Origin of the sequence: Amycolatopsis decaplanina DSM 44594 (assembly GCF_000342005.1) — a bacterium.
GTDB lineage: Bacteria > Actinomycetota > Actinomycetes > Mycobacteriales > Pseudonocardiaceae > Amycolatopsis > Amycolatopsis decaplanina.
Genome location: NZ_AOHO01000069.1, coordinates 1 through 222,422, shown reverse-complemented (window position 1 = coordinate 222,422; position 222,422 = coordinate 1). Strand labels below are relative to the sequence as shown.

Here is a 222,422-nt window from a genome sequence, read left to right as displayed (position 1 = left end):
CACCGAACACTCATCACAGACATCAACAACCTCACCAACACCCCTTGACATCTATAGGAGCATCTTTCGCGACGTTGGATGTCCCGAAAGTGGCTTTCGCGACATGGGCGGTGGCAGGGCACATGGTCGGCCCAGGTTACGTACTTCAGGCGATCTGAGTGGCGGACCGTGGTGGGCTCGTGAGTGGTAAGGACGGTTCTAACCGTCCTTACCACTCACGACAGTGACCGACTGAGGCTTTCGCGACGTCGGTGGATGCGGGTGGGCACGGCCCGGACCAGTCGCCTCGCTTGACATGCAGCCAGGCGGCTGCCTAAAGTCAAAGGCAGCCGCGAGGCTGCATATAGGGGGACTGGCATGGACGAGGTCTTCAAGGCATTGGCGGACGCCAGCCGGCGCCGGTTGCTCGACGACCTGAACGCCCGCAACGGGCAGACCCTGCGCGAGCTGTGCGCGGGGCTGGACATGGCGCGGCAGTCGGTCAGCAAGCATCTGGCCGTGCTGGAAGCGGCCAATCTGGTGACCACGGTGCGCCGTGGCCGCGAGAAGTTGCATTACGTGAACGCGGAGCCGATCAACGCGATCGCCGAGCGCTGGATCGACCGGTACCACCAGGGCCGCGTCGACGCGCTCGCCGACCTCAAGAAGGCATTGGAGCAGAAACCCATGAGCACCGTCGAATTCGTGTACACCAGCTACATCAGGACGACGCCGGAGCAGCTCTGGCGGGCACTCACCGATCCGGTCTTCACCAAGCAGTACTGGGGTTGCGAGTTCACCTCGGACTGGAAGGCCGGGGCGACGGTGGTCTGGGAACAGTTCGGCGTCAAGCTGGACGACCCCGAGCAGGTGGTCCTGGAGTCCGATCCGTACCGGCGGCTGTCCTACACGTGGCACACCTTCACCCCGGAGTTCGCCGAGTTCGCCGGGCTCGACGCCGACGTGGCGGCGAAGCTCGCGGCGGAACCGCGGTCGAAGGTGACGTTCGACCTCGAACCCGTCGGTGACACGGTGAAGCTGACCGTGGTGCACGACGGGTTCCCACCGGGCAGCACCGCGCTGGAGATGGTCAAGGGCGGCTGGCCGTCGATCCTGTCCAGCCTCAAGTCGCTGCTCGAGACCGGCGCGCCGCTGCCGAGCCCGCGCGCGTAACCGGGTCGACGGGGCCGGTGTGATCGGGCACGATGCGCATCGTGCCCCTGGAGATCGCCTGTGACGAGTCCGGGTCGGAGGGCGAGAAACTGATCGGCGGGCAGACCGGCGTGTTCGCGCACGCTGGGGTCCGGCTGAGTCCCGAAGAGGCCGCCGCCTGCCTGGTCGAACTACGGCGCAGGATCCGCTCACCGGCGGTCGAGTACAAGGCGAACCATCTTCTCCGCACGAAGCACCGACGGGTCCTCGAATGGTTCCTCGGTCCGCGCGGCCCGGTTCACGGGCGTGCGCACGTGTACCTCGTGGACAAGAAGCGGCTGCTGGCGGACGAACTCCGCGCACTCGTCGGCCGGGAGGTCCGGCCGGACGACGAACTCCTCGCCGCGTTCAACGACGTGCTGCGGAGCAGGAATCGCCGGGTGCCGGCGGCGGGCTCGTTCTACGCGATGGTCGGGGACACCGCGGAATTGAGGGCGAAGGTCGCCGAGGCGCGCGACGCCAAGGTCCTCGATCCGCTGGTTCCCGCGATCCTCCGCGCCGTCGAGTGCTGGAGCGAGGGCGGGGAACAGGTCTTCCTCGTCCACGACGAACAACCGTCGCTCAAAGGGGAACGGCTCGCCCTGATCGAGTCGAGTCCGGGATTGGCCGGGGTGAAGTTCGTGGATTCACGGACGGACCCGCGAGTGCAGGCCGCCGATTTCCTGGTCGGTGTCGCGCGCCGGATCGCCGAGGACGAATTGAACGGAAACGGTGACGAGGTGTTGACCGGGTTGCTCGCGCCGTATGTCGACTCGGCGTCCCTCTGGGACTGATTCACTCCATGGCACACCGAATCGCCCGGGTGGACGTTGCCCGGCGCGGCGGCGGGCTGGAAACGTCGGAACGGATCCGACACCCGCCCGGGAGGCAGTCTCAGATGCAGGCTTTCACCTTGCCCGAGTTCTACGTGCCGCATCCGGCCAGGATGAATCCGCACCTCGAAGCGGCGCGGGCGCACAGTATGGCCTGGGCCAGGCGAATGGGGATGCTCGATTCACCGTCGCCGTCCGGTGACGTCGTCTGGACCGAGCAGGCGCTGGCGAAAATGGATTACGCGCTGCTCTGCGCGCACACCCATCCGGACTGTGACGGGCCGTCCCTCGATCTTGTCACGGACTGGTACGTGTGGGTGTTCTTCTTCGACGACGATTTCCTCGCGCAATTCAAGTACACGCGGAACATCGAGGGCGCGAAGGCTTATTTGGACCGCCTGGAACTGTTCATGACCGGGCCGGGGGAAACGTCACCGGAGCCGGGGAATCCCGCCGAAGCCGGGCTCAAGGACCTTTGGGCGCGCACCATTCCCTCGATGTCGGAGTCCTGGCGGCGGCGTTTCGTCACCAGCACGCACAACCTGATGGTCGAATCGCTCTGGGAACTGGACAACATCGACCGAGGCCGGATCGCGAACCCCATCGAATACATCCAGATGCGCCGTCGTGTCGGCGGTGCGCCGTGGTCGGCGAACCTCATCGAGTACGCCGTCGGCGCCGAAGTACCGGACGGGATCGCGGCGACCAGGCCGATGGAGGTCCTGCGCGACACCTTCGCCGACGCCGTCCACCTTCGCAACGATCTCTTTTCGTACCAACGCGAAGTGCGTGAAGAGGGAGAGAACTCCAACGCGGTCCTCGTCTTCGAGAAGTTCCTCGACCGCCCGACGCAGGAGGCCGCCGAACTCACCAACGACCTGCTGACCTCGCGGTTGCAGCAGTTCGAGAACACCGCGCTCGTCGAGGTGCCCGCGTTGCTGGCCGAACGCGACATCTCGCTGCCCGGCCAGATCGCTGTCGGCCTGTACGTCAAAGGACTGCAGGATTGGCAGTCCGGCGGGCACGAATGGCACGCGCGGTCGAGCCGGTACATGAACGAGGGCGCGGTCTCCGGCGCGAACGGGCCGACAGGGCTCGGAACCGGGTCGCTGCGGCTTTCACCGAAGCGGCTGGGGCTGGTCCAGCGGGTGCGGCAGCAGGCGCCCGCGCCGTTCGCGAAGGTGGGCCATCTGCCGCTGCCGGAATTCCGCATGCCGTACCCCGTGCGCACCAATCCCCACCTCGCCGTCGCTCGCGAGTACGCGCCGGGCTGGGCGCGGGAGATGGGGATGTTCGAGAACGGGGTCTGGGACGAGCGCCGGTTCCGCGGGTTCGACCTGGCGCACCGCGCCGCGATGATCGGCCCGGACGCGGACTTCGAACGACTGAAGGTGTCCACCGGCTGGTTCACCTGGAGCACGTACGGCGACGACTACTTCTCCCTGGTCTTCGGGATGAAACGGGATCCGGTGGCCGCGAAGCTGTGCAGCGACCGGCTTTCCCTGTTCATGCCGCTCGACGGCGAACCGATGCCGAAGCCGTCGAACGCGATCGAGCGAGGCCTCGCCGACCTGTGGGGCCGCACCGCCGGGCCGCTGACCCCGCACGGGCGGGCGGGGTTCCGGCGGGCGATCGAGAGCATGACCGCGAGCTGGGTCTGGGAGGTGGGGAACCAGGCGCAGAACCGTGTCCCCGACCCGGTCGACTACGTGGAGATGCGACGGCGGACGTTCGGATCCGACCTGACGAAGAGCCTCGCGCTCCTCGAACTCGGCGACGTCGTGCCGCAGGAACTCTTCCAGCACCGCGTGTTGTTCGAACTCGACACCGCGGCGCAGGACTACGCGGCCTTCTCCAACGACCTGTTCTCGTACCAGAAGGAGGTCGAGTACGAGGGCGAGGTGCACAATCTCGTGTACGTCGTCGAGCGGTTCCTTGAGGTGGACCGCGTCGAGGCTCGCGACATCACCGCCCGGTTGATGAACGCGCGGATGGACCAGTTCGAGCAGCTCGCGGACGAGGGGTTGCCGAGGATGTGCGACGACCTCGGGCTCGGCGACGACGTCCGCGCGGTGCTGACCGGGTACGCGGACCACCTGAAGGACCGGATGGCCGGAACCCTGGAATGGCACCGGAAGTGCGTGCGGTACACGCCGGAGGGGCTGGAGCGCGCCCGCACTCCCGAGCCGCCGGTGTTCCCGCTCGAGCCGAGCGGGATCGGCATGTCGGCCTGGCGGATCGGGAGCGGGGCGCGCTGAGTCCTAGAACGCGGTCAGGGTGATCCGCGCGGTCCGCGGGTCCCCGTCGTGCACCAGCGACTCGAAGTGCCCGACGTCGTCGAAGGCGAATCCGTACGCCTTCCCGTCGACCATCTGCTCGTGCACGATCCGCGAGTAGTGGTCGGTCACGGACTGCTTGTAGAACTGGCCCGCGTCGTAGGTCGGCTGCGTGTGCAGGGAGCCGAGGGTCGAGCGGTGCAGCGCCGCGCACAGCGTCCGCGCGATCGGGCCGACGACCTGGTCGTTCGGCGCCTGCAGCCGTCCGTCGCAGTTGAAGACGTCACGGGTGCTCGGCTTGTTGAACGACGCCACGGTCGCGCCCGACGTGTCGGTGAAGCGCAGGACGTCGTCCCCGCCGGTCCGGCCGGTGAACTTCTTGCCGGGTTCTGCCTCGAACGGGACCACCGTCAGCGGTGTCGACTTGTAGGTGTTCCAGGCGCTCGTGACGTAGCCGTCGAGGTAGTTGCCACTGAACTTGCCGGTGTCGAGCCCCTTGCCCGGCGCGAGGACCCGCAGCCGGTTGTACACCAGGTTCGAGAAACCGGACTGTCCTTGGACGGCGTTGAAGATGTTCTCGCGGCCACCCGCCTTGAGGCGCCCGGCCTCCTTGTCCGCGCCCGCCCCGTTGGTCAGGCCGACGGCGTGGGGCACGCTGAACATGTCGACCTGCGAGCTGTTGATGAACAGCCCGCCGTTGTCGTAGGTGAACTCGCTCCAGTCGAACAGGATGTCCCGGTTCGGGTCGCCGTCGGCCCACGGCGCCGGCTGCACCAGCCCGTCCGGGGTCAGGAAGAACTTGATCTTCTGCCCGAACGACATGTAGACGCGGCCCGAGAGCATCCGCGGGATCCGCAGCGTGGTCGAGCCGCCGTTGCCGGGGCCCGCGATCGCGACGTCGGGTGCGGGGCTCGGCGGGTTCGCGCCCGGCGGCCACTGGGTGAAGGTGCCGGCGGCGTCGACGTAGCCGAGTTTGCCGGTGTCGAGGTTCGTGCCCAGCACGTAGAGGTGGACCGCGTCGGAGCGGTTCGAATTGTTGGTCACGGTCAGCGGCAGCGGATCCGGGCCCGCGGCGACCGCGGTGGGTGCCGAAAGCGCCGAAACACCGGTGACCAGGGGGAGGGCGACCGCCAACGCGGTCAGGACGCGCCGGATCTTCTTGCGGATGCGCACAGTTCACTCCTCGGCGGAATCCCGCCGCGGAGCGTGGACGCGCCGCGGCGGTGCTTGCGGATGTCGGCCGGGGGCGCGTTCCCGGCCTGGGTGTGACCTTGGCGAGGGGTCTCAGCACGGGAAGGTACGTCGCGGGAGGCCGAGATGTCCAGACCACTGGTGGGAATCTGTCCGGTTTTCCGCCGTGGTGGACAATTTGTCGCGGACTTTCGTCGATTGAGGCGGCCGGATTCCTCGACTACCGTTGTCCGGGTTCCGTCCTGGACCCCGGCGGCAGGGTTTTCTCATCCGTGGGGAGCGGGACATGAGCGACGATTTTCCGATGCGAAGAACCGGCGGCGGTGAGACGTGGATTTCCCCCGCCTGCTGGGACGGTCTCGCCAAGGCCGCGGTGGACGGCGAGCCGCAGGGCATGGACGACCTCATGTCCGCTGTCGCGTCGTGGGCACGGCGGTACGCCGAAAGCCGCCTCGGTGGCCATGAGCTGACCTATCTCGAACCGGCCGACGTGGCGCAGGAGATCTGCCTCGCGATCTTGGTCGCGGTCCCCGTGCACGGTCTGCGTGGCGGTTCCTTCCTGTTCCTCTTGCGCGCCATCGCGGCGAACAAGGTCGCCGACGTCTTCCGGAAGGCGGCGCGGAGCAAGCAGGTGCTGACCGGTGAACTCCCCGAACGTCCGGCGGGCGCCGCGGACGAACCGGAGCAGCGCGCCCTGCGGGCCGACCTCGGGGTGCGGCTCGGCAGGTTGATGAGGATGCTGCCCGTCTCCCACCGGGAAGTGCTGGGGATGCGGGTGATCGGCGAACTGACGTCGAACGAGACCGCGGAGGCGCTCGGTACGACGTCGTCGCGTGTGCGGGTGACCAAACACCGCGCGATCAGCAGGCTGCGCGCCTGCGCTCAGCGCCAGGACGCCTTGAGCTGAATGCGGATCAACAGCCGAAGCAAGGGATTCTCCCGTTTGGCACGGGTTTCGAGAATGCGAACGCACATGGCCCCTCCAGAGTTCGCCGATGAGCGCCGTCGCCGGGGGCCTGGACAGACGGTCTCGGGTTCCAGCCTAGGCGCGGGCCGGGAGGCCGGAACCGGCCGAACGGGCCATTGGTGCCGGGGAAGTTGTCACGGATGCGGCGAAGAGGCGGAAACGTGGGAGAATGGTCATGGTGCGGACAGGTCGTCCGCGTTGTTCGCCCTTGATCCCGGCGGGCCCGTCCGATACCGGGCAACGCCGGGAGGCACGCCATGGGGTTTCGACGGCATGATCGCGCTGCCGTGGTCTGGGCGAAGATGCGTTTTCTCGCTTCGGAAACCGATTCAGCGGTGTCAGTGAAACACGCCTGCGTCGTTTGCGGAGAGGTCCTCGAGGCGACCGGTGTCGGGCTCACGCTCGCCGCCGGGGGAGGTCTCGCCGAGCCGGTCTTCGCCACCGATGACCGCAGCCGTGAATTGGAAGATCTGCAGTTCACCTTGGGCGAAGGTCCCGCGGTGGAAGTGGTGCGCGGCGGTATGCTCGTCGTCGTAACCGATGTGACCAGTTCGGAGGCATCACTCCGATGGCCGATGTTCGCGCCGGAGGCGATCGACAGAGGCGTGAAATCGATCATCGCGGTGCCGATTCAGGCCGGTGCGATCAAATTGGGCGCTGTCGACTGCTATCGCGAATTCGCCGGGTTCCCTTCGAGTGAGGGACAGGCGCAGGCACTCGTCTGCGCCGAAGCGGTGATCCCCCTCGCGATCGCCGAGGTCGACGTCGGCAGGCCGGGGCTGGCCGAATGGATCGATCGCGAGTTCACCGACCACCACGACAGGGTGCATCAGGCCGCGGGCATGGTGTCGGTCCAGCTCGACATCGGACTCGCGGACGCGCTCGCCCGCATGCGTGCCTATGCCTACGCCCACGGCCGGAAGCTCGACGAGGTCGCCGAGGACGTGGTGCGGCGCCGTGTCAAGTTCCGGCCCGAGTCATGACGGATGTGTGCGTAAGGAGATACCGGGAAGATGACCGACCTGGCGGCCGACTTGAGGGAAACCTTCGTGCAGCTGGCGGACACCCTTGTCGACGACTTCGATCTCGTCGAGTTCCTCGACCTGCTCGCGTTCAGATGTGTCGGACTGCTCGGCGTCCGTGCCGCCGGACTGCTGCTCGCCGACGCGCGCGGCACGCTCACCATGGTGGCCGCGTCCGATGAAAAGACCCGGCTGCTCGAGTTGTTCCAATTACGGAACTCCGAGGGGCCGTGCCTGGACTGCTACCGGGGCGCCGAACCGGTGCTCTGCCCGGATCTGACGCGGGCGAGCGAAAGCTGGCCGAAGTTCTCCCGGGAGGCGGAAAACGCGGGATTCCGTTCCGTGTACGCCTTGCCGATGCGGCTTCGTGAAGAAGTGATCGGCGCGCTGAGCCTGTTCGGCACCCGCCCCGCGTCGCTCGACCGGAACGGGTTGCGGCTCGCGCAGGCACTCGCGGACGTGGCCACGATCGGCATCCTGCACCACCGTTCGCTGCAGCGTCAGGAGATCATCACCGCGCAGCTGCAGACCGCGTTGAACAGCCGGGTGACCATCGAGCAGGCGAAAGGCGTTCTCGCCGAACGGCTCCGGATTTCGGTGGACGACGCTTTCGGCGTATTGCGCGCCTACGCGCGGAGCAACAATCGCAAGATCCTCGCCGTGGCGGCCGGGATCATTGATCGCACGGTGGACATCCGGCCTTGAACGATACCGATTCGGCGCTTGTTCGCCCTGCGCCGATACCTAGACTGGATGAGTGTTTTCCCTGGAGCAGCTGGTGAGTTTCGTCGCGGTGGCCGAGGAACTGCACTACGGCCGGGCGGCGGAGCGGCTCTCGATGACCCAGCCGCCGTTGAGCAGGCGGATCCAGCTGCTGGAGCGCGACCTGGGAGTCGAGCTTCTCGACCGTACGCACCGCACGGTCCGGCTGACACCCGCCGGACGGGTTTTTCTTGCCGAGGCAAGGAAGATACTGCGTTCGTCGCAAGAGGCGGCACTGTACGTCCGCCGGGCGAAGAAAGGTGAGGTCGGGGCCGTCACACTCGGGTTCACCGCCACGGCGGCGTATTCGCACCTCGAACATGTCATCGCCGTGGCGAACGCCGAGGTGCCCGGTGTCGATCTCGTGCTGCGGGAAATGGTGACGGCGGCGCAGGTGGAGGGGTTGCTGTCGGGCGGAATCGATCTCGGCATGATCCGGCCGCCGGTCACCGGCGCCGGCATCGTGACCCTGCCGCTGTGGCGGGAGCCGTTGCTGGCGGCGCTGCCGTCGGCGCATCCCTTGGCCCGTCGGAAGAAGAATCCCGATGTCCGCGATTTCGACGGCGAGCCGTTCATCATGTATTCGCCGTCGGAAGGCCGGTACTTCCACGACCTGCTCGTGGCGGTGTTCCGCGCCGCCAGGGTACTGCCGGAGTACACGCAATACCCCTGTCAGGTGCATACGGTGCTCGCACTGGTCAAGGCGGAACTCGGTGTCGCGCTGGTGCCCGCCGCGGCCGCCGCGCTGCGTTTCGAGGGGGTCGTGCTCCGTCCGGTGGACGGTGTCGAGGGCCGTCCGGTGGAACTCGAACTGATGTGGCGGCGGGGCAACGACAATCCGGCGCTCGGCGCGTTGCTCGCCGTCATCGGCGACCCGGCGCGACGCGGCCGTCAGTCCACTGTGGACTGCACGGGCCAGGCGTCGCCCCATTCGGCGTCGCGGGCCTCGCGGTAGGCCGTGCCGTGCCTTTTGGTGACGATCGTTTCGGTGAGCCCGGATCCGGCGCACAGGGACAGGCTGACCATGCCCTTGCGTTTGACCGGATGCCGCAGGATCCGGCCTTCGGCGCGTTCCGGTGACGTGCGCGAGGCGACGACGTAGGAGAATTTCTCGTCCTCGAAGCCGAGCGTCGCGGACTTGAGTTGGCGGTGCAGACCGGTGCGCGGGAGGCGCGCGGAGAAATGGCACCAGTCCTTGCCGCGCGGGATCGGGCACGCGCCCTCGTGCGGACAGGGCGCGACCAGGGAAAGCCCGAGTTCGACGAGCTGATCCCGCGCTACGACGATCCGCTCGTATCCCGCTGGGGTGCCGGGTTCGATCAGCACCAGCATCCCTGCCTTCGCCGACAGCCAGCGGACGGTGTCGGCCCGGCGGGCCTCGGGCAGCTCGCCGAGGACGTAGGAGAGGGTCACCAGATCGGCGTCCGGCGCGGGCGCGGCCGGGTCGATCAGGCCGCGTCGCCAGGTCGAGCCCCGGACGGCCTTGTCGCCGGCGTTCCCCGCGAGCCGCCGCCCGAGTGCGATCGCGCCCTGGACCTGCTCGACGACGGTGCTCTCCTCCAGCGACGGCCACACGTCGGCAGCCGCCCAGATCGCGGCACCGGTCCCGCCGCCGATGTCGATCTGCGTGCGCGGGGCGAACCCGGGAGCACGGAGGGCGGCTTCGGCGAGAACGGCGTGTACGGCCGCGTACGTGGCCGGCATCCGGTAGCCCGCGTACGCCGCGATGTCGGCTTCGGAGGAGAGGATGGGCGCGCTCGCGGGGGCGTTCTCGCGGTAGCGCGTGCTGAGCCGCTCGACGGACTGCGTCAGCCTGTTCTGCGGGTACTTGCCCAGCTCCTCGTCGAGGGCGGAGCGGAGGGTTTCGGGGAGTCCGGACACGGTCGAGGATTCTCGCATGGGTGGTTGACCTGCGGTTTTCCGGCTGCTCGAATATCCGCGAAAAAAGTTCGGGGACCGTGTCGAAACCTGGGGTGTCCGATCGACGCGTAGATGTGGCGGGGACGAGCCCCGCCGGGAACGGAGACGACGGATGCGGTTCATGGTGATTGTCAAGAGCGACGAGAAGACCGACGTGGCCGGTGCTCAGCCGAGTGCCGAGGAGTTGCAGGAGATGGGGAAGTTCAACGAGGAACTGGTGAAGGCCGGTGTCATGCTCGCGGGTGAAGGACTGCTCCCCAGCTCCGAAGGTTTCCGCCTCCAGTACTCCGGCACCACCGAGGCCAGGGTCGTCGACGGGCCCTTCGCCGAGAGCAAGGAACTCATCGCGGGGTTCTGGATCCTGCAGGTCAAGGACAAGGCCGAGGTCATCGAATGGATGAGGCGCGCACCGTTCCGCGAGGGTGAGATCGAGATCCGCCGGATCGCCGAGCTGGAGGACTTCGACAACGCCACCCCCGAGATCGTCGAGCATGAGCAGAAGCTGCGGGAGCAGGCCGAGGCGAACTAGTGGTTGCGGTCGTCGCGCCGACGATGTTGATTGGTCGGCGTGACGGCAACAGCAGACCCCCGTTCGGCGATCGACGCGGTGTGGCGGATCGAATCGGCCCGCCTCATCGCCGGCCTCGCGCGGATGACGCGCGACGTCGGGCTCGCGGAGGAACTGGCGCAGGACGCGCTGGTCGCCGCGCTCGAACAGTGGCCTGAGTCGGGCGTCCCGAGGAACCCGGGCGCCTGGCTCATGACCACGGCCAAACGCCGGGCCGTCGACACCTTCCGGCGCAACGAGCGGTACGAACGGAAGCTCGGCGAGATCGGCCGCGAGCAGGAGTTCGAGGAGGAACCCGACTTCACCGCGGGCCTCGACGACCACATCGAGGACGATCTGCTGAGGCTGGTGTTCACCGCCTGTCACCCGGTGCTTTCGACCGAGGCCAGGGTGGCGCTCACGCTGAAGATGATCGGCGGGCTGCAGACGCACGAGATCGCGCGGGCGTTCCTCGCCAAGGAGACCGCCATCGCGCAGCGGATCGTCCGTGCGAAGAAGACTCTCGGCGACGCCAAGGTGCCGTTCGAGGTGCCGGAGGGGGCGGACAGGGTCGCGCGTCTTTCGTCGGTGCTCGAAGTCATCTACCTGATCTTCAACGAGGGGTATTCGGCGACGGCCGGCGAAGACTGGATGCGGCCGGCGTTGTGCGAGGAGGCGCTGCGGCTCGGCCGGATCCTGGCCGGGTTGATGCCGAAGGAGCCCGAGGTGCACGGGCTGGTCGCGCTGATGGAGATCCAGGCCTCGCGGTCCGCCGCGCGCGTCGGGCCGAACGGCGAACCCGTACTGCTGATGGACCAGGACCGGACGAAATGGAACCGGATCCTGATCGGCCGCGGCCTCACCGCGCTGGAACTCTCCGAGTCGCTCACTGGCGGCGCTTTCGGCCTCTACGCGGCACAGGCCGCCATCGCCGCTTGCCACGCGCGGGCGCGAACGGGTGAGGAGACCGACTGGGGACGCATCGCCGTCCTGTACGAAGGGCTCGCGAAACTGAACCCGTCGCCGGTGATCGAACTGAACCGCGCGGTGGCGCTGTCGATGGCGGTCGGGCCGGAAGCGGGGCTCGCGGTGGTCGACAAGCTGACGTCGGAGCCCGCGCTGAAGTCGTACCACCTGCTGCCGAGTGTGCGCGGCGACTTCCTGTCGAAGCTCGGCCGCCTCGACGAGGCCCGCGCCGAGTTCGAGCGCGCGGCGGAGATGACCGGTAACGACCGGGAGCGCACCCTGCTGCTGAACCGGGCCGCGGAGTGCACCCCCTGACCTCGCGGCGAGGTCAGGCGGGGGCGGGGCGCAGTGCGGTCAGCGCGCGGTGCTGCCCCAGCCGGACGGCCTGCACGGAGCAGCCGAGCACCAGCGCGGTGTCATCTGCGGAAAGCCCGACGAGCGACCGCAGCACCATGATCTCGCGCTGCTGCCCGGGCAGCACCGAAAGCGGGTTCGGCAGTTCGGCGGCGGTCCGGTGGAAGTCGTCGACCAGGCCGCGCGTGACGTCGTAGGCGAACGCGAGCAGCGCGGGCGCCCCGGCCGCACCGGCGAAGATCTCGCGGCAGCTGTCTTTCGCGATCGCGTCGGCGATGTCGTAGGTGCCCGAACGACGGCCGATCCGCGCCCGGCAGTAGCGCACGACCAGGACGCGGACGGCGTCGACGAGTTTCGAAGCTGTCTCCATCCGCCCGCCGGCCTCCTCCGACCGCCGCGAACCGTGTCCTCGCATCGGCTCCCTCTCCCACCTTTCAGATGAGCACGGCCGAGGGGTGGGGCGGTACGGTCTTTTTGCCCACACGGGCGGTTCAGGCCTCGATGAAGACGATCCGCTCCGGCTCGATCGTCAGGTTCACGGTCTGCCGCTTCACGCTCACCAAGGTCTCGAATTCCGTGGCGTGCCCGTCCGGGACCGTGAACAGGCGGTCGTCACGGGAATCGAGGAAGTCGGAGAAGCCGGTCAGCGAGACCCCGCCGCTTTCGTCGAGCGCGAGGTAGTCGACGAGCCTGCGGAACAGTTTCGGCAGGATCACCAGTCCGTCGGCCAGTTGCCGCCGTGACGAGAGCTTGAACCCGGAGTCGGTGACGTCCTGGGGCCACAGTCCGAGCCCGTCTTGGCGTGCTTTGACCGCGGCTTCGGCCAGGGCTTCACGGAGATCGGGGTAAAGCAGTGAATAGAACGTCGGGTAGACGAGTCCGTCCGCGACCTGCCGGTAGTTCGCGGAGTTCTTCAGCGTTTTGACGTCGAGACGGACCTTGGAAAGATCCGCCGACCTTCCCGGCCGTTGTCCTGGAAAGGCGAACGCCACCGCTCGTCCGTATTTGTCGGCGAATCGCGTCAGTATGTGACCCGGTACCTTGATCGGCGTCGACGAGGTGACTGTTCCCTCTTCGTCGCGTTCGACTGTTTTGAAGCCCAGGACCTTCAGCAGGTTCGCCGCCGCGGCGTCGGCGAATTCCGCGGGCTGGTGCCACGTCCCGCCCGTGCCCCTGGCCTGGTAATGCGTTTCGAGCGCGTCGATCGCGTCGAGTCGCAGCTGCATCCCGCCCCGCGAATTGAGCCGGACCTTCAGGCCCGCCTTCTTGGTCGCCTGGGGATCTTCGGGATAGAACCGGACCGAATCGCCGTCCGGTGAGGCGCCGCCGAGCTGGAACGTACCTTTGATCAGCGTCATGGGCATGGGGACAACGGTAGTTCGCATTCCGGCGAACGGATCCCGTTTTCATCCATCCAGCCCAGTGAGCGGTAAAGATCGGATGACCATTGTGGACATTCTCGTGAGTGGTAATGACGGTTAGAACCGTCATTACCACTCACGAGAGCAGTTTGGCCTGAAGCAACGAGATCACCCCGACCACGGCGGTCAGCACGACCGACCACAGGAACGTCTGCCGCAGCAGCGCACCTTCCTTCCCGGACTGCCCGATCGCGGTGGCGCCGATGGACAGGTTCTGCGGTGAGATCATCTTCCCCATCACGCCGCCGGAGGTGTTGGTGGCGCCGGCGAGGATCGGGTCGACGTGCAGTTGCTGCGCCGAAATCACCTGCATCGGCCCGAAGAGGCTGTTCGTCGAAGCGTCCGAGCCGGTGAGGAAGACGCCCAGCCAGCCGATGTAGGCGGAGAACAACGGGAACAGCACCCCGGTGGTCGCCAGCGCGAGGCCGAGCGTCTGCGTCGCGCCCGAGTAGTTCATGACGAACGCGATCGCGAGGATCATGAAGATCGTCGCCAGCGCCCACCGCATCTGGTGCAGTGTCCGGCGGTAGGTGACCAGCAGCAGCCGCGGTTTCGCGCCCATCGCGAAACCCGCCCCGATCGCCGCGATCAAGGCCACCGTTCCCGGCGAATAAAGGAAATCGACGGTCAACGTCGCCGCGTACGGCGTGTCCTTCGGCGTGATCGGCGCGTGCTGGACGACCTCCTTGTGCAGCCCCGGCCACGCGAACACCCAGTCCGCCTTGTGCAGCAGTTTCGTCAGGTCAAGCCATGTGGGCAGGTTCTTGAAGATCGTCCCGATCCGAGAAAGGAAGATCGCCGCGATCAGGACGATGTACGGCGCCCACGCGTACAGCGCGCCGCGTCCGGCTTTCGCCGCGCCGAGGCTCGCCCCGGCTCGCACCGGTTCTTCGCCGTCGAAACGCCAAACCGCCGAGGGCTGCCAGAACCGCGTCAGTATCCACAGCGAGGCCATCGCGGTGAGCGCGGCGACGACGTCGACGAGGCTCGGGCTGATGAAGTTCGAGGTGACGAACTGCATGACCGCGAACGACAGCCCGGCCGTCAGCACGGCGGGCCAGACCTCGATCATCCGCTTCCAGCCCGAGAGGATCACGATCAGGAGACCGGGGACGATCATCGCCAGCAACGGGAGCTGGCGTCCGACCATCGACGAGAACAGCTCCGTCGCCTGCTCCTGTTTCATGCCGAGGATCGGCGCGGTCAGCCTGCCCAGCACGATCAGCGGGTTGCCGAGTCCGCCGAACGCGACCGGCGCGGTGTTCGCCAGCAACGCGAGCACGACCGCCTTCACCGGCGGAAAACCGAGCGCGGCCATCATCGCCGCGGTGATCGCGATCGGCGAACCGCCGCCCGCGATCCCTTCCAGCAGCGCGCCGAACCCGAAGGCGATCAGCAGCGCCTGGAGGCGGCGGTCCTCACTGAACCCGGCGAGGACCGCCTTGATGTCGTCGAACCGCCCGGTCGCGACGGTGACGTTGTGGAAGTACACGGCGTGGAACGCGATCCAGGCCACCGACCACACCCCGAACACCAGCCCCATGGCCGCGGAATCGAGGGCGAGCCCGGCGGGCATGCGGTACGGCAGTACCGCGACCAGCAGCGCCGTGATCAGTGCCAGTGCGGCCGAGAGATGCGCCGATCGGCGCAGGACCCCCAACGTCACCAGCAGCACGATGATCGGCAGCGCCGCCAGCGCGGCGGACGGCCACAGCCCGCCCGCCGGCCGGTAGTCCTGGACCCAGCCCACCTCAGCCCCTTTGCGCGCGGACGTAACCCAGCCGGAGCGACAGCGCGGCGGCGGTCCCGGCCACCGTCGCGCCCAGTTCGTCGGTGCGGCGGAGCACGCGGCCGGCGGGGCCCGCGATGCTGATCGCGGCGATCGGCCGTCCGGTGTGGTCGCGGACGGCGGCGGCCACGCAGCCCACGTCCGGTTCGTTCTCGACGTCGTCCACCGCCCAGCCGCGACGGCTCGTCCTGGCCAGGTCGTCGAGCAGCCGGGCCGGGTCGTTGATCGTCTTGAGCGTGAGGCTGTCGAGTTTCATCCGGCGGATGCGTTCGACACGGTCCTGTTCGGGCAGGGCCGCCAGCCACGCCTTGCCCAGCGACGTCGCGTGTTGCGGACGGCGGGTGCCGAGGCGGCAGGCCAGGGTGACGGCGTTGGCGCTGCGTTCGGTGGCGACGTAGACCATCGTGTCGTTGTCCGGGACGGCGAGGTACGTCGTCTCGCCGCTGCGTTCGGCGAGCGACGCGAGATAACGCGGCGCACAGCGGTGGAGGTCGGTCGCCGCCATCGCGCGGGCGCCGAGCTCGACCAGCCGGGTGCCGAGCCGCACGCGGCCGGTGGCGCGATCGGCTTCGAGGTATTCGAGGTTCTTGAGGGTGCCGACGATGCGGTAGGCGGCGCTCCGGGAGAGACCCAGTTGCCTGGCGATCGCGTTGGTGGAAATCTCCTGGTTCTGGCCGACGTGCTCGAGAACCGCGAGTCCGCGCTCGAGTGTGCCACTGGAATCCAGGCCGCGTGGTGTGCCCACTTCGCCCTCCGTTGGACCGGGGTACCGATGATCGGCACCTGTTTCCGCTAAACGGATTCGGACGTTAACAGCTCACCCCACCCTTGGGAAGGTCTCTTAACAAACTGACGGCCGGACAAGTTTTCCCAGCTCGGGGGCTTCCGGTCAAGATCACCGGTTTGGACCAATCCCTTCGGCGGGTTCGCTTCGGCGTATGACTTCAAGGGTCATTCTTCTGTTCACGGACATGAACGAACCCCCGCCGGAAAATCGCGGCGAGGGTTCGTTCCGAGGTGTGTTTTTAACGCACCGACAGATTCGCGACCGCTCGGACGACGGCCGTGCAGCGGTCTTCGACGTAGTCCAAACCGCCTTCTTCGGCGATCCGGCGGGACTCGGCGGAGACGATGCCCTGCTGCAGCCAGAGCGCCTTCGCGCCGATCGCGACGGCCTGTTCGGCGATCGGCGGGGTGTCCGCCGCCGGGCGGAAGACGTCGACCAGGTCGACGGCCTCCGGGATGTCGGTGAGCGAGCGGTAGACCTTCTCGCCCAGCAGTTCGTCCGCGGAAGGGTGGACGGGGATGATCCGGAACCCGTGTGCCTGCAGCACGGCGGCGACCCCGTGCGAGGCCTTGGCCGGATCGCGGCTCAGCCCCACGACGGCGATCGTCTTCGATCCGGCGAGGATTTCGGTGGCGCGATCGGTCATACCGGGTTCAACCACGGCGGGCGCCCGCGAATTCCTAAAGCTTCCAGAGCCGCAGGCCGCGCACCCGGTACACCGGCCAGACGACGTGCCAGGCGCGGCGCCGCAGGAAGACCGCGGAACAGGTGAGGACGCTGCGCGCGGACGTCGTCGCGACGTCGTGGCGGTCCGGCCAGGTCTCGCCGTGTCTCCCGGCGGCGATCCGGAAGACGTTGACCAGGCCGCGGCCCTGCATGTCGAATTTCGCCCCGCTGTCGCCGGAATCCGGGGCCAGCGAAGCGATCTCCTGACCGAACGCGGCCGAGGGCGCCGGCCCCGCGTCGGCGGGGAGGTCACCGATGGTCGACCAAATCGCCTTGCCGTAGAGGCGGCGGGTGTAGCGCTGGAGCAGCAGCCGCTCCCACAGCGGCAGGACGCGGCGGTGCTTGAGCAGCGCCGAACACTCCGCGTGCCCGATGGCGAAGATGTCGGTCAGCTCGTCGTAGGCGTTGTGCGCGGTGGGCTCGTTGAGGTGCACCCGCACCTCGTAACGGATGCGCGCGGTGAGCTCGTCGAGCTCCTCGCGGCGGTCGATCCTGGTCTTCGCCCGGGAGAGCGCCCAATCGGACATGGGAGCAGGCTAGGTGAAGATCGCGGTGGTGCGAGACCCTTTCGGCCTAATCTCGTCGTACCGGCCAGTGGAACGGGTGTCTTGTGCGGGCCCAGGTGACGGGGCAGAGTGCGGCTGTCGGAAGGAGCCCATGGACGCCAGCACGCTGCAGGAGGCCGCGGCCGCGCTGCTCAGCGCGTACGAGACCGGCAAGCCGATCGCGCCCCTCATCGAGACCTATCCCGCCGCGACACTGGAGGACGCGTATCGCGTCCAGCAACGGCTCGTCCGCCACTGGGCCGAGCGCGGCGACGGTGTGCGCGGGCACAAGGTCGGTCTCGCGTCCGCCGCCATGCAGCGGCAGATGGGCGTCGACCAGCCGGACTACGGCCATCTGACCGCTTCGATGTTCCACCTCGAACACCAGCCGATCCCGATCGGCGGTTTCCTGCAGCCGAGGATCGAGCCGGAGATCGCGTTCGTGCTCGGCTCGCGGTTGCGCGGCCCCGGCGTCACGGTGGCGGACGCGCTGCGTGCGGTGGACTTCGTCGTCCCGGCGCTGGAGATCGTGGATTCCCGGATCCAGGACTGGAAGATCAGCATCGTCGACACCATCGCGGACAACGCGTCGTCGGGCGGTGTCGTCCTCGGCAGCAGGCCGACCGCGATCGGCGACGTCGACCTGCGGCTGGCGGGTTGCGTCCTGCATCGGAACGGCGAGATCGCGGCCACCGGTGCCGGTGGCGCGGTGCTCGGCTCGCCGGTGAACGCGCTGGTGTGGCTCGCGAACACGGTCGGACCGCTCGGTGTCGCGCTCGAACCGGGGCACGTCGTACTGCCGGGTTCGATGACGCGCGCGATCCCGGTGAGCCCCGGCGACACCGTCGTCGCGACGATGGCGGGCCTCGGCAGTGTCACCGCGAAGTTCTCCGGGGAGGAGCGGTCGTGAGCCTTGATGTGCGGGAGGCGGCGGAAGCGCTGCTGTCCGGGGAAGAACGCGAGCCGCTGACCGACGCGTGGCCCGCTTTGGACGTCGAGACCGCGTACGCGATCCAGGACGAGGCGCTCCGGCTCAGGCGGGAGCGCGGCGAGACACTGATCGGGGTCAAGCTGGGCCTGACCTCGCGAGCGAAACAGCGACGTATGGGCATCGACTCGCCGTTGCTCGCGTGGCTGACCGACGCGATGGTGCTTCCGGTCGGCGTCCCGGTTCCGCCCCTGATCCACCCGCGGGCCGAGCCGGAGATCGTTTTCGTTCTGGGGCAACGACTTTCGGGTCCAGGCGTGACGGCGGCGACCGCGATGGCGGCGGTGGATCGTGTCCACGGCGGCGTCGAGATCATCGACAGCCGGTACCGCGACTATCGTTTCGAACTGCCGGATGTCGTGGCGGACAACGGTTCTTCCGCGTACGTGACGCTCGGACCGGTGGGCGCGGAGCCGTCTTCGCTGGATCTCTCGCTGGAGGCGGCATTGCTGGAGGTCGACGGCGCCATCGTCGACACCGCCACCGGGGCGGCGGTGCTGGGGCATCCGGCGGAAGCCTTGGCGCTGGCGGCCAACGCCCTCGGCGCCCGCGGGCTCGCGCTGGAACCGGGCTGGCTCGTGTTCACCGGCGGGATGACCGACGCGGTCGACGTGCGCCCGGGTTCACGGGTGGCGGCGCACTTCTCGCATCTGGGCTCGATCACGCTCGCCGGGGCTTGACGTCGGCGCGGTCGGCCGTCCGGACCAGACCGCGCGTCAGCCTCGGCCAGATCGCGCGCGGGAGGTCGTGCCCCATCCCGGGGACGATGTCCACTTCGGACTCCCGCAGCGCGCGGGCCGTCGCCCGGCCGCCGGAAACGTGCACGAGCGGATCCTTCGATCCGTGCACGACGAGCGCGGGCACCTGGAGTTTTCGCAACGCGCGGAAGCGATCCCGGCTCGAAACGATCGCCGCCAGCTGCCGTACTGTCCCGCCTGGGTTGACGCCGCGATCGAAGGACCGCTCCGCTCGCTCACGCATCCGGGCCTCGTCGAAGGGATAACCGGGCGAGCCGATGACGCGGAACGTGCGCAGCAGGTAGTCGACATACTCCGCGCGGCCGCGCGGGGGCGCCGAAAGCAGCATCGCCATCGCCTTGGCGCTCGGCCGCCCGACGAACCGGTTGCCGGTGGTCGACATGATCGACGTCAGCGAGCGCACCCGCGACGGATGCTCGATGGCCAGCGTCTGCGCGACCATCCCGCCCATCGACGCGCCCACGACGTGCGCGCTCCCGACGCCGAGCTCGGCGAGCAGCCCGGCGGCGTCGTCCGCCATGTCCGCCAGCGAGTACGGCGCCGTGCGCAGGGTGTACGCGAGCGGCAGGTTCACCCGCCCGGTCATCCGGCTGGACCGGCCGGCGTCCCGGTTGTCGTAGCGGATGACGAAGAACCCCTCGGCCGCGAGGTTCTCGCAGAGTTCGTCGTCCCACCAGATCATCTGCGAGGCCAGGCCCATGATCATCAGCAACGGCCTGCCGTCCGGCGAACCGAACGTCTCGTGGCACAGTCGGATGCCGTTCACTTCGGCGATCATCTCCGGCATCGGCACAGTGTGACCGGTGATGACGGAAACGGCTACGCGTCCTCGATGTGCATGGCTTGGCTCTCCGGCCCGGCGGACCGCTGTGTACCCGCGTAGTCGGCGACCTCCTCCGGTTCGGTGTCCCCTGGCTCGCCGCCGTCGGGTGAGCTGAGCTGGACGGCCTCCTCGGACGCGTCGGCGGGGCTGGGGCCGTCCGCTGCTTCGCGGTCTTCCTGGTCGGACATGGTTCCTCCGGTGGGTCGGGGCTTCCTCACCCACCGGTTACCCACTGTTCGCCGCGATACGCGAGAGCTTCCTTTCCGCAGGTCAACGCGGCGACCGTGTGGATTTCGGGACATCTGACGTCCCCAAATCCACACAGTCACGCCACGCGCCCCGGTGCCCCTGCCGCCATAGCCCCACACCCCTGACGAGCTCCTTCACCTCCCGCCGGCCATGCGATACTCTCTCGCTAGAGCGATCTATCAAATCGCAAGGGGGTGATCATGGAAGCTCTTCGGAACCGCGGGCTCACCGCGCTGCGGCTGATCCTGGCCTTCACGCTGCTGTCCACCACGCTGCATTACGCGCACAACGTGATCAGGGCGGCGGACTACCCGCAGATCGAGGGGATCCCGGTCGGCGTCGCCGCCACCTTGGTCGTCGTCGCGTACGTCCTCTTCACCGCGTTCGGGGTCGCCGGCTACCGCGACTACCTGCGCGGACGTTATTGGCGGGCGCTGGCGTTCCTGGTGGTCTACTCGTTGTCCGGCCTCGCGAGCCTCGGCCATTTCCTGGTCGCCGTGCCTCGGATCCCGGCCTTCTGGTTCGCCACGATCTACACCGACACGGCCTCGGCGCTCGCGTTGTGGGTCTTCGTGACCTGGGCGGCGGCGAAACTCAACCGGGTCACCGCTTCTCCCGTGCACACGTGACGGTCGACCGCCGTAGGTGATGTGGTGGGGTGTGGCGAACCGGCTTAAGACGTGCCCGGCGCCGCGCCGTTTCCTCGACCTGCTCCTCCCGCTCCCCGTGACCAACTTTCTACACAACATTGACGTTGATCAATGCGATGTAGACAATCGGAACGGTGACGCGGACCACACCGGTGACGTTCGAACGTCATCCCAGCGGCTATCGGCACTGGAAACTGTCCACCGATGGCGACGTCGCATGGCTCGAACTCGATGTCGACGCGGACGGGGGTCTCGTACCGGGTTACGAGCTCAAGCTCAACTCGTACGACCTCGGCGTCGACATCGAGTTGTACGACGCGACGCAGCGGCTGCGGTTCGAACATCCCGGGGTCCGCGTGGTCATCGTGACCAGCGCGAAGGACAACGTCTTCTGTGCCGGCGCGAACATCCGCATGCTGGCGTCGTCGTCGCACGAGTGGAAGGTGAACTTCTGCAAATTCACCAATGAGACCCGCAACGCCATGGAGGACGCCGCCGCGTACTCCGGTCAGCTCTACGTCGCGGCGGTCAACGGCGCCTGTGCCGGCGGTGGTTACGAAATCGCGCTCGCCTGCGAAAAGATCCTGCTGGTCGACGACAACGCCTCGACCGTCGCGCTGCCGGAGGTGCCCCTCCTCGGTGTTCTCCCCGGCACCGGCGGGCTCACCAGGGTGGTCGACAAACGCGGCGTGCGGCGGGACCTCGCCGACGTCTTCGCCACCCGCCCCGACGGGGTGAAGGGGCGGACCGCCGTCGACTGGCGGCTCGTCGACGAACTCGTGCCGCGGCAGGGGTTCCGCGAAGCCGTGCTGGCCAGGGCGAAGGAGTTCGCGCGGACGAGCGAGCGGCTCGGCGGCGAAGGCGTCGAACTGAAGCCGCTGACGCATCGTTATGTCGAGGTCGTCCACGGCCGATCCGAAGCGACGATCACCGTCAAAGGGCCCGAGGACGACGACGGCTGGTTGCTGGACGTCACCCGCGAGCTGGACGACGCGATCCTTCGCCTGCGTACCAACGAACCCGAACTCGGCACGTGGGTGCTCCGCACCGAGGGCGATCCGGCGAAGGTCCTCGAACACGAACGCGCCGTGTTCGACGCGAAAGACTGTCTGAGCAACGAAATCGTCCACTACTTCAAGCGGACGCTGAAGCGGCTGGACGTCACCAGTCGCAGCCTGATCGCTCTCATCGAGCCTGGCGGTTGCTACGCCGGGCTCCTGCTGGAACTCGCGCTCGCCGCGGACCGGCAGTACATCTTGGACGGTCCGCCGATCGATGACGAAGACAGTGAAGAACGTGCGTCGATCACGTTGTCCGAAGCCAACTTCGGCCGTTTCCCGATGGGCAACGGCCTGACCCGGCTCGAGTCCCGGTTCTTCGGCGACCCGGACCATGTCGCGAGGCTCGCGGAGGTACGCGGCGAACCGCTGAGCCCGGCGGAGGTGAACGAACTCGGCCTGGTCACCGACGCACCGGACGACCTCGATTGGGCGGACGAGATCCGGATCGCGCTGGAAGGACGGGCTTCGCTCAGTCCGGACGCCTTGACCGGGATGGAGGCGAACCACCGGTTCGTCGGGCCCGAGACGCTGGAAAGCAAGATCTTCGGACGCTTGGCCGCCTGGCAGAACTGGATCTTCACCCGTCCGAACGCATCCGGGCCCGAGGGCGCGCTGCGTCGCTACGGTACCGGTCAGAAGGCCGTCTTCGACAGGAAGCGGGTTTGAACAGCCCATGCCCACCAAGATCGATTACGACGCGCACATCCCCAACAACGTCGACCTCTCCGGTGACCGCCGCCTCCAGCGTGCGCTGGAGGGATGGCAGCCGAAATTCCTGGACTGGTGGGGCGAAATGGGCCCCACGCTGCGGACGCAGGGGGTCTACCTGCGCACCGCGGTCAGTGTCGGCCGGGACGGCTGGGCGCATTTCGGCCACGTCAACGTGCCGGACTACCGGTGGGGGATCTTCCTCGCGGAGCCGGATCCGAACCGCGTCATCGGCTTCGGCGAGCACAAGGGCGAGCCCGCCTGGCAGCAGGTTCCCGGCGAATACCGCGCCGACCTGCAGCGGCTCATCGTCATCCAGGGTGACACCGAGCCCGCGTCGGTCGAACAGCAGAAACTGCTCGGGCTCACCGCGCCGAGCCTCTACGACCTGCGCAACCTCTTCCAGGTCAATGTCGAAGAAGGCCGCCATCTGTGGGCGATGGTGTATCTGCTGCACGCCTACTTCGGCCGCGAAGGCCGGGACGAAGCGGAAGGATTGCTGCTCCGGAATTCCGGAAGTCCGGACGCCCCGCGGATCCTCGGCGCCTTCAATGAGGAGACCGCGGATTGGCTCGCGTTCTACATGTTCACCTATTTCACCGATCGTGATGGCAAGTATCAGCTCGGCACCCTCAAGGAAAGCGGCTTCGACCCGCTTTCCCGCACTTGTGAATTCATGCTCAAGGAAGAGGCGCACCACATGTTCGTCGGCACCACGGGTGTCGACAGGGTGGTCACCCGCAGTGCCGAACTGATCCGCGAGCACGACACCTTCGACATCGCCGGGCACGGCGGGATCCCGCTGGACGTCATCCAGCGTTACCTCAACTTCCACTACACCGTCTCGCTCGACCTGTTCGGCGGCGAGACGTCGACCAACGCGGCGAACTACTACACCGCCGGACTGAAAGGCCGCTGGCAGGAGTCCCGCCGCAAGGACGACCACAAGCTCACCGACGCCGCCGGATCGCTGTCCCGGCCGAAAGCCGACGGCACCTGGGAGACCGAGGAACTCGCGGCCATCCTGCTGCTGAACCTCGACCTGCGGGAGGAGTACCGCGCCGACTGCCAGACCGGGGTCAACCGCTGGAACAAGATCCTGGACGAGGCGGGCGTCGACTTCCGATTCGTCCTCCCGCACCCTGGATTCAATCGCGAAGTCGGCATAAACTCCGGCCACCATGTGACGCCCGACGGCACCGTTGTCGACGAGCGGACCTGGCTGGCCGGCAAACGCAAGTGGCTGCCCACTCCTGAAGACCTGTCCTTCGTCCGATCCCTGATGCACCCGGTGTACGAGCGAGGAAAGATCGCGAGCTGGGTGGCGCCGCCACGCCAGGGCATCAATGGGAAACCGTTCGACTATGAATACGTTTACCTGAGCTGAGCCGATAGAAGGTGCGCCCGTGAACGCTGCTGCTACCGGGTTCAACGCGGCGAGCTACCTGCTCGACCGGCATCTGGCGGAAGGGCGAGGCGCGAAGGACGCGGTCGTTTCGCCGAGGCGAAGTCTCACGTACGCGGAGCTGGCGGCCGAAAGCCGCCGGGTCGCGGCGGGGCTGAAGGCGATCGGCGTCCGCCCGGAGGAGCGGGTCCTGTTCTGCATGGTCGACGACGTCGAACTGCTCACCGGGATCCTCGGCGCGATGCTGGCCGGAGCGGTCGCGGTGCCGGTGTCCACCATGGTCACCGGACTGGACCTCGGCAAGATGCTCGCCGATTCGCGGGCCAGGGTCCTGTGCGTCTCCGGCGAGTTCGCCGCGCAGGCGACGATCGGGCTGGGGCTGGCGCCGGAGGTCACCGACGTCGTGCTGGACAGGGCCAAGGCGGCCGAACTGCCGTCCGGGGTCCGCGCGCATCAGTGGAGCGACCTGTCCACAGTGGACGACGATGGTTTCGAACCGGCGCCGACCTGGGAGGACTCGCCCGCGCTCTGGCTGTACACCTCGGGGACGACGGGCAAGCCGAAGGGTGCGATGCACCGGCACGCGGGCATCCGCGCGGTCTGCGAGACGTACGCGCGCGGAGTTCTGGACGTCGGTCCGAACGACCGGTTCCTTTCCGTCCCGAAGCTGTTCTTCGCCTATGGCTTGGGGAATTCGGCGTTCTTCCCGCTCGCGGCGGGCGGCACGACGCTGCTCGAACCGGCGAGGCCGACCCCGGGCCTGATCGCCGCCAGGGCCCGCGCCGAGCGGCCGACGTTGTTCTTCGCCGTCCCGACCTTCTACGCCGCGCTGCTCGCCAGCGACATCCCCGACGACACGTTCGCCTCGGTGCGCCAAGCGGTTTCGGCGGGGGAACCGCTGCCCGCCGTGCTGTACGAACGGTTCCGCGACCGGTTCGGCGTCGAGATCCTCGACGGGATCGGCTCGACGGAGGCGTTGCACATCTTCCTGTCCAACCGGCCGCGTCAGGTCCGTCCCGGCAGCACCGGGGTGCCGGTGCCGGGCTACGAGATCGCGCTGCGCGACGAACACGGCGCGCCGGTCCCGGACGGGCAGCCCGGTGAGCTGTTCGTCGCCGGGCCGTCGATCGCGACCGGGTACTGGGCGCGGTACGAGACGACGAAGCAGGTCTTCCAGGGCGAGTGGCTGCGGACGGGTGACAGCTTCGTGCGCGACGCCGACGGGAGCTACACCTGTCTGGGGCGTTTCAACGACATGCTGAAACCGGGCGGGATCTGGGTATCGCCCGCCGAGGTCGAGGACAGGCTGCTGCAGCATCCGGCGGTCGCCGAGGTCGCGGTGGTGGCCGCCTTCGACGCCGACGGCATCGAGAAAGCGGTCGCGTGCGTGGTCGGCGTGCCCGGCCGCCGGTTGGACGCGGACGAGCTGATCGAGTTCTGCCGGGCCGGGCTGGCGTCGTTCAAACGGCCGCGGGGCGTCGTCGAGCTGGGCGAACTGCCGAAGACGGCGACCGGGAAGATCCGGCGCAACGTCATCCGGGAACTGGTGCGGGACATGTACGAGGTGCGGGCCTACCAGCCCGATCCCGCCTCGCCCCTGCCCGGCTGACCCTCGCTGATCACGCGTGCTTGAAGCCGGATCTCGCGTGCTTGAAGCCGGATCTCACGAGTTCCGGCTTCAAGCACGCGAGTTCCGGCGTCGAGCACGCGTGATCGGCGGGGGTGTCACGAGCCGTTGACGGTGCGCAAAGTCCGCATCGCCTCGGCGAGGCCGGACGCGTCGTCGCCGAGCGGAGTCAGGACGATGCGCCGCAGGATCTCCGCGCACGCCTCTCTCGCCTTTTGCGCGACGTCGAGGCCGTGGTCGGTGAGCGCGGCGAACGTGACGCGGCGGTCGTCCGGGCTCGGCACGCGGCAGATCAGGTCCGCGGCGACGAGCCGGTCCGCGACCTTGGTGAATCCGCCGCTGGACAACGCCGCCTCGACGGCCAGCCGCGTCATCGGCATCCGGTGCTCGGGTGATCGCACGAGCCGCAGCAGGATGTCGAACGAAGCCGGCGCCAGGCCGAACCGTTCGGCGATCTCGCCCATCAGCTTGTTCTGCGTGGCCAGGTAGCCCTCGATCACCAGCCCCCACCACGTGACCACTTCGTCGTCGTTCGGTTCCTCCGATTTCACCACCGTCACGCGTGCGAGGGTACACCCAGAACTCTTCCTGGAATATATCTTGCGCGCGAGAGGTTATCGGGTTAGCTTGAGTTCACCGGCTCCAGAGGAGGGGCATCATGTCGATCAAGACTTCGGGCCTGCACCACGTCACCGCCATCGGTGGCGACCCCCAGCGCAACGCGGACTTCTACACCCGGGCACTCGGCCTGCGGCTGGTGAAGACCACCGTGAACTTCGACGACCCCGGCACGTACCACCTCTACTACGGCGACGGGTCCGGCAAGCCCGGCTCGCTGATGACGTTCTTCCCGTGGAAGGACGCGCCGAAGGGTCGTCACGGCACCGGCCAGGCGACCACGACGTCGTTCTCCGTACCGGAGGCCTCACTCGGCTGGTGGAAGCGGCACCTCGCCGAAAACCGCGTCGAGACGAGCCAGGTCCGCGACTCCGACGGCGAGGAGACGCTCACCTTCCTCGACCCGGACGGCTTGAAGCTCGCGCTCGTCGCGCATCCGCAGGGTGACCCGCGCGACCCGTGGGACACGAAGCTCGTCCCCGCCGAGCACGCCATCCGCGGTCTGCACTCCGTCACGCTTTCGGTGTCCAAAGAGGACGCGACCGCCGGGATGCTGACCGATGGCCTCGGCCTGGCCTTCGAACAGCAAGAGGGCAATCGCCTCCGGTTCTCCGCCGGTGAGGGTGGCCCCGGCGCGCTCGTCGACGTCCTCGTGACGCCGGACGCCCCGCGCGGGCTGGTGGCGGCGGGCACCGTGCACCACGTCGCCTGGCGCGCGCCGGACGAACAGACCCAGGCCGCGTGGCGGGACGAGCTGATCGACGACGGCGTGAACGTGACGTCCATTTTGGACCGTCAATACTTCCGCTCGATCTACTTCCGCGAGCCGGGCGGCACCCTGCTCGAGGTCGCGACCGACGAACCCGGCTTCGCGATCGACGAGCCGATGCTGGAACTCGGCCGCGCGCTGAAGCTGCCGCCGTGGCTGGAACCCCAGCGCGAGGACATCGAGGCCATGCTGCCGAAGCTGGACCTCCCGAGCGAGAACAACCCGCGATGATCACCTTGGAGCACAAGTACGTCGAAGGGGTGCCCGACGAGCCGGTGCTGCTGCTCCTGCACGGCACCGGCGGCGGGCCGGACGATCTCGTGTCGCTCGCCCGGCAGCTGAGCCCGGCGTCGGCGCTGCTCGCGCCGGCCGGGCCGGTGTCGGAACACGGTGCGGCCCGGTGGTTCCGCCGGCTGGCGGAGGGCGTTTTCGACCACGAGGACGTCGTCCTCCGCGCGAACCAGCTGGCCGATTTCGTGATCGCCTCGCGCGAGGAGTACGGCCTCGGGGACCGGCGGCTGGTCGCCATCGGGTTCTCCAACGGCGCCAACATCGCCGCCGCGGTGACCCTTCTCCGCCCGGACGCCGTCAGGGAGGCCGCGCTGTTCGCGGCGATGTCGCCGCTTCCTTCCCCGCCACGGAACGATCTGTCCGGTACGCGGGTCTTCCTGTCGAACGGCGAACACGATCCGATGGCGCCGCTGGCTTCGACGGAGGCGCTCGTCCGTGATCTGCGCGAGCGCGGCGCGGACGTCGTCGCCCACCGTCACCCCGGCGGGCACCAGGTGACCGGCAACGGTTTGGTAGCGGCCGCGGGGTGGCTCAACCCATAGCGGGGAGAGCAAAGCACGCGAACGTAGCATCGTCGGATGACTAACGGGGACCTCGTCCGCGCCCAGGCCCTGCTGATGAGGGTCCTCCTCGCGGACGGGCACAACGATCTGCCATGGGAGCTGCGGGTCACGACCGGGCCGGACCCGGTCGAGGCCGTCGCCGGCACGGATCTCACGGTCCGCCAGCCGCATCTGCACACCGACTTCCCGAAGCTCGCCGAAGGCAGGCTCGGGATGCAGTTCTGGTCCGTCTACGTGCCTTGTCAGTTCGAGGGGCACAGCGCGGTGACGGCGGTGCTCGAACAGATCGAGATCGTGCACCAGATGGCCGAGCGTTACCCCGATCGCCTGGCCCTCGTGGACACCGCCGACCAGGCCGAAGCCGCTTTCCGCGACGGCAAGATCGCGTCGCTGCTGGGCGCCGAGGGCGGCCACAGCATCGCCGAATCCCTTGGTGTGCTGAGGATCCTGCGCCGCCTCGGCGTCCGCTACATGACGCTGACGCACAACTACAACACCACCTGGGCCGACTCCGCCACCGACGAACCCGCGCACGGCGGGCTCACCGACTTCGGCCGCGACGTCGTCCGCGAGATGAACAAGATCGGCATGCTGGTGGACCTCTCGCACGTCGCGCCGAGCACGATGCGCGGCGCGCTGGAGGTCAGTTCCGCGCCGGTGATCTTCAGCCACTCCTCCTGCACCGCGGTCAACGACCATCCCCGCAACATCCCCGACGACGTCTTGGAGACGCTGGCGGCCAAGGACGGCGTCGCGATGGTGACGTTCGTGCCGGGCTTCATCTCGCCGAAGGTCGCCGAATGGGACGACCGGCTGCGCCAGGACATGGAAGCCGCGGGCAAGGACTACCGGAACATCGACCAGCGCACGAAGTTCACCGCGGAGCGAGGCGGTCCCGAGAAGCCGAAGGCCGGCATCGACGACGTCGTCGCGCACATCGAGCACGCGCGCGAAGTGGCCGGTGTCGACCACATCGGCCTCGGGGGCGACTACGACGGAGTCGCGACGCTGCCCGAAGGCCTCGAAGACGTTTCGAAGTACCCGGTGCTGTTCGCCGCGCTACTGGAACGCGGCTGGAGTGAAGAGGACTGCGCGAAGCTGGCCGGGAAGAACACCTTGCGCGTGCTGCGCGCGGCGGACGAGGTCACCCGTTCGGACGCTTGAGAGCGCGATCAAGCCCGCTTCGGCGGACACTGTCCTGCATGACGCAGCCGGAGGAGGGCACCGCCGAGGTTCCCGTCAAACCGCACGAGACCGCGGGCGGCGCACGCCACAGCGGTAAATTCGACGCCGGCCCGAAACTCAAACGGACCCGGGTGAGCGGCACCTGGATCGCCGTCATCGTGGCGCTGATCGTGCTGGTGTTCCTGCTCGTGTTCATCCTGCAGAACCAGGACACGGCCACCGTCCACTTCCTGGGCATGTCCGGCAGCATGCCGCTGGCGGTCGCGATGCTGTTCTCCGTGATCGCCGGTGGCGCGCTGGTCGCGCTCGTCGGCGGCGCCCGGATCCTGCAGCTGCGCAAGCAGGCCAAGAAGTCCCGGCATCAGCTGCGCTGAGGGGTGCCGCGCCGGAACTCGCTCGGGTCGACGCCCCGCACGCGTTCGAACGCCACGCTGAACCCGAAGGCGTCGGAGCAGCCCACGGTACGGGCGATGTCCGAGATGGTCGCGGACTCCGGACCGGCGAGGAGATCCGCCGCGAGCGTCATACGCCAGCGGGTCGAACCATTCGCGCAGGGAGCGGTTAAGGGAACTGAAAGCGCCCTTCGCCGCGTGAGACGGCACGATCCAGCTGTTCACGCCCCGGGACTCGCCCAAGGTGCGGCGGCTGGGCGACGACCCCCGCGCCTCGATCATCGTGGCCGCGCCGATGGGTGAACGCGAGCGCTGGGTCTCGGTTTCCGGCCGCGCCGCGCTGGAGCCCGACGGGGCACACGAGCTGGCCGCCCGCCTCGCGGAGCGCTACTGGGACCTCGACGACCCGGCCCACTCGGGCGAGCTCGCCGGGATCCAGACCATGGATCTCGTGCGGCTCGTCATCCGGCCGGAGCAGGCGAGTCGTTACCTGATGTGATGATCGACGTCATCCCGAGCACAGCTGCGCAAACGTTTTCGTCGCCCTCGGCGGTGACCCGGTCGCGGTCCGCCGGGTTCCGGGTGCATAGCCGCCAGAAGGTGTCCGCGTCCGTCGTCACCGAGGCCAGCGGCGAGCGTGACGTCGGCGCGACGCGGTCGAGTTCCCAGCCGTCGGCGGCCCGTCGCGCCGTCCACTTCCCGCCGCCCTGGCCGGTGACGGTGTAGGCGACTTGCCTGCCGGCGCGCGCGTCGACGTCACGCAGCGTGTGCGGCAGCGCCCGCATGAAGGTGTCGATCACCGGACCGCGGAATTCCGGCTCGTCCAGCGCCCGCGCGTCCACGGCCTCGCGGATCTGCTGCTGATGCACCCAGAACTCGGTGTACTCACGGGCGACGTCGAGCCAGACCGGCGCCGGTTCGTCCCCGGCCCAGCTCACCGGCTCGCCGATGGCGTCGAGATCGGCGCGGCCCCACATCTCGGCGATCTGTGAGGTGCTGTCCACCAGCATCGCGAACAGCACTTCGGGCGACAGCCGGCGGCACGCGACCACCCATTCGTCGTTGATCCGATCGATGAAGTCACCGAACCGTTCGCCCTCGCGGGGCGCCGTCGCCCGATAGTCGTCGCGGTCGCGGGACAGCCTGCCGAGTTTGTCGCCCAGGATGTGGGCGGCGAGATCGTGCACCGTCCAGCCCGTGCACACCGTCGGCGCGGCCCACTGGTCCGCGTCCAGTCCGGTCAGCACGTCGAGCAGGGCTTGCTCCTCCCGCGCGAACAGCGGGAGGACGTCGATCGGCGGACCCCAGCGCGTGAAGCTCATGGTCACCATCCAAACACCCGGGTCCATCACAATTTCGGCCATTCGGCCTACTCGCAGGTAGCATCAGCGCGAACGCGAGGGGAGTACCCGTGAGCAACGATCGACCCGCCGGTGAAGACCTGGCCGCTTTCGCCAAACGCGCGGGGCAGCTGGCGGGCTGGGCCGCCCGCACGGGTTTCGAGTTCAGCCGCAAGCTCCCCGGCGTCGAAATCGCGGAGCAGGTCATCAAACAGGGCGAGCGGCAGCTGCTTTCGGAGCTGCGCCGCCGTCTCGACGAGGTCGACGACCCGTACCACGCCGCGCTCACCGCCGCGTCCGCGATGAACCGGCCGGACACCAATGGTTCGCGGCCGGTCGAGGCGACCATCACCCTCGTGCACACCCGCGCCCAGCTCGAACCGCTCCGCGCCGCGATGGCCGAACTGCTCAATCATTCGATCGGCTTCGGCCGCGAGCGTGCCCGCGAGTACCTCTACGCGATCATCCTGCGGCAGCTCACGCCGGACGAGGCCCGCATCCTTTCCGCGCTTTCCGACGGCTCGCCGTTCCCCGCCGTCGACGTCGCCGAGCGGACGAGCCTCGGTGCCGCCGGGCGGTTCGTGCTGCGCAACGCCTCCACCGTCGGCAAGGCCGCCGGGGTTTCGCTGCCGGACCAGGTGCCCGGCTACCTCACCAGGCTGATCGGGCTCGGCCTGGTCGAGCTGGACGAGGAGGTGCCCGCGCTGGAGACGCAGTACGAGATCCTGCTGACCGACGAGACCGTCCGCGAGGCGGAGAAGTCGGTCAAACGGGCCAAGTTCGTCAAGCGCACGGTCCATATCTCCCGGCTCGGCGCCCAGTTCTGGCAGGCCTGCGACCCGAGTGCCGGCTGACCTCGGCATGGGTGCGTTCCTCGACGGGATCCTCGCCGACTTCGGCAGGCACTGGCCGCTCTACGTCTCCATCCCGGTCGTCGCCGCCCTGATCGGCTACACCACCAAACTCGTCGCTATCCGGATGATGTTCCAGCCGGTCGAGTTCATCGGGATCAAACCCTTCCTCGGCTGGCAGGGCATCGTGCCCAAACGCGCCGCGCGGATGGCGAGCATCGCCTGCGACACGATGACCGAGCAGCTGATCAAACCGGCCGAGGTCGTCGCCCGGCTCGATCCGCAGAGAATCGCCAAGGAGATCGAAAAACCGCTTCAGGCCGCCGTCGAGGACATCGTGCGCGACGTCGCCGCCCACTATCAGCCGGGGCTGTGGGAATCGCTGCCGGTGGGGATGCAGCGGCTGGTGATCCAGCGCGTCCAGGCCGAGACGCCGCGGATGGTCGCGGCCGTGCTGGAGCTGATCAAGTCCGATGTGGACAGTGTGTTCGACCTCAAGGGCATGGTGGTCACCGCACTGGTCAAGGACAAACGGCTGCTGAACCGGATCTTCCAGGAGGCGGGCGACAAGGAGTTCAAGTTCATCGCCCGCTCGGGCATCTTCTTCGGCGGGCTGATCGGCGTCATCCAGATGATCGCGTGGGTGCTGTTCAAGTTCCCGCTGATCATGCCGCTGTTCGGGCTCTTCACCGGCTGGTTCACCGACTGGCTCGCGCTGCGGATGATCTTCTACCCGATCGAGGAACGCCGGTACTTCGGCGTGCGCTGGCAGGGCCTGTTCCTGAAGCGGCGCGGCGAGGTCGCGGAGGCGTACGGCGCGCTGATCGCGAAGGAGATCATCACCCCGCACAACGTGATCGAGGCGGTGCTGCACGGCCCGCTGTCGGACCGGGTGCTCGGGCTGATCCAGCGCCAGCTCGACGAACAGCTCGGGCGCCGCGTCGGCGTCGGGAAACCGCTGGTGGTGTTCGCCGTCGGCAGCAGGCGGTATCAGGACATGAAGCTGAACATCGCCGAGAAGATCATGGACAAGCTGCCCGAGACCATGCGGTACATCGAGGACTACGCGAACGACGCGATGGACATCCGGAACGTGCTGGTGACCAAGATGAAGGAGCTGTCGCCGCGCGAGTTCGAGGGACTGCTGCGGCCGGCCTTCCAGCAGGACGAATGGATCCTGATCGCCACCGGTGCCGTCCTCGGCTTCGCCGTCGGTGAGGCCCAGGTGCTGTTGCTGGAGCACTTCGCCGCCTGAGGTCGGTGGGCTCGTGAGTGGTGAGGACGGTTAGAACCGTCCTCACCGCTCACGAGACCCGGCTCAACGCCTGAGCGCGCTGCCCTCGCCGCGGATGGAGTGTCGCGAAAGCCACAGTGGGACATCCAACGTCGCGAAAGTGGCTTTCGCGACATGTCAGTCCGCCAGGAGCGCACCGGGTACAGGGGGTCGTGAGTGGCAAGTCGTGTTCTAACCCGAATCGCCACTCACGAGCCCCACCACGGTCCGGCGCTCACTTGCCCGTATGGGCGCACCATCGGCGGTACAACGACTCGCCCGTCCGGTCTAGAGTGCCCCTGCACTGAGCCTTGGGGAGGGCACACATGGCCGACGCGGGGAGTCCGTGGCCGCAGGAGATCCGGCTGGCGATGACCATGGTGGGCGGGGCGAGCCTCGCGGTCTGGATGGGCGGGGTCGCCACCGAGACCTCGCATCTGCTCCAGGCGTCGAGAGCGCCGGAAGCCGAGGGGCCGTACCGCGCCCTGCTCGACCTGCTCAACGCCACCATCTCGCTCGACGTGCTCACCGGCACGAGCGCGGGCGGCATCAACGCGGCGTGTCTCGGGCTGGCCGAGGCGTTCCGGTCGAGTCCGCAGGTGCTGCGCGACACGTGGATCAGCACGGGATCGCTCGACAACCTGATCCGCGACCCCGGCGAGAAGGAACCGCGTTCGCTGCTCGACGGCGACAAGGTGCTGCTCGGGGATCTCAAGGAAGCGTTGCACCGGATCACCGACAAGGCGACGGTGAAACCCGACTGCCCCGACATCACCGTGCTGCTCACCGGCACGATGATCGACGGCGAGACGACCAGGTTCGACGACGCGCTCGGAAACCTGGTGCGGGACACCGAACATCGCCTCCTGTTCCGCTTCGATGGTCCCTTATGGACGGACGACGTGGTGGGCCCGCTCGCGCTCGCGGCCCGCTCCACCGCGTCGTTCCCCGGCGCGTTCGAACTCTCCCGGATGCCGATCGGTGAGAAGACCGGCCCGCTGCATCCGGACATGACCCGCTACACCGACGTCACGCGGTCGCATTGGCTCACCGACGGCGGGGTGCTGCTGAACAAGCCGTTGCGCCCGGCGCTGAGGGAGATCTTCGAACGGCAGTCGCATTCGGACGTCCGGCGACTGCTGCTGTACGTGGTGCCGACGGCGGAACGCCAGGCCGAGCGGGTCGCGGTCGACGCCGAGCGGCCGCCGCTGCTGGGCAGCGCGATGAGCAAGGTCGTCGGCAGCGTGCTGAGCCAGACGATCAGCGCCGAACTCGAGGATCTGACCAGGCACAACGACGCCGTCGTCCGGACAAGGGGGACCCGTGTCTCCCTGGCCGCGATGGGGGTTCGAGGCGGGCCGGACACGCTGGTCGACCAGCGGCTGATGAACGACTACCGCGACCGGCGGGTGCAGGAGGACGCCACCGCGCTGGTCCGCGAGGCGACCCGCAGGCTCTCACTGTCCGATGTGGAGGATCAAGGCCGCCAGTGGGCGTCCGGCACGGCGGCGCAGCTGCGCGCGGCCGCGGCGGCCGGGTTGCGTGACGGCCTGCCGGCCGAGCCGCCGAAGGACACCTGTGAACTCGCGGACCTGGTCGCCTTCCGCACCACCGCGCTCGACGATTCGGTGGCCACCGGCCTCCAGTTGGTGAACGCGGGCTTCCGGCTCGATCCGTCGCCGGAGCAGGCGTTGCAGCTCAATCGTTGCCGCGTGCTGCTGCACGAGGCGCGGCACAAGGCCGCACGCGGGAAACGGCTCGCGAGCTGGGTCACCGAACAGGATCCGCCGACGGCCGACGTCACGCTGGCCGCCTGGATCGAAGGCCTCGCCGAGAAATGGGCCGGACTCGGCCGCTCGGAAACGCTGAAGGAGGCGTGGCCGCTCGTCGTCGCCGCGCTCCGGCAGGCGACGCCGGTTCTTTTGCCGCTGGCACAGGCGAAACCCGACACCGAGGCCGCCGACACGGTCAGCACGCTGCTGGCGTGGACCGGCCTCACCGCCGACGACAAGAGCGCCGACGATAAAACTGCCGACGCCAAGAGCGCCGTTGATGAAACCGCCGATCCGATCGTCACCTCACGGCTGGTGCGCCTGCACATCGCGACCCGGGGACTGCTCGCGCAGGCGCCGTCGGTCGACCAGCGGGTCGATCTCGTCCAGGTGAGCGCGGATTCGCGGACGCTGCTGGACATGAAGCGACGCCGTTCGTGGGACAAGCTCACCGGTATGCAGGCCGACTACTTCGGCGCGTTCTACAAGGCTTCGTGGCGCGCGAACGACTGGATGTGGGGCCGGGTCGACGGGGCGGGCTGGCTGGTCCAGTGCCTGCTCGACCCGAAACGCCTGCGGCTGCTGCGCGACGTCGTCGGGCGGGAGGCGTTCCGGACACAGGTCCGGGACACCTTCGAGAAGATCGGCTGGCGGCAGCCCGGTACCGAAGACGGACTGTCTTCGGAGGAAGCGGACGCCCTGCGCGCGCAATTGGCCGGCGAACTGGCTTTCCTCGGCCTCGACGGCGAACTCGCCGATGTGGAAGGAGAAGCAGGCCTCCCGATCAGCATGCCGGTGACGGCGATGGTGCTCGCCAGGGTCCGGCAACTGGAGATCGCGCGCGAGGAACTGCCGTGTGTCGGCCTCCACTGCGGACACGACGCGAAAACGGCCAAGGGGAACGGGAAACCGTCGGAACGGTTTAGGAAGCTCGTCGAGAACGAGCCGGAAACCGACGAGCAGACCCAGCGCGCGTTCCAGGCGTGCCAGGTCTCCGGTGAACGGTTCGAACACGAACGCGGAACGATGCTGCTGACGAAGACGCTGGTCAAGGCCGGCGCCGCCGGGCTCAACGCGGCCGCGGGGGCGACGCGGGTGCCGAAGTCGGTCCAGCCCGCCGCGACCTTCGCCAAGGCCGCCGGGCGCAGCGCGTGGTGGATCACGCGCGGCGCGGCCACCTTGCCGTCACCGTGGAACGTGCTCGCCGCGCTGATCACCGTGCTGGCCGGCTTCGTCCTGGGTGGACAGGGCGGCCCCGTCCTGGAGTGGGTCGGGGTGCCGGTCGCCGCGGGCGCCGTCGTGTTCCTGGTGATCAGCCTGATGACGTTGCGCAAGACGTGGCGGATGGTGCTCACGGTGCTCGGCGTGCTGGCGGGGGCGGCCTTGCTGTTCGCCGCGTTCCTGCCGCCGGTGCGCGACCCGCTGTTCGGCTGGCTCGGCGCCGTCGTGGCGGGCTGGCGGCGCGGCGAGGCGCCGGTCTGGTGGCTGGTCGTCTGCCTGCTGCTCGTGCTGCCCGCCATCTGGACGCCGCTCGGTTCGATCGCGGGTCGCAAGCGGCGCCGTGAATAGCGGAATCGAATGCCGAATCGCGCCCTGACCCTGCGACGAAGTGGTAACGGTTGGTATCGTCACGTGCAGTGAGACCGCAACGAAGCGGCCTTACCCACAAGTGCTGCGCTTCAAACGTTACCGTTACCTTTGTCACGTGTGTTTCGGGGTTGTTGCAGGTAGCCGCGTTGCCGCCGCCGCGCTGATCTGACCGCGCCCGATTCCTCCGGTACGTTTCTCGGACATGTCCGGAAAGCACTTGATCGAAAATCCGACCAAGGCGGACGGTGCCGCGCTCTGGAGAATCGCCCGCGATTCGAAGAAGCTCGATCTCAACACGCCTTACGCCTATTTACTGTGGTGCCACGATTTCGCCGACACCTCGGTCGTCGCGAAAGTCGACGGCACGCCGGTCGGCTTCGTGATCGGGTACCGGAAGCAGGACACCGGCTTCGTCTGGCAGGTCGCGGTCGACGCGTCCCAGCGAGGAAAAGGCCTGGCCGGAGCTCTGCTCGACGAGCTGTTCGGCCGTCTGATCGCCCAGGGCGTGCGGTACCTCGAAACGACGATCACGCCGGACAACGAGGCTTCGATCCGGTTGTTCGCCTCGTTCGCCAAGCGGTGGGACACCACCGTGGAACGCCAGGATCTGTTCTCCGCGGCGGATTTCCCGGCCGAGGAAGGAACGCATGAGCAGGAGGACCTGTACCGAATCGGTCCGCTCAGCAGTCGATAGAACGTAAATCCGGGGATCTCAGGGAGAAAGAAAACGTGATGAGCATTTTCGAGGAACTCGAATCCGAAGTACGCAGTTACAGCCGTGGCTGGCCCGTCGTGTTCGACAGGGCCCAGGGGAGCTACCTGTACGACGAAGACGGCAAGGCCTATCTCGACTTCTTCGCCGGCGCCGGCGCGCTCAACTACGGGCACAACAACCCGGCGCTGAAACGAGCGCTGATCGACTACATCGCCCGTGACGGAGTCACGCACGCGCTCGACATGTTCACCGTGGCCAAGCGCGACTTCCTCCAGACGTTCAAGGAGAAGATCCTCCGGCCGCGCGATCTCGACTACAAGGTCGTCTTCCCCGGTCCGGGTGGCGCGAACGCGGTCGAGGCCGCGCTGAAGCTCGCCCGCAAGGTGACCGGCAAGGAGTCGGTCATCAACTTCACCAACGCCTTCCACGGGATGACGCTGGGCGCCCTCTCGGTGACCGGCAACTCTATGAAGCGTGGCGGCGCGGGTGTCCCGCTGGTGCACGCCACCCCGATGCCGTACGACAACTACTTCGACGGCTCCATCCCGGACTTCCTCTACTTCGAGAAGCTGCTCGAAGACTCCGGCAGCGGCCTGAACGAGCCCGCCGCCGTCATCGTCGAAGGCGTGCAGGGCGAGGGCGGCATCAACGCCGCGCGTATCGAGTGGCTCAAGGCGCTTGACGACCTGTGCAAGAAGCACGGCATCCTGCTGATCCTCGACGACGTCCAGATGGGCTGCGGCCGCACCGGCCCGTTCTTCAGCTTCGAGGACGCGGGCATCAAGCCCGACATCGTCTGTCTCTCGAAGTCCATCGGCGGCTACGGCATCCCGATGGCGCTGACGCTGATCCGCCCGGACCTCGACGTCTGGGAGCCGGGCGAGCACAACGGCACCTTCCGCGGCATCAGCCCGGCGTTCGTCACCGCCGCCGAGGCGCTGCGCGTCTACTGGAGCGACGACGAGCTGGAGAAGTCCACCAAGGCCAAGGGCGAGCGCATCGCCGCCGCCTTCCAGGGCATCGTCGAGGCGTATCCGGACGCGAACCTGTTCGCGAAGGGCCGCGGCCTGGCCCGGGGCATCGAGTTCGCCGACGGCGACCTCGCGGGCAAGGTCTGCGCCGCCGCGTTCGAGCGCGGGCTGCTGATGGAGACCTCCGGCCCCGACGGCGAGGTCATGAAGGTCCTTCCGCCGCTCACGCTGACCGACGACGAACTCACGAAGGGCCTGTCGATCATCGACGAGGCCGTCGCCACTGTCCTGAACTGATCGCCCTCAACCAAGAACGAGAAGGAGTTTCCCCTTGCTTGTCAGAACTCTCGACGAGGTCACCGACACCGACGCCGACATCAAGACCCCGAACTGGCGCAGCAAGCGCATCGTGCTGGCCAAGGAGGGCGTCGGTTTCTCGGTGCACGAGACCACGTTGTACGCCGGGACGGTCAACGACTTCTGGTACGCGAACCACATCGAAGCGGTGTTCATCACCTCCGGTGAAGGCGAGCTCGAGAATACCGCGACCGGCGAGGTCTTCCAGCTGAAGCCGGGCACGTTGTACCTGCTCAACGACCACGACAAGCACCAGGTCAGGCCCAAGACCGAGATCAAGTGCGTATGCGTGTTCAACCCGCCCATCACCGGCCGTGAGGTCCACGACGAAAACGGCGTGTACCCGCTCGTCACCGAACCGTAGAAATCGCTCGAGGAGGCGACCGCATTGACGCTGACCGACACCCGAGTCGACGACAGTTACCCGACCCGCATCACGGGTAAGCCCGAACACCTGCCCAGGACGCACCCCACCGTCTGGGGCACCGAGGCCGACGGCCCCTTGGACGCGGCCACGCTCGCCAACCACGAAACGCGTGGTTACACCGTCGTCGACCAGTTGCTGTCGCCTGGCGAGGTCCAGACGTACTGGCAGGAACTCGTCCGCATGTCGTCGGGGGACCACCGCGACGACGAGCGCGTCATCACCGAGGCGAAGACCGGTGAGGTCCGCTCCATCTTCGACGTCCACGAGACCAGCGAGCTGATCGCGGAGCTCGTCCGCGACCCCCGTGTGCTCGACCGGGCCCGGCAGATCCTCGGCTCCGAGGTCTACGTCCACCAGAGCCGCGTCAACTACATGCCCGGCTTCAAGGGCACCGGGTTCTACTGGCACTCGGACTTCGAGACCTGGCACGCCGAGGACGGCATGCCCGTGCCGCGCGCGGTCAGCTGCTCCATCGCGCTCACCGACAACTACCCGTTCAACGGCGGGCTGATGGTGATGCCGGGTTCGCAGCGGACCTTCGTCCAATGCGCCGGGGAAACCCCGGAGGACAATTACAAGAGTTCGCTGAAAGAGCAGCGGGTCGGTGTCCCGAGCGAGGAAGACATCACCGAACTCGCCGCCGAATACGGAATCGATCAATTCACCGGACAGGCCGGTTCCGCGCTCTGGTTCGATTCGAATGTGATGCACGGTTCGTCGAACAACATCACGCCGTACCCGAGGTCGAACATCTTCGTCGTGTTCAACAGCGTCGAGAACGCCTTGCGGGAGCCGTTCGCCGCGATCGAACCGCGGCCGGCGTTCATCGCCGGCCGCGACTCGACCCCGCTGTCGCGCTGACGAAACCGCAGGTGGTGAAGGCCGTGGCGGGGCGCTTGTAGCCGTCGGTATGCGCCCTGTTACGTTGTCGCCACGGGAGGGGGCCAGTGGGCTCGCTCACGTAGATGTTGTCGACGACCGAACGGGTTCTTCGCTCGGGGTGAGCCCACCCGGACGGACGTGGACGCCGATGTCCGGCTCCGTGCCATCAGATCGGGACTGATGGCACGGAGCCTTTTTTTGATCTCGTGAGTGGTAAGGACGGTTCTAACCTGCCTTACCACTCACGAGGCTTTCGGCTTGAGGGCCTTCACGGCATGCGGCGTCGCCCAGGCTCTTCTGGTTGGCGACGTCTTCGCGAGGTAGGTTGGCTACTCCGGTAAGGGGAGATCGGGGGAGGGGCTTGTCATGGGCGAAAGCGGTTCCCCTGCCCGTTTCCAGCTTCTCGGTCCCGTGCAGCTGCTCGACGGCGAACGGCCGGTCCCCGTCGGCGGTCCCGGTGTCCGCGGTCTGCTCGCGCTGCTGGCGCTGAAGGTCAACAAGGTCGTCGCGCTCGAAGAGATCATCGACGCGCTCTGGGGTCACGACCCGCCCGCCACCGCCCGCACGATCGTCCACGGCAACGTCTCCCACCTGCGGCGCGTGCTGCGGGGTATCCAGGGTGACCATCCGCGCGGCGCCCGGATCCTCACCGCTCCGCCCGGCTATCAGCTCACCGTCGAACCCGACCGCATCGACGTCCACCACGCCCGGTCGCTGCTGGAGCGGGCTTCGGCGGAAGAGCCGGAGAAGGCGTCCGGACTGCTCGCCGAGGCCCTCGCGCTGTGGCAGGGGCCCGCGCTGGCCGGCGTGCCGGGTTCGGTCCGCGCCCCCGAACTGGAGGATCTGCGGCTCGCCGTCCACGGCGCCAGGGTCGACGCGGACCTCGAACTCGGCAGGCACGCGGAACTGATCGTCGAGCTCAGTCCGCTGGTCCGGGCGAACCCGCTCGCCGAACGCACGGCCGGTCAGCTGATGCGCGCGCTCTACCACGCCGGGCGCCGCGGCGACGCGCTCGAGCTCTACCGCACGGTGTCCCGGGCGACCCTGCGCACCCTCGGCGTCGAACCCGGCGCGGACCTGCGCTGGCTGCACGAACGCGTCCTCAACGACGACCTGCCGGTCAAGGTCGTCGCCGAACCGAAGGCCGAGGCGGCGCCCGTCCAGCAGCTGCCGCCCGCCGTGCCGAACCTCGCCGGGCGCGAGGCCGATCTGGCCTGGCTCGACGCGCTCGCCGATCGGGCCGAAGCGGGCGAGACCGCGGTCGGCGTGGTCACCGGGACCGCCGGGATCGGCAAGAGCAGCCTGGTGGTGTGGTGGGCGCATCGCGCGGTCCGCCGCTTCCCCGACGGCATCCTTTTCGCCTCGCTGCGGGGTTTCGACCCGCATCACCCGCCGCTCGAGCCCGCGGACCTGCTCACCCAGTTCCTGCTCGGGCTCGGCGTCCCGGCCGAGGGCGTCCCGGAACAGGTCCACGAACGCGTCGCCCTCTACCGTTCGATGATCGCCGGCCGCAGGATGCTGGTGATCCTCGACAACGCCCGCTCGGCCGAGCAGGTCCGGCCGTTGCTGCCGCCCGGCTCGCGGTCGATGACGCTGGTGACCAGCCGTTCCAGGCTCGACGGGCTGGCCGTGTCCAACGCCGCCAGACTGCGGGTGCTCGGCACGCTCGCGCCCGGTGACGCCGTCCGGCTGATCGAGGAACTCGCCGGGCCCGCCGGATTCGACCTCAACCACGCGCTCGCCCGGCTCTGCGGTTACCTCCCGCTCGCGCTGCGGATCGCGGGCGCCCGGCTCGCCGCCAGCGCGCAGTGGTCCGCGCAGGACCTGGTCGCCGAACTCGGCAACGAACGGACCAGGCTGGCCGCGCTCGACGTCGACGGCCCGGACGACGGGGTCCGCGCGGCGTTCGACGTCTCGTTCCGGGGACTGCCGCCCGAGGTCGCGAACACGTTCCTGCGGCTCGGCGTGGTCCAGTGCGTTTCGGCCGGTTCGCATCTGACGGCCGCGATCGGCGGGATCACCGTCGCCGAGGCGCGGCGGCATCTGCGGGTGCTCGCCGCGCACAACCTGCTCGCCGAAACCGGCCGCGACTCCTTCGCCCCGCACGACCTCGTCCGCCTGTTCCTCCGCGAACTGGCGGAGAACGAACTCGACGAGGCCGAGCGGGAGGACGTCCTGTCACGCTCGGTGCGGTTCTACCAGGCCGTCGCAGACCGGGCCCGGCGCAAGATGCTACGGATCGTCGACCCCCTCGACTTCACCGACGTGCTGAGCGACGCGCAGACACCGCCGATCGGTTCCTTCGACGAAGCGCAGGACTGGTTCACCGCCGAATGGGAGAACCTCCTCGAAGTCCTCGAAGCCGCCCGCGCCGGCGGACGCCACGACGACGTCTGGCGGCTGGCGAGGGTCGCGCACACCTATCGCGCGGTGTACCCGCTGCTGGACGAGTGGACGCGCTTGGTCGAGATCGGACTGGAGGCCGCCGAACGGTCCGGCGACGTGCTCGGCCGGTGCTGGATGCTGATCTCGCGCTGCGCCATCGCGCTCACCTTCGAGCTGCCGCAGGGATGCCTCGCCGACGCCGAACGCGCGCTGGAACTCGCGAGCGCGATCGGCGACAACCGGCTGATGGTCTCGGCGAACATCCACCTCGGCTCCGCGCTGACCCTGCTCGGCCGGTACGACGAGGCCATCAAGACGTTGCGGCGGGCGGTCGAGGAGACCGACCGGACCGGCGACCTCGAACTGCGCGGGCAGGCGCTCAACAACTGCGCCGAGGCCGAGAAGCGGGCCGGGCGGTTCATCGACGCGATCGGGCACCAGGTCGCCTCGCTGGAGATCGACCGGACCCTCGGCGACGAAAGCTACGTCGTCGTCTCGCTGAACAATCTGGCCGAATTGAGCATGAGGATCGGCGAACTCGCGGCTGCCGAGCGGTATGTCTGGGAGGCCGTGGACTTGACGATCAGCAGGCGGTTCGTCCTCCAGGAGGGTGTACTGAGGTTGACGCTGGGCAGGGTGCTGCGGGCCGCGTCGGATGTGGACGGTGCCCGCGAGCAGTTCGGGCTCGCGCTGAAGATCCTCGCGGACGCCAATCCGAAGCTCGCCGGACTCGTCCGTGCGGAACTCACGGGCCTCGGCGAACGTCCGTGAGTGATCCTTAGCGGATTCTTAGTGGCCTCGCCGCTCACGCGCGTAGGGTCCCGTTCAGCGTCGATCGAGCCCTAGGGGAGGGGCGTGCGGTAGTGATCGGCGCTCGGGCGGGCCCTTTCCGGGGCCGTCTGAAGAGCCGCCAGGAGCGGCTCGTGGCGGTCCGGCCGGTGGAGGTGGGGGCGATACCGGCCGGCCGCCAGGCGGCGCCTCGCGATTCGGCACCGGATTGCGATGGTTGCACGCGCAAGTACCGCAACCTGGTGCCGAATCGCGCTGGGGCGTGGTGCGTCAGCCGGTGCCGGCGGTGCACAAAGCGATGGTCTGGCCCTTGTTCTCCGCCACCTTCTGGCCGTTGACCAGGATCGTGCAGGCGATCTGGTTGCTGACCGACGAGTTCCGGGTGTCGGCGGTGACGGTGAGCAGGTAGTCGCCCGAATTGAAGGACGCAGTGCCGCGCCATTCGTCGGTGCTGGCCGGGGTCGTCTCGGTCCGCTGGTCGTTGAGCGAGCCGAACCGGATGGTCGCTCCGCCGGAGGCGCTGACGACGAACTCGACGGTGTTCTTGTCGCCGGCGACCGCCGGGATGTGCAGTCCCGACTCGCCGGTGGCGAAGAAACTGGTGTAGACCAGTAACCCGCCGGCGGACAGCAGTCCGGCGATCGAAAGCGCGAGCCCCGCGATCCCCATTCCCTTCTTGTCCGCTTCGCCCTTCTTGATTTTGGTCAAACCGATCACGGAAAGAGTCATTCCGATTACGGCGAGCGGCCACGCGGCGATGCCCGCGACCGGGACGAAGGCGACCCCGAGTGCCGCCACGCCGACCAGGAAACCTGCGATGACCAGGCCGTTCTTGGGTTTGCGGTGCCGTGTTCCGTGCGCGGCGAACCCAGGGCCGTAGCGGGTGGCAGGCGGGTGCGGGAGAGGTGGATCGGTCGGCATACATGCCCTTTCGGAGGCTTCCGTCCGAAGACGTTAACCCATCGTTCGGGGTAATGGCCGAAATTGTTACCTGCCGGAAAAAGTCACTATTCAACGATGATCAAGCGGTCACCGACATTTTCTGACGAGAATTGTGGTACCGCCGAAATGTCGGAAACCCGATCACTGATCGAACAGGCTGACTTCCGGGGTGATCTCCAGCAGTTCGTGCACCGGGCGGCCGCGGCGGCCGTCGATGGTCGTGGTGCGCACGACGCGCAACCGCGCGGTCACCGGCCGGTCCAGGTTCTCCTTGATCTCGTCGAGCAGATCCGGCGCGACCGCGCCCTGGATCGTGCCGCCCGATTCGCGTTCGAGGTAGAAGATCCGGCGCCGGGTGCGGACACCGTCCAGCCTGCCGCTGACCGTCTCGTAGCCGACGGCCTCCCGCGACTCGCGCAGACTCCCGGACAGGATCCTCGCCTGCTCGGTGGTCATGCTGCGGGTCAGTTCGTCGCCCGCGGTCGGGGTCAGCGCCATGCCGATCCCGGCGTGTTTGCTGACCGCGTTGACTATGTCGCTGACCGCGTTGCGGACGGTGTCGCGCTGCAGCAGCACCGCGTCCAGCGCGCCGTCGTCGGAGCCGTTGGCCGGCAGGAAGTCGCACAGTTCCTTGACCGCGCGTTCGGACAGCGACTCGATGCCGTCGTGGATGAGCGCGTCGTCGAGCGCCGGTTCGGGGAAGCCGAAGAAGATCGCGTTGCCCGCCTGGCCACGCTGGATCAGCGGCGCCTTCTCCCGGTCCGCGGGCTGGACGAAGGTCACCTCGCCCGACGGGTTGCGGATGATGTGCCCGATCTTCGCCGTCGCGTCCTGCAACGCGCGGCTGATGTCGGAGAAGGTGTACGCGTCCAGATGCGATTCGCCGAGCACGGACACGCGAAGCAGCGGCGAACGCGACGTCCGCTCGAACTTCGCGTACGCGGCCATCGCCGACGCGCGGGCGAGGTCGTCGAGCCAGGTGCCGCCGGGGATCTCGTCGGCGATACGCCGGAATTCGTTCCTCACCAGATCACTTCCGGAATTCCCCTGCCACCAGATGCCCACACTTCCTCCCAGATCTCCTCGTCGCCGGGGCGGCAGAGGAAACCGTCGAGCATGCCGCCGACGGGCTGGACCTGGTCGAGATACATGGCGGGCTGGCCGACGATGACCCCGCGCAACGTCAGCAGCCCGTACAGCGCCGAGCGGCCCGCGTCGTCGAGCCGTTTGAGCGCGCCCCATTCGTCCGGGATCAGCACCACGTCGAGTCCTTGCGGCGCGTGCGGGGTCCTCGCGGTCAGAGCACCGCCGATCCACGCGCGGCCGGTCGGCATGATCCGCCGGGCGACGCCCAGGTAACTGTTCAGGGCGCTGAACAGGATTTCACGGTCGTTCTGGTGCGGCGCGTCGAAGACCAGCCGCTCGTAGACATCGGCCAGATCGGCGGGATGGCGGCCCGGAGGCAGCAGGTTGTGCGGCGTCCAATAGGGGAGCGCCAATCGGAGCCTCCTTCGTGTGCCGGAGCTCTCGATCGAAGAAACGTACCCGGCGTCACGCTCACAGTGCGTAGCCGAATTTACCAGGCGGGTGTTAGCTGCCCTGCCCCGGCCGGTGCTCGGGTGTGCGCCCGGCGGGCGGCCAGTCGTCGTCACTCGGCCAGACCGGTTCGGGTTCCTGCCCGCCCTCGCCGTTGCGGGCGGCAGGTTCCGGCTGGTCCGGGTGGTGGGCCCGCACCGGTTCCGGCGTCAGCTGACCCTCGCGGTGACCTTCCGCCTCCTGGTCGTACGGCTCGTCGTCGTCCTCGATCCGCGCGGGCGGGAGGAACTGCGTCCGTTCGGTGGAGAGCAGCTCGGGCACGGGTTCGGGGTCCGGCTCGGCGGGAACCGCGATCGCGTGCTCCGGTTCGCGGGCCGCCGGTTCCCCGGCAGGCCGCTCACGTCGTTCGCCGCGCATCAGCAGCCAGGTGACACCGCAGCCGAAGGCGAACGAGATGAGCAGCCAGAGCCAGATCTGCCCGAAGAGCCAGAGCATCAGGCCATCACCTCTGTTCTGCCGTGATGTCGACGCGGCGGCCCTCGCCGCTCGCGCCGTCGGAGTTCCTGCGCTGGGTGGAGTACGCCTGGTCGCGTCCGACCCCGTTGCGCTCCAGCAGCCGCTCCACCGTCAGCGCCCGGTTCAGTGAAAGCTTCCTGTCCGAACCGGTCGCCACCTGCCCGGTGATCCTGAACCGCAGTGCGCGGGGTGCGTCCGTGAGCAGCTTCGCGATCTCCAGCGCGCCGCGTTCGCCGTCCGCGGTGAGTTCGGTGGTGTCCGGTTCGAACGTGATCGGCGTGGCCGCCAGCAGGCGGTCGATCTCGGCCTGGAACCCGGCCTTGTCCGTCGGCTTGGCCGGAGTCGGCGTGGGGGTGGGCGACGGGCTCGGCGGAGACGGCGGGCTCGACGGCTCGCCGCTGGTCGTCACCGGGCCCGCGGGCGGGGCGGTGTCGCCGGAGATCTCGACCGTCCGGACCCCGTCGATCCGCTGGATGGCGTCCATCGCCTGCGCGGCCTTGTCCGGCGGGAAACCGGTGAGGTTCGCGTCGCGGCCGGAGAAACTCACCTGGCCGCCGGAGACGCCGACGTCGGCGAGGGCGTTCTTCGCGCGCGCCGTCAGCTCGGCCTCTATGTCGTCCGAGGCCGACCAGACGGTGATCGCCGTCAAGGCGAGCGTGACCAGCAGCGCTGTAGGCAGCAAGCGGCTCCAGCGTGTACCGGGCATGAAGGGACTCTAAGCCGCGTACGGCCGGTTAGCGAACCGGCGCCGACCTGGGCGTAACCCGTTCGGGTGACGTCCCGAACGACCGAAGGGGCCCTTCCCCGCATCCGATGCGGTGAAGGGCCCCTTCGCGGCGCCAGATGAGGGGAAAGTCCCCTTCAGCTCGCGTGGTGGTGGATCTCCCGCAGTTGCTCGGCCTGGACGGAGACGCCCGCCGGCTCGATCTGCTCCAACGGGAGCAGCGGTGCGAGTTCAGGGCGCTTCGGGGACAGGCCGTCGCCCATGGACTCGCCCTTGAGCTGACGCCGGATCCACGGCAGCAGGTGCGCTTTCGTCCACTCGAGGTCCGAGCGGCGGGAGGTGATCCAGGTGCTCGGCTCCTCGGACGCCGGCCACGGCTCACGCCAGTCGTCGGCGACCGGGACGCCGAGGACCTCGGCCGCGCGCAGCGCGATCCGCCGGTGGGCCTCGGGGGTGAAGTGCAGCCGGTCGTCGCTCCAGGCGCGGCGGTCGTGCAACGGGGCCATCGCCCACATGTCGACCATCTTGGCGCCGTGCCGGTCGGCGATCGCCCACAGATGCGCGTTGTAGATGCCGACCTTCCCCCTCAGGACGTGCATCACGGACAGGTACTTGGTGTCCGGACCGTTGAAGATGAGCACCGGGATCCCGGCCTCGCGCAGCTTGGCGACCCCCGCCTCCAGCCGCGCGGCGACGGCGTCCACGTCCGCGCCGGGCACGATGATGTCGTTGCCGCCCGCGCACAGAGTGACCAGGTCGGGCTTCACCGCGAGGGCGATCGGGAGCTGTTCTTCGAGGATCTCGTCGAGCATCTTCCCGCGGAGGGCGAGGTTCGCGTACTGGAAGTCGGGCCTGCCTTCGGCCAGGATCTCCGCCAGCCTGTCCGCCCAGCCTCTGAAGGTGCCGTCGGGCAGGTCGTCGTTGAGTCCTTCGGTGAAGCTGTCACCGATCGCCACATAGCTGTCGAATCCGTACACGTTGGGTCCCCTTCCGTCCGTGTGCCCCCGGTGGTACTTGTACACCACAACTAACAGCTGAGAGCGCCCCTGCAATCCCACCTGGCCGAAACCCATGGCTCAGCCCGTTGACACAGTCTCTTATTCTCTCGGACGTCCATGCATCTCCATTATCGGGATGTACACTCCTGTGCTGCGAAGATTCCCCTCAAGTGGACGTAAACCGGACACGGTATGTGGCGAACGTCTCCCCGCCCGGGTGTTCGGGCTCATGGATCCGGCAGGCTGTAAGGGTGACCTCACGACCCCCGCGCGAGTCGCTCGCCCAGATCCTCGGCGGGCGACGTGGCGCCATCGACGCGAGCATCCCGCCCGCGGCCTTCGTCCTGGGCTGGCTGATCGCCGGCCAGTCGATCGCCTGGGGCGCCGGGGTGGCCATCGGGGTGGCCGTGCTGCTCGGCGTGTACCGCGTCGCGCGCGGTGACAAGGCCCGCGCGGTCGTGGTGAGCCTCGCCGCGGTGATCGCCGCCGCGCTGATCGCCCTGCACACGGGCCGCGCCGAAGACTTCTTCCTCATCCAGCTGCTGTCCAATGTGGCCAGCGCGCTGCTGTGGGCGGCCAGCATCGTGGTCCGGTGGCCGTTGCTCGGCGTCGTGGTCGGGCTCGTCATCGGGCAGAAGACCCGCTGGCGTCGCGATCCCGCGCTGCTGGGCGCGTATTCGCGGGCGAGCTGGGTGTGGGTCTTCCTGCAGTACACGCTGCGGGTCGTCGTGTACGGCTCGCTGTGGTGGAGCGGGCAGGTGGTCGCGCTCGGCATCGCGCGGACGGTGCTGTCCTGGCCGCTGGTCGCGGTGACGGTCGCCGTGAGCGGCTGGGTGCTGTACCGCGCGCTGCCGCCGGAGCATCCCGGTCTGCGGGTCCTGGAAGAAAACGAAGATCCCTCGGATTCCGAGCCCGGTGGGCTGCCCAGGACATAAGGCGGCCCCCGGCGAGGGGGGAGGGTCCGGGGGCCGGGTCCTACGGTACCCGGAGTTCGGCCCCGGAGTCGATGGTTTGGTCTTTTAGGGGTCGTTTTCGGTGTTTTTCCAGGATGGCACCGGCCGTGGCGCCCCTTCCCCGTACGCGTCGACGGCGGCGAGCCACGCGGCGCCGAGTACGCCGTCGGTGCTGGTCAGGACCTCGAGCCCGGCCAGTGCGGCGCGGACTTTCGCCCCGACCGGGCCGTCCGGCGACAACACGCCCCCCACCAGGACGATCGGTGTGGTCTCGCCGGGATCCCGTGCGGTCATGACATTCGTCACCAGGAGAGCGGCCGCGCGGGTGGTGATCTCGTCCGCCGCCGGGTCGTCTTCGCGGTAGGCCTCGCTGACGAACGGGGCGAACCTGGCGAGCCGGATCGGCGCTTCGGCGTTGGCGCTCGTGATGAGCGCGCGCCGCAGCGGTGCCCTGTCGCTCGCGGGGTCCACTGCGGACGGTCCGAGCGCTTCGGTGAGCACGGCGCGCGCGAGCGGGCCGAGTTCGCCGCCGCGGCCCAGCGCATCCAAAGTGGAGCGAACGGCTTCACGGCCGAGCCAGTAGGCCGAACCTTCGTCACCGAGCAACCAGCCGTAGCCGCCTACGGTGGAAACCATCCGCCTGCCGCGGACCCGGCCGGCGATCGATCCGGTGCCCGCCACGAGTACCGAACCGTCCGGCGCCGAAGTCGCCGACGCGTAGGCGACCTCGGGGTCGGGGACCGTCCGCACCGTACCGATCCCCGCGTCCCTCCAAGCGGCCTCGAAGATCTCCGCGACAGCGGGATCACTCAGCTTGCTGACGCCCGCCATGCCGACGACGCACGCCGCTGTCGCGGCCGGGTCGAGCCTGCCCAGCGCGCCGGTGATCGCGCTCGCGATCCGCGCCGCGGCCACATGCGGCGGATGGGAGTTGGGATTCGCCCCACCCGCGTGCCCGGTGCCGAGGACGGCGCCGGAGGCGTCGACGACGATCGCTCGCGTCGACGTGCCTCCGGCGTCCACACCTACACAGTGCCCTCCGCCGCCTCCGCAGGGGAGAGTACGTCGGCGGTGACTCACCGGGTCTTGGTCACCTTGAGCAGCCCGCGCGGGCTGTCCGGGTCACCGCCGCGCGCCAGCGAAAGGCCGAGCGCGATCCGCTGGATGGGCAGGATCTCCAGGATCGGGGCGACCTCCTCGGCGGAAGGCGCGACACCGATCCGCAGCGCCGCGGGGACGTCGGCCGAAGCGGAGCCCACCGCGAGCACATCCGCGCCACGCTTGCCGACGGCCTCGAGGACCTCTTGCATCGCGCCCACTCCGTGTCCCTGGCTCGTCACGGCGAGCACGGCGGTCTCACCGTCGACCGCGGCGACCGGGCCGTGCAACAGATCCGCGCCGCTGTACGCGCGGGCCGCGAGGTAGCTGGTTTCCGCCAGCTTCAAGGAACCTTCCAGCGCCGTGGCGTAGGAGTAGCCGCGGCCGGTGGTGAGCACCCGGTCGACGAAGCGGTACCGGTCCACCGCGCGCTGCACGCCTTCGACGGAGCCGTCGAGGGTCTGCTGTGCGAGCTCGCCCAGCTTCTCCGCGTCCTCGCCCTTGCCGCCGCGGACCGCGTCGATCAGAAGGTAAAGCGAAAGCAAGGTGGCCGAGTACGTCTTGGTGGCGGCCACGGCCTTTTCCAGTCCCGCGCCGATGTCGACGCCGAGTTCGGCGGCGGCGCGCAGCGGCGAGGACGGGGTGTTGGTGACCGAGACGGTCAGCGCTCCCTGGCGACGCGCGGTTTCGGTGACCTCGATGAGATCCGGGGAGCCACCGCTTTGGCTTACTGTGATGAAGAGAACGTCCCGCAGATCGGGACGGGCGCCGTACAGAGTCGCGGTGGAGGGCGAGACGAGACCGCAGGGGAGACCGAGGAGTACTTCGATCAGGTACTTCGCATACAGGGCGGCGTGGTCGCTGGAGCCGCGGGCGGCGAGCAGTGCGAACCTGGGCGGGCGCTTGGAGATGGCTTCGGCCACCTCGGCGATTTCGGCCTGTCGCTCCACGATTCCTGCCAGAATGGCGGGTTGCTGGGAGATCTCCGCGGCCATGTGCTCGCCGGGGCGCTGTTCGGTCATCTCGTTCCCTTCCACCGGGACGTACTTCGTCCCCCGAGTAGGTCTAGACCAATGCTAGCCCGAATGGACGTTTGTGGTGAAGGGTACGTTTCTTAGCGGGGACGGTGCGCGTTCGAGTGGGAAGGCTTAGGGAGTCGGTCATGTTGGAGACAACCACCGCGAGTGAGGCGGGCGCTACGGCAGGGATGCGCGGGCAGCGCGAACCCAAGTACTGGGCGCTGAAACAGCATTTGCTCGATCTGCTCGACGCGTTGCCGCCGGGCTCGCCGATTCCGACGGAACGGGCACTGGCGGGAGAATTCACCGTTTCGCGCACCACGGTCCGGCAGGCGCTCGCAGACCTCACCGCGGAGGGCAGGCTCCACCGCGTGCAGGGCAAGGGCACCTTCGCCGCCGAGCCGAAACTCGCGCAACGCCTGCAGTTGTCGTCCTACACCGAGGACATGCGCAAGCAGGGCCTCAAACCGTCGTCCAAGCTCCTGGAGATCGACGAACTGCCGGTCGAAGCCGATCTGGCGAAACTGCTCGGAATCCGGGTCGGCGCGAAGATTCTTCGCCTTCGCCGTCTCCGGCTGGCCGATTCGCAGCCGATGGCGCTCGAGACCACGCATCTCCCACTCGGTCGTTTCCGTGGTTTGCGCAAACACGTTTCCGCAGGTGGCTCGCTGTACGCCGTGCTGAGGGAGCACTACGGCGTCGAGCTGGAAAGGGCCGAGGAAACGATCGAGACCGCCCTCGCCGGACCCCACGAAGCGGAGATGCTCGGCGCCGACGTCGGAATGCCGATGTTGCTCCTTTCGAGGCATTCCTTCGCCACCGACGGAAAACCGGTCGAGTTCGCCAGGGCGATCTACCGCGGTGATCGTTACAAGTTCGTCACGACACTACTTCCCTGACGAGTCAGGTAATTCCGGGAAAGATCGCTTTCCCGGAATTCATGCCGATTTCGCGGTGGCCCGGTTCCGGTCGTCGTGATTCAGTCGTCCCATGACTGACACGGCGGCGGGGATTCGGTGGGGGACGCCGGTGGCGCGCGGCGTGCTCGCCACGACCATCGTGGGCTCGGGCATGGCGATGCTCGACGGGACGATCATCAACGTCGCGCTCCCCAGGATCGGCGAAGAACTCGAAGCGTCCGTCGCGGGCCTTCAATGGATCCTCGACGGCTACCTGCTCGCACTCGCCGCGCTCATCCTCGTCGCCGGATCGCTCGGCGACCGCTACGGCCGCCGCCGCATGTTCGTCGTCGGCGTCGTCTGGTTCGGCGCCGCCTCCGGGCTGTGCGCCGCCGCGACGACGACCGAGATGCTCGTCGCGACACGGATCCTCCAGGGCATCGGGGGAGCTTTGCTCACGCCCGGCTCGCTCGCGATCCTCCAAGCGTCCTTCGCCCACGACGACCGGGCCCGCGCGATCGGCGCCTGGTCCGGCCTCGGCGGGATCGCGGCGGCGGTCGGCCCGCTGCTCGGCGGCGTCCTCGTGCAGGTGTGGTCGTGGCGGTTGGCGTTCCTGATCAACCTGCCGCTGGCCGTCGTCTGCGTCCTGCTCGCCCGGCGCTACGTGCCCGAGTCCCGCGACGAGGAGGCGACCGGGCATCCCGACTTCCTCGCGGCCGCCGTCGGCGCGATCGGGCTGGCAGGGCTGACCGGCGCGCTGGTCGAAGCGCCAGGACGCGGCCTCGGTGATGCCGTCGTCCTGGTCGCCATCGTGCTCGGCGTCGCGGGGCTGGGAGCGTTCCTGGTGATCCAGCATCGCTCGGCCGACCCGCTGGTGCCCCCGAAACTGTTCCGCGACCGGACGTTCAGCCTCGCCAACGCGTTGACCTTCGTCGTCTACGCGGCACTCGGCGGCGTGATGATGCTGATGGTCATGCAGTTGCAGGTGTCGCTGGGCTATTCGCCGACCGCCGCCGGACTCGCCGGGCTGCCGATCACCGTCATCATGCTGCTGTTCTCCGGCCGGTCGGGCGCGCTCGCGCAGAAGATCGGGCCGCGCACGCAACTGGTCGCCGGTCCGATCCTGGTCGGCGCCGGAATGCTCCTGTTGATGCGCGTCGGGCCGGGATCTTCGTATCTGGGATCGGTGCTGCCCGCCGTCGTCGTGTTCGGTGCCGGGCTGGCGACGGTCGTCGCGCCGGTGACCGCGACGGTGCTGGCCGCCGCGCCGGACCGGTACGCCGGGGTCGCCTCCGGGGTCAACAACGCCATCGCCCGGTCCGGTGGCCTGCTCGCGATCGCCGTGCTGCCCGCCGTCGCCGGACTGTCCGGCGCCGCCTACACCGATCCGGTGGCGCTGACGGCGGGCTGGCGGACGGCGTTGCTGGTGTGCGCGGCGCTGGCGATCGGGGGCGGGCTGATCGCGCTCGGCATCCACAACGGTGTCCTCGACACGCCTTCCGCGAATGACACCACGGACACCGGCGAGTCGCCGCACCCCGGTGAATGTCTCCACTGCGGGGTCGACTCGCCGCCGACGCACGTCCGGCCGGCCGGGCACGCGAGCTAGGCCCCCGATCACGCGTGTCCAGACACGGAACTCGCGTGCTTGAAGGCGGAACTCGCGTGATCCGGCTGCAAGCACACGAGATCCGGCTTCAGTCACGCGAGATCCGGCGAACCCGCCACGTCAAGCCAGCAGATCGGCCAGCGTCGCCGGGTCGAGGTTGCCGCCCGAAACGACCGAAACGACCTTGCCCGGAGGCAGCGCGTCGCGGTGGGAGAGGAACGCGGCGGTCGCGGTGGCGCCGCTCGGCTCGGCGACCAGCCGGGCACGGTGCGCCAGTGTCCGGACGGCCTCCCGGATCTCCTCCTCCGAAACGGTGATGACGTCGTCCAGTACCGCCTGGAGGTGGGCGAAGGTCAGGTCCGACGGCTGGGCGCGCAGGCCGTCGGCGCTAGTCCGCGCCCGCAGGTCCATCGGCCACTCGATCCGCCTGCCCGCGCGCAGGCCCTCGGCGGTGTCGCCCGCCAGTTCCGGCTCGACGCCGACGACCTTCGCGCCGGGGAGCAGCGCCTTGATCGCCGTGCCGACTCCCGAGGCCAGCCCGCCGCCGCTGAGCGGGACGAGCACGACACCGGCGTCCGGCAGGTCTTCGGTGATCTCCAGGCCGACGGTGCCCTGTCCGGCGATGACGTCGCGGTGGTCGAACGGCGGGATCATGGTGAGCCGCCGTTCGTCGGCGACGGCGAGCGCGGAGGACTCCTGGGCGTCGATCGGGACCTCGATGACTTCGGCGCCGAGCGCCTTGGTGGCTTCGACCTTGGCGCGCGGGGCGACGTCCGGGATGAGGATCACCGCGGGAATCCCGAATCGCTTCGCCGAGTACGCGACCGCTTGCGCGTGGTTGCCGCTGGAAAACGCTACGACGCCTCGAGCGCGCTGATCTTCGTCCAGTGCGGCGATCGCGTTGTAGGCGCCGCGCACCTTGAAGGCGCCGATCGGCTGAAGGCTTTCCGGTTTGAGCCACAACGGCGCCCATGCTTGTTCCAGTAACGGTGTGCGCACCGCGACGCCTTCGACACGGCTCGCCGCGTCGCGGATTTCCTCGATCGATACCAGGTCCATACGGCCGATTATGTCAAGGAGTTGCGAACCGTGGACAGTCCTTTTTGGACGGACGACGTGGCGCTCCTCACGCGCGGACAACGAAGGGAGCATCCCGTGCGCCTTATTCGTTAGGACGGGTGAGGACCGACTAGCTGCAGAACAGGATCATGACCAAGGCGACCTCGGAAAAGACCGAAAAGACGGAAAAGCAGGGCCGGATCATCCAGGTGACCGCGGCCGCGATGGCCGCGATCACCGCGGCACTGCTGGGTTCCACGCTCGGCGTGGCCGGGACGGTGGCGGGCGCCGGGCTGGCGAGTGTGATCACGACACTCGGCGGCGAGCTGTACCTGCGTTCGCTTCAGCGGACGAAGGACGCGGCGCTGAAGGCACGAGTGGTGCTGACCGTGCCGGGACGGCGCCGGGTGCTCGACGTGGGCGAGCAGGAGACCGTCCGGTTGAAGCCGTCCGAGGACGAAGAGAAGCCGTCCGGGCGGAAGTTCAAACCGCGCTGGGCGGTGATCGCCGGCGTCAGCGTGGTGGCCTTCGCGGTGGCGCTCGTCGCGATCACCGGCTTCGAGGGCGCGACCGGGAAGACCTTCGGCGGCGGAACCGGGACGACCATAGGGAAGATCATCGGCGGCGGACAGGCCCAGGAGCGGCAGGAGAAGCACGACACCCCGCCGGCGACGTCGCCTTCGGAGACTCAGGACAACCAGCCCGAGACGACGCCGTCGACCACGCCGACCCCGTCGACGACGTCAACGGCTCCCACGACCACGCAGGCGCCGCCGACGACGCCGTCCACGACGCCTTCGACGTCCCAGGCGCCCCCGACCACGCCCTCCGCTCCCGCCTCGAACACCCCCGTGCCCTGACCCTCTCCGCAATTCGGCACCTGGTTGCGGTAGTTCGCATCCCCGACTACCGCAACCAGGTGCCGAATTGCGTCAGGAGAGGGCGGCGCGAAGCGTGCGAGCGGCCGCTTCGGGGTCTTCGGCCTCGGTGATCGCCCGGACGACGACGATCCGCGACGCCCCCGCGTCCAGCACCTCGGGCAGCCGCTCGGTGTCGATCCCGCCGATCGCGAACCACGGCCGCGTCGTCCCGGACGCGGCCGTCGAGCGCACCAGGTCGAGTCCCGGAGCGGACCGTCCCGGCTTCGTCGGGGTCGGCCAGCACGGGCCGGTGCAGAAGTAATCCACGCCGGGTTCTTCGGCGGCGGCCTCGGCCTGTTCGGCCGAATGGGTGGACCGGCCGATCACCACGTCGTCCCCCAGCACGCGGCGCGCCAGCGGCACCGGGATGTCGTCCTGGCCCAGGTGCAGCACGTGCGCGCCGACGGCGAGCGCGACGTCCGCGCGGTCGTTCACCGCCAGCAGCTTGTCGTGCTTTTCGCACGCCTCGGCCAGCACTTCCAGGGCGGCGATCTCGTGTTTCGCCTCGATCGGGGCGCCGCCGGTCTTGTCCCTCAGCTGGATGATGTCGACGCCGCCGGCCAGCGCCGCGTCGGCGAATTCGGCGAGATCGCCGCGGCCGGACCGGGCGTCGGTGCAGAGGTACAGGCGGGCGTCCGCGAGCCGGGCGCGGATCAGCGAACCAGACAGGGTGGGCATGGCGGCGACGGTACCCGCGCGCTACGGTGGGGTGGTCCGCACGGGAGCCCGAGGACGGGCTGAGAGGGAGCCGGGACCGCTCCGACCGTGGAACCTGATCCGGGTCATGCCGGCGCAGGGAGCGTGCGTCTTTGAATGACACAAGCATGGCAGAACTTTCCGTGGTCGGCGGCGGGGTCATCGGCCTCTCGGTCGCTTGGCGCGCGTCCGCGCGCGGTCATCGCGTCACCGTGTACGACCCCGAGCCGGGGCGCGGCGCGTCGTGGCTCGCGGGCGGCATGCTCGCGCCGGTCACCGAGGCCTGGCCCGGCGAGGAGGACGTCCTCACCCTCGGCGAAGCGTCGCTGCGGCGCTGGCCGGATTTCGCCCGTGAGCTGGCCGAGGAGGGCGTCGATCCGGGTCTTTCGCCGCACGGCACGCTCGTCGCCGCGTTGGACAGCGCCGACGCGGGCAACCTCGAAATGCTCGCCGTGTACCTCACCGAACTCGGCCGTGAGGTCGAGCGGCTGACCGGCCGCGAGGCCCGCCGCGCCGAACCCGGTCTCGCCGGATCCGTCCGAAGTGGACTCCTGGTGCCCGGCGATCTGGCCGTGGACAACCGAAGGCTGCTGCACGCGCTCGAACACGCCTGCGGCCTGCACGGCGTCGAGTTCCGCCACGAGACGGTGACCGATCTCGAAGATCTCGAAGGCGGCGTCGTCCTCGCCGCGGGGGCCTGGACCGGACGGCTGCACCCCGCGCTCGCCGGCGCTGTCCGGCCGCTGAAGGGCGAGATCCTCCGCCTGCGGCCGCGACGGGGTTGCCTGCCGCCACCGAAGAGGACGGTCCGCGCGATGGTCGAGGGCCGCCCGATCTATCTCGTCCCTCGTGACGACGGTCAGCTCGTGCTCGGCGCGACCCAGTACGAGGCCGGTTTCGACGAGACCGTCACCGTCCGAGGCGTGCGTGAGCTGCTCGAAGGCGCGGAGCGCGTCTTTCCGGGCATCGCCGAGTACGAACTCGTCGAGACCGCCGCCGGGCTTCGCGCGGCGAGTGTCGACACGATGCCCTTCATCGGTGAGCTGGGCGAAGGCGTCTTCGCCGCGACAGGTCACCATCGCAACGGTCTCCTGATGGCCCCGGTCACCGCGGACGCCGCGGTCGCCTGGCTGGAGGGCGGGCCGTTGCCGGACGAGGTCGTGGCGGCGGCGCCGTCGCGGCGAAGCGAGGAGCGGGTGTGATGGAGATCCAGGTCAACGGCCAGTGGCGCGAATTCCCCGACGGGACCACCGTCGAAGGCGTGCTGGAGGCGCTGGGCACGGCGACACAGGGCGTCGCGGTCGCGGTGGACGGCGTTGTCGTCCGGCGCGGCGAATGGCCGGAAGCGGTGGTGCGCAAGGGCGCCAGCGTCGACATCCTCACGGCTGTGCAAGGAGGCTGACATGAATGGTGACGACCTCGTGATCGGCGAGCACAAACTCTCGTCGCGGCTGATCATCGGCACCGGCGGCGCGGCCAACCTCGCCGTGCTGGAACGCGCGCTGGTGGCGTCCGGTACGGAACTGACCACCGTCGCGATGCGCAAGGCCGACGCCGAAGGCGGCTCCGGCGTCCTCGAACTGCTCAGGCGGCTCGGCATCCGCCTGCTGCCCAACACCGCCGGTTGCCGGACGGCCGCCGAAGCCGTCCTCACCGCCCAGCTCGCCCGCGAAGCGCTCGAAACCGGCCTCGTCAAGCTGGAGGTCCACGCCGACGACCGCACGCTGCTGCCGGACCCGTTCGAGACCCTCGAAGCGGCCGAACGGCTCGCCGCGGACGGCTTCACCGTGCTCGCGTACACCAACGACGACCCGGTACTGGCGCTGCGGCTGGAAGAGGCGGGCTGTGCGGCGGTGATGCCGCTCGGCGCGCCCATCGGTACCGGTCTCGGCATCCGGAACCCGCACAACATCGAGCTGATCGTGTCGCGCGCCGGAGTCCCGGTGATCCTCGACGCCGGTATCGGCACGGCTTCCGACGCGACGCTGGCGATGGAGCTCGGTTGCGACGCCGTCCTGCTTTCCACCGCCGTGACCAGGGCCGCGGACCCGGAACGGATGGCGTCGGCGATGCGGGCCGCGGTCACCGCCGGGCGGCTGGCCGCCGGCGCGGGCCGGATCCCGCAGCGGTTCTGGGCGCACGCCTCGAGCCCGCCTCGATAACCCTTTTGTACGGTTCACGGCCTTGACGGCGAGTACGCCCCCGGAGCCCGTATGGTTGACGGCACTTTCCGGCAGGCGCACCCGCCGCCGTGTACCCAGAGGAGCCAGTGGTGACCACGTCAGCGGTCCAGGACGTTTCGGGCAGGTTGTTCCTGGCGGTGGGCAGGTTGTCCCGGTCACTGCGCCAGGCGGGCGTGCCCGGCCCCGGCCACGGCGCGATCTCGGCGCTCGCCACGCTCGTGCACTACGGCCAGCTCCGCCTGGGTGATCTCGCGGCGAAGGAAGGCGTCGCCGCGGCCACCATGTCGAGGATCGTCGCTTCGCTGGTCGAAGCGGGCTACGTCAGCCGTGAGTCGGACCCGATCGACAGGCGCGCTTGGCTCGCGGAGGCCACCGAAGAAGGCGAGAGGCTGGTTTCCGGCGTCCGGTCGACGCGCGTGAACGAACTGGGCAAACGCCTCGAACGGCTGAGCCCGGAGCATCAGGCGGCCCTGGCGGCGGCTCTTCCCGCGCTCGAAGCTTTGATCGCGGACTGAATTCGGATGGTCAGGCGCAGCCTGTCCGTTGAGGGTGGCGGTGGGGCGGGGGCCAGTACACCTAGGCGTTCTGGCGTAGCTCCGCGACTTCGGCACGTAGGGCGCGGAGCTCGTCGAGGATCTCTTTGTTCGCCTGGGCCTGGGTTTCGGCCTGCTTCGCCTCTTCCTCGCGGATGTCCTGGCGAAGCTCGTCCTCCATCCCGCTGACCACCACGGCGATGAAGAGGTTCAGCACCGCGAAGCTGGACACGAGGATGTAGACCACGAAGAACACCCAGGCCATGGGTGCTTCCTTCATGATCTCCTTGGCGATGTCCGGCCAGGCCTCACCTGTCATCACCTGGAACAGGGTGAACAGCGAAGTGCCGAGGTCGCCGAAGTTCTCCGGCGAGATCGCGCCGAACAGTTTCGTCGCCATCACGCCCGCGACGAAGATGATCAGCGCGAGGAGCGCTGCGATCGAAGCCATGCCGGGGATCGACGCGAGCAGGCCGGTGACGACCTTCCGCATCGACGGCACGACCGAGATCAGCCGGAGCACCCGCAGGACCCGCAACGCCCGCAGCACCGCGAACGGGCCGGTCGTGGGGATCACCGCGATGCCGACGACGATCAGGTCGAAGATGTTCCACGGATCGCGGAAGAACTTCGCGCGATAGGCGTAGAGCTTCGCGCCCAGTTCGAGGACGAAGATCCCGAGCGCGACGTAGTCGACCGTGTGCAGCAGCGGTCCGTACTCAGCGACCATCCTGGTCGAGGTCTCCAGGCCGAGGGTGACGGCGTTGAAGACGATCACCGCGATGATGAAGTTCTGGAAGCGGCGGTCTTCGACGACCCTGGCCACCGTTTCGCGTCCGATCACGGCGCAGATCGTAACCGGACGTGTGCTCAGTGCTCCGGCGCAAGCCGCCAAAACGCCGAAACCGGACCGACCTTCGCGCCCATCGGGTAGGCGTTTTCGACCGCGTGTGAAACGAACCACTTGCCGTAGCGGGCGGCCTCCACGACGGACATCCCCTTCGCGAGGCCGGCCGTCAGCGCCGACGCCATGGTGTCCCCGGCGCCGTGCGTGTGCTGCGTCGCGAACCGCTCGCCCGGCAGTTCGACGAACGTGGAGCCGTCGAAGAGCACGTCGACGCATTCCGGGTCGGAGACGAGGTGGCCGCTCTTCACGAGCACGTACTTCGGCCCGAGCCGATGCAGGACGACGGCCGCCTGGTGCATCTGTTCGCGGGTGGTCACGGTCATCCCGGTCAGCAGGCGGACCTCGTCGAGGTTCGGCGTGAGGACGGTCGCGCGCGGCAGGAGTTCGTCGCGCAGCGCCACCAGCCCGGCTTCGTCGAACAGCGGATGTCCGTGCATCGAGGCCGCGACCGGGTCGACCACGAACGGCACCTTGGCGTCGCGGCCGATCTCGGCCTTGTCGCACGCCGCGGCGACGGCGTGGATGATCTCGGCCGAGGCGAGCATGCCGGTCTTGGCCGCGTTGACGCCCATGTCGGCCGCGACCGCCTCGATCTGCCCGGCGACGATCTGCGCCGGGATGTCGGTGCGGTCGTGCACACCGAGGGTGTTCTGGACGGTCACGGCGGTGACCGCGACCAGGCCGTGCACGCCACAGGTGAGGAAGGTGCGCAGATCCGCCTGCAGACCGGCGGCGCCGCCGGAGTCGGAGCCTGCGATGGTCAGCGCCGACGGCGGGCTCGACGGGCTCGACGGGCTCGGGTTTTCGGTCATGGGGTCATTTTCCACATTGGGGCTCGTGAGTGGTAAGGACGGTTCTAACCGTCCTTACCACTCACGAGGTCAGTGCCTACCGCAGCTTCCAGAACGGCGACACCGGCCCCACGCCCGCCCCCAACGGATACGACTCCGCCACGCACCGCTCGATGAACCGCTTCCCCTCGGCGACAGCGGTCGGCACGTCGGCCCCCTTCGCCAGCGAAGACGTGATCGCCGAAGCCATCGTGTCCCCGCCACCGTGAGTGTTCCGGGTATCGAAGCGCGGCCCGCTCAGCTCGACCCAGGATTCGCCGTCGGACAAGAGGTCCACGCAGTCCTGGGCCGCGTCGAGGTGCCCGCCTTTCACCAGCACCCACTCGGAACCGAACTCCAGCAAGGCTTCCGCCGCTTCCCGCTGGGTCGCGGGCCCGGTCACCTCCACGCCGGTCAGCAGCCGCACCTCGTCCAGGTTCGGCGTGATCAGCGTGGCGCGCGGGAAAAGCTCGGTGCGGATCGCCTCCAGCGCCTCCTCGCGCAGCAACGCGTGCCCGGTCATCGAAGCGGCGACAGGATCCACCACGAACGGCGTACCCGAACGTCCGATGTGGACTTCGTCGAGTGTCTTCGCGACGGCGCCGATGATCTCCGCGGTCGCGAGCATCCCGGTCTTCGCCGCGTCGACGCCCATGTCCGTGGCGACGGCTTTGATCTGGCCGGTGACGACGTCGACCGGGATCTCGCTGAAGCCCTGAACGCCGAGAGAGTTCTGCACGGTGACCGCGGTGAGCGCGACCATCCCGTGCACGCCGTTGGCGAAGAAGGTGCGCAGATCGGCCTGGATGCCCGCACCGCCACCGGAATCCGATCCGGCGATGGTGAGGGCCGTCCTGGGTGTCGCCGTCACTGATCGAGCACCGGCAGGTACACCTTGTTGCCCTGCTCGGCGAACTCGTTCGACTTCTCCTCCATACCCGCCTCGATGGCCTCCACAGTGGACAATCCGTGTTCCTCGGCGTACTTGCGGACGTCCTGGGTGATGCGCATCGAGCAGAACTTCGGCCCGCACATCGAGCAGAAGTGTGCCGTCTTCGCCGGTTCCGCGGGCAGCGTCTCGTCGTGGTACGAGCGCGCGGTGTCCGGGTCCAGTGACAGGTTGAACTGGTCGTTCCAGCGGAATTCGAAGCGGGCCTTGGAAAGCTCGTCGTCCCACTCCTGCGCGTACTGGTGCCCCTTGGCGAGGTCGGCGGCGTGCGCGGCGATCTTGTAGGTGATGACACCGGTCTTGACGTCGTCGCGGTTCGGCAGGCCGAGGTGCTCCTTCGGCGTGACGTAACAAAGCATCGCCGTGCCGTACCAGCCGATCTGCGCCGCGCCGATGGCGGAGGTGATGTGGTCGTACGCCGGCGCGATGTCGGTCGCCAGCGGGCCGAGGGTGTAGAACGGTGCCTCGCCGGTCAGCTTCTCCTCGAGTTCGACGTTCTCCTTGATCTTGTGCATCGGCACGTGACCGGGGCCTTCGATCATCACCTGGACGTCGTGCTCGCGGGCGATGTGCGTGAGCTCGCCGAGGGTCTCCAGTTCGGCGAACTGCGCGCGGTCGTTCGCGTCGGCGATCGAGCCGGGCCGCAGGCCGTCACCGAGGGAGAACGTGACGTCGTACTCGCGCAGGATCTCGCAGAGCTCGGCGAAATTGGTGTACAGGAACGATTCCTTGTGGTGCGCGAGGCACCACGCCGCCATGATCGAGCCACCGCGTGAGACGATGCCGGTGACCCGGCGCGCGGTCAGCGGGATGTAGCGCAGCAGCACCCCGGCGTGCACGGTGACGTAGTCGACGCCCTGCTCGCACTGCTCGATGATGGTGTCGCGGTAGACCTCCCACGACAGCTTTTCCGGCTCCCCGTTGACCTTTTCCAGCGCCTGGTAGATCGGCACGGTGCCGACCGGGACCGGCGAGTTGCGGATGATCCACTCGCGCGTTTCGTGGATCCGCTTGCCGGTGGAGAGGTCCATGATCGTGTCGGCGCCCCAGCGGGTGGCCCACACCATCTTGTCGACCTCTTCCTCCACGGAGGACCAGACGGCCGAGTTGCCCATGTTGGCGTTGATCTTCACCAGGAAGTTCTTGCCGATGATCATCGGCTCGGTCTCCGGGTGTTTGCGGTTGGCGGGGATCACCGCGCGGCCGCGTGCGACCTCGTCCCGCACGAATTCCGGCGAGCAGCGCTCGCGTGCCGCGACGTATTCCATCTCGCGGGTGATGACGCCCTGTTTCGCCCAGCCGAGCTGGGTGTTGTGCTCACGACCGTCGGCCCAGCCGGCGCGCAGCCGATGGAGTCCACTGTGGACATCGATCTGCGCGTCGTCGTCGGTGTACGGGCCGGAAGTGTCGTAAACGTCGAAATGCTCGCCGTTCGAAAGATCGATCCGCCTCGCGGGCACCCGGAGGCCGGATTCCGTCTGGTGGTAGACCTTCCGTGAACCGGTGATCGGTCCGGTGGTGACGGTCGGCGTGATGGCAGACTCGTTCTCAAGAGTCGTCAACGACGTTCACTCCCTACGCCGGCATTACCCGGTCAGGTTCATGCGGTCGGCGGCGCCCAAGCCCTTCAAAAGGTCTCAGCCCCTAGAAAGACTCCAGCCGCCCTCTCAGCCCGCCATGGCGCGAGCTCCCGCGGTTGTTTGGTTGTGCCCCGACCATGCCACGCCGGGGCCGGATCAATCAACCCGCCCTCGGGTGGTGACTTGTCGACAGTGTTGGTGGTTCACCGGTTCGGGTCCTGTGCGCGCTGGGGATTCACGACAGAATCCCGAGGGTTCTGCACCGTTACAGAAGTCTGGGGTGGATATGCGAAAACTCATGTTCCCCGCGCTGGCGGGCGTGCTGATCGCGGGGCTGGTCCCGGCGGTGGCCGCGGCGCAGGGCGGTGAGGCGCCGGGAGCGCCCGGCGCCCATCCGAGCTGGCTTCCGGCGGACAAGACCGGCTTCGGCACCGCCCGCGAACGTGCCAGCAACGTCTGGTTCACGCTGCAGGGTGGCCGGATGTCCGAGGTCTACTACCCGGATCTGTCGACGCCGAGTGTGCGGGCGCTCGATCTCGTCGTCACCGACGGGACGAGCTTCGCCACCGTCGATTCCTCGGCCAAGGCGCAGCGGGTGCGCCGCACCGGCGGCCTCACCTACGAACAGACCATCACCGACGACCAGCGCCGCTGGAAGCTCCGCAAGACCTACGTCACCGACCCGGCGCGCACGAGTGTGCTGATCGACGTCGACTTCGTCTCGCTGACCGGCCGTCCGTACCAGGTGTACGCGGTCGCGGATCCCGATCTCACCAACGAGGGTTCCGACGACTCCGCGCGCTCGAACGGCACGAGCGCGACCGCGTCCGACGCGAAGACCGCGGCCGCGCTGGCCGCGGAACCGGCGTTCTCACGCACTTCCGTGGGTTACGCGGGTGCCTCCGACGGCATCGCCCAGCTGACGAAATCCTTCAGGCTCAAGGATTACGCGACCGCGGCCAAGGGAAACGTGCTGATCACCGGGCAGACTTCCGCCGACGGTGTCCGCTCGCGGGACTTCACGCTTTCGCTCGGCATGGGCGCGAAGGACTCCGACGCGCTCGCGAACGCGGAAGCCTCTCTGCGGCGTGGATTCGCCGACGTCGCCCGCGCGTACGATCGGGGCTGGACACAGTATCTCCGCCGGGTGAAGGACGCGCCGTCGTCCCTCGAGACCAAGCGCGAACGGGACTTGTACCAGGCGTCCGTGCTCATGCTCGCGGCGAGCGAGGACAAGATCCATCAAGGGGCGCTCATCGCGTCGCCGAGCATGCCGTGGCGATTCGGGAACAACGACCCGGAGTGGTCGCCGTCGGGCACGTATCACCTGGTCTGGCCGCGTGACCTCTACCAGATCGCGACGGGTCTGCTCGCCGCCGGCGACCGCGACGCCGCCGACCGGTCGGTGGACTACATGTTCGGCACGCAGCAGTTGCCGGACGGGCACCTGCCGCAGAACAGCCATGTCGACGGCACGCCGTACTGGACGTCCATCCAGCTCGACGAGACCGCGCTGCCGATCGTGCTCGCGCAGCAGCTCGGCCGCACCGACGCCAAGACCTGGCGGGGTGTGCGCAAGGCGGCGGAATTCCTGTTGTCCTACAAGGCGGACAACGGGCACGCGTCGCCGTACAGCCAGCAGGAGCGCTGGGAAGAGCAGGACGGCTACTCGCCCTCGACGATCGCCGCGGTGATCGCCGGGCTGGTCTGCGCGGCCGACATCGCCAAGGCGAACGGCGCCGATGCCGACGCGCGGCGCTACCTCGCGACCGCCGACGCCTTCAAGACGGAACTCGCCCGGTGGACGGTGACCACGAACGGTCCGCTGTCGAAGGACCCGTACTTCGTCCGGCTGACCAAGGACGGCGACGCGAACAACGGCACGAAGTACAACCTGGGTAACTCCAGCGTGACCATGGACCAGCGTGCCGTGACCGACGCCGGCTTCCTCGAACTGGTGAGGCTGGGCATCTACCGCGCCGACGATCCGGTGATCAGGAACAGCGTCAAGGTCACCGACGCCGACATCGCGTTCACCACCCCGACGGGTCAGTTCTGGCACCGGTACACGAAGGACGGGTACGGCGAGAAGGCCGACGGCTCGCCGTGGGACTACACGTTCCCGGCCGAAAGCCGGACCACCTTCGGGCGGCTGTGGCCGCTGCTCGCGGGTGAACGCGGCGAGTACGACCTCGCCGCCGGTGACCGGGGTACGGCCGCGAAACGGCTTCGCGACCTGGGGCGTGTCAGCAGTTCCGGGGACACGATGCCGGAGCAGGTCTGGGACGAGAACGCGCCTTCGGGACAGACGGGCTTCCCGCCGGGCACTCCGACCGCGTCCGCGACGCCGCTGGCCTGGACGCACGCCCAGTACCTCCGGCTCGCCTGGTCGGTGCAGGCCGGGAAGGTGATCGAGCAGCCGCGCGTCGTGCGGTGTCACTTCCTGGGCTGCTGACCTCGCGTCTCGTGAGTGGTAAGGACGGTTAGAACCGTCCTTACCACTCACGAGGGCTAGGCGCTGAAGGTCAGTCGCCGGCGCTCTCGGCCCGCGCCTCCGGCAGCCACGAGTTGCCCGGAACACCCCACTTGTTCGCCTTGAGCATCTTCTTCGCCGCGCGGGCGTGACGCCCGACCAGCCGGTCGAGGTAGATGAAGCCGTCCAGGTGGTCGGTCTCGTGCTGCAGGCAGCGCGCGAGGTAGCCGGTGCCTTCGACCTCGATCGGATCGCCGTCGACGTCGAAGCCGGTGACCTTCGCCCACGAAGCGCGTCCGGTCGGGTACGACTCGCCGGGCGCCGACAGGCAGCCTTCCCAGTCGTCGTCCGGATCCGGCATCGTCTCCGGGATCTCCGATGTCTCGAGCTTCGGGTTCACCACGACGCCCTTGTGGTGCGTGCCCTCGTCGTCGGGGCAGTCGTAGACGAACACGCGCAGGTCGAGGCCGATCTGGTTGGCCGCGAGGCCCACCCCTTCGGCGGCGTACATGGTCTCGAACATGTCGTCGACAAGGGTGCGCAGCTTGGCGTCGAACTCGGTGATCTCCCGAGTCGGGTTGTGCAGCACGGGCTCGCCGGCGATCACGATGGGATGGACGGTCACGCGCGCAGTTTAGTCGGACCCTTCTGGTACACCCTTACCCGTGACGCGCCGACGCCGATACCGAGGCCGGGCGCCGCATCCGTGGTCTAATGGCGCCGCGGAATGACAAGCCTGTGGTTTCACGCCCGCCGAGCACTGACCTGATTGCGAGGAGTCGGATGGACGCCGCGGAGTCGATGGCTGAGCCCGACCAGCCGTCCCCGTCGGAGACCGTGAACGGCCTCAGCGAGCGCGAGCTCGAAATGCTCGCGTTCGAACGGCAGTGGTGGAAGTACGCCGGCGCGAAGGAACAGGCCATCCGTGAACGCTTCTCTATGTCGTCGACGCGCTACTACCAGTTGCTGAACCGGCTACTCGAGAAGACCGAAGCCATGCAGGCCGATCCGATGTTGGTGAAGCGCCTGCGAAAGACGCGAGCGGCCCGGCAGCGCAATCGCGCGGCCCGGCGACTGGGGATCGATCTCTCATGAGTCTGTTTTCGGGCCTGTCCCGGCCGATGAAGGCCGCCGGACTGGCCTTGGTCGGTGTCGCCGTGATCGCCGCCGTGATCGGCGGGATCACCCTGACCAGCGGCGGCGGTGACTCGGACACCGCCACACCGCCCGGCACCACGCCCACCACTTCGGACGGCGCGCCCCAGCCTTCGTCCCCGGCACCGGGCTCGCCTTCGGCCAGCACGCCGCCCGCCTCGTCGGCGCCGCCGTCGAGCGCGCCCGCGAGTTCCGCGCCGCCGGCGAGCCAGCCCGGTCAGACCGGCGGGCCCGGTCCGGGCCAGCCTGGTGGCGATCAGCAGGCGTCGCACAAGTGGGTGACGGTGCGGGTCTACAACAACAGCACGATCCAGGGCCTCGCCGAGCAGGCCGCGAAGGACTTCCGCGCCTCCGGCTGGAACGTCTCCGAGGTCAAGGGCTATCCCGGCAGGCTCCCCGAGACCGTGGCCTACTACCGGCCTGGCACCGACGAGGAAGCGGCCGCGAAGGCGCTGGCGCTGGAGTTCGGTTTCCGCGCCGAGCCGAGGTTCGAGGAGATCAAGAACATCGGCCCTGGCGTGATCGTCATCCTCACCAAGGACTACAAGGCCAACGACAAAGACGGCTCCTAGAAGTACATGAAGGCCCCCTTCCTTGCGCCTGGCGCAAGGAAGGGGGCCTTCATGTACTTCACACCTGGGTCTGCGCGTAGGCCTCCAGAGCCGCGAGCTGGGCCGGGTCGAGGGACGGCCGCACGGTCTCGGCCGCCTTCGTCAGATGCGCGGCGGTGACCTCCTTGGCCTCCAGCGACTCCCGCATCGCGGTCAGCGCGGCCTCGCGGATCAGCGCCGCGCAGTCCGCCGCCGAGTAACCGTCCAAAGTGGCCGCGTACGCCGCGAGGTCCACATCGGACGCGAGCGGCGTGTTCTTGGCGCTGGCGGCCAGGATCGCCTCACGCGCGTGCGCGTCCGGCGGCGGGACGTAGACGCGGCGCTCCAGCCGCCCCGGCCGCAGCAGGGCCGGATCGACCAGCTCCGGCCGGTTCGTCGCACCGAGGACGACGACCTCGCGCATCGGCTCGACACCGTCCAATTCGGTCAGCAGGGCCGCGACCACCCGGTCCGACACGCCGGAGTCCGACGACTGGCCGCGGCGCGGGGCGAGCGCGTCGATCTCGTCGAGGAAGATCAGCGACGGCGCGGCCTCGGCGGCACGGCGGAAGAGTTCCCGCACCGCGCGCTCCGACTCGCCGACCCATTTGTCCATCAGTTCGGCGCCTTTGACCGCGAAGACGTTCAGCGCGCCGGTGCCGGCGAGCGCGCGGACCAGGAACGTCTTGCCGCCTCCGGGCGGCCCGTACAGGAGCACGCCGCGCGGCGGATCGACGCCGAGGCGGGCGAACGAGTCCGGGTAGCGCAGCGGCCACAGCACCGCCTCGGTGAGCGACTGCTTGACGTCGGTCATGTTGCCGACGTCGTCGAGAGTCAGCCCGCCGGTCGCCAGATTGTCCGAAGTGGACATCGAGATGGGACGGACGGTGGTCAGGGCGTCGAGCAGATCCTGCTGGGAGATCCGCGGCTCGTCGACGTCACGCTGCCGCAGCGCGGCACGGAGGGCGGCGTCGCGGCGGAGCGCGACGAGGTCCGCTGCCACGAAGCCGGGGGTGCGCTCGGCGATCGGGCCGACGTCGACGCCGGGCTCCAGCGGGGCGTCGCGCAGGAGCACGCGCAGCAGTTCCGTGCGGGTCTTCGCGTCCGGGAGCGGCAGGCCGAGTTCACGGTCGAGCAGGTCGGCGGCACGCAGCCTGGGATCGGTGGACTCGGCCCGCCCGGTGGTGGCGACGACAGCGAAACCCTTGTTGCGCAAGGCTTTGCGCAGATCGTCGAGGACGACCGTCGCGAGCGGCGGCGGCTGGGACGCGGGCAGCAGCGCGTCGATGTCGGTGATCAGCAGGACGGCGGGGTCTTCGTCGCGGGTGGCCTGTTCGATCGCCTCACGCAGCCGCGCCGCGGCCACGTTCGGGTCGAGGACGGCAATGTTCGGCGCCGCGAGCGACACCACCCGCACCTTCTCGGCCTGTGCCACGGCGCGGACCAGCGTCGCCTTCCCGACGCCTTCCGGCCCGGACAGCAGGACCCCGAGATGCGCCGACGTCCCGAGTTTCGCCAGCAGTTCCGGGCGGTGGAAGGCCAGGTCGAACCATTCGGCGAGCTTGCGTGCGGCCGATTCGGAGCCGGCGAGGTCCGACAGAGGTGGCACGGACTCCTCGGCGACTTCGTCGATCCGCTCGTCTTCGACGATCTCGGCGTCGATGAAATCCTCGTGCGGGGTGGCGGGCGTGCTGCGCACCAGCGTCGTCCCGGCGCGGGCCGGTGCGGCGGCGGGCGCGGCCTCGCCGGTGCGGGCGCCGTCGCGCCAGCTGACCACCGTGGACGGTCCGACGGCGACCGGTCCCGACGGCTCGGTGGCGGTGACGGTGAGCAGCTCGTTCGTCCACGTCATGCCGATGGCGCGGGAAAGCCGGCCGCGGACCGCGGAGACGTCGGAGCCCGGCGCGGGCGCGAGATCCTGGGGGAGCAGGGAAACGGCGTCGCCGACGGTCAGCACCTTGCCGATCAGGGCGAGCCGCAGGGTGTGCGGGGAGAGCGACACGCTCGCGATGCGCGAACCCGCCACGGTGACCGTTTTCGCGGCCGACACCTCCGCCGGCGCGACGACCACTTCCGACCCTTCGGTCACGCCGAGGTTCGACATCGTGACGTCGTCGAGGAGGATCACGCCCGGGATCCCCTCCGCGTCCGACGGGGCGGCCAGCGCCGAGCTGACCCGCGCACCGGTGACGCGGACGGCGTCCCAGGCCATCAAGCCGAGCGCGTCGAGGACTTCGGGGTGCAGCCGGACGACGCCGCGGCGGGAGTCCAAGGCGGACGGGGTGTGCCGGACGGTCAGCGTGATCTGGGGTGCGCTCACCCCGCCACCCTATCCACAGGCCCGACCCATTGTGGACAACTCTCGCCCGGGTCCCCGGTTTTCCCGGACCCCGTCAGGGGGTGCCGATACGCTGGGCGCGGGGCCGTCCCCCGGGACGGGCGGGGGCTGGGCTGGGGCGTTCTGAGCCGCGAGGTCAGCGCTTGCGGAGGCCGATCCGCCGCCACGAGCGGCGTCGCGGGCCACGGCCGTTGTCCCGGTCCTTGTCGGTGCTGATGGTGCGCGGAGCGCGCGCGACGTGCTGTTCACCCCGTTGCAGCCGGACCCGCTGAGCGGCGCCTGCCACCACGCGCCGCAGCGGTGGGCGCAGGCCCAGCCGGCGCCGGCTCGAAGAACGCCGGATCGCGCGCCGTTCCCGCGGCGGCGCCATCCACGCCTCCGGGTGGTTGGCGAGCCAGCGGTGCCGGTACACCGAGTACGGGATGTGCGCCAGGTACAGCACCAGCGCGATCGCCAGCGCCACCAGCGGGAACTGGATGATCGCGGCGGCCAGCAGGCCCACCCCGACCAGCAGTGGCGCGATCGCCTTCGGCGGCGCCTTCACCGTCTTCAGCGAAAGCGTCGGGATCCGGCTGATCAGCAGCGCGGCGACGGCGATCGTCCACACCCACACTACGTACTGATGCGACCACCAGCCCTGCCCGAACTGCAGCTCCAGGATCAGCGGCAGCATCGCCAGCAGGCCGCCGGCGGGCGCGGGCACGCCGACGAAGAACTCGCCCGCGTACGGCGGCTGTTCGGTGTCCTCGATCAGTGTGTTGAACCGCGCCAGCCGCAGGATCATGCAGACCGCGAAGATCAGCGACGCCACCCAGCCGATCCGCTCGCCCTCCGCGTGCCAGACGTACAGCACCAGCGCGGGCGCGACACCGAACGAGATGCCGTCGGACAGCGAGTCGAGCTCCTGGCCCATCTTCGAAGTCGCGTCGAGCAGCCGCGCGATCCGGCCGTCGAGACTGTCGAGGACCGCGGCGATCCCGATCGACGCGATCGCCATCGGATAGTTGCCGATCAGCGCGAACTGCACCGACGACAGACCGGCGCACAGGGCGAGCACCGTGATGGCGTTCGGCAGCAGCCGCACGCCGGGAGTGGTCACACGGACCATGGATCAGCCTTCCGGGTGCGGCGCCGTGGGCAGCTCGGCGATCGGGGTCTCCCCGCCGATCGTGCGCTGGCCCTTCGAGACGAGGACCTTGCTGCCCGGCGGCAGGTACAGGTCGACTCGCGAGCCGAAGCGGATGATGCCGTACGTCGCGCCGACGCCGACCTTGTCACCCTCGCGGATCTCACAGAGGATGCGCCGGGCCACCAGGCCGGCGATCTGCACCACGACGAGCTCGTGGCCGTCTTCGGTGCGCATGAGCACGGAGTTGCGCTCGTTGTCCTCGCTCGCCTTGTCCAGGTCCGCGGACAGGAATTTCCCGGGCCGGTACGCGACCCGCTCGATCACACCCGACGCCGGGACCCGCTGGACGTGCACGTCGAACACCGACAGGAACACGCTCACCCGCATCCGCGGTTCGGCCGGCAGGCCCAGCTCGGGCGGCGGCACGGCCTCCTCGATCAGCGAGACCAGACCGTCCGCCGACGCGACCGCGAGGCCGGACTGGGCGGGCGGGACGCGCTTGGGCTCACGGAAGAACGCGGCCGTGGCGGCCGTCGCGAGCGCGCCGACGACGCCGAGGCGCTTGGAGAACCTCCGCAGCACCAGCGTCGCGGCGAGACCGCCGAACACGAACGGCCTGCCGGCCGGGTGCATCGGCGGGACGGTCTCGCGGGCCAGCTTCACGGCGTGCGCGAGAGGGTTACCAGTGGCTTCCGGCCGGTTGCCGCTCATTGGTCGGGTTCACCGCAGTTCGTGTCGGGGGTCGGGACAGGAAGAGCCACCACGCTACCGCCCTGTCCGGAAGCGGACCGTGGCGTCCCCCGGAAGGGTTTCCCCACGCCGGGTGGGCGGGACCACATCCCGGTAACGGAAGGTCGAAATACGCGATAACTCTAGGTAATTGACGCCGATAGCCGACCTTGAGGACCCGCGAATGCCCGCCAGCCCGGACCCCGCAGGCGAGCGACTCGCCGAGCTGTTCCGCGCCTGGAAGAGGGACATTTCGGCGGCGCCGATGCCTCCGCTCGTCGACCCCGTCCGCGCCGCCTCGGTCATCGCCGAGGCACGCGCGTCCGGATGCACATGCCCCCCGACGGCACATGCACCCGGACGCGGCCACTGGAACTGAGCGAACGTCCCACTCTAGTTCGCCGGACGCCCGTGATCGCCGGTCGCGAGAAAACCGTTACCAACGGTCACTCCGTCGATCACCGGCGATAGGAGTCGCTCCGTCCGGAGCCGCGCACCAGCCGCAGCAGGGCGAGCAACACGATCGAACCGAGAATGGCGACGCCGAAGCTGGGGAAGTCGAACTCGAAGGTCCGCTCGGTACCTGTCGCGAGGCGGTAGATGAAACCGCCCAGCGCCGCGCCGAGCACGCCGATCAGGATGCTGAACAGGCAGCCGCCCCGCCGGTCCGGGCCGCCCACCACGACATTGGCCAGCCATCCGGCGATGGCACCGAACACGATCCACGAGAAGAAACCCATGCCGCCGAGGTTACCGACCCGGATGGAGTAGTGCACAAGAAGACTTGTACAAGGACTCTTGTGCAACTACTGTTGTGCGTCATGGCCGACCGTGATGTGCGTGAAGTCCACGATTCGAAGGTGCTCGCCGCGATGTCGCATCCGTTGCGGCGCCGCCTGCTCGACGTCCTCCGCCTCGACGGCCCGTGCACGGCGTCCGTGCTCGCCGAGCGGACCGGGCAGGCGGTCGGGAACGTCAGTCATCACCTGAAGGTGCTGGCCGCCAGCGATCTGGTCGAAGAAGCGCCGGAGCTCGCCCGCGACCGCCGTGAGCGCTGGTGGCGCCGTGTGGGCTACGCGGTTTCCTGGTCGCCGTCGGACTTCCCCGACGACCCGGTCGCGGCCGCCGCCGAATCCCTCGCCCTCGAACGCCAGGTTTCCATGGCGCGCCAATGGTTCGCGGAACGCGAGAGCTACCCCGAGGAGTGGCATCGGGCCGCCTTCGCCACCGACAGCTGGGCGAAGATGTCGGTCGCCGAGATGGCCGAACTCGAACAGAAGGTCCACGAGCTGATCAAGTCCTACAGCGGCCGTGAGATCCCCGACGACGGCCAGGAACGCCGTCCCGTCTTCATCTCCACCCGAGCCGTCCCGGCCCGGCCGTGAGCGTCCGCGAACGCGGCGGATTGCTGCGTTCCCGGGATTTCCGCCTGCTGTGGACCGGCGAGACGACCAGCGTGCTCGGCAGTTCCATCGCCGTCGTCGCGCTGCCGCTCGTCGCGGTGGTCACCCTTCAGGCGAGCACGTTCGCGGTCGGCCTGCTGACCGCGGTCGCCTGGCTGCCGTGGCTGCTGATCGGCCTGCCCGCCGGCGCCTGGGTCGACAGACGGCCGAAACGCCCGGTCATGCTGGCGTGCAACACCTTCTCCATGCTGGTGTTCCTGAGCGTCCCGGTCGCCGCGTGGTCCGGCCTGCTCACGATGACCCAGCTGCTCGTCGTCGCGTTGGCCGGCGGCGTCGCGAAGGTGTTCTTCAACGTCGCGTACCGCGCGTACTTGCCTTCGCTGGTCGACAAGGAGCAGCTTCAGGAAGCCAACGAAAAGCTGCAGGGCAGTGAATCCGCCGCGCAGATCGGCGGACCGGGTCTGGCCGGTCTGCTGGCCCACTGGTTCGGCGCCGTCTCCGGAGTGCTCGCGGACGCCGTCAGTTTCGGGATCTCCGTGCTGTGCCTGCGATCCATCCGCCACCGAGAGCCCGAACGCCCGGCGAAGACGCGTTCACGGCTGCGGGACGAGATCCGCGACGGACTCGATTTCGTGGTCCACGACCCGTATCTGCGCGTTTTGGCCGTCTTCGGCGCGATTTCGAACGTCGCGCTCATGGGTTACCAGTCGATCGAGGTCGTGTTCCTCGTCCGCGACCTCGGCGTGGGGGAGGGCACCGCCGGGCTGGTGCTCGCACTCGTCGGCGCGGGCGGTGTCTTCGGCGCCGCGTTGTCGGGCAAACTCGCCGCACGGATCGGCACCGCGCGCGCTTTCATACTCTGCGAGGGGTCCGGAGCGCTGATGATGCTGCTCGGCCCGCTGGCGAACGGCGGCTGGGGGCTCGCCTTCTTCGTCGCCGCCGGGTTCTCGCTCAGCGCCGGCGTCGTCGGCTCGAACGTCCTCAACGCCACCTTCAAACAGCGGTACGTCCCGGCGGAGATGTTCGGCCGGGTCACCGCGAGCATGTCCGTCCTCGGCTTCGGCGCGATCGCGCTCGGCGGCCTGCTCGGCGGGATCCTCGGCGAGATCGCCGGCGTGCGGCAGACGCTGGGCCTGATGGCCGGGCTCGAGGTCGTCGCCGTCTTCGCCCTGCTGTTCACGCCGATCGGCCGATCCCGCGACTTCCCCGCGGAACCACGCAATTAGTCACCTACTTGCCCCCGGATACCGGGCGCAAGTAGGTGACGAATTGCGAGGGGCAAGTAGGTGACTAATTGCGTGGTCGAGGGGTCAGAGGAGCAGGACGGTCACTTCGCCGCCCTGGTCGACCGAGTCCACGTCCTCCGGCAGCACGATCAGGCAGTTCGCCTGAGTGAACGACGCCAGCAGATGCGATCCCGGTCCGCCGCGCGGCCCGACGATCCCGGTGACCTCGCCTTCGGAAGGCGTGTAGAAGCCCCGCCGGAACTGACGCCGTCCGGCGGGGGACGTCATCGCCTCGGAGAGCCGGGCCCGCACCTTCCGCCGGTCGACGCCCGTGTGCCCCATCGCCGCGAGCAACGCCGGCCGCAGGAACGCTTCGAAGGAGACGAGCACGCTCACCGGATTGCCCGGCAGCGTCACCACCGGCACGCCCTTCCAGCGCCCGCAGCCCTGCGGACCGCCCGGCTGCATCGCGATCTTCCGGAACTCCACGCCCTGCCCGGTCAGGGCGTCCTTCACCACTTCGTACGCCCCCGCGCTGACCCCGCCCGAGGTCACCAGCAGATCCACGTCCGCCAGCCGCGGCTCGATCACCGAGCGGAACTCGTCCACGTCGTCGACGACGCTGCGCACGACCTCGGCTTCGCAGCCGAGCGCGCGGATCGCGGACGCCAGCATGATGCTGTTCGACTCGTAGATCTGCCCGTGCCGCAAGGGTTCCGGCGCGTCGACGAGTTCGGTCCCGGTGGACACGACGAGCACCTTCAACGGCCTGAACACGGGGACCTCGGCGAGCCCGACCGCCGCCGCGAGGCCCAGTTGCGCCGGGCCGAGCACGGTCCCGGCCGAAAGCGCCACCGTGCCCTCGACGACGTCTTCGCCCCGGCGGCGGATGTGTGCGCCCAGGACGACTGTCCTGAGAATCCGGACGTCTGTCACGCCGCCGTCCGTGTGCTCCACCATCACCACGGCGTCGGCGCCGGGCGGCAACGGGGCACCGGTCATGATCCGGTGCGCGGTGCCCGGCTCCAGCTTCGTGATGTCGACACGGCCGGCGGGGATGTCGTCGGCGACAGGCAGCGTCACCGGCACCTCGGAGACATCGGCCGCGCGGACGGCGTAACCGTCCATCGCGGAGTTGTCGAACGGCGGCAGCGAAACCCCCGCGCGCACGTCCTCGGCCAGGACGAGCCCGGCGGCGGAGGCGAGCGGAAGGCGGATGACGGGGGCGTTTCCGAGCAGGCCGGTGACGGTCTCACGGTGGGCGTCGACGGAGATCACGCAGACCATCCTCCCGCCTCGGGCCCCGCATGCAAGACTCTGCGCGTCACAACGAACCACCCGGGGAGAAGAAGACATGCAGGTTCAGATCCGTCACCAGCCCTCGTTCGCGGTGGCGAGGCTCATGCTCGCCCCGGGCGAACCGGCGCAGGTCGAGTCGGGCGCGATGATGGCGACGAGCTACGGCGTGCAGGTCCAGTCCCAGGCGCAGGGCGGCATCATGAAGGGCCTCGGCCGTGCCTTCCTCTCCGGCGAGTCCTTCTTCATCTCCACCTACACCGCCCCGCAGAACGGCGGCTGGGTCGACGTCGCCGCGAACCTGCCCGGGGACATGCAGATCATCAACCTCGACGGCCGCACCGGCTGGTGCGTCACCCGCGGCTCGTGGCTCGCGTCCTCCCACGGCGTGCAGACCGAGACCAAATGGGGCGGGCTCAAGAACCTCGTCGGCGGCGAGGGCGGCTTCCTGACGCACGCGACGGGACAGGGCCCGCTGGTCGTGGCCTGCTACGGCGCGCTGGAGACGGTGACCCTGCAGCAGGGCGAGGTGATCACCATCGACACCGGGCACGTCGTCGCGTTCGCCGACACCGTGCAGTACCAGATCCGCAAGGTCGCCACCGGCGTCATCCAGTCGATGAAGAGCGGCGAAGGCCTCGTCTTCGACTTCGCCGGGCCGGGCCAGTTGCTCACCCAGACCCGCAACCCGTCGGCGCTGTCCGCCTGGGTGATCGCCCAGGTCCCCGCCCGCTGAGCGCATGCGGGTCCAGACGAGGCACACCCCGAACTTCGGGGTCGCACGGGTGCTGTTGTCCCCCGGCGAGGCCGTCCAGGCCGCCGGGGACACCATGCTGGCCAGCAGTTTCGGCATCACCGAAACCGTTCCCTCCCGTGGTGGTTCGCGGGCGGGCAAAACGGCTCCATCGGTGTTCAACGCGCCCGAGGGCGGCGGTTGGATCGATTTCGCGCCACTGGCCGCCGGCGACGTCTACCCGCTGGAATTCACCGGCGGGGCGGGCTGGTGCGTGAGCCGGGACGCGATCCTCGCCCGGCCGGCGACCGTCCGGCACGATCCCGGCTGGGCGCCGCTGCAGAAGCTCTTCGGGGCCGACTCCGGTTTTCTGGAGCACTACAGCGGAACCGGCCCGCTCGTGCTGGCCGCGCAGGGCCCGGTCGACGCTTTCGAACTGACCACCGGCGAACTCGTCACCGTGCGGCCGGACTTCCTGCTGGCCTACCCGGACACCGTGCAGTGCCGTCTCCGCGCGGTCGACCAGTCCGGCCCGCAGTCGGTCCGCACCGGCGAGGGGCTCGCCCTGGACTTCGCGGGACCAGGACGCGTACTCGTGCAAGCGCGCAATAGGCGGCTTTCCCGCGGATGACCTTGGGACGAATTGAGCATTGCCGACGCCGGTAATTCGGGTAGCGTGAACTGCACTCGAAACCGCCGTCCGGGGTGAGAAGGTCGGCGGGTCCCGTGCTGAGGAGGGCGCCGTGGCAGTCGGCACCGTCAAGTGGTTCAACTCGGAAAAGGGCTACGGATTCATCGAATCCACCGAAGGGCCCGATGTCTTCGTTCACTACTCGGCCATTCAGGCCGACGGATTCCGGACGCTCGACGAGGGCGATCGCGTGGAATTCGAAGTCCAGTCCGGGCGTGACGGGCGGAGTCAGGCGGCGGACGTACGCAAGGTCTCCTAGGAGACTTCGGGCGACCCCCGGCGGCCTCCGGAACTGGCGCGTTAGGCTGCGCTGCGTGACAGGCGATGAGTCGGGGGACCTGACCGGTCGCCGGCTGGGCAACTACCGCATCGACGGTGTGCTCGGCAAGGGCGGCATGAGCGTGACCTACAAGGCCACGGACGTGCGGCTCGGACGCAAGGTGGCACTGAAGGTCATCGGTGATCACCTCGGGGCCGACGCCGAGTTCCGCGAACGCTTCGTCGACGAGGCGCGGAACACGTCCGCGATCGACCATGCCAACGTCGTGCCCTTGTACGACTTCGGCGAGCTCGAAGGCATGCTCTACATCGCCATGCGGATGGTCGACGGCGGGGACCTCGCCGGGCTGATCTCCGGCGGCCCGATCGCGCCCGCCCGCGCGCTGAACATGCTCGACCAGGTCGCCGACGCGCTCGACACCCTGCACAACCGGGGTCTCGTGCACCTCGACGTCAAACCGGCGAACGTCCTGGTCACCAGCAAGGAGACCTCGCGCGAGCACGTCTACGTCGCCGACTTCGGCCTGACCCGCCGCGGCGCCACCGGGCACCGGACCCGCGGCGGCGACTTCCTCGGCTCACCCACGTACGCGGCCCCCGAGCACCTGCGCGGCGAGCCGCTCGACGGCCGCACCGACCAGTACGCGCTCACCTGCGTCCTCTACGCCTGCCTGACCGGCAGCCCGCCCTTCAAGGGCGACGTGCAAACGGTCATCAAGGGGCATCTGAACGGTGAGCCCCCGCCCATCTCGCGGATCGTTGGCCTGCCCCCCGGGATCGACGAGGTCGTCCGGAGGGGAATGGCGAAGAATCCCGCCGATCGCTACCCCAACTGTGTTGAGATGATCGCGGCCGCCAGGCGCGCGCTCGGTCCGCTCGCGACTTCGAACGAGCCTCCCGGCCCGCCCGGGGCCGCGGCGCCGGTCCAGCAGGCCGCGCCGCAGCAGAACACGCCGCCACAGGGAGAGGGGGGCCCCGTGCACCCGTACGGAGGACAGCAGCCCGGCTACGGCCAGCAGGGACCGGGACCGCAGGGTCCCCCGCCGCAAGGCCCGCCCCAGCAGGGCCCGCCGCCCGGCTATGGCCCGCCGCCGCAACAAGGCGGTTTCCAGCAGGGTGGTTTCCAGCAGGGGCCGCCCCCGGGTTACGGCCCGCCGCCGCAGCAGGGCGGTTTCCAGCAAGGTGGCTACCAGCAGGGCCCGCCGCCCGGTTACGGCCCGCCGCCGCAGCAGCAGGGCGGTTTCCAGCAGCAGCCCAAGAAGGGCGGCGCCAAGTGGATCTGGATCGTCGTCGGTGCCCTCGTGGTCGCGGGCGCGATCGTCGCCGCGATCTTCATCTTCAGTGATTCGAGCGGCGGCAACGGCCCGCAGACCACCGCGCCGAACATCCCGGTCGGCCCCGGCGGCTCCCAGTCACAGGCTCCCGGCTCGTCGCTCAAGCCTCCGCCGTCGTCGATCTCCATCAAGCCGAGCAGCTGAATACCACCGCGCTGACCTGCGGTTCTTGCACTCTCCCTTGGAGAGTGCTAAACACGGCATTGGCACTCGACGCCGTCGAGTGCCAGGCAGGCGGTCACCGACCGCTCGCCTGAAGGTCGGGACGGTGAGGCCGCACCCTTGATCGGGTGGGTCGTCCGTCGCGGGCACCGAGCCTGGCCGAGGAAGAGTCCTGCCGCCGCGCTGTAGTAGGCGTGCGGCGGCGCCCAATACCGGAGGACCACACCGCAATGGCCAAACTGATCGCGTTCGACGAGGACGCCCGCCGCGGTCTTGAGCGCGGCTTGAACACCCTCGCCGAAGCCGTCAAGGTGACCCTCGGCCCGCGGGGCCGGAACGTCGTGCTCGAAAAGAAGTGGGGCGCGCCGACGATCACCAACGACGGTGTCTCCATCGCCAAGGAGATCGAGCTCGAGGACCCGTGGGAGAAGATCGGGGCCGAGCTCGTCAAGGAAGTTGCCAAGAAGACCGATGACGTCGCGGGTGACGGCACCACCACCGCCACCGTGCTCGCCCAGGCTCTCGTCCGCGAGGGTCTGCGCAACGTCGCCGCCGGGGCCGACCCCATCAGCCTGAAGCGCGGCATCGAGGCGGCCGTCGAGGCCATCACCGAGCAGCTGCACAAGGCCGCCGTCCAGATCGAGACCAAGGAGCAGATCGCCGCCACCGCGTCGATCTCCGCCGCGGACCGCACCATCGGTGAGCTCATCGCCGAGGCGCTGGACAAGGTCGGCAAGGAAGGCGTCGTCACCGTCGAGGAGAGCAACACCTTCGGGCTCGAGCTCGAGCTCACCGAGGGTATGCGCTTCGACAAGGGCTACATCTCCGGTTACTTCGTGACCGACCCGGAGCGTCAGGAAGCCGAGCTCGAGGACCCGTACGTCCTCCTCTTCGGCTCCAAGATCTCCACCGTCAAGGACGTGCTGCCGCTGCTGGAGAAGGTCATCCAGTCCGGCAAGCCGCTGCTGATCATCGCCGAGGACGTCGAGGGCGAGGCCCTGGCCACCCTCATCGTCAACAAGATGCGCGGCACCTTCAAGTCCGTCGCCGTCAAGGCCCCGGGCTTCGGTGACCGCCGCAAGGCGATCCTGCAGGACATCGCGATCCTGACCGGTGGCCAGGTCATCTCCGAGGACGTCGGCCTCAAGCTGGAGAACGCGGACCTTTCCCTGCTGGGCAAGGCGCGCAAGGCCGTCATCACCAAGGACGAGACCACCATCGTCGAGGGTGCGGGCGACGCCGACCAGATCCAGGGTCGCGTCAACCAGATCCGCGCCGAGATCGACAACTCGGACTCGGACTACGACCGCGAGAAGCTCCAGGAGCGTCTGGCGAAGCTGGCCGGCGGCGTGGCCGTCATCAAGGCCGGTGCCGCCACCGAGGTCGAGCTGAAGGAGCGCAAGCACCGCATCGAGGACGCGGTGCGCAACGCCAAGGCCGCCGTCGAAGAGGGCATCGTCGCCGGTGGTGGCGTCGCTCTCATCCAGGCCGCCGAGGCCGCCTTCGCCGGTCTGAAGCTCGAGGGCGACGAGGCCACTGGTGCCAACATCGTCAAGGTCGCCGTCGAGGCGCCGCTCAAGCAGATCGCGATCAACGCCGGCCTCGAAGGCGGCGTCGTGGCGGAGAAGGTCAAGTCCCTCCCGCAGGGCCACGGCCTCAACGCCGCCACGGGTGTGTACGAGGACCTGCTCGCCGCCGGCGTGCCGGACCCGACGAAGGTCACCCGCTCCGCGCTGCAGAACGCCGCTTCCATCGCGGCGCTGTTCCTGACCACCGAAGCCGTCGTGGCGGACAAGCCGGAGAAGGCCTCGGCCGCTCCCGCCGACCCGTCCGGTGGCATGGGCGGCATGGACTTCTGAGTTCGAGCCGGTAACACCGGAAAGCCCGGACGCGCCCCGCGCGTCCGGGCTTTTCCGTGTCCTGGTGGTGGGCCTCGTGAGTGGTAACCGTCCTTACCACTCACGAGCCCCACCGCGGTCCGCCACTCAGGTCGCGACCCAGGGAGCGTGGGCCTACCGTTGCCCGTCCACCGCGTACTTGCCGCCTTGCTGCCGACGGTCCTTCTCGTACGGGTCGGTGGAGTTCGGCTCCGAAGGCTTCCTCGGCTCGAGGCCTGTCCGGTCGGTTCCGCCCGCCTCCGTGGCCGCGCTTTCCCTTTCGACCGTCTCGGGATTGGGATCGATCTTCCCCCGGTCCTTGTTGGCGCTTTCCCAGGCGGCGAACAGCTTTTTGAGGTCGTCCGAGAGCTCGCCGTCCGTTCGCGCGTAGGCCTCGGCCGCTTTCCTGAGCTGCTCACCGGCGAGAAGGAACCGAGCGCAGCTCGTCCTCATGAACTGTTCGACGGCGTCGCGGATCTCCAAGGTCGTGTCGTCGCCTGTGCACGTCTGCTCGTCGCGGCCCGCGAGGTGCCGGTCGGCGTCGTCGGCCTCGGCGAGAATCCGCAGTTGTGCCGAATAGGCGTCGGCCGCTTCGAAGCAGGTCTGTGCCACCCGCAGCAGGAAGTAGACATCGACCTGGACCCCGTGGTACTTCGCGCGGTCGGTCTGGTTCGGTCGCGTGTTCGCGGTGAGGTCGTAGAGCTCGAGGTTGTAGCTGTGCACCCCCGCGATCGCCTTCTGCAGGGCCAGTACGTTCGCGCCGAAGTCGGATTCGAGGCCGGACAAGGCGTTGTGCTCGTCCTGGATCGAGGTGGTGAGCTTCCGCAGGATGTCCTGGAGGGACATGGCGTCCTGCTCGACGGTGAGTCCCTTGATGATCCCGCCGACGAAGCCGGCCAGGTCGAGGACGGCGCCAGCCGTGCCGAGAGCCTTCCCGCCGGCCTCGTCGACGGTCTTCACGACCTTGCTGAGTTTCGCCGCCGCGGACAGCAGATTGCTCGCGACCCCGTGGATCGTTCGCGCCTGGTCGACCTTCTCCAGGATCGAGTCCGCGGTGAAAACCTTGAGGGTGACCTTTTCGTCCAGCTTCTTGGTGGCCCAGTTGAGCCGTTTGACGATGTTGAGCCGGGTCGCCTGGATCGTCGCGGCGCGGGTGGAGTACAGCGTGGACAGGCTGGCGAGGATGAGCGACTGGTGCGCCATGGTCGGCGCGATCGAGGCGAAGAACCCTTCCCTGAACTCTTGGGCGGCGAGTCCGGTCCACGCGATGAACCAGGGCTCGGTCGCGCTGGTCGCGCCGTCCAGCCATTCGACGTTCCGGACGACCGCGCCCTGACCGAGCAGCTCGGTCACCCGGCCGTTCTTGTCCTGGAAGCCGAGGTTGCCGGCGACGTTCAGAAACGTGTTGTGGGCGGCCTCCAGCTTCGCGAGGTCGGGCCCCTCCAGCTGCGGGACGAGCTTGGCGACCTCCTGCCGCCGGTTCCAGGCCAGCCGCTCGATCTGTGCCAGGTTCCGTTCGACATGGCACTCGACGTTCTTCTGGGTCTGCGGGTTCCAGCCGTCGCAATGGACGTCCTTGTAGTGACCGTGCATCCCGTCCATGACCCAGGTCAGGTATCCGCAGAAGTCGTCGGCGCCCGAGAGGTGGCCGTAGGATTCGGCGGGCGACTGCCAGGCCCAGGGCTCCGCTGAGCACGGGACGGCGGGCGAGAGCCGCGTCATGGCGTCGACGGCGTCTTCCATCCAGCGCTTGGTGAGCGCCTGGTGGAAGTCGTCCAGTGCGCCTTCGAGCATCCGCTTGTACTCGCTGAGGCTCAGATACTTGGCCATGGAGGCCCCTCTTCCCACTCCTGTGACAAAGTCAGGGGAAGTGTAACGGCGAATGCGCGATCTCGCGGCCGAACTCGGGAAAAGCGAGAGGCCCGGACATCCCCATGTCCGGGCCTCTCACCTTGTCCCCCTGCCCCTTCGGATCGCGTTTAGCGGGCTGAACGCGATCCGGCGGACGCCGCGCCCCCTGCGCACGGCGTCCGCCTCCGCTCAGGATTCGCCCGGCTGCTCCGGAGTCAGGAGCCACGCGGCGGCGTAGAGCGGGATCGCGAATCCGGCGGTGAAGAAGACGCCCGCCACGAGGGCGATGCGCAGGATCGCGGCGTCGACGCCGAGGTAGGCGGCCCAGCCGCCGGCGACGCCCGCGAGCATCTTGTCGGTGCGGCTGCGGTAGAGCTTCTTGGTGGCCTGGGGGGTGTACACGCTGTTCGTCATGGCTCCATGTTCGCTCCGGAACGACCGTCGGCACATCGGGGAACGGCCCCGACCCGACCCTGGAATCCGACCCTGAGGGGCCGGAAAACCGGATGCTGGGGCTGAGGGGCAAGGCGGGAAGGCCGGAGCTGATCGAGAAGTACGGCTTCGACACGAAGTTCGCCATGCACATGGTTCGCCTCGGTGTGCAAGGCGTGGAGCGTCGTCGCCGCCGCAGGAGCCGGACACCGGCTGGGCCGACGCTTGGCTCGTGCAGGCCTACCTCAGGGCGTGGAAGATGCCTTGATGACGATCAAGACGAAAGCGCTCACCTTCGGGGTCGCGGTGCTGACCGTGCTGGGAATCGGCACGGCCAGTGCCGCGACTGAAAGCCATGGCGCGCAAAGCAGGCTCGACGTCGTTCAGGCCCGCGGCGAGATCCGCGTGTGTTCGACGGGGGACTATCGTCCGTTCACCTATCGCGACGCCGCGGGCGCGTGGAGCGGGATCGACATCGACCTCGCGGGCGACCTCGCCCGGCGGCTCGGCGTCCGGCTCCAGCTGGTCCAGACCACATGGAAGGCTATCGCCGACGACGTCGGGCGGAAATGCGATCTGGCGATGGGCGGCGTGTCGGTGACCTTGGATCGCGCGAAGAAAGGGTTCTACACCGCTCCCTATCTTCGTGACGGCAAGACGCCGATCACCTTGTGTGAGAACGAAAAGCGATTCCAGACCCTGGAGCAGATCGATCGGCCGGGCGTCCGGGCGATCGTGAACCCCGGCGGTACCAACGAGCAATTCGCCGACGCCAACCTCAAGCGCGCGACCATAGTGCGGCATCCGGACAACAACACGATCTTCGCCGAGATCCTGGCGGGCCGGGCCGATCTGATGATCACCGACGCGACCGAAACCCGTTGGCAGGCGAAGCGGGACCCGCGCTTGTGCGCGGTGCATCCCGACGAGCCTTTCACCTTCTCGGAGAAGGCGTACCTTCTGCCGCGCGACGTCGTGTTCAAGGAGTGGACCGACCAGTGGCTGCATCTCGCGGTGAACGACGGCACCTACGCGCGTATCGCGAAGCCCTGGCTCGGCTGAAATCGGTTTGAACCACTTCCGTTCTCCGGCCGTATCCCTGGATGTGGGTGAGGAGGAACCAGACCGGAGGAAACACCGATGATGAACAGTGCCGGGAAACACCGCAAGCGTGCGACGATCGGCATCGCGTCCGTTCTCGGGGTGGCCGCCATCGCCGCGGCGATGTTCGCGATCAGCACTCCGGACGGGCAGGCCGCGGAAAGCTGCCAGGGACTGGACACCGCCCTCCGGAACAACCTCGGCTTCATCGCGGCCCAGCGGGCGGATCCGGACGCCCGGTCCGGGGCGCCGATCGCGAACCGGCAGGCCGTCGTCGACCTCATCCAGCAGCGCCGCCAAGCCGCGGGGTGCACCGAGGACGTGCGGGCCGACGGCGGGAAGCAGAAGCGGAACCAGGCCGCGGACGAGGCCGGGAAGGCCGCCGAGCGGAAAGCCGGGACGGACGACGCCATGGCGGACGAGGACAAGGCGGCAGGGCAGGAAGACGCGGCCGCAGGGGACGGCGAGGTCGTCTGCCAGGGCTCCACGGTGACGCTGTCCGGCGAGGGCGGCGCCCCCGCGGCGTCCAGCGGTCGGTTCCCGGCGGGCACCAAGCTGAAGGTGACGAACCTGGACAACGACAAGTCCACGACCGTCGAGGTCACCGGTGTCTCCGGCAGTTGCGCGCTGCTGAACAACGCGGCCTTCGAGCAGGTCCGGGAACCGGGGAAGTTCTTGATCCGCCGGGCCACCATCGAGCGGGTCGGCTGAAACACCCGCACCGGAACGGGGAAGACGCGGACGGATCCGGTGCGGAGGCGGCGCGAGTCCTCCTGGTCCCCTCGGCCAGGAGGGCTCGTGGTCGTTTGTATCTCGCTTGTACGCCCTTTCGGGACGCTTCTCGCGAAACGCCGAGAAAGGACATCCGATGAGATTCAGACGAGTGGTCACGGCGGCCGCCACCGCCTTGCTGGGCATGGCCGGGCTGGCGATCACCGCGACGTCGGCCGAGGCCGCCGTCGGGCCGCGTCCCAACTTCCAGCTCCCGTTCCCCTGCAACCAGGTGTGGAACGGCGACAACGACAACAGCAGTGCGCACCGCGCCTACGAAATCGACTTCAACCGCGGTGGCTCCGCGGACGCGGACCTCGGCGACACCGTGGTCGCGGCGGCGGCGGGCAAGGTCGTCATCTCGGCGCACCAGGGTTCGGCGAACGGGTTCGGCAACCTGGTGAAGATCGACCACGGTGGGGGATGGTCGACCTACTACGCGCATCTGAAGGTCCGCTCGGTCGCGCTCAACGCGCAGGTCACACAGGGGCAGAAGATCGGCGAGGTCGGCAACACCTCCAAGCCGGGCAACAACATCAGCCCGCATCTGCACTACGAGGTCCGCACCAACGACTCCTCGTGGCCGAGCAACATCAAGCCCGCGTACTTCAACGGCGTGAAGTTCGGCTACCCCAACGCCAATGTGACCTCCAAGAACACCTGCGGCGGCAACGGGAACCCGAACCCGTACGACGCCGTCGAGGTGTGCGGCGACGGCTACAAGGTGATCGACTCGCAGGCGCTCGGCAGCGCCGCGACCACGTACCTGCTGTACAACGGCACGAACAAGAACAACTGCGTCACCACCATCAAGTCCGCCTCGGTCGGCACGGCCAGCGCGGTTTCGGCGTTCCTCGAAGTCCAGGGTTCGGCCAGGAAGACCGACTCCGGCAGCTTCGAGTACTACGCGGGGCCGGTGAGCGCGGCCGCCGGCGCCAAGTGCGTCAGGTGGGGTGGCTCGGCGGGGTCCTCCAGCTACGAATCCCCGCTGGAGCACTGCGGCTGACCTTCGCTCGCCAGCGCGCGATGAAGGACGCTTTCATGGCGAAATTCGCCATGAAAGCGTCCTTCATCTCATGGGAGGTGTGCGCGGACGCGGGTGAAGCGGTCTTCCCAAGCGGCCCGGACGTCCGGGGCGGCGGCGTGAGCGGCGAACAGATCGGGAGCGGGAGCCTGAAGCGGCACCGGCAAGCGTCCGTCCACAGGGGACAGTGAGTCGGCGCAGACGTCCCCCGTCAGCAAGGGCATCGTGCCCAGGCCACAGGCGAAGTCCAAAGTGGGCAGTGCGCCCGCGAGCGCCAGCCCGGCGGCGAGCCCGACGCTCGTCTCGACGGCGGACGACACCACGCACGGCAGGCCGCAGGCTTCGGCGACCTCCAGCGCGCGGCGGACCCCGCCCAGCGGCGCGACCTTCAGCACGGCGACGTCGGCCGCCCCCGCCACGGCCACCTTGAGCGGGTCTTCGGCCCGGCGGATCGATTCGTCCGCGGCGATCCGGACACCGACCCGGCGCCGGACGTCGGCCAGTTCCCCGATCGACGGGCAAGGCTGCTCGACGTACTCGAGCCCGCCCGCCGCACGATCCAGCTCACCGATGGCCTTGACCGCGGTGTCCACGTCCCAGGCCATGTTCGCGTCGACCCGGACCGCGCCCCGCGGACCCAGCGCGGCCCGCACCGCCTCCACCCGGGCGCAGTCCTCGGCCAGGCTCACCCGCGGGTCGGCGACCTTCACCTTCGCCGTGCGACAGCCCGACGCGGACACGAGTTCGTAGGCCTGCTCCGGGGACACCACCGGGACGGTCGCGTTCACCTCGACGCTCTCCCGGACCGGCGACGGCCACCCGCGCTCGCTCGCCTCCAGCGCGGACGCGAGCCACGGCGCGCTCTCGGAGTCGGAGTAGTCGGAGAACGGGCAGAATTCACCCCAGCCCGCCTCACCGCGGACCAGCAGTCCTTCACGGACCGTGATGCCTCGGAACCGCGTGTGCAGGGGAATCGCGTAGACGTCCATCGGCACCGATCATGCCACCGTGGGAATCGCGTGCCGTTCGCGTCGGTTCCGGACAGAATGAGCGACGTGGCACTCGACTTTCGCGTGCTGGGACCCACCGAGGTCACGGCGGACGGGCTGCCGGTGCCCTTGGGCGGCAGCAGGCCGCTCATCGTGCTGGCGGGCCTGTTGCTGCGCGCGAACACGGTGGTGCCGGTCGAGGAACTGGGCCGCTGGCTGTGGCCGGACGACCGGCGGCGCTCCAAGGGAGCCCTGCAGACCTACATCCTGCGCGTCCGCCGCGCGCTCGGCGACGAGGTCACCATCCGCACCGAACGCGGTGGCTACCTGCTCGAACTCGACGAGAGCCTGCTCGACCTCGCCCGTTTCCGCTCACTCGCCGCCGCCGGAGCGGAGGCCGCACGGGACGGCGACCTGCGCGGGGCCGCGGACCGGTTCGCCGCCGCGCTGTCCGAATGGCGCGGCCCGGCGCTGCAGAACGTCCACTCCGAAGCGCTGCTCCGGGACGAAGCCGACCAGCTGGGCGAAGAGCGGCTGCGCGTGCGCGAGCAGTGGGCCGACGCGCTCATCGCGCTCGGCGATCACGCCGCCGTCGTCCCCGAGCTGACCAGGTTGTGCCGCGAGAACCCGCTCCGGGAGCGGCTGCACGAGCAGTTGATGATCGCGCTGTACCGCTCCGGCAGACAGGCCGAGGCGCTGAACGTCTACCGCCGGATCGGCGCGGTGCTGGCCGAGGAACTCGGCCTGGATCCCGGCGCGTCGCTGCGGCGGGCGCACCAGGCGATCCTGACCGGTGAGGAGTCCGCCGAAACCACATTGGACTCCGAGCTGACGCGATACCGCCTCGGCGCCGAACCGCTGATCCCTCGTCAGCTCCCGGCGGATCTCCGGGTGTTCTCCGGCCGCCAACGCGACCTCAAGGCGCTGCACGGGCTCGTCCCGGAAGCGCTGGACACCGAGCGGTCGACGTCCATCGCGTCGATCGAGGGGATGGGCGGCATCGGCAAGACGACGCTCGCCGTCCACTTCGCGCACGAGGTCGGCGACCGCTTCCCCGGCGGACAAGTGTACCTCAACCTGCGCGGCTACGGTCCCGGAGAGCCGGTCGAAGCCGCCGCCGCGCTCGAAACCATGCTCGTCTCCGTCGGCGTCCCCGCCGACCGGATCCCCGCCGACGTCGACGGGCGCGCGGCCACCTGGCGCACCCACAGCGCCGGACGCCGGATGCTGATCCTGCTCGACAACGCGGGGAGCACCGAGCAGATCCGGCCGCTGCTGCCCGGCCCCGGCTGCCTGGTGCTGGTGACCAGCCGATGGCAGCTGCAGGCGCTCGTGGCGACCCACGGCGCACGGCGCGTCGCACTCGAGGAACTGCCGGACGAGGACGCGATCGCCCTCCTCGCGTCGACGATCGGGCTGGACCGGGTCGCCGAGGACCCCGAGGCCACCGAACGGTTCGTCCGGTACTGCGGCGGGCTGCCGCTGGCCATCCGGATCCTCGCGGTGCGGGCGGCGCAGTTCCCGGACCTCGGGTTGCGGGAGTTCGTCCGGCTGCTGGAAGCCGAACAGGACAGGCTGGGCTCGTTCGACCTCGCCGACGGCGACGAGACGAACATCCGGGCCGTCTTCTCGTACTCGTACCGGGCACTCGACGAACGGGCCGCACGGATGCTGCGGCTGCTCGGACTGCCCACCGGCGGCGACTTCAGCGTGCCCGCGGCCGCTGCGGTGGCCGGGGTCGACATCGCGGAGGCGCACGAGGATCTGGCGAAACTGGCTTCCGCGCACCTGATCGCGCGGTCCAGGCCCGGCCGGTACCAGTTCCACGACCTGATCCGCGCGTACGCGGCCGAACTCTCGGCGAAACTCGACGGGCCCGAGGCGCGGACGGCCGTGCTGGACAGGCTGCTCCACGTGTCTCTGGCGTCCGCGCTGAACGCGTCGAGACTGTTGCGTTCGGACCGGCACTACCGGCTCGTCGAGCCGGAGCGGTTCGACGGCGCCGGACTGAAGTTCGGGCACTACGAGCAGGCGCTCGACTGGTTCGACGAGGAGGCGGGGAACCTCATCGCCGCGGTGAACGTCGCGTACCGGGAGCGGCGGTACCGGGAATGCTGGCAGCTGGCGTGGCTGCTGCAGTCGTACTTCATCGTGCGGGCCCGGCTGGAGGACTGGCGTTCGGTGTTCGGCGTGGCGCTTCGCGCCGCCCGCGACCTGGGGGACCGGTCCGGCGAGGCCGCCATCCTCAGTGGCCTCGGAGTGGCCTGTGGGGTCGCCCGCCAATACGAGGACAGCATCGCCTACCTGAAACAGGTCGTCGAACTGCAGCGGCAGGTCGGCGACCGGCAAGGTGAGGCGCGGGCCCTCTACAACCTCACGCTGGCCAGCCAGGACCCCGGCACGGGCTGGGAATACGGGACGCGCGCGTTGCGGCTCATCCGGGAGAGCAACGTCGGCGCCGGCATGGAGGCCAGCGCGCTGCAGGCGCTCGGCGACATCTGCACCCAGGCGGGCCGCTTCGAGCAGGCGCTCGACTTCGCCGACCAGGCCTTGGCGCTGGAAGCGCACGCGCTCCCCGACGAAGCCCGCTTCACCCTGCATACCAAGGGCACCGCCCTGGTCGGACTCGGCCGTGGCGACGAGGGCATCGCCTGCATGCGGCACGCCGTCGAGATGTTCTTCGCCCACGGCGAGCTCTACGAGGCGGCCGACGTGCTGGCCCAGCTCGGCGGAATCCATCTGCGGCTCGGTGATCCCTCGTCGGCGCGGGAGTGCTGGCTGCGTTCGGTCCGGGTGCTGACCGAGCTTTCGCATCCCGACGCCGAGGACGTCCGTACGAAGCTGGCCTCGCTCGTGGGCGAAACGGTCAAGGCTGAGTGAGGCACGGGCGACCGGCGTGCCGACCCCCAGTCGCAGCACGCGAGTACGCCCGTGACCTCACGTGTCACCTAACAGGACACCGCTCACTGCGCGCTGACTGTGCAGCGTGCGCGGTCACGCCAGCAGTTTCGCGAGGGCGATCGCGTTCTTCGGCGCCTCGACCTTGACGTCGTTGTCGAAGTAGACATACGTGTCGCGCCCCCAGCCCTTGATCTTCCGGGCCCACTTTTTCAGGGCCTTCTCGCTGTACCCGCTGACGTACAGTTCCTTGTCTCCGTGCAAGCGGACGTACGCGAAGTCATCGCTCGTCATCTCGTCGACGAAAGGGAACTTGCCCGCGGTGTCGGCGACCACGAGCGCGATGCCGTGTTTCCGGAACAGCTCGAGGCTTTCGGGCCCGGCGAAGCTCGGATGCCGTACTTCCACCGCGTGCCGGAGCTTCCGGCGAGGCTTCGGATCGGTGTGCGGTTCGGCCTTCAGCTTGTCGTCGTGTTCGCGCGCGAGCTTGGCGGCGGCGTGACTGGTGCGCGGCAACAGCTTGAAGAACGCATCGACGCGCTCGGCGTCGAACGCCAGCCGCGGCGGCAGCTGCCAGAGGATCGGGCCCAGCTTGCGGCCGAGCGCGAGCACCCCGGACGCGAAGAAATTGGCCAGCGGTGTCTCGACGTCGCGCAGTTGCTTCAGGTGAGTGATGAAGCGGCCGCCCTTGACGGCGAAGACGAAGTCGTCCGGTGTCTGCTCGGCCCACGCCCGGTACCGCTCGGGTCGCTGCAGCGAGTAGAACGAGCCGTTGATCTCGGCCGAGTTCATCCGGGACGACAGGTATTCCAGCTCGCGCCGCTGCACCAGGCCGCGGGGGTAGAAGTCCCCGCGCCAGGGTGGATAGCGCCAGCCCGAAGTGCCGATCCTCAGCTCCGCGACGTCGATCACCACCTTCCCGTGTCGCCCTGATTCCCCCTCTCCGGCCGGCGCAAACGCCCGCTCACGCCCAGGAGAACCGCCAGCGCCGGGTCTGGACCAGGCCGGCGGCGAACTCGCGCAGGTTGCCCGGCTGACCGGCGAAGGCGGGCAGGCAGAACGAACGGTGCTCGGCGGCCACTGTGAGCGCGCGGCCCTGGGTGCGCGGCGGCGCGGCCACCGACAACTCCAGCGAATCGAAGCCCAGCACCGTGAGCGTCGCGCCGAAGCGGTCTTCCCAGCTACGCAGGACCGCGGACAGCTCGTGGACCTGATCGGTCGCCTTGATCATGCCCGTCCAGCCGAGGATCGCCGGGATGTCGGCGGGCCGCTCGGTCTGCACCAGTGCCAGCCGGTGCTGCCCGCGCGCGGCCAGGATCGATCCGGTGTTGCCCGCCTCGGCCAGCGGATCCGCCCGGCGCGAGGGGCGGCGGGCGAGGCCGGGGAACTTCGCGCCGAACGGGCGCAGGCAAGCGCCGTCGCAGCACGACGTGTCCCACCAGCGGGCCAGCACCTCGGCCGGGTCCACCGAGGAGATCCGGTGGTCGGCGGGGGCGAGCCTGCCGCGGTCGTCGATCCAGTCCTCGCCGTTGACCGCGAAGCGCTGGTCGTGCGGGATCAGCACCGGCCACAGACCGGAGCGGTCGAACTCGGCGACGCAGCCGGTGTAGCGCTCCGGCTTGGCCAAGGGCAGATCCGAAACCCAGATCCGGCCGTGCCACCGGCCGGGCGGCAAGGTCTGGACGGGCGGCGTACCCGGTCGGAACGGTGCGATCGTCATCGGCTTCCCCTCGAACTGGTGTTCGGTCAACTCTACCCGAACACTAGTTCGAAGCACCGACAGTTTTCGATACCCCGTTTGCGGGATCTCGTGACGGCCGCCTCATGAGTCCCTGAAGTCACAACGACCACAGCAGTACCGTCCATAGTGGACGCTGGGCCTGGGCGCGTGGCTCAAGGGGTGCGAGTGGCGGGCCTCGTGAGTGGCGATTCGGGTTATTCGAGGGGTAAGGCAAACGTGTCGTGACCGAGTCTCGTGTCGTGAAGGCCTTCTTCGCTGGTCTCAAGGTGGGCAGAGAGTTCTTCGCCGCGCTGTTCTGGGCTGGCCGACGAGGCCGACCGTGCATCGAGTGTCCACACGGGACACTTCTCGGCGGCAAAATATCCGATAGATGCTCATATGCACGTTTCCGCCCGGCGGTCGTGAGTGCTAAAGAGGGTTAGAACGCTCTTTGCCGCTCACGACCCCCGCATGAAGCCACGCAAAGTGCGCAAATCGGGCACTTTGATCAGGATCGGTGTCTCTTGTGGACAGTCAAGAATGCGCCAGGTCGCTGTGGCGAGCCCGCTCCCGCCGCCACCTCACCACGAAGCCACCTTTGCCTTACCCCTTTAGAACACCACTTACCACTCGCGAGCACCATCACGGACCGCTCAGCCTGGGTACAGGAAGACGCGGGCGCCTACATCGGGCGCAGCAGGTCGTCGGCGTCCACGATCCGGTACGCGTACCCCTGTTCGGCCAGGAACCGCTGCCGGTGCGCCGCGTACTCCGTGTCGACGGTGTCCCGCGAGACGACCGAGTAGAAATGCGCCTGCCGCCCGTCGCCCTTGGGCCGCAGCAGCCGTCCGAGCCGCTGCGCCTCTTCCTGCCGCGAGCCGAACGTCCCGGAGATCTGGATCGCCACCGACGCCTCCGGCAGGTCGATCGAGAAGTTCGCGACCTTCGAAACGACCAGCGTCCTGATCTCACCACGCCGGAACGCGTCGAACAGTTCCTCGCGTTCCTTGTTCCGCGTCGCGCCCTGGATCACCGGCGCGTCGAGTTCGTCGCCGATCAACTCCAGCTGGTCGAGGTAGGCCCCGATGACCAGCGTCGGCTCGCCGGGATGCCGGTCGACCAGCGATTTGATCACCTTGGTCTTGGTGTCCGCGGTCGCCGCCAGTTTGTACCGCTCCTCGGCCTCGGCGGTCGCGTACGCGAGCCTCTCGGCGTCCGTCAGCGTCACCCGGACCTCGGTGCATTCCGCCGGCGCGATCCAGCCCTGCGCCTCGATGTCGCGCCACGGGACGTCGTACCGCTTCGGGCCGATCAGGGAGAACACGTCGCCCTCGCGCCCGTCCTCGCGCACCAGGGTCGCGGTCAGCCCGAGCCGCCGCCGCGACTGCAGGTCCGCGGTCATCCGGAACACCGGCGCGGGCAGCAGGTGGACCTCGTCGTAGACCACCAGGCCCCAGTCCCGCGAATCGAACAGGTCCAGATGTTTGTACTCGCCCTTGGTCTTGCGCGTGACGACCTGGTACGTCGCGATGGTGACCGGCCGGATCTCCTTCTTCTCCCCGGAGTATTCGCCGATCTCCTCCTCGGTGAGCGAGGTCCGCGCGACCAGTTCCCGCTTCCACTGCCGTCCGGCGACGGTGTTCGTCACCAGGATCAGCGTGGTCGCCTTCGCGTGTGCCATGGCCGCGGCGCCGACCAGCGTCTTGCCCGCTCCGCACGGCAGTACGACGACGCCGGAACCGCCCGCCCAGAACGCCTCGGCGGCCTTGCGCTGGTAGTCGCGCAGCTCCCAGTCGTCCTCGGCCAGGTCGATCGGGTGCGCCTCGCCGTCGACGTAACCGGCGAGGTCCTCCGCGGGCCAGCCGACCTTCAGCAGCGCCTGCTTGAGCCGTCCGCGTTCGGACGGGTGCACGACGACGGTGTCCTCGTCGATGCGCGCGCCCAGCATCGGGCTGATCTTCTTGTGCCGGAGGATCTCCTCCAGCACCGCGCGGTCGATGGTCGACATGACCAGGCCGTGCGCCGGGTGGTTGGCGATCTGCAGCCGCCCGAACCTGCCCATCGTGTCCACGATGTCGATGAGCAGCGGCTGGGGCACGGGGAACCGCGAGTACGTCGTCAGCGCGTCGACGACCTGTTCGGCGTCGTGGCCGGCCGCGCGGGCGTTCCACAACGCCAGCGGCGTGATCCGGTAGGTGTGGACATGCTCGGGCGCGCGTTCCAGTTCGGCGAACGGCGCGATGGCGATCCGCGCGTCGTCGGCCTGGCTGTTGTCGACCTCGAGCAGGACGGTCTTGTCGGACTGGACGATCAGCGGGCCATCGGTCACATCCTCCTTTATACGTTCCGGCCACACCGGCTCCCGTCGCGGCACCGCTGGTGGAAGGATGTGCGGAAGGTGACTGGAGGGGACCTTGACGACTACACCGACCGGCGGGACGCCCGAGTACGACCCGTTCAACGCGTCCGCGCCGCTGCCGTCGATGCCTGAGGCGGTGCCGCCGACGCCGTTCCCGAAGCCCGCGCCGCTGAGCGTGCTGGCCAAGGCTTCGATCGTGCTGGGCGTCGTCGTCGCGCTGGGCCTGGGGAGCCTGGTCGCCTGGGGAATCTCGCAGTCGGGCAAGTTCGCCACGGTCGAGGCGGGGAAGTGCCTGTACCTGACCGACGAGGCGGGCGGCAACCAGAGCTACACGACGGCCAGCTGCAGTTCGGCCCGCGCGACCTTCCGCATCGACGAGGTCCGGACGGGTTCGTCCGACTGCCGCGATCCGGACTACATCCAGTTCGAGCTGTACGGGAGTTCTTCCGGCCGGACGGCTCAGAAGACGCTCTGTCTCGCGCTGAACGTCGAGACCGGGGACTGCCTGCGTGACGTCGTGCACGAGACGCGGATCGCGAAGGTCCGCTGCACCGACATCAGCGCGGAGGTGCGAGCGACTGTGCTGAGGGGCTCGTCGGCCGTCTGCATGTCGGAGGACACCGAGCTGCGCTACACCGGGCCGCCCGTGCGCACCGTGTGCCTGCGGCCGACCGGGGAGAACATCTAGGGGCGCGGCACCATCGACTGGACGTCGAGCCGGGCGCCGAGCATGCCCGAGTTGTGCATCAGATCGGCGACGCGCTGCAGCCGGATGCCGTTGAGGGAGACCGGGTAGGTCCCGAGCGAGATCAGCGACGCCGTGGTCCGGTCGATGTCGGAGAACGACGGCAGCGCGTCGCGGACGACGGCCGGGTCGGCCGCCCGCACCTGCGCCTCGCCGAGCACCTTCCGGAAGACCGCGAGGGTGCGGGCGTTTCCCTGGCCGAAGGCCCCGGTCGAGACGTAGGACGACACCGGGAAGTCCAAGGTCGCGCCGCGGGCTCCGTCGGCGAGGATGCCGGCCCCCAATTCCTTCTCGGCCCTGGTGATGTACGGCTCGACCATCCACGCGGCGTCGACCTCGCCCGCCTGCAGTGCCTGCGGCATCCGGTCGAACGGGTTCTGCTTGAACTGGATCCGGTCCACGTCGACGCCCGCGGTCCCGAGTACCGATCGGGCCGCGAGCACGCCGACGTCGTCGAGCATGTTCACCGCGATCTTCGGTGACTTCTTGAGCGTCGGCTCGGTGTAGTCGGAGCCGGGGAGTGTGACGAGCGCCATGGTGTTGCGGCCGGCGGTGTAGGCCTCGCCCTGCAACTGCAGCGCCGTCCCGGCCGCGGTGGCGCGGAAGATCGAGACGTCGCTGGCGAACGCGAGGTCGACCTCTCCCGAAGAGAGCTTGGCGATCGCCTGGTCGGCGGGGACGTCGACGAGGGTCACGGAAAGGCCGGCCGCGGTGAACTTCCCGTCGGCGACGGCGACCCTCAACGGCGCGGTGTCGATGGGGCTTCCGACGCCGACGCGCAGTTCCGTCCGTTCGAGTGGCGCGTCGGTGCTTGCGTCACCATTCGAAAACACTCCGCAACCGGCGGCCGCCAGCAGCGTCGCTACCAGCGGAATCGCCAAGACGCGCATCTTCGTCACCGCCTACCTACCGAGAGAATGTGCTCCTCCTTCTGGATCGTATGGTCCGGGCCCCATACGATCGCGTGCGGGAGACGCCGGATTGCGCGGCTTTCGATCGTTCTCGAACCTTGTTACTCTACAGTAGGTTCGGGCTCTCGTCCCCGATGTCAGCCATGGGAAAGGGTCCCGTGGTGGGAAAAGGAAACCAGGTGGCCCGTCGCGACAACCGTCCCCGTGGGGGCGACGCGGCGGAACGGCATCCTCGTGTCGGCGGACGCTGGCGGCTGCGGAACTGGCACCTGCGTACCAAACTCTTCGTGGTACTCCTGATTCCCGCGCTCGCGGTGGTCGCCCTCGTCGGGCTCCGGGTCGACTCGGATCTGCGGGATGCCCGGCAGCTGGCCGAATTCGCCACCCGCGGCCGGGTCGACAGCACCGTCGCCGAGGCCGTGCACCAGCTTCAGCGCGAACGCGACCTCACCGTCCGGTTCGTCGCGGGCGACCGCAAGGGCGACCTTTCCGAGCTGACCGAACAACGCAAGCGCGTCGACGAGGCCATCGGTACGTTCGAACGCACGCTCGGCGAGAGCAAGAGCAGGCTCGGCGGCAAGGCCGCGACCAGCCTGCAGCAGACCAGCGATCGCCTGCGCGTGCTGACCGGACTCCGCTTTTCCGCGGAACACTCCGCTTTTCCCGCCGACGCGGTGCTGCGTTCCTACAGCGAACTGATCTCCGGCCTGCTCGACATCAGCGACTCCACCGCCGCCGACGTCTCCGACCCGGATCTGGGGAAGCTCCGCCTCGCGGGCAACGCGCTCGCGCGGGTCAAGGACCAGATGTCGGTCAAGCGCGCGATCATGGCGGCCGCGCTCGCCCAGGGCGGCCTCAACCGGGACAGGACCCGCGCGCTGCTCGGCGCGGAGGCCGAACTCGCCGCCGCCCGCAACGACTACCGCACCTTCGCGACCCCCGAACAGCAGCGGATGTACGACGACACGGTCATCGGCCTGATCGTCGACATCGGCAACGACATGGTGGAATCGGCGCTCATCCGCGCCGAGAACGACCAGGGGCTCGGCGGGCTGGACCCGAACCAGTGGGACACTTCGGCCACCTACACGGTCAATCTGGCCCACCAGGTGCAGCAGGCGCTGCTCGTCCAGCTCCAGGAACGCACCGACGCCCTCGCGGCACAGGCGAGGACGTCCGCGATCTGGGACGGCGGCATCGTGCTCGCCGTACTGGTCGTCGCCGGTGTGCTTTCGGTGATCATCGCGCGTTCGCTGTTGCGGCCGCTGCGGATCCTGCGCCGCAGCGCGCTCCAGGTCGCCGAACACCAGCTCCCGGCGGCCGTCGAGGGCCTGCTCAGCGATCCCGAACCGCAGCCGGAGAACCTGCGGCGGCGGCTGGCCGTCGCGCCGGTCCCGGTGTTCAGCCGTGAGGAACTCGGCCAGGTGGCGCGCGCGTTCGACGCGGTGCACGGCGAGGCCGTCCGGCTCGCCGGGGAACAGGCCATGCTGCGGGAGAACATCAACGCGATGTTCGTGAACCTGTCGCAGCGGAGCCAGGATCTCGTCGAACGGCAGCTTTCCGTGCTGGACCGCATGGAAGCCGACGAACAGGATCCCGACACCCTCGCCGGGCTCTTCGAACTCGACCACCTCGCGACACGGATGCGGCGCAACAGCGAGAACCTGCTGGTGCTCTCCGGAACCGACGTCGTCCGCGAGGACGGCGGCGCCGTGGTCGCCGACGAGATCATCGGCGCCGCGCTCTCCGAGGTCGAGCACTACCAGCGGATCGAAATCGGTGCGGCGCCGCGGATCGCGGTGCGCGGCGAGGCCGTCAACGATCTCGTGCACGTGGTCTCCGAGTTGCTGGAGAACGCGACCCGCTATTCCGATCAGAGCACGATGGTGCAGGTCGAGGGACACGAGACCGATCGTGGCGAATGGCAGATCGAGATCACCGACCACGGCGCGGGGATGCCGCAGGCGGAGATCGACCGGACCAACACGCGGCTGGCGAACCCGCCGGAGGTCGACGTGGAGGTCTCCCGGCGGATGGGCCTGTTCGTGGTCGCGACGCTGGCCGTCCGGCACCACATCGACGTCCGCCTGCGGTCCGCCGACGGCGGCGGGATCACCGCGGTGGTCGTCGTGCCCGCCGAACTCATCGTCGAAGCGCCCCGGCCCGCCCCGATGCCGGAATCCGTGCCCGCCACCGTCGTCGTCCCGGAGCCCGAACCCGAGCCGCCGCTGGAAGTCCCGCCGCTGCCCGAACCGGAGGAGAGCGCCGAGGAGTCGCGGTTCGCGCCCGTGCTGGACCCCGGGCCGCTGCGGCGCGCTCCCGTCGTCGAGCGCGAGACCCCGCCGGAGTGGCCGTCGTCGGACGACGACGGCGCCAGCCATCTCGAGCTGGATTCGCCGACCGAGCGGATGCCCAAGTACCAGAGCGTGCTTTCGCAGTGGTTCGACCACGGGGGGCCGCGCGAAGGGCCTTCGCCCGCCGAACCCGGCCCGCCTTCCTTGCCCTCGTTCGAACCGGTGAAGAGTGCCGTGAGCGAGGATCCGGAGGAGTCGGTACAGGATCCGGACGAGCCGACCGAACCGACACTGAAGCCGCTGGAACCGAAGGAAAAGGCGCCGGAACCCGAGCCCGCTTGGCCGACGCCCGCCGAACTGGAACAGGAGGACGGCGCGGAGGAGACCTGGCCGGTGCTGCCCGCCGTCGTTCCCGAGGCCCGGTCGCAGGACGACAGGCCGGAGAAGCCGCGAGGGGAGAGGCCGATACTCTCACTTTCCCCCGAAGCGGTCCGCGAACGGATGACCAGCCTGCAAGGCGGATTCCGGCGCGGTCGCCACGCCAGGGGTGACGACAACCCCTCGGCATAAGCGAATTGGAAGGTCCATGAGTTCGAACACCGGCCTGCTGGAAGTGATCGCGCTGACCGCGGTGGACGCGGAGCGTGCGCAGGAGGGCGGGGCCGATCGCCTCGAACTGGTCAGCGACATGGCCAGCGACGGTCTCACGCCGTCGGTCGAGACGCTGCGCGACGTGCTCGCCGCCACCGATCTCCCGGTGCGGGTCATGCTGCGCGACAACATGTCCTTCGCCGCCGGTGACCTCGACGGGTTGCGCGCGGACGCGGCGCGCCTGATCGAAGCGGGTGCGCGGGAGTTCGTCTTCGGTTTCCTGGACCTGGAAAGCGAAATCGACGTCGACGCCTGCGAGACGCTGGTCAAGGAACTCGACGGGCTGCCGTGGACCTTCCACCGGGCCATCGACCGCGCGCGGGACCCGTTGCGGGCCTACGACCAGCTGACCGCGCTCGGCTGCGACACGGTGCTCGCGGCCGGGCATCCGCACGGTGTGGCGCACGGGCTTTCGGTCCTGCAGCGGCTCGCCCGCCGGTCGGACGGGCCCCGGCTGCTGGTCGGCGGCGGCCTGCGGGCGCAGCAGGTGCACCTGCTGCGGGCGGGCGGGGTCGGTGCGTTCCACGTCGGCAGCGCGGTCCGGCCGGGTGGCTGGGAGTCCGATGTGGACGTCGCCGCCGTTCGCGAGTGGGCCGCCCTGGTCAAGGAATAAGCCGTAAGCAACGGGTCAGGCCCGAGTAGCAGGGCGTTCCTTGCGCGTGCAACTACCGCATTCAGAGGACGAAATGCGGGGTGCCCGGATGCACCGGGTCAGGTCCAGACCACACACGGTGATACGAGGTTGCATCTTCAACTATCCGGTACCGACCAGATAGCGTGTGGCCATGGCTACCCGCACCGTACGTGACGCGACCAGGGAACTGCTGCGCGATCTGGGCCTGACCACCGTTTTCGGCAATCCCGGCACGACCGAGATCGCCTTCCTCACGGAATGGCCCGACGACTTCACCTACGTGCTCGCGCTCCACGAGGCGTCCGTCGTCGCGATGGCCGACGGGTACGCCCGCGCGACGCGGCGGGCGGCGCTGGTGAACCTGCATTCCGCCGGCGGGGTCGGCCACGCGCTCGGGCACATTTTCACCGCGTATCGCAATAACGCCCCGCTGATCATCCTCGCGGGCCAGCAGACCAGGTCACTGCTGCCCGACGATCCGTTCCTCGGCGCCGTCGAGGCGGCGAACTTCCCCAAGCCGTACGTGAAGTGGAGCTGCGAGCCCGCCAGGGCCGAGGACGTCCCGGCGGCGCTGGCGCGGGCGTACCACATCGCGACGCAGGCGCCCATGGGTCCGGTGTTCGTCTCGGTGCCGGTGGACGACTGGGACGTCGAGACCACGAAGCCGATCGTGTCCCGGCCGCCGATCCGCGGCTTCGCACCCGATCCGTCCGCTTTGGACGAACTGGTGTCGGCATTGGACGCCGCCGAACGTCCGGCGATCGTGGTCGGCCCCGGTATCGACGCCGAAGGCGCCGTGCCGGACGTCGTCGAGCTGGCCGAGAAGGTGGGCGCCGGGGTCTGGGCGCCGCCGATGGGGGCGCGCTGCTCCTTCCCCGAGGACCACCCGCAGTTCTTCGGATTCCTGCAGCCGGAACGGAAAGCGCTCGCGAGCGCACTGACCGAGCACGATCTCGTGGTCGTCATCGGCGCCCCGGCGTTCACCTACCACGTGTACCGAGGCGAGTCGGAAACCGCGCTGCCGCCGCTGTTCCTGGTCAGCGACGATGAACAGATCCTCGCCAGGGCTGCGGAAGGCACCGGGATCCGCGCGACGCCGAAGCTCACGATCCGCGCGCTGCTGGACCGCGTCGCGCCGCGGGAAGCGCCGAAACCCCGCACGCGGCTGGAAAAGCCCGCCGCGGTCACGCCGATCACGCCCGGCTACGCCTACTCCGTGATCTCGGAAGTGCTGCCGGACAACGCGATCGTCGTCGAAGAGACGCCGAGCCACCGCAACGAACTGCACGACCACCTGCCGATCAAGTCCACCGACACCGGCTTCCTCACCGTCGCCAGCGGCACCCTCGGCTACGGTCTCCCCGCCGCCGTCGGCGCCGCGCTGGCCCGCCCGGACCGCAAGGTCGTCGCGATCCTCGGCGACGGGTCGAGCATGTACTGCGTCCAGGCACTGTGGACGGCGGCGCAGCACAACCTGCCGATGACGTTCGTGATCTTCGACAACTCGCAGTACGCCGCCGTGCGCATCCTCGGCGAGGCGGCGGGCGGCGAGAAGGTGCCGGGCGTCGACCTCGGCGGCATCGATTTCCCCGCGCTGGCGAAGAGCCTGGGCCTGCGGACGTCCGTCGTCGAGAAGGCCGAGGACCTCAAGCCGACGCTGGAGGCCGCGCTGCCGGACGAGCGGCCGCATCTGGTGCACGTCAAGATCGACCCGAACCCGCGCACGCTGTACTGAAGCCCTGGACGTACATGAAGGACTCTTTGAGGGACACAGAGTCCCTCAAAGAGTCCTTTGTTGCGCTAGGCGCAACAAAGGAGACCTTCGAAGCTGTATGCGTCTGTGATGCCACGGTGCGTGACGTCGTACTTGCGCGATTGCATGGGCAGGTCGCGAATGTCGTGCGCTCGATGGGGTGATCCGCCAATTCGATAAGAATGCGTAGGGCGCTTCGCCTGAATGCGTGGAAGCAGTCGACTTTCGCAACGTATATCGTCGTAGCATCGGTTGCAGTCAGGGTATTCGTCGCCGGCCTCTACTTGGGCGTGGCGGAATTCGGGGTTGCTTGCAAAGTCGCCCTTTTCTGGTGGTGTGCAGCGGCATCAGTTGAGTGCTAGCTGCTCCAAGGGAGTGAATAACTTCCCGTTCATGGACATGGTCTGATCTCTCGCCGTACGCTTCAGGTGCAAGATCAAATGGTTGCGACCACAAGGTCTTATGAGGGGACTATCTTTGACTTCCAAAAGGCGGCTTGCGCAGACTGCGTTTGCTCTCATGGCTGTTCCTGCTTTTGTCCTTTCGGCTAACCAGGCTGCGAGTGCCTCTGTTGTTCAAGGGAATTCGGCGAGCAGTAGCGTTGCGCGTGCTGCGGTGAAGCATTCGCTCGACGGTGGATGGTGCTACATTCTAGGGGCATATGGAGTCTTTTGGCGGTCGCCAGGTTCGGGTGCGATCGCCACTCTGGTGCAAGGTACTCAACTGTGGATGCCTGGTGGTGGGCAGTGGGTTGGAAACCAGTACTACCAAAAAGCTGTTTGGAATGGGGCTGCCGGATGGGTGAACTCGGACTCTATCGGCTGTGAATAGCGGCCCTGTCCTTAGTGGGATGCTTGATAGCATATAGAGTGTTGTCGCGTCCGGTTGCAAAATCTATGTAGCATAAAAGTTTGCCCGAATCTGCTTACCTGCAGATTCGGGCAAACTTTTGCTGCGCGTGCGGAGTCTTCAGTTTCGGGAGCGGGATTCCGCCTCTGCGGCCGAAGCATCCTGCTGCGCGAGTTCGTACTCGGCCGCGTCGGAAGCCGCGGCGGCCGCCTCGGGAGTGCCACCGTGCAGCAGCCGCGCCACCTCACCGCGCAGCGTCACGAACTCCGCGGACTCGCGCGTGGTGATCTGGTCCCGCTCCGCGGGCAGCCCGACCGGCAGGTCCGCCACGATCTTCGCGGGCGACTTCGACAGCACCAGCACGCGATCCGACAGGTAGACGCTCTCGTCGATGTCGTGCGTGACGACGAGAACCGTGCTCCCGTTCTCGCGCTGCACGCGCCGGGTCAGGTCCTCGAGTTCGAACCGCGTCTGCGCGTCGACCGACGCGAACGGCTCGTCCATCAGCAGCAAGGCGGGCCGGCTGGCCAGCGCCCGCGCGATCGACACACGCTGCTGCATGCCGCCGGAGAGCTGCCACGGGAACTTCGACCCGACCCCGGACAGGCCGACCGACTCCAGCGCCTCCTGCGCCCGCGTCCGGCGCTCGGAACGGCTCAAGTCGCGCCACCGCAGCGGGAACTCGACGTTCTTCGCGACCGAGAGCCAGGGGAACAGCGAACGGCTGTAGTCCTGGAACACCACGGCCAGATCCTCCGGCACGCCGGAGACGTCGTCGCCGTGCAGGCTGACGCGGCCGGACGTCGGCTTGATCAGCCCGGCGATGCAGCGCAGGAGCGTCGACTTGCCGCAGCCGGACGGGCCGACGATGCTCGCGAGCTGTCCCGCTTCCACGGTGAACGACAGGTCGTTGACCGCGACGTGCGCCTTTTCTCCCGCGCCGTACCGGTGATTCAGCCCGGAGACTTCGAGCATGGTTGACATCTTGCTGACCCTTCGAAAGCTAGATACGGCCGTTGCGGGTGGGCTGCCAGCGAAGCACTCTCTGCTCCACCGCGAGGAAGGCCGCGTTGAACCCGAAGCCGAGGAGTCCGAGCAGGACCAGCCACGACCACATGAGCGGGAAGTCGAACGCCTGCTGGGCGTCCATCAGGGACCGGCCGATGCCGTTGTAGGAGCCGACCAGTTCCGAGATCACCATCAGCAGCAGGGAGATGGACAGGCTCAGCCGCAGGCCCGCGAAGATCTTCGGCCCGGCCGCGGGTAGCACGATCGAGCGCACCCAGTACGACCGGGGAGTCCGGAACGACTTCGCGGTGTCGATCTTCACCTGGTCCACCGACCGGACACCGTCCACGGTGTTGAGCAGCACCGGCCAGATCGCGCCGAAGATGATCGACCCGGTCTGCATGCCGGGCCCGAGTCCGAAGAGGACGATGAACACCGGGATCAGCGCGGGCGGCGGGACCGAGCGGAAGAACGCGAAAAGCGGTCCGACGTAGTCCATCCCGGTCTTCGACCGGCCCAGCAGGACACCCAGCGCGACGCCGAAGGCACCGGCGAGCAGCCAGCCGCCGAGCGTCCGGCCGAGACTCGGCAGGACGTTGTCGAACACGGTGTCGGTCAGGAACAGCTGTGAGGCCGGACCGGTGAACCACAGTTTCACCGAGGTGGTCACGATTTCGGTCGGCGGCGGGAAGAAGGGGCTCTCCGCGAGCCGGGTCGCGAGCTCCCAGATCCCGAGCAGGGCGAAGAACAGCAGCCAGTTGCGGACCAGGATGCCGATACCCCGGCCCACGCGCCTGCCGACGCGGCTGGTCAGCGTGAGGGTCGTCACGAGACCGCCTCCCGGTCGACCGTGCTCCAGCGGAAGGCCCGCCTGCCGATCATCTCGAGCCCGCCGTTGATGAGGAAGCCGAGCGCGCCGACCACCACGGTGCCGGCGAGCACGAGGTCGAACCTGGTGGAACCGGTGCTGGCCTGCATGATGAAGTTGCCGATGCCGAGTTTGGCCCCGGCGAGGAACTCGGTGCTGACCACGGCGATCAGCGCGATGTTGGCGGACAGCCGGACCCCGGTGAACACGAACGGCGCGGTGTGCGGCAGCGCCACCGACGTCAGCGTCCGGAACTTGCTTGTGCCGCAAGCCTTCGCGGTCTCCAGCAAGACGGGGTCGATCTCGCCGAGCGCGTAGATCGTGTTGAACATGATGGGCCACAACGACGCGTACACGGCCAGCGTGATCTTCGCCTCGGGTCCGCCACCGATCAGCAGGAGCACCAGCGGGATCAGCGCGACGGCGGGGATCGGCCGCAGGAACTCGATGACCACCGCGGTCGCGGTGCGCAGGCCGGGGATGCTGCCCAGCAGCAGACCGGCGGGCACGGCGATGGCGACCGCGATCAGCAGGGCGATCGCCCACGCGAGGAACGTGGCGATCAGGTCCCGGATGAACTGGGTCTCGCCGAACTGTTCGAAGATCGTCACGAGGACGACGGACGGCGGGGGGAGGAACTCTTTACGGACCAGGCCGGCCTGGACGATCACTTCCCAGACGAGGAAGAAACCGGCCAGACCGGCCAGGGCACGGAGAAGTCGTGGCACCTTGACCTTTATCCAGCTTGAGGGGCGAGCATCGGAGCGGCGTCGAGCTTGGCCGTCAGCACCCCGGTCTGCAGCAGCAGGTCCGGTACGCGCTGCAGGCGGCGGGGGTCCAAGGTGGACCCGAACGTCGGCAGCGTGAGCAGTGAGGCGGTTTCGGCGTCGACCTTGGCGTACTTGACGATGAGGGGTTCGATCTTGGAGCGGTCGGCCGAGTCGCGCACGGCCTTGCCCAGTGCGCGCTGGAACGCGGCCAGGGTCTTGGGGTTCTTGTCCACGAAGGAGCCGAGCGCGCCGAAGCCCGCCAGGGGGAAGTCCTGGGTGGCGCCGGTCGCGATGTCGACGACCGGGGTCGCGCCGACGACCTTGGAGGCCTGGGTCAGGAACGGCTCGGGCAGGTAGCCCGCGTCGACCTGGCCCGAGGAGAGCGCCGCGGCGATGTTCGGCAGCTGCATGGGCACCCACTGAACCTTGCTGGTGTCCACGCCGTGGTCCTTCATCACCGAGACGGTGAGCAGGTGGGAGGCGGTGTTCTTGTCGGTGATCGCGATCTTCTTGCCCGCGAGGTCGTTGATCGTCTTGACCGAAGAGGTCGGCACCGTGACGACCGCGTTGCTCTTGGGGCTGGCCGAAACGGCGTCGGCGACGAGCCGGATGTCGGCCGCGCCCTTGCTCTTCGCGACGAAGAACGGCATGTAGGTGGAGAAGGCGATGTCGACCTCGCCGCCGATCATCTTGGTCATCGACGCCTGACCACTGGGGGCGTCGACAGCCTCGACCTCGAGACCTTCGGCCTTGAAGTAGCCGCCTTCCTGCGCCAACCGCAGCGGCGCGAGGTCGACGACGGGCAGCAGGGCGACCTTGATCTTCGTCTTCTCCAGCGCGCCGTCGCCACCCGACGCCTTGGGCGTGTCGTCGCCGCCGAGTGCGCCACAGGCGCCCAGCGTGGCAAGCATGAGCGCGCTCAGGGCGACGCCGACGGCACCCCGTCCTCTACGTGCACCGTTCCTGCTCATGGCGTTTCGAAACAAAGCCAGCTCCTCGGAAACAATGAATCACCGGTGGGGTTTTTTCATCCGTGTCGTGGCTTCATTCCGCCAGGCACGCGGTCACCTTAGAGATTTGCCCGCCTGCTCACAATGGGTGTCGTGAGCGGGTGATCATTTTAGGCCATTCGCCTGATCGCTTGATCACCCGCTTGGACAACATTACTTTCAGTGATTGTTTTCCGGGTGGAGCGGCTATTCGAGGTAACCGCGAGTCATCAACTCGTGGCTTGCGCCGCGATCATCGGGCCGACGTCGATCTTGGTCTGGATCGCGCCCATCTGCAGGAGCAGGTCCGGGACCCGCTGGATGCGGCGGGGGTCCAGGGTGGACTGGAAGGTCAGCAGCGTGGTCAGCGCGGCGGTGTCCTGGTCGATCTTGGCGTACTTGACCAGCAGCGGCTCGATCTTGGAGCGGTCCGCCGCGTCCCGGGTGGCCTTCTGCATGGCGCGCTGGAAGGCGGCCACGGTCTTCGGGTTCTCCGACACGAACTTGCCGAGCGAGCCGTAGCCCGCGGTGGGGAAGTCCTGGGTGGCGCCGGTGGCGGTGTCCACGACCGGGACGGTGCCCGCCTGCTTCGCGGTCTGGGTGATGAACGGCTCGGTCAGGAAGCCGGCGTCGATGTCACCGTTCTTGAGCGCGGCCCCGACGTTCGGCAGCTGGATCGGCACCCACTGGACCTTGCTGGCGTCGACGCCGTGGTCCTTCATGACCGACTTGGACAGTGTGTCGGACACGGTGTTCGGCGCGGTGATGCCGATCTTCTTGCCGGCCAGGTCACTGACGCTCTTCACCGACGACGTCGGCAGCGTGACCAGCATCGTGCTCTTCGGGCCCGCGGAGGAGGCGTCCGCGACCAGCTTGATGTCGGCGGTGCCCTTGCTCATCGCGATAAAGAACGGCGTGTAGCTCGCGTACGCGACGTCGACCTCGCCACCGATCAGCTTGGTCAGCGAGATCTGGCCGGTACCCGCCTCGATGGCCTCGACCTCGAGGCCTTCGTTCTTGAAGTAACCGCCGTCCTGGGCGAGGCGTAGCGGGGCCAGGTCGATGGTCGACATCACGGCGACCTTGATCTTCGACTTCTCGAGGTTCCCTGAACCGCCGGAAGAGGACGAATCGTCCCCGCCGAGCAGGCCGCAGCCGCCGACCGACGTCGTGACGACGGCCGCCATCGCGAATGCGATCGCCCTCGCCATTCCACGAGACGGCCGCCCCAGGCGGGCGCTCAAGGCCTTCTTCGAAAGCAAGTGGTGCTCCTGATCGAGGGGAGGACACGTGATGACGTGGCCTGATGCGGAATTCGGAAGTGACTCTTTGTCTCAAGCCACGGGCTTACTGTAGAGAATCGATCACGTGCTCACAATGGGTGGTCATCCCATGATCCCAAGTGGTGACTATCACCCGAACAGGTTGTTTGTCAGAAGTGAACACAACTCGACGTGTTCGGGCCGGAGACTTGTTGACAACTGAGCGCCGACGGGTCAAGAGCCGTCCGGGGCCTTCTTGTATGTCTTGACCGAAGGGTTACATCTGGGCCGCCCGTTCGCTACCCTCATGCACCGGTAGTGAGGTGTGGACCACTGATGTAGTGAAAGAGAGTGCCTTGGATGGCGGAACGCTCTGGACCTTTCCCGAGGTGCAAGGCACTCTGTGTTGAACACGTCGAACACGTCCGTGCTTCACTGGTGCGCGCTCGCGCACTGGCGGGTTTAGGCCGAACAGACCAATGACGCCAGGTGGGATTTCGGCCAAGTGCACTTGAGAGATTGCGTCAAAGACGACTTCCTCATTCGTCAGAGTGAGCACACACGTCATGCGCCCCCCAGCCGGGCGGCGGGAGTGTGCGGGTAGTGGTCTCCGACAACCGACCCAGACAGCAGCAGTACGGCCAGTTCGAGAACGGCATGTCCAAAATGGGCTTTCCCGGCCCGGATGAAGATGATGGTGGTGCGGCGGTGCCGAACGAAGACACCGCGGGGGTGGGAGGGGCCCCTGCGCGGGATACCGGAGACGGTCCTGGCGGGAAGGCCGGGTCGTTCCTGGGCCTGCGTAACTGGCGTCTGCGATCGAAGCTCGCGGCCGTCCTGATCATCCCGACGCTGACCGCGCTCGCGCTCGGCACGCTGCGCGTGATCGACGACAGCAGCGAGGCGGCCCGGTTCCAGGACACCGCCGATCAGGTCGCGTTCGCCGACAAGATCACCCTCGTGGTGCACGAGCTGCAGAGCGAACGCGCGCTCGCGGTCGCCAAGATCGCCTCCGGTGACCCGTCGCGCCAGAACGGTCTCGACGCGCAGATCGCCAAGGTCGACCGCGCCGTCGACGACCTTCGGGCTTCGGCGAACCAGATCAACCCGGACGATCAGGACACGAGGGACCGCTACTCGCGTGGTCTGCAGCGGCTCGACGCCCTGCGCCCGCTGCGCGGCGCGATGAACACCTCGCAGCTGGGCGACACCCCGATCCTCATCGCCTACTCCGGCATCCTCGACTCGCTGGTCCAGCTCGGCCGCGAGGTGACCACCGCGGTGGCCAACCGCGACGTGCTCCGGCTCGGCGTGACCGTGCAGGCCATCAGTGAGAGCAAGGAGTTCATCGCCCGCGGTGACGCGGCGCTGCTGATCGCGTCCTTCCGCTCCGGATTCCCCGGCGACCTGTTCGACCAGGCCCGTTCGGCGGTCGCGAGCGGTGACGCCTCGACGGCGGCCTTCATCGCCAACGCCAGCCCCGAACAGCGGCAGCTCTACTCGGACACCTTCTCCGGTCCCGAGGTCGACGACCGCCGCCGGATCACCACGATGGCGTTCTCGCTGCACCAGCAGAACGAACCGCCTTCGATCGACAACGTCGCGCTCGGCAACGACAGCCGGGTCGCGCTGGACAAACTGCGCGCGGTCGAGACCAACCTGCTCGGCCAGCTGCGGGCACAGGCCGACGACCTGGCCACCAACGCGATCAACTCGGCCTGGATCGGCGGCGCGATCGTGCTGCTGGCCCTGCTCGCGGCGCTGTTCCTGATGCTCGTCATCGCCCGCCTGATGCTGCGCCCGCTGCGGGTGCTGCGGAAGACGGCGCTCGACGTCGCCTACACACGGTTGCCGGAAACCGTGCAAGCGATCCTCGACGACCCGGACCCGGTCAACGCTTCGAAGCGGTCGGTGGAGCCGGTGCCCGTCACTTCGCGTGACGAGATCGGTGAAGTGGCGCGCTCGTTCGACGTCGTCCACGAACAGGCCGTCAAAATGGCCGCCGAACAGGCCCTCCTGCGCGAGAACGTCAACGGCATCTTCGTGAACCTGTCCCGCCGGTCGCAGCGGCTGGTGGAACGCCAGCTGGGCGTCATCGACCGGCTCGAGGCCGACGAGCAGGACCCGGACCACTTGGCCAGCCTGTTCGAACTCGACCACCTCGCCACGCGGCTGCGCCGCAACGGTGAAAGCCTCCTGGTGCTCTCGGGCGCCGGTCTCGCGAAGTCGGTGCCCAAGCCGGTGCCCGCCGCCGACGTCATCGGCGCAGCGGTCTCGGAGATCGAGCAGTACGCGCGGATCGAGATCGGGATCGTCCCCGAGGTCGCCGTCCAGGGCCTGACGATCCACGACCTCGTGCACGTGCTCGCGGAACTGCTGGACAACGCCACCTACTTCTCCGAGCCGGAGACGAAGGTGACCGTCCGCGCGGTGATCACCCGCAAGAAGGCGCTCGCCATCCAGGTCACCGACCACGGTGTCGGCATGACCGAGGAGCGGCTCGCCGAGGTCAACCAGCGCCTGGCGGACCCGCCGGACCTGGACGTCTCGGTGACCCGGCGGATGGGCCTGTACGTGGTCGCGCGCCTGGCGCGCCGCCACGGCATCGAGGTCCGGCTCCGGGAGAACGAGGACATCGAGGGCGGCGTGATCGCGCGGGTCGTCGTGCCCGCCGAGCTGCTCACGCAGATGCGGCCCGGCGCGCGGAACACCCCGCCGCCGCCGAACCGCTCGGAAACGTCGATGCCCTCGATGCCGTCGGTGTCCGAGATGTCGGCCTCGCTGCCGAACATCCCCGCTTCCGACCGCGGCCTGGAGATGACCCCTCCTCCGCCGTCGAAGCCCCCGGCTCCGCAACCGATCGCGCAGCAGGGCGGGCTCGTCCCGCTCGACCAGCCGATCAGTCTCGACGACCTGGTCGCGGGCAAGAACGCGGCCGGGCCGTTCCTCAGCCCCGCGGCCCCCGCCGAAGAGAGCCCGGCGTGGCCGACGGCCGACGACATCTCGCCGGCGAACGGCGACGGCGCCTCCAGCGGCACCGAGACCCAGTTCGCGTCACTGGTGCTGCCGAAGCGGGAGCCGAAGTACACTCCGGTCGAATCGCCGAACCGGTCCGAGGGGACTGAGGAGTCTTCGGACGCCGGCAAGTCGGCGCTCGAGGACGACGTGCCCACCCGGCGGCTGCCGATCTACCAGTCGGTGCTCTCGCGCTGGTTCAGCGAAGGCGACGAGACCGGGGGCGACACCCCGACCACCTACACCGAGCCGGTCGGGTCCGACGTGCCCGAGCAGGCCCGTAACGGTGATGCCGAAGTCGCGGAGCCCGTCGACGAAGACACTTCCGGAGAGGCATTGCCCACTCGGACCCCGCGCGGTGTTCCGCCGGAGACGGTGCTCCAGGACAATGGCTGGCGCAGCGCGTCGGACGACGGCTGGCAGGCGGCGCAGGTCCTGTACGAAGACAGGAACGACGAGATCACCCCGGCGGGCCTGCCCAAGCGGGTGCCGAACCAGTACCTCGTCCCCGGCTCGATCGGCGGGAACGAGCCGAAGAAGGAAGACTCGTTCGCCGACAAGACCTCCGGAATGCCGGGAACGGGTGCGATCGCCCGCTCGGCGACGGCGGCGCGGAGTCGGATGGCAAGCTTCCAGAAGGGCTACACATCGGGACGGCACGCGTTGAAGGAACGCCCGCTCGATGCGCTGGATGACAACGGCGTTCCGGTGACTGGCAGGGGTGCGGGTTCCCCTGCCGATGACAGCAGTAAGGAGTGACAGTGACACGGGCGGGTGCGATGCAGCCGGGTGGTCCGGCGCAGCCTGGCGGCCAGGCGCAGGGTAAAGGACACACGAGCAGCTTTGCCTGGCTGATCACGGATTTCGTGCACCGGGTCCCGGGCGCGGCGCATGCCGTGGTGGTGTCGGCGGACGGTTTGCTGCTGGCCTCCTCGAAGGGACTTCCCAAGGACAGGGCCGATCAGCTGGCCGCTGTCGCGTCGGGGCTCACGAGCCTCGCGCGCGGTGCGGCGAAGGTGTTCGAAGGCGGCACGGTCGCGCAGACGGTGGTCGAGATGGCCAACGGCTTCCTCTTCCTGATGTCGGTGTCCGATGGTTCCTGTCTGGCGGTCCTCGGATCGCCGGAGAGCGACATCGGCCTGGTCGTCTACGAGATGACCCTGCTGGTGGAACGGGTGGGGCAACAGCTGACACCGGAGATGCGCGCGCAGCTGCAGGGCGCGTCGGTCCGCCGCTGAGCGACCGGGAACCGAGGAGAATGCCGTGGACGACGGGCGCTTGAGGGGCGATGGCCGGCTCGGTGACGACTTCTCCGGCGGGTGGTCGGAACGTGACGACGGCCGGGAGGACTGGACGTCCTTCCGGGACCGGGTCGACCGCGAATGGCGATCGCGACGGGCACAGGGGTCGGACAACGACCCCGTGTCCCCGGACGAGGCCTCCCGCTGGCTGACCGATTCGAACGCGGGAGGCGGACCCGCCGATTTCAGCGTCTCGGACTACCGGGAACGCCTGCTCGGCGGTCCCGGGGCGGAACTGTTCGGTGGTGGCAGCGGTCCGCTCTACGACTCGGGCGAGTTCGCCAAGTTCTCCTTCGACAAGGAGGAGGAGCGCCGGGCGGCGGCGGCCGCAGCCGACCCGCTCGCCGCGGCGTTGCCGCAGCAGGCGCAGAACGAGTTCGTCGACGATCAATACACCACCGACGTCGAATCCTCCGGCCTGGTCCGGCCGTACTTCCGCACGCGGGGACGGACCAAGCCGACGTACGACCTTGCCATCGAGGCGTTGATCTCGACCAGCGAACAGGGACGCGTGCTCGACCGGGTACGCGTCCCCGAACACCGGTCGATCTGCGACCTTTGCCTGGACACCCGGTCCGTCGCCGAAGTCGCGGCGCTTCTGCGCCTGCCGCTCGGCGTCGTCCGGGTGCTGATCGGAGACGTGGCCGGCCTCGGTCTGGTCCTGGTGCACACCGCCAGCCAGAACGTGGGTGACCGGCCCAGTATCGAGTTCATGGAGAGGGTGCTCAGTGGGCTTCGGAGAATTTGACTCCGACGCGAATGCGCCGCAGGTGACCGGACCGACTTCGTCGGCCAAGATCGTGGTCGCTGGCGGATTCGGATCGGGGAAGACCACGCTGGTCGGAGCGGTTTCGGAGATCGATCCGCTGACCACCGAGGCCATGATGACCGAGGCCAGTACCGGCGTCGACGACAATTCGGCCACCCCGAACAAGTCGACGACGACCGTGGCCATGGACTTCGGCCGGATTTCGCTGGACTCGGATCTGGTGCTGTACGTGTTCGGTACGCCGGGCCAGCACCGGTTCTGGTTCATGTGGGACGACCTCGCGGTCGGCGCCATCGGTGCCGTCGTGCTGGTCGACACGCGGCGGCTCGCCGACGCGTTCCCGTCGATCGACTTCTTCGAGAACCGGAAGCTGCCGTACGTCGTGGCGATCAACTGCTTCGACCGGCTGCTGCACCACCAGATCGAGGACGTCCGGCACGCGCTGACCATCTCACCGTCCGTGCCGATCATGGCCTGTGACGCTCGGGAACGTGAGTCCGCCAAGCAGGTGTTGATCTCGGTCGTGCAGCACGCCATCGCACACGATTCGGCGTTGCGCGCGGGATAAAAGGGACGAATACCCGAAGCGGATGCGGCCGTTGGAGTGAACTCGGCAGGCTTCACCCGCTTCGGGGAGTGGTGTCACCAGCCGGATTGAACGCGGGGCGATCCCTTTCACGCGATCCGGCGCCGGTAGTGCCCGATCGGGTGACCGGAACGCCGATGACCTGCGGGTACACCGGTTCACACCTGGTCGCACCCGGCCACCACGGGGTGACCCACGAATGCGTGGTTCGCGATGAGTCGACGCGGTGAGCGGCTGGACGTTCACGTTCGGTTAACACCGTCGGCCGGGTGGCGGGCTCGACACGATCGACGGGACGAATACGCTGGGTGGAGGCGTCTTTCGGCTTGCCGGTACCGGGATCGGTGCTGGTCGGCGGCAGACGCCCGGACCACGCCGCCCAGGTGGTCTTGACGCAGCGAGGAGGGACTTGTGACGGCATCCGGGCAGCAAAGCTCGTTCGGCTGGCTCATCACGGATTTCGCGCGCCGGGTTCCCGGTGCCGCGCACGCCGTGCTGGTCTCCGCGGACGGGCTTCTCCTCGCGCCGTCGGACGGGCTGCCGCAGGAACGGGCCGAACAGCTGTCCGCGGTCGCCTCCGGACTGATCAGCCTCACCGCCGGCGCGGCGCGCTGTTTCGACGCGGGCGGGGTCAACCAGACCGTCGTGGAGATGGAACGCGGATACCTCTTCCTCATGTCGGTCGCCGATGGCTCGTCACTCGCCGTGCTGGCCGCGCCGACCTGTGACATCGGCACCGTGGCCTACGAGATGACCCTGCTCGTCGAGCGGGTCGGACAGCAGATCACCCCTGAGCTGCGTGCGCAGCTGCAGGGCGGCGTACGTGGGTGACCGATGAAGATCACCGGATTCACCGAACCGGACCCCTCCGGCTGGGACTCCCTCTACCAGGGCACGGAACGTGAGGCCTTCGATTCGCCGAGCCGGTTCGAGCTGAGCTCGATCAGCACGGTCATGCCGCGGCGCCCGGCCGCGCCACCCGAGCCCGCCCCGGCACCGATGCCTTCGCCGATCCGCCAGTCGCCGCCGCGTTCCACGGCCACTGACCCCGCGCCCGCTTCGGTCTACCTGCCGGCCTCGGGCTCCCGGGTCCGGCCCTACACCCGCACCGGCGGGCGCACCCGCACCGCGCATGACCTGGCGCTGGAGGCGCTGGTGTCGACCAGCGACGACGGCCGCCGGTACCGCGGCGTGCGGACTCCTGAACACCGGCAGATCTGCGACCTCTGCCTGGACACCCGGTCGATCGCGGAGATCGCCGCGCATCTGCGGCTGCCGCTGGGCGTGGTGAAGGTGCTCGTGGGCGACATGGCGGACGCAGGTCTGGTGCTGATCCACCAGACGGAGCTGATCCTCGGCGACTCCTCTTCACGCGCTTTCATGGAGCGCGTGCTTCAAGGCCTGCGCGCCCTCTAGCTCCTCCGCCCGCAATTAGTCACCTACTTGCGGCACCGCAAACCGCGCGTCCAGTCGACGGCGAGGTTGGGACCGCAAGTAGGTGACTAATTGCCGGAGACGGTCAGTCTTCGACGAGGGCGGCCGACGTGATCCGGTGCAGTGGGTAGCGCTCGTTGTCGGTGCCTTCGAGGACCCCGCCGCCGACCCGCAGCGGCCGCACCACCCGCTGGCTCGCCGTCCCGCGTGAGTCGACGAACCCGATCCACACCTCGCGGCGTTCCATGGTCGCTTGGGACAGCAACGCCAGCGTCGCGGACGTGTCCCCGGCGCCGCCTCCCCGCGGCGCGCGCACCGTTTCGCCCCGGCGGCGCGCGGAAGCGGCGTCACCGGCCCGGACGTGCGCGACGATCTTGCCGACCTGCTCGTCGGTCAGCCCGGCAGGCTCGCCAGGCGCGCGACGCGCGGCACGCGCCTTCGCGGGCAGACGACGTCCCGACGGCCTGATGTCCATGACACGCCCGTCGGGCCCTTCGGCGGCCGGGGCGAACCCGGCGGCGCGGAGCGCGTCGAGAACTTCGGCGAGCGGGTACGCGCTGATGAGCACTGTCGGCGCGATCATGCGCAAGCCGTACTCGGTCGCGACGGGGCTGCCCATGACCTCGGCGAGGAGCGACGCGTCGTCGCAGCGCAGGAATGACTCGGCGGCCCCGCCACGCAGCCGCCCGTGCCGCCGGGCGACGTCGTCGATCAGGTAGCTCAGCGACTGGGGCACCGGCGTCGCCGACCGCGACGTGAACAGCTGGTGCAGTTCGCCCGCGGTCCGCCCGGTGTCGAGCGCACGCCGCACGGACGTCTCGGTGATCCGGTAGACGGTCGCGTGCCCGGCGGATTCGATGTCGGCGACGGCGGCCATCTCGGCCGCGAGTTCGGCCTCCAACGGCCCCGGCGCGACCACGGTCAGGTCGGCCTGGACCAGGACGTGATCCACCGGACGCGGCAGCGCGTCGAGCATCGCCTCGACCGCCCCGGGCCGGTCCTCGGCCAGGAGCGCCCGCGTCGCCGTGGTGAGCCCGCCGAGCCCGATCAGGCCGAGCGCGGTCCCCTCGGCCATCGTCCAGCGCACGGTTTCGTCACGCAGCCGCCCGCCCCGCCGCGGCGCGCGCCAGGCGAGCGCGGCGACCAGTTCGTCGGTGCTCTTCACCCCGGCGCCCTCGGGAAGCGCGGCCAAGGCGAGGAGGATCCGGCGCCGCGAAGTGGGTGCCAGCGGACGGCGCAGATCCTCCGACAGCGGCGCGATAGGCTTGTCCTTCGCGTCCCGCCCGCCGGCGAGACCGGGCAGCCGGGGCAGTTCGAGCCAGGCCTGCGCGACCGTGATCCAGCGCTGCGCGGTCGGCGACGCGAGCCACGAATCCGTGAGCGTCGTCGGCACCCATTCCGGCGTGGTCGCTTCGCTGTCGGCCACCAGTCCGGCGCCGACCGCGATCTCCGCCAGCAGGGTCACCCGCGCCTCGTCGACGTCGAGATCCTTGGCGAGCTTCTTCAGTTCGCGGACTCCGAGCCCGCCGGACTTCAGCACCGGTGGCGGCGTCTCCGACCACGCGCGAAGCAGGCTTTCGGTCTGGCGCAAGAACTCCATCGCCTCGCCCGCCGCCGTTGTGTCCACTGTGGACTGTTGATGCGGATGCACGGGGAGATCCGGTTCGCGCAGCGACGCCGGTTCGAACACCGCCCCGCCGCGCAGCGAGATCCCGATCTCGCGCGGCAGCTCGACGGTCTGGTCGTCCCGGCGCAGCAGCAGCCCCCTGGCGAGCAGGCGCTGGACCGGGTTCCGCGCCCGTTCCAGCGGGACGTCGGCCGACGCGTCGCGGGTGCGGCCGATCGGGGGCCCGGCCGCCAGCGTCGCCAGGAGGGCGCGTTCGTCCTCGCCGATCTCCGCGAGCGCGGCCTCGATGTCCGTTCCGGCGAGCGAGGGCGACGACGACCCGAGCCCGGCGGGGAAAGGGCCGAGCGCGTCGCGGGCCGACGGCGGGACGCGCAGCGCGTCGTCCTCACCCCAGACCAGGGCCCGCTCGCGCAGCGGCGCCAGCGCCTCACCGATCTCCGTGCCCACGAGCCGCGCGACCTCGGCCGCGGCGACCGGATCGGTGTCCGCCCCGGCCAGCAGCAGCGCGTCGAGGACGGCGAGGGTGCGGGTGTCGAGGTCTTCGCAGGCGCGCGCGACGGAACCCGGCGTGCCGGCCCGGGTGGCGAGCACGATGGTGTCGGACGGGGGTGGCGTGGACAGGTCGCGACGCGTGCGCAGCAGTGCGGCGAGGGCGTCGTCGGACTCCTGGCGCAGCCAGTCCGCCAGGGAGGGCGCGGGCATAGAAGACCAGGATACCGGGCGGGTGGTGGCCCGGCAGCCGCGTTCGGGCAGACTGTCCCGGAGAGAACGGTTTGACCATGCTCTGGAGGACGTTGTGGCGAAGGGCGATAACAAGAAGCGCGCGGGCATCGACCCCACGTGGCCCGGTGAGGACGGGGAACACCCCGTCACCGAGCTCGCGTCCGATCGGCAGGGCGCGCTGTCCCCGTTCGGCGACGTGACCTTCCCGCTCGAGAGCGTGCCTTACGTGCACCCCGAGACCGAGATCAACCGATAGAAAGCTACTGGTCAGTTACCCCCTGCGAGGCTCCGTGGCGGTCGTCACGGGAGTAGGTTTTCGATCGACCTATTCGAGCTTTCCTCAGCGGGGGTAGTGCCATGCCGGTTCCCGGTCCCGGATATTCGATCACCGTCCGGGTGGAGGCCCCCGCGTCGTCCACCGCGGCGGGTGACCTGACGACCGCCGTCGGCCGGGTCGGCGGCGTGCTGACCGCGTTCGACGTCGTCGAGTCGCACCCCGACTCGATCGTCGTCGACATCAGCGCCAACGCCCTGTCGGAGAACCACGCGCAGGACATCACGCAGACCCTGGACTCGCTGCCGGGCGTCCGCGTGCGCAAGGTCTCCGACCGGACGTTCCTGATCCACCTCGGCGGCAAGATCGAGGTCAGCCCCAAGGTCGCGCTCCGCAACCGTGACGACCTCTCCCGCGCGTACACGCCGGGTGTCGCCCGCGTCTGCCAGGCGATCGCGGCGAACCCCGAGGACGCGCGGCGCCTGACCATCAAGCGCAACACCGTCGCGGTGCTCACCGACGGTTCCGCGGTGCTGGGCCTCGGCAACATCGGCCCGGCCGCCGCGCTGCCGGTGATGGAGGGCAAGGCGGCGCTGTTCAAGAAGTTCGCCGACGTCGACGCGTGGCCGGTCTGCCTGGACACCCAGGACACCGAAGAGATCATCATGATCGCGAAGGCGCTCGCGCCGGTGTACGCGGGCATCAACCTCGAGGACATCGCCGCGCCGCGCTGCTTCGAGATCGAGAAGCGCCTGCGTGAGCAGCTCGACATCCCGGTGTTCCACGACGACCAGCACGGCACCGCGATCGTCGTCGTCGCCGCGCTGCGCAACGCCCTGCGCGTGGTCGGGAAGAACATCGAAGACTGCAAGATCGTCGTCAGCGGGGTCGGCGCGGCGGGTTCGGCGATCATCCGCCTGCTGCTGCGCAAGAACCCGGGTGACATCGTGGCCGCCGACATCGACGGCATCGTGCACTCCGCGCGCGGCAACCTCGACGAGAACTTGACCTGGATCGCCGGGCACACGAACAAGGAGCAGCAGGCGGGCACGCTGCACGAGGCGCTCGTCGGCGCCGACGTGTTCATCGGGGTCTCCGCGCCGAACCTGTTCGGGGCCGAGCAGGTCGCGACCATGAAGTCCGACGCCGTCGTGTTCGCGCTGGCCAACCCGGACCCGGAGATCGACCCGCTCGAAGCGCAGAAGCACGCCGCCGTGGTCGCCACCGGCCGCAGCGACTTCCCGAACCAGATCAACAACGTGCTCGCGTTCCCCGGCGTCTTCCGCGGCCTGCTCGACGCGCAGGCGCACCATATCGACGACTCGATGCTCCTCGCGGCCGCCGACGCCATCGCGGACGTCGTGGACAACGGCAAGCTGAACGCTTCGTTCATCGTGCCGAGCGTGTTCGACAACGCCGTCGCCCCCGCCGTCGCCGAAGCCGTCAAGAAGGCTGTGAAGTCTGCCGAGCAGAGCCAGTAGCCAGCAGCGTCTCCCAAAGGGCGCTCAGCGCGCGACGGAGACTTCACCGTCGCGCGCCCTCTTTGGGCCGGAGGCCCACGGAGAGTCGATGAAGGGGCGCCCGATTTGCCTACTGTGAGTCGGATACGGTCGGCGCTCCTTCGGCGAGGCTCCGTGAGCGCGCGACAGATGAACACAGCAAAGGTCCCTTGCTTCATTCGGCGTAACGCCTCATCACTGAGGCCGACTCCGCGGTCGACCTCAGGGTGACGACTCCGCACACGCCCCGCTCCTAGGCTCGATTTCGACCAAGAAGTCGATCATGACGGGGGTTGGGGATGAATCGCTCTGTCCTGAGCAGGATCGGGACACTCACGGCCGCGGCGGCCACCTTGGCGGTACTCGTACCGGCGACGGCGTCCGCGGCGGCTTCGTCGGTGCAGTGGGGGCCGTGTCCGGAGGACGTGGCCGCGCCAGGGCTGACGTGCACCACCTTGAAGGTCCCGCTCGACTACCGGAACCCGGGCGGGAAGACCATCGACGTCGCCGTTTCGAAGCTCGCGAGCACCAAGCCCGCGAAGCGGCGCGGCATCATGCTGACGAACCCGGGCGGCCCCGGCGGCCCGGGACTGTCCATGCCCGCCGAACTGCGGGCCGCGGGCATGCCGTCGAGCGTGCTCGACGCGTACGACATCATCGGGTTCGATCCGCGCGGGATCGGCCGCAGTACGCCGGTCACCTGCGACCTGAAGCCCGAGCAGGCGGTCAACAACGTCCCGCCGTACGCGCGTGACGCCGCGGCGGTGGCGGAACGGGCGAAGACCGTGGCGGTCGTCGCGAAGCAGTGCGGTGAATCGAAGACCGCCGCGATCCTGCCGTACATCACCTCGGCCAACACGGCCCGCGACATGGATCGCATCCGTGAAGCCCTTGGTGAGAAGAAGCTCTCGTACTACGGCGTCTCATACGGCAGCTACCTCGGCGCCGTGTACTCGACGCTGTTCCCGCAGAACACCGATCGCGTCGTGCTCGACAGCGTGACCGGGCCGGGCGGGCTCGACCCGGCAGGATCGCGTCGTCTCGCGGAGGGCTTCCAGGACCGCTTCCCGGACTTCGCGAAGTGGGCGGCGGAACGGCACGCGAGCTACGGCCTGGGCCGGACCCCGCGGCAGGTGACGGCGAAGTTCTACGAACTCGCGGCCAAGCTCGACACCGGCGTCGTTCCGGGTGTGGACGGTGCGGCCTTCCGCGTGGGCACGTTCGGTTCGCTGTACTCGACCAGGTCGTTCCCGGTGCTGGCGCAGCAGTGGCAGGCGCTCGACGGTGAAGGCGTCATGAAGCAGACCGCGCAGGCCCAGCAGGTCGACGTGGCGCAAATACTCGCCGCGCAGCTGCACGTGGTGTGCAACGACGTGAACTGGCCGGAGAAGGTCGAGACCTACCAGCGCAGCGTCGAGAAGGACCGGGTGAAGTACCCGATGTTCGGCGCCGCCGCGGCGAACATCTGGACGTGCGCTTACTGGCCGTCCGAGCCGATCGAGCCGCAGGTGCGGATCGGCGACCGGGGCCCGTCGAACATCCTGATGGTGCAGAACCTGCGTGACCCGGCGACGCCGCTCGGCGGGGCCAAGGAGATGCGGCGCGCGCTCGGCGACCGGACGCGGATGGTGTCGGTCGACGACGGTGGGCACGGGGTCTGGCTGGGTTCGGAGAACGCTTGCGGCAACAACGCCGTCAACCGGTTCCTCGTGGAAGGCAAGCGCCCCGCGCACGACACGGCCTGCGCAGCGGACAGGGGCGGGCTCTTCGCCTCGATGACACCGGAGCAGCGGCAGGAACGCGAGAAGGCTCTCGACGAGGTTCGCTCGAAGCAGCGGATGTTCTGAGTTTCCGAGGTGAACCCGCGATAGCGAGGCCTTCGGCCGGGCGGCTTCACGCTGTGGTGATTCGTCGAATGTCCCTCAGCCCCGCCAACCGATGCTGAGGACTAGCCTGCTGGGCGTGAGTGAACTCAGCCACGTCGACCATACGGGCGCCGCCCGTATGGTCGACGTTTCCGGCAAGACGCCCACCGCCCGCACCGCGCTGGCGGGCGGCACCGTGCACACCACGGCCGAGGTGCTCGGCCTGCTGGCGACGGACGGGTTACCCAAGGGCGACGCCCTCGCGACCGCTCGGATCGCGGGCATCATGGGCGCGAAGAAGGTGCCCGAGCTGATTCCGCTCTGCCATCAGATCGCGTTGTCCGGGGTGAAGGTCGAGTTCGCCCTCGACGAGACGGCCGTGCACATCACCGCGACCGCGAAGACCGAAGACCGGACCGGCGTCGAGATGGAGGCGCTGACCGCCGTCGCCGTCGCCGGGCTGACCCTGCACGACATGATCAAGGCGGTCGATCCCGCGGCGACCCTCGACGACGTCCGCCTCATCCGCAAGGACGGCGGCAAGACCGGGACCTGGGAGCGGCCGTGAACCGGGTCGCGAGGGTGATCGTGGCGTCGAACCGCGCCGCGAAGGGCGTGTACGAGGACACCACCGGTCCGGTCATCACGGACTGGCTCACCTCACGCGGCTGGGACGTGCCCGAGCCCGTGGTCGTCGAGGACGGGGAACCGGTCGGCGAAGCCCTGCGGGACGCAGTCGCCGCCGGGGTACAGGTGATCGTGACGACCGGTGGCACCGGCATCTCGCCGACGGACCGCACCCCGGACGTCACGCGCGCCGTCCTCGACTACGAACTCCCCGGCGTCGCGGACGCGATCCGCGCCGCCGGACTGCCCAAGGTGCCGACGGCCGTGCTCTCGCGCGGGATCGCCGGCGTGGCGGGCCGGACCCTGGTGGTGAACCTGCCCGGCTCACGCGGCGGGGTGAAGGACGGGCTGGGCGTACTGGACGGGATCCTCGACCACGCCGTCGACCAGCTGGCGGGCGGCGACCACCCACGGGAGGCACAGCAGTGAGCGTTCGGGTCGCACGGATCGCGGTGGTCGACGAGCCGCTTTCGGTCGAGGAACACGCCCGTCTGGTGGACGACGCGGCCGCGGGCGCCGTCGTCACCTTCGGCGGGGTCGTCCGGGACCACGACGGCGGGCGGTCGGTGGCACGGCTCGCCTACGAAGGGCACCCCAGCGCCGCCGACGTGCTCGCGGAGGTCGTCGCGGACCTCTCGGGGAAGTGGGAGGGCGTGCGTGCGGTCGCCGTCAGCCACCGGCTGGGCGCGCTGGCCATCGGGGATGTCGCGCTGGCGTGCGCCGTGGCGGCCGAGCACCGGGGCCAGGCCTTCGCCGCCTGCTCGGAGCTGGTCGACGAGGTCAAGGCGCGGCTGCCGGTGTGGAAGCACCAGCACTTCAGCGACGGCAGTGACGAGTGGGTCAACTCGCCGTAGGAGCTGCGGAGGGCATCTGGTCTCGTGAGTGGTAAGGACGGTTCTAACCGTCCTTACCACTCACGAGACCCGCCCGATGGTCCCCGGACACGACAAAGCCCCACCGCCGGGGGAATAAGCGCGGTGGGGCCTTGTCAGTCGTGACGTGGCCGCGCGGGGAATCCCGCGGGCATCACGACCTACTGTTGCTCAAGAGCTCACTTGGTGGCGAGCTTCTGGCCGACGACGATGAAGTCGGCGTTCGGCACGTATGCCTTGTTCAGCTCCTGCAGCTTCTGGTAGCCGCCCTGGACGTTGAACTTGGACGCGATCTTCGACAGCGTGTCGCCGGCCACGACGGTGTAGTCACCGGCCGGGTTGGAGTTGGCGACATTGGCGGCCGGCGCCTGGACCGGAGCCTGCTGCTTCTGGACCGGGGCGGTCGACTTCTTCGGGGTCACCTTCTTGGTGGCCTTCGGGGCGCTCGACTTCGCCTTGGCGGGGCTGGCGGAGCCGCCCTTCTTGCCACAGTGCGGCCACGCGCCGATGCCCTGGCCCTGGAGGACCCGCTCGGCGACGGCGATCTGCTGCTCACGCGTGGCGTTGTGCGCGCTGCCGGTGCCGCCGTAGGCGCGCCAGGTGCTCTGCGAGAACTGCAGACCACCGTAGTAGCCGTTACCGGTGTTGGTGTTCCAGTTGCCGCTGCTCTCGCACTGCGCGATGGCGTCCCAGTTGGTCGCCGACGCGGGGGTCGCGGCGATTGCGAGGGGAGCGCCGACCGCGACACCCGCAATGGCGACGCGGGCGATGTGGCGGGTGGCGGCGGACATCTTGCGGTGCTTGCCTCGGTAAGACATGTGAGTAAATCTCGCTCCCTGCGCCTACGAGCCTGTGCTGAGGGAAGAACCCGTGGGTCCTGGCCGGCCGTCTCAGGCCGGCTGACTCCGCCTGACGCACGACGCGTCGGCTCGGTCCCCTCGTCCCTGTCCGGAAATGCTTTCGCTCGGGGTTGGGTCCGGGAATCCGTTGGACAGGGCTCGGCGCTACGGGTTCCCGGTGTTGCGTGGTCGGTCGGGGCCAACCGAAAAGCGACGGTACGTAACGAACGGCCCGAGCGGAAATTATTCGAGCTGTGACCTGTATCACAGTAACAGCACGCAACCTATAACGATTCGGGTGTTTGCGCAGGTCAGCGGGCCGTTATCTGGCCGTTTCCTAGTCGAGATAATTCACGGATCGTGAGGCTTGCATCACGTGGATTAAGAGATGACTGGCCCATTCGTGCGCCTTCGCGCGCGAATGGGCCGCGCACTTTAGCGAGACCTCAAGAAGTTCGCCAGCCCTGACAGGTCATCCGTATTCAGGTGGTCGACCCCGGCGGCGACCAGCTCTTTCCACAACGCGTCGCGCCCTGGTCCGGCGGTATCCGGCGTGGCCCAGAATCGGACCCGCTGACCCGCCTTGTGGGCGCTTTTGACCAGATCGTGCAGTTTCGCCCGCTCCTCGGCAGGGAAGGGGCCGTCACCGGTCCAGGTGAACAGCTCGCTCCAGGAGTCGGAGACCAGCGGGGTCACCTTGGGGTCCGAGCCGATGCCGAGGTCGTTTTCGTCCTTGATCCGGCCGTCGTAGAAGGCGAGCCGGAACTTCTGCCCGAGCATCACGTCCTTGGGCCGCCCGCCGGAGATCACCGCGGTGACGGCCCGCTTCTGTACGTGTCCGAACGCGTACAGAGAGAAGAGGAAGGAGTATCGAGGGTCGTACAGCCGCTTCTCGAGCGCCGCGTAGGTGCTGTTCGCGTCCCCCTTGACGTCGATCAGCAGCTGGAACTCCGCGCGCTGCCGGTAGACGCCGACGCCGTGGTTGGCCAGGACACGCTCGCGCAGCGGCTCCAGGTAGAGCGACTCCAGGGTGCGCTCCGGGCGAGTGTCGTCGAGGTCGTGCGCGACCAGCAGCTGCCCGTCCACCAGGTAGATGTCGGCCTCGACACTGGTGAAGCCCTGATCGAGCGCGTCGTGCAGCGGACGGGCGTGCTCGTAGTCGTTGTGGCTGTGCGCTCGCGGCAGCGGCCGGACGCCGCGTTCGTGGGCGGAGGCCGGGGCGGTCGCGAGGCTCGTGGCGGCGACCGCGACGAGCAGCGCGGCGAGGATACGGCGGGGAGTGATCACTGGCGCATCCTCGGCGGCTTCGGCGTCGGGACGGTGAATTCCGGGCGGACGGCGGATCAAGGGCCCCGGAACGCCTTGCGGGGGAGCAAGGGACCTTTGCTATCGCTTTTCGCCGTTCGCGCAGGTCAGCCCCCAAGTCAGCCCCAGGTCAACCGCCGGCGAACGGCGGCAGGACGTCCAGTTCGGCGGCGTCGGTCAGCGGCCGCGTGAGATCCCGCACCGCGACGCCGTCCAGCAGATACGAGACCGCGTCGAGCAGCTTCGCCAGTTTCTCCGGGTGGAGTTCACGCAGGCGGGCGACGGCGTCGGCGACGCGGGCGCCGTCCGGCAGGGTCACCTTCTCCTCGTCGAGGCCGACGGCCGCGCGGGCCGAGGCGAAGTACCGCACCACGATGGTCACCATGTCAGCCGCCGATCGCGCTCATCGGCCGGATCGGCTGCGCGAAACCGGCCTCGTTGATCTCGTGTCCGGCGAGCTTGCCCCACATGGTCGCCCGCCAGGCGTCCGCCACCTCTTCTTCGCGCGCGCCCGCGCGCACGAGCGCGCGAAGGTCCGTCTCGTCGTTGCTGAACAGGCACGAGCGCACCGCGCCGTCCGCGGTCAGCCGCGTCCGCTCGCAGGCGCCGCAGAAGGGACGGGTCACCGACGCGATCACGCCGACGTCGCCCGGTCCTCCGTCGACCAGCCAGCGTTCGGCGGGCGCCCCGCCACGCGCGGCGGGGAACGGTGACAGCGTGAACTCTTCACCGAGCATGCCGAGGATCTCCTCGGCGGTGATCATGTCGCCGCGGTTCCAGCCGTGCTGCGCGTCCAGCGGCATCTGCTCGATGAACCGCAGGTGGTAGCCCTCGGCAAGGCAGAACTTCAGCAGCGGCACGGCCTGGTCTTCGTTCAGCCCGCGCATCAGCACCGCGTTGACCTTCACCGGGTCCAGTCCGGCCTCGCGGGCGGCGGCCATACCGGCGAGCACGTGCGAAAGCCTGTCGCGACGTGTGATGGTCTCGAACAGCGCGCGGTCGACGGTGTCCAGCGAGACGTTGATCCGGTCCAGCCCGGCGTCCGCGAGCGACTTCGCGCGCTTCGCGAGCCCGATCCCGTTGGTGGTCATGGAAAGCCGCGGCCGCGGTTCGAGCGCCGCGACCCGCTCGACGATCTTCTCCAGCCCCTGTCGCAGCAGTGGTTCGCCGCCGGTGAGCCGGATGTCGGTGATCCCGAGCCGTTCGACGGCGATCCGCAGCAGGAGCACGAGCTCGTCGTCGGTCAGCACGTCCGCGCCCGGCATCCATTCGAGCCCTTCGGCGGGCATGCAATAGGTGCAGCGCAGATTGCACTTGTCGGTGAGCGACACCCGCAGGTCGGTCGCCACGCGGCCGAAGGTGTCGATCAGAGCGGGGTTGTCCGGCCTGGGCACGTCCGCGCGCCCTCGTGTACCGGGGACACGGGGAAACCCGAGATCGATCGCTGTCATTGTCACCAGACTAACCCCGAAGCAGGCGAAAACCGACTGTCTGAAATCCCTTTCGCACCGAATCGGTTTCTTCCCCGAAGGGTTTCCGGATGGCGAAATATCCGCTCTCGGCGGAGGAATTGGCCCGGTTCGCCCCATCTCGGCAGGGAAAGCAGCACGCTGACCGCCCTCCGGCACGCCAGGATCGCCGAACTGACCGGATTGTCGACTGCCGCTGTGACCGGCGTCATGGACAGGCTCGAGAAGGCGGGTCTCGCCCGCCGCGTCCGCGGCACCGTCGATCGCCGGAAGGTCCTGATGGAGGTCGTTCCGAACATGAAGACGGTCCTCGAACAGTTCTCGCCCGAGGAACGGAAAGTGCTGGAACGTTTCCAGAGCGCGGTGCTCGATGGCCTCCGCGACGAACTGCCCGGCAATTCCTCGCGTCCATAGCTTTTCCGCATCCGCGGAAGTAACCTCGCAGCCATGCCGCAATTTCGGTTGTCCGAGGCCGCTCGCTTGCTCGGCGTCAGCGACGACACCGTCCGCCGCTGGGTGCGCGCGGGCCAGCTGACCGCGTTCGACGACTCGGCGGGTCGCAAGGTCGTCGACGGCGCCGAACTGGCCGCGTTCGCCAAGGCGCAGGCCGAACAGCCAGAAGATCCTTCGAACGTCGGCCGCTCCGCGCGCAACCGGTTCGTCGGCCTCGTCACCGAGGTCGTCACGGACAAGGTGATGGCACAGGTCGAACTGCAGTGCGGCCCGCATCGCGTGGTCTCCCTGATGAGCGCCGAAGCTGTCCGTGAGCTCGGGCTGAGGCCCGGGGTGCTGGCGGTCGCCGTCGTCAAGGCGACCACCGTCGTGATCGAAACCCCGGAAGGAAGCCGATGAGGAGACTCGTCCCCGCCCTGCTCGCGCTGGCACTGGCCGCGACGGCCTGCGGCGCGGATGGGCCCGTCACCGCGACGGCCGAATCCAGGACGCTGACCGTGTTCGCGGCGGCGTCGCTGACCGAGTCCTTCGGGGCGCTGGGCAAGCAGTTCGAGGCGCGGAACTCCGGGGTGACCGTGAAGTTCAGTTTCGAGGGCTCCTCTGCTCTGGTCCAGAAGCTGACCCAGGGCGCGAAAGCGGACGTGTTCGCCTCCGCCGATCAGGCCAATATGGACAAGGCCGCCAAGGGCGAGGTGATCGACGGGCAGCCGTCGGTGTTCGCCACCAACCGGCTCGCCATCGCCGTCGGCAAGGGCAACCCCAAGGGCATCAAGGGGCTGGCGGATCTCGCGAAGGACGGGCTGACCGTGGTCGTCTGCGCGCCGCAGGTGCCGTGCGGGTCTGCGGCGAAGAAGGTCCAGCGGTCGTCCGGGGTCACGCTCAAGCCGGCGAGCGAGGAGCAGGACGTCAAGTCGGTGCTCGCGAAGGTGCAATCGGGCGACGCCGACGCCGGGCTCGTCTATGTCACCGACGCGACGTCGGCGGCCGCGAAGGTGGACAAAGTGGACTTTCCCGAGGCGGCGGGCGCGATCAACGACTACCCGATCGCGGTGGTGAAGGACGCTCCCCAGGCTGACCTCGCCAGGCTGTTCAGGGACTTCGTCCTCAGTGCCGAAGGCAAGAAAGAACTCGCGAAGGTCGGTTTTGGCACGCCCTGACCCCGCAAGTAGTCACCTACTTGCGATAGATGTGCGCGCAAGCACCGCAAGACGGCACCGACTTGCGGGGGGCGGGGTGCCGTGGGTGCTCTGGCCGCCGGCGATCTGCGCACTGGCGCTCGTGGTGCTGCCGGTCGTCGGGCTGCTGGCGCGCTCGGATCTGACGCGCTTCCCGAGCCTCATCACCTCGGCGTCCTCGCTGAACGCGCTCAAGCTCTCGCTGACCACCGCCGGACTGTCCACTGTGGCCTGTGTACTACTCGGTGTCCCGCTCGCCGTGGTGCTCGCACGCTCAGGGGCTCGCGGGGTTCGCGTGCTGCGCGCGGTGGTGCTGCTGCCGCTCGTCCTGCCGCCGGTGGTCGGTGGCCTGGCGTTGCTGTACTTGCTGGGCCGCAGGGGTTTCCTGGGCATCCTGGTGACCACGCTGACCGGTGAGCAGGTGCCGTTCACCACGGCCGCCGTGGTCATCGCGCAGACGTTCGTCGCGATGCCGTTCCTGGTGGTCAGCCTCGAAGGAGCCCTCCGGGGTGCCGGTGACCGGTACGAAAGGGTCGCTTCGACGCTGGGCGCCAAGCCGTGGACGGTGTTCCGCCGGGTCACGCTGCCGCTGCTGCTGCCCGCGCTCGGTTCGGGCATCGTGCTGAGTTTCGCGCGGGCGCTGGGCGAGTTCGGCGCGACGATCACCTTCGCCGGCAGCCTGGAAGGGGTGACCCGGACCCTGCCGCTGGAGGTCTACACCCAGGCCGAGGTCGACGTCGACAGCGCGGTGGCGCTCGCGTTGCTGCTCATCCTGGTCGCTGTCGCGGTGATCGCGCTCGCCCGGCCGCGCGCGCTCGAAGGAGTCCGGTCGTGACCCTTTCGGCCGAGATCGCCCTCCGGCGCGGCGAGTTCACCTTGGACGTCGGCTTCGAAGTCCCCGGCGGGGGAGTGCTCGCCCTGCTCGGCCCGAACGGGTCGGGGAAGTCCAGTGTGCTGGGCTGCCTCGCCGGTCTGCTCCGGCCGAATCGGGCACGGATCACTCTCGACGGCCGTGATCTTGCGGGCCTGCCGCCGCACGCGCGCGGTATCGGCCTGCTTTCCCAGGACGCCCTGCTCTTCCCGCATCTGTCCGCTTTGGACAACGTCGCCTTCGCGCCGCGCTCGACCGGCGCCGGGCGCGCCGAGGCGAAGCGGCGTGCGCGGGAGTGGCTGACCGAAGTGGACGCGCTCGAACTGGCCGGACGGCGGCCCGCCCAGCTCTCCGGCGGGCAGGCGCAGCGGGTCGCGATTGCGCGGGCATTGGCGGCCGAACCGGGACTTCTGTTGCTCGACGAGCCCTTCGCCGCGCTGGACGTCGACGCGGCGCCCGCCATCCGCGGGCTCCTTCGGCGGGTGTTGCGTTCCGGACCGCCGACCGTACTGGTCACCCACGATCCGCTCGACGCGCTGGCGCTGGCCGATCACGTCGCCGTCCTCGACGGCGGCCGGATCGTCGAACGCGGCGAGACCCGCAAGGTCCTCTCCGCGCCGCGCACGGCGTTCACCGCGAGGATCGCCGGGCTCAACCTGGTGCCCGGCACCGCGGTGGAAGGTGGTTTGCGCACGTCAGGCGGGCAGTTGGCCGGAATTCCGGCCGAGGACGTCGTCGAGGGCGAAGCGGCGGTCGCGGTGTTCCCGCCCAGCGCCGTCGCCGTGTACTTGAAGGACGGCGAGCACCGGGGCAGCCCGCGCAACACCGTCGAGGGAATCGTCGACGCCCTCGAACCACACGGACCGGTGATCCGCGTCCGGTCCCGCGGTGACGACTGGGCGGCGGGCCTCGCCGCCGACCTCACCCCGGCCGCGGTCGCCGAACTGGCGCTCGAACCCGGCACACCGGTCAATCTTTCGGTCAAGGCGGCGTCCGTGGCTGTTCACGCCGTCTCCGATCATTAGGGTGGGACCCATGAACGAGCGCCGTTGGACATACCTCAGCGACATGGATGGCGTGCTGGTGCAGGAGGAGCACCTCGTGCCCGGCGCGGACGAGTTCCTCAAGGAGCTGCGCGCCAACGACATCGGCTTCCTGGTGCTGACCAACAACTCGATCTACACCCCGCGCGACCTGCGGGCGAGGCTCGAGCGGACCGGTCTCGACATCCCCGAGGAGGCCATCTGGACCTCCGCGCTGGCGACCGCGAAGTTCCTCGCTTCGCAACGGCCGAACGGCTCGGCGTTCGTGATCGGCGAAGCCGGGCTCACCACAGCCCTGCACGAGGTCGGCTACGTGCTGACCGAACGCGACCCGGACTACGTCGTCCTCGGCGAGACGCGCACGTACAGCTTCAGCGCCATAACCCGCGCGATCAGGCTGATCGAGGGCGGCGCGAAGTTCATCGCCACCAACCCGGACGCCACCGGCCCGAGCATGGAGGGCTCGATGCCCGCCACCGGTTCGGTCGCCGCACTGATCGAGAAGGCCACCGGCCGCTCGCCGTACTACGTCGGCAAGCCGAACCCGCTGATGATGCGCTCCGCGCTGCGGCGGCTCGGCGCGCATTCGGAGTCGACGCTGATGATCGGCGACCGGATGGACACCGACGTCCACTCGGGAATCGAGGCCGGACTTCAGACGATCCTGGTGCTGACCGGCATCTCCACGCGGGAGAGCGCCGAGCACTACCCGTACCGGCCGACCAAGATCATCGACTCGATCGCCGATCTGGTCGGGCGCACCGCCGACCCGTTCGGCGAAGGCTGAGCGGCACAGCCGCATGCGGAGGGCTTATCGTCAGACGATGCACGACGATCAGCCCGCGTCCCCGACCTACGTGGTCGGTGACGTGCACGGACACCGGGACGAGCTGGCCGAGGCGCTCCGGGAGAAGGGGCTGCTCGACTCCGACGACGACTGGGCCGGCGGCGAAGCGACCCTCTGGTTCCTCGGCGACTTCGTCGACCGGGGGCCCGATGGCGTCGGCGTCATCGACCTGGTGATGCGGTTGGAACGGCAGGCCGCCACCGCGGGCGGGCACTGCGGGACGCTGCTGGGCAACCACGAGATCCTGCTGCTGGGGATGTACCACTTCGGCGACACGGAGGTGCCGTCCGACTTCGGGCCGCGCAGCTTCGCCCGCAGCTGGGAGATCAACGGCGGACTGCTCGAAGACCAGGACAGGCTCACCCCGCAGCACATCGAATGGCTGACGTCGCGCCCGATGCTGACGCTGGCCGCGGACCACCTGCTGATGCACTCGGACACGCTCGAGTACCTCGGCTGGGGCGAGGACATCGACGAGATCAACGCGCGCGGCCGCGAGATCCTCGAAGGCAACGACATCCAGGCCTGGTGGGACGTGTGGCGGCGGATGACCACGCGCTACGCCTTCCGCGGCCCGGAAGGCGCCGACGTCGCGCAGCAACTCATGGACCGGCTCGGCGGAGAGCGGATCGTGCACGGGCACAGCGTCATCGCCGACCAGCTCGGGATCCATCCGGCGCAGATCGAGGGGCCGTATCTCTATGCGGGCGGGAAGGCGCTGGGGATCGACGGCGGGTTGTTCGTCGGCGGTCCCTGCCTGATCATCCCGCTGCCGTGGGAACCCGAAGATTGAAGACGGTCTCCCCAAGGGCGCCCCGCGCCCGGCGGAGACTTCAGCGCCCGACAGATGTCACGGAAGCTCGACGATCTCCTTGCCCAGCGGCATCAGCGAGACCGGGATCATCTTGAAGTTCGCCACACCCAGCGGAATCCCGATGATCGTGACGCAGAGCGCCACCCCGGTCAGCACATGCCCGATGGCGAGCCAGAGCCCGGCGAAGATGAACCAGATGACGTTGCCGATCGTCGACGCGGCCCCGGCGTCGCGCCGATCCACGACGGTGCGGCCGAACGGCCAGAGCGCGTAGGCCGCGATCCGGAACGAAGCCAGCCCGAACGGGATGGTGACGATCAGGATGCAGCAGATGACACCCGCGACGATGTAGCCGAGGGCCATCCACAGGCCACACAGCACGAGCCAGATGACGTTCAGGATCAGGCGCATCAGACGTGCAACTCCCCGCTGGCCACGGTGACCGCCTGACCCGAAAGCAGGACGCGGTCGCCTTCGAGACTCATGCGCACGATGCCACCGCGTGCCGAGGCCTGCTCGCCGACGAGCTCTTCCCGGCCCAGACGCGCGGCCCAGTACGGCGCGAGGACGCAGTGCGCTGAGCCGGTGACCGGGTCTTCATCGATGCCGACGCCCGGCGCGAAGAACCGGGTGACGAAGTCGATCCCGTCCACGTCACCCGGTGCGGTGACCATCAGCCGTCCGTTCCAGTGCGTGCGCAGCGCGGCCAGGTCCGGCTCCAACGAGCGGACCACGGAGGCGTCGTCCACCACCGCGAACAGGTTCTGGAGGCTTCGCCCGACGTACTCGAACTCCAGGCCCGGCAGGATCGGCGACAGATCGTCGTCCGACTCGCGGGGCGGATCCGACGGGAAGTCCATCGACACCCAGCCGTCTTCGGCGCGGCAGCGCAACTCGCCGCTTCTCGTCGTGAAGGTCTGCTCCCCGCCGAGGACGTGCGTGGTCGCCAGCGTCGCGTGCCCGCACAGGTCGACTTCGGTCTCCGGCGTGAACCAGCGAAGCGACTTCGGGCCTTCGCCACCGACCTCGACGAAGGCCGTCTCGGCGTGCTTCAACTCGGCGGCGACCGACTGCATCCAGCCCGCGTCGCCCGGCGAGTCCAGCAGCACGACGCCGGCGGAGTTACCGGCGAAGGCCTCGGAAGTGAAGGCATCGACGATGTAGAGGCGCATGTCCTCGACGATATCGGGCACGGCCGGCCCCGGCCTCCGGGTTTCCCCTGAGGTGTCACGGGTCTCCACTTGCAGGTGGCCGCGGTCACGCCACGTTCCTAGACTCGACGCGTCGATGCCGCCGAACGCAGGAGTCTCCATGCCCGACGCCCCCGCCTTGCCAAGCTACGCATCGGGAATCTCGGACACCCCGCTGCTGGGGGACACCATCGGCGACAACTTCGATCGCACCGTCGCCGCCTTCGGCGACCGGGACGCGCTCGTCGACCGCGCCGCCGGGAAGCGCTGGACCTACACCGAACTCGCCGCCGAGGTGGACGCGCTCGCGCTGGGCCTGCTGGGCCTCGGGATCGCCAAGGGCGACCGCGTCGGCATCTGGTCGCCGAACCGGTGGGAATGGACCTGCGTCCAGTACGCGTCCGCGAAGATCGGCGCCATCCTTGTCAACATCAACCCGGCGTACCGCTCGCACGAACTCGAATACGTGCTCAATCAGGCCGGGATCAAGCTCATCGTGGCCGCGAACTCGTTCAAGACCTCGGATTACGCGGGCATGATCGCCGAAGCGGGGCCGAAATGCCCGGCGCTGGAACACGTCGTGCTGCTCGACAGCCCCGAGTGGCCGTCACTGCTGGAGGTCGGCGGCAAGGCCGACCGCGCGCCGCTGGCCAAGCGGCAGAGCGAGCTCTCCGCGGACGATCCGATCAACATCCAGTACACCTCCGGCACCACCGGTTTCCCCAAGGGCGCCACGCTCAGCCACCACAACATCCTCAACAACGGCTACTTCGTCGGCGAACTCTGCAACTACACCGAAGCCGACAAGGTGTGCATCCCCGTGCCCTTCTATCACTGCTTCGGCATGGTGATGGGCAATCTCGCGGCGACGACCCACGGCGCGTGCATGGTCATCCCGGCGCCCGCGTTCGAGCCGAAGGCCACCCTCGAAGCCGTCGCGGCCGAGAAATGCACGTCCTTGTACGGGGTCCCGACGATGTTCATCGCCGAACTGGCCGACCCGGACTTCGCTTCCCACGACCTGTCCTCGCTGCGCACCGGGATCATGGCGGGCTCGCCCTGTCCGGTCGAGGTGATGAAGCAGGTCATCGACCGGATGGGCATGGCGGAGGTGTCGATCTGCTACGGCATGACCGAGACGTCGCCGGTGTCCACGCAGACCCGCGCGGACGATTCGGTGGAGCGGCGGGTGTCGACGGTCGGACGGGTCGGGCCGCATCTGGAGGTGAAGGTCGTCGATCCGGAGACCGGGCTGACCGTGCCGCGCGGCGAACCGGGCGAACTCTGCACCCGCGGCTACTCGGTGATGCTCGGCTACTGGGAGCAGGCCGACAAGACGGCCGAGGCGATCGACGCGGCGCGGTGGATGCACACCGGCGACCTCGCGATCATGGACGCCGACGGGTACGTCAACATCACCGGCCGGATCAAGGACATGGTCATCCGCGGCGGGGAGAACCTGTACCCGCGCGAGATCGAGGAGTTCCTCTACACCCATCCGGACATTCTCGACGCGCAGGTCATCGGCGTCCCGGACGAGAAGTACGGCGAGGAACTGATGGCGTGGATCCGCATGCGCGAAGGCGCGGCGCCGCTGACGGCCGAAGCGGTGCGAGAGTTCTGCGAGGGGAAGCTGGCGCGCTACAAGATCCCGCGTTACGTCCACGTCGTCGAGGAGTTCCCGATGACGGTGACCGGGAAGGTGCGCAAGGTCGAGATGCGGGCGGAGTCGATCAGCATCCTCGGCCTGGAAAAGGCGGCCGCGACGAAGCACGCCTGACCGCGCCTTCGGAGGCCTGTCCGCGTCGGATGGGCCACTCTCGCGGTGTGATCGTTCACAACTTTCGTATGCATGGGACTCCGTGACGACGGGCAGCCTGTGATCAGGACGGTGACAGCGTCCCGAACAGAAATCCCGCAACCGTAAGGAAAAGGGGAATTCTCATGCGTACGATTCGCCGCACCATGGTCGCTTCGGCACTGGCTCTGCCGCTGATGATCGGAGCCGCCGGCATCGCCTCGGCGGACAGCTATGGCAGCACCGAGGTCCAGGCCGGACCGGACGGCGCAGCGACGCACAGCGTGCAGGCCGGCACCCATCGCGGGTCGAGTTCGTTCCACGAGAACTCGACGGCCGCCGGCCCGGACGGTGCCGCGACCAGCGACACCTCCGCCACCGCGAACCGGAACGGCGACAGCCGGTACCGGCAGCACAGTGGCTGGGCGGGCCAGGACGGTGCCGGGTCATATGAGACCCACTCCAGCACCGGCGACGGCCAGGGAGTCCTGAGCGGCACCCTCGGCGCGATCGGTCTCTGACACTTCAGGACGGCCCTGCGGACGTCCGCAGGGCCGCGGGGTAAGTGTCCGTGAAGGCCTCCTTCCCTACCCTCAGAGTAGGGAAGGAGGCCTTCACGAACGTCAAGCAGCGGAATTGGCGGCGGCCTCGGCGATCGCCTTCGCGTCTTCTTCGCCGAAGGTCTCCTCGAGGTCCTCCGGCGAGTAGTCGAGGTCGATCTGCTCCACCGGCATCCCGCGCGCGGATTCGATCGCGCCCAGCCGGCGCCGCGCCCGGTCGGCCGCGTACTGGGTGATCTCGTCCTGGTCGAAGTCGAAGGGAGTCTCTTCGAACTGGTTCTGCACCCACTGGATCATGTCGAGCGCGTGGGGTAGCAGCTCGCCCATCCGCTGCTGCACCGCGTCCCACAGTGAGTCGTCCGCGGCGACGTGACGGCGGCAGGTGAAGGTGCCCCAGGCCATGTGGCGGCGTTCGTCGTCGCCGATACGGCGTACCACCTCCTGCACACCCGGCAGGATGTTGTGCTGCGTGCAGATCAGCTGCCACGAGTAGTACCCGGTCAGCGCGAGACTGCCTTCGATGACGTGGTTGTAGGTGACGCTCGCCCGGATCTGGTTGAGCGGACTCGGGTCTTCCTCCAGCGCCCGCAGTGACTGTGGCAGCTCTTCGTAGAAGAGCTTGCGATAGTGGGGATTCTCCGCGACGAACGGGTGCAGGTCGCCGGTCAGTCCGACGGCATCCATCCAACGGCGGAACACCTCGGTGTGCTTGGCCTCTTCGAAGCAGAACTGCGTCAGGTACATCTCGTCACCGAAACGCCCTGTCGCGGACATCGCCCGCATGAACGGCTGGATGTCTTCGGTGACAGCCTCTTCACCGGCGATGAACTGCGACACCAGGTACGTCGCCGACCGCTGCTGCTCCGGGTTGAGCTTCTCCCAGCCCTCGCGCTCCCGGGAGAAGTCGATGTCGGCGGGGTTCCAGAACTTCTTGTTCCCCTTGACGAACAGCCGCAACGGGAACGAGTCCCAATTCAGTCCGCCTTCGCGCAGTGAGGAAAAACCGGTCCGCAGTTCGGAGACCGTATCGGTCATGACGTACCCTTCATGTCACTCCATTGTGGACTAAATTGTGGACTGATCGGTGGTCAGCGCCCGGATGGCCGGCGCCAGCACGGCGACGACCGAAGCCGCCGCCTCGTCGGCCGAATGCGTCGGCATGACGAGATGGGACAGGGAAAGCCGCACGACGGTCTCCGCCAGCAGCGCGGCGGATTCCGGGGAGAGGGACGGCTCGAACTCGCGGTACTGCCCGGCCGCGACCTCGGTGGCCGCGGTCAGGATCGGTTCGCCCTTGGTGGTCAGCAGGGGAAGGAGGTCCTCGCCCGCTTCGGTGCCGAGTGTCGTGGCGACGAGCCGGTTCTCGCGGGCGTGCTCGATCGTGTGGACGACCGCCACCCGGATCCCGTCGCGCAGGTCCCGCGCGTCCTGGACGCGCAGGCGGATGCCTTCCAGGAACTCCGACGTCGTCCGGAGGATCACGGCCTCGGCGAGCGTGCCCTTGTTGCCGAACTCGTTGTAGACGGTCTGCCTGCTCACTCCGGCGCGGGCGGCGACGTCCGCCATCCGCAGGGCCGTGTAGCCGCGTTCGGTGAGCAGGTCGGTGGCCGCGTCGAGCAGAGCCTCCCGCAGAGAGGCCTTGGTTCGATCGGAGAAGCTCGTGATGTCGCCCACACTCCCAGCTTGACACAGATCACGTCCATGTCAAAGAAGTTGACGGGCACCCATTCGATGTAAATCAGTCGGTGGCGGCGGCTACCGTGGCCGGGTGGGCATCACGGTGGGGTTCGACCTCGACATGACATTGATCGATCCGCGACCGGGCATGGTCGCGGTGATGAACGCGCTCGGCGTGGAATCCGGCCTGCCGCTGGACGGCGAGTTCTTCGCGGCCAACCTCGGCCCGCCCCTCGACGCCAGCCTGCGGGGCTTCGGCGCTCCGGAGGAGCGCATCCCGGAGCTGGTGACGCGCTTCCGCGCGATGTACCCGGAGACGGTCGTGCCGGTGACGGTCGCGATGCCGGGAGCGGCCGAAACACTGCACGCGGTCCGTGAGGCGGGCGGGCGCACCGTCGTCGTCACCGGCAAGTACGGGCCCAACGCGAAACTCCACCTGGACGCGCTCGGTTTCGAGGTCGACGTCCTGGTCGGAGAGCTGTGGTCGACCGAGAAGGCCGCCGCGCTCACCGAGCACGGCGCCCACGTCTACGTCGGGGATCACGTCGGCGACATCCGCGGCGCGCTGGCGGCGGGCGCGGTCCCGGTCGGGGTCACGACGGGCCCGTGCACCAAGGAAGAGCTGCTCGCGGAAGGAGCCGACGTGGTGTTCGACTCGCTGACCGAGTTCCCCGGCTGGTTCAGCTCTTTCGGCGAGCCTCGCGAACCAGGGCGATCAGGCCGAGGGCCAGTCCCAGCGGAGTGATCACGCCCGCGGCGGCGGACAGCCACACCGGCAGGTTCTCCAGTCCGGCGGCGAACATGACGAACACCGCTGTGACGGCGATCATGCCGAGCGCGAACAGGCCGATGCCGACACGCATGAGGATCGGTTTGCCGGGCTTTTCGGGGGCGGCCACAGCGGCCTCCTTTACTGCGGTCTCCATGAAACAGAGGGTATCCGCCGGTATCCGCTTCTCCACAGGGCCTGTGGCGAGATACGCTTATGGGACGCGCGCCCTGGGTACGCCCCGGGCGCGTTCGTTGTGAGCAGGACAGCAAAGGACTGGTGAGGGAAGTGCCGACCGGCAAGGTCAAGTGGTACGACGCGGAGAAGGGTTTCGGTTTCGTCACCCAGGATGGGGGCGCCGACGTCTACATCCGCAAAGCCGCGCTGCCGCAGGGCGTCGAAGGGCTCAAGGCGGGCCAGCGCCTCGAGTTCGGTGTCGCCGACGGCCGCCGCGGCCCGCAAGCGCTCTCGGTCCGGCTGCTGGACCCGCCGCCCTCGGTCGCCGAGGCGCGCCGACGTCCCGCCGAGGAGCTGCACGGGCTCATCGAGGACATGATCAAGCTGCTCGAGCTCAAGGTGCAGCCGGACCTGCGGCGCAACCGCTACCCGGACCGGAAGCACACCAAGCAGATCGCCGAGATCATGCGCGCCGTCGCCAGGGACCTCGACCCCTGATCGGCGCCCCTCCGGCCAAGTACGTGAAGGCCCCCTTCATTGCGCTAGGCGCAATGAAGGGGGCCTTCACGTACTCAGATCAGGCAGAGACCCGCGGGCGGTAGCAAAGGTCCCTTGCTCCCTCAGGCGGCAGGCGGCTCGACCTGCAGCGACCAGATCGCCGTCGTGACCGCCTCGGCGTCCTCCGGGCGGCCGGTCTGGCTGATCACCGAAGCCTGCGCGACCTCGACGACGAGGATCTGGTCGTCGGGCCGGGGTGTCGTCACGGTGTAGGCGAACCGGTCCAGCGACGTGATGATGTCCTGCTTGAGCTCCTGCGGCTCGCCCTTGCCGTTCACGTACTGCACCGTGACCTTCCACGGCGTTTCCGCGATCGCGCTCGGCACCGAGATCTGCACCGGCTTCCCCGGCCGGATGCGCAGCTTGCCGGCGGCGTCGGGCCTGGTCGTGCACTGGGCGCTCTTGATGTCGCAGGACGCCAGCGGGGTGACGTTCACCGTCTTCCCGTCGGCGAAGAAGGTCACCTCTTCGGGCCCGGGGGCCGAACAACCGGCCACCACGAAACCACCCGCCGCGAGCAGGGCCAAAATACGAAGTCGCCGCATAGGGTGAAGATTACGAGCCCGGCCGCCACCGGGAGTCACCGGGCTGCGAGGGCACCGGCGATTCGCTGGTCGGCTCCGGGCGCAGCGGGCGGTCGCCGCCGAGACCCGGGATCAGCGAAGTCCCGCGCCGGACCATGAACGTCTGCGTGAACCCGACGGCCAGCAGGATCGACAGCACGAGGAAGCCGATCCAGTACGTCGGCGGCAGCAGCAGGCCGACGGCACCGCCGAAGCACCAGGACATCTGCAGCACGGTCTCAGACCGCCCGAACGCCGACGCGCGCGACTCTTCCGGCAGGTCTTCCTGGATGACGGCGTCGAGGCTGATCTTCGCCAGCGCGCTCGCGGTCGCGCCGACGAGCGCGACGATCGCCGCCGTCGCCAGCCCCGCCGCCACGGTGGCGATGACCGCGATGCCCAGACAGGCTCCGACACAGGCCAGGATCACCTGATCCGGTTTGCCGAAGTGCAGCCGCGAACCCAGCGCGTTGCCCAGGAAACCACCGGCACCGGCCGCGGCGCCGATGACGCCGAGCAGCAGCAGCTGGTCGAACGGGCTCTGCCCGCTGCCCTCGGCCTGCGCCTTCACCGCGAACGCGGAGAACATCATCAGGAATCCGGTCAGCACGCGGACGGTGCCGTTGCCCCACAACGAGAGGACGATCTGGCGTCCCATCGGCTGCCGCTGCTTCTTGACCCGTCGCTCGGGATGCGCGGACAGCGAAGCCGGCACCTCGCCCTCGGTCTTCTCGACCCAGGACGGGATCCGCATCGACTGCACCGCGGCCGCGACGCAGATCAGCATGGTGAACCACAGCGCGCCCTGTGAGCCCCAGATCGCGTTGACCCCGCTCGCCAGCGCGCCGAACACCCCGGCGGCGACCAGCCCGAACACGGTGAGCCGGGCGTTCGTCTTCGAAAGGGTGATCTCGGGTGGCAGCACCCGTGGCGTCACCGCGGCCTTGAGCACGGTGAACGACTTCGAGAGCACCATCATGCCCAGCGCGGCCGGGTACAGGAGCCAGTCGTCGAAGTGCAGCGCCATCACGATCGCCATCAGCGCCTGCCCTGCCGAGGACACGCACATCGCGAGCCTGCGGCCGCGCTGGATCTTGTCCAGCGCCGGGCCGATCACCGGCGCGACCAGCGCGAACGGTGCGATCGTGATGAGCAGGTAGAGCGCGACCTTGCCCTTGCTCTCCCCGCTGGTGGCGGCGAAGAACAAGGTGTTGGCCAGCGCGATCGCCATCGCGGCGTCGCTGGCGTAGTTCAGCATCACCGCGTACGTCAGCGAGGTCAGGCCCGACTTGTCGGCGCCATCCGCTTTCGCCGCGCGCTGGAATGCGCCGACGGCCTGCCCGGTGAGCTGACGGCTGCGCATCGCCGCGACCCGGGTGACCGTGATCTTTTTCGGCATCTTCGGCAGGGCGCCCGCTCTCGGCGGGACCGCGGTCGTCGGATGCTCGTGCGGCTGTTCCTCGGCGACCCGGGGTTCGCCCGCGTAACCGCCGGTGTCGTAGTGCTCGTACTCGCCGCTGCCCGGCGGGTGTTCGTCGTAGAACCCACCCGGGCGACGCCGGACGGGCTCGGTCTGCCGCTGCGAAGGATCCGGATACGGCCGCGCGCCGCGGGGAGGTGTCCGAGGCGGGGGCGGCGGTGGCTGGTGGTGATGCCCCATCGGGATCGCGCCCGTGCGCGCCTCGTCGGCGGTCGGCCCGGCCGGATGCGGCTGGTACTGGGGTTGGTGCTGCGGCTGGGGGCGGGCGGCGCGCGGCGGGGCGGGCGGCACCGGCTGCTGGTCGACGCGGGTCGGCGGCGGCGCGGACCAGCTGCGCGCCTGGGCGGCGCCGGGCTCCGGCGTCCACTTCCGCTTGCTCTTGCGGCCACGCTCCTTGCCCGGCCTGCCGGAAGGCGCGCCGTCGGGTCCAGAGTTCGAGCCGAAGATTCCCACGCTTCAATCCTGCCTTACGCGGGCCTCGCTTCGCGCGTTCACCACTGCTTTCTCCATCCAAGCCCCCGCCGACACCCTCAAAGGAGAAGCAAAGCTTCGCGGTTTTCTCTCTAGTTCGGGACGAACTTCACCCGGAACATCCTCGGCCAGAGCTTGCCGGTGATCAGGAACTCGTCGGTCTCCGGCACCGCCGCGATGCCGTTGAGGACGTCGGCGGAACCCCGCTCGGCCTCCTCCAGCAGCCCGGACGCGTCGATCTCGCCGGTGATCCGTCCGGTCGCGGCGTCGATCCGCAGGATCCGGTCGGTCTGCCAGACGTTCGCGTACACCGAGTCGCCGACGCATTCCAGCTCGTTCAGCTGGTCACGCCCGACTTCGACGCCGCCTGTCGGGGCGAAGGACACGGGGTCGCGGAAGGTCAGCTTCGACGAGCCGTCGCTCATCACCAGTTGCCCGGTGCCCTCGCGGTGGCACAGCCCCCAGCCCTCGCCGGTGTAGTTCACGCGCCTGAGCTCGGCCAGCGTCTTGGCGTCGCGCTCGATCGCGACGCCGTCCTGCCAGGTGATCTGCCAGGCCGTCGGCCCGAGCACCGTGATGCCCTCGCCGAACAGCCCGGGCAGTTCCCGCCGGACCGACGGCGCCGCGCCCGCGGGCCCGGCCCGCATCGACGACTTCCCGACCAGACCGGTGCCCTCGTACAGCGTCTCGCCGGAGAACTCGAGGCCTTGGGTGAAGGCGGCCGGGTCGTGCGGCAGTGTCGAGAGCACGCTCACCTTGAGTTTCTCGGGCGCGGGCGGGGCGGCGTCGCTCACCGGCGCGGCGGCGCAGCCACCGAGGACGGCGGCCAGCAGGAGCGAGGTGGTCATCAGCGTGCGCACGCGGACAGCCTGACACGGACCGCGATATCGCGTGCGGCAGAATGGGGGCATGACCCTGCTGTTGACCCTGGACGACGGCTCCATCCAGCGCAAACTCGCCGAGGCGGTCGATCTGGCCCGCGCGGCGGTGCTGGAGGACGCCGGTGCCGAACAGGTCGGCGAGCACGTCGGCGTGGACTCCGAGGACGCGGTCTCCGCGAGCCACCTGTTCGAGGCGACCGTGACGGGGTACCGGGGCTGGCGCTGGTCGGTGACCGTCGCGCTCGCCGGCGAGGACGAGCCGGTCACGGTCAGCGAGGTCGTGTTGATCCCGGGGCCGGACGCGCGCGTCGCCCCGGCATGGGTGCCGTGGGACCGCCGCGTCCAGGCAGGCGACCTCGGTGTCGGCGACATCTTCCCGACGGAGAAGGACGACCCTCGGCTCGCTCCGGCGTACCTGGAGTCCGATGACCCCGCGGTCGAAGCGGTCGCGAAGGAGACCGGCCTCGGGCGGGTCCACGTGCTGTCCCGGCACGGCAGGCTCGACGCCGCCGCTCGCTGGCACAGCGGCGAGTTCGGCCCGCGGTCGGACATGGCGCGCAGCGCGCCGGACGTCTGCGGGAGCTGCGGGTTCTTCGTGCCGCTCGCGGGGTCGCTCAGCGCGGCCTTCGGCGCGTGCACCAACGACATCTCCCCGGCGGACGGCCATGTCGTCGACGTCGAGTACGGCTGCGGCGCGCACTCCGAGATCGAGGTCGAGGTGACCTCGTCGGTGCCGGTGGCGGAACTGGTCTACGACGACTCGCTGATGGACTTCGAGCCCGCTCCGGAGGCTCCCGCCGAGGCCGCCGAGCCCGAAGCCGCCGAGGCCGCCGAGCCCGAAGCCGAAACCGAGGCCGAGCCCGCCGAGGCCACGGTCGTCGACGAGTCCGAGGCCCCGGTGGCCGAGGTACCCGAGACCGCCGAGGTCCAGCCGGAGGTCGAGCCCGAGGCCGTCGTCGCGGAGACCGCCGACGAAGCGCAGGTCGAAGCCGAAAGCGCCAGTGAGCACTGATCCGTTCGGCACCGAGCGGCTACGGACCGCCGTCCTGCGCGCGTGGGCCGATTCGCCGACGCGGTTCACCGAGGACACCAACACCGAGAACGACCTGCGCGTCGGCGGCTACCGTGACCGGCTGTTCGTCGAACTGGCGCAGAACGCCGCCGACGCCGCCTTGGCCGCCGGTGACCGCGGCAGGCTCCGGGTGTCCGTTGTGGACGGTGAGCTGAGGTTCGCCAACACGGGTGCGCCGTTGGACGCCCGCGGGGTCGAATCCCTTGCCTCCCTTCGTGCTTCCGGCAAGGGGGAGGAGACCGTCGGCCGCTTCGGCGTCGGTTTCGCCGCCGTGCTCACGGTTTCCGCCGAGCCGCGGATCGTTTCGGTGACCGGCGGGGTCGCGTTCTCCGCGGAACGCACGCGGGCCGAGGCCGCCCGCGCCGGTGACGTTCCCGTGCTCCGGCTTCCGTGGCCGGTCGCGGACGACGAACCTCCCGTGCCGGAAGGTTTCACCACCGAGGTCCGGCTTCCGCTGCGCGAGGGCGTCGACGGCCAAGCCTTGCTCGCGGATCTGAAGAACGACATCGGCGATCTCCTCCTCACGTTGTCCTGGCTGGAGAGCATCGAGGTCGAAGGCGGTGCTTGGCGCCGAAGCGATCTCGGCGACGGCGTCGTCGAACTCTCCTCCCCGGACGGTTCGGCCGGGCACTGGCAGGTCCATCGCGGCGACGTCGTCTGGGCCGTCCCGCTGGACGGATCCGGTTCGCCGAGGCCGCTCGGTGACGACGTCCTGCACGCGCCGACCCCGACCGACGACGAGCTTTCCCTGCCGGCGAGGCTGATCGCGACGCTGCCGATCGAGCCGTCCCGCCGCCGTGCGCTGCCGGGGCCGGAGCTGACCGCCGCGCTGAAGAACGCCGCGCGGGAGTACGTCGATCTCGTCTGTTCCTTGCCTGGGAAGGAACGCCTGGCGCTCGTACCCGTCGCCGGGTTCCCGCGTTCCACTGTGGACGGAATGATCCGGGAAGCCATCCTCGAAAATCTCGCCGACTCGCCCTGGCTTCCCGCGCAAACCGGTGACGACTTGCCGGGGCGTCAGGCGCGTGTCCTGTCGGTCGACGTCCCGGGGCTCGCGCCGCTGCTGGCCGATCTCGTGCCCGGCCTGACTTCACTGTCCGGTGTGGACCTTCGTGCCGTCGGCGCGCGGTCGCTTTCGCCCGCCGAGGCCATCGATCTGCTGACCGGGGTCCAGCGCGAACCCTCGTGGTGGCGTTCGCTCTACGACGTACTGCTCCCGGCGCTCGAAGCGCACGACCTCACCAAGGACGACCTCGGCGCGTTGCCGGTGCCGATGTCGGACGGCCGCACCCTGCCCGGCGTTCGCGACGCGCTGCTCGTCGGCGGCTCGGCGGAACTGCTCGAACTGCTGTCCGATGTGGACATCATCGGGTTGCGGCTCGTGCATCCGGCCGCCGCGCATCCGCTGCTGGAACGCTTGGGAGCCAAGCACGCCGAGGCGAGCGACCTGCTCGAGGCCGACGCGCTGAGCGCCGCGGTCGAGCGCAGTGTCGAAGACGTCCGGTCCGGTTTGGACGGTATGGCCCTCGCGGGCGCGGTGCTCCGCCTGATCGCCGAGGTCGGCGACGAAGCACCCGGATGGGCGGGCGCGCTGGCCCTGCCGAGCGAGGACGGCTGGCGGCGTGCGGACGAACTCATCCTGCCCACGTCGCCGCTGGGTGACATCTTCGACCCCGAGGTGTTCGAGGAAGACGGCGCCTTGTCCGTGCTGGACGAGGAATTCGCCGACGACTGGCCGGTGGGCACGCTCGTCGCGGTCGGGGTACTCGATTCATTCGCGATCATCACCGACGACGAGCCGCTGGAGCCCGAGCACGGCCTGCCCGACGAGCACGACTGGTGGGACTCGCGGGAGCGTCCGCCGTCACGGGTGCTCGCCGTGCGGGATCTCGACCTCGTCGGCGACGACGCCTGGCCGGAGGCGCTGCGCCTGCTCGCGGCGCGCCCCGAAACCTGGCGTGCCCTCATCGAACCCGGCGGGCACACCGGCTGGTGGCTCGCGCGGTACGCGCTGCTGGACGGGCACGCGCCGCTCGACTGGCGGATGCCGGAAGCCGCCGCGCTGGCCGGGCTCTACGACGTCGTCCCGGATGCGGGACTGAGCAAGGAAATCCTGCTCGCCGCCGGTGTCCGGACGGAGCTGGGGACGGACGCCGAAGACGTCGAGGATCTCTTGGAGCGGTTGGGAGATCCCGCGCGCAAGGTGAGTCCGGGACTCGCTTCCCGGGCGCACGCGGCGCTCGCCGAGTACACAGTGGACGTTCCGGCGCCGGATCGTGTCCGTGCCGCGGACGGATCGGCCGTCGACGCCGGTAACGCCGTCGTGCTCGACGTGCCGTGGTTCGCCGCCGTGCTGGCGCCGGAGCGGATGGTCGTGTCGGCGAGCGGGGCCGTCGCGCTGGCGGAGCTGCTGGACCTGCCGGTGGCGAGCGGTCTCGACGCCAAGGTCACCGAAGACGGTGAGTACGTGCCGTGGACGGAGCTTTCCGCGCTCCGGCTGGCCGCCGATCAGCTGGGCGTCGAACTGCCCGAAGGCGGAGTGTTGCTGCACGAGGCGCTGACGGTGACCTTCGAGGACGCGGAGCACGAAGTCGCCTGGTGGTCCGACGGCAGGCTGCACGCCGCCGACACTCCCGAAGGCCTCGGCCGGGCCTTCGCCTGGGCCACGGACCGGTGGGCCGACCGCCACGTCCTGACCGCCCTGCTCGAAGACCCCTCGCCCTCCGCGCTCCTCAACTGACGCAATTCGTCATCTACTCGCGATGTCCGGGGTGGGCTAGAGGCGTTGGGCGCTCTTCGAGCCTCGCCGGGCGGCGGCGCGCTGCCAGGCGATGATCGCGAGGCCGATGAAGCCGAGCACGAGACCGGAGAACGCCGTCTCCACCCAGATGCCGTCGGTCACAAAAAACAGGACCACGGTCGCGACCGCCCACAACGAGGTACCTACGATCACGACCGGCGTCAGGTCGGTCAGCCGCTTCGGCAGCTCCGGCGTTGGCCGCAATGAACCGTTTACTTCCCCGGAATTGATCGATTCGCCCACGTGGGGAAGGGTACCCGGCAACGGGTGAAGGGTGGTACGCGATGGCGGAGCAGCGCACCCGGTCCACACTGGACCGGTTCTTCAAGATCAGCGAGCGCGGCTCGACACCGGGACGTGAGATCCGCGGCGGGATCGTCACCTTCTTCACGATGGCCTACATCGTGGTGCTGAACCCGCTGATCCTCGGCAGTTTCTCCGCCGAAGACGCGGGTGCGCACAAGGACGTCCTGGGCGACATCCTCCCCGTGCCGCAGGTCGCCGCGGTGACCGCGCTGGTCGCCGGAGTGCTGACCATCATCATGGGGCTGGTCGCGAACTACCCGTTCGCCATCGCCACCGGTCTCGGTATCAACAGCCTGATCGCGGTCACCTTCGCCTCCCAGATGACCTGGCCGGAGGCGATGGGCCTGGTGGTGATCGAGGGCCTGGTCATCGTCCTGCTGGTGTTCGCCGGGATCCGGACGGCGGTGTTCAACGCCGTGCCGCCGCCGCTGAAGTCCGCGATCGCGGTCGGCATCGGCCTGTTCATCTGCCTGATCGGCCTGGTCGACGCCGGTTTCGTCCGCCGCGTCCCGGACGACGCGAAGACGACCGTGCCGGTCGGCCTGGGCATCAACGGTTCGATCGCCTCGTGGCCGACGCTGGTGTTCGTCGTCGGCCTGCTGGTCACCGGCATCCTGGTGGCGAAGCGGGTCAAGGGCGCGATCCTGATCGGGGTCCTCGCCTCGACCGTGCTGGCGATCGTCGTCGAGGCGATCACGAAGGTCGGTCCGTCGAAGGGCGTCAACCCGCAGGGCTGGAACCTCGGCTACCCGGCGCTGCCGGATCAGGTCCTCGGCCTGCCGGACCTTTCGCTCGTCGGCGACATCTCCTTCGGCGCTTGGACGCGCCTGCCGATCATCACCGTCGTGCTCTTGGTGTTCACCTTGGTGCTGGCGGACTTCTTCGACACCATGGGCTCGATGACCGGCCTGGCGAAGGAGGGCGGCCTGCTCCCGCCGGACGGCAAACTCCCGAACGTCGGCAAGGCCCTGTTCGTCGACGGTCTCGCCGGCGCGGCGGGCGGGCTCGCGTCGTCGAGTTCGAACACCGTGTACGTCGAATCCGCGTCCGGTATCGCCGAGGGCGCCAGGACCGGGCTCGCGAACGTCGTCACCGGCGTGCTCTTCATCGCGGCCATGTTCCTGACCCCGCTCTACCAGGTCGTCCCGGTCGAGGCCGCCGCTCCGGCGCTGGTCGTCGTCGGCGCGCTGATGATGAGCCAGGTCAAGGAGATCGACTTCTCCGACTTCACCATCGCGCTGCCCGCGTTCCTGACCATCGTGGTCATGCCGTTCACCTACTCGATCGCGAACGGCATCGGCGCCGGCTTCGTCAGCTACGTCGTCATCCGCGCGGTCACCGGGAAGGCGAAGGGCGTGCACCCGCTGATGTGGGGCATCGCGGTGATGTTCGTGGCCTACTTCGCGGTCGGGCCGATCCAGGCTGTGTTTTCCTGATCGCGCTGACGCGAACACGTCAGCGGGGCCGCTCGGTGAGGACGTCGCCTTCGCGAGTATGTGCCCCGCTACCGCATTCGCGTGGCCTTCGGCCGAAAGAGGCGCGATCGGTGATGTCTCAGCCGGGCGCTGAGCGCCCTTCGTGAGACCGTACGGGTTCGTCATGTCATCCGTGGGCGATCTCACGGGCCGATGATCCGATCGTGAGGTATGCTAACTATATGTCCGGAGACACGCACGAGCGCTCATTGGCGAGCCGCCTGCGTCTCGCGGTGGTGCGGCTGAATCGACGGCTGCGGGCCCAGCGTGCCGGTGACGGCATCTCGCTGACCCAGGTGTCCGCGTTGTCGACGCTGCACAAATGCGGTGCGCTGACCCCTGGCCAGCTCGCCGCGAAGGAAGGCGTCCAGCCGCCCTCGATGACGAGGGTGATCGCCGCGCTCGAGGAGATGGGTTACGTCGAGCGCAGGCCACATCCGACGGACGGCCGCCAGGCCATCGTCGAGTTGTCCGATCGCGGCCGGGCCTACGTGATCGAGCAGATCACCGCGCGGGAGATCTGGCTCGACAAGCAATTGGCGGAGTTGAGCGCCCAGGAACGCGAAGTGCTCTCTCGCGCCGCCGAGATCATCGACAGGATGGCGGGGAACTAACAGCGGTGACGACCACGGGTAGCGAAACACAGTGTCCTTCCAAGACCGCCGCTACCTCCGAACCCGCTCCACCGCCACCACCCGCCCGCGAGAAGCCGCGCGGGAGCATGTTCTCGTCGCTGAAGGTACGGAACTACCGGCTCTTCTTCACCGGCCAGGTCATCTCGAACATCGGCACCTGGATGCAGCGCATCGCGCAGGACTGGCTGGTGTTCACCCTCAGCGGCAACGACCCGATCGCGCTCGGCATCGCGGTCGCGCTCCAGTTCACGCCGACGCTGTTCCTCTCGCTGTGGGCCGGCGTGCTGGCCGACCGCGTCGACAAGCGGCGGCTGCTGATCGGCATCCAGATCGCGGTGCTGGCGCAGGCGATCATCCTCGGTGCCCTCGACCTGAGCGGTATCGCGGCGCTCTGGCACGTCTACCTGCTCTGCTTCACGCTGGGCTGCACGGCGTCGCTGGAGGTGCCCGCGCGACAGTCGTTCGTCGCCGAGATGGTCGGCAGGGACAAGGTCACCAACGCCGTCGCGCTCAACTCCTCGATCTTCAACATGGCCCGTATCGTCGGCCCGGCCATCGCGGGTTTCGCGATCATCTGGGTCGGCACCGGCTGGCTGTTCATGGCGAACGCGGTGAGCACGGGCGCCGTCATCGCCGCGCTGGTGATGATGAACCCGGACAAGCTCTTCCGCGGCCCGGCCATCCCGCGCGAGAAGGGGCAGCTCGTCGAGGGCCTGCGGTACGTCCGGCGGCGCAGCGACCTGATGACCGTCATGGTGCTGGTGTTCTTCGTGAGCACGTTCGGCATCACGTACTTCACGTCGCTGCCGATCGTCGCCGCGAACGTCTTCCACACCAACGCCGACGGCTATGGCCTGCTGTCGACACTGGTCGCCGTCGGCACCTTCACCGGCGCGCTGATGTCGGCCCGCCGCAACACCCGCGGTGGTCCTCGCGTGCGGCTGTTGCTCATCTCGGCCTTCCTGCTCGGCGCGTTCGAGGTGATCACCGCGTTCATGCCGACGTACCTGACCTTCGGCCTCGCGCTGATCCCGCTCGGCCTCGCCACGATCACCTTCCTGAACACGGCGAACGCGCTCGTGCAGACCGCGGTCAGCCCGGAGATGCGCGGCCGGGTGATGGGCCTGTACGTGCTGGTGCTGATCGGCGGCAACCCCATCGGCGGTCCGATGACCGGCTGGATGGCCGACGCCTTCGGCGGCCGATCGCCGTTCTACATCGGCGGCGCGATCTCGGCGCTCGCCGCGATAGCCTGCGCTGTCGTGCTGATCCGGCGCGGCGGGGTGAGCCTGCCGATGCGCCGGTTCGGGAACGGCCTGCGGGTGCTGAAACGGGAGCGGGTGTGAACAGACTCGGCGTCGAACCGTCGGTGACCCGGTGGAACGACGGCGAGGCCCGGTTCCTCGACTGGACGATCGACGGCGTCGCGTTGCGCTCGATGGTTCCCACTCAGCATCAGACACCACTGTTCCTGGACGACGAGCTGTGGCGTGATTCGGCGGTCGAGACGCTTTGCCGTCTGCTGGGCCGCCTGCCCGGCGATTTCGACGACGGCCGGGTCGCGCTTCTGGTGTGCCCGCTGTGCGGCGATCTCGGCTGCGGTGGTTACAGCGTGGAGGTCGTCTTCGGCGAGGACGTGGTCGAGTGGCGGGCCTTCGGCTGGCAGTACGACTACGAACCGTTCGACGACCCGGAGGAGTACCGGTTCCCCGGGGCCCGTTTCGAGCGGAAGGCGTACGAGACGCTGCTCGGCGACCTCCTGTCGAATTACCGCGCCTAACGGCCGAGCAGCGGCGGCACCATCTTCTCGGCGAGTGCCAGGAGATCGCCGGGGCCCTTGAACTTCAGCGTCTGCCCGGCCGGATCGTCGGTGAGCTGCACGACGACACCTCGTCCGTCGACCTGGGCGGGCAGCCCGGCGACGGTCGTGGTCGGGGCCACGGCTGTGGACAGTTCGCTGTAGTCCGCGATCACTCCGTTCAGCTCGCACGCGGCGAAGAAGACCGGTTTCGCGCTGTCGGACGGCACGCCGAGCGCGCGGCCGAGTTCGCCGCACAGCAGCCAGGAGATCACCGGGAGCGGCCGGTCCTTGATCGGGCCGGGCTCGGTCTTCTCCAGCGGGATTTCGCCGTCCTCGCCGATTTTCGGCAACTTCGGTCCTGGCGGGGTCACGCCGGCGATCAGTGCTTCGGCGAGCGCTCTCGCCTTCTGCTCGGTTTCGGGGCTCTTGACGACCCGTCCGCGGAGGGAAACGTGCAGCACCGGCGAGGCACCGTTGTGCGGCGCGACCTCGACGAGTTCGACGCTCAGGGAGGTGCCGTCCTTGTCCGTGGCGAGGACCGCGAGCTTGCCCGCGACCGTGGTCCTCGTGGGCAGGCCGCGGCTCGTGTCGTCGGGCAGCGCCGGGGCCATTCGCACGCTGATGTCGAGTTTCGTGGTGACCGCGTGACAGGACCGGCCGGCCTCCCGAAGCGTGTGGCCGCCGAGGATCTCCTCCCAGCGCTGCTCCGGGATCGCCTGGCACAGCACCTGCGCGGCGGTTTCGTCCGTCAGTGCGGCCACCATCTCACCCGTCGGCATCGGGACCGGGCGGAGCGCCTGCCCGGACTTGGACGGCCAGACTTCGGGGAGCTCGGCGCCGGTACCGGGATCGTCCTGATTCAGCAGGGTGATCGCGACGACGATGCCCGCACCGAACAGCAGCAGGACACTGATCAGCGCGCAGCCCGCCCAAATCCACATCGGACGGTCGGTCTTGCGCGCGATGGCGCGGTAGTCGTTCGGGGTGGCCACGGGGTGAAGCTAGCCCGCCGGAGGCCCGCTGTCCGGCGAAACGCCAACCCGATGGGTGGATCCGCGGGCCGGGTCTTCCAGTGACCGCCGCGCTGCCGGCACCAGGCGAGGGCGTCCGGGACGGCGAGCAGCGGTTCTTCGAACGCACGTAGATGCCGGTATTCGAGAGTGTCGTGGCATCCATGCCGTCGGCCCGAGCCCGGCGATGGTGTCCAGGATCCGTTTCCGGCGTCCATCGTTCTCGTGGGTGGAATGCGAACGACGTTGTCCCGGAAGCACCAGACTTCGTATGGACCCGCCGGGTGGCCGTGAGGTCGCCTGAAAGCAGCGCGGCGGTTGTCACCAAGTAGCCGCGCTCCTTGCTCTCGTCGACGAATACGTGGCTGGTGTTCCGGTGAGGGCCGACAAGGAGATCATCGGCCGAGTGCGCCTCCTTCGCGTGCACGCAAAGGAGGCGCTCCCCTCTCATGGGGGAGAACGAAGGATCGTCAGAGGGAACCGATCCGAAGCCCGTTTCGCGATGCTCAAGACATGAACAGCACAGCGTTCCGGAGCGTTCCAGGAGTGCCCAGGTGGGCGAAGTGGTCGGCGCACACCGTGGCGCTGGTGAACATCCCGTCCGGTGTCTGGCGGCTCGGGCTCGCCGCCGGGATCCCGTTCGGGCTGGCTCAGTCCGAAATGGACGCCATGAAAACGCCCGGCTGGGGATCGCTCTACCTGGTGTTCCTCACCGTGTTCTCCGAAGCCGTCGCCTTGCCGGCCCTCGGGCTCATCCAGCCGTGGGGCGAAACCTGGCCGAGATGGCTCCCGTTCGTCGGCGGTGAACCCGTTTCCGCGCGCAAGGTCGTGATCGTCTCCTCGCTCGGCGCGCTGGCCACGACGATTTACGCCGGCCTGTTCGTGTGCACGACCTTCAACGCCGACATGGCGGGCGAGCCTTGGGCGGATTTGCTGATCAGCGTCCTCTACGCGCCGTTGTTGCTTTGGGGACCACTGCTCGCGGTCGTGACGTGGCACTACCACCGGCGCCGTTCTCAGGCCTCGTGAGTGGCAAGGACGGTTCTGTTGAGGGGTAAGGCAAAGGTGGCTTCAGTGTCAGGGGCCCAGGTGGTCGGCGTACTTCAGGCGACCTGAGCAGCGAAAGCCCTGCCCAGACCCTGTCCGAAGCCGGTGATCACCACGGCCTTGCCGCTCAGGAGACACAGGGGAACGAGCGTGCCATCACTCGGAAGGGTGAGATCGGCATCTCTCGGCCGAACCCCTTGCCGGGAAAGATGAGGTTAGGCTAACCTCATGAATGTCCGCTTCGTGGTGGGAGCGGCAGTCAGTTCGGGAACGGACGAAGCCCCGCAACCGGGTCACCCCCGGAGGTGGGGCTTCGTTCATTCCGGAGGTTCATGGTCGATGGCCTCGCCGATCCGGTCAAGGCCGTCCTGGCGCTCGGGCGAGTTCGATCCCGAATTCCTTCCGGTAGGTGTCCAGGATCTCCGGATCACTCGAAAGCCGGGTCTCCTCGCGGACGCCGTGGGTGGTGACGATCAGCTTGTCACCCGCCAGCGTGACCCGGCCGTGGCCGCTCGGTAACGAGCAGGTCGGCCCCCGCGTGAAATGCGAGTCCGGCGATGTCGACTGCCAGAACGCCGTCGGGACGAATTCGTCCAGCGCCCGCGGCCGCCGCTCGATCCGGTACTGGGGTTCGCCGTCCCGGAGGACGTCGATGTCGCCGTGGGGCGCGTCGAGGATCAGGAACTCGCCCTCCGGGTCGGCCTGCGCCTCCGTGGCGGTCAGTCGCAGCGGGAACCGGCTGAACCGGCCGAAACCGACGTCCGCCAGCCATGGCTCGTCCAGGTCGACGTGGACGACCGCGTGGTCGAACGGCGGCCCGAGGGTACCGTCCGGTCGGAACACCTTCGCCGAGCTCAGGGCGACGTCGAAACCCAGTTCCCGCAGCAAGGCGGCGAAGAGCCCGTTCAGCTCGTAACAGAAGCCACCCCGCCGCCGTCGCACGATCTTGTCGAACAGTGCCTCGCTGTCCAGGACTATCGGCTCGCCGAGGTGGATGCTCAGATTCTCGAACGGCACCACGGCGAGGTGGCGCTCCTGCAGCGTCCGCAGCGCGGCGACGTCCGCGGTGGCGGGGCGGTCGAGCCCGAGTCTGTCGAGGTATGCGGCGACGTCCATGCGTTCACCTTGGCACCTCGACTTCGCTGGAGGTCAAGAACGAAGAACGGGGCCCTCCCGGAAGGAGAGCCCCGCTTCGTGGCGAGAAGTCAGCCGAGCAGCAGGCCGTTGCCACCGGCGACGGCGTTGTCGAACCGCTTGGAGATCTCGGCCCAGTTGAAGATGTTCCAGAGCGCCTTGACGTAGTCCGGCTTCACGTTCTTGTAGTCCAGGTAGAACGCGTGCTCCCAGACGTCGACCAGCAGGATCGGCGTGGTCGGCAGGACCAGGTTGTTGTGGTGGTCGCGCAGCTGCTGGGTGATCAGCGTCTTGCCGATCGGGTCCCAGGAGAGCGCGGCCCAGCCGTTGCCCTGGATCGTGGTGGCGACCGCGGTGAACTGCGCCTTGAACTTGTCGAAGGAGCCGAACGCCTCGTCGATCGCGGAGGCCAGCTCGCCGGTCGGCTTGTCGCCGCCTTCGGGGGAGAGGATCTTCCACCACACGACGTGGTTGGCGTGCCCGGCGAGGTGGAACGCCAGCGTGGTCTGCAGGCCGACGATGTCGCCGAAGTTGCCGGCTTCGCGGGCCTCGGCGAGCTTGTCGAGCGTGTCGTTCGCGCCCTTGACGTAGGTCGCGTGGTGCTTGCTGTGGTGCAGCTCGTTGATCTCGCCCGAGATGTGCGGCGCCAGGGCGCCATAGTCGTAGTCGAGATCCGGGAGCACGTAGCGGGCCATCGGCCCTCCTTCTGTCTTCGACACAAGTTTCCAAGGACGAACTTAGTCGTCTTCACCCGTTTGCGGCGACCGGGGGCGCCGCGTTTCTCCCCAGGTGGAACGACCCGTTCGTAGCGGCTGTACCCGGTGGGGCCACCGCCTGAAACCCACCCTGCTTGCTCCAGTTAGCTGGAGGTCAAGGCGATGTGACGGCGGTCATCAAGCCAGGTAGGGCAGCCCGTCCAGAGGAGAGGAGGCGATTACCCCGAGGAACGCCGCCAAAGCCACAGCGCGCCGTCGCCGTCTGCGGTCACCGTGACGCCGCCGGCCAGCGCGAAGCCGTAGTTCGAGTAGATGGCGACCTCGCCGGGCGGCCGGAGCGGTCAGGACCGTCGTGACGGTCAGCAGGGCGGCGATGGCCGCTCAGGCTCGTGAGTGGTAAGGACGGTTAGAACCGTCCTTACCACTCACGAGGTCAAGCGGCCCGGTAAGCGTCCAGCTCACCCGCCAGCTCGTCGAACACCGCGATGTTGCACTCGAAGGCCACGATCGCCTCCTCGATCAGCCTCGCGCGCTCGTCCTCGCTCCACGGCGCCGAGTTCAGCCGCTCGCGGTAGTCGTCCCGGAACTTGGGCGCGCTGCCCAGCCGGTCGAACCGGTAGAACAGCGAACCCGCCTCGCTCACCTCGTACTTGCGCTCCAGCAACCGCCGGATGACCTGGCCGCCGGCGATGTCGCCGAGGTAGCGCGTGTAGTGGTGGGCGACGAACCCGCCGGACCAGTCCGACGCCTCGGCCACGCGCCGCGCGTAGCGCTCCGTCGAGGGCAGGGGGCGGACGGTCTCGCGCCAGTCCGGGCCCACGAGGTGTTCGAGGTCGCGTTCGAGGCTCGGCAGCCGTCGCAGTTCCTCGAAGACGAACTTGCCCGCCACGGGATCCTTCGCCAGCTTGTCGGCGGCCTGCTCGATGGCCTGGTAGATGAAGTAGTACTGGATCGCCAGCCGCGTGTACCCCTCGATCGTGAGGTCGCCGCCGAGCAGCGCGTTCATGTACTCGGAGTGGTTGGCCCGGTTGTGGGCGGCCATGGTGGAGGCACGCAGGGTCGCGGAGAACGGCCCGGATTCGACGTCGGTGGTCACCGGCATGGACAGAGCCTCCAAGCATCGATCTGACATGCTGTCAGAAAGAGCGTAAGGCACGATTGCGGGTTAGGCTACCCTAATTTTAGAGTGTCTCCGTCATCCCGACCGCTCTGAGCACGAATCGGACGGCTCCCTCGATCGCGTCGTCCAGCCGTTCGGGTGGCACGTCGACGACCTGACGGCTGCCCAACGCGGCGGTGATCATCGGGATCAGCACCTCGGGGTCCTCCTCCGGCACCCCCTCGGCGAGGATCTCGCGCAGCTGGCCGGTGATGGGGTCGGCGTGCGCGCTGATCCGCCGGTACGCGGCGGGCGCCAGCGCCGACGCGAGCGCCGTTCCCGGCGGCAGGTGGTATTCGGCGAGCACCCGCAGCTGCAACCGGACGAACGTCGAAAGCTTCGCGACCGGGGTGTCGGCGGTCGCGACGGCCGCCGTCAGCCGTTCGACGTACCGCGTCGCCTCGTCCTCGACGAAGGCGACCAGCAGGCTTTCCTTGTCGGGGAAGTGGTTGTACATCGCCGTCCGGCCGAGGCCCGCCTCGGCGGCGACACCCGCGAGCGTGATCGCGTCGAACCCGCGCTCGTACAGCTGCCCGCGCAGGACGTCGAACACCCTGCTGCGGACCTCGCGCCGGTGCTCCTCCAGCGACCGGCCGATGATCTTGGGCACGAGCCACCTCCCTGGAGGGAAACCTTAAGCCTCCAGCGACCAGGTGTGCACCGGCGTCTCGGTGGCCGACAGCTCCAGGTACCGGCCCAGCATCCGGTTCAGCGCGGTTTCCCGCTCGGCGCCGCGCTCCTCCGCGCGCAGGACGTACTCCCGCTGCCACGCCGCGCCGGTCCGCCTGGTGAGACACCGCTGCTCGATGATGCCCAGATAACGCTCTCTCGCCTCGTCCGAGACATCCGATCGGCGGAGTCCTTCGTGCGCCAGCGGCAGCAGGACCCGCAGCACCAGCTCGTCCGGCGGGATCCAGCCGATACCCGGCCAGTACAGCTGCGCGTCGAAACCTCGCCGCGCCCCCGCGTACATGTTCTCCTCGGCGGCCTGGAACGACATCTGTGTCCACACCGGACGGTCGGCCTCGGCGAGCGCCCGCTGCGCGCCGTAGAAGAAGGCGGCGTTCGCGACCATGTCGACGACGGTCGGGCCGGACGGCAGCACGCGGTTCTCCACCCGCAGATGCGGCAGGCCGTCGACGACGTCGTAGACCGGCCGGTTCCAGCGCCAGACGGTGCCGTTGTGCATCCGCAGTTCGGTGAGTTTCGGGGCCTGCCCGGAGTCGAGCGCCTCGATCGGGTCCTCCCGGTCGGTCTCGGGCAGCAGGCCGGGGAAGTACCGGACGTTCTCCTCGAACAGGTCGAAGATCGAGGTGATCCAGCGCTCGCCGAACCACACCCTCGGCCGCACACCCTGGTTCTTCAGCTCCTCCGGCCGGGTGTCCGTGGCCTGCAGGAACAGCGGGATCCGCGTCTCGTGCCAGAGCGTCTTGCCGAGCAGGAACGGCGAATTCGCGCCCACGGCGATCTGGACGCCGGCCAGCGCCTGCGCCGCGTTCCAATGCGCCGCGAACTCCTCCGGCGCGACCTGCAGATGCAGCTGGACAGAGGTGCAGGCGGCCTCGGGCAGGATCGATTCGGAGTAACTGCGCAGCCGTTCGGGCTGCCTGCCCGGTAACGGCGCGCCCTCCATCGAGAGCACGGTGCGCTCGCCGCGCGCGGCGAAGATCCGGTCGTTGAGCAGCGAATACCGGGCGTTGTTGGTCAGCCACTTCTGGTCGAAGTGCTCGTGCCGCAGCGTCGGGAGGATGCCGATCATCGCCAGCGAGGCCCCGGATTCCCCGGCCTTGCGCGAGGCCGCGCTCAGATACGCGTGGAGGTCGTCCTCCAGTTGCAGTGCGGACTCGCCCGCCAGCGGCCGCGGCGGCACGTTGAGCTCCAGGTTGTGCTGGCCGAGCTCGGTGGTGAAAGACGGGTCGTTCAGCGCCTCGAGCACCGTCGTGTTCGTCATCGACGGGCGCAGCTCCGCGTCGACGAGGTTGAATTCGACCTCGAGTCCGATGTTCTTGCGTGGGAAGGAAAAACTCCCATCGGTGAGCATGCGGGCCAAGGTGTCGAGGCAGCGCTGGACCTTCCGGCGGTAACGTCCGCGATCCTGGGGTTCACAGGGGTCCGCCGAAAGATTCTTACCCATGTTCGTCGAGCTCCTCATTGGCCACGCTCCGCGGGATCCAGGCGGGACTGCCAGGCGGCCCAACGGTTTCACGCATCGCTGTCGCCCGGCTAGCGGCCAAACTGGTGCTCTCTGTCACTAGGGGTTAACTGACAGCAAAATACGTCCGTTCGTACCACCTGCCCGCCGACATTCGGACGCGAACGGCGCGCAGCGGGCGGATGACACACTCTCCTGGTGGCTGAACTGATCACCATCGACGACTCCGGCGACCCGCGGCTCGACGATTTCCGCGACTTGTCCACAGCCGATCGGCGTCCCGATAGGCCGGGTGGGCGTGGCTTTGTGATCGCCGAAGGCACCGTCGTGGTCGAGCGCCTGCTCAAATCCCGCTATCCGGTCCGCTCGCTCCTCGGAGTGGAACGGCGATTCCGCGAATTGGGCGACGACCTGGACGGCGTCGACGTCCCCGGTTACGTGACCTCGGCCGAGACGATGGCCGAGGTGGTCGGATTCCACCTGAACCGCGGGATCCTGGCCGTCGCGGACCGGCCCGTCCCGCCGACGGCGGTCGAAGACGTCATCGACGGCGCACGTGTGCTCGCGGTGCTCGAAGGCATCGGTGACCACGAGAATCTCGGTTCGCTGTTCCGCAACGCGGCCGCGCTCGGCGTCGACGGCATCCTGCTCGGCGCCGGTTGCTCGGACCCGCTGTACCGGCGCAGTGTCCGCGTCTCGATGGGACATGTCCTGCGTGTCCCGTTCGCCACCTTCGGGTCCTGGCCCGGCGACCTGGAACTGCTGCGGCAACGCGGTTTCCGCATCGCGGCCCTCACACCTCGTGCGGATTCCGTTTCGCTGCGCCAGTTACGGGACCAGACTCCGGAGAAGATCGCGCTGATGCTGGGCGCGGAGGGCGCCGGCCTGACCGACGAGGCCATCGCCGCCGCCGACGTCGCGGTGCGGATCCCGATGCCCGAAGGCGTCGATTCGCTGAATGTCGCCACCGCGGGCGCGATCGCGTTCTACGAGACGCGTCCACCGCTATCGTGAGCACCCGAGCGATCACGAGGAGAACCCATGGAATTGCGGATCCGTGAGGGACGCGCGGTGCTGGCCGGGCCCGGCGGTGACAGCGCGCGCGAGGTGGACCCGCATTCACTCGCGATCGGTTCGGATCTCGCTCAGGCGTTGCACGAATGGGCCAGGGTCGCCTCCGCCGTCGGCGGCTCCGGCACCGAGGCCGCTTCCGTGGTCTCCCAGCGAGGCCGCCAGCTCGCCCAGCGGGTGGCCGCCACGATGGGCACGTCGGTGCGGTTCGTCGATCCCGTCTCGGGCGACGGCGTCATCGTCGACCCGCCCGCCCCCGCGCCCCGCAGCGAACTCGCGCGGCGGCTTTTCGGCACGCCGGACCCCGCCGGGGAACCGACCCCGTGGCTGACCGGGCTGACCGTCTCCGCGTTCGTCGCGGCGGTGGTCGTCGTGGCGATGCTGGCACTGGCGAACACCCTCGCGCGCGAGACCAGCGGCTGGCTCGCGCTGCTCGCGTCCGCCGTCGTGACCGCCGGGATCACGCCCTCGCTGTGGCTCGCGCGGCGAGTGCCGATCGTGCGGTGGGCTTCCTTCGGCGCGGCCGCGGGGATCGTGATCGCGTGGATCGGCGTGCTGATCGTCGTCTTCTAGCGTCGCGTGCATCGATCACCCTCCCCGGCGCCGAGGGTGACCGATTCAGACGTGTTTGTAGAACTTGAGACTCGGCCCGCCCGCCTCTGTCGCCGAGTGCCCGTAAAGCGCGTAACCGTGATACCCGGCGATCTGCACGACCAGATCGGCGGGGATCCGATATGAGCGCATCGCGAATTCCACATGGGGGCTGCCGTCGAATTCCCGGGCCAGCCAGCCGATCCGGGTGCTGCGCGGGAAGAGGCTGGTGGTGAACGCCGCCGGGATCGCGCCGACGAAGGCCGCCAGGAACAGCAGGTTGGCGATCGGCGTTTCGTAGTCCGTCGGCATGCCGACGATCACGGCCGCCGTGCCGAGCAGGACGAGGACGGTGACGGGCGCGATGTGGTTCAGCCAGGCGTAGCGGAACCGCGGGCCGGCGGGCGCGGGCAAGGGAAGCCGTGGCGGGGACGGATCCCGGCTGAGCAGGAGGACCCGGTCGTTCGGGTCACCGAAGTCGGCCGTGACACGCAGTCCTTCCGTTTCGGCGACCTCCGCGACACGCCGGGCGGAGAGCTTGGCGTGCTTGATGCTGATCCAGACCTGGTCCGATTCGCTGATGTGGTTGAGCAGCCAGCGTTCCCGGTCCTTGTCAGGTCTGTCGGGTCCGTCGAAGACGGGGACCGGCGGGACGTGCCGCGGCGCGAACTGGAAACTCATGCAGCCCTGGAACATCGGTGCGATCTCCAGGTAGCCGCGGCTTCGGGCGATCCCGCGGAGAACTCCGGGGTCGATCTGCCACTCCATCGGCGCGACATGCGCGTACGGCGCGCCGGTGAACACCTCGAAACGCAATCGGACGGTGCGTGTGTACCAATCCTGCATGAGAATCCCCCGCCCCGAGGATACTGAGACCCATGGCCGGTGACCCGCTCATTTCACTCAGGCGGCTGTGTCTCGCGCTGCCGGAGACCTCGGAGCGGCTCAGCCACGGCGAGCCGGCGTGGTTCGTGCGAGGCAAGAAGACGTTCGTCATGTACGCCGACCGCCATCACGACGACAAGGTCGCCTTCTGGTGCCCGGCGCCGGCCGGGGCGCAGGAGGAACTGGTGGGCGCGGAGCCGGAGCGGTTCTTCCGGCCGCCGTACGTCGGGCATCGGGGGTGGCTCGGGGTTCGGCTGGACGTCGACGTCGACTGGGCGGAGATCGAGCGGATCGTCATCGACGCGTATTGCCTCGTGGCGCCGAAATCCTTGATCGAGCAGGTGCCCGGACGCACGTAATGGCCCCTCCACCGGAAGGGGCCACTACGTGCGGATTCAACCTCGTTGCGATCGGACGCCCAATAGGACGTCTTCCCAGGATGGAACGATGGGGTGGTTCTTCTTCCCCTTCGCCCGTGGAGCGGGTTCGGCCACTTCCTCCGGCTCGTCAGCCGGAAGTGGTGGCTCGGCCTCTTCGTCGGGCTCCGCGATCGGCGCGTCGATCACCTTCGCGACCGGCTCGTCCGGGACACCGTTCGAAGTACTCTTTCCCGCTGAGAACGCATCAACACTGTCGAGGGTCGGCTGGACGACCGCGTCCTTGCCGGGGTCCAGTGCCCGTACGGTGCGCGGGGCGCGGTAGGCGTTGGGGTTGAGCAGGACTTCGGCGTTCTCGTCGAGGGCCTGCACGGTGCCGCCGTGCGCGCCGGGCGCGAACGACCAGTGCGCGCGGTTGTCCGAGCGGCCGGCCTTCCAGCTCAGTACGACGACCCACTTGCCGTCGTCGCCTCGCCACGAGTCCCAGGTCGCCTGGCTGTAGTCGTGTCCACGCTGTCCGAAGGAGTGCGCCACGACCTCGCCGAGCGTCTGGACGTCTGGGCCGTCCTCGCGGACCGGATGCGCCCGCTGGGCCAGTTCGGCGGTGCGGGAACGTTCGAGCAGGACGGGGTACGCGAACCGCTCGACGCGCTGCACGGTGACGCCGGCGCTGCTCGCGACCTGCTCCACGGACTCACCGGCCCGGATTCGTGCCTGGATCTCGCGTGGCCGCATTTGGCTCTCCAACTCGATCTCGATCTGGCCGAGGCGGGTGATGTCACCCCTCGCCGCCGCTCGCAGCCTCTCATCCGCGGGGAGCAGGAAGCGCGTGCGGCTCGCCGGGTCTTCACACACGATGGACTTACCGTCCTCGTGCAGCCCGACCACCCGTAGCGCTCGCATTCTCGCCTCCCCGATTCTTCACCTTTGTGGGTGTCCACGTTAAAACGGCGCGTCGCCTTGACGTGTGAGGCGCGCCGATGTCATGTGTCCTGCTCACTATTTTGTTCATGACGGCAAGTGCATTCTGTCGGAGCAACGCGCGGCTCGCCGTGTGACGCGCTGGACACACACAGTCACGATCGGGGGAATCTACGGCAGCCGCACCCGGACGACCAGTCCGCCGCCGCGTCCGCCCGGTTCCGCGCCCGCGGTCCCGCCGTGCGCCTTCGCGATGGACCGGACGATCGACAGCCCGAGCCCGGCGTTGCGGGAGTCGCCGGTGCGGTCGCCCGAAAGCCGGCGGAACGGTTCGAACAGGGCGGGCACGGCGTCCAGCGGCACCTGCGGGCCGGTGTTGCGTACCACCAGCGCCGGGTCGCCGCCGACGTCGACGTGGATCCAGCCGCCCTTGCGGTTGTAGGTGATGGCGTTGTGCACGAGGTTCGTGACCAGCCGCTCCAGCAGCACGGGATCGCCGGACACCGTCCGCGGCCGCAGCCGCGACTCCACCGTGACCCCCGCTTCCTCGGCCATGGCCGACGCCGACCGGATCACCGTCGCCACGACCTCGTCCAGCCGGACGGGGCCGCGCGCGGCCAGGCCGCGGTCGCTGCGGGCGAGCACGAGCAGGCCTTCGATCATCCGTTCGCTGCGTTCGTTGGTGTGGATCAGATGCTCGCCGAGTTTCCGGACCTCGGGGCTCGCGTCGGGATCGGCCATCGCCACCTCGACGAGCGTGCGCTGCACCGCGAGCGGGGTCCGCAGTTCGTGGGAGGCGTTGGCGACGAAGCGTTTCTGGCTGTCGAACGACACGGCGAGCCGGTCGAGCATGCCGTCGAAGGTGTCCGCGAGCTCCTTGAGTTCGTCGTCGGGGCCGTCGAGGTCGATGCGCCGGTCGAGGTTTTCGGCCTCGAGTTTCCGTGCCGTGGAGGTGATCGCGTGCAACGGCCGCAGCACACGGCTCGCCATCAGCCAGCCGAGCAGCACCGCGAGCGCACCGGCGATCGCCAGCGCCACCAGCGATTGCCACAGCAGGGTCGAAAGGACGCCCGAGCGGTATTCGGTGATCGAGGTCGCGACCAGTTGCGTGGCCTGGGCGCGCTCGGTGGGAAGGATGGTCGTCGTGTCCACCGGATACGGCTGGGCCACTTCGAACTGGACGCCCGCGGTGGCCCCGTTCGCGAACGCCGCCGTGTCCGGCAGGGTCGAACTCACCAGCAGGTAGTTGACGATCAGCAGGGCGAGCCCGACGATCAGGAACGCGCCGCCGTAGAGCGCCGTCAGCTTGGTGCGGACGGAGAGCCGGAGCGGTTTCACGACCCGAACCGGTAACCGGCGCCGGGCACGGTCTCGATCAGCGGCGGTTCACCCAGTTTGCGCCGCAACGTCATCATCGCCACCCGGACGGCGTTCGTGAACGGATCGGCGTGTTCGTCCCACGCCTTCTCCAGCAGTTCTTCCGCGCTGACCACGGTCCCATCGGCGCGCATGAGCACCTCCAGTACCGCGAATTCCTTGGGGGACAGGGGAAGGAACCGGCCGTCGCGCGACGCCTGGTGCCGGGGCAGATCGAGGACCACGCCGCCGCGTTCCAGCACCGGCGGCAGCGCCGGCCGCGCGCGCCGCGACAAGGCCTGCACCCGCGCGACGAGTTCGGCGAACGCGAACGGTTTCGTCAGGTAGTCGTCGGCGCCCAGACCCAGCCCGGCGACCCGGTCGTCGACGTCGGCCGCGGCCGTCAGCATGAGGACCCGCGCCTCGCCGCCGGCCTTGATCACCGCCGCGCAGACTTCGTCGCCGTGCACGACGGGGAGATCCCTGTCGAGCACGACGACGTCGTAGCCGTGCACCCCCACCCGGTCCAGGGCCTGCGCGCCGTCGTAGCAGACGTCGACGGCCATGGAGAACCGTCGCAGGCCCTCGGCGATCGTGTCCGCCAGGAGCCGCTCGTCTTCCACCACCAGCACTCTCACCTGGCCAGTCTGCCCCGGACGGGGATAAGCGCGGGATAAGCGTGGATCAACCGACCGGGTGGCGTCGAAGGCCGGACTCGCGTGATCGGAGCCGAAACTCACGTGCTTGGAACCGGAACTCGCGTGATCCGGCTGGAGACACGCGAGTTCCGGCTTCAATCACGCGTCATCCGACCGGGTGCAACTGCCGCGCCGGGATCACCTGCTGAGGGGTGTTCGGACTGGACCACAGCAGCTTCATCGACGCCTCACCGCCTCGTTCGGTGTGTTCGAGCCGGATCGCGTACGACCTGCCGGCGACCAGATCCAGGGTCGCTTTGTCGACGCTCGGGCCGTGTGGGGTGGTGTTGTCGATCAGGAGTTTCCCGTCGACCCACAGCCGCACGGTGTCGTCCGAAACCGTGGTGAACGTGTACTTCCCGGTGTCCCGCGCGGTGACCTGGCCGCTCCACCGCGACGAGAAGGTCTCGGCCGGGATCTTCGCGTCCGGTGATCCGGTGAACTTCCAGTTGTGGTTCACGCCCGGCTCGACCCGGCGCACCGTCGGTGTGCCGGTGAAGTCCGCGTTCGGCCAGTACTCGGCGGTCAGCCCGGTCCCGCGTCCGGAGGGTGCCTGCGGCAGCGGATCGACGCTCAGTTCGATGACGGTCGCGACGTCGTTCGTCCGGCCGCCCGACGGCGTGAGTTTCACGCTTCCGGGCGACTGCTCGACTCGCACGCGCTGACGGCTGCCGAGCACTCGCGCGTCGCGAACCCGGAAAGGTGCCAACGTGTCGAGCGTCAGCGAACCGCCCGAAGCGGGCCAGTCGAACACCGACGCGTAAAGCTTGTCGCCGCGACGGCTCACGACGCCCCAGCCCGGTTCGGCGACGAGTCCCGGCGCGCCCGCTCCGTAGACGGCAGAGGACTGCTTGTCCGTCCGCAGCCATTGCCCCATCTGCTTCAGCCTGTCGACGGACTCCTGTGGCACCCGGCCGTCGCGATCGGGGCCCACGTTGAGCAGGAAGTTACCGCTGCGCCCGGCGATCGACAGCAGTTTCCTGGTCAGATCCGCCGAGGACTTCCAGTTGTGGTCCCATTCGGTGTAGCCCCAGCTGCCGTTGAGGGTCATGCACGATTCCCACAGCTGCCCGTCGACCGGCTTGTCCGGGATCTCCTGTTCGGGTGTTCCCGTGTCGCCGTCGACCACCCGGCGTTTGCCGACGCGGTTGTTGACCACAATGGACGGATCGAGGCTCCGGACGTAGGCCTCCAGTTCCTCGCCGTCCCTTTCGGTCCACGGGTTGTTGGGCCGGTCGGTGCTCCATTCGCCGTCGAACCACAGCACCGCCGGGTGGTAGTTGCCGACGAGTTCCTTGAGCTGGGCGTACATCCGCTCCTTGTACTTGGGGAACGTCGCGGGATCCGGGAAGTCCGGGTCGTGCCAGTCCCAGATCGAGTAGTAGAAGCCGAGTTTGACGTCTCGCGCGGCCGTCGCGCGTTTCAGTTCGGCGAGGATGTCGCGTTTCTTGTCGAACGCCGAGTGGTCGCGGAGGTTGAACTTGTTGACCTTCGTCGGCCACATCGCATAGCCCTCGTGGTGTTTCGAGGTGATCACCACGTACTTCTGCCCGGCGTCCTTCGCCGACTGCGCGATGGCGTTCGCGTCGAAACCGGCCGGGTTGAACTTCGCGGCGATCTGCTCGTATTCGGCGCGCGGGATCTGGCAGTTCCGCTGGATCCATTCGGCGTCCTGGCAAACGCTTCCGTCGGGGCGTTGGTATTTCCCTTGGAGCTGGGAGTACGCGCCGAAGTGGATGAACTGGCCGAATCGGTCGTCGCGCCACCAGCGCGTCCGGTCGGCGGTGAACGGGTCGTCGTAAGCGTGGTCGGAAGGGAGTGGCGCGGCTTCCGCGGCGGGAGAGACGCCCAGTGCGGTGGTCGCGATGACGAGGGCCGCCAGGGCCCGGAGTGGCTTGCGGCGATTCATGCACTCCTCCTCGCTGAGGTGTGGACGTCGGGGACTTTAAGAAGCCAGAGGTCGGATGTGAACCTCCGAAAGGTCTCATGTGGTGCTAGTTCACCCGGAAAGACGGCAGATAGGTCGGATCTCTGTTCCGCTGATCGGGACGATAAGCGCGACATAAGCAACATCGCTTACCGCCCCGGAATCGCCGTCTCCGTAGAAATCGGTGCGCCAAGACGACCGAAGGAGCAGCGATGCGGAAACGACCGATGGCGGCACTGATCGCCGGAGCGGTCTTCGCCCTGGTGGCCGGCTGCGGCGGTGGCGGGGACGGCGGCGACAAGGTCGCCTCGATCTCGTCGCCGCCGAGCGCCGGGGCGGGCGACGGGCAGCAGGCCGACAACGTGTCCGATGAGGACAAGATGCGCAATTACTCGAAGTGCATGCGCGAGCACGGGGTCAACATGCCGGAGCCGAAGAGGGGCGCCAACGGCCAGGACACGGTCACCTTCGACGCGACCGACATGCCCGACGAAAACAAGATGAAGGCCGCGAGCGACGCGTGCCGCAAGCTGCTGCCGAACGGCGGCGAGATCAAACCTCCCACGCCGGAAGAACTCGACAAGATGCGCAAGGAAGCGAAGTGCATGCGTGACCACGGCATCGACTTCCCGGACCCCGAACCGGCGGGCAAGGGCGGTGCGGCCATCGCGCTGGGCGACGCGTCCGGTGACCCCAAGAAGTTCGAAGAAGCGGCGAAGGCCTGCGGTCTCGGCATGACCATGAGGGCGGACCCGGCGAAATGAGCGAACACGAAGGACCCGGCGGCGCACGGCGTTCGCGCCGGGCGCGCTGGTTCATCATCGCGGCGGTCCTCGTCGTCGTGGCCGGGACGATGTCCGTGGTCGTGCTGACCAGGGTCACCTCCGAGGCCCAGCAGGTCGGGCAGGCGCCACCGCCGGTCGAAACCGCGAAGGTCGAAAAGACCGACCTGCAGGAGGAAGAGGAAGCGAACGGGAAACTCGGCTACGGCGAGGAAAGCTCCCTCGCCGGCCGGAAACAGGGCACCATCACGTCCCTGCCGGACGCGGGCGCCGTGCTCACCCGCGGCAAGGCCGTGTACGGCGTCGATGCCAAACCGGTCCCGCTGTTCTACGGCACGCTGCCGTTCTTCCGTGACCTCGCCGACGGGGCCACGGACGGCCCGGACGTCAAGCAGCTGGAAGAGAACCTGAAGGCGCTCGGTTTCGGCGGTTTCGGCACGCCGGACAAGAAGTTCACCTCCGCCACCGCCGCCGCGATCAAGAAGTGGCAGAAGTCGCTGGGCGTCGAACAGACCGGCGCCTTCGGGCAGGGCGACGTCGTCCTCGCGCCGGGCGAGATCCGGGTTTCGCAGGTGGCCGCGCAACTCGGCGGCCCCGGCGGCGGCGAATTGCTGAAGTACACCGGCACCGAGCGTCTCGTCGAGGTCAAACTCGACGCCGCCAAGCAGGCCATCGCCAAGGCGGGGGACAAGGTCGGGGTCGACATCACCGGAGGCAAGAGTACGACCGGCGTGATCACCGAGATCGGCAAGGTCGCGGAGAACGGCAAGGACGGCGCCGGGCAGGACGACGGCAAGCCGAAGATCAAGGTGAAGATCAAGCTGGACGATCCGGCCGCGGCGGGATCGCTCGATTCGACACCGGTGTCCGTGCGGTTCACCAAGGAAGTCCACAGTGGAGTATTGGCCGTCCCCGTCGGGGCACTGCTCGCGCTCGCCGAGGGCGGATACGCCGTCGAGGTCGACGAAAACGGCGAACGTCGCCTCGTCGCGGTGAAGACCGGTCTGTTCAGCAATGGACGCGTCGAAGTTACCGGCACCGGCCTCGCCGCCGGGATGCGGGTGGTGACGACGTCATGACCCCGGTGCTGGCCGTGCGCAACGCTTCGCGCACCTATCCCGGAGGCGTGCGTGCCCTGCACGAAGTGACACTGTCCATTGAGGACAGAGAGATGGTCGCCATCCTGGGGCCGTCCGGTTCCGGCAAGTCGACGCTGCTGCAGCTGATGGGCACACTCGACCGGCCGACCAGCGGCGTCATCGAACTGCGCGGGCACGACGTGGCGAAACTGCCCGACCGCAAGCTCTCCGCGTTGCGGTCGCGGTGGATCGGGTTCGTGTTCCAGCAGTTCTTCCTCAGCGAGGGGGTGAGCGCGGTCGACAACGTCGCGACGGGACTGCTGTACGCGGGGGTGCCGCGGCGGAAACGGCGCGAGCGGGCGCTGGCGGCGCTCGACCGGGTCGGTCTCGCGCATCGGGCGGGTCACTTCCCGAACGAGCTCTCTGGTGGGGAACGGCAGCGGGTGGCGATCGCGCGGGCGGTCGTCAACTCGCCGTCGATCCTGCTGGCAGACGAGCCGACCGGGAACCTCGACACGGGCAACGGCGCGGCGATCCTCAACCTGCTGGCCACGTTGAGCTCGCAGGGGACGACGGTCGTGATCATCACGCACGACCGGGAGATCGCGGCGGGCATCCCGCGGCGGATCGAGTTGCGGGACGGCCGGATCCGGCTCGACACCGGGACGGGGGTGCTGGTGTGAGCGCACCCGTCCTCGACAAGGTGCCGACGCCGAATCCGGCCAGGCTCGGCCCGCGTGACGTGCTGAGCCTCGGCGCGCACGGGATGCGGACGCGGCCGATGCGCGCGGTGCTGTCCGCGCTCGGCATCGGGATCGGGATCGCCGCGATGGTGGCCGTGCTCGCCATCCCGGCGTCGGGCGCGAAGGCGTTGCAAGACCAGTTGGCCGCGCTCGGCACCAACCTGCTCACCGCGGGGCCGGGCAAGACGATGTTCGGCGGCGACGCGACCCTGCCGGACAGCGCGGTGCCGATGGCGAAGCGGATCGCCCCGGTGACGGCGGCGTCCGCGACCGGGACCACCAGCGCGACCGTGCGGCGCACGGACAAGATCGACAAGGACGAGACGTCCGGACTCGGTGTCTACGCGGCGACGCCGGATCTTCTCGACGTCATCGGTGGCGCCGTCCGCGACGGTCAGTTCCTCCGGGACGCCACTCGCGACTATCCCGTCGTCGTGCTGGGTTCGGTCGCGGCCGCGAGGCTCGGGATCGACCACATCGACCCGGCCGAACCGCCGCAGGTGTACGTCGACGGGAAGTGGTTCACCGTGGGCGGGATCCTCGGGCCGACGCCGCTGGCGCCCGAGATCGAGCGCTCGGTACTGGTCGGCTGGGACGCCGCGAAGCGGCTCCTCGACTTCAAGGGGCACCCGACGACCGTGTACGTGCGGGCGAAGGACTCGCAGGTCGAGAACGTGCGTTCGGTGCTCGGGCAGACGATGAACCCGGCGGCGCCGAACGAGGTGGAGGTGCGCCGTCCGTCGGAGGCGCTGGAGGCGAAGAAGCTGACGGAGAACACCTACAGCGCGCTGTTCCTCGGGCTCGGCGGGGTGGCGCTGCTGGTCGGCGGCGTCGGGGTGGCCAACACGATGGTGATCTCAGTGCTGGAGCGGCGCAGGGAGATCGGCCTCCGCCGTGCGCTCGGCGCGACGAAACGGCAGGTGAGAGGCCAGTTCCTGGCCGAGTCGGTGCTGCTGTCCGGGCTCGGCGGGATCGCCGGGGTCCTGGTCGGGGTGCTGGTGACGTCCGGGTACGCGTTGAGCCAAGGCTGGCCGGCGGTGCTGCCCTTCGGGGCCCTGCTCGGCGGGATCGGGATCTCGGCACTGGTCGGTGCCGTCGCCGGCGCCTATCCGGCGATGCGCGCGGCGCGGCTCCCGCCGACCCAGGCCCTCGCCTAGCCGCCTGGTGTCCAGTCACGCGATTCGGCACCTGGTTGCGACGGTACGCACCGCGTACTACCGCAACCAGGTGCCGAATTGCGAGGTAGCGGTGGGTAACCTCGCCGGGTGCTGGTGGGATTGTCGGGGCGGAAACTCGCGGGGGCGTTGATCGCGCTCGAAGTCGTCGTGGTCGGCGTGTTGTTCACGCTCAAGGTGTTCGACGGCCAGGACCTCGAGGTCTACATCGGCGGCGCGCGGCTTCTCGTCGACTCGGGCGACCCCTATGGCGCGTGGGTGCAGACGCACGGGGGCTGGCTGCCCTTCACCTACACGCCGTTCGCGGCGGCGGTGTTCCTCCCCGGCACGCTGCTGTCCGCCGCGCTGGCCACGAGACTGGTCGGGCTCGCCTCGATCATCGCGGGCGGGATCGTCGTCTACCTCTTCGTCGCGACGCTCAACGGCTCGCTCACCGACCGCGCGAACGTCCGCGGCCGCGCCATCGCCGTACTGGCGGCGATCGCGGCACAGGCCGCCGGCGGAATCATGGAGCCGGTCCGCTCGACGCTCGGCTTCGGCCAGATCAACACCCTGCTGATGCTGATCGTCGTCCTCGACGCCCTGCTGCCGGGCCGCGCCCGCACGAAAGGCCTGCTGATCGGCGTCGCCGCGGCGATCAAGCTGACCCCGGCCTTCTTCATCCTGTTCTTCTTGTTCCGCAAGGACTTCCGCTCCGCGGCCCGGGTCGTGGCCGGGTTCCTCGGCGCGGGCGCGCTGATGTTCCTGACCGCACCCGGCGCGTCGGCGAAGTTCTGGACGAACGTCCTCTTCGACACCGGCCGCATCGGTGATCGCGGCTACGTCGGCAACCAGTCGCTGCGCGGGATGCTCGCGCGGTTCGGATTCGGCTCGGCGGAGGACGTCGTCTGGGTACTGGCCTCGATCGCCGTGGTCGGGCTGACCGCTTTCGTGATCGTGCGCGTCGCGGAACCGGTGTTCGCGCTGACCGCGTGCGCGATCGGCGGGCTGCTGGTCTCGCCGGTGTCCTGGACGCACCACTGGATCTGGTGCGTGCCGATCCTCGTACAGCTGATCTGGCTGGGGGTGCGGACGCGGTCGGTGGCCGCCTACGCGCTCGCGGCCGTGACGGTGGCGCTGTTCGTGATCGCGCCGATGTGGCTCGCGCCGCGGCCCGCCGGAAGCTTCGGCTGGTGGCTGGCGACGGAATCCTTTGTGCTGTACGGCCTTTTACTGCTGCCGCTGGCCGCTGTCTTCCGCAAGTCCGTGAAGGCCTCCTTGAGGGACTCTGGGTCCCTCAAGGAGGCCTTCACGGACAGCTAGCTAGCTCACCCCAGGCGCTCGACGACGTACTCGATGCTCTGGGTCAGCTTCGTGATGTCGTCCGGGTCGATGGCCGGGAACAGGCCGACGCGCAGCTGGTTGCGGCCGAGCTTACGGTACGGCTCGGTGTCGACGATCCCGTTGGCGCGCAGCACCTTCGCCACCGCGGCGGCGTCCACCTCGTCGGTGAAGTCGATGGTGCCGACGACCTGCGAGCGCAGCGACGGGTCGCTGACGAACGGCGTCGTGTAGCTGGTCTTCTCGGCCCATTCGTACAGCCGGGTCGACGAGTCGCGGGTCCGCGACGTGGTCCACTCGAGACCGCCGTTCGAGTTCATCCACTCGATCTGGTCGGCCAGCAGGAACAGGGTCGACACCGCCGGGGTGTTGTACGTCTGGTCCTTGCGCGAGTTGTCGAGCGCCGTGGTCAGCGACAGGAACTCGGGGATCCAGCGGTCGCTCGCGCCGATCTCGCCGATGCGCTCGACCGCGGCGGGCGAGGCCAGTGCGATCCAGAGGCCACCGTCGGAGGCGAAGGACTTCTGGGGCGCGAAGTAGTAGACGTCGAAGTCCTCGGCCTTGACCGGCAGGCCGCCCGCACCGGAAGTGGCGTCGATGGCGACGAGGGCGCCTTCGCTGCCTTCAGGACGGCGGACCGGCACCGCGACACCGGTCGATGTCTCGTTGTGCGCCCAGCCGACCAGGTCGGCACCGGCCTCGTAGGCGATCTCGGGCGCGCTGCCCGGGTCGGCCTTGACGACGATCGGGTCGGCGAGGAACGGGGCACCCTTGGTCACCGTGGCGAACTTCGAGGAGAACTCGCCGTAGGTGAAGTGCTGCGCACGCTCCCGCACGAGCCCGAACGCGGCGGCGTCCCAGAATGCGGTCGTCCCGCCGTTGCCGAGGACGACTTCGTAGCCTTCGGGCAGGGAGAACAATTCGGACAGACCCGCACGCACGCGGCCGACGAGGGACTTCACCGGCTTCTGGCGGTGCGAAGTGCCGAGGTAGGTGGCACCGGATTTCGCCAGGTTGGCGAGCTGCTCGTCACGGACCTTGGACGGTCCACAGCCGAAGCGGCCATCGGCAGGCTTCAGGTCCGCGGGGAGGGTCAACTCAGGTGCGTCGGTCATGTGCCCAGTCTCTCAGGTCGAGACGGCCCTGTTTACAGTCGGTGCCGCGTGTCCGGCATGTGGGAATCGGGATCGCGCTCCCACGCTCGCCGACCGGCGGGTAGCTTCTCGGCTCATGGCGACAGTGCATGAGCGTTTCCCTCTGCCCCCAGAGGCCTTGTGGCAGGCCCTTCCGAACGGGGTCACGGCGGTCAAGGGGAAGAACCCCTTCTACGACGCGGCCGCGGGCTATGTCACCTTCTCGACCAGCATGGGCTTGTTCAGCTACGGGCAGACGGTCACCGTGAAGGTCGAACGGACACCGGAGGGCTCGGGGCTGGCGATCCAGACGAGCCTGAAGTTCGGTTTCGTCGACTGGGGCGAGGGCAAGCGCATCGCCCGCAAGTTCATCGCGGCGGTGGGGACGGCCGTCGGGCACACCCCCGCTGCCTGATGCCCGGTTCGTGGGGCCCCAGATGGGGCTTTCTGTTCCTGTACCTCCTCGCGCTCGCCGGGCACTGGATCTTCCGCGACTGGGACGACACGGCCACCATCGGCGCGATCGTCGGTTTCGTGGCGACGCTCGTGCTCGTGTTCGTCCCCGGCCTGCCGCGCTGGGTGCACGGCGACCTCCCGGGAGAGATCTCTTCGCCGAGGACCCGCCAGTGGTGGACGGCGCTGCGGTTCACGATCCGGCGTCGTCAGGGCGTTCTCGACGTCGTGCTCGGACCGTGGACCCGGGTCACCGCCACGCTGGATCCGGACGCCGAGACCGCGCGAGGGTGGGCCGTCCTCAACGGTGACCCGGCGAAGTTCGTCATCGAGGACTGCCCGGACGAACTCGCCGATTCACTGCGCGGCCCGCGCCGGATGTGGGTCGTCGGCGACGCCCACTACGGCGACGTCCTGGTGTGTGCCGACGGCGGCCGCGAATTCACGACCGCCGCCTTCCGCTTCCGTTAGCGCCAGCCGTCGGGGTCGACGCCGCCCGGGATGGGCGCGGCCGGGTCGAACGGGGTCCGCGAGAAGATGAAAGTCGCGAGGTCGAGGTGGTTCGGCTTCCCCGCCGAGTCCCGCCCGACCCGCAGCGTTTCGCCCGCGTAGTAGGCGTCGAGACCGACCCAGGTGTCCTCACCCACCGGCGCGAACCGCGACGCGCGGCCGGGGCCGTCGGTCGGCGCGAGCGAGAACAGGCCGCCCGGGAGCAGCCGGAGGTGATACGGCGTCGGGCCCCAGTGCCACAACCCCGTCAGCTCCAGCAGCTTTGGGTCCACAGTGGACGGTTGCCATTCGGCGGGCATGGACGGCTCGTGCTGTTCGGTCAGGTTCATCAGGTCGAGGCAGAGCTGCGTGATGCCGACGCCCGCCGTCGAGTTCGTCAGCACCAGCGCGCCGATGTCGGCGCCTCCGTCGACCAGCGAGCAGGCGAGGAAGCCCGGCATCGACCCGGTGTGCCCGGCCAGCCGCCTGCCCTCCGTGCGGACCAGCATGACGCCGAGGCCGAACCCGGTGGTCCAGGTGTCGCCGTCGTCCACGGTGACCATTTCGCGCATCTCCGCGACGGTCTGCTCGCTCAGCACGCCACCGGTGTGGCCGCCGAGGAACGCCGTCCAGCGGGCGAGGTCGGTGACCGTCGACCACAGCTGCCCGGCGGGGGCCATCGCGCCCGCGTCCGGCGACGGCTCCGGCATGAGGAGATCGGCGAAGGGGTGCACGGCGAATCCGTTCGCGTGCGCGCCTTCCGGATGCGGCGAAGTCCGGGTCATGCCGAGCGGGCCGAGGATCTCGGCGCGGATGACGTCGAGCCACGACTGCCCGCGGTGCCGGGCGACCAGTTCGCCGAGGACGCCGTAGCCGACGTTGCTGTAGTGGAACCGGCTGCCCGGCCGCAGCCGCGTTGCGCCGTCCTTGAGACTCTCGACGAGCGCGTCCCAATCGGCGCCGACCGTGCGCTCCCACCAGGAGCCGGGCGATTCCGCGGTCAGGCCCGAGGTGTGCGACAGCAGCTGCGCGATGGTGGCCGAGCCGAACGCGGTGCCCGGCAGGTGCCGTTCGAGCGGGTCGTTGAGGTCGAGCTTGCCTTCGTCGCGCAGCCGCATGACGGCCGTCGCGACGAGTGTCTTGGTGATCGAGCCGAGCCGGTACTGCGTGTCGGCACCGGGTGTCTCGCCGTCGACGCGTCCGCGTCCTCCGGACCAGACGAGCTCTCCGTCGCGGACGACGGCGGCGACGATGGACGGGGCGCGGCACGAGGATTGCTCGTGCGCGAGGCGGCGAAGCAGCGCCAATTCGGTCGAGGCAAGCATGGGACGCATTCTGCCTACCCGAGCAGGCCGAGTCGCATAGCGGTGGTCACAGCCGCCGTGCGGTCCGAAACGTCCAGTTTTCCGAACGTCCGGAGCAGGTGGGTCTTGACGGTCGCCTCGCTGATGTGGAGCGTCCGCCCGATGTCGGCGTTCGTGCTTCCCTGCGCCACCAGCCGGAGTACTTCGATTTCGCGCGCCGACAACGGCGACGCCGTCGGGTTGCGCACCCGGTTCACCAGCTTTCCGGCAACCGAAGGCGCCAACACGGTTTCACCGCGTGACGCCGCACGGATCGCGCCGGCCAGTTCCGTGCGCGAAGCGTCCTTCAACAAGTAGCCGGAGGCTCCCGCTTCGACCGCGCGCAGAATGTCCGCGTCCGTCTCGTAGGTGGTGAGTACGACGACCCGCTGGCCCGGCCGGTCGGCGAGGATCTTCCGCGTCGCCCCGACGCCGTCGAGACCGGGCATCCGCAGATCCATCAGGATCACGTCCGGCTGCTTGACCCGGCTCAGCGCGACGGCCTCGTCGCCGGAGCCCGCTTCCCCGATGACGCTCAGGTCCGGCTCGGCCTCCAGCATGCCGCGCAGGCCTTCCCGCACCACGGGGTGATCGTCGACCAGCATGATCGTGATCACGCGGGCACCTCCAGTTCCAGCGTCGTCCCCGTACCGGGTTCGCTCTTCAATGTCACGATGCCACCGACCTGATCGGTGCGCGCCCGCATCCCCGCCAGACCGAAGCCGCCGGTGGGCGCGGCGGGGTCGAATCCGGTGCCGTCGTCGGTCACGCCGAGCCGGACTCGTCCGTCCATAACGGACAGCCGGAGCGAGACCGTGGTGGCGCGGGAGTGTTTGCGGATGTTGCTCAGCGCCTCCTGCGCCCCGCGCAGCAGGACGACCTCGGTGGCCATCGGAAGCGCGGGCAGCGGGCCGCCGACCTCGATCGACGCCTCGATCCCGGTCTCCTCGGTCAGGCGTTCCACCTGACGGCGCAAGGCTTCCTCCAGTGACGCGGCGGCGAGCGCCGTCGGCCCCTGCGCCGCGACCATCGCCCTCGCCTCGGCCAGGTTCTCCCGCGCCGTCCGTGCCGCCAGTTCCAGGTGACGGCGGGCCGCCTTCGGATCGGTGTCCATTTCGGACTCGATGGCCTGGGTCAGCGTCACGATGCTGGTGAAGCCCTGCGCGAGCGTGTCGTGGATCTCGCGGGCCATGCGCTCGCGTTCGGCGGCCGTCCCCGCCTCCCGGGAGAGCCGGGAGACCTCCGCCTGACTGGCTTTCAGCTGTTCGATCAACGTGGCCCTGCTCTTGCTCTGCTCGATGATCTGGGTGGTGTAGCGACCGGCGAGGATGCTGAAGACGATCAGGATCGCCGTCATCGGCAGCAGGATGCGCAAAGAAGGCTGATCGAAGCCGCCTCGGGCGATCGACGACGCCGGACCCAGCAGTACCGCGACCGTGGTGAGGACCGACGCCGCCTTCGTCGACAGCGTCATGAAGAGCACCGGGCACGCGAAGAACAGGATGAAACTCGAGGTGGTGCTGGCGAAGCCGGCGCCCGCGAGGAAGAGCATCACCACCCCGGCGAACAGCCACGGCGTGCGTTCGTGGTCCGGGCCTTTGATGAGCCGGCGTCCCCGGACCAGGTAGGCCACGCCGAGGCCGGTCAAGCACAGGATCGCGACCGTTTTGTCCGTCGTCGCCCCGTCTTCGAAGAGCACCAAGGCCGTCGTCGCGACGAAGGTGACTCCGAACAGGACCTCCCAGAGCCAGTAGAACCGCTCCCAGGCGTTCACTTGCCTTCGTTCGACCAGCGGAACGTCAGCTTCGCCAGCAGCAGTCCCGCGACGCACCACGCCGTCAGCACCAGTGCCACCATCGGAAGTTCCCATGTCCCCGCCATTTCCTGTGTCGCGGCTTCGGCCGGCAGGAACACCGAGCGGAAGCCCTGGCAGATCCACTTCACCGGGAAGAACGAAGCGATGTCGACCATAACCTTCGGCAGATTGGTGATCGGCGTGACGAACACGCCGGAGATGAACTGCAGCGCGATGTAGATCAGGTTGGCCACGGCGACCGCGCCGCTGACCGATTCGGTCACCGAACCGAGCGCGATGCCCAGCAGCGTGCAGCTGGTGACACCGAGCAGGAAGACCCACAGCGCGGTCAGCAGTTTCACCGGGTCGGTGGGCAGGCTCAGGTCGAACAACAGGCTGCCGACGATCGACATCAGCACGACTTGGGCGATACTCGTCGCGCCGACCAGGATGATCTTGCCGATGAAGTAGGACGCGGCGGGCATCGGTGTACCACGAAGCCGTTTCAGCGCACCGGCTTCACGATCGGACGCGAGGCCGATGCCGACGCTGTTGAACGACGTCGAGACGATGCCGGAGCCGATCATGCCCGCGGCCAGCACCTGACCGGTCGTGATCGCCATGCCGGGCATCGAGGAGTTCAGCATCGAGCCGAGCAGGATCATCAGCAGCGACGGGAACGCGAAGGTGAAGATCACCTGCTCACGGATGCGGAAGAACTGTTTGATCTCCGCGGCGCCCCTGACGAGGCCGAGCGAGAAGGTGCCCGGGAGGGTCAGCGTGCTCATCGGGCTTCTCCGATCAGGTCGAGGTAGGTCTCTTCGAGGGTGGGGCGGTGGACGGTCAGCTCCGACGGTTCGCAGCCGTCGGCGGAAAGCTCACGGATCAGCTTGGCCGGGTAATGGGTGCGTTCCTGGTGGCTGCCGTGCTCGTCGGCCCAGCGGACGGTGGCCTCCGCGGTCGCCCGGCCGCCCAGCGTCTGCGGTGTCCCCTCGGCGACGATCGCGCCACGCGTGATGACCGCGACGCGGTCGGCCAGTGCCTCGGCCTCGTCGAGATAGTGGGTCGTGAGCAGGATCGTCGTGCCTTCGCGGGCGAGACTCCTGATCAGCTCCCAGAACTGGCGCCGGGCCGCCGGGTCGAACCCGGTCGTGGGCTCGTCGAGGAACACCAGCTCGGGCCGCCCGATGATCCCGAGCGCGACGTCCACGCGACGCCGTTGCCCGCCGGAAAGGTTCTTGACGCGGGCGCCCGCCTTCTCGGTCAGGCCGACCTTCTCGATCACTTCTTCGGTGTCACGGGGATCCGGGTAGTAGCGGGCGAAGTGCCGGACGGTCTCGGCGACGGTGAGCTCGGCGGCGTCGTTGGCCGTCTGCAACACGATTCCCAGCCTCGCCCGCCAAGCGCGACCCGCGGTGCCGGGATCTTCGCCGAGGACGTCGACCTCGCCGGACGTCCGCTTGCGGTGGCCCTCCAGGATCTCCACCGTCGTCGTCTTGCCCGCCCCGTTCGGGCCGAGCAGCGCGAACACCTCGCCCTGTTCGATGTCGAGGTCGATACCCCCGACGGCCGTGTGGCCCGGGTACTCCTTGCGCAGGCCACGCACTTTCACTGCCGTTTTCATACGTCGATCGTGCTGTGCGGGGCGGGGTTCACGGGACGTCCGCTGGACTGAACCCGGCTGTCAACCGATCGATGGACACCGGTGTCCCCGCAATTGGTCACCTACTTGCGGAAGGGGGCTTGCACGGAGCGCGTCCCGTACGCGAGCGACCATGGCCTTCGGATCGCCGTAGAGCTCTTCTTTCGTGATCACGATGAACCGCCAGCCGTCGGCTTCCATCAGCGTCCGCCGCTCGGCGTCCAGCCGGGGTTGCTCCCCTTCGAGATGCCAAGCGCCGTCGTACTCGATGGCGAGTTTCGCCTCCCGGATCGCGAGGTCGAGCCGTCCGAGGAAGCGCTCGCCACGGTAGACCTCCACCTGGGGCTCCGCCTCGATGTCGTGAATCCGCAGCCAGGTCCGGACCTCGGATTCGGGGATGGACTCGGCTCTGCCGTCGGAGAGCTCCAGCGCCTTCCTCGCCCTCACGATGCCGTGGTCATGACGGTGCTCGAAGTACCTCTCCAGCTGCTCGCGCTCGACGAAACCGGCATGGATCAGTGCGTCGACCAGACCGACGACCCTGGGGAACGAACGATGGAGCCGGGTGTTGGCCAGGATGTCCATGGTCATGCGCAGCGGAGTCGCGATGCGGCCGTCTCGCCACGGCTCGAAATCTTCACCGATCAGCCTGGAACGCTTCAAATGCATCCCACGCTGGAAATGGAACCCTTCTTCTTCGGGGATGACGAACTCGACCGGATCGTTGTCGAGCGCGAAAGGGAAGCCGCGTACGGTCGCGGCCGAACAGCCGGTCAACACCGCGCTGGCCGGTGCGGCGAGGATCGCCGCCTTGCAACGGAGCACGTGATCCTGCGGAATGCGGATCGGGACGTAGACATTCTGGAACAGCCGGTTGTACGGCCCCGACCGGAGCTGTGAACGGGTGAGATCACCTTCGCTGACGGCGCGGCTGCCAAGGAAGGGGCCGGAGAAGTCGGCGACTTCCGCGTAGTGGTTTCTGGGCATGCCTCGACGATGGCATCCGCTCCTGCCGCCACCGCCGTTTCAAGATCAACTTCGGGCTACTTGTCCACAACCACCCCGGCCTGTGTACAACCGGCCGATCCGGCGCAAGTAGGTGACTAATTGCGTGGGGTGAGCGGGGTGAGCGTGCGCTGCGCGAAGCCTTCGGAGGCGCGAGGTCGTCCCGGACGTGGCCGGCCGACTGGGCCATCGAGATGTACTGCGTCGTGATTGCCGCGAGTTCGTCGTAGCCGGTGCGGATGAACTCGGCCCAGGACGGCCGGACGGCGGCGCGGTCGGTGAAGGCGTAGGTTGCCGGACTGATCGAGGGTTTTCCAGCACTGTTCCAGGAACTCGCTCGTCATGTCGAGGGCGAATCGGAACAGATCCTCCTTGGTGGAGAAGTACTTCTGCGCCGCGCCCGCGGACACCCCGGCCTCGACGCCTTCGCGCGCGACGATGCGCAGGAGGGCGACGTTCGGCGCGGTCCACGATCTTCGGCACGGACGCATCCTCTCTCCTGCGGCGGGCGGACCGTGACTGTGTGGATTTTGGGACATCTGACGTCCCAAAATCCACACAGTCCTACCTCTGCGCGACCCACCTTGCCGTCCGGCCAAGCCGCCTCGCCTGACCGCCACTTTTTAGAATTCAGTCGTATCCGAACAGGGGTACTGGGGTAGACGAAGTGGCGCAGAAACGGCGAGCGGAGGAGAACCAGCTCGCCATGGCGCTGACCAAGGGCCCGGCGGAGGTCCTGGATTTCCTCCTGCCGTTGTGGGTGGGGAGTGGTCCGGCCGATGGCGGGCTCGCTCGCGGACCGGGGCGACCGGGCCGGATCGCGGCCGCCGGGCTGTCCTCTATAGACAGTCCTTTGTGGTCTACGCGGTGGCGTCGGACATCGGGGTCGCCTATCCGGCCACTGTTCTTGGCGGCGCGCTGTTCTGGGTCGCGTTGCGGGCCAGGGCGGGGGAGGGGCTCGCGAGGTCCGCGCAGGTGCGAGAGCAGTGCGCACCACGACTGCCGCAATCGGGCAAGAGGATGCGCCCGATACTCGCGCTCGTCGCGTTGACCGAGCTCGGCGGTGCTCGCGGTCATGTGAGTCCTGTTCGGGCCTCGGCCGGGCGATGGGGATCTACGAGAGCGCGACGCTACTCGGAGCGACGATCGGGACCTTCCTGGCGGGTCAGCTCTACGGCTCGGACGCCGGCCGGCGCGTCGCCTGTTTCCCGTGGAACCACGAAAAACGTTGTCACAAAAGGAAAAGCCGGTGCCCCGCATGATCGAGGACAGTTCGCAAGCGGCCGAATCGGTGACGGAGGAGGCGAACAAGCGCGCGAACCCGCTCCGGAACTGGGTGATACACGCCGGGGTGTACGTCGTCGCGCAAGGCGGCTCTGGCGATCACCGGATACAGCTGGCCTGTCGAGGCGGTGTTCGGCGGCCCTCGCGCCGCCGACTGGTTCTGGAACTCGAGTGGTCACTGACTGTTGAACCGCGGCCGGATCAGGCCTTATTGACATGTTGTCTAACATGACACTATGTCTCACAAGTGGGTGACGGCCAGCGACGGTGTCCGCCTCTCGGTCCGGGTGACCGGTGTCGACGACGCGCCCACGGTGGTGCTCGTCCACGGCTATCCGGACAACGGCTCCATGTGGGACGGCATCGCCGCCTCGCTGGAACGCCGCTACCGGGTCGTCGTCTACGACGTCCGCGGCGCGGGCCGTTCGGACAAGCCTTCGGGACGCGGGTCCTACAAACTGGACCAGTTGTCCGATGACCTCGCCGCGGTCGTCGACGAGGTCCAGCCCGAGGGCAAGGTCCACCTGCTCGCGCATGACTGGGGCTCCATCCAGACCTGGCATTCGGTCACCGGGGACAGGCTGCGCGGACGGCTCGCGTCGTTCACGTCGATCTCCGGGCCGAGCCTCGACCACGCGGGCGCGTGGTTCCGCGCGCAGGTGCGCCCCAACCCGAAACGGCTCAAGAACGCGCTCGTCCAATGGGCGCATTCGACCTACATCCTCGGGTTCCAGATCCCCCTGATCCCGCAGGTGCTCTGGCGTACGGGCGCGATGGGCGCGCTCATCGGCCGGATGGACCCGGCGGCCGCGGCCCCGTCCACTTCGGACGGCCTGTACGGGCTCAACCTCTACCGCGCCAACATGTTCACGCGCCTTTCCCGGCCGCGGCCGCGGCACGCCGAGATCCCGGTGCAGGTGCTCGCGCCCACCGGCGACAAGTTCGTCACCACGCCGCTGCAGACCGAGATCGAGCGCTGGGCGCCGGACCTCCGGATCCGCCGGATCGTCGGCACGCACTGGGTGGTCCGCGAGAAACCACAGGTGATCGCCGACGCCACCGCCGAACTGATCGACCATGTCGAAGGCGGTGAGGAGAGCCGTGCGCTCAAGCGGGCCCGGTCGGGCGGTTTCGCGCACAAGCTCGTAGTGATCACCGGCGCCGGCAGCGGGATCGGCCGTGCGACGGCGCTCGCGTTCGCGGACAAGGGCGCCGATCTCGTCATCACCGACATCAACGGCTCGGCCGCCGCGGACACCGCGAAACTCCTGCGGGACAAGGGCGCGACCGTCGGCGAGTACACAGTGGACTCCTCCGACGCCGAAGCGGTCGAGAAGTTCGCCCAGCGGGTCAAGGAGGAGTTCGGCGTCCCGGACATCGTCGTCAACAACGCGGGGATCGGCCTGTCCGGCCCGTTCCTCGACACGACGGTCAAGGACTGGGAACGCCTCATCGACGTGAACCTGTGGGGCGTCATCCACGGCTGCCGCGTCTTCGCCGAGCAGATGCGCGAGCGGGCCGAAGGCGGCCAGATCGTCAACGTCGCCTCGGCCGCCGCCTATCTGCCGTCGAAGATCCTTTCCGCGTACGCCACCACGAAATCCGCCGTGCTGACCTTGAGCGTATGCCTGCGGGCCGAGTTGGCCGCCGAGAACATCGGCGTCACCGCGATCTGTCCCGGCATCGTGAACACCAACATCACCAGCACCACCCGGTTCGTCGGCGTCGACGACATCGAGCAGAAGCGGCGCCAGAAGTCGAGCAGCAAGCTGTACGCGAAACGCGGCTTCGGTCCGGAGAAGGTCGCGCGCGACATCCTGCGCGCCGTCGAGAAGGACAAGGCCATCCAGCCGTCGACCCCGGAGGCCAAGGCCGCGCTCGTCCTCTCCCGGCTCACCCCCGGACTGCTGCGGGCCGCGGCGAAACTGGACGTCACCCCGTGACCTCCGCCAGACGCCCTCGCCGGATGTCGCCGGAGGCGCGCCGTGAGGATCTGATCCGCGCCGCGCTGGACCTGTTCGGCTCGCGCGCGCCCGAACTCGTCACGGTCGACGACATCATCGCCCGCGCCGAGGTTTCGCGGCCGCTGTTCTACCGGTACTTCTCGAGCCTGCGGGAACTGCAGGTCGAGGCGCTGAAGACGGTCACCGAAGGGCTCATCGACGGCCTCGCCGGACTTGAGGAAGGCCCGCCCGAAACCCGGCTGCGGGCCGCCGTCCGCGGCCTGATCGACGTCGCCGACCACTACCGCGCGGGCTATGTCGCGCTGTTGCGCAGCGGCTCGGTGATCGCGACGTCGGAGACGGACGCGGCGATCGACGAGGTCCGCAACCGCGCCGTAGAGCTCATCCTCGGCGCGCTGGTGGTGCCGGAACCCTCGCCGATGCTCCTGCTGACCTTGCGTTGCTGGACCGCGGTGGTGGAAGGCGCTCTGCTGAGCTGGCTGCAGGAGCGTTCCGTGCCGCGTGAGGTGCTGGACGGCTGGCTGGTCGATCAGCTCACGGCGATGCTCGCGACGACCGAACGACACGAGCAGGCAGTGGGCCTCGTGAGTGGTAAGGACGGTTAGAACCGTCCTTACCACTCACGAGATCCCAGCCTAGGACTGCTTCGCGACCAGGTCCCAGCCTTCGACGTCTTCCGGCTTCCGCGGCTCCGGCCCGACGTACTTGGCCGAGGGGCGCACGAGACGACCGGTCTTCTTCTGCTCCAGGATGTGCGCTGCCCAGCCGGCGGTGCGGGCCGAGCTGAACATCGCGGGCATCATGTGCGGCGGCACCTGGGCGAAGTCCAGGATCACGGCCGCCCAGAACTCGACGTTGGTCTCGATCGGGTGGTCCGGACGCCGCTCGCGCAGCTCCTTCAGCGCCACCTGCTCCAGCTCCGCGGCCGCCTCGTAGCGCGACGCGCCGAGCTCCTGGCAGGTCCGGCGCAGCACGCGCGCCCGCGGGTCCTCCGCGCGGTACACCCGGTGGCCGAAGCCCATCATCCGTTCCTTGCGGTCCAGGATGCCCTTGACCAGGCCGACCGCGTCACCGGTCTTCTCGACCTCTTCGATCATCGGCAGCACCCGCGCCGGCGCGCCGCCGTGCAGCGGACCGGACATGGCGCCGATCGCGCCGGACAGCGCCGCGGCGACGTCGGCGCCGGTCGAGGCGATGACCCGGGCGGTGAAGGTGGAGGCGTTGAGACCGTGCTCGGCGGCCGAGACCCAGTAGGCGTCGATGGCCTTGACGTGGGCCGGGTCGGGCTCGCCGCGCCAGCGGACCATGAAGCGTTCGGTGATCGACTTCGCCTCGTCGACCCGGGTCTGGGGGACGGCGGGCTGCCCGATGCCGCGGGCGGACTGGGCGACGTACGAAAGCGCCATCACGGAGGCGCGGGCCAGCTGGTCGCGCGCCTCGTCGTCGGTGATGTCGAGCAGCGGCCGGTAGCCCCAGATGGGGGCGAGCATGGCCAGCGCGGCCTGGACGTCGACCCGGACGTCGCCGGTGTGCACCGGCAGCGGGAACGGCTCGGCGGGCGGTAGCCCGTGGCCGAAGCGGCTGTCGACGAGCAGACCCCAGACATCACCGAAGGTCACCTTGCCGGCGAGGTCCTCGATGTCGACACCGCGGTAGCGCAGCGCGCCACCGTCACGGTCGGGCTCGGCGATTTCGGTCTTGAAGGCGACCACACCTTCGAGACCCGGTCGGAAACCGTCGTCGACCTGGTCGGACGGCTTGGTGCTGATCGTGGAGGTACTCACTGTGGTGAAACCTTTCGACGCGCATTCCCCGGCTTTGTGTTTCATGCGTGGACGGGATACACGCAGCGAAGGCGCGCCTCATCGCACGGATGGACAAACTTTGCTCCACGTCGGGGCCTGGGGCAATCGAAAGATGTGGTGCTTTCGGTCACGATTACGAGAACGATTCAGTGAAATCGGCCTTCGTACGCGAAGAGTTACGGTTTCGTTCACTTTGCGTGTACCGGACGCCGAGGTAAATCCTGTGTTTCGAGAACCGGCGGCGCGCGCTTTCCGGTGATAGACCTTTCCCATGCACCTGAGCCCCCAGGAACGGGACAAACTGCTCATCCACGTCGCGGCGGACGTGGCTCGCAAACGCCTGGAACGCGGGGTCCTGCTGAACTATCCCGAGGCGGTCGCCCTGATCACCGATCACGTCCTCGAAGGCGCCCGTGACGGCCGGACGGTGAGCGAACTCGTCGCGAGCGGGCGTTCGGTGCTCTCGCGGGCGCAGGTGCTGGACGGAGTGCCGGAGATGGTCGATTCCGTCCAGGTCGAAGCCACTTTCCCGGACGGCACGAAGCTCGTCACCGTGCACGACCCGATCGTTTAGGGAGGCCGCGAGTGCGACCAGGGGAGATCATCACCGGCGACGGGCCGGTCGAGCTGAACCCGGGCAGGCCGCGGGTCCGGCTGCTCGTGCGGAACCTCGGCGACCGGCCCGTCCAGGTCGGTTCGCACTACCATTTCGCGGCGGTCAACCCGGGGCTCGAATTCGACCGCGAAGCCGCGCGAGGACATCGTCTCGACGTGCCCGCGGGAACTTCGGTGCGTTTCGAACCGGGCGTCGAACGCGAAGTCGACCTCGTCCCGCTGGCCGGGAACCGCACGGTGCCCGGATTGCGGATGGAGTCCTGATGCCGTCGATCGATCGCGAGCGTTACGCCGAACTGTTCGGACCGACGACCGGCGACCGGATCCGCCTCGCGGACACCGATCTGCTCGTCGAAGTCACCGAAGACCGCAGCATGGGACCGTCCGGCAGCGGCGACGAGGTGCTGTTCGGTGGCGGCAAGGTGATCCGCGAATCCATGGGCCAGGGAATGGCGACCCGGGCCGAAGGCGCGCCGGACCTGATCATCACCGGCGCGGTGATCCTGGACCACTGGGGGATCGTCAAGGCCGACGTCGGCGTCCGCGACGGCCGGATCATCGGCATCGGCAAGGCGGGCAACCCGGACACGATGGACGGCGTGGACCCGGCGCTGATCGTCGGCCCGTCGACCGAGGTCCTGTCCGGCAACGGGAAGATCCTCACCGCGGGCGGGATCGACTGCCACGTCCACTTCATCTGCCCGCAATTGACCGACACCGCTTTGGCGTCCGGCCTCACCACTCTCGTCGGCGGCGGGACCGGACCGGTCGAGGGCAGCAAGGCCACCACCGTCACGCCCGGCGCGTGGAACCTCGGCCGGATGCTGCAGGCGATGGACGGCCAGCCGGTCAACGTCCTGTTGCTGGGCAAGGGGAACACCGTCCGGCACGAGGCCTTGCGCGAACAGCTCGCCGCCGGCGCGGGCGGGTTCAAACTGCACGAGGACTGGGGCAGCACCCCGGCCGCGATCGACGCGTGCCTCACCGTGGCTGGCGAATCCGGTGTCCAGGTGGCGATCCACACCGACACACTGAACGAGGCGGGCTTCCTGGAGTCCACTGTGGACGCTATCCGGAGCCGCTCGATCAACGCGTACCACACCGAAGGCGCGGGCGGCGGGCACGCGCCGGACATCATCCAGGTCGCCGGACTGCCCAACATCCTGCCGTCGTCGACGAACCCGACGCGTCCGCACACCGCGAACACCCTCGACGAGCACCTCGACATGCTCGTCGTCTGCCACCACCTGAACCCGTCCGTGCCCGAGGACCTGGCGTTCGCCGAAAGCCGGATCCGGCCGACCACCATCGCGGCCGAGGACGTCCTGCACGACCTCGGCGCGATCTCCATGATGAGCTCGGATTCGCAGGCGATGGGCCGGATCGGTGAGGTGATCATCCGGACCTGGCAGACCGCGCACGTGATGAAACGGCGACGCGGCGCGCTGCCCGGCGACGGTGCGGCCGACAATCTGCGGGCTCGCCGCTATGTCGCCAAATACACGATCAACCCTGCGATCGCGCACGGGATGGACCGTGAGATCGGCTCGGTGGAGGTCGGGAAACTGGCGGATCTCGTGCTGTGGGAACCGAAGTTCTTCGGTATCCGGCCGCATGTCGTGCTCAAGGGCGGCTTCCCGGCGTGGGCGGCGATGGGCGACGCGAACGCGTCCATCCCGACACCGCAGCCGGTGCTCGCGCGGCCGATGTTCGGCGCGGCCCCGGTGGTCGCCGCCGGGAGCAGCTTCCATTTCGTGGCGCCGGAAGCTCTCGAAAGCGGGGTGGCCGAACGGTTCGGCATCGCGCGGAAGCTCGTGCCGATCGCGAACACTCGCTCGCGGGGCAAGGCCGACATGGTGCTCAACGACGCGACGCCGGACATCCGGGTCGATCCGGACAGTTTCGCCGTGCACGTCGACGGCGAGCTGATCGAGCCGCGACCGGTGACGGAACTGCCCATGGCGCAAAGGTACTTCTTGTTCTGATGGACCTCTCCGCGCTCATCCTCGCCGACTCCCGCTTCCCCGGGGGCGGCCACGTCCATTCCGGCGGGCTCGAAGAGGCCGTCGCCAGGAAGCTGATCACGCACGAACGCGACCTGCCTGGCTTCCTCTCCGGGCGCTTGCGCACCGCCGGTTCGCTGGCCGCGGTGTTCGCCGCCGCCTCGGCGCACGCGGCCGCGCGGAACGTCCGGAGTGGACACTGGCGGCGGCTCGATCTCGAACTCGACGCCAGGACGCCTTCGCTCGCGCAGCGGGAGGCGTCGCGCGCACAAGGCCGTGGGACGGCGAGGGCGGGCAAGGCGGCGTGGCCGTCCTCGGTGCTTTCCCAGCTGCTGAACGAAACCCCGCGACCGCATCATCCGGTGGTGGTCGGCGCCCTGGTCGGGGTACCCTTCGACGCCGCGATGGCGGTGGCCTACCTCGCCGTCAGCGGACCCGCGAGCGCGGCCGTGCGACTGCTCGGTCTCGACCCGTTCGCCGTCAACGCCGTCGTGGCAAGGCTTTCCCATGAGGTCCGGGAGGTTTCCCTGCGTGCCGCCGAGGTCGCGGGCGACGATCCGGCCGATCTCCCGGCGCCGGGTTCCCCGGCGCTGGATCTGTTCGCCGAGGCACACGCCCGGCACCACAAGGAAGAGGTGCGTCTCTTTGCCAGCTGAGCACGGTCACGGACACGGTCACGTGCACCCGGTCAACTTCGACCCGACCGCCGCCGAACCCGATCATTTCGACCAGGCGCCGACCGCGGGCCGCGCGTACCGGATCGGGATCGGCGGCCCGGTGGGGAGCGGGAAGACCGCGCTCACCGCGGCGCTGTGCCGGGCGCTCGGCGACGAGGTGAACCTCGCCGTCGTCACCAACGACATCTACACCACCGAGGACGCCGATTTCCTGCGCAAGGCGGGAGTGCTCGACCCGGCGCGGATCGAGGCCGTGCAGACCGGCGCGTGCCCGCACACCGCGATCCGCGACGACATCACCGCGAACCTCGACGCCGTCGAACGGCTGGAGGAGCGGTTCCCGGGGCTGGACCTGGTGATCATCGAAAGCGGCGGGGACAACCTCACCGCGGTGTTCAGCCGGGGACTCGCCGACAGCCAGGTCTTCGTGGTCGACGTCGCCGGCGGCGACAAGGTGCCACGCAAGGGCGGGCCGGGCGTCACGACGGCGGATCTGCTGGTGATCAACAAGATCGACATCGCACATCTGGTCGGCGCGGACATGGACGTGATGACCTCGGACGCGCACCGGATGCGGGGAGGACTTCCGGTGATCACACAGTCTCTTGTGGACACCCCGAACGCGCCGGCGGTCGCGGACTGGGTCCGTTCGCTCCTCCCCGTCCGCGCGGGGTGAAGGCGCACGCGCGGCTGACCGCCTGCTTCGAGGGCGGCCGGACCGTACTGCGTGAGCTGCGCTCGATGGCGCCGATCACGCTCCTTCCCAAACGGGGCACCGGTGTGACGGCGGTGGTGCACCTGGTCAATTCGGCGACCTCGCCGTTGGGTGGCGACGAACTCGAGCTGACCATCCGTGTCGGTGCCGGTGCTTCGCTACGGCTCTCCGGGGTCGCGGCGACCATCGCTCTTCCCGGCCTTCACGGCGAGGGAAGTTCGTCTCTTGTGGACGTCGTCGTGGATGCGGGCGGTTCGCTGGAGTACCTGCCGGAGCCGACCGTGGTGACCGCCCGGGCGCGGCACACCGCCGTGTTCCGGGCCACTTTGGCGCCTGACGCCTTCTTGCACGCGCGGGAGGTGCTGGTCCTGGGCAGGGCCGGTGAGCGGGCCGGTTCATTGGTGACGACGCAGCATGTCACGCGGGGTGAAGTGCCGGTGTTGCGGCAGACGTTGGAGATCGGAGACTCAACTTTGGACTCCAGTCTCGCGCATCTCGCCGGACGGCGGGTGCTGGCGACCGATCTGGTCGTCGGGGGCCCTTCGGTTCCCGCGGCATCCGGCGAGTGGTGGTCGCGGACGCCGCTCGCCGCGGGAGGAACGCTCACGACGTCGTTGGCGCCGGACGCCGTGAGCGCGCTCCGGATCTTCGACGACCGCGGGTGACCTTTGGCTTCCGCCTTTGGTCCCGGAACCCGTCACTCGTGTGCTTGAAGCCGTGACTCGCGTGCTTGGAGGTGGAACTGCGTGATCCGCCTCTAAGCACGCGAGTTCCGTCCCCGGTCACGCGTGCTGCCCTGTCAGAACTTGGTGCCCAGCCAGGTCATCGCGACCGGACCGCCCGCCGAGACGCCGCCGATGTGTCCCAGCAGCGGGAACTCCTGCCAGGTGACGTCGGCGCCGAGGGCGCGGTAGCGGTCACGCAGGCCCTTGCCGACGGACAAGGGGATCAGTTCGTCCAGTGAAGCGTGATAGAGGTAGACCGGCGCGCCCGGTTTGGTCTTGCCCGCCAGGTTCTCGCCGAGCCGGGCTTGCCAGCGCGGGTCCGACGAAACGTTCGGCACGGTCGTGAAGTCGTTGAGCCGCGCGAAAGGCGCCGCCGCGCCGAGTTCGACGGTGCACGCTTCCTTGACCTTCGCGACGGCCTTCTCACCCTTCGCGTTGAGCACCTCGGTGAACGGCAGTTCCGGATACGCGGTCGCGTAACCGACGGCGGCACCGAGTACCAGGCCGAACGCCGGACCACCGTCGTTGAACTTCAGGACCGCGTTCAGGTCCGCCGGGACGCCGCCTTCCGCGACACCGACCAGGTTGACGTCGGGCGCGTAGGACGGCTGCAGTTCACCGGCGAACGCCGCGGCCTGACCTCCTTGCGAGTAGCCGAAAACGCCCACCGGCCCGGTCTTGGACAGGCCGGCCTCGGGGACCCGGGAGGCCGCGCGGGCGGCGTCGAGGACGGCCCGGCCTTCGGACTGGCCGACGGCGTAGGTGTGCGTGCCCGGGGTGCCGAGGCCTTCGTAGTCGGTCACGACGACCGCCCAGCCGCGCGAAAGCGCTTGGCCCATCAGGAGGACTTCGTTCTCGGACCCGTTCGTCAGCCGGGTCGACGGCGCGCAGCGGTCGCCGAGGCCGTGGGTGCCGACGGCGTAGGTGACCAGCGGGCGCGGGCCCTTCGTCCACGGCGTGTGCGGGACCAGCAGGATGCCCGACACCGTGTTCGGCTGTCCGGTGGCAGAGGTGGAGCGGTAGTCGAGTTTCCATGCCTTCGCCGGGGCGGTGGCGACGACCGGTTCGTAGTCGACCAGATCCCCGGGGGCGCTCGGCGCGGCTTGCGCGGCGGGCACGGCTGTCAGGGCGGCTGCGAGGGCTGAGACCAGAACTGTCCGAAGCGCCAGGCGCATTTCAGCCTCCAGTTTGGTAATTGAGATTTTCGCAATGTAGGCGGTGTTGCTACCATCTGGCAATCCCTGTTACCGAATCGGGGGAGGTCGAGTGGCCCGCACCTACGGCGGAGTCGCGCCCGAGCAACGGCGCGCCGAACGGCGTGAACGCCTGCTCTCGGCGGCCCTGGACCTGTTCACCTCGACGGGCTACCAGCAGGCGAAGATCACCGAGTTGTGCACGCGCGCCGGCGTCTCGACGCGGAACTTCTACGAGGAGTTCGAGAGCAAGGAGAAGGTGCTGCTCACCCTGCACGAGCGCATCAACGCCCTCGCGCTGGAGCACGTCACCGGCACCTTGGACCGCTTGGAGGACGCTGACGCGGTCACCCGGATCGGGACTCTGCTGGACGTCTTCGTCGGCACGGTGACGTCGGATCCCCGGATGCCGCGGCTGAACTACGTCGAGGCCGTCGGGGTCAGTGCCGCTTTGGAGGCGCAGCACCAGGAATGGGTCGACCGGTGGGCCGCGTTCATCGAGACCGAGGCCCGGCACGCCGCCGCGCACGGCGTGGCGCCGGATCGCGACTACCACCTGACGGCGATCGCGCTCGTCGGCGCGGCGACCGGACTGCTGCGCGAGTGGCAGGCGCACACCCCGCCGCTTCCGGTCGCCGACGTCGCCGCCGAACTCCGGGCCCTGATGCTGGCCGCGATCACCCGGCCCGCCTGACCCCTGCCCTGCCGCAATTCGGCACCTGCTTGCGGTGGTTCGAGGACGAACTATCGCAAGCAGGTGCCGAATTGCGAGGGCGGGGCGAGGGCGGAGAGGGTCAGGAGGCGGCGGAAGCGCGCCGGAAGGTGTTGTGCAGCACGGCCAGCAGCGCGTCCCGCACCGAAAGCCGAGCTCGTGCGTCGAACGTGATCAGCGGGACGTCCTCGCTCACCGCGAGTGCCCAGCGCACGTCTTCGAGGTCGTGCTTGAGCGAGCCGTCGAAGACGTTCACCCCGACCACGAACGGCAGTCCGGCCTTCTCGAAGTAGTCGACGGCCGGATAGCAGTCGTCGAGCCGCCGGGTGTCGACGATGACGAGCGCGCCCAGCGCGCCCAGCACGAGGTCGTGCCACATGAACCCGAACCGGTCCTGACCCGGCGTGCCGAAGAGGTACAGCTTCACCTCTTCGTCGATGGTGATGCAGCCGAAGTCCAGCGCCACCGTGGTGGTGGTCTTCGACGGCACCTCCCCGCCGGAGCCGTCGACGGCCGCACCCGCCGAGGTCATCGCGGCCTCGGTGGTCAGCGGTTTGATCTCGGAGATCGCGCCGACGGTGGTCGTCTTGCCGACCCCGAATCCGCCGGCGATGACGATCTTGACCGGAGTCGGCGGCTTGGCCGACGGCGGTTCAGCGAATTGATTCGAGTCCACGAATGACCCTTTCGATCATGCCGAGGTCCTGGGTGAAGGCTCCGGCCGGGCGACGGAGCACGACGTAGCCGAGTGCGGCGAGATCCGCCACGAGCACCCTGGCCACGCCGATGTGCAGGCCGAGCATCGCCGCCACTTCGGCGACGGATTTCGTTTCCCGGCAGAGGGAAACGATCTCCCGTCGTTCGAAGGTCAGCCTCGCGTGCGATGCCGCGCCGAGCCTGCTCGTGAGCACCTGAGCCTCGATTTCGAGCGTGCCGTCCACCGGCTGCGCGCGGCCGGCGGTGAGCAGATACGGGCGTAGCCGCGAGATGCCCTGTCCGGCGCCTCGCGGCTGGGGTACCTGATCGTCGCTCATTCCCTTGTCCCCTAGTCAGTTCAGCTGCCGACGCTCTTCTTGAGTTCTTCGATCAGCGCGGGGGTGAGCACCTCGGTCGCCCGGTTGGCGAACATCGCCATCTCGTAGGCGATCGTGCCCAGGCTGGCCTGCTTGGTGGCGAGCACGCCGAGCGAACAACCGATGCTGATCGTGCAGACCAGCAGGTAACCCTGCTCCAGCTCGATGATGATCTTGTCGGGCGAACCGAGCGGGTGGCTCTCGGAGACACCGTGCGCGAGGCCGAGCATCGCCGAGCAGATCGCCGCCAGCCGGTCGGCGTTGGCCCGTTCCAGCTCGGACGACATCGCGATCAGCAGGCCGTCGGCCGAGACGGCGATCGCGCCCATCGCGCTCGCCGTGTTCTGTGCGAAGCGCGTCACCAACCAGTTGAAGTTCCGGGCTTCGACGCTGACTCCGGTCGTCATCTCTTGCTCTTCTCTCTCTGTTCCATCTCCGGGTTGACGGCTTTCTCCAACCCGTCACTGAAGGCGTCGAACGCGGCACGCTCGGCCTCGGGGTCACGCATGCCCTTGGGCTTGGTGGTGTTCAGCGCCGCCCGCGCGGTCTGATGCCGCGCGGCCGGTCCTTTCGCCAGTCCCGGCGCCAGCTGGGCACCGGGGACCCGCCTGGTGAGACCGCCGCGGGAGGCGGCGGGCACCGGTGTCGGGGTCGGCATGGGCGGGGGAGCCGGGTCGGTCGCCGGCGGTGCGGTGGCCTTCGCGAGTCCGGCCTCGAAACCGTCGAAGGCCGCTTTGGCCGCTTCTGGATCATGCCTGGACTTCTGCCGCGCCGGCGCTTCGGGGGCGCCGGGAAGCTGCGCACCCTTGACCCGCCGCCGCAGCCCGCCACGGGTCTCCCCGGAATCGGCGGCGGTCAGCGTCGGCGCGGGGGCCTGGAACGCGGGCAACGGTTCGGGCAGCGGTGTCGGCAGCGGTGTCGGCAGTGGCGCGGGTTCCGGGATCTCCCCGTCGGTCTTGCGGAACCACCGGAAGTCCTTGGGACGCTGACCGTCGCGCGGGATCATCCCGGCGATCGCCAGCGCCGGCGGCTCGTGTCCGGCCTTCTCCCGCGGCTCGGGCCGGGACGGCGGTTCGGCCTCGTCACCCGGTTCGGCCGTCGGCCACACCGGCGGCGCCGGGACGGACTTCGGCGCGGGCGGCCGGTAGGTCAGCAGATTCGGCGGGACGGTGAGCCGCGCGGTGATGCCCGCGCCCGGCTCGGTCTCGGTCAGTTCGACCTTGAGCCCGTGCCGCCGCGCGAGGCGTCCGACCACGAACAGCCCGAGCACACTGGTCGGCGCCAGTTCGAGCCGCTCGCGTTCGACCAGCCGCCGGTTCTCCTCGGCGAGCCGTTCGGCCGTCATGCCGATGCCCTGGTCCACGATCACGATCAGGCAGGAGCCGTCGGGCAGGATCTTCGTCCCGACGTCCACAAAGGACTCCGGCGGGGAGAAGGACGTCGCGTTCTCCAGCAGCTCGGCGAAGATCAGCACCAGATCGGAGCCGAACGGCGACGACAGCAGGACGTCACCCATCGAACCGAGCCGGACCCGCTGGTAGTCCTCGATCTCCGCGAGCGCCGAACGCAGCGCCGTCGACAGCTCGATCGGACCGGAGATCCGGGCCTCGTCGCGGTTCCCCGAAACGACGAGGAGGTTGTCCGCGTTCCGGCGCAGGCGGGTGGAAAGGTGGTCGAGCCGGTAGAGGCTCGCCAGCAGGGCGACGTCCTGCTCGTTGCGCTCCAGTTCGTCGACCAGCGCGAGCTGCCTGCCCACCAGGTTCTGCGTGCGCTTCGCGACGTTGGCGAACATGAGGCCGACGTTGCGCCGCGTGACGGTCTGCCGTTCCACCAGTTCGGCCGCGGTGGACTGCACCCGGTTGAACGCCTCGGCCAGCTTGCCGAGTTCGTCCTGCGAGGACACGTCGATGGTGGCGAGCCGCGGCGCGAGTTCTTCGTCCTGCTCGGTGTCGGTGACGCGGACCAGTTCGGTGCTCGCGAGGTCCGCGACCGAAGTCGCCGCCGTGGTCAGCTTCCGCAGCGGATCCGCGATCGACCGGCTGACCGCGATCGCGAGACCACCGACCAGCAGGAACAGCACACCGGCGCCGATACCGATCGTCCACGCCAGGTTCTGGGCGGCGTCGGCCCGCGCGGTCGCGGCGTCGGTGATGCCGGTGGTGACCGCGTCCTGGGTGAGCCGTCGCTGGTTCGACTGGGCGTCGACGGCGCCGAGGATGTCCGGCAGCAAATTCTGCACGGCCTGCGGGCCCCGTGCCTCCGGGAGCCTGCTCTCCAGCGCGTCGACCCGGCGGCCCGTCTCGCCCTGCTCGACCGCGACGACCTGCGTGGCCTGGCTGACGTCGGCCTGCTGCACGAACCGTTCGAGGAACAGCGACGACTGCTGCTTCGCGTCGGCCAGCACCGGCGCGCCGGATTCGGGGGTGACCAGCACGATGATCAACGCCATGCCACGCAACGAGTTCTCCTCGTTCGCGCGCAGCAGCGCGTCGAGCGCGGTCAGCTGCCGGGTGCCTTCCGCGTCACTGGTCTGCTGCGGGACGAGGCGGAGCGAGTTGATGACCGCGTCGATCACCGCGTGGTACGTCCGCGCCACGCTGTCCAGCGAGGCGCCGCGCCGGAGCGCGTTCTCCCGGATCTCGTTCAGCGACCCGATGCGCACCAGCGCCGCCGCGAGTTCCTCCGGTGCGTCCGCGCTCAGCTGCGAACGCACCTGGTTCACCGTTTCCGCGACGACGCTCTGCTGCTTCAGCATCGCCGAACTGCTCGCCGACGAAGACGCGATGTAGTGCGCCGTCAGCAACCGCTCCCGCTGCAGTTCCCAGGCGAGCGTGCCGAGCGCGCGGGCCTGCGACGCGACGTCGGCGGTGGTGCGGGCGGACCGGGCGTCGTCGATCTCCCCGGCGACGTAAGGCACCGACACCAGGACCACGGCGGTCAGCGGCAGCATCAGGAGCAGGTTGAGCTTGCCCCGGATGCCGAGGTGGGCGAGCAACCCGGAACGCGCGACGCGTTCCGGCCGGGACTTCCCGTGCCTCATGGTCACCTTTCTCCCCGGCTCCGCCCGAGGTGTCCGCGGTGCTGCTCCCGGACGAGGTCTTCGATGGACGCGCGCAGCGCGACGAACTCCGGCGCGCGTTTGACCGCGAGGTCGCGTTCACCGGGCAGGCCGACCACGATGTCCGCGGCGACCCGGCCCGGATCCGAGGCCAGCACCACGACGCGTCCCCCGAGGAACACGGCCTCTTCGACGTCGTGGGTCACCATCAGCACGGTGGTGTGCGTGTCGGTCCAGATCCGGCGGATCAGGACCTGCATGTCCTCTTTGGTCTGGACGTCCAGCGCGCCGAAAGGTTCGTCCAGCAGCAGCACGTCGGGCTCGCACGCCAGCGCCCGCGCGATCGCGACCCGCTGCTTCTGCCCGCCGGAAAGCTGTTTGGGCAACGACTTCCGCAGGTGATCGAGCCCGGTCTCTTCGAGATACCAGTCGATCCGGCGCGCCCGTTCGGCCTTGTCGAGGCTCAGCAACTCCAGTCCGAACGCGACATTGCTCTCCACCGTGCGCCACGGGTACAGCGCGCCGTGCTGGAACACCAGGCCGCGATCCGGGCCGGGGCCGGTCACGGCGTCGCCGTCGAGGGTGATCAGGCCCTCGGTCGGTTCGGTCAGTCCGGCGATCAGCGACAGCAGGGTCGACTTGCCGGACCCGCTCGCGCCGACCACGCAGACGAAGTCGCCGCGCGCGACGTCGAGGTCGATCCCGTCGAGCGCACGGGTGGTCTCGCCACGGACCGTGTAGTCCTTGGCGACGCCTTTCAGCTGAAGCGTCATGCCGCCCACTTCCCGACTCTGGCCCGCAGGAGCCGCAACGCGATGTCGATGACCAGTCCGAGCAGGCCGATCACGATCAGCAGCGCGAAGATCCGGTCGGTCTGGGTGAATCGCTGCGCCCGCATGATCCGCAGACCGAGCCCGGCGGTGGCGTTGATCAGTTCGGCGACCACCACGAAGTTCCACGCGGCCGCCGCGTTGACGCGGGTCGCGTCGATCATGCCGGGCAGCGCGTGCGGGACGATCACCTTGCGCAGGACCTCGCCGCGCCGCGCGCCGAGCGTGTAGGACACGTCGATGAGGGAACGCGGCACCCCGCGCACGGCGTCGGCGGTCATCAGAGTGTTGAAGAAGACCGTGCCGAGGAACAGGACGGCGACCTTCGACGGCTCGCCGAGGCCGAGCCAGATCATCAGCAGCGGGATGAACGCGCTCGCCGGCAGGTAGCGCAGCATCGCGATGACCGGTTCGAACAGTGCCAGCCCCGCGTCGAACGTCCCCATCACGATGCCGAGCGGAACCGAGACGAGCACCGCGAGCCCGAAGCCGAGCAGCACCCGCTGGGTGGTGGCCCAGAGGTCGCTGAACAGTTCACCCGACTCGATCATCTTCAGCAGCGCGTCGAACACCGCGACCGGGGTCGGCAGGAACAGGGGTTTGATGGTGCCCAGCGCGTTCAGCGTCACCCAGATCAGCAGCGGGATCACGAACGAGGCGACCGCCAGCGTCCACCGCCAGCGCGCGGGGATCGGCGTCCGGAGCGAAAGCAGCGGGGAGGCGTTCGGCTTGAGACCCGCCCGGCGGGGCAGCGGCGACCAGTCCGGTCGCGTGCCACGCCGCTCTTCCTGCGCTTCGGCGAGCCGCTGCTCGTCTTCGAGACGGCGCGCTTCGGCCTCGTCAGCGGCGTCCGTCCGCTGAGCGGCCCGCCCCGCCGCGTCCGTGGCGCTCACTTCACCGCCTTGACGTACTGGTCGTCGAACAGCCCGTCGAAGTTCGGACGGCCCTGGGCGAGCCCGTTGGAGACGATGAAGTCGGCGATCTTGCCGGCCTGGAAGTTCAGATGGGCGGGGGTGACGCCGGGGGTGAACGCGTCGAGGTTCTGCTGCTTGGTGAAGATCGTGGTGCCGGCGTCGTAGGTCTTGTACTCGTCGATCGACACCGCACCGCGTTTGGCCATGATCCGCACGGCCTCGTCCCGGTTCTGCTTGATCCAGTCGATCGTCTCGAACCAGGTGCTCACCAGCGCCTGGACCTCCTTCTTGCGCTCCTTCGACATCTGCTCGGAGACGACGAGGTGGTCCGGGATGGCACCGGGGAATTCGGCGGAGGTCGCGATCGCGCGGCTGCCGGGGCGCTCGAGCGCCTTCGTGGTGAACGGAGCGAAGGCGGCGACGGCGTCGACCTGCTCGCCGACGAACGCGGCCGCGGCGGCGTCGGTCAGCAGCGGGACCAGTTCGACGTCCTTCTCGGTCAGCTTCGCCTCCTGCAGCGCGAGCAGCAGGAGGTAGTGGTCGACGGTGCCCTGCTCGACGGCGATCTTCTTGCCCTTGAGGTCGGCGACGCCGGTGATCCCCTGCCGGGCGATGATCTTGTCGTTACCGGTCGAGTTGTCGTTGACCAGCACCACCGACAGCTTCGCGCCACCGCTGACCGACGCGAGGGTGTCGTTCAGCGTCTGGCTGTTCGCGTCGATCGCGCCGGAGGAGAGGGCGTTGATGCTCTCGGTGTAGCTGTCGAACCACTTCAGGTCGACGGTCACGCCGTTCTTCTCGAAGAGGCCCTTCTCCTGGGCCACCGCCCACGGGAACCAGCCCGGCCAGGCGCTGTAACCGATGGTGACCTTGGTGCCGGAAGCGGCCGTGCTGTCGGAACAAGCCGAAAGGGCGGTCACGCCCGCCAGCGAAAGGGCGCACAACAACGCCGTCACGAGACGGCGGGAACGGGAAATCACAACGCACTCCTGGGGAAGGGGAGTAACTCGGGCGTGGAAAAGTTCCGGCTGTTCGAGCGCAGGACTGATCGACCGGTGTCGAACTCCCTCACGGAAGCCCGGCCGGCAATAGCGGATGGTGTGGCCGCACACCCGGCCGTCCCCACCAGAACCTCTGAACACTCTGGATAGAGGTGATCACCCCGTTGCTCTCGGCGGCGATCCTATCGAGTGGCGCAAGGTCTACCTAGTGTGATCGTCGGCTCTTGCATGATTCGCTGTCACATTCCGCTAAAACCGGCCGTTCGCCCCAATGGGCCCACGTTCGTTCCCGGGCGGGCCAGTCTCGCCTGGTGGGCAACCCCGCGCCGGGCGTCGTGCGTCCATCGGATGGCGGGTGAAAGCTTCGCCCGTCTTCTGGAGGGAGCGGAAGATGAAATTTCGTTCGGCCGCGTTGTGTGTCGCGGGGGCGGCGATCTTGTCCACCTTGGCCGGTGCGGGGCAGGCGAACGCGACCAGACCGTCGAGTCTGGTCTTGAGCCCGAGCGCCGTCGCCGCAGGTGGGACGGTCACCGCGGATATCTACTGCCTGCGCCCGTCGGGTGCGGGCGAGCTCGCGACGACCCTCGTCGCGGACGGGCTCGCCGCCCCGATTCCCCTGCGCGTGGTGGGGGACGGCGGCACCGGCGGCATCGGTGTCGCGTTGCGCGGCGACGGTCCGGTGGGGACGGTGCCGGGGCGGTACACGGCGTCGTACGACTGCTGGGGCTGGATCGTCCGCGCGGAGTTCATTGTCACGAACTGACAAGCGGGACAGAAGAAGCAAAGGCCGGCGCCGGGACGCAATTGCCGTCCTGGAGCCGGTCTTCGCGGCGTCTTCTGGCACATCTTGCGGAGATGTGCCGGGGGTGTTTCGGGGACGGTAATTTCTGTCATTTGACAGAATTAGCCCGGGCGGTAGGCGGACGCCGCCGCGGAAAGGTGAATTAATTATTCGCGAGCGCCTGAATGGTCGACGAAATAAAAGTGAAAACGGGTGGTCGGCAATTCCTTGTTCATCCGCGGGACCAGGTCTGTCCAGGCGATTTCCACGGTTTCCGCAGCCGAAGGGGTTCGGCTTCGGAAGGTGCGCGCGATTTCGTGGGCGGCCCGGACTGTTCGGAACAAGGCGCCGGAGGACCGGCGTTCGACCTGGATCGATCAGGTGCGGCCAGGTAACGGGGAGGTGACGGCTTGCGGTCCAGCGGCTACACACAGATGATCGGGCAGGGGTGGCGGGTGTCACCGTTCAGTGGGTTTCGCCGCCGCCCTCCAGGCAATACCGTCGGCGGCGAAGCCGAGTTGTAGCCCCGACCGGGTACGGAGGTTTGGCGGATGATGCCGGAGATCAAGGATGGCGCTGTCGACGGTGACGACGCCGTCGTTCGCCTGCCCGGAATGAGGGTGGCCTACGAAGGGGCCGCCTTCGACGAGTCCGCCCTGGCGGAGACCTGGACCGCCCAGCTGCAGGACTGGCTGAACCAGGCCGTCTCCGCCGGGGTCGCCGAACCGAACGCGATGGTGCTCGCCACGGCCGACCCGGAGGGCAGGCCGTCCTCCCGGACCGTCCTGTGCAAGGGCCTCGACGAACGCGGTGTCGTGTTCTACACGAACTACACCTCGACGAAGAGTCACGACCTCACCGCGACGCGCTACGCGTCGATCACCTTTCCGTGGTACGCCCTGCAGCGTCAGGTCCACGTGCGCGGCGAGGTGGAGAAGGTCAACGTCGCCGAGACCGCCGAGTACTGGGCGTCCCGTCCGCGGGGTTCGCAGCTGGGGGCCTGGGCCTCGCCGCAGTCCCGCGTCGTCGACGGCCGCCGCGCCCTCGAGACCGCGCTTCACGGCATCGAGCGCCGCTTCGCCGACGTCGAGAACATCCCGTTCCCGCCGCACTGGGGCGGGTGGCGCATCCGGCCCGACGTCGTCGAGTTCTGGCAGGGCCGCGAGGACCGCATGCACGACAGGCTCCGCTACGTCCGCACCGACGACGGCTGGCAGATCGAGCGCGTCGCGCCGTAATTTTTTGTCTGTGTTTTTCTGTCGAGCGCTGACGAAAAGCGCGCCGAAGGGGCGCCGGTGCCGCTTGCAACTCTCGTTGGGAGCGGAGGGCGCCCCTTCATCGCGTTTTCGTGGGCCTTCGGCCGAAAGAGGGCGCTCGACGGTGAAGTCTCCCGTCGCGCTGACGCGCTTACGGGAGACCGTTGGGTCACCGGGCCCCGGTGCGGTTGCGATGGGGGCTTTCACCGCGTCTGATGCGGGGAAAGTTCCCTTCGGTCACCGGGTGACCTAAATCGCGCGCGGTTGGTTAGTTAGCGCGGCTAAGCTGTCTGGTTGTGAGTGACGACGTGGGGGTTGACCAGCGTAAAGGCATCCGCAAGCTGTTCGGCTCGATCGTCGTCGACACCCGGCCGCTCAAGATCCCCGCGTTCCGCCGCCTCTGGCTGTCCACCGCGGTCACCGCGGTCGGCAGCCAGCTCACCGCCGTCGCGGTCCCCAAACAGGTCTTCGACCTCACCGGATCGTCGGCGTACGTCGGCCTGACCGGCCTGGTCGCCCTGATCCCGCTGCTCGTCTTCGGTCTCTGGGGCGGCGCCGTCGCGGACGCCGTCGACCGCCGCAAGCTCCTGCTCGTCACCAACGTCGGGGTCACCCTCACTTCGGCGGTCCTGTGGCTCCAGGCCTTCTTGAACATCGGCTCCGTCTGGCTCGTCCTGGGCCTGCTCGCGGTCAACCAGGCGTTCTTCGCGATCAACATGCCGACCCGCGGCGCCGTCGTCGCCCGGCTGGTCCCGGACAACCTGATCGCGCCCGCCACCGCGCTGAGCAGCACGATGTCCACCTTCGGCGCGGTCTTCGGCCCGCTGCTCGCCGGTTCGCTGATCCCGATCCTCGGCCTCTCGACGCTTTATCTGGTCGACGTCGTCGCGCTGACCGCCACCCTGGTCGCGGTCTACAAGCTTCCCCCGATCCCGCCACTCGGAGAGATCGCGCGCCGCGCCGGCCTCCGCGACATCGTCGACGGCTTCAAATACCTGGCGACGCAGAAGATCCTGCTGGCCTCGTTCCTCGTCGACATCATCGCGATGGTCGCGGGCATGCCGCGCGCGCTGATCCCGGAGATGGCGGAGCGCACCTTCGGCGACCCGCCCGGCGGAGGACCGGCGCTGGGCTGGCTGTACGCCGCGCTCCCGGCGGGCGCGATGCTGATCGGTCTCTTCTCCGGCCGGCTGACCAGGATCCGCAAGCAGGGTGTCGGCGTGATCGTCTCGATCTGCGTCTGGGGCTTCGCCGTCGCCGGGTTCGGCCTCGCGCCCTCGCTGTGGCTCGCGGTGTTCTTCATGGCGCTCGCCGGGGCCGCCGACATGGTCAGCGCGATCTACCGGATGTCGATCCTTCAGGTCGCCACCACCGACGAGATGCGCGGGCGGTTGCAGGGCGTGTTCACCGTCGTCGTCGCGGGCGGCCCGCGGATCGCCGACCTCACCCACGGCTGGGCCGCCGCCGGTGTCGGCACGGCCGCCGCTGCCTCCGGCGGCGGGGTGCTGGTCATCGTGCTGGTCATCGGCGCGGCGCTGCTGATCCCGTCATTCTGGCGGTACCGGGCCCCGGTCGATTGAGCCGTTCGGTCTATCGTCGGGCCCATGCGTTTTTCACGGGCGATCATCCTGTTCGCCGCTGTCATCGCGACCCTTTCCGCCTGTTCGTCCGGGGACGACAAGGCGGACAACGTGGCCAAGCCGTCGAGCCAGGCTCCCGCTTCCTCCGCCGCTCCCACCGGTGGCGCCGGTTCGAAGGAGCCGTGCGCGCTGCTGTCCGCCGAAGCGGTCGGCAAGGTGGTTTCCCTCCAGGGTGTGACGTCGGCGCCGGGCCCGGTGCAGGACCACGCCGCCAACGGCGGCAAGGCCAAGAGCTGCGTCTACTCCGCGGGCGGCAAGGAGCTCGGCGCGCTCGCCGTGACCAGTTTCGAGGGCAAGAAGCTCAAGCCCGCCGAGATGGTCACCGCGCTGAAGAAGGCGAAGGCGGGTGCCAAGGACGTCGCCGGGATCGGCGAAGGCGCCGTCTACTACGTCACCGGCGAGAACAAGACCGCGACCCTGGCCACCGCCGAACTCGTCGGCGGCGTGCCGGTGCTGGTCAACTACACCGGCCCGGCGAAGATGACGCAGGAGATGATGGTCCCGCTGGTGAAGACCGCGGTCGACGCGAACTGACGGAATTACCCGGAATCGCGCTTCGTCAACCCGTGACGAAGAACTGACCAAATCGGACTGTCGGCCACAGACGTGATGCGGCACACTCTTGCCGCATGGCGGACACGACGACAACAGAACAGACCGGTCCGGCCGGTCAGCCGAGCCTCAAGCGGGTGATGGGTTCCAAGCTCCTGCTGTTCTTCGTGGTGGGGGACATCATCGGGACGGGCGTCTACGCGCTCACCGGCCAGGTCGCGGGCCGGGTGGGCGGCGCGCTGTGGCTGCCGTTCCTGCTCGCGTTCGTGGTCGCGTTCATGACCGCGTTCAGCTACCTGGAACTGGTCGGGAAGTATCCGCAGGCGGCGGGGGCCGCGCTCTACACGCACAAGGCGTTCAAGATCCGCTTCCTCACCTTCATGGTGGCGTTCGCGGTGATGTGCTCGGGGATCACGTCGGCCTCGTCGGCGGCGAAGGCCTTCGGGGACACCTATCTCAAGGAGTTCATCACCGCGCCGATGCCGCTGGTGGCGATCCTGTTCGTGATCGGTCTCGCGCTGATCAACTTCCGCGGGGTCTCCGAATCGGTGAAGACCAACGTGGTGCTGACCTGTATCGAGATCGGTGGGCTGCTGATCATCATCGGGGTCGGCGTGTGGGCGGTGCTGAACGGCAACGGGGACGCCTCGCGGCTGGTCGAGTTCGACACCGAGAACCAGACCATGCTGGTGGCGATCACTTCGGCGACATCACTGGCCTTCTTCGCGATGGTCGGTTTCGAGGACTCGGTGAACATGGCCGAGGAGTGCAAGGACCCGATCCGGATCTTCCCGAAGGCGATGCTGTGGGGCATGGTCATCGCCGCGACCATCTACATCATGGTGTCCGTGACGTCCTCGCTGCTGGTGCCCGCGGACGATCTGGCGGCGGCCAAGAGCAGCGCGCTGCTGAAGGTGCTCGACGTCGGGGCGCCCGGTTTCCCGCGCGAGGTGTTCTCCGCGATCGGTCTGTTCGCGGTGATCAACTCGGCTCTGATCAACATGCTGATGGCCAGCCGTCTGCTCTACGGCATGGCGAACCAGCGGATCATCCCGAAGCAACTGGGCATCGTGCACCCGTTCCGCCGCAGCCCGTGGGTGGCGATCGTGTTCACCAGCCTGATCGCGATCGCCCTGGTGTCCTTTGTGGACATCGGCGTGCTCGGTGGCACCACGGCGTTGCTGCTGCTGGCGGTGTTCGCCATCGTCAACGTCGCCGTCCTGGTGCTGCGCAAGGAAAAGGCGGCGCACAAGCATTTCCGCGCGCCGACGATCGTCCCGGTGCTGGCCGCGATCTTCTGCGTCTACCTGGTGACGCCGTTGTCCGGGCGGCCCGCGCGCGACTACAAGGTCGCCGCGATCCTGCTCGGCGTCGGCATCGTGTTGTGGGGGATCAACTGGCTCGTCATGCGGGCCACGCACCGCGAAGAGGACCGGGAGCCCATCGAGCCGCCGGTCGGCTGAGCGCTAGGGCGTGTTTCATAAGCCAAGTTCGCGGTCTTCGCGCCCAGGTGGTCCCTGGTGGCACGGCGGGATGCGCCCGAGTACGACCCGGTACGAGGGCGATCCCGCCGCACCGCCAGGAACCACCTGGATCACGAAGCCCATCGAACAGGCTTATGAAACACGCCCTAGCCGCGGCTGAGGGCCTGGTACTCGACCGGGCTGTGGGCCGAGAACACGGTGACCTCGTCGGCGTGTTCCCGGCTCAGCTCCCGCAGCCGTTCGACGTTCTCCAGCCGCGGCTTGCGCAGGGTCTGCACCATGTTCTGGAACGCGGTCATCCCCGGCGGACAGTGCGGTTTCACCGGATCCATCTGACCGTGGAAGAAGTACGCGTCGCCCGCGTGCAGCAGCCAGCCGTCGCCGGTGTCGACGGCCACCCCGGTGTGGCCCTTGGTGTGCCCCGCGAGCGGCACCAGCAGGATCTCCGGCGGCAGGCCCTTCAGTTCGCGGACGGCCTGGAAACCGAACCACTCGTCCCCGGCCTCGTCGTACATGCTCCACAGCGGACGGTGGGCGAACTGGTTGGCGCGGAACCGGAGCTTCTCGCTCTGGTTGGCCGGTGACGTCGCCGCGTCGTGCTCCGCGGTGCGGACGTGCACGACGGCGTTCGGGAAGTCCGCGAGCCCGCCCGCGTGGTCGACGTCGAGGTGGGTGCAGATGATGTGCCGGACGTCTTCCAGCTTGTGGCCGAGCGCTTCGACGTGGTGGGCCGCGGTCTCCGTCTCGACCGGCTTCGCGCCGACCATGATCGTGAACGGCGTGCCGAGCCACGCGCCGGGATTCGCGACGCCCTTGCGGCCGAAACCGGTGTCCACCAGCACGAGCCCGTCGCCGGTCTCGATGAGCAGGCAGTGCGCCACCAGTTCCGAGCGGCGCAGCAGACCGGGCTGGCCGTCGAGCAGCTTGCCTCCCGGTGTGCGCATCGTGCCGCAGTTCAGGTGGTGCACCTTCATAGCCTGCTCCTCTGGCTGAGCCGTTCGAATGCGGTGGCGTCGTGCGCGGCGAAGACCGTCACCTCGTCACCGTTGTTACTGACAAGTTCGCGCAGCCGGCGCTGGTTGTCCAGTCGTGCCGCCTTCTCCGTCTGCATGTACGACTCGAAGAAGCCCAAGGCGAAAGGGATGTGCGGCTTTTGCGCCAGTTCGCCGCCGTGGAAGACGGCGTCGCCGGCGTTGAGGAGCCAGCCGTCACCCGTGTCGACCGCGATACCGGCGTGCCCGCGGGTATGCCCGGCGAGGGGGATGATCAGGACGTCCGGGACGCCTTCGAGCTCACGGACGGCGTCGAAACCGAACCAGGGCTCGCCGTCGGCGCGGTACGACTTCCAGAGCGGACCGTGGCTGAACTGGACCTTCCGGTAGCGGCTCGCCTCCTTGCGGTCGATCGGCTTCTCCAGCGCCTGGAGTTCGCGGGCGTGGACGTGGACCCGCGCCCGCGGGAAGTCGACGAGCCCGCCCGCGTGGTCGAGGTCGAGGTGGGTGAGCACGATGTCGCGCACGTCGGCCGGGTCGAGGCCGAGCTTGCGGATCTGCGTGGTGGCGCTGAGGTCGTCGTCGCTGTCGGGGTGGACCAGCCGGACGAAACCGGCGCCGAGCCATTCGGCCGGCCGGGTGACGGTCGGCGTCCCCACTCCGGTTTCGACGAGTACGAGCCCGGTGTCGGTCTCCAGTAGAAGACAGTGGCAGATCAGTTCGGCGCGGCGGAACAGCCCCGGCTTGCCGTCGACGAGTTTGCCGCCGACCGGACGCATGGTTCCGCAGTTCAGGTGATGGACACGCATCAGGAGAGCTCCCGTTCGAGTGTGGCGCGGAGGTGAGGGGCGATCGCGCGCAGCGGCGCGGTGTCGTGCAACGTCTTGGCCAGCAGCAAACCGCCCTCGATGGCGGCGAGGACGACGGTGGCCAGGTGGTCCGCCTTGTCGGTGTCCAGCGCGTCGGCGATGACGGTGTGCCAGGAGGTGTAGCCGTCGGCGCAGGCCTGGCGGATCGCCTCGCTGTCACCCGACGCGTCGAGCGCGACCGTCGCGAGCGGGCAGCCGCGCTGGAAATCCGACTCCTCCAGCGAGGTCGCCAGCGCTTCGACGATGTTCTCGATGCCGGTGACGATGTCGGGCGCGTTCGCGGCGATCGTGCGCAGCCGGTCGCAGAGGCGGTCGGCGGACTGGCGGATGGCCTCGGCGGCCAGCTGCTCCTTGCCGCCGGGGAAGTGGAAGTAGAGCGATCCCTTGGGCGCGCCGACGGCGGCGACGAGCTGGTTGAGACCGGTGGCGTGATAACCCTGCTGGTGGAAGAGCTCGGCGGCGGAGTCGAGCATGCGCTGCCGGGTGTCGGTGCGGCGGACCATGCGGCCGACTGTAGCTCAAACTATGACGACCGGTCTAGTAAGTATCGCGGTGTGCCCCGAGCGCCACGCTGGGGACGCTCAACGTCTCAAGCGTGGCGCTCGGGACCTGCTCTCGGCCGGGCAGCTTCGCCGCGACCCGGCCCGGGACGCGTCGCGCGCTCCGTTCCAGGACGCGGCCGACGGTGCTGGGGCCGCCGGTAACCTCGTCCGCATGGCCAATCCCACCGGAGAGCAGTTCGAGATCACCCGCGGCAACGCGCGCGCCGTCATCACCGAGATCGGTGCCGGGTTGCGCGCGTTCGAGGTTGGCGGAGTGCCCTACGTCGAGGCGTTCGCCGAGGACGAGAAGCCGCCGAAGGGAGCCGGGCAGGTACTGCTGCCCTGGCCGAACCGCACCAAAGGCGGCCAGTGGGTGCACCAGGGTGAGAAGCAGCAGCTCCCGATCACCGAGGAGGCCCGCGGCAACGCGATCCACGGCCTGACCCGGCACGAGGAGTGGGAGCTCCTCGAGCACGCGGAGTCGTCGATCGCCCTGGCCATCGACGTCCCGGCGCAGGAGGGCTGGCCGGTGCCGCTGCGCGCGACGATCACCTACGAGATCTCGCCGCGCGAACTGGTCGTGACGCACGAGATCCGCAACGAGGGCGAGAGCCCGATCGGCGTCGGGCTCGGCACGCACCCCTACTTCCGCATCGGCGACGTGCCCACCGACGAGCTGACCCTGACCCTGCCCGCGAGCCGCGTCCGGCCGTACCTCGGCGACGAGCAGATGCCGTACGCCGACGAGCAGGACGTCGAGGGGACCGAGTACGACTTCCGGTCCGGCAAGGTGCTCGAAGGCGTCGACCTCGACACGGCGTTCGGCGGCTTGAGCCTCGCCGAGGACGGCAACCACCACCACGTCCTCTCGCACGGCGAGCGGGAACTGGTGGTCTGGGCCGGGCCGGACTTCCGCTGGGCGCAGGTGTTCACGCCGGACGACCTGGTCGGCCGCGGCCGGGCGGTGGCGATCGAGCCGATGACCTGCCCCGCCGACGCGCTCAACACCGGCACCGACCTGATCGGCCTGGAGCCCGCGTCGTCGTGGACCGGGAGCTGGGGAATCCGGGTGCGCTGATGACGTCGCCGTCGCTGCTCAGGCTAGGGCCCGTGGACGCGGGTGAGGTGCTCACGCTGCAGCGCGCGGCCTACGTCCCGGAGGCGCGGGAGCACGAGAACCTCGACCTCCCGCCGCTGCTCGAGACCTTCGAGCAGGCCAAGGAGGTCCTGGGTGATCCCGCGTGTTTCGCCTGGGGCATCAGGGAATCCGGGCGGCTGGTGGCGAGCGTCCGGATCGTCGTGGACGGCGGGGCCGGTCTCGTCGGCAGGCTCATCGTGGCCCCGGACAAGCAAGGTCACGGGCTCGGCAGCTCGTTGCTGCTCGCCGCCGAAGCGGCCGCGCCGCCTTCGGTGACCGTGTTCCGCCTGTTCACCGGGGAGCGGAGCGCCGGTCCGCTGCGGATGTACCGGAAGCTCGGCTACGTCGAGACGCACCGCACACCCGAGAAGCACTACGAACTGGTCCATTTCGAAAAGCCCCGCGTGCGGACCGGCGGCCCAGTTCGTTAGCGTGTCAAAGTATGTCTGACAAAGCACTGGTCAAGGCCATCGTCGGTGGTTACGTCGTCCCGGTCGACGGTGATCCCATCGACGGCGGCACGGTCCTCATCGAGAACGGGAAGATCGCCGCGGTCGGCACGGACGCCGATGTCGACGTCCCCGGCGACGCCGAACTGATCGACGCCGCGGGCAGCTGGGTGCTGCCCGGGTTCATCGACGCGCACGCCCACCTCGGCGTCCACGAGGACGGCGAAGGCTGGTCGGGCAACGACACCAACGAGATGACCGACCCCAACGGCGCGCGGTTCCGGGCCATCGACGGGATCGACCCGTACGAGCCCGGCTTCGACGACGCGCTCGCGGGCGGCGTCACCAGCGTCGTCATCAAGCCCGGCTCGGGGAACCCCATCGGCGGGCAGACGATCGGCGTCAAGACCTGGGGCCGGACCGTGCTCGACATGATCTTCGCCGAGGGGGTCAGCGTGAAGAGCGCGCTCGGCGAAAACCCGAAGCGGGTCTACGGCGAGAAGAAGCAGACGCCGTCGACCAGGCTCGGAGTCGCGTCGACCATCCGCGACGCGTTCACCGCCGCGCGCAACTACGCCGCCCAGCGTGAGCACGCCGCCGGCGAGGGCAAGCCGTTCGACGTCGACCTGACCAAGGAGACGCTGGCCAAGGTCCTCGACGGCGAGCTGTACTGGGACCAGCACGTCCACCGCGCCGACGACATGGTCACCGCGATCCGGCTGGCCGACGAGTTCGGCTACAAACTGGTGATCAACCACGGCACCGAAGGGCACCTGATCGCGGACCTGCTCGCCGAACGGGACGTGCCGGTGATCCTCGGTCCGCTGTTCACCACCAAGTCCAAAGTGGAGCTGCGCAACCGCACCCTGCGCGCGCCCGGCATCCTCGCCAGGGCGGGCGTCCGGATCGCGATCACCACGGACCACCCGGTCGTACCGATCAACTTCCTGGTCTACCAGGCCGCGCTGTCGGTGAAGGACGGGCTCGACCCGGAAACCGCGCTGAAGGCGCTGACCGTCAACCCGGCCGCGATGCTGGATCTCGACGACCAGGTCGGCTCGCTGAAGCCGGGCCTCGACGCCGACGTGGTCATCTGGTCGGGCGACCCGCTGGACGTGATGAACCGCGCCATGCGGGTGTTCGTCCGCGGGCGCGAGGTCTACCACTTCGACGAGGAGACCGGGGTCGGGGTGGCGGAAGACAGGCGATACCGCGAGGGCTGAGCAGGCAGGGGCTCGTGAGTGGTGAGGACGGTTAGAACCGTCCTCACCACTCACGAGAGCAGGCAGCCGAGATCCAGTTTCACCGGAAACGGTTCGGCGGCGTTGAATTCGCCGGTCATGGCCGGTGCGTCCTGGTAGCCGAGTTCGCCCGCCTGGTGGCAGGCGACAAGCGAGACAGGCTCGCTGAGATCGACGATCCAGTAGTGCGGAATCCCCGCGTCGGCGTACTCGCCGTGTTTGGTCACGTAGTCGGTGCGCTTCGACCCCGGCGACACGATTTCGACTACCACGACGACGTCGTCAGCGTGGTACATCGTGTCCTCTTCGTCGATCCGTTCACCCGCTTCGCGAAGGGCGATGATCAGATCCGGTCGCCGGGCGAAACCCGGCTCTCCGGGTGGCACCAGTCCCAGATCGACGTCGATGTCCTGGATGAACTCGAGGTGATCCGGTAGCTGTGATTCCAGTTGCCTGGCCAAGGCGTACAACGCCTTGTTGTGTCTCCTCTTGGGGCTCGGCGACATGACAAGGCGGCCTTCCACGAGCTCGGTGAATCCGGAATCGGGCTCACCGAGCGCCGCGTACTCCGCGACCGACAGCAGGTGATCCGGGATGGCCCACCCTGGTTCACCGTGCGACCCGGTCGTGGAGTCGGGAAGGGCTGTCACAGCGTCTCCTCACGTCTTCCACAGTGTCTCACGACCAAAGCATGACCAACGGTGATCATATCAGCGCGGAGAGTCAGCCTTTCCGGAGTTCCCGCGCGATCACCATGCGCTGGATCTGGTTCGTGCCCTCGAAGATCTGAGGCACCTTCGCCTCCCGCATGTACCGCTCCACCGGGAAGTCCTTCGTGTACCCGGCGCCGCCCAGGACCTGCACGGCGTCGGTGGTCACCTTCATCGCGCCGTCGGTCGCGACGAGCTTCGCGATCGACGCCTGCCGCTGGAACGGCAGCCCGCGATCGCGGCGGCGGGCGGCGTCGAGGTACATCGCGCGCGACGTCTCGACGGTGGCGGCCATGTCGGCCAGCAAGAACTCCAGACCCTGGAACTCGATGATCGGCCGCCCGAACTGCGTGCGGCCCTTCGCGTACTCCAGTGCCTCGTCCAGCGCGGCCTGCGCGAGCCCGACGGCGCAAGCGGCGATGCCCAGCCGTCCGGAGCTGAGCGACGACAGCGCGATCTTCAGTCCCTGGCCTTCTTCGCCGATCCGCCGGTCGGCGTCGACCGCGGCGTTCTCGAACAGCAGCTGCGCGGTGGTCGACCCGGTTAGGCCCATTTTCCGCTCGGGCGGCGCGGCCGACAGGCCCGGCGTCGCCGCGTCGACGAGCAGGCAGCTGATGCCCTGCCCGCCGTCGTCGCTGGTGCGCACCATGGTCGTGTAGAAGTCGGCCTCACCCGCGTGGGTGATCCATGCCTTCGTGCCGTTCACGACGTACTGATCGCCGTCGACCCGCGCGCGGGTCGAAAGCGCGGCGGCGTCGGAGCCGGCGTGGGTTTCCGAAAGCGCGTACGCGCCCAGCAGGCCGCCTTCCAGCATCGAGGGCAGCCAGCGGTCGCGCTGCTCGTCGGTGCCGTGGTGCGCCAGCGCGAAGCAGGACATCGTGTGCACGGAGAGCCCGACGCCGACCGACATCCACGCGGCCGCGATCTCCTCCAGAACCTGCAGGTAGACCTCGTACGGCAGCTCGCCGCCGCCCCAGCGCTCCGAGTACGGCAGGCCGAGCAGCCCGGCCTGTCCGAGCAGCCGGAACTGTTCGCGCGGGAAGTGCGCGGTCTCTTCGTACTTGCTCGCGATCGGGGCGAGTTCCTCGCGCGCGATCTCCTTGGCCAGATCGATCAGATCCTGGGCCTCGGTGCTGGGCAGCAGACGGTCCGCCGGCATGGCTCCTCCGAGCTGAACTGTACTAAAAACAGTACTGTGGGCTGATTCAGCGTACAGTAGATGGCGCTGGGGGTACACCGTCCGCGTAAGGGATAGTGATCCGATGACCTCGCGCCGCCAGCCAACCGCGCGTCAGAGAGCGCTGCTCTCGGAACTTGAGGCGATCTTCCTCTCCGAAGGCTTCTCCCAGTTCACGCTGGACGACCTCGCCGCGAGGCTCCGCTGCTCGAAGTCGACCCTCTACGCGCTCGCCCCCAGCAAGGAGCAACTCGCGGTCAAGGTCGTCACCCACTTTTTCAAGGGGGCCGCCGAGCTGCTGGAGGAGCGGATCGACGGGATCGACGACGCCCGCAAGATCCTCGGGGAGTACCTCGCCGGGATCTCCGAGTACCTGAATCGCGCCTCGGCCGCTTTCATGACCGACATCGCCGAATTCGCGCCGGCGCGTGACGCGTATCAGCTCAACAGCCGTGCGGCGGCCCGGCGGATCCGGTCGTTCATCGATCGCGGCGTCGCCGACGGTGTTTTCCGTGAGGTGCACGCGCGGCTGATCGCGGAAATGGCAGGACTGATCATCGAGGGAATCCAGACCGGCGTGATCGGTCAGCGCACCGGGGTGACCGACGCCGAAGCGTTCACCGCTTTGTCGGAACTGCTTCTCGGCGGGATCGCGACAAAAAATGTCCTGAACTGACAATTCTGGTGGTGGAACCACCGCCTCGGCTAGCATCGCGCCCGTGATCGTGGTGGGTGGAGAGGCGCTGGTCGACCTCGTTCCTGGTGAACCGTTGGATTCCACTGTGGACGGTGGGTTGCGCGCGCTGCTGCCCCGGATGGGTGGTGGTCCCTACAACGTCGCGCTCGCCGCCGGGCGGCTCGGCGTCCCGACGGGCTTCCTTTCGCGTGTCTCGAACGACCGCTTCGGTGTCGCGCTGGTGGACCGGCTGCACGCCTCCGGCGTCGACACCGCCTTGCTGCAGCGGGGAAACGAGCCGACGACGCTCGCCGTGGTCGCGCTCGACGAAAAGGGTTCCGCGCGGTACACCTTCTACACCGAGGGCACCGCGGACAGGCTCGTCGCCGACCCCGGCCCGCTGCCCGACGATGTGACGGCGCTCTCGCTCGGCACCCTCGGCATGGTCCTGGAGCCGGGCGCGAGCACGTACGAAACCGTGCTGCGCCGTGAATCCGCCCGCGGCGTTTTGACCGTCCTCGACCCGAACATCCGGGCGGCCCTGATCGCCGACCCGGCGGCGTACCGGGCGCGGTTCGAGTCCTGGCTGCCGCACATCCGCCTGCTCAAGATCTCCGACGACGACACGGAATGGCTCGCCGAGGGCGCCGACCCGGTCGACGCGGCAAAGGTCTGGACCTCTTGCGGAGTCGATGCCGTCGTGCTCACCCGCGGCGCGCAGGGGTTGTCCGTCATCACACGAGCGGGCGAAATCGCGCAGGTCCCGTCACGCCGGGTCGACGTCGTCGACACGATCGGCGCCGGTGACACCGTGCAAGGCGCCCTGCTGGCGTGGCTGTACTCGAACGGGGTGCGTGACTTGTCCACTCTCGACGCCGATGGCTGGCGTACGGCGCTCGAATTCGCGGCGAAAGCGGCGTCGATCACCGTCTCACGGAGCGGAGCGGAACCGCCGACGGCCGGGGATATGGCGTCCGCCGTGTGAACCTGGTCCCAAAGGGGCTGTTGTGAGCAACTCACCCGCTGCGCGTTGACCCCATTCTCGACTAGCGTGGAGGGGAATTCATACCCCAGCGGGGCGGTGTGCAGCGAGGCCGTGGGTCGCGCGCGTGAAAGAGGGCGTACCTGTGGAACCTACAGGCGCCGCCGGCCCGTGCTGAACGTGAGAGGGACTTACATGTCCGACGCGACGACGGCTGCGGGGCAGTCCGGCGAGACCGCGACGCTGCGCCTGCCCAATGGCGAGCACGAGTTCAAGGTGATCCACCCGGTCGAGGGTGCGCCTGGGATCGAGCTGGGGAAGCTGCTGGCGACGACCGGGTACATCACCCACGACCCGGGGTTCGTGAACACCGGCGCCGCGTCCTCGGCCATCACCTACATCGACGGTGACGCGGGCATCCTGCGCTATCGCGGGTACCCGATCGAGCAGCTGGCCGAGAAGTCGACCTTCATCGAGGTCTCGTACCTGCTCATCTACGGCGAGCTGCCCACCCAGACGCAGCTGTCCGAGTTCACCGAGAAGATCCAGCGTCACACGCTGCTGCACGAGGACCTCAAGGCCTTCTTCAGCGGCTTCCCGCGCGACGCGCACCCGATGCCGGTGCTCTCCAGCGCCGTATCCGCGCTGTCGACCTTCTACCAGGACTCGCTCAACCCGTTCGACGAACCGAACGTGGAGCTGTCCACCATCCGCCTGCTGGCCAAGGTCCCGACCCTGGCCGCGTACGCGTACAAGAAGTCCGTCGGCCAGCCGCTGCTGTACCCGGACAACTCGCTCGGCCTTGTCGAGAACTTCCTGCGGATGACCTTCGGCTTCCCGGCCGAGCCCTACGAGGTCGACCCGGACGTCGCCAAGGCGCTCGACCTGCTGTTCATCCTGCACGCCGACCACGAGCAGAACTGCTCGACTTCGACCGTGCGCCTCGTCGGCTCCTCCGAGGCGAACCTGTTCGCCTCGATCTCGGCCGGCATCAACGCGCTCTTCGGGCCGCTGCACGGTGGCGCCAACAGCGCGGTGCTGGACATGCTCGAGGGCATCCAGGCCGAGGGCGGCGACGTGGCGAACTTCGTCACCCGCGTGAAGAACAAGGAAAAGGGTGTCCGCCTGATGGGCTTCGGGCACCGGGTCTACAAGAACTACGACCCGCGCGCGAAGATCATCAAGAACACCGCGGACGAGATCCTCTCCAAGCTCAAGGGCGGCGACCAGCTGCTCGACATCGCGAAGAAGCTGGAAGAGACCGCGCTCTCGGACGACTACTTCATCGAGCGGAAGCTGTACCCGAACGTCGACTTCTACACCGGTCTGATCTACCGGGCGCTCGGCTTCCCGACGAAGTACTTCACCGTGCTGTTCGCGCTCGGCCGTCTGCCGGGCTGGATCGCGCACTGGCGCGAGATGATCCAGGACCCGGCCACCAAGATCGGCCGCCCGCGGCAGATCTACACCGGCTACGCGTCGCGGGACTACGCCCCGATCTCGGAGCGCTGACCCTCCCACAAGCGCCATGAACGGACCGTTCCTCGCGAATTTCGCAAGGAACGGTCCGTTCATCGCATCCGGGCGTGCGGCGTCGGGGGAGCGGCCTTAGGGTTTCCCGGGTGACCAGAGAAGCCCCCGTAGTCCTGTGGTTCCGTCGCGATCTCCGTCTCGGCGACCACGCCGCCCTCCTGGAGGCCTCGAAGCACAGCAAGCACGTCCTCGCGCTGTACGTCCTCGACGACGCGCTCCTCAAACCCTCCGGCGCCCCGCGCGTCGCGTTCCTGCACGGCTGCCTGAAGGCGCTGGACGACCAGCTCGGCGGACGGCTGATGCTCGTCAAGGGCGACCCGGTCGAGGAGGTCGTCAAGGCCGCCCGCGAGATCGGTGCGGCGACCGTGCACGTCAGCTCGGACACCGGGCCGTACGGGCGCCGCCGCGACGACGAGGTCAAGAAGGCGTTGGCCGAGCACGACATCGCCTGGGTCGAGACGGGTTCCTCGTACGCGATCACCCCCGGCCGGATCACCAAACCGGACGGCGACCCCTATCGCGTGTTCACCCCGTTCTACCGCGCGTGGGTGCGCCACGGCTGGCCGCGCCCCGCGGACACCGGGAAGTCCATAGTGGACTGGGTGGAGCCACCGCGATCGGTCAAGCTTCCGAAATCCCCGTCACTCAAGGGGATGGAGCTGCCGGAGCCCGGCGAGAAAGCGGCGCTGGAACGCTGGCACGAGTTCCTGGACGACGGTCTCGAAACCTACGACGAGGATCGTGACCGTCCCGATCGTCCTGGTACGACAAGGCTTTCGCCGTATCTGCGCTGGGGCTGTGTCCACCCGCGCACCCTGCTGGCAGACCTCACCGGGAACGAGGGTTCCGGCGCGAAGTCGTTGCGCGGCGAGTTCGCCTGGCGCGAGTTCCACGCCGACGTCCTGTGGCACCGCCCGGAAACCGCGCGCAAGAACTACGATTCCCGCTTCGACGCGATGGAACACGAGAGCGACGACGAGGCTTTCCAGCGGTGGTGTGAGGGACGCACCGGGTTCCCGATCGTCGACGCGGGGATGCGGCAGTTGCTCGCCGAGGGCTGGATGCACAACCGCGTCCGGATGATCGTGGCGAGTTTCCTGGTCAAGGATCTGCATCTGCCGTGGTGGCTCGGCGCGCGGCACTTCATGAAGCATCTGGTCGACGGCGATCTCGCTTCGAACCAGCTGAACTGGCAGTGGGTCGCGGGCAGCGGCACCGACGCAGCGCCGTACTTCCGGATCTTCAACCCGACCACACAGGGGGAGAAGTTCGACCCCGCCGGGGAGTACGTTCGCTGCTACGTCCCCGAACTCCGTCCCGTGCAAGGGAAAGCCGTGCACAAACCGAAGGACGTCAAGGACTATCCCGTGCCCATGGTCGACCACGCACACGAACGTCAGGTCGCCCTGGAGCGCTACGGCGCCATCAAAGGTACGTGAAGGCCTCCTTGAGGGACCCAGGGTCCCTCAAGGAGGCCTTCACGGACCACTGGTCAGCCCTTGAGGGCCTCGGACAGCTTGATCCGGCTGCCGACCCGCAGGACGCTGTTCTGGTAGATCCGCGCGCCCAGCCAGGTGAACAGGGCGATGGCGCCCACGGTCAGGCCCAGCGACGCCGCGATCTCCCACGCCTCGACGGTCCCGGCCGCGATCCGCGCCGGCATCAGCACCGGGGAGAGCAGCGGCACCAGGGAAAGAACCTTCGTGCCCGTGCCCTCCGGTGCCTGCGCCAGCAGGTTGAACCCGACGATGAAGCCGAGGATCAGCACGATGTTGACCGGGCCGATCACGGACTGGGTGTCCTCCTGCCGGGAGACCAGCGAGCCCATGGCGCCGTAGACGGTGGCGTACAGCAGGAACCCGAGCAGGTACCAGACCACACCCCACAGCAGCGCGCCCGTCGCGACCCCGGACAGCGTCAGCACGTTGGTCGCCGAAGCGACGATGAACCCGGCGCCACCGATGATCACCAGCTGCGTCAGGCCGACCAGGCCGAGCCCGATCACCTTGCCCAGCAACAGATGCCACGGCCGGACGGTGGACAGCAGGATCTCGACGACCCGGCTGGACTTCTCCTCGACCACGCCCTGCGCGACCAGCGTCCCGTAGGTCACGATGCTCATGTACAGCAGCACGGCCACGATCAGCCCGATCACCATCCGCTGGGCCTTCTCCGGATCCGGCGGCTTGATCGAGTCGACCTCGACCTGGGTCTGCTCGACCGTGCGCATCACCTGCTCGGGAGACTGCTGGGCCTCGGAGAGGATGCCGTTCAGCACTTCCTGCTGGGACACGCCGTTCAGCAGGGAACGCAGCTTGGTGTCCAATTCGGACTTGACGAGCACCTTCAGCTCGGTGGCGTTGCCGGACAGCAGTGCGTCGAGGTCGCCGTTCTCGACCTGCGACCGGCCCTGCGCCGGATCGGCGACGGTGACGGTCTCGATCTTCTCGCCGATCGCCGCGCCCGCCTTCTGAAGCTGCTGCGCGATCCCCGCGGTCTGACCGGTGAGCCCGACCTTGCTCTTGTCCTCGTTGCCGATCAGCGTGGACTGCAACAGGACGTAACCCATCAGCATGACCAGCAGCACGGCGGTGCCGATCACGAAGGACCTGGTGCGCAGCCGGGTGTTCAGCTCGCGTTTGGCGATGAGCCAGACCGCGCGCCATGGGGAAACGGTGTTCATGCGGAAACTCCCTGTGCCGCGGGCTTCTCGGCGACGGCGTCGCGGAACAGCTCGGTCAGCGAACGCCTGCGTTTGGTGAATTCGGTGACCGGGCCGGTGGCCAGCGCCGCGGCGAGCACGGCCTGGTCGTCGGCTCCCGCCTCGAGTTCGAGGATCGTCGTCGGGCCGTTCTGCTCGACCGTCCGGACACCGGGAACGGCCGAAGCCCAGCCGGGTGAGGAGCCGGGCGCGGTGACGACGAGACCGTTGCCCGCGCCGGCGGTCAGCTCCCCGACGGTGCCGGAGGCGACCATCCGTCCACTTCGGATGATGCCGACCCGGTCGCACAGCCGCTCGACCAGATCCAGCTGGTGACTGGAGAACACCACCGGCGCGCCGGTCGCTGCCTTCTCGCGCAGCACACCGCTCATCACGTCCACGGCCAGCGGGTCGAGACCGGAGAACGGCTCGTCCAGCACCAGCACCTTCGGATCGTGCACCAGCGCGGCGGCGAGCTGCACACGCTGCTGGTTGCCGAGGCTCAGCTTCTGGACCTCGTCCTTGCGCCGTTCGGTCAGCCCGAGCCGGGCGATCCAGTTCTCCGCACCGCGGTGGGCGTCGTTGGCCGACATCCCGTGCAGTTCGGCGAGGTAGACCAGCTGCTCCAGCACCTTCATCTTCGGGTACAGCCCGCGTTCCTCCGGCATGTACCCGATGCGGGTGCGGGTCTCGTGGGTGATCGGGGCGCCGTCGAAGCGCACCTCGCCGGAGTCGGCCGCCAGCACCCCGAGCACGATCCGCATCGTGGTGGTCTTGCCCGCGCCGTTACTGCCGACGAATCCGAACAGCTCACCGGGCTGGACCTCGAAGCTCACCCCGTCCAGCGCGATCTTCGCGCCGTAGCGCTTGGAGATCCGGTCGATCTCCAGTTTCCCCTCGCTCATTTCCACTTCCCCTCTTCGAAATACCGCACCAGCGCCGTGATCCCCCGGTGGACGCCGGAAATCGTGCGGTTCCGCTGGATCACCCCGTCCAGCTTCACGTTGCTCACCACCGAAGTGGCCCGGTACACCAATACGGCCCTGGTCGCGCCGGCGAACACCCCACCTGCCACCAACGCGACGGCGACCACGCCGACGGACACCTTGTAACGCTTCTTGTCCCCGGTCATGCCGGAGCCACCCCCTCGAAGTCTTCTGGATCGTCGTCCGGCAGCCGCCACGCGAGCCAAAGAGCCGGAAGCGACGTCCCGAAGACGAACAACGCCGCTGTCATCGAGGAAAGCAGAGAACCGGAATCCGGTTGCCCGGCCGCGTAGAGCCCGTACACGAGATCCACCAGCATCAGCACGCAGATCCCTTGGAACGCCGCGTAGTGCGCGCGGTTGCGCAGCAGCAGTTCGCGCTCGTCGAGGTCCTTCGCCGCGGAACCGGGTCTGCCGACGGCCTTGCGCAGCACCGCCGCGGTGCCGACGCAGAGACACAGCCCAGGCCCCATCAGGCCGATGGCGAACCACAGCGTGGGTTCGCGGAGCAGAGCGGCCCCGGCGATCACGACCAGGTGACCGATCACGGCCGCGACGGCGAGCCGCCGCCGGTCCGAGCGGGTCCGGGTGACTGTCATGCCGGGTTCACTTCCTCGAAGTCTTCCGGATCGTCGTCCGGCAGCGACCAGCCCAGGATGACACCGGACAACGTGGTGCCGGTGACCAGCAGGGCGCAGCCCATCATCGCGCCCCGCGCGCCGCCGTCCTCGGTACCCGAGACGATCAGGCCGTAGAACACCGCGACCAGCATCAGCGCGACCAGGACCTGATAGCTGATGAACGTGGCGCGATGGCGCCATTCCCGTTCGCGTTCGTCGAGCCGCATGGAGAAGCCGTTGCTCATCTTGCCGGTCAGGATCCGCAACAGGTAGTGCGCGCCGCCCGCGACGATGCTGCCGCCGAACCAGCACACGAAGAAGGCCACCGCGGGCGCCGTGTGGAACAGGGCGGCACCGGTGATCAGGACCAGGTCGCCCGCCATCACGAACACGCTCAACGTCCGCCGCCGTTTCTTCGTGCGCCAGGACGGAAGCCGGAGGGCGCGTTTGCGTTCCAGTTCGTCCCAGCGTTCCTGCTGGCGTTCCCAGTACGTCGCGAGACGGCCTCGCTCTTCGCTCATGTTCCCCCCTCCCGGTAGACCTGAGTGGACAGTGGCGTGAACGGTTCGCGGCTGAACACGGCTTCGACCGGGAGGTCGAACACCGCGCAGATGCGGAACGCCAGGTCCAGGCTCGGGTAGTGGTCCCCCCGTTCGAGCGCGCCGATGGTCTGCGGATTGACCTCGACGGCCGTCGCGAGGGCGGCCCTGCTCAGTCCACGCTCCGCCCGGAGCACGGGAAGCCGGTTGTAGATCGGCAGCTCTTTGCCGCGTCTGACCGGGCTCATGGAACATACTGTTGCAAAAACCCAACGACTCGTCAAGTTGAGGGCGCGCTTCACCGCATTTAGAGGACCAAATGCGGCGTCAGGCGAGGCCGGCGAGCGACTTGTCGACAAGCTCCTGGACGCGGGCGCGGGCGGCCTCGGCGTCGGGAGTGACCAGGCCGAGCCGGGTGCGGCGCTCCAGGACGTCCTCGACGTCGAGGGCGCCCTCGTGTCGCACGGCCCAGACGACCTCGGCAGCGCTGATCTCGGTCCCGCCGTGCAGGGGCCGGCCCAGTTCCGGGTCGACTTCGCCGAGTGCCGCGACCCGCGGCGCTTCGGTGCCGTACTTCGCGACCAGCCGGGCAGGAGCGTCCACAATGGACAAGCGACTTCGCGGTGTCGCGCCGAGCAAGGGAAGCCTGGACGTGGTCGAAGGCCCGGCGAGCAGCCCCGACCGTTTCAACGCGGCGTCGACGGCGTCCTCGGCCATCCTCCGGTACGTCGTCAGCTTGCCGCCGACGACGGTGAGCACGCCGTCGGCGCCGGTCACCACCGCGTGCTTGCGCGAGAGATCCGCGCTGCGCCCGCCGCCTTCGACCAGTGGCCGCAGCCCGGCGAACGAGCCCGCGACGTCGGCACGCGTCAGCGGGCGGGTGAACGCCGTCGACGCCACTTCGAGCAGGAAGTCCACATCGGACTCGGGCACGGACGGCACACGCGGGACGGGGCCTTCGGTCGGCTCGTCCGTGACACCGACGAACACCCGGCCGTCGGGTTGCGGCAGCAGGAAGACGAACCGGTTGTTCTCGCCGGGAACGGGAACGTTGACCGACGTCGCGCCGATCCGTGCCGCTCCCGAAGCCAGGATGAGGTGTGAGCCGCGAGAAGGCCGCAGCCGCACCGACTCCGCCAGTTCTCCCGCCCAGACGCCCGTCGCGTTGATCACCTGACGGGTGCGGATCTCGATTTCCTGCCCGGTGAGCCTGTCCCGGGCCAGCACCGATTCCGCGTCGAGCCGGAGCGCCTCGACCCTCGTCAGGATCTTCGCGCCGCGTGACGCCGCCGTGCGTGCCAGGTTCACCACGAGCCGCGCGTCGTCGGTCAGCGCGCCGTCGTAGGCCAGCAGCGCGCCGCGCAGGCCTTGAGGGGACAGGCCGGGCGCGAGTGCCAGCGCCTCCGCGGCGGGGATCGACCTCGGCCGGGGCAGCACCGACGCCGGGGTCCCGGCCGCGCGGCGGAGGCCGTCACCGGCGACGAGGCCGGTCATGATGAACGCCTGCTGGCCACGGGAGGTCTCGCGGTACATGGGGAACAGCTGCGGGAGCGCCCTGGTGAGATGCGGGGCGGTGCGGGTCATCAGTATCCCGCGTTCGACGGCGCTTTCGTGCGCCAGCGCCAGATCTCCCTTGGCCAGGTACCGGAGCCCGCCGTGGACCAGCTTGCTGGACCAGCGCGACGTCCCGTACGCCAGGTCGTACGCCTCGATCAGCGCCACCGAGAGCCCGCGCGCGGCCGCGTCCAGCGCGATCCCCGCGCCGGTGACACCGCCGCCGACCACCACCAGATCGACCCGCTCGCCGCCGGCCAGCGCCGTGAGTTCCCGGTCGCGCCGGAGAGCGTTGAGCGAGCCCGGCGTCACGGTCGCAGCGCCGCGTCGAGCACGTGGGCGAACTCCACCATCAGCTCCTTCTCGTTCACGTCCGCGGTGGCGGGGCGGTAGGAGAACACGAAGGACTGGATGAGCAGCAGCAGGGTGCGCGCCTGCGAAGGCAGGTCGCCCTTGCGGATCGAGCCGTCCTCGTGGCCCGACTTCAGCAGGTGCAGGATCACGCCTTCGGCGAAGCGCTGGGTCTTCCCGAGCCGCTCGACGATGTAGGGCAGGACCAGTTCGGGGTCGAGGTCCAGCAAGGTGCGGAACAACGGGTCGCCGGACAGCGCGGCGACGGCGGCCGACGAACTCCGTACGAGCTTCTCGCGGAAGTTGGCCGGCTCGGCGTCCGGTTCGGCGGCGCCCTGCAGCAGTCCGCCGAACTCACGGGTCATGAGGGTCGCGAGCACGCTGCGCACGTCCGGGAAGCGGCGGTAGACGGTCATCCGGCTGACCTTCGCGGTCCGCGCGATCTCGGCGAGGGTGGTCCGCCTCACGCCGACGGCGAGCACGCACTTCTTGGCGGCGTCGAGCAGAACGTCGTCGGACACGCGTGTCGAGGCGTGGCGGGAGCGGGTGTCCGCCAGTGCCGAAACGCCTGTTTCCGCAGGTGAGTGACGTTTTACGTCCATATGTAACACTGTAGTCGTGACGGAGCTTATTGACCACCGGTTAAGACGATCGTGGACGCCCGAAGCCGGTGACGCGGCCCACCTTCCGGCGAAGGCCCTCCGATGGCTCGTCCAGCGTATCGGTCCGCTGGGCTCCGCGGCGCCCTTCGCGCCCGATTCGGCGCTGTCCGTTCCCGAACCGGTGCTGGGCGAACAGTCCAAGCGAGACCTCGAGGAACTCGTCGGCGCCGAGCACGTTCTGATGGCGCCGGGGGAACGGCTCGCGCGGGCCGGTGGTCTGTCCTATCTGGACCTGGTGCGGCGGCGGGGGTTCGGTGACTTCCCGGTGCCGGACGCCGTCGTCCTGCCGGAGAATCCCGCCGAAGTCCAGTCGGTACTGGAAATCTGTGCACGGCACGACGTCGGCGTCGTCCCGTTCGGCGGCGGGACGTCCGTGGTCGGCGGAGTCGCGGCGCTGCGCGGGGACAAGAGCGCTGTGATCGCGCTCGACCTCACCCGGCTCGGTGAACTGGTCTCCGTCGACCCCGTGTCCAGGATCGCGGTCCTGCAGGCGGGGGTCACCGGCCCGGAGGCCGATCGGCTGCTCGCCGCACACGGCTTCACCCTGGGGCACGTGCCCCAGTCCTATGAGCGTGCCACCATCGGCGGATTCGCCGCGACCCGGTCCGCCGGGCAGGCCTCTTCGGGCTACGGCCGGTTCGAGGACATGGTCTCGGGCGTCCGGCTCGCGACCCCGCGCGGCGAATGGAAACTAGGCATCGCACCGGCGTCGGCGGCGGGACCCGACCTGCGGCATCTCGCCATCGGCAGCGAAGGCGCGCTCGGCGTGATCACCGAGGTCGCCCTCCGTGTCCGCCCGGTGCCGGAAGTGCGCCGCTACGAAGGCTTCGTCCTCGACGGCTGGGAGAAGGGCACCGACGCGGTCCGCGAACTGGCCCAACGGCACGTGCTCGCGGACGTCACGCGATTGTCCGATGTGGACGAAAGTGAGGTTTCGCTCGCGCTCAACGACGGCTGGAAGACCAAGGTGCTCCGCCGGTACCTCAAGGCGCGGGGGGTCCACGCTCCTTGCCTGCTGATCGTCGGCTGGGAAGGCGCCTCGAAGCGCGAGGTCGCCCGGCGCCGCCAGGAGACCGTCCGCGTGCTGGAGCGGTTCGGCGCCGTCCGGATCGGAGCCGCGCTCGGTGAATCCTGGCGCCGTGGCCGGTTTTCCGGTCCTCGGCAGCGGGACGCCTTGATAGACAACGGTGTCTGCGTCGAAACCCTGGAAACCGCCGCCTACTGGACGGAACTGAGCGACCTGCGCGACGCCGTTCGCGCCGCGCTCACCGCGACGCTCGGCAACGCCATCATCATGTGCCACGTCTCGCACGCCTACGAAACGGGCGCGTCGCTGTACTTCACCGTGCTCACCGCGCGCGACGAGGCCGACCCGATCGGTCAGTGGCAGCGGGCGAAGGCGGCGGCGTCGGAGGCGATCACCGGGATCGGCACCATTTCGCATCACCACGCCGTCGGTGTCGACCACGCGCGCCACCTGCCGGCGGAGATCGGCGAGATCGGCGTCGAAGTGTTGCGGGCGGCGAAGAAGACCGTCGACCCGGCCGGGATCCTCAATCCCGGGAAGCTTCTTTGACGAGCGTCCCGGCCTCGACCAGCGTGCAGTCCAGACCGTGCGTTTCGGCGGGAATCCCTTCCAGCGCCGCGGCCCGGCGCTGTTCGAGGTCGGCGACGCGGATATGCCTGCCGTCCACCAGGATCGGCAGGCGGATGTCCGCGGCGCCGACGTACGCCACCACGTCGTCGAGCACAGTGCCGTCGTCGAGGGTGATGGCCGGGGCGGTCAGCCGCACCAGGTTGTAGCGCATGCCGTTGCCTTCGCATTTGTCGAGCACGGCCAGCTGATCGGGGGTCGCGAACCAGACGGCGTGTTCCTCGACGACGCCCGGGGCGGCGGCCAGCGTCGCGGGCCGCTGCCCGTCCCGGAACCGCAGGCCGGACGCCCAGACCGCGGCGAGGTCGGTGCAGCGCGCGTGACAGACGACGACCGGCCCCGCCAAGCCCATGTTCTCCCGCAACCAGGTGATCTTGGACGGGCACGCGTTCGAGCCGTACGCGAGCACGGCCTGGCGTTCGCGCCAGCCCTCCGGCGCGGTGTCGAGGCTGTGCCCGGCGCCGTCGAAGTGGACGAACGAATGCCCCGGCCGCGCGCCCGGATACGGATGGGCCGGGAAATCGGCGTCGGTGAAGAGCTTCACCACGTCACCACGCTGCGGAGGACGTCCCCGTGGTGCATGCGCCCGAAGGCCTGCTCGACACCGTCGAGGGCGATCCGCTCGGTGACGAACTTGTCGAGCGGGAGCCTGCCCTGGAGATAGAGGTCGATCAGCATCGGGAAGTCGCGTGAGGGCAGGCAATCGCCGTACCACGACGACTTGAGCGAGCCGCCGCGCGAGAAGAAGTCGATCAGCGGCAGGTCGAGGCGCATGTCCGGGGTGGGGACGCCGACGAGCACGACCGTGCCCGCCAGATCGCGGCCGTAGAACGCCTGCCGCCAGGTTTCGGGCCTGCCGACCGCGTCGATCACGACGTCCGCGCCGAACGAATCGGTGAATTCCTGGATCGCCTCGACGACCTGGTCTTCGCTCAGCCCCTTGCTGTTCAGCGTGTGCGTGGCACCGAAGTCCTTGGCCCAGGCGAGTTTCCGGTCGTCGGTGTCGACGGCGACGATGGTCTTCGCCCCCGCCAGATTCGCTCCGGCGATCGCGGCGTCACCGACACCGCCGCAGCCGATGACCGCGACGGAATCGCCGCGGCTCACCGCGCCGGTGTTCAGCGCCGCGCCGAGACCGGCCATCACCCCGCAGCCGAGCAGTCCGGCGACGGCCGGTTCGGCGGCGGGGTCGACCTTCGTGCACTGTCCACTGTGGACGAGCGTCTTCTCGACGAAGGCGCCGACCCCGAGCGCCGGTGACAGGGCGGTGCCGTCGGCCAGTGTCATCGGCCGGGCGGCGTTGAACGTGGAGAAGCAGTACCAGGGCCTGCCCCGGCGGCAGGCACGGCAGGTGCCGCAGACCGCGCGCCAGTTCAGGATCACGTAGTCACCCGGTTCGAGGTCCGTGACGCCATCGCCGACGGCCTCCACGAAACCCGCGGCCTCGTGGCCGAGCAGGAAAGGGAACTCGTCGTTGATCCCGCCTTCGCGGTAATGCAGGTCGGTATGGCAGACGCCGCACGCCTTGACCGAGACGACGGCCTCGCCGGGCCCGGGATCGGGCACCGTCACGGACTCCAGCGAGACCGGTTCACCCTTGGCGCGGGAAACGACGCCCTGGACCTCGTATGGCATGCCCACCTCCGAGTCGACGAACTCCGAGCTTGCCACGGGGGTGGCCCGGATCGCGACATCCGCTCGGGTGCGGATCGCCCATCCATGCCCGCGCCGCCGCCCTCAACGGACGCGCCGCGCGCGCAGAACCGATTCAGTGCCCGGGCGTGATGATGTAGGCGACCCCGCCCGGGCCACTGGAAACGCCACCGGTCGTGTTGTACCGCTTGGTGCGCTGCCAGATCGTCTCGAACTGGTGTCGTTTGTAGACGTTTCGGACACGGTCGTTGCTGCTCGCGGCCGGGTCGTTCGCGATGACGTCACCGTCCTTCGTGAAGCCGACGACGACCATGATGTGCCCTGCGGTGCCGTAGCCCGCGCCGTCGAGTTCCTCGGCCTTGAACGACTGCGACGTGATCACCGGGATGCCGCGCGCGATGTAGTTCTCGAGTTCGTTCAAGGAGTGCAAACGGGTGATGTGCCCACGCAGTCCGAGTGAAGCGGCGTACGCGGTGTTGAACGGCCAGTTGCCTGTTCCGTCGTAGGCGTAGTCGAACGTGTAGCGGGCGGCGTACGCGACGGTCGGATCGACGTAACCCTCCGGGATCCAGGTCATGTCCTCGGGCTTGGGCCGTTTGCCCCAGTACTCGGCGACCATTTCGGTGGACGTGGGGCTGCACCAGTTCTCGCCGCCACCGCCGTACTCCGGGAACTGTCCTTTGTGGAGGTTCTGCGCGTAGGCGGGTACCTTGAGTTCGATCCCGGTGGCGCGGCCCGGTTTCGTCGACCGTACCTCGAAGCGGTCCGGGACCAGCGACGTCATCGCGCCGACCGACGTCACCGACGGCGTGGCGCGGGAACCGGCCTCGCGGTACAGGCTGACCCGTAGCTGGTACGAGCGGAGCGCGACGCCCGCCTTCATGACCAGCGTGTCGACGTCGACCGCGGCGTTGGCGTCGCTCTGGCCGTCGACGCTGGTGCGTTTGATGTCGGCGTCCCCGCCGGCCCACCGGCCCATGACGTACCAGGAGGTCTCGGCGCCCGACGCGGTGCGGCCCTTCGCCTCGACCTTGATCCAGGTCTTGGCCGGCGTCTTCGCGTTCCACGAGGCGACCAGTTGGGAGGCGTCGAAGCCCTGCGTGTGACTCCTCGACGTCCATTGGCCGTATTCGTAGGTCTTCGTGGTGCCGAGCGTGGGTTCGGTGTGCTCGACCGTGCCGATCGGGCGGTCGATGCGCAGCGCGCCGTGGTCGAGGCCGAGCCCTTCGAGCCTGCCGTCGCGGAAACCGTGGTGACCGGACCATTCGTGGTAGTCGATCGACTCGTCGTCCGGACGGCCGGGACCCGCCTCCGCCGTCTGTGCGGTCACCGCGGTCATCGTCGCGATCGTCAGCAGCGTGACCAGCCCTCGTATGCGCATCCCGGCTCCATCCTTCGAGTCCACCCAGTAGGGAAAGGATTTTCGCCGGTTGCGCGAGGTATGTAAACAGTTGCCTCGTGAGTCTTTGATGTCCTTGCGGACGCCCCTGCTGGGGTGAAAATTGGGGGTGGTTGCCTGTGGAGGTCG

Annotated in this window: 213 protein-coding genes, 4 pseudogenes and 1 riboswitch; of the genes and pseudogenes, 115 read left to right on the top strand and 102 right to left on the bottom strand. The window is 68.7% G+C overall.

Annotated elements, in window-relative coordinates; genetic code table 11:
• Positions 1-357: 357 nt before the first annotated feature.
• The 3 genes from H074_RS28255 (at position 358) to H074_RS28245 (ending at position 4,261) form a co-directional block, all read left to right on the top strand.
• Entirely contained in the window at positions 358-1,152 is a 795-nt protein-coding gene (locus tag H074_RS28255) for an ArsR/SmtB family transcription factor (RefSeq protein WP_007033491.1), read from the top strand.
• 32 nt (positions 1,153-1,184) lie between these two features.
• Positions 1,185-1,964, top strand: coding sequence for a DUF3800 domain-containing protein (locus H074_RS28250; protein ID WP_007033490.1), 780 nt, complete (start codon positions 1,185-1,187; stop codon positions 1,962-1,964).
• 104 nt (positions 1,965-2,068) lie between these two features.
• Positions 2,069-4,261: a terpene synthase family protein gene (locus H074_RS28245; RefSeq protein WP_007033489.1), complete on the top strand. Its 2,193-nt coding sequence runs from the start codon at positions 2,069-2,071 to the stop codon at positions 4,259-4,261.
• Between the two features lie 3 nt (positions 4,262-4,264).
• Here H074_RS28245 and H074_RS28240 read toward each other — a convergent pair whose 3' ends face one another.
• On the bottom strand, positions 4,265-5,452 hold the full coding sequence (locus tag H074_RS28240; protein ID WP_007033488.1) for a beta-1,3-glucanase family protein: 1,188 nt from the start codon (positions 5,450-5,452) through the stop codon (positions 4,265-4,267).
• Between the two features lie 304 nt (positions 5,453-5,756).
• Here H074_RS28240 and H074_RS28235 point away from each other — a divergent pair, with 304 nt between their 5' ends.
• The 4 genes from H074_RS28235 to H074_RS28220 all read left to right on the top strand — a co-directional run bounded on the left by H074_RS28235 (position 5,757) and on the right by H074_RS28220 (position 9,176).
• Complete coding sequence (locus H074_RS28235) at positions 5,757-6,377, top strand: sigma-70 family RNA polymerase sigma factor (RefSeq protein WP_007033487.1); 621 nt, start codon at positions 5,757-5,759, stop codon at positions 6,375-6,377.
• Positions 6,378-6,772: 395 nt separating this feature from the next.
• Positions 6,773-7,420, top strand: a complete 648-nt coding sequence (locus H074_RS28230) for an ANTAR domain-containing protein (protein WP_235096905.1) — start codon at positions 6,773-6,775, stop codon at positions 7,418-7,420.
• A gap of 30 nt (positions 7,421-7,450) precedes the next feature.
• Entirely contained in the window at positions 7,451-8,164 is a 714-nt protein-coding gene (locus tag H074_RS28225; RefSeq protein WP_007033485.1) for a GAF and ANTAR domain-containing protein, read from the top strand.
• A 52-nt stretch (positions 8,165-8,216) separates the two neighbouring features.
• Positions 8,217-9,176: a LysR family transcriptional regulator gene (locus H074_RS28220; protein WP_051072025.1), complete on the top strand. Its 960-nt coding sequence runs from the start codon at positions 8,217-8,219 to the stop codon at positions 9,174-9,176.
• Here the strand turns inward: H074_RS28220 and H074_RS28215 are convergent.
• Entirely contained in the window at positions 9,113-10,120 is a 1,008-nt protein-coding gene (locus H074_RS28215; RefSeq protein ID WP_007033483.1) for a small ribosomal subunit Rsm22 family protein, read from the bottom strand. The two genes, H074_RS28220 and H074_RS28215, sit on opposite strands and share 64 nt — an antisense overlap.
• 133 nt (positions 10,121-10,253) lie before the next feature.
• On the opposite strand from H074_RS28215, the gene H074_RS28210 reads away from it, so the two are divergent.
• Positions 10,254-10,670: a YciI family protein gene (locus H074_RS28210; RefSeq protein ID WP_007033482.1), complete on the top strand. Its 417-nt coding sequence runs from the start codon at positions 10,254-10,256 to the stop codon at positions 10,668-10,670.
• A 30-nt stretch (positions 10,671-10,700) separates the two neighbouring features.
• On the top strand, positions 10,701-11,969 hold the full coding sequence (locus tag H074_RS28205) for an RNA polymerase sigma factor (RefSeq protein ID WP_007033481.1): 1,269 nt from the start codon (positions 10,701-10,703) through the stop codon (positions 11,967-11,969).
• Positions 11,970-11,982: 13 nt separating this feature from the next.
• Here the strand turns inward: H074_RS28205 and H074_RS28200 are convergent, their stop codons facing one another.
• The 6 genes from H074_RS28200 to H074_RS28175 all read right to left on the bottom strand — a co-directional run bounded on the left by H074_RS28200 (position 11,983) and on the right by H074_RS28175 (position 17,258).
• Positions 11,983-12,378, bottom strand: a complete 396-nt coding sequence (locus H074_RS28200; protein ID WP_007033480.1) for a sigma factor-like helix-turn-helix DNA-binding protein — start codon at positions 12,376-12,378, stop codon at positions 11,983-11,985.
• Between the two features lie 121 nt (positions 12,379-12,499).
• Positions 12,500-13,372, bottom strand: a complete 873-nt coding sequence (locus H074_RS28195) for a hypothetical protein (RefSeq protein WP_007033479.1) — start codon at positions 13,370-13,372, stop codon at positions 12,500-12,502.
• Between the two features lie 133 nt (positions 13,373-13,505).
• A complete protein-coding gene (locus H074_RS28190; RefSeq protein ID WP_007033478.1) occupies positions 13,506-15,179 on the bottom strand; it encodes an L-lactate permease in 1,674 nt (557 codons plus the stop codon).
• Position 15,180: 1 nt separating this feature from the next.
• Positions 15,181-15,963: an IclR family transcriptional regulator gene (locus H074_RS28185; protein ID WP_005165190.1), complete on the bottom strand. Its 783-nt coding sequence runs from the start codon at positions 15,961-15,963 to the stop codon at positions 15,181-15,183.
• 280 nt (positions 15,964-16,243) lie between these two features.
• Positions 16,244-16,651, bottom strand: coding sequence for a CoA-binding protein (locus tag H074_RS28180; RefSeq protein WP_007033477.1), 408 nt, complete (start codon positions 16,649-16,651; stop codon positions 16,244-16,246).
• 34 nt (positions 16,652-16,685) lie between these two features.
• Entirely contained in the window at positions 16,686-17,258 is a 573-nt protein-coding gene (locus tag H074_RS28175) for a hypothetical protein (RefSeq protein ID WP_007033476.1), read from the bottom strand.
• A gap of 130 nt (positions 17,259-17,388) precedes the next feature.
• Between H074_RS28175 and H074_RS28170 the strand changes: the two genes are divergently transcribed.
• Together H074_RS28170 and H074_RS28165 are read left to right on the top strand one after the other, a co-directional pair.
• Entirely contained in the window at positions 17,389-18,186 is a 798-nt protein-coding gene (locus H074_RS28170; protein WP_007033475.1) for a 2-keto-4-pentenoate hydratase, read from the top strand.
• Complete coding sequence (locus H074_RS28165) at positions 18,183-18,944, top strand: 2-keto-4-pentenoate hydratase (RefSeq protein WP_039923547.1); 762 nt, start codon at positions 18,183-18,185, stop codon at positions 18,942-18,944. Before H074_RS28170 ends, H074_RS28165 begins: the two co-directional genes overlap by 4 nt.
• Here the strand turns inward: H074_RS28165 and H074_RS28160 are convergent.
• Positions 18,925-19,809, bottom strand: a complete 885-nt coding sequence (locus H074_RS28160) for an alpha/beta fold hydrolase (RefSeq protein ID WP_007033473.1) — start codon at positions 19,807-19,809, stop codon at positions 18,925-18,927. The two genes, H074_RS28165 and H074_RS28160, sit on opposite strands and share 20 nt — an antisense overlap.
• Positions 19,810-19,841: 32 nt before the next feature.
• Positions 19,842-20,033 (bottom strand): hypothetical protein, encoded by a 192-nt coding sequence (locus H074_RS28155; RefSeq protein WP_007033472.1) that lies wholly within the window; start codon positions 20,031-20,033, stop codon positions 19,842-19,844.
• A 261-nt stretch (positions 20,034-20,294) separates the two neighbouring features.
• On the opposite strand from H074_RS28155, the gene H074_RS28150 reads away from it, so the two are divergent.
• The 4 genes from H074_RS28150 to H074_RS28135 all read left to right on the top strand — a co-directional run bounded on the left by H074_RS28150 (position 20,295) and on the right by H074_RS28135 (position 25,527).
• Complete coding sequence (locus H074_RS28150; protein WP_007033471.1) at positions 20,295-20,723, top strand: hypothetical protein; 429 nt, start codon at positions 20,295-20,297, stop codon at positions 20,721-20,723.
• A gap of 155 nt (positions 20,724-20,878) precedes the next feature.
• The gene (boxC, locus tag H074_RS28145) at positions 20,879-22,471 is read left to right on the top strand and encodes a 2,3-epoxybenzoyl-CoA dihydrolase (RefSeq protein WP_007033470.1); all 1,593 of its coding nucleotides are present in this window, start codon (positions 20,879-20,881) and stop codon (positions 22,469-22,471) included.
• 7 nt (positions 22,472-22,478) lie between these two features.
• On the top strand, positions 22,479-23,900 hold the full coding sequence (gene boxB, locus H074_RS28140) for a benzoyl-CoA 2,3-epoxidase subunit BoxB (protein WP_007033469.1): 1,422 nt from the start codon (positions 22,479-22,481) through the stop codon (positions 23,898-23,900).
• A gap of 19 nt (positions 23,901-23,919) precedes the next feature.
• On the top strand, positions 23,920-25,527 hold the full coding sequence (locus H074_RS28135) for a benzoate-CoA ligase family protein (protein WP_007033468.1): 1,608 nt from the start codon (positions 23,920-23,922) through the stop codon (positions 25,525-25,527).
• A 116-nt stretch (positions 25,528-25,643) separates the two neighbouring features.
• On the opposite strand, the gene H074_RS28130 is transcribed toward H074_RS28135, so the two are convergent.
• The gene (locus tag H074_RS28130) at positions 25,644-26,105 is read right to left on the bottom strand and encodes a MarR family winged helix-turn-helix transcriptional regulator (protein WP_007033467.1); all 462 of its coding nucleotides are present in this window, start codon (positions 26,103-26,105) and stop codon (positions 25,644-25,646) included.
• A 98-nt stretch (positions 26,106-26,203) separates the two neighbouring features.
• On the opposite strand from H074_RS28130, the gene H074_RS28125 reads away from it, so the two are divergent.
• Genes H074_RS28125 through H074_RS28110 form a run of 4 tightly spaced genes read left to right on the top strand, consistent with a single transcriptional unit; the run spans position 26,204 to position 29,345 of the window.
• Complete coding sequence (locus tag H074_RS28125; RefSeq protein WP_007033466.1) at positions 26,204-27,163, top strand: ring-cleaving dioxygenase; 960 nt, start codon at positions 26,204-26,206, stop codon at positions 27,161-27,163.
• Positions 27,160-27,765 (top strand): alpha/beta hydrolase, encoded by a 606-nt coding sequence (locus tag H074_RS28120; RefSeq protein WP_007033465.1) that lies wholly within the window; start codon positions 27,160-27,162, stop codon positions 27,763-27,765. The genes H074_RS28125 and H074_RS28120 overlap by 4 nt, the downstream gene beginning before the upstream one ends.
• Before the next feature lie 36 nt (positions 27,766-27,801).
• Positions 27,802-28,950: a dipeptidase gene (locus tag H074_RS28115; protein ID WP_007033464.1), complete on the top strand. Its 1,149-nt coding sequence runs from the start codon at positions 27,802-27,804 to the stop codon at positions 28,948-28,950.
• Between the two features lie 38 nt (positions 28,951-28,988).
• Entirely contained in the window at positions 28,989-29,345 is a 357-nt protein-coding gene (locus H074_RS28110) for a LapA family protein (RefSeq protein ID WP_007033463.1), read from the top strand.
• Here H074_RS28110 and H074_RS28105 read toward each other — a convergent pair.
• Positions 29,333-29,509, bottom strand: a pseudogene (locus H074_RS28105) (helix-turn-helix domain-containing protein); the annotation flags it as partial. The gene H074_RS28110 and the pseudogene H074_RS28105 sit on opposite strands and share 13 nt — an antisense overlap.
• Before the next feature lie 56 nt (positions 29,510-29,565).
• Between H074_RS28105 and H074_RS28100 the strand changes: the two are divergent.
• Positions 29,566-29,862 (top strand): annotated as a pseudogene (locus H074_RS28100) (pyridoxamine 5'-phosphate oxidase family protein); the annotation flags it as partial.
• On the opposite strand, the gene H074_RS28095 reads toward H074_RS28100, so the two are convergent.
• Positions 29,825-30,694 (bottom strand): maleylpyruvate isomerase family mycothiol-dependent enzyme, encoded by an 870-nt coding sequence (locus H074_RS28095; protein ID WP_152521523.1) that lies wholly within the window; start codon positions 30,692-30,694, stop codon positions 29,825-29,827. The pseudogene H074_RS28100 and the gene H074_RS28095 sit on opposite strands and share 38 nt — an antisense overlap.
• Positions 30,695-30,774: 80 nt before the next feature.
• Here H074_RS28095 and H074_RS28090 point away from each other — a divergent pair, with 80 nt between their 5' ends.
• The 8 genes from H074_RS28090 to H074_RS28055 all read left to right on the top strand — a co-directional run bounded on the left by H074_RS28090 (position 30,775) and on the right by H074_RS28055 (position 42,697).
• On the top strand, positions 30,775-31,557 hold the full coding sequence (locus H074_RS28090) for an Abi-alpha family protein (RefSeq protein ID WP_007033459.1): 783 nt from the start codon (positions 30,775-30,777) through the stop codon (positions 31,555-31,557).
• Positions 31,558-31,564: 7 nt separating this feature from the next.
• Positions 31,565-32,809, top strand: coding sequence for a DUF445 domain-containing protein (locus tag H074_RS28085; protein WP_039923574.1), 1,245 nt, complete (start codon positions 31,565-31,567; stop codon positions 32,807-32,809).
• A gap of 344 nt (positions 32,810-33,153) precedes the next feature.
• The gene (locus H074_RS28080) at positions 33,154-36,168 is read left to right on the top strand and encodes a patatin-like protein (protein WP_007033457.1); all 3,015 of its coding nucleotides are present in this window, start codon (positions 33,154-33,156) and stop codon (positions 36,166-36,168) included.
• 223 nt (positions 36,169-36,391) lie between these two features.
• A complete protein-coding gene (gene ectA / locus H074_RS28075; RefSeq protein WP_007033456.1) occupies positions 36,392-36,883 on the top strand; it encodes a diaminobutyrate acetyltransferase in 492 nt (163 codons plus the stop codon).
• 38 nt (positions 36,884-36,921) lie between these two features.
• Positions 36,922-38,172 (top strand): diaminobutyrate--2-oxoglutarate transaminase, encoded by a 1,251-nt coding sequence (ectB, locus tag H074_RS28070; protein ID WP_007033455.1) that lies wholly within the window; start codon positions 36,922-36,924, stop codon positions 38,170-38,172.
• Positions 38,173-38,206: 34 nt separating this feature from the next.
• Positions 38,207-38,596, top strand: a complete 390-nt coding sequence (locus tag H074_RS28065) for an ectoine synthase (RefSeq protein WP_007033454.1) — start codon at positions 38,207-38,209, stop codon at positions 38,594-38,596.
• 24 nt (positions 38,597-38,620) lie between these two features.
• Complete coding sequence (gene thpD / locus H074_RS28060; RefSeq protein WP_007033453.1) at positions 38,621-39,520, top strand: ectoine hydroxylase; 900 nt, start codon at positions 38,621-38,623, stop codon at positions 39,518-39,520.
• A gap of 387 nt (positions 39,521-39,907) precedes the next feature.
• A complete protein-coding gene (locus H074_RS28055) occupies positions 39,908-42,697 on the top strand; it encodes an AfsR/SARP family transcriptional regulator (protein WP_007033452.1) in 2,790 nt (929 codons plus the stop codon).
• A 288-nt stretch (positions 42,698-42,985) separates the two neighbouring features.
• Here the strand turns inward: H074_RS28055 and H074_RS28050 are convergent, their stop codons facing one another.
• The 6 genes from H074_RS28050 to H074_RS28025 form a co-directional block, all read right to left on the bottom strand.
• Positions 42,986-43,636: a hypothetical protein gene (locus H074_RS28050; RefSeq protein ID WP_007033451.1), complete on the bottom strand. Its 651-nt coding sequence runs from the start codon at positions 43,634-43,636 to the stop codon at positions 42,986-42,988.
• Positions 43,637-43,798: 162 nt separating this feature from the next.
• Positions 43,799-44,683 (bottom strand): hypothetical protein, encoded by an 885-nt coding sequence (locus H074_RS28045; RefSeq protein ID WP_007033450.1) that lies wholly within the window; start codon positions 44,681-44,683, stop codon positions 43,799-43,801.
• A complete protein-coding gene (locus tag H074_RS28040; RefSeq protein ID WP_007033449.1) occupies positions 44,680-45,156 on the bottom strand; it encodes a DUF6932 family protein in 477 nt (158 codons plus the stop codon). The genes H074_RS28045 and H074_RS28040 overlap by 4 nt, the downstream gene beginning before the upstream one ends.
• Before the next feature lie 91 nt (positions 45,157-45,247).
• On the bottom strand, positions 45,248-45,688 hold the full coding sequence (locus H074_RS28035; RefSeq protein WP_007033448.1) for a hypothetical protein: 441 nt from the start codon (positions 45,686-45,688) through the stop codon (positions 45,248-45,250).
• A 7-nt stretch (positions 45,689-45,695) separates the two neighbouring features.
• Positions 45,696-46,415 carry an OmpA family protein gene (locus tag H074_RS28030; RefSeq protein ID WP_235096903.1) on the bottom strand — a complete coding sequence of 240 codons (720 nt, stop codon included), beginning with the start codon at positions 46,413-46,415 and terminating at the stop codon, positions 45,696-45,698.
• A 155-nt stretch (positions 46,416-46,570) separates the two neighbouring features.
• A complete protein-coding gene (locus H074_RS28025; RefSeq protein ID WP_007033446.1) occupies positions 46,571-47,410 on the bottom strand; it encodes an SGNH/GDSL hydrolase family protein in 840 nt (279 codons plus the stop codon).
• A 272-nt stretch (positions 47,411-47,682) separates the two neighbouring features.
• Here H074_RS28025 and H074_RS28020 point away from each other — a divergent pair, with 272 nt between their 5' ends.
• Complete coding sequence (locus H074_RS28020) at positions 47,683-48,366, top strand: DUF3159 domain-containing protein (RefSeq protein ID WP_007033445.1); 684 nt, start codon at positions 47,683-47,685, stop codon at positions 48,364-48,366.
• Positions 48,367-48,450: 84 nt separating this feature from the next.
• Here H074_RS28020 and H074_RS28015 read toward each other — a convergent pair whose 3' ends face one another.
• Both H074_RS28015 and H074_RS28010 read right to left on the bottom strand, forming a co-directional pair.
• Positions 48,451-49,407, bottom strand: coding sequence for an N-acetylglucosamine kinase (locus tag H074_RS28015; protein ID WP_007033444.1), 957 nt, complete (start codon positions 49,405-49,407; stop codon positions 48,451-48,453).
• 53 nt (positions 49,408-49,460) lie between these two features.
• Positions 49,461-50,504 carry an SIS domain-containing protein gene (locus H074_RS28010; protein WP_039923573.1) on the bottom strand — a complete coding sequence of 348 codons (1,044 nt, stop codon included), beginning with the start codon at positions 50,502-50,504 and terminating at the stop codon, positions 49,461-49,463.
• Positions 50,505-50,644: 140 nt separating this feature from the next.
• Here H074_RS28010 and H074_RS28005 point away from each other — a divergent pair, with 140 nt between their 5' ends.
• Both H074_RS28005 and H074_RS28000 read left to right on the top strand, forming a co-directional pair.
• On the top strand, positions 50,645-51,400 hold the full coding sequence (locus tag H074_RS28005; RefSeq protein ID WP_005160527.1) for a GntR family transcriptional regulator: 756 nt from the start codon (positions 50,645-50,647) through the stop codon (positions 51,398-51,400).
• 91 nt (positions 51,401-51,491) lie between these two features.
• Positions 51,492-53,009 (top strand): MFS transporter, encoded by a 1,518-nt coding sequence (locus H074_RS28000; RefSeq protein ID WP_039923545.1) that lies wholly within the window; start codon positions 51,492-51,494, stop codon positions 53,007-53,009.
• A 120-nt stretch (positions 53,010-53,129) separates the two neighbouring features.
• Here the strand turns inward: H074_RS28000 and H074_RS27995 are convergent, their stop codons facing one another.
• Positions 53,130-54,068: a threonine ammonia-lyase gene (locus H074_RS27995; RefSeq protein WP_007033440.1), complete on the bottom strand. Its 939-nt coding sequence runs from the start codon at positions 54,066-54,068 to the stop codon at positions 53,130-53,132.
• A 149-nt stretch (positions 54,069-54,217) separates the two neighbouring features.
• Here H074_RS27995 and H074_RS27990 point away from each other — a divergent pair, with 149 nt between their 5' ends.
• Entirely contained in the window at positions 54,218-54,928 is a 711-nt protein-coding gene (locus tag H074_RS27990; protein ID WP_007033439.1) for a hypothetical protein, read from the top strand.
• Between the two features lie 72 nt (positions 54,929-55,000).
• On the opposite strand, the gene thiE is transcribed toward H074_RS27990, so the two are convergent.
• Positions 55,001-55,666, bottom strand: a complete 666-nt coding sequence (thiE, locus tag H074_RS27985; protein WP_007033438.1) for a thiamine phosphate synthase — start codon at positions 55,664-55,666, stop codon at positions 55,001-55,003.
• 30 nt (positions 55,667-55,696) lie between these two features.
• A riboswitch (TPP riboswitch) is annotated at positions 55,697-55,804 on the top strand.
• Between the two features lie 8 nt (positions 55,805-55,812).
• Here thiE and thiO point away from each other — a divergent pair.
• The 4 genes from thiO (at position 55,813) to H074_RS27965 (ending at position 58,382) form a co-directional block, all read left to right on the top strand.
• Positions 55,813-56,886 (top strand): glycine oxidase ThiO, encoded by a 1,074-nt coding sequence (thiO, locus tag H074_RS27980; RefSeq protein ID WP_007033437.1) that lies wholly within the window; start codon positions 55,813-55,815, stop codon positions 56,884-56,886.
• The gene (gene thiS / locus H074_RS27975; RefSeq protein ID WP_007033436.1) at positions 56,886-57,086 is read left to right on the top strand and encodes a sulfur carrier protein ThiS; all 201 of its coding nucleotides are present in this window, start codon (positions 56,886-56,888) and stop codon (positions 57,084-57,086) included. Before thiO ends, thiS begins: the two co-directional genes overlap by 1 nt.
• 1 nt (position 57,087) lies before the next feature.
• Positions 57,088-57,846: a thiazole synthase gene (gene thiG / locus H074_RS27970; protein WP_007033435.1), complete on the top strand. Its 759-nt coding sequence runs from the start codon at positions 57,088-57,090 to the stop codon at positions 57,844-57,846.
• 110 nt (positions 57,847-57,956) lie between these two features.
• Positions 57,957-58,382, top strand: coding sequence for a MarR family winged helix-turn-helix transcriptional regulator (locus tag H074_RS27965; protein ID WP_007033434.1), 426 nt, complete (start codon positions 57,957-57,959; stop codon positions 58,380-58,382).
• 61 nt (positions 58,383-58,443) lie between these two features.
• Here the strand turns inward: H074_RS27965 and H074_RS27960 are convergent, their stop codons facing one another.
• The 4 genes from H074_RS27960 to thiC all read right to left on the bottom strand — a co-directional run bounded on the left by H074_RS27960 (position 58,444) and on the right by thiC (position 62,648).
• On the bottom strand, positions 58,444-59,244 hold the full coding sequence (locus H074_RS27960; protein ID WP_007033433.1) for an ion transporter: 801 nt from the start codon (positions 59,242-59,244) through the stop codon (positions 58,444-58,446).
• A gap of 26 nt (positions 59,245-59,270) precedes the next feature.
• Complete coding sequence (thiD, locus tag H074_RS27955; RefSeq protein ID WP_007033432.1) at positions 59,271-60,119, bottom strand: bifunctional hydroxymethylpyrimidine kinase/phosphomethylpyrimidine kinase; 849 nt, start codon at positions 60,117-60,119, stop codon at positions 59,271-59,273.
• Between the two features lie 76 nt (positions 60,120-60,195).
• Positions 60,196-61,008, bottom strand: coding sequence for a bifunctional hydroxymethylpyrimidine kinase/phosphomethylpyrimidine kinase (gene thiD, locus H074_RS27950; RefSeq protein WP_007033431.1), 813 nt, complete (start codon positions 61,006-61,008; stop codon positions 60,196-60,198).
• On the bottom strand, positions 61,005-62,648 hold the full coding sequence (gene thiC, locus H074_RS27945; protein WP_007033430.1) for a phosphomethylpyrimidine synthase ThiC: 1,644 nt from the start codon (positions 62,646-62,648) through the stop codon (positions 61,005-61,007). Before thiC ends, thiD (H074_RS27950) begins: the two co-directional genes overlap by 4 nt.
• 304 nt (positions 62,649-62,952) lie before the next feature.
• Between thiC and H074_RS27940 the strand changes: the two genes are divergently transcribed.
• Positions 62,953-65,121: a glycoside hydrolase family 15 protein gene (locus H074_RS27940; RefSeq protein WP_007033429.1), complete on the top strand. Its 2,169-nt coding sequence runs from the start codon at positions 62,953-62,955 to the stop codon at positions 65,119-65,121.
• A 70-nt stretch (positions 65,122-65,191) separates the two neighbouring features.
• On the opposite strand, the gene H074_RS27935 is transcribed toward H074_RS27940, so the two are convergent.
• Positions 65,192-65,764 carry a peptide deformylase gene (locus H074_RS27935; protein WP_007033428.1) on the bottom strand — a complete coding sequence of 191 codons (573 nt, stop codon included), beginning with the start codon at positions 65,762-65,764 and terminating at the stop codon, positions 65,192-65,194.
• Between the two features lie 158 nt (positions 65,765-65,922).
• Here H074_RS27935 and H074_RS27930 point away from each other — a divergent pair, with 158 nt between their 5' ends.
• Complete coding sequence (locus H074_RS27930) at positions 65,923-66,234, top strand: DUF3263 domain-containing protein (RefSeq protein ID WP_007033427.1); 312 nt, start codon at positions 65,923-65,925, stop codon at positions 66,232-66,234.
• Positions 66,231-66,866, top strand: a complete 636-nt coding sequence (locus H074_RS27925) for a LytR C-terminal domain-containing protein (RefSeq protein WP_007033426.1) — start codon at positions 66,231-66,233, stop codon at positions 66,864-66,866. The genes H074_RS27930 and H074_RS27925 overlap by 4 nt, the downstream gene beginning before the upstream one ends.
• 58 nt (positions 66,867-66,924) lie before the next feature.
• On the opposite strand, the gene H074_RS27920 is transcribed toward H074_RS27925, so the two are convergent.
• The 4 genes from H074_RS27920 to H074_RS27905 form a co-directional block, all read right to left on the bottom strand.
• Positions 66,925-69,204 carry an AAA family ATPase gene (locus tag H074_RS27920; protein WP_007033425.1) on the bottom strand — a complete coding sequence of 760 codons (2,280 nt, stop codon included), beginning with the start codon at positions 69,202-69,204 and terminating at the stop codon, positions 66,925-66,927.
• Positions 69,205-69,358: 154 nt separating this feature from the next.
• On the bottom strand, positions 69,359-70,330 hold the full coding sequence (gene pssA, locus H074_RS27915; protein ID WP_007033424.1) for a CDP-diacylglycerol--serine O-phosphatidyltransferase: 972 nt from the start codon (positions 70,328-70,330) through the stop codon (positions 69,359-69,361).
• A 3-nt stretch (positions 70,331-70,333) separates the two neighbouring features.
• Positions 70,334-71,062, bottom strand: a complete 729-nt coding sequence (locus H074_RS27910) for a phosphatidylserine decarboxylase (RefSeq protein WP_007033423.1) — start codon at positions 71,060-71,062, stop codon at positions 70,334-70,336.
• Between the two features lie 476 nt (positions 71,063-71,538).
• Positions 71,539-71,820, bottom strand: coding sequence for a GlsB/YeaQ/YmgE family stress response membrane protein (locus tag H074_RS27905; RefSeq protein WP_039923570.1), 282 nt, complete (start codon positions 71,818-71,820; stop codon positions 71,539-71,541).
• Between the two features lie 81 nt (positions 71,821-71,901).
• On the opposite strand from H074_RS27905, the gene H074_RS27900 reads away from it, so the two are divergent.
• Both H074_RS27900 and H074_RS27895 read left to right on the top strand, forming a co-directional pair.
• On the top strand, positions 71,902-72,465 hold the full coding sequence (locus H074_RS27900) for an ArsR/SmtB family transcription factor (RefSeq protein WP_039923544.1): 564 nt from the start codon (positions 71,902-71,904) through the stop codon (positions 72,463-72,465).
• On the top strand, positions 72,462-73,709 hold the full coding sequence (locus H074_RS27895; RefSeq protein WP_007033420.1) for an MFS transporter: 1,248 nt from the start codon (positions 72,462-72,464) through the stop codon (positions 73,707-73,709). The genes H074_RS27900 and H074_RS27895 overlap by 4 nt, the downstream gene beginning before the upstream one ends.
• An 84-nt stretch (positions 73,710-73,793) precedes the next feature.
• On the opposite strand, the gene moeA is transcribed toward H074_RS27895, so the two are convergent.
• Positions 73,794-74,987 carry a molybdopterin molybdotransferase MoeA gene (gene moeA, locus H074_RS27890; RefSeq protein WP_007033419.1) on the bottom strand — a complete coding sequence of 398 codons (1,194 nt, stop codon included), beginning with the start codon at positions 74,985-74,987 and terminating at the stop codon, positions 73,794-73,796.
• A gap of 76 nt (positions 74,988-75,063) precedes the next feature.
• Between moeA and H074_RS27885 the strand changes: the two genes are divergently transcribed.
• The 5 genes from H074_RS27885 to groL all read left to right on the top strand — a co-directional run bounded on the left by H074_RS27885 (position 75,064) and on the right by groL (position 80,063).
• A complete protein-coding gene (locus tag H074_RS27885) occupies positions 75,064-75,741 on the top strand; it encodes a TIGR00266 family protein (RefSeq protein WP_007033418.1) in 678 nt (225 codons plus the stop codon).
• A gap of 4 nt (positions 75,742-75,745) precedes the next feature.
• Positions 75,746-76,369, top strand: a complete 624-nt coding sequence (locus tag H074_RS27880) for an AIM24 family protein (RefSeq protein WP_007033417.1) — start codon at positions 75,746-75,748, stop codon at positions 76,367-76,369.
• 112 nt (positions 76,370-76,481) lie between these two features.
• Complete coding sequence (locus H074_RS27875) at positions 76,482-76,688, top strand: cold-shock protein (RefSeq protein ID WP_005164266.1); 207 nt, start codon at positions 76,482-76,484, stop codon at positions 76,686-76,688.
• Positions 76,689-76,743: 55 nt separating this feature from the next.
• Positions 76,744-78,186 carry a serine/threonine-protein kinase gene (locus tag H074_RS27870; protein ID WP_007033416.1) on the top strand — a complete coding sequence of 481 codons (1,443 nt, stop codon included), beginning with the start codon at positions 76,744-76,746 and terminating at the stop codon, positions 78,184-78,186.
• Between the two features lie 248 nt (positions 78,187-78,434).
• Complete coding sequence (groL, locus tag H074_RS27865) at positions 78,435-80,063, top strand: chaperonin GroEL (RefSeq protein ID WP_005164277.1); 1,629 nt, start codon at positions 78,435-78,437, stop codon at positions 80,061-80,063.
• A 153-nt stretch (positions 80,064-80,216) separates the two neighbouring features.
• Here the strand turns inward: groL and H074_RS27860 are convergent, their stop codons facing one another.
• A complete protein-coding gene (locus tag H074_RS27860) occupies positions 80,217-81,911 on the bottom strand; it encodes a hypothetical protein (protein WP_007033415.1) in 1,695 nt (564 codons plus the stop codon).
• A gap of 210 nt (positions 81,912-82,121) precedes the next feature.
• Complete coding sequence (locus H074_RS27855; RefSeq protein ID WP_007033414.1) at positions 82,122-82,346, bottom strand: PspC domain-containing protein; 225 nt, start codon at positions 82,344-82,346, stop codon at positions 82,122-82,124.
• A 285-nt stretch (positions 82,347-82,631) separates the two neighbouring features.
• Here H074_RS27855 and H074_RS27845 point away from each other — a divergent pair, with 285 nt between their 5' ends.
• From H074_RS27845 to H074_RS27835, 3 genes are all read left to right on the top strand, one after another.
• Entirely contained in the window at positions 82,632-83,426 is a 795-nt protein-coding gene (locus H074_RS27845) for a transporter substrate-binding domain-containing protein (RefSeq protein ID WP_007033413.1), read from the top strand.
• Between the two features lie 78 nt (positions 83,427-83,504).
• Positions 83,505-84,176: an RlpA-like double-psi beta-barrel domain-containing protein gene (locus H074_RS27840; RefSeq protein WP_007033412.1), complete on the top strand. Its 672-nt coding sequence runs from the start codon at positions 83,505-83,507 to the stop codon at positions 84,174-84,176.
• A 157-nt stretch (positions 84,177-84,333) separates the two neighbouring features.
• Entirely contained in the window at positions 84,334-85,242 is a 909-nt protein-coding gene (locus H074_RS27835; RefSeq protein ID WP_051072024.1) for a M23 family metallopeptidase, read from the top strand.
• 68 nt (positions 85,243-85,310) lie between these two features.
• Here the strand turns inward: H074_RS27835 and H074_RS27830 are convergent, their stop codons facing one another.
• Positions 85,311-86,249, bottom strand: coding sequence for an o-succinylbenzoate synthase (locus H074_RS27830; protein ID WP_007033410.1), 939 nt, complete (start codon positions 86,247-86,249; stop codon positions 85,311-85,313).
• A gap of 66 nt (positions 86,250-86,315) precedes the next feature.
• Here H074_RS27830 and H074_RS27825 point away from each other — a divergent pair, with 66 nt between their 5' ends.
• A complete protein-coding gene (locus H074_RS27825) occupies positions 86,316-89,129 on the top strand; it encodes an AfsR/SARP family transcriptional regulator (RefSeq protein ID WP_476692307.1) in 2,814 nt (937 codons plus the stop codon).
• 114 nt (positions 89,130-89,243) lie between these two features.
• On the opposite strand, the gene H074_RS27820 is transcribed toward H074_RS27825, so the two are convergent.
• The 3 genes from H074_RS27820 to H074_RS27810 form a co-directional block, all read right to left on the bottom strand.
• The gene (locus tag H074_RS27820) at positions 89,244-90,059 is read right to left on the bottom strand and encodes a DUF72 domain-containing protein (RefSeq protein ID WP_007033408.1); all 816 of its coding nucleotides are present in this window, start codon (positions 90,057-90,059) and stop codon (positions 89,244-89,246) included.
• Between the two features lie 52 nt (positions 90,060-90,111).
• On the bottom strand, positions 90,112-90,867 hold the full coding sequence (locus H074_RS27815; RefSeq protein ID WP_039923567.1) for a DUF4253 domain-containing protein: 756 nt from the start codon (positions 90,865-90,867) through the stop codon (positions 90,112-90,114).
• A gap of 682 nt (positions 90,868-91,549) precedes the next feature.
• The gene (locus H074_RS27810) at positions 91,550-93,196 is read right to left on the bottom strand and encodes a DNA repair helicase XPB (protein ID WP_007033406.1); all 1,647 of its coding nucleotides are present in this window, start codon (positions 93,194-93,196) and stop codon (positions 91,550-91,552) included.
• Between the two features lie 85 nt (positions 93,197-93,281).
• Between H074_RS27810 and H074_RS27805 the strand changes: the two genes are divergently transcribed.
• Positions 93,282-93,914: an LppU/SCO3897 family protein gene (locus H074_RS27805; protein WP_007033405.1), complete on the top strand. Its 633-nt coding sequence runs from the start codon at positions 93,282-93,284 to the stop codon at positions 93,912-93,914.
• On the opposite strand, the gene H074_RS27800 is transcribed toward H074_RS27805, so the two are convergent.
• A complete protein-coding gene (locus tag H074_RS27800; protein ID WP_007033404.1) occupies positions 93,911-94,870 on the bottom strand; it encodes an ABC transporter substrate-binding protein in 960 nt (319 codons plus the stop codon). The genes H074_RS27805 and H074_RS27800 overlap by 4 nt on opposite strands.
• Before the next feature lie 191 nt (positions 94,871-95,061).
• Between H074_RS27800 and H074_RS27795 the strand changes: the two genes are divergently transcribed.
• The 3 genes from H074_RS27795 (at position 95,062) to mdlC (ending at position 100,196) form a co-directional block, all read left to right on the top strand.
• Positions 95,062-97,746: a sensor histidine kinase gene (locus tag H074_RS27795; RefSeq protein ID WP_007033403.1), complete on the top strand. Its 2,685-nt coding sequence runs from the start codon at positions 95,062-95,064 to the stop codon at positions 97,744-97,746.
• A gap of 16 nt (positions 97,747-97,762) precedes the next feature.
• Positions 97,763-98,440 (top strand): copper homeostasis protein CutC, encoded by a 678-nt coding sequence (locus tag H074_RS27790; RefSeq protein WP_007033402.1) that lies wholly within the window; start codon positions 97,763-97,765, stop codon positions 98,438-98,440.
• Between the two features lie 172 nt (positions 98,441-98,612).
• Entirely contained in the window at positions 98,613-100,196 is a 1,584-nt protein-coding gene (gene mdlC, locus H074_RS27785; RefSeq protein ID WP_007033401.1) for a benzoylformate decarboxylase, read from the top strand.
• 987 nt (positions 100,197-101,183) lie between these two features.
• Here mdlC and H074_RS27780 read toward each other — a convergent pair.
• The 5 genes from H074_RS27780 to H074_RS27760 all read right to left on the bottom strand — a co-directional run bounded on the left by H074_RS27780 (position 101,184) and on the right by H074_RS27760 (position 105,960).
• Positions 101,184-102,047, bottom strand: a complete 864-nt coding sequence (locus H074_RS27780; RefSeq protein ID WP_039923539.1) for an ABC transporter ATP-binding protein — start codon at positions 102,045-102,047, stop codon at positions 101,184-101,186.
• 19 nt (positions 102,048-102,066) lie between these two features.
• Positions 102,067-102,900: an ABC transporter permease gene (locus tag H074_RS27775; RefSeq protein WP_007033399.1), complete on the bottom strand. Its 834-nt coding sequence runs from the start codon at positions 102,898-102,900 to the stop codon at positions 102,067-102,069.
• Positions 102,897-103,667 carry an ABC transporter permease gene (locus H074_RS27770; RefSeq protein ID WP_007033398.1) on the bottom strand — a complete coding sequence of 257 codons (771 nt, stop codon included), beginning with the start codon at positions 103,665-103,667 and terminating at the stop codon, positions 102,897-102,899. The genes H074_RS27775 and H074_RS27770 overlap by 4 nt, the downstream gene beginning before the upstream one ends.
• A gap of 8 nt (positions 103,668-103,675) precedes the next feature.
• On the bottom strand, positions 103,676-104,680 hold the full coding sequence (locus tag H074_RS27765) for an ABC transporter substrate-binding protein (RefSeq protein ID WP_007033397.1): 1,005 nt from the start codon (positions 104,678-104,680) through the stop codon (positions 103,676-103,678).
• A gap of 248 nt (positions 104,681-104,928) precedes the next feature.
• Entirely contained in the window at positions 104,929-105,960 is a 1,032-nt protein-coding gene (locus H074_RS27760) for an ABC transporter substrate-binding protein (protein WP_039923536.1), read from the bottom strand.
• Between the two features lie 657 nt (positions 105,961-106,617).
• Between H074_RS27760 and H074_RS27755 the strand changes: the two genes are divergently transcribed.
• From H074_RS27755 to H074_RS27730, 6 genes are all read left to right on the top strand, one after another.
• Positions 106,618-109,734: a sensor histidine kinase gene (locus H074_RS27755; RefSeq protein ID WP_039923565.1), complete on the top strand. Its 3,117-nt coding sequence runs from the start codon at positions 106,618-106,620 to the stop codon at positions 109,732-109,734.
• Positions 109,735-109,754: 20 nt separating this feature from the next.
• The gene (locus H074_RS27750; protein WP_085939650.1) at positions 109,755-110,213 is read left to right on the top strand and encodes a roadblock/LC7 domain-containing protein; all 459 of its coding nucleotides are present in this window, start codon (positions 109,755-109,757) and stop codon (positions 110,211-110,213) included.
• 25 nt (positions 110,214-110,238) lie between these two features.
• Entirely contained in the window at positions 110,239-111,024 is a 786-nt protein-coding gene (locus tag H074_RS27745; RefSeq protein WP_007033393.1) for a DUF742 domain-containing protein, read from the top strand.
• Entirely contained in the window at positions 111,005-111,613 is a 609-nt protein-coding gene (locus H074_RS27740) for a GTP-binding protein (protein ID WP_007033392.1), read from the top strand. Before H074_RS27745 ends, H074_RS27740 begins: the two co-directional genes overlap by 20 nt.
• Before the next feature lie 429 nt (positions 111,614-112,042).
• Positions 112,043-112,462: a roadblock/LC7 domain-containing protein gene (locus H074_RS27735; RefSeq protein ID WP_005156190.1), complete on the top strand. Its 420-nt coding sequence runs from the start codon at positions 112,043-112,045 to the stop codon at positions 112,460-112,462.
• A gap of 3 nt (positions 112,463-112,465) precedes the next feature.
• Positions 112,466-113,047, top strand: coding sequence for a DUF742 domain-containing protein (locus H074_RS27730; protein ID WP_007033391.1), 582 nt, complete (start codon positions 112,466-112,468; stop codon positions 113,045-113,047).
• 103 nt (positions 113,048-113,150) lie between these two features.
• Here H074_RS27730 and H074_RS27725 read toward each other — a convergent pair whose 3' ends face one another.
• Positions 113,151-115,394 (bottom strand): helicase-associated domain-containing protein, encoded by a 2,244-nt coding sequence (locus H074_RS27725; RefSeq protein ID WP_007033390.1) that lies wholly within the window; start codon positions 115,392-115,394, stop codon positions 113,151-113,153.
• Between the two features lie 94 nt (positions 115,395-115,488).
• On the opposite strand from H074_RS27725, the gene H074_RS27720 reads away from it, so the two are divergent.
• From H074_RS27720 to H074_RS42190, 5 genes and pseudogenes are all read left to right on the top strand, one after another.
• Positions 115,489-115,671, top strand: a complete 183-nt coding sequence (locus tag H074_RS27720) for a hypothetical protein (protein ID WP_007033389.1) — start codon at positions 115,489-115,491, stop codon at positions 115,669-115,671.
• A 101-nt stretch (positions 115,672-115,772) separates the two neighbouring features.
• Positions 115,773-117,170 (top strand): NAD-dependent malic enzyme, encoded by a 1,398-nt coding sequence (locus tag H074_RS27715; protein WP_007033388.1) that lies wholly within the window; start codon positions 115,773-115,775, stop codon positions 117,168-117,170.
• Positions 117,171-117,487: 317 nt separating this feature from the next.
• On the top strand, positions 117,488-119,035 hold the full coding sequence (locus tag H074_RS27710; protein ID WP_007033387.1) for an alpha/beta hydrolase: 1,548 nt from the start codon (positions 117,488-117,490) through the stop codon (positions 119,033-119,035).
• Between the two features lie 115 nt (positions 119,036-119,150).
• Entirely contained in the window at positions 119,151-119,621 is a 471-nt protein-coding gene (gene moaC, locus H074_RS27705; protein WP_007033386.1) for a cyclic pyranopterin monophosphate synthase MoaC, read from the top strand.
• Positions 119,618-120,534: pseudogene (locus H074_RS42190) on the top strand (molybdenum cofactor biosynthesis protein MoaE). Before moaC ends, H074_RS42190 begins: the two are co-directional and overlap by 4 nt.
• 197 nt (positions 120,535-120,731) lie before the next feature.
• On the opposite strand, the gene H074_RS27690 reads toward H074_RS42190, so the two are convergent.
• The 4 genes from H074_RS27690 to moaA all read right to left on the bottom strand — a co-directional run bounded on the left by H074_RS27690 (position 120,732) and on the right by moaA (position 124,147).
• Positions 120,732-121,370, bottom strand: a complete 639-nt coding sequence (locus H074_RS27690; RefSeq protein ID WP_007033385.1) for a transglycosylase family protein — start codon at positions 121,368-121,370, stop codon at positions 120,732-120,734.
• 456 nt (positions 121,371-121,826) lie between these two features.
• Positions 121,827-122,678, bottom strand: coding sequence for a phosphatidylinositol-specific phospholipase C/glycerophosphodiester phosphodiesterase family protein (locus H074_RS27685; protein WP_007033384.1), 852 nt, complete (start codon positions 122,676-122,678; stop codon positions 121,827-121,829).
• A 148-nt stretch (positions 122,679-122,826) separates the two neighbouring features.
• Positions 122,827-123,081 carry a MoaD/ThiS family protein gene (locus H074_RS27680; protein ID WP_007033383.1) on the bottom strand — a complete coding sequence of 85 codons (255 nt, stop codon included), beginning with the start codon at positions 123,079-123,081 and terminating at the stop codon, positions 122,827-122,829.
• A gap of 1 nt (position 123,082) precedes the next feature.
• The gene (moaA, locus tag H074_RS27675; RefSeq protein WP_051072021.1) at positions 123,083-124,147 is read right to left on the bottom strand and encodes a GTP 3',8-cyclase MoaA; all 1,065 of its coding nucleotides are present in this window, start codon (positions 124,145-124,147) and stop codon (positions 123,083-123,085) included.
• 89 nt (positions 124,148-124,236) lie between these two features.
• On the opposite strand from moaA, the pseudogene H074_RS27670 reads away from it, so the two are divergent.
• The 7 genes and pseudogenes from H074_RS27670 (at position 124,237) to H074_RS27640 (ending at position 129,347) form a co-directional block, all read left to right on the top strand.
• A pseudogene (locus tag H074_RS27670) lies at positions 124,237-124,579 on the top strand (MarR family transcriptional regulator).
• Between the two features lie 33 nt (positions 124,580-124,612).
• Positions 124,613-125,017 carry a TOBE domain-containing protein gene (locus H074_RS27665; RefSeq protein ID WP_005156143.1) on the top strand — a complete coding sequence of 135 codons (405 nt, stop codon included), beginning with the start codon at positions 124,613-124,615 and terminating at the stop codon, positions 125,015-125,017.
• A complete protein-coding gene (modA, locus tag H074_RS27660; RefSeq protein ID WP_007033380.1) occupies positions 125,014-125,775 on the top strand; it encodes a molybdate ABC transporter substrate-binding protein in 762 nt (253 codons plus the stop codon). The genes H074_RS27665 and modA overlap by 4 nt, the downstream gene beginning before the upstream one ends.
• 76 nt (positions 125,776-125,851) lie before the next feature.
• On the top strand, positions 125,852-126,628 hold the full coding sequence (locus tag H074_RS27655) for an ABC transporter permease (RefSeq protein ID WP_007033379.1): 777 nt from the start codon (positions 125,852-125,854) through the stop codon (positions 126,626-126,628).
• Entirely contained in the window at positions 126,625-127,689 is a 1,065-nt protein-coding gene (locus H074_RS27650; RefSeq protein ID WP_007033378.1) for a sulfate/molybdate ABC transporter ATP-binding protein, read from the top strand. The genes H074_RS27655 and H074_RS27650 overlap by 4 nt, the downstream gene beginning before the upstream one ends.
• Positions 127,690-127,699: 10 nt before the next feature.
• Positions 127,700-128,494, top strand: coding sequence for an HAD-IIA family hydrolase (locus tag H074_RS27645; protein ID WP_007033377.1), 795 nt, complete (start codon positions 127,700-127,702; stop codon positions 128,492-128,494).
• A gap of 37 nt (positions 128,495-128,531) precedes the next feature.
• Positions 128,532-129,347: a metallophosphoesterase family protein gene (locus H074_RS27640; protein WP_007033376.1), complete on the top strand. Its 816-nt coding sequence runs from the start codon at positions 128,532-128,534 to the stop codon at positions 129,345-129,347.
• Between the two features lie 57 nt (positions 129,348-129,404).
• On the opposite strand, the gene H074_RS27635 is transcribed toward H074_RS27640, so the two are convergent.
• Both H074_RS27635 and H074_RS27630 read right to left on the bottom strand, forming a co-directional pair.
• Entirely contained in the window at positions 129,405-129,779 is a 375-nt protein-coding gene (locus H074_RS27635) for a YccF domain-containing protein (protein ID WP_007033375.1), read from the bottom strand.
• Positions 129,779-130,540, bottom strand: coding sequence for a PhzF family phenazine biosynthesis protein (locus H074_RS27630; protein ID WP_039923562.1), 762 nt, complete (start codon positions 130,538-130,540; stop codon positions 129,779-129,781). Before H074_RS27630 ends, H074_RS27635 begins: the two co-directional genes overlap by 1 nt.
• 139 nt (positions 130,541-130,679) lie before the next feature.
• Between H074_RS27630 and H074_RS27625 the strand changes: the two genes are divergently transcribed.
• Positions 130,680-132,338: an AMP-binding protein gene (locus H074_RS27625; protein WP_007033373.1), complete on the top strand. Its 1,659-nt coding sequence runs from the start codon at positions 130,680-130,682 to the stop codon at positions 132,336-132,338.
• Positions 132,339-132,502: 164 nt separating this feature from the next.
• Positions 132,503-132,877 (top strand): hypothetical protein, encoded by a 375-nt coding sequence (locus tag H074_RS27620; protein ID WP_039923533.1) that lies wholly within the window; start codon positions 132,503-132,505, stop codon positions 132,875-132,877.
• Between the two features lie 102 nt (positions 132,878-132,979).
• Here H074_RS27620 and H074_RS27615 read toward each other — a convergent pair whose 3' ends face one another.
• A complete protein-coding gene (locus H074_RS27615) occupies positions 132,980-133,951 on the bottom strand; it encodes a R2-like ligand-binding oxidase (protein WP_007033371.1) in 972 nt (323 codons plus the stop codon).
• A gap of 30 nt (positions 133,952-133,981) precedes the next feature.
• Entirely contained in the window at positions 133,982-134,590 is a 609-nt protein-coding gene (locus H074_RS27610) for a TetR/AcrR family transcriptional regulator (protein WP_007033370.1), read from the bottom strand.
• 94 nt (positions 134,591-134,684) lie between these two features.
• Between H074_RS27610 and H074_RS27605 the strand changes: the two genes are divergently transcribed.
• Complete coding sequence (locus H074_RS27605) at positions 134,685-135,338, top strand: HAD family hydrolase (protein WP_007033369.1); 654 nt, start codon at positions 134,685-134,687, stop codon at positions 135,336-135,338.
• Here the strand turns inward: H074_RS27605 and H074_RS27600 are convergent.
• Positions 135,274-135,519 (bottom strand): hypothetical protein, encoded by a 246-nt coding sequence (locus H074_RS27600; protein ID WP_083920510.1) that lies wholly within the window; start codon positions 135,517-135,519, stop codon positions 135,274-135,276. The two genes, H074_RS27605 and H074_RS27600, sit on opposite strands and share 65 nt — an antisense overlap.
• Before the next feature lie 131 nt (positions 135,520-135,650).
• On the opposite strand from H074_RS27600, the gene H074_RS27595 reads away from it, so the two are divergent.
• Positions 135,651-136,037 (top strand): cold-shock protein, encoded by a 387-nt coding sequence (locus tag H074_RS27595; protein ID WP_007033367.1) that lies wholly within the window; start codon positions 135,651-135,653, stop codon positions 136,035-136,037.
• A 122-nt stretch (positions 136,038-136,159) separates the two neighbouring features.
• Here the strand turns inward: H074_RS27595 and H074_RS27590 are convergent, their stop codons facing one another.
• The 3 genes from H074_RS27590 to H074_RS27580 all read right to left on the bottom strand — a co-directional run bounded on the left by H074_RS27590 (position 136,160) and on the right by H074_RS27580 (position 139,471).
• Complete coding sequence (locus H074_RS27590; RefSeq protein WP_007033366.1) at positions 136,160-136,624, bottom strand: DUF2771 family protein; 465 nt, start codon at positions 136,622-136,624, stop codon at positions 136,160-136,162.
• Positions 136,625-136,652: 28 nt separating this feature from the next.
• A complete protein-coding gene (locus tag H074_RS27585; protein ID WP_007033365.1) occupies positions 136,653-138,593 on the bottom strand; it encodes an MFS transporter in 1,941 nt (646 codons plus the stop codon).
• 110 nt (positions 138,594-138,703) lie between these two features.
• The gene (locus H074_RS27580; RefSeq protein WP_007033364.1) at positions 138,704-139,471 is read right to left on the bottom strand and encodes a glutaminyl-peptide cyclotransferase; all 768 of its coding nucleotides are present in this window, start codon (positions 139,469-139,471) and stop codon (positions 138,704-138,706) included.
• A gap of 49 nt (positions 139,472-139,520) precedes the next feature.
• Between H074_RS27580 and H074_RS27575 the strand changes: the two genes are divergently transcribed.
• Positions 139,521-140,504, top strand: a complete 984-nt coding sequence (locus H074_RS27575) for a DUF3027 domain-containing protein (protein WP_007033363.1) — start codon at positions 139,521-139,523, stop codon at positions 140,502-140,504.
• On the top strand, positions 140,494-143,304 hold the full coding sequence (locus tag H074_RS27570; protein WP_007033362.1) for a sacsin N-terminal ATP-binding-like domain-containing protein: 2,811 nt from the start codon (positions 140,494-140,496) through the stop codon (positions 143,302-143,304). Before H074_RS27575 ends, H074_RS27570 begins: the two co-directional genes overlap by 11 nt.
• A gap of 36 nt (positions 143,305-143,340) precedes the next feature.
• Here H074_RS27570 and H074_RS27565 read toward each other — a convergent pair whose 3' ends face one another.
• Complete coding sequence (locus tag H074_RS27565) at positions 143,341-143,568, bottom strand: DUF2530 domain-containing protein (RefSeq protein ID WP_007033361.1); 228 nt, start codon at positions 143,566-143,568, stop codon at positions 143,341-143,343.
• Positions 143,569-143,648: 80 nt separating this feature from the next.
• On the opposite strand from H074_RS27565, the gene H074_RS27560 reads away from it, so the two are divergent.
• The 4 genes from H074_RS27560 to H074_RS27545 all read left to right on the top strand — a co-directional run bounded on the left by H074_RS27560 (position 143,649) and on the right by H074_RS27545 (position 147,560).
• Positions 143,649-145,106 carry an NCS2 family permease gene (locus H074_RS27560; protein ID WP_007033360.1) on the top strand — a complete coding sequence of 486 codons (1,458 nt, stop codon included), beginning with the start codon at positions 143,649-143,651 and terminating at the stop codon, positions 145,104-145,106.
• Between the two features lie 221 nt (positions 145,107-145,327).
• Entirely contained in the window at positions 145,328-145,759 is a 432-nt protein-coding gene (locus H074_RS27555) for a MarR family winged helix-turn-helix transcriptional regulator (RefSeq protein ID WP_039923532.1), read from the top strand.
• Positions 145,760-145,866: 107 nt separating this feature from the next.
• Positions 145,867-147,126, top strand: coding sequence for an MFS transporter (locus H074_RS27550; protein ID WP_007033358.1), 1,260 nt, complete (start codon positions 145,867-145,869; stop codon positions 147,124-147,126).
• A complete protein-coding gene (locus tag H074_RS27545; RefSeq protein ID WP_007033357.1) occupies positions 147,123-147,560 on the top strand; it encodes a hypothetical protein in 438 nt (145 codons plus the stop codon). Before H074_RS27550 ends, H074_RS27545 begins: the two co-directional genes overlap by 4 nt.
• On the opposite strand, the gene H074_RS27540 is transcribed toward H074_RS27545, so the two are convergent.
• On the bottom strand, positions 147,557-148,573 hold the full coding sequence (locus H074_RS27540; protein ID WP_007033356.1) for a hypothetical protein: 1,017 nt from the start codon (positions 148,571-148,573) through the stop codon (positions 147,557-147,559). The two genes, H074_RS27545 and H074_RS27540, sit on opposite strands and share 4 nt — an antisense overlap.
• A gap of 531 nt (positions 148,574-149,104) precedes the next feature.
• Between H074_RS27540 and H074_RS27535 the strand changes: the two genes are divergently transcribed.
• Positions 149,105-149,620 carry a hypothetical protein gene (locus tag H074_RS27535; protein WP_039923530.1) on the top strand — a complete coding sequence of 172 codons (516 nt, stop codon included), beginning with the start codon at positions 149,105-149,107 and terminating at the stop codon, positions 149,618-149,620.
• 375 nt (positions 149,621-149,995) lie between these two features.
• On the opposite strand, the gene H074_RS27530 is transcribed toward H074_RS27535, so the two are convergent.
• The 5 genes from H074_RS27530 to H074_RS27510 form a co-directional block, all read right to left on the bottom strand.
• On the bottom strand, positions 149,996-150,754 hold the full coding sequence (locus tag H074_RS27530; protein WP_007033354.1) for an arylamine N-acetyltransferase family protein: 759 nt from the start codon (positions 150,752-150,754) through the stop codon (positions 149,996-149,998).
• Between the two features lie 89 nt (positions 150,755-150,843).
• Positions 150,844-151,467: a superoxide dismutase gene (locus tag H074_RS27525; RefSeq protein WP_007033353.1), complete on the bottom strand. Its 624-nt coding sequence runs from the start codon at positions 151,465-151,467 to the stop codon at positions 150,844-150,846.
• A gap of 454 nt (positions 151,468-151,921) precedes the next feature.
• Complete coding sequence (locus H074_RS27520; protein ID WP_007033352.1) at positions 151,922-152,590, bottom strand: biliverdin-producing heme oxygenase; 669 nt, start codon at positions 152,588-152,590, stop codon at positions 151,922-151,924.
• A 79-nt stretch (positions 152,591-152,669) separates the two neighbouring features.
• Positions 152,670-153,257, bottom strand: a complete 588-nt coding sequence (locus H074_RS27515) for a TetR/AcrR family transcriptional regulator (protein WP_007033351.1) — start codon at positions 153,255-153,257, stop codon at positions 152,670-152,672.
• A gap of 24 nt (positions 153,258-153,281) precedes the next feature.
• A complete protein-coding gene (locus H074_RS27510; RefSeq protein ID WP_007033350.1) occupies positions 153,282-154,781 on the bottom strand; it encodes a glutamate-cysteine ligase family protein in 1,500 nt (499 codons plus the stop codon).
• A gap of 216 nt (positions 154,782-154,997) precedes the next feature.
• On the opposite strand from H074_RS27510, the gene H074_RS27505 reads away from it, so the two are divergent.
• A complete protein-coding gene (locus H074_RS27505; RefSeq protein WP_007033349.1) occupies positions 154,998-155,813 on the top strand; it encodes a TrmH family RNA methyltransferase in 816 nt (271 codons plus the stop codon).
• Between the two features lie 27 nt (positions 155,814-155,840).
• Positions 155,841-156,443 (top strand): DUF2537 domain-containing protein, encoded by a 603-nt coding sequence (locus H074_RS27500; RefSeq protein WP_007033348.1) that lies wholly within the window; start codon positions 155,841-155,843, stop codon positions 156,441-156,443.
• 45 nt (positions 156,444-156,488) lie between these two features.
• On the opposite strand, the gene H074_RS27495 is transcribed toward H074_RS27500, so the two are convergent.
• Positions 156,489-157,307, bottom strand: coding sequence for a hypothetical protein (locus tag H074_RS27495; protein ID WP_007033347.1), 819 nt, complete (start codon positions 157,305-157,307; stop codon positions 156,489-156,491).
• Between the two features lie 32 nt (positions 157,308-157,339).
• Here H074_RS27495 and H074_RS27490 point away from each other — a divergent pair, with 32 nt between their 5' ends.
• Positions 157,340-157,705: an MmcQ/YjbR family DNA-binding protein gene (locus H074_RS27490; RefSeq protein ID WP_007033346.1), complete on the top strand. Its 366-nt coding sequence runs from the start codon at positions 157,340-157,342 to the stop codon at positions 157,703-157,705.
• Between the two features lie 36 nt (positions 157,706-157,741).
• Here H074_RS27490 and sepH read toward each other — a convergent pair whose 3' ends face one another.
• From sepH to H074_RS27470, 4 genes are all read right to left on the bottom strand, one after another.
• Positions 157,742-158,626: a septation protein SepH gene (gene sepH, locus H074_RS27485; protein ID WP_039923528.1), complete on the bottom strand. Its 885-nt coding sequence runs from the start codon at positions 158,624-158,626 to the stop codon at positions 157,742-157,744.
• 189 nt (positions 158,627-158,815) lie between these two features.
• Positions 158,816-159,982, bottom strand: coding sequence for an ATP-binding protein (locus tag H074_RS27480; protein ID WP_007033344.1), 1,167 nt, complete (start codon positions 159,980-159,982; stop codon positions 158,816-158,818).
• A complete protein-coding gene (locus tag H074_RS27475; RefSeq protein WP_007033343.1) occupies positions 159,979-160,638 on the bottom strand; it encodes a response regulator transcription factor in 660 nt (219 codons plus the stop codon). The genes H074_RS27480 and H074_RS27475 overlap by 4 nt, the downstream gene beginning before the upstream one ends.
• 166 nt (positions 160,639-160,804) lie before the next feature.
• On the bottom strand, positions 160,805-162,607 hold the full coding sequence (locus H074_RS27470; protein WP_007033342.1) for an alpha-L-fucosidase: 1,803 nt from the start codon (positions 162,605-162,607) through the stop codon (positions 160,805-160,807).
• 230 nt (positions 162,608-162,837) lie between these two features.
• On the opposite strand from H074_RS27470, the gene H074_RS27465 reads away from it, so the two are divergent.
• The 5 genes from H074_RS27465 (at position 162,838) to H074_RS27445 (ending at position 167,706) form a co-directional block, all read left to right on the top strand.
• Complete coding sequence (locus H074_RS27465) at positions 162,838-163,389, top strand: hypothetical protein (RefSeq protein WP_039923527.1); 552 nt, start codon at positions 162,838-162,840, stop codon at positions 163,387-163,389.
• Positions 163,386-164,486, top strand: coding sequence for a peptidoglycan-binding protein (locus H074_RS27460; protein ID WP_007033340.1), 1,101 nt, complete (start codon positions 163,386-163,388; stop codon positions 164,484-164,486). Before H074_RS27465 ends, H074_RS27460 begins: the two co-directional genes overlap by 4 nt.
• On the top strand, positions 164,483-165,169 hold the full coding sequence (locus H074_RS27455; RefSeq protein WP_007033339.1) for an ABC transporter ATP-binding protein: 687 nt from the start codon (positions 164,483-164,485) through the stop codon (positions 165,167-165,169). The genes H074_RS27460 and H074_RS27455 overlap by 4 nt, the downstream gene beginning before the upstream one ends.
• On the top strand, positions 165,166-166,386 hold the full coding sequence (locus H074_RS27450; RefSeq protein WP_007033338.1) for an ABC transporter permease: 1,221 nt from the start codon (positions 165,166-165,168) through the stop codon (positions 166,384-166,386). The genes H074_RS27455 and H074_RS27450 overlap by 4 nt, the downstream gene beginning before the upstream one ends.
• 108 nt (positions 166,387-166,494) lie before the next feature.
• The gene (locus tag H074_RS27445) at positions 166,495-167,706 is read left to right on the top strand and encodes a glycosyltransferase 87 family protein (RefSeq protein WP_007033337.1); all 1,212 of its coding nucleotides are present in this window, start codon (positions 166,495-166,497) and stop codon (positions 167,704-167,706) included.
• A 5-nt stretch (positions 167,707-167,711) separates the two neighbouring features.
• Here H074_RS27445 and serC read toward each other — a convergent pair whose 3' ends face one another.
• Positions 167,712-168,839: a phosphoserine transaminase gene (serC, locus tag H074_RS27440; protein WP_007033336.1), complete on the bottom strand. Its 1,128-nt coding sequence runs from the start codon at positions 168,837-168,839 to the stop codon at positions 167,712-167,714.
• Between the two features lie 115 nt (positions 168,840-168,954).
• Between serC and H074_RS27435 the strand changes: the two genes are divergently transcribed.
• Together H074_RS27435 and H074_RS27430 are read left to right on the top strand one after the other, a co-directional pair.
• Positions 168,955-169,272: a hypothetical protein gene (locus H074_RS27435; protein ID WP_039923525.1), complete on the top strand. Its 318-nt coding sequence runs from the start codon at positions 168,955-168,957 to the stop codon at positions 169,270-169,272.
• Positions 169,272-169,781 carry a hypothetical protein gene (locus H074_RS27430; protein WP_007033334.1) on the top strand — a complete coding sequence of 170 codons (510 nt, stop codon included), beginning with the start codon at positions 169,272-169,274 and terminating at the stop codon, positions 169,779-169,781. The genes H074_RS27435 and H074_RS27430 overlap by 1 nt, the downstream gene beginning before the upstream one ends.
• Here H074_RS27430 and H074_RS27425 read toward each other — a convergent pair.
• The 6 genes from H074_RS27425 to H074_RS27400 are packed head-to-tail and all read right to left on the bottom strand — an operon-like array spanning position 169,778 to position 175,566.
• Positions 169,778-171,124, bottom strand: a complete 1,347-nt coding sequence (locus tag H074_RS27425) for a serine hydrolase domain-containing protein (protein WP_007033333.1) — start codon at positions 171,122-171,124, stop codon at positions 169,778-169,780. The genes H074_RS27430 and H074_RS27425 overlap by 4 nt on opposite strands.
• 14 nt (positions 171,125-171,138) lie before the next feature.
• On the bottom strand, positions 171,139-171,759 hold the full coding sequence (locus tag H074_RS27420; protein WP_005156061.1) for a response regulator: 621 nt from the start codon (positions 171,757-171,759) through the stop codon (positions 171,139-171,141).
• A complete protein-coding gene (locus H074_RS27415; RefSeq protein ID WP_007033332.1) occupies positions 171,756-172,916 on the bottom strand; it encodes a sensor histidine kinase in 1,161 nt (386 codons plus the stop codon). Before H074_RS27415 ends, H074_RS27420 begins: the two co-directional genes overlap by 4 nt.
• On the bottom strand, positions 172,913-173,725 hold the full coding sequence (locus H074_RS27410) for an ABC transporter permease (RefSeq protein ID WP_007033331.1): 813 nt from the start codon (positions 173,723-173,725) through the stop codon (positions 172,913-172,915). Before H074_RS27410 ends, H074_RS27415 begins: the two co-directional genes overlap by 4 nt.
• Positions 173,722-174,561, bottom strand: coding sequence for an ABC transporter ATP-binding protein (locus H074_RS27405; RefSeq protein ID WP_085941022.1), 840 nt, complete (start codon positions 174,559-174,561; stop codon positions 173,722-173,724). The genes H074_RS27410 and H074_RS27405 overlap by 4 nt, the downstream gene beginning before the upstream one ends.
• A 60-nt stretch (positions 174,562-174,621) precedes the next feature.
• Positions 174,622-175,566 carry an endonuclease domain-containing protein gene (locus H074_RS27400; RefSeq protein ID WP_007033329.1) on the bottom strand — a complete coding sequence of 315 codons (945 nt, stop codon included), beginning with the start codon at positions 175,564-175,566 and terminating at the stop codon, positions 174,622-174,624.
• 1,553 nt (positions 175,567-177,119) lie between these two features.
• On the opposite strand from H074_RS27400, the gene H074_RS27395 reads away from it, so the two are divergent.
• Together H074_RS27395 and H074_RS27390 are read left to right on the top strand one after the other, a co-directional pair.
• Complete coding sequence (locus H074_RS27395) at positions 177,120-178,811, top strand: SDR family oxidoreductase (protein ID WP_007033327.1); 1,692 nt, start codon at positions 177,120-177,122, stop codon at positions 178,809-178,811.
• A gap of 23 nt (positions 178,812-178,834) precedes the next feature.
• A complete protein-coding gene (locus tag H074_RS27390; protein ID WP_007033326.1) occupies positions 178,835-179,437 on the top strand; it encodes a TetR/AcrR family transcriptional regulator in 603 nt (200 codons plus the stop codon).
• 30 nt (positions 179,438-179,467) lie between these two features.
• On the opposite strand, the gene H074_RS27385 is transcribed toward H074_RS27390, so the two are convergent.
• On the bottom strand, positions 179,468-180,616 hold the full coding sequence (locus H074_RS27385; protein WP_039923558.1) for a citrate synthase 2: 1,149 nt from the start codon (positions 180,614-180,616) through the stop codon (positions 179,468-179,470).
• 292 nt (positions 180,617-180,908) lie between these two features.
• Between H074_RS27385 and H074_RS27380 the strand changes: the two genes are divergently transcribed.
• Genes H074_RS27380 through H074_RS27355 form a run of 6 tightly spaced genes read left to right on the top strand, consistent with a single transcriptional unit; the run spans position 180,909 to position 185,312 of the window.
• Positions 180,909-181,211 (top strand): urease subunit gamma, encoded by a 303-nt coding sequence (locus H074_RS27380; protein ID WP_007033324.1) that lies wholly within the window; start codon positions 180,909-180,911, stop codon positions 181,209-181,211.
• A gap of 11 nt (positions 181,212-181,222) precedes the next feature.
• On the top strand, positions 181,223-181,516 hold the full coding sequence (locus H074_RS27375; protein ID WP_007033323.1) for an urease subunit beta: 294 nt from the start codon (positions 181,223-181,225) through the stop codon (positions 181,514-181,516).
• The gene (locus H074_RS27370) at positions 181,516-183,237 is read left to right on the top strand and encodes an urease subunit alpha (protein ID WP_007033322.1); all 1,722 of its coding nucleotides are present in this window, start codon (positions 181,516-181,518) and stop codon (positions 183,235-183,237) included. The genes H074_RS27375 and H074_RS27370 overlap by 1 nt, the downstream gene beginning before the upstream one ends.
• Positions 183,237-183,911 (top strand): urease accessory protein UreF, encoded by a 675-nt coding sequence (locus H074_RS27365; RefSeq protein ID WP_007033321.1) that lies wholly within the window; start codon positions 183,237-183,239, stop codon positions 183,909-183,911. Before H074_RS27370 ends, H074_RS27365 begins: the two co-directional genes overlap by 1 nt.
• Positions 183,901-184,608 (top strand): urease accessory protein UreG, encoded by a 708-nt coding sequence (gene ureG, locus H074_RS27360; protein ID WP_039923523.1) that lies wholly within the window; start codon positions 183,901-183,903, stop codon positions 184,606-184,608. Before H074_RS27365 ends, ureG begins: the two co-directional genes overlap by 11 nt.
• A complete protein-coding gene (locus tag H074_RS27355) occupies positions 184,605-185,312 on the top strand; it encodes an urease accessory protein UreD (protein WP_007033319.1) in 708 nt (235 codons plus the stop codon). The genes ureG and H074_RS27355 overlap by 4 nt, the downstream gene beginning before the upstream one ends.
• 134 nt (positions 185,313-185,446) lie before the next feature.
• On the opposite strand, the gene H074_RS27350 is transcribed toward H074_RS27355, so the two are convergent.
• Entirely contained in the window at positions 185,447-186,547 is a 1,101-nt protein-coding gene (locus H074_RS27350; protein ID WP_007033318.1) for a lipase family protein, read from the bottom strand.
• 91 nt (positions 186,548-186,638) lie between these two features.
• Here H074_RS27350 and H074_RS27345 point away from each other — a divergent pair, with 91 nt between their 5' ends.
• Positions 186,639-187,259, top strand: coding sequence for a TetR/AcrR family transcriptional regulator (locus tag H074_RS27345; protein WP_007033317.1), 621 nt, complete (start codon positions 186,639-186,641; stop codon positions 187,257-187,259).
• A gap of 100 nt (positions 187,260-187,359) precedes the next feature.
• Here the strand turns inward: H074_RS27345 and H074_RS27340 are convergent, their stop codons facing one another.
• The 7 genes from H074_RS27340 to H074_RS27310 are packed head-to-tail and all read right to left on the bottom strand — an operon-like array spanning position 187,360 to position 194,132.
• The gene (locus H074_RS27340; protein ID WP_007033316.1) at positions 187,360-187,953 is read right to left on the bottom strand and encodes a GTP-binding protein; all 594 of its coding nucleotides are present in this window, start codon (positions 187,951-187,953) and stop codon (positions 187,360-187,362) included.
• Positions 187,931-188,311, bottom strand: a complete 381-nt coding sequence (locus H074_RS27335; RefSeq protein WP_007033315.1) for a DUF742 domain-containing protein — start codon at positions 188,309-188,311, stop codon at positions 187,931-187,933. Before H074_RS27335 ends, H074_RS27340 begins: the two co-directional genes overlap by 23 nt.
• Before the next feature lie 20 nt (positions 188,312-188,331).
• Complete coding sequence (locus H074_RS27330; protein ID WP_005156032.1) at positions 188,332-188,757, bottom strand: roadblock/LC7 domain-containing protein; 426 nt, start codon at positions 188,755-188,757, stop codon at positions 188,332-188,334.
• Positions 188,754-191,390, bottom strand: a complete 2,637-nt coding sequence (locus tag H074_RS27325; RefSeq protein ID WP_007033314.1) for a sensor histidine kinase — start codon at positions 191,388-191,390, stop codon at positions 188,754-188,756. The genes H074_RS27330 and H074_RS27325 overlap by 4 nt, the downstream gene beginning before the upstream one ends.
• A gap of 2 nt (positions 191,391-191,392) precedes the next feature.
• Positions 191,393-192,181, bottom strand: a complete 789-nt coding sequence (locus tag H074_RS27320) for an ABC transporter ATP-binding protein (protein WP_039923521.1) — start codon at positions 192,179-192,181, stop codon at positions 191,393-191,395.
• The gene (locus H074_RS27315) at positions 192,178-193,131 is read right to left on the bottom strand and encodes an ABC transporter permease (protein WP_007033312.1); all 954 of its coding nucleotides are present in this window, start codon (positions 193,129-193,131) and stop codon (positions 192,178-192,180) included. The genes H074_RS27320 and H074_RS27315 overlap by 4 nt, the downstream gene beginning before the upstream one ends.
• Entirely contained in the window at positions 193,128-194,132 is a 1,005-nt protein-coding gene (locus H074_RS27310) for an ABC transporter substrate-binding protein (protein ID WP_007033311.1), read from the bottom strand. The genes H074_RS27315 and H074_RS27310 overlap by 4 nt, the downstream gene beginning before the upstream one ends.
• 412 nt (positions 194,133-194,544) lie before the next feature.
• On the opposite strand from H074_RS27310, the gene H074_RS27305 reads away from it, so the two are divergent.
• The 5 genes from H074_RS27305 (at position 194,545) to H074_RS27285 (ending at position 199,845) form a co-directional block, all read left to right on the top strand.
• Positions 194,545-194,916, top strand: coding sequence for a hypothetical protein (locus H074_RS27305; RefSeq protein ID WP_007033310.1), 372 nt, complete (start codon positions 194,545-194,547; stop codon positions 194,914-194,916).
• A gap of 569 nt (positions 194,917-195,485) precedes the next feature.
• Positions 195,486-196,172 carry a pyridoxamine 5'-phosphate oxidase gene (pdxH, locus tag H074_RS27300; protein ID WP_007033309.1) on the top strand — a complete coding sequence of 229 codons (687 nt, stop codon included), beginning with the start codon at positions 195,486-195,488 and terminating at the stop codon, positions 196,170-196,172.
• Between the two features lie 314 nt (positions 196,173-196,486).
• On the top strand, positions 196,487-197,770 hold the full coding sequence (locus H074_RS27295) for an MFS transporter (protein ID WP_007033308.1): 1,284 nt from the start codon (positions 196,487-196,489) through the stop codon (positions 197,768-197,770).
• Positions 197,771-197,794: 24 nt separating this feature from the next.
• Positions 197,795-198,364 carry a hypothetical protein gene (locus tag H074_RS27290; protein ID WP_007033307.1) on the top strand — a complete coding sequence of 190 codons (570 nt, stop codon included), beginning with the start codon at positions 197,795-197,797 and terminating at the stop codon, positions 198,362-198,364.
• Between the two features lie 95 nt (positions 198,365-198,459).
• A complete protein-coding gene (locus H074_RS27285; RefSeq protein ID WP_007033306.1) occupies positions 198,460-199,845 on the top strand; it encodes an APC family permease in 1,386 nt (461 codons plus the stop codon).
• A gap of 167 nt (positions 199,846-200,012) precedes the next feature.
• Here the strand turns inward: H074_RS27285 and H074_RS27280 are convergent, their stop codons facing one another.
• From H074_RS27280 to H074_RS27270, 3 genes are read right to left on the bottom strand one after another with little or no spacing between them, the layout of a single operon-like run.
• Positions 200,013-200,840: an MBL fold metallo-hydrolase gene (locus H074_RS27280; RefSeq protein ID WP_007033305.1), complete on the bottom strand. Its 828-nt coding sequence runs from the start codon at positions 200,838-200,840 to the stop codon at positions 200,013-200,015.
• The gene (locus H074_RS27275; RefSeq protein WP_007033304.1) at positions 200,837-201,667 is read right to left on the bottom strand and encodes an MBL fold metallo-hydrolase; all 831 of its coding nucleotides are present in this window, start codon (positions 201,665-201,667) and stop codon (positions 200,837-200,839) included. The genes H074_RS27280 and H074_RS27275 overlap by 4 nt, the downstream gene beginning before the upstream one ends.
• Positions 201,667-202,230 (bottom strand): TetR/AcrR family transcriptional regulator, encoded by a 564-nt coding sequence (locus tag H074_RS27270; RefSeq protein ID WP_007033303.1) that lies wholly within the window; start codon positions 202,228-202,230, stop codon positions 201,667-201,669. The genes H074_RS27275 and H074_RS27270 overlap by 1 nt, the downstream gene beginning before the upstream one ends.
• Before the next feature lie 211 nt (positions 202,231-202,441).
• Between H074_RS27270 and H074_RS27265 the strand changes: the two genes are divergently transcribed.
• The 3 genes from H074_RS27265 to H074_RS27255 are packed head-to-tail and all read left to right on the top strand — an operon-like array spanning position 202,442 to position 205,079.
• Positions 202,442-203,347 (top strand): aldose 1-epimerase family protein, encoded by a 906-nt coding sequence (locus H074_RS27265; RefSeq protein WP_007033302.1) that lies wholly within the window; start codon positions 202,442-202,444, stop codon positions 203,345-203,347.
• Complete coding sequence (locus tag H074_RS27260; RefSeq protein WP_039923555.1) at positions 203,347-203,838, top strand: GNAT family N-acetyltransferase; 492 nt, start codon at positions 203,347-203,349, stop codon at positions 203,836-203,838. The genes H074_RS27265 and H074_RS27260 overlap by 1 nt, the downstream gene beginning before the upstream one ends.
• A gap of 11 nt (positions 203,839-203,849) precedes the next feature.
• Positions 203,850-205,079 carry an amidohydrolase gene (locus tag H074_RS27255; RefSeq protein WP_007033300.1) on the top strand — a complete coding sequence of 410 codons (1,230 nt, stop codon included), beginning with the start codon at positions 203,850-203,852 and terminating at the stop codon, positions 205,077-205,079.
• A gap of 50 nt (positions 205,080-205,129) precedes the next feature.
• Here H074_RS27255 and H074_RS27250 read toward each other — a convergent pair whose 3' ends face one another.
• Both H074_RS27250 and H074_RS27245 read right to left on the bottom strand, forming a co-directional pair.
• Positions 205,130-205,747, bottom strand: a complete 618-nt coding sequence (locus H074_RS27250; protein WP_007033299.1) for a Uma2 family endonuclease — start codon at positions 205,745-205,747, stop codon at positions 205,130-205,132.
• Between the two features lie 73 nt (positions 205,748-205,820).
• Positions 205,821-206,966, bottom strand: a complete 1,146-nt coding sequence (locus H074_RS27245; protein ID WP_007033298.1) for an acyl-CoA dehydrogenase family protein — start codon at positions 206,964-206,966, stop codon at positions 205,821-205,823.
• Between the two features lie 103 nt (positions 206,967-207,069).
• On the opposite strand from H074_RS27245, the gene H074_RS27240 reads away from it, so the two are divergent.
• The 4 genes from H074_RS27240 to H074_RS27225 all read left to right on the top strand — a co-directional run bounded on the left by H074_RS27240 (position 207,070) and on the right by H074_RS27225 (position 211,614).
• Positions 207,070-207,660, top strand: a complete 591-nt coding sequence (locus H074_RS27240) for a TetR/AcrR family transcriptional regulator (RefSeq protein ID WP_007033297.1) — start codon at positions 207,070-207,072, stop codon at positions 207,658-207,660.
• A gap of 43 nt (positions 207,661-207,703) precedes the next feature.
• Positions 207,704-208,645 carry a carbohydrate kinase family protein gene (locus tag H074_RS27235; protein WP_007033296.1) on the top strand — a complete coding sequence of 314 codons (942 nt, stop codon included), beginning with the start codon at positions 207,704-207,706 and terminating at the stop codon, positions 208,643-208,645.
• A gap of 192 nt (positions 208,646-208,837) precedes the next feature.
• Positions 208,838-210,154 carry a citrate synthase gene (locus tag H074_RS27230; RefSeq protein ID WP_007033295.1) on the top strand — a complete coding sequence of 439 codons (1,317 nt, stop codon included), beginning with the start codon at positions 208,838-208,840 and terminating at the stop codon, positions 210,152-210,154.
• A 110-nt stretch (positions 210,155-210,264) separates the two neighbouring features.
• Entirely contained in the window at positions 210,265-211,614 is a 1,350-nt protein-coding gene (locus H074_RS27225; protein WP_007033294.1) for a cryptochrome/photolyase family protein, read from the top strand.
• 53 nt (positions 211,615-211,667) lie between these two features.
• Here H074_RS27225 and H074_RS27220 read toward each other — a convergent pair whose 3' ends face one another.
• The 8 genes from H074_RS27220 to H074_RS27185 all read right to left on the bottom strand — a co-directional run bounded on the left by H074_RS27220 (position 211,668) and on the right by H074_RS27185 (position 217,446).
• Positions 211,668-212,858, bottom strand: coding sequence for an ABC transporter permease (locus H074_RS27220; protein WP_007033293.1), 1,191 nt, complete (start codon positions 212,856-212,858; stop codon positions 211,668-211,670).
• Positions 212,855-213,781 carry an ABC transporter ATP-binding protein gene (locus H074_RS27215; protein WP_007033292.1) on the bottom strand — a complete coding sequence of 309 codons (927 nt, stop codon included), beginning with the start codon at positions 213,779-213,781 and terminating at the stop codon, positions 212,855-212,857. The genes H074_RS27220 and H074_RS27215 overlap by 4 nt, the downstream gene beginning before the upstream one ends.
• Positions 213,778-214,008 (bottom strand): hypothetical protein, encoded by a 231-nt coding sequence (locus H074_RS27210; RefSeq protein ID WP_007033291.1) that lies wholly within the window; start codon positions 214,006-214,008, stop codon positions 213,778-213,780. Before H074_RS27210 ends, H074_RS27215 begins: the two co-directional genes overlap by 4 nt.
• Complete coding sequence (locus H074_RS27205; protein WP_007033290.1) at positions 214,005-214,460, bottom strand: hypothetical protein; 456 nt, start codon at positions 214,458-214,460, stop codon at positions 214,005-214,007. The genes H074_RS27210 and H074_RS27205 overlap by 4 nt, the downstream gene beginning before the upstream one ends.
• Positions 214,457-215,002, bottom strand: a complete 546-nt coding sequence (locus H074_RS27200; protein WP_007033289.1) for a hypothetical protein — start codon at positions 215,000-215,002, stop codon at positions 214,457-214,459. The genes H074_RS27205 and H074_RS27200 overlap by 4 nt, the downstream gene beginning before the upstream one ends.
• On the bottom strand, positions 214,999-215,268 hold the full coding sequence (locus H074_RS27195) for a helix-turn-helix transcriptional regulator (protein ID WP_005155992.1): 270 nt from the start codon (positions 215,266-215,268) through the stop codon (positions 214,999-215,001). The genes H074_RS27200 and H074_RS27195 overlap by 4 nt, the downstream gene beginning before the upstream one ends.
• Before the next feature lie 79 nt (positions 215,269-215,347).
• Positions 215,348-216,886: a glycerol-3-phosphate dehydrogenase/oxidase gene (locus tag H074_RS27190; RefSeq protein ID WP_007033288.1), complete on the bottom strand. Its 1,539-nt coding sequence runs from the start codon at positions 216,884-216,886 to the stop codon at positions 215,348-215,350.
• A complete protein-coding gene (locus tag H074_RS27185; RefSeq protein WP_007033287.1) occupies positions 216,883-217,446 on the bottom strand; it encodes a TetR/AcrR family transcriptional regulator in 564 nt (187 codons plus the stop codon). Before H074_RS27185 ends, H074_RS27190 begins: the two co-directional genes overlap by 4 nt.
• A 97-nt stretch (positions 217,447-217,543) precedes the next feature.
• Here H074_RS27185 and H074_RS27180 point away from each other — a divergent pair, with 97 nt between their 5' ends.
• Positions 217,544-219,163, top strand: coding sequence for an FAD-binding oxidoreductase (locus tag H074_RS27180; RefSeq protein WP_007033286.1), 1,620 nt, complete (start codon positions 217,544-217,546; stop codon positions 219,161-219,163).
• On the opposite strand, the gene H074_RS27175 is transcribed toward H074_RS27180, so the two are convergent.
• The 3 genes from H074_RS27175 to H074_RS27165 all read right to left on the bottom strand — a co-directional run bounded on the left by H074_RS27175 (position 219,141) and on the right by H074_RS27165 (position 222,275).
• Positions 219,141-219,788, bottom strand: coding sequence for a gamma-glutamylcyclotransferase family protein (locus H074_RS27175; RefSeq protein ID WP_007033285.1), 648 nt, complete (start codon positions 219,786-219,788; stop codon positions 219,141-219,143). The genes H074_RS27180 and H074_RS27175 overlap by 23 nt on opposite strands.
• A complete protein-coding gene (locus tag H074_RS27170; protein WP_007033284.1) occupies positions 219,782-220,876 on the bottom strand; it encodes an S-(hydroxymethyl)mycothiol dehydrogenase in 1,095 nt (364 codons plus the stop codon). Before H074_RS27170 ends, H074_RS27175 begins: the two co-directional genes overlap by 7 nt.
• Positions 220,877-221,009: 133 nt before the next feature.
• Positions 221,010-222,275, bottom strand: coding sequence for a C39 family peptidase (locus H074_RS27165; RefSeq protein WP_007033283.1), 1,266 nt, complete (start codon positions 222,273-222,275; stop codon positions 221,010-221,012).
• Between the last annotated feature and the right edge of the window lie 147 nt (positions 222,276-222,422).

Excerpts from the sequence above, each read along its gene's own strand:
- H074_RS28255 (WP_007033491.1), top strand. The coding sequence starts at position 358 with ATGGACGAGGTCTTCAAGGCATTGGCGGACGCCAGCCGGCGCCGGTTG.
- H074_RS28250 (WP_007033490.1), top strand. The coding sequence starts at position 1,185 with ATGCGCATCGTGCCCCTGGAGATCGCCTGTGACGAGTCCGGGTCGGAG.
- H074_RS28245 (WP_007033489.1), top strand. The coding sequence starts at position 2,069 with ATGCAGGCTTTCACCTTGCCCGAGTTCTACGTGCCGCATCCGGCCAGG.
- H074_RS28235 (WP_007033487.1), top strand. The coding sequence starts at position 5,757 with ATGAGCGACGATTTTCCGATGCGAAGAACCGGCGGCGGTGAGACGTGG.
- H074_RS28225 (WP_007033485.1), top strand. The coding sequence starts at position 7,451 with ATGACCGACCTGGCGGCCGACTTGAGGGAAACCTTCGTGCAGCTGGCG.
- H074_RS28215 (WP_007033483.1), bottom strand. The coding sequence starts at position 10,120 with ATGCGAGAATCCTCGACCGTGTCCGGACTCCCCGAAACCCTCCGCTCC.
- H074_RS28210 (WP_007033482.1), top strand. The coding sequence starts at position 10,254 with ATGCGGTTCATGGTGATTGTCAAGAGCGACGAGAAGACCGACGTGGCC.
- H074_RS28200 (WP_007033480.1), bottom strand. The coding sequence starts at position 12,378 with ATGGAGACAGCTTCGAAACTCGTCGACGCCGTCCGCGTCCTGGTCGTG.
- H074_RS28195 (WP_007033479.1), bottom strand. The coding sequence starts at position 13,372 with ATGCCCATGACGCTGATCAAAGGTACGTTCCAGCTCGGCGGCGCCTCA.
- H074_RS28180 (WP_007033477.1), bottom strand. The coding sequence starts at position 16,651 with ATGACCGATCGCGCCACCGAAATCCTCGCCGGATCGAAGACGATCGCC.
- H074_RS28175 (WP_007033476.1), bottom strand. The coding sequence starts at position 17,258 with ATGTCCGATTGGGCGCTCTCCCGGGCGAAGACCAGGATCGACCGCCGC.
- H074_RS28170 (WP_007033475.1), top strand. The coding sequence starts at position 17,389 with ATGGACGCCAGCACGCTGCAGGAGGCCGCGGCCGCGCTGCTCAGCGCG.
- H074_RS28160 (WP_007033473.1), bottom strand. The coding sequence starts at position 19,809 with ATGCCGGAGATGATCGCCGAAGTGAACGGCATCCGACTGTGCCACGAG.
- H074_RS28155 (WP_007033472.1), bottom strand. The coding sequence starts at position 20,033 with ATGTCCGACCAGGAAGACCGCGAAGCAGCGGACGGCCCCAGCCCCGCC.
- H074_RS28150 (WP_007033471.1), top strand. The coding sequence starts at position 20,295 with ATGGAAGCTCTTCGGAACCGCGGGCTCACCGCGCTGCGGCTGATCCTG.
- boxB (WP_007033469.1), top strand. The coding sequence starts at position 22,479 with ATGCCCACCAAGATCGATTACGACGCGCACATCCCCAACAACGTCGAC.
- H074_RS28125 (WP_007033466.1), top strand. The coding sequence starts at position 26,204 with ATGTCGATCAAGACTTCGGGCCTGCACCACGTCACCGCCATCGGTGGC.
- H074_RS28120 (WP_007033465.1), top strand. The coding sequence starts at position 27,160 with ATGATCACCTTGGAGCACAAGTACGTCGAAGGGGTGCCCGACGAGCCG.
- H074_RS28115 (WP_007033464.1), top strand. The coding sequence starts at position 27,802 with ATGACTAACGGGGACCTCGTCCGCGCCCAGGCCCTGCTGATGAGGGTC.
- H074_RS28110 (WP_007033463.1), top strand. The coding sequence starts at position 28,989 with ATGACGCAGCCGGAGGAGGGCACCGCCGAGGTTCCCGTCAAACCGCAC.
- H074_RS28095 (WP_152521523.1), bottom strand. The coding sequence starts at position 30,694 with ATGGTGACCATGAGCTTCACGCGCTGGGGTCCGCCGATCGACGTCCTC.
- H074_RS28085 (WP_039923574.1), top strand. The coding sequence starts at position 31,565 with ATGGGTGCGTTCCTCGACGGGATCCTCGCCGACTTCGGCAGGCACTGG.
- H074_RS28080 (WP_007033457.1), top strand. The coding sequence starts at position 33,154 with ATGGCCGACGCGGGGAGTCCGTGGCCGCAGGAGATCCGGCTGGCGATG.
- ectA (WP_007033456.1), top strand. The coding sequence starts at position 36,392 with ATGTCCGGAAAGCACTTGATCGAAAATCCGACCAAGGCGGACGGTGCC.
- ectB (WP_007033455.1), top strand. The coding sequence starts at position 36,922 with ATGAGCATTTTCGAGGAACTCGAATCCGAAGTACGCAGTTACAGCCGT.
- H074_RS28055 (WP_007033452.1), top strand. The coding sequence starts at position 39,908 with ATGGGCGAAAGCGGTTCCCCTGCCCGTTTCCAGCTTCTCGGTCCCGTG.
- H074_RS28050 (WP_007033451.1), bottom strand. The coding sequence starts at position 43,636 with ATGCCGACCGATCCACCTCTCCCGCACCCGCCTGCCACCCGCTACGGC.
- H074_RS28035 (WP_007033448.1), bottom strand. The coding sequence starts at position 45,688 with ATGCTCTGGCTCTTCGGGCAGATCTGGCTCTGGCTGCTCATCTCGTTC.
- H074_RS28030 (WP_235096903.1), bottom strand. The coding sequence starts at position 46,415 with ATGCCCGGTACACGCTGGAGCCGCTTGCTGCCTACAGCGCTGCTGGTC.
- H074_RS28010 (WP_039923573.1), bottom strand. The coding sequence starts at position 50,504 with ATGACCGAACAGCGCCCCGGCGAGCACATGGCCGCGGAGATCTCCCAG.
- H074_RS28005 (WP_005160527.1), top strand. The coding sequence starts at position 50,645 with ATGTTGGAGACAACCACCGCGAGTGAGGCGGGCGCTACGGCAGGGATG.
- H074_RS28000 (WP_039923545.1), top strand. The coding sequence starts at position 51,492 with ATGACTGACACGGCGGCGGGGATTCGGTGGGGGACGCCGGTGGCGCGC.
- H074_RS27995 (WP_007033440.1), bottom strand. The coding sequence starts at position 54,068 with ATGGACCTGGTATCGATCGAGGAAATCCGCGACGCGGCGAGCCGTGTC.
- H074_RS27990 (WP_007033439.1), top strand. The coding sequence starts at position 54,218 with ATGACCAAGGCGACCTCGGAAAAGACCGAAAAGACGGAAAAGCAGGGC.
- thiE (WP_007033438.1), bottom strand. The coding sequence starts at position 55,666 with ATGCCCACCCTGTCTGGTTCGCTGATCCGCGCCCGGCTCGCGGACGCC.
- thiO (WP_007033437.1), top strand. The coding sequence starts at position 55,813 with ATGGCAGAACTTTCCGTGGTCGGCGGCGGGGTCATCGGCCTCTCGGTC.
- thiS (WP_007033436.1), top strand. The coding sequence starts at position 56,886 with ATGGAGATCCAGGTCAACGGCCAGTGGCGCGAATTCCCCGACGGGACC.
- thiG (WP_007033435.1), top strand. The coding sequence starts at position 57,088 with ATGAATGGTGACGACCTCGTGATCGGCGAGCACAAACTCTCGTCGCGG.
- thiD (WP_007033432.1), bottom strand. The coding sequence starts at position 60,119 with ATGACCGAAAACCCGAGCCCGTCGAGCCCGTCGAGCCCGCCGTCGGCG.
- H074_RS27940 (WP_007033429.1), top strand. The coding sequence starts at position 62,953 with ATGCGAAAACTCATGTTCCCCGCGCTGGCGGGCGTGCTGATCGCGGGG.
- H074_RS27930 (WP_007033427.1), top strand. The coding sequence starts at position 65,923 with ATGGACGCCGCGGAGTCGATGGCTGAGCCCGACCAGCCGTCCCCGTCG.
- H074_RS27925 (WP_007033426.1), top strand. The coding sequence starts at position 66,231 with ATGAGTCTGTTTTCGGGCCTGTCCCGGCCGATGAAGGCCGCCGGACTG.
- pssA (WP_007033424.1), bottom strand. The coding sequence starts at position 70,330 with ATGGTCCGTGTGACCACTCCCGGCGTGCGGCTGCTGCCGAACGCCATC.
- H074_RS27910 (WP_007033423.1), bottom strand. The coding sequence starts at position 71,062 with ATGAGCGGCAACCGGCCGGAAGCCACTGGTAACCCTCTCGCGCACGCC.
- H074_RS27905 (WP_039923570.1), bottom strand. The coding sequence starts at position 71,820 with ATGGGTTTCTTCTCGTGGATCGTGTTCGGTGCCATCGCCGGATGGCTG.
- H074_RS27900 (WP_039923544.1), top strand. The coding sequence starts at position 71,902 with ATGGCCGACCGTGATGTGCGTGAAGTCCACGATTCGAAGGTGCTCGCC.
- H074_RS27885 (WP_007033418.1), top strand. The coding sequence starts at position 75,064 with ATGCAGGTTCAGATCCGTCACCAGCCCTCGTTCGCGGTGGCGAGGCTC.
- H074_RS27880 (WP_007033417.1), top strand. The coding sequence starts at position 75,746 with ATGCGGGTCCAGACGAGGCACACCCCGAACTTCGGGGTCGCACGGGTG.
- groL (WP_005164277.1), top strand. The coding sequence starts at position 78,435 with ATGGCCAAACTGATCGCGTTCGACGAGGACGCCCGCCGCGGTCTTGAG.
- H074_RS27860 (WP_007033415.1), bottom strand. The coding sequence starts at position 81,911 with ATGGCCAAGTATCTGAGCCTCAGCGAGTACAAGCGGATGCTCGAAGGC.
- H074_RS27855 (WP_007033414.1), bottom strand. The coding sequence starts at position 82,346 with ATGACGAACAGCGTGTACACCCCCCAGGCCACCAAGAAGCTCTACCGC.
- H074_RS27845 (WP_007033413.1), top strand. The coding sequence starts at position 82,632 with ATGACGATCAAGACGAAAGCGCTCACCTTCGGGGTCGCGGTGCTGACC.
- H074_RS27840 (WP_007033412.1), top strand. The coding sequence starts at position 83,505 with ATGATGAACAGTGCCGGGAAACACCGCAAGCGTGCGACGATCGGCATC.
- H074_RS27835 (WP_051072024.1), top strand. The coding sequence starts at position 84,334 with ATGAGATTCAGACGAGTGGTCACGGCGGCCGCCACCGCCTTGCTGGGC.
- H074_RS27830 (WP_007033410.1), bottom strand. The coding sequence starts at position 86,249 with ATGGACGTCTACGCGATTCCCCTGCACACGCGGTTCCGAGGCATCACG.
- H074_RS27815 (WP_039923567.1), bottom strand. The coding sequence starts at position 90,867 with ATGACGATCGCACCGTTCCGACCGGGTACGCCGCCCGTCCAGACCTTG.
- H074_RS27790 (WP_007033402.1), top strand. The coding sequence starts at position 97,763 with ATGAGTTCGAACACCGGCCTGCTGGAAGTGATCGCGCTGACCGCGGTG.
- mdlC (WP_007033401.1), top strand. The coding sequence starts at position 98,613 with ATGGCTACCCGCACCGTACGTGACGCGACCAGGGAACTGCTGCGCGAT.
- H074_RS27780 (WP_039923539.1), bottom strand. The coding sequence starts at position 102,047 with ATGTCAACCATGCTCGAAGTCTCCGGGCTGAATCACCGGTACGGCGCG.
- H074_RS27765 (WP_007033397.1), bottom strand. The coding sequence starts at position 104,680 with ATGAGCAGGAACGGTGCACGTAGAGGACGGGGTGCCGTCGGCGTCGCC.
- H074_RS27755 (WP_039923565.1), top strand. The coding sequence starts at position 106,618 with ATGTCCAAAATGGGCTTTCCCGGCCCGGATGAAGATGATGGTGGTGCG.
- H074_RS27750 (WP_085939650.1), top strand. The coding sequence starts at position 109,755 with ATGCAGCCGGGTGGTCCGGCGCAGCCTGGCGGCCAGGCGCAGGGTAAA.
- H074_RS27730 (WP_007033391.1), top strand. The coding sequence starts at position 112,466 with ATGAAGATCACCGGATTCACCGAACCGGACCCCTCCGGCTGGGACTCC.
- H074_RS27725 (WP_007033390.1), bottom strand. The coding sequence starts at position 115,394 with ATGCCCGCGCCCTCCCTGGCGGACTGGCTGCGCCAGGAGTCCGACGAC.
- H074_RS27715 (WP_007033388.1), top strand. The coding sequence starts at position 115,773 with ATGCCGGTTCCCGGTCCCGGATATTCGATCACCGTCCGGGTGGAGGCC.
- H074_RS27710 (WP_007033387.1), top strand. The coding sequence starts at position 117,488 with ATGAATCGCTCTGTCCTGAGCAGGATCGGGACACTCACGGCCGCGGCG.
- H074_RS27690 (WP_007033385.1), bottom strand. The coding sequence starts at position 121,370 with ATGTCTTACCGAGGCAAGCACCGCAAGATGTCCGCCGCCACCCGCCAC.
- H074_RS27680 (WP_007033383.1), bottom strand. The coding sequence starts at position 123,081 with ATGGTGACCATCGTGGTGCGGTACTTCGCCTCGGCCCGCGCGGCCGTC.
- moaA (WP_051072021.1), bottom strand. The coding sequence starts at position 124,147 with ATGACAGCGATCGATCTCGGGTTTCCCCGTGTCCCCGGTACACGAGGG.
- H074_RS27665 (WP_005156143.1), top strand. The coding sequence starts at position 124,613 with ATGCCGCAATTTCGGTTGTCCGAGGCCGCTCGCTTGCTCGGCGTCAGC.
- modA (WP_007033380.1), top strand. The coding sequence starts at position 125,014 with ATGAGGAGACTCGTCCCCGCCCTGCTCGCGCTGGCACTGGCCGCGACG.
- H074_RS27645 (WP_007033377.1), top strand. The coding sequence starts at position 127,700 with ATGAACGAGCGCCGTTGGACATACCTCAGCGACATGGATGGCGTGCTG.
- H074_RS27640 (WP_007033376.1), top strand. The coding sequence starts at position 128,532 with ATGCACGACGATCAGCCCGCGTCCCCGACCTACGTGGTCGGTGACGTG.
- H074_RS27635 (WP_007033375.1), bottom strand. The coding sequence starts at position 129,779 with ATGCGCCTGATCCTGAACGTCATCTGGCTCGTGCTGTGTGGCCTGTGG.
- H074_RS27630 (WP_039923562.1), bottom strand. The coding sequence starts at position 130,540 with ATGCGCCTCTACATCGTCGATGCCTTCACTTCCGAGGCCTTCGCCGGT.
- H074_RS27625 (WP_007033373.1), top strand. The coding sequence starts at position 130,680 with ATGCCCGACGCCCCCGCCTTGCCAAGCTACGCATCGGGAATCTCGGAC.
- H074_RS27620 (WP_039923533.1), top strand. The coding sequence starts at position 132,503 with ATGCGTACGATTCGCCGCACCATGGTCGCTTCGGCACTGGCTCTGCCG.
- H074_RS27615 (WP_007033371.1), bottom strand. The coding sequence starts at position 133,951 with ATGACCGATACGGTCTCCGAACTGCGGACCGGTTTTTCCTCACTGCGC.
- H074_RS27600 (WP_083920510.1), bottom strand. The coding sequence starts at position 135,519 with ATGGAGACCGCAGTAAAGGAGGCCGCTGTGGCCGCCCCCGAAAAGCCC.
- H074_RS27575 (WP_007033363.1), top strand. The coding sequence starts at position 139,521 with ATGACCCTGCTGTTGACCCTGGACGACGGCTCCATCCAGCGCAAACTC.
- H074_RS27560 (WP_007033360.1), top strand. The coding sequence starts at position 143,649 with ATGGCGGAGCAGCGCACCCGGTCCACACTGGACCGGTTCTTCAAGATC.
- H074_RS27555 (WP_039923532.1), top strand. The coding sequence starts at position 145,328 with ATGTCCGGAGACACGCACGAGCGCTCATTGGCGAGCCGCCTGCGTCTC.
- H074_RS27550 (WP_007033358.1), top strand. The coding sequence starts at position 145,867 with ATGTTCTCGTCGCTGAAGGTACGGAACTACCGGCTCTTCTTCACCGGC.
- H074_RS27535 (WP_039923530.1), top strand. The coding sequence starts at position 149,105 with ATGAACAGCACAGCGTTCCGGAGCGTTCCAGGAGTGCCCAGGTGGGCG.
- H074_RS27530 (WP_007033354.1), bottom strand. The coding sequence starts at position 150,754 with ATGGACGTCGCCGCATACCTCGACAGACTCGGGCTCGACCGCCCCGCC.
- H074_RS27525 (WP_007033353.1), bottom strand. The coding sequence starts at position 151,467 with ATGGCCCGCTACGTGCTCCCGGATCTCGACTACGACTATGGCGCCCTG.
- H074_RS27520 (WP_007033352.1), bottom strand. The coding sequence starts at position 152,590 with ATGCCGGTGACCACCGACGTCGAATCCGGGCCGTTCTCCGCGACCCTG.
- H074_RS27510 (WP_007033350.1), bottom strand. The coding sequence starts at position 154,781 with ATGGGTAAGAATCTTTCGGCGGACCCCTGTGAACCCCAGGATCGCGGA.
- H074_RS27500 (WP_007033348.1), top strand. The coding sequence starts at position 155,841 with ATGGAATTGCGGATCCGTGAGGGACGCGCGGTGCTGGCCGGGCCCGGC.
- H074_RS27495 (WP_007033347.1), bottom strand. The coding sequence starts at position 157,307 with ATGCAGGATTGGTACACACGCACCGTCCGATTGCGTTTCGAGGTGTTC.
- H074_RS27490 (WP_007033346.1), top strand. The coding sequence starts at position 157,340 with ATGGCCGGTGACCCGCTCATTTCACTCAGGCGGCTGTGTCTCGCGCTG.
- sepH (WP_039923528.1), bottom strand. The coding sequence starts at position 158,626 with ATGCGAGCGCTACGGGTGGTCGGGCTGCACGAGGACGGTAAGTCCATC.
- H074_RS27470 (WP_007033342.1), bottom strand. The coding sequence starts at position 162,607 with ATGAATCGCCGCAAGCCACTCCGGGCCCTGGCGGCCCTCGTCATCGCG.
- H074_RS27465 (WP_039923527.1), top strand. The coding sequence starts at position 162,838 with ATGCGGAAACGACCGATGGCGGCACTGATCGCCGGAGCGGTCTTCGCC.
- H074_RS27460 (WP_007033340.1), top strand. The coding sequence starts at position 163,386 with ATGAGCGAACACGAAGGACCCGGCGGCGCACGGCGTTCGCGCCGGGCG.
- H074_RS27455 (WP_007033339.1), top strand. The coding sequence starts at position 164,483 with ATGACCCCGGTGCTGGCCGTGCGCAACGCTTCGCGCACCTATCCCGGA.
- serC (WP_007033336.1), bottom strand. The coding sequence starts at position 168,839 with ATGACCGACGCACCTGAGTTGACCCTCCCCGCGGACCTGAAGCCTGCC.
- H074_RS27435 (WP_039923525.1), top strand. The coding sequence starts at position 168,955 with ATGGCGACAGTGCATGAGCGTTTCCCTCTGCCCCCAGAGGCCTTGTGG.
- H074_RS27430 (WP_007033334.1), top strand. The coding sequence starts at position 169,272 with ATGCCCGGTTCGTGGGGCCCCAGATGGGGCTTTCTGTTCCTGTACCTC.
- H074_RS27425 (WP_007033333.1), bottom strand. The coding sequence starts at position 171,124 with ATGCTTGCCTCGACCGAATTGGCGCTGCTTCGCCGCCTCGCGCACGAG.
- H074_RS27410 (WP_007033331.1), bottom strand. The coding sequence starts at position 173,725 with ATGAGCACGCTGACCCTCCCGGGCACCTTCTCGCTCGGCCTCGTCAGG.
- H074_RS27405 (WP_085941022.1), bottom strand. The coding sequence starts at position 174,561 with ATGAAAACGGCAGTGAAAGTGCGTGGCCTGCGCAAGGAGTACCCGGGC.
- H074_RS27400 (WP_007033329.1), bottom strand. The coding sequence starts at position 175,566 with ATGCCCAGAAACCACTACGCGGAAGTCGCCGACTTCTCCGGCCCCTTC.
- H074_RS27390 (WP_007033326.1), top strand. The coding sequence starts at position 178,835 with ATGTCGCCGGAGGCGCGCCGTGAGGATCTGATCCGCGCCGCGCTGGAC.
- H074_RS27380 (WP_007033324.1), top strand. The coding sequence starts at position 180,909 with ATGCACCTGAGCCCCCAGGAACGGGACAAACTGCTCATCCACGTCGCG.
- H074_RS27370 (WP_007033322.1), top strand. The coding sequence starts at position 181,516 with ATGCCGTCGATCGATCGCGAGCGTTACGCCGAACTGTTCGGACCGACG.
- H074_RS27365 (WP_007033321.1), top strand. The coding sequence starts at position 183,237 with ATGGACCTCTCCGCGCTCATCCTCGCCGACTCCCGCTTCCCCGGGGGC.
- H074_RS27350 (WP_007033318.1), bottom strand. The coding sequence starts at position 186,547 with ATGCGCCTGGCGCTTCGGACAGTTCTGGTCTCAGCCCTCGCAGCCGCC.
- H074_RS27335 (WP_007033315.1), bottom strand. The coding sequence starts at position 188,311 with ATGAGCGACGATCAGGTACCCCAGCCGCGAGGCGCCGGACAGGGCATC.
- H074_RS27330 (WP_005156032.1), bottom strand. The coding sequence starts at position 188,757 with ATGACGACCGGAGTCAGCGTCGAAGCCCGGAACTTCAACTGGTTGGTG.
- H074_RS27325 (WP_007033314.1), bottom strand. The coding sequence starts at position 191,390 with ATGAGGCACGGGAAGTCCCGGCCGGAACGCGTCGCGCGTTCCGGGTTG.
- H074_RS27320 (WP_039923521.1), bottom strand. The coding sequence starts at position 192,181 with ATGACGCTTCAGCTGAAAGGCGTCGCCAAGGACTACACGGTCCGTGGC.
- H074_RS27305 (WP_007033310.1), top strand. The coding sequence starts at position 194,545 with ATGAAATTTCGTTCGGCCGCGTTGTGTGTCGCGGGGGCGGCGATCTTG.
- pdxH (WP_007033309.1), top strand. The coding sequence starts at position 195,486 with ATGATGCCGGAGATCAAGGATGGCGCTGTCGACGGTGACGACGCCGTC.
- H074_RS27290 (WP_007033307.1), top strand. The coding sequence starts at position 197,795 with ATGCGTTTTTCACGGGCGATCATCCTGTTCGCCGCTGTCATCGCGACC.
- H074_RS27285 (WP_007033306.1), top strand. The coding sequence starts at position 198,460 with ATGGCGGACACGACGACAACAGAACAGACCGGTCCGGCCGGTCAGCCG.
- H074_RS27280 (WP_007033305.1), bottom strand. The coding sequence starts at position 200,840 with ATGAAGGTGCACCACCTGAACTGCGGCACGATGCGCACACCGGGAGGC.
- H074_RS27275 (WP_007033304.1), bottom strand. The coding sequence starts at position 201,667 with ATGCGTGTCCATCACCTGAACTGCGGAACCATGCGTCCGGTCGGCGGC.
- H074_RS27270 (WP_007033303.1), bottom strand. The coding sequence starts at position 202,230 with ATGGTCCGCCGCACCGACACCCGGCAGCGCATGCTCGACTCCGCCGCC.
- H074_RS27265 (WP_007033302.1), top strand. The coding sequence starts at position 202,442 with ATGGCCAATCCCACCGGAGAGCAGTTCGAGATCACCCGCGGCAACGCG.
- H074_RS27260 (WP_039923555.1), top strand. The coding sequence starts at position 203,347 with ATGACGTCGCCGTCGCTGCTCAGGCTAGGGCCCGTGGACGCGGGTGAG.
- H074_RS27255 (WP_007033300.1), top strand. The coding sequence starts at position 203,850 with ATGTCTGACAAAGCACTGGTCAAGGCCATCGTCGGTGGTTACGTCGTC.
- H074_RS27245 (WP_007033298.1), bottom strand. The coding sequence starts at position 206,966 with ATGCCGGCGGACCGTCTGCTGCCCAGCACCGAGGCCCAGGATCTGATC.
- H074_RS27240 (WP_007033297.1), top strand. The coding sequence starts at position 207,070 with ATGACCTCGCGCCGCCAGCCAACCGCGCGTCAGAGAGCGCTGCTCTCG.
- H074_RS27230 (WP_007033295.1), top strand. The coding sequence starts at position 208,838 with ATGTCCGACGCGACGACGGCTGCGGGGCAGTCCGGCGAGACCGCGACG.
- H074_RS27220 (WP_007033293.1), bottom strand. The coding sequence starts at position 212,858 with ATGAACACCGTTTCCCCATGGCGCGCGGTCTGGCTCATCGCCAAACGC.
- H074_RS27215 (WP_007033292.1), bottom strand. The coding sequence starts at position 213,781 with ATGAGCGAGGGGAAACTGGAGATCGACCGGATCTCCAAGCGCTACGGC.
- H074_RS27210 (WP_007033291.1), bottom strand. The coding sequence starts at position 214,008 with ATGACCGGGGACAAGAAGCGTTACAAGGTGTCCGTCGGCGTGGTCGCC.
- H074_RS27205 (WP_007033290.1), bottom strand. The coding sequence starts at position 214,460 with ATGACAGTCACCCGGACCCGCTCGGACCGGCGGCGGCTCGCCGTCGCG.
- H074_RS27200 (WP_007033289.1), bottom strand. The coding sequence starts at position 215,002 with ATGAGCGAAGAGCGAGGCCGTCTCGCGACGTACTGGGAACGCCAGCAG.
- H074_RS27195 (WP_005155992.1), bottom strand. The coding sequence starts at position 215,268 with ATGAGCCCGGTCAGACGCGGCAAAGAGCTGCCGATCTACAACCGGCTT.
- H074_RS27170 (WP_007033284.1), bottom strand. The coding sequence starts at position 220,876 with ATGCCATACGAGGTCCAGGGCGTCGTTTCCCGCGCCAAGGGTGAACCG.
- H074_RS27165 (WP_007033283.1), bottom strand. The coding sequence starts at position 222,275 with ATGCGCATACGAGGGCTGGTCACGCTGCTGACGATCGCGACGATGACC.